178 protein-coding genes, 4 tRNA genes, 3 pseudogenes, 1 riboswitch and 1 other annotated feature (2 of these 187 running past the window's edge) are annotated in these 230,686 nt (G+C 59.0%); of the genes and pseudogenes, 96 read left to right on the forward strand and 89 right to left on the reverse strand.

The window, feature by feature from the left end; translation table 11 throughout:
- From ACWJJK_RS18880 to ACWJJK_RS18895, 4 genes are all read left to right on the forward strand, one after another.
- Window positions 1–450: the 3' portion of a protein-glutamate methylesterase/protein-glutamine glutaminase gene (locus tag ACWJJK_RS18880; protein ID WP_454128375.1), read on the forward strand. 624 nt of this gene lie to the left of the window's left edge; only the last 450 of its 1,074 coding nucleotides appear in the window; the start codon falls outside the window, past its left edge; the stop codon is at window positions 448–450.
- 105 nt (window positions 451–555) lie between these two features.
- A complete protein-coding gene (locus ACWJJK_RS18885; protein WP_454128376.1) occupies window positions 556–3,519 on the forward strand; it encodes a bifunctional diguanylate cyclase/phosphodiesterase in 2,964 nt (987 codons plus the stop codon).
- A 187-nt stretch (window positions 3,520–3,706) separates the two neighbouring features.
- Window positions 3,707–5,182: a PAS domain-containing sensor histidine kinase gene (locus ACWJJK_RS18890; protein WP_454128377.1), complete on the forward strand. Its 1,476-nt coding sequence runs from the start codon at window positions 3,707–3,709 to the stop codon at window positions 5,180–5,182.
- Between the two features lie 15 nt (window positions 5,183–5,197).
- Window positions 5,198–5,821, forward strand: a complete 624-nt coding sequence (locus ACWJJK_RS18895; RefSeq protein WP_077732404.1) for a response regulator — start codon at window positions 5,198–5,200, stop codon at window positions 5,819–5,821.
- A 393-nt stretch (window positions 5,822–6,214) separates the two neighbouring features.
- Here ACWJJK_RS18895 and ACWJJK_RS18900 read toward each other — a convergent pair whose 3' ends face one another.
- From ACWJJK_RS18900 to ACWJJK_RS18915, 4 genes are all read right to left on the reverse strand, one after another.
- Window positions 6,215–7,165 (reverse strand): cation transporter, encoded by a 951-nt coding sequence (locus tag ACWJJK_RS18900; protein WP_156879708.1) that lies wholly within the window; start codon window positions 7,163–7,165, stop codon window positions 6,215–6,217.
- Window positions 7,162–7,674, reverse strand: coding sequence for a transporter substrate-binding domain-containing protein (locus ACWJJK_RS18905; protein WP_077732402.1), 513 nt, complete (start codon window positions 7,672–7,674; stop codon window positions 7,162–7,164). Before ACWJJK_RS18905 ends, ACWJJK_RS18900 begins: the two co-directional genes overlap by 4 nt.
- Before the next feature lie 337 nt (window positions 7,675–8,011).
- Window positions 8,012–9,757, reverse strand: coding sequence for a MobH family relaxase (mobH, locus tag ACWJJK_RS18910; RefSeq protein ID WP_454128378.1), 1,746 nt, complete (start codon window positions 9,755–9,757; stop codon window positions 8,012–8,014).
- Window positions 9,758–10,090: 333 nt separating this feature from the next.
- Complete coding sequence (locus ACWJJK_RS18915) at window positions 10,091–10,339, reverse strand: hypothetical protein (protein WP_156879710.1); 249 nt, start codon at window positions 10,337–10,339, stop codon at window positions 10,091–10,093.
- 126 nt (window positions 10,340–10,465) lie between these two features.
- Here ACWJJK_RS18915 and ACWJJK_RS18920 point away from each other — a divergent pair, with 126 nt between their 5' ends.
- A complete protein-coding gene (locus tag ACWJJK_RS18920; protein WP_077731979.1) occupies window positions 10,466–10,918 on the forward strand; it encodes a very short patch repair endonuclease in 453 nt (150 codons plus the stop codon).
- On the opposite strand, the gene ACWJJK_RS18925 is transcribed toward ACWJJK_RS18920, so the two are convergent.
- Window positions 10,890–12,527: a DNA (cytosine-5-)-methyltransferase gene (locus tag ACWJJK_RS18925; RefSeq protein ID WP_434111474.1), complete on the reverse strand. Its 1,638-nt coding sequence runs from the start codon at window positions 12,525–12,527 to the stop codon at window positions 10,890–10,892. The two genes, ACWJJK_RS18920 and ACWJJK_RS18925, sit on opposite strands and share 29 nt — an antisense overlap.
- 1,071 nt (window positions 12,528–13,598) lie before the next feature.
- On the opposite strand from ACWJJK_RS18925, the gene ACWJJK_RS18930 reads away from it, so the two are divergent.
- From ACWJJK_RS18930 to ACWJJK_RS18965, 8 genes are all read left to right on the forward strand, one after another.
- The gene (locus tag ACWJJK_RS18930) at window positions 13,599–15,686 is read left to right on the forward strand and encodes an AIPR family protein (RefSeq protein WP_434111472.1); all 2,088 of its coding nucleotides are present in this window, start codon (window positions 13,599–13,601) and stop codon (window positions 15,684–15,686) included.
- A 34-nt stretch (window positions 15,687–15,720) separates the two neighbouring features.
- On the forward strand, window positions 15,721–16,680 hold the full coding sequence (locus ACWJJK_RS18935) for a hypothetical protein (protein ID WP_156879713.1): 960 nt from the start codon (window positions 15,721–15,723) through the stop codon (window positions 16,678–16,680).
- A gap of 5 nt (window positions 16,681–16,685) precedes the next feature.
- Window positions 16,686–18,257 (forward strand): Rossmann-fold NAD(P)-binding domain-containing protein, encoded by a 1,572-nt coding sequence (locus tag ACWJJK_RS18940; protein ID WP_156879714.1) that lies wholly within the window; start codon window positions 16,686–16,688, stop codon window positions 18,255–18,257.
- Window positions 18,245–20,005 (forward strand): ATP-binding domain-containing protein, encoded by a 1,761-nt coding sequence (locus tag ACWJJK_RS18945; protein WP_434111470.1) that lies wholly within the window; start codon window positions 18,245–18,247, stop codon window positions 20,003–20,005. Before ACWJJK_RS18940 ends, ACWJJK_RS18945 begins: the two co-directional genes overlap by 13 nt.
- Before the next feature lies 1 nt (window position 20,006).
- On the forward strand, window positions 20,007–23,681 hold the full coding sequence (locus ACWJJK_RS18950; protein WP_156879716.1) for a helicase C-terminal domain-containing protein: 3,675 nt from the start codon (window positions 20,007–20,009) through the stop codon (window positions 23,679–23,681).
- 4 nt (window positions 23,682–23,685) lie between these two features.
- Window positions 23,686–25,833 (forward strand): DrmB family protein, encoded by a 2,148-nt coding sequence (gene drmB, locus ACWJJK_RS18955; RefSeq protein WP_434111466.1) that lies wholly within the window; start codon window positions 23,686–23,688, stop codon window positions 25,831–25,833.
- An 849-nt stretch (window positions 25,834–26,682) separates the two neighbouring features.
- Window positions 26,683–26,868 carry a hypothetical protein gene (locus ACWJJK_RS18960; protein WP_156879717.1) on the forward strand — a complete coding sequence of 62 codons (186 nt, stop codon included), beginning with the start codon at window positions 26,683–26,685 and terminating at the stop codon, window positions 26,866–26,868.
- The gene (locus ACWJJK_RS18965) at window positions 26,865–27,734 is read left to right on the forward strand and encodes an oxidoreductase (protein WP_156879718.1); all 870 of its coding nucleotides are present in this window, start codon (window positions 26,865–26,867) and stop codon (window positions 27,732–27,734) included. Before ACWJJK_RS18960 ends, ACWJJK_RS18965 begins: the two co-directional genes overlap by 4 nt.
- Window positions 27,735–27,744: 10 nt before the next feature.
- On the opposite strand, the gene ACWJJK_RS18970 is transcribed toward ACWJJK_RS18965, so the two are convergent.
- The 3 genes from ACWJJK_RS18970 to ACWJJK_RS18980 all read right to left on the reverse strand — a co-directional run bounded on the left by ACWJJK_RS18970 (window position 27,745) and on the right by ACWJJK_RS18980 (window position 29,022).
- Window positions 27,745–28,092 (reverse strand): hypothetical protein, encoded by a 348-nt coding sequence (locus ACWJJK_RS18970; protein ID WP_156879719.1) that lies wholly within the window; start codon window positions 28,090–28,092, stop codon window positions 27,745–27,747.
- Between the two features lie 53 nt (window positions 28,093–28,145).
- Window positions 28,146–28,520, reverse strand: coding sequence for a hypothetical protein (locus ACWJJK_RS18975; RefSeq protein ID WP_156879720.1), 375 nt, complete (start codon window positions 28,518–28,520; stop codon window positions 28,146–28,148).
- A gap of 121 nt (window positions 28,521–28,641) precedes the next feature.
- Complete coding sequence (locus ACWJJK_RS18980) at window positions 28,642–29,022, reverse strand: type II toxin-antitoxin system VapC family toxin (protein ID WP_156879721.1); 381 nt, start codon at window positions 29,020–29,022, stop codon at window positions 28,642–28,644.
- Between the two features lie 654 nt (window positions 29,023–29,676).
- On the opposite strand from ACWJJK_RS18980, the gene ACWJJK_RS18985 reads away from it, so the two are divergent.
- Window positions 29,677–30,894 carry an MFS transporter gene (locus ACWJJK_RS18985; RefSeq protein ID WP_454128379.1) on the forward strand — a complete coding sequence of 406 codons (1,218 nt, stop codon included), beginning with the start codon at window positions 29,677–29,679 and terminating at the stop codon, window positions 30,892–30,894.
- 164 nt (window positions 30,895–31,058) lie between these two features.
- Here the strand turns inward: ACWJJK_RS18985 and ACWJJK_RS18990 are convergent, their stop codons facing one another.
- The 3 genes from ACWJJK_RS18990 to ACWJJK_RS19000 form a co-directional block, all read right to left on the reverse strand.
- A complete protein-coding gene (locus ACWJJK_RS18990; protein WP_454128380.1) occupies window positions 31,059–33,068 on the reverse strand; it encodes a TonB-dependent receptor plug domain-containing protein in 2,010 nt (669 codons plus the stop codon).
- A gap of 818 nt (window positions 33,069–33,886) precedes the next feature.
- Complete coding sequence (locus ACWJJK_RS18995; RefSeq protein WP_156879724.1) at window positions 33,887–36,430, reverse strand: bifunctional YncE family protein/alkaline phosphatase family protein; 2,544 nt, start codon at window positions 36,428–36,430, stop codon at window positions 33,887–33,889.
- A 233-nt stretch (window positions 36,431–36,663) separates the two neighbouring features.
- Window positions 36,664–39,618 (reverse strand): bifunctional YncE family protein/alkaline phosphatase family protein, encoded by a 2,955-nt coding sequence (locus ACWJJK_RS19000; protein ID WP_434111459.1) that lies wholly within the window; start codon window positions 39,616–39,618, stop codon window positions 36,664–36,666.
- Window positions 39,619–39,838: 220 nt separating this feature from the next.
- Here ACWJJK_RS19000 and ACWJJK_RS19005 point away from each other — a divergent pair.
- Window positions 39,839–40,604 (forward strand): annotated as a pseudogene (locus ACWJJK_RS19005) (IS3 family transposase).
- Window positions 40,116–40,230, forward strand: a sequence feature (AL1L pseudoknot). Its footprint overlaps the pseudogene before it by 115 nt.
- 184 nt (window positions 40,605–40,788) lie before the next feature.
- On the opposite strand, the gene ACWJJK_RS19010 reads toward ACWJJK_RS19005, so the two are convergent.
- From ACWJJK_RS19010 to ACWJJK_RS19020, 3 genes are all read right to left on the reverse strand, one after another.
- Entirely contained in the window at window positions 40,789–41,475 is a 687-nt protein-coding gene (locus ACWJJK_RS19010) for a site-specific integrase (protein ID WP_454128381.1), read from the reverse strand.
- Window positions 41,476–41,713: 238 nt separating this feature from the next.
- The gene (locus ACWJJK_RS19015; protein WP_156879727.1) at window positions 41,714–43,342 is read right to left on the reverse strand and encodes an FAD-binding oxidoreductase; all 1,629 of its coding nucleotides are present in this window, start codon (window positions 43,340–43,342) and stop codon (window positions 41,714–41,716) included.
- 8 nt (window positions 43,343–43,350) lie between these two features.
- Window positions 43,351–44,967, reverse strand: coding sequence for a cytochrome P450 (locus tag ACWJJK_RS19020; protein ID WP_434111453.1), 1,617 nt, complete (start codon window positions 44,965–44,967; stop codon window positions 43,351–43,353).
- A gap of 141 nt (window positions 44,968–45,108) precedes the next feature.
- On the opposite strand from ACWJJK_RS19020, the gene ACWJJK_RS19025 reads away from it, so the two are divergent.
- The 4 genes from ACWJJK_RS19025 (at window position 45,109) to ACWJJK_RS19040 (ending at window position 50,583) form a co-directional block, all read left to right on the forward strand.
- Window positions 45,109–45,711 (forward strand): nuclear transport factor 2 family protein, encoded by a 603-nt coding sequence (locus tag ACWJJK_RS19025; protein ID WP_156879729.1) that lies wholly within the window; start codon window positions 45,109–45,111, stop codon window positions 45,709–45,711.
- 167 nt (window positions 45,712–45,878) lie between these two features.
- The gene (locus ACWJJK_RS19030) at window positions 45,879–47,906 is read left to right on the forward strand and encodes a 2,3-oxidosqualene cyclase (RefSeq protein ID WP_454128382.1); all 2,028 of its coding nucleotides are present in this window, start codon (window positions 45,879–45,881) and stop codon (window positions 47,904–47,906) included.
- Between the two features lie 218 nt (window positions 47,907–48,124).
- Window positions 48,125–49,477 carry an FAD-dependent oxidoreductase gene (locus tag ACWJJK_RS19035; RefSeq protein WP_077731474.1) on the forward strand — a complete coding sequence of 451 codons (1,353 nt, stop codon included), beginning with the start codon at window positions 48,125–48,127 and terminating at the stop codon, window positions 49,475–49,477.
- Between the two features lie 212 nt (window positions 49,478–49,689).
- The gene (locus ACWJJK_RS19040) at window positions 49,690–50,583 is read left to right on the forward strand and encodes a DUF72 domain-containing protein (protein ID WP_077731473.1); all 894 of its coding nucleotides are present in this window, start codon (window positions 49,690–49,692) and stop codon (window positions 50,581–50,583) included.
- Window positions 50,584–50,645: 62 nt separating this feature from the next.
- Here ACWJJK_RS19040 and ACWJJK_RS19045 read toward each other — a convergent pair whose 3' ends face one another.
- Both ACWJJK_RS19045 and ACWJJK_RS19050 read right to left on the reverse strand, forming a co-directional pair.
- Entirely contained in the window at window positions 50,646–52,811 is a 2,166-nt protein-coding gene (locus tag ACWJJK_RS19045) for an amylo-alpha-1,6-glucosidase (RefSeq protein WP_077731472.1), read from the reverse strand.
- 27 nt (window positions 52,812–52,838) lie between these two features.
- On the reverse strand, window positions 52,839–53,960 hold the full coding sequence (locus ACWJJK_RS19050) for a glycosyltransferase family 4 protein (RefSeq protein WP_077731471.1): 1,122 nt from the start codon (window positions 53,958–53,960) through the stop codon (window positions 52,839–52,841).
- A gap of 331 nt (window positions 53,961–54,291) precedes the next feature.
- Between ACWJJK_RS19050 and ACWJJK_RS19055 the strand changes: the two genes are divergently transcribed.
- A complete protein-coding gene (locus ACWJJK_RS19055) occupies window positions 54,292–55,290 on the forward strand; it encodes a TraB/GumN family protein (RefSeq protein ID WP_168175477.1) in 999 nt (332 codons plus the stop codon).
- A gap of 16 nt (window positions 55,291–55,306) precedes the next feature.
- Here the strand turns inward: ACWJJK_RS19055 and ACWJJK_RS19060 are convergent, their stop codons facing one another.
- From ACWJJK_RS19060 to ACWJJK_RS19100, 9 genes are all read right to left on the reverse strand, one after another.
- Window positions 55,307–57,187: a SurA N-terminal domain-containing protein gene (locus ACWJJK_RS19060; RefSeq protein WP_156879730.1), complete on the reverse strand. Its 1,881-nt coding sequence runs from the start codon at window positions 57,185–57,187 to the stop codon at window positions 55,307–55,309.
- Between the two features lie 108 nt (window positions 57,188–57,295).
- Window positions 57,296–57,372: transfer RNA gene (locus ACWJJK_RS19065), tRNA-Asp, on the reverse strand.
- Window positions 57,373–57,378: 6 nt separating this feature from the next.
- Window positions 57,379–57,454 (reverse strand) — tRNA-Val (locus tag ACWJJK_RS19070).
- A gap of 11 nt (window positions 57,455–57,465) precedes the next feature.
- Window positions 57,466–57,738, reverse strand: coding sequence for an HU family DNA-binding protein (locus ACWJJK_RS19075; RefSeq protein ID WP_077731468.1), 273 nt, complete (start codon window positions 57,736–57,738; stop codon window positions 57,466–57,468).
- Window positions 57,739–57,957: 219 nt separating this feature from the next.
- Window positions 57,958–60,384: an endopeptidase La gene (gene lon / locus ACWJJK_RS19080; RefSeq protein WP_086135098.1), complete on the reverse strand. Its 2,427-nt coding sequence runs from the start codon at window positions 60,382–60,384 to the stop codon at window positions 57,958–57,960.
- A 512-nt stretch (window positions 60,385–60,896) separates the two neighbouring features.
- Entirely contained in the window at window positions 60,897–62,177 is a 1,281-nt protein-coding gene (gene clpX, locus ACWJJK_RS19085; protein WP_077731466.1) for an ATP-dependent Clp protease ATP-binding subunit ClpX, read from the reverse strand.
- Window positions 62,178–62,278: 101 nt separating this feature from the next.
- Window positions 62,279–62,923 (reverse strand): ATP-dependent Clp endopeptidase proteolytic subunit ClpP, encoded by a 645-nt coding sequence (gene clpP / locus ACWJJK_RS19090; RefSeq protein WP_077731465.1) that lies wholly within the window; start codon window positions 62,921–62,923, stop codon window positions 62,279–62,281.
- A gap of 19 nt (window positions 62,924–62,942) precedes the next feature.
- Window positions 62,943–64,265 carry a trigger factor gene (gene tig / locus ACWJJK_RS19095; protein WP_077731464.1) on the reverse strand — a complete coding sequence of 441 codons (1,323 nt, stop codon included), beginning with the start codon at window positions 64,263–64,265 and terminating at the stop codon, window positions 62,943–62,945.
- Window positions 64,266–64,416: 151 nt separating this feature from the next.
- Window positions 64,417–64,501 (reverse strand) — tRNA-Leu (locus tag ACWJJK_RS19100).
- Between the two features lie 239 nt (window positions 64,502–64,740).
- Here ACWJJK_RS19100 and ACWJJK_RS19105 point away from each other — a divergent pair.
- Window positions 64,741–65,361: a class II aldolase/adducin family protein gene (locus ACWJJK_RS19105; RefSeq protein ID WP_156879731.1), complete on the forward strand. Its 621-nt coding sequence runs from the start codon at window positions 64,741–64,743 to the stop codon at window positions 65,359–65,361.
- On the opposite strand, the gene ACWJJK_RS19110 is transcribed toward ACWJJK_RS19105, so the two are convergent.
- Together ACWJJK_RS19110 and ACWJJK_RS19115 are read right to left on the reverse strand one after the other, a co-directional pair.
- Window positions 65,353–69,198, reverse strand: a complete 3,846-nt coding sequence (locus ACWJJK_RS19110) for a GH36-type glycosyl hydrolase domain-containing protein (protein WP_156879732.1) — start codon at window positions 69,196–69,198, stop codon at window positions 65,353–65,355. The genes ACWJJK_RS19105 and ACWJJK_RS19110 overlap by 9 nt on opposite strands.
- A 27-nt stretch (window positions 69,199–69,225) precedes the next feature.
- On the reverse strand, window positions 69,226–72,438 hold the full coding sequence (locus ACWJJK_RS19115) for a discoidin domain-containing protein (protein WP_454128383.1): 3,213 nt from the start codon (window positions 72,436–72,438) through the stop codon (window positions 69,226–69,228).
- 203 nt (window positions 72,439–72,641) lie between these two features.
- Here ACWJJK_RS19115 and ACWJJK_RS19120 point away from each other — a divergent pair, with 203 nt between their 5' ends.
- The 3 genes from ACWJJK_RS19120 to ACWJJK_RS19130 all read left to right on the forward strand — a co-directional run bounded on the left by ACWJJK_RS19120 (window position 72,642) and on the right by ACWJJK_RS19130 (window position 74,736).
- Complete coding sequence (locus tag ACWJJK_RS19120) at window positions 72,642–73,433, forward strand: polysaccharide deacetylase family protein (RefSeq protein ID WP_086135094.1); 792 nt, start codon at window positions 72,642–72,644, stop codon at window positions 73,431–73,433.
- A 193-nt stretch (window positions 73,434–73,626) separates the two neighbouring features.
- On the forward strand, window positions 73,627–74,022 hold the full coding sequence (locus tag ACWJJK_RS19125) for a hypothetical protein (protein ID WP_077731460.1): 396 nt from the start codon (window positions 73,627–73,629) through the stop codon (window positions 74,020–74,022).
- Between the two features lie 9 nt (window positions 74,023–74,031).
- Window positions 74,032–74,736 carry a methyltransferase domain-containing protein gene (locus tag ACWJJK_RS19130; protein ID WP_086135093.1) on the forward strand — a complete coding sequence of 235 codons (705 nt, stop codon included), beginning with the start codon at window positions 74,032–74,034 and terminating at the stop codon, window positions 74,734–74,736.
- Here the strand turns inward: ACWJJK_RS19130 and queF are convergent.
- Window positions 74,723–75,112: a preQ(1) synthase gene (gene queF / locus ACWJJK_RS19135; RefSeq protein WP_156879751.1), complete on the reverse strand. Its 390-nt coding sequence runs from the start codon at window positions 75,110–75,112 to the stop codon at window positions 74,723–74,725. The two genes, ACWJJK_RS19130 and queF, sit on opposite strands and share 14 nt — an antisense overlap.
- 213 nt (window positions 75,113–75,325) lie before the next feature.
- Between queF and smc the strand changes: the two genes are divergently transcribed.
- The 3 genes from smc (at window position 75,326) to ligA (ending at window position 81,686) form a co-directional block, all read left to right on the forward strand.
- The gene (gene smc, locus ACWJJK_RS19140; protein ID WP_156879734.1) at window positions 75,326–78,832 is read left to right on the forward strand and encodes a chromosome segregation protein SMC; all 3,507 of its coding nucleotides are present in this window, start codon (window positions 75,326–75,328) and stop codon (window positions 78,830–78,832) included.
- 101 nt (window positions 78,833–78,933) lie between these two features.
- On the forward strand, window positions 78,934–79,671 hold the full coding sequence (locus tag ACWJJK_RS19145) for a cell division protein ZipA (protein WP_077731457.1): 738 nt from the start codon (window positions 78,934–78,936) through the stop codon (window positions 79,669–79,671).
- 2 nt (window positions 79,672–79,673) lie between these two features.
- A complete protein-coding gene (gene ligA, locus ACWJJK_RS19150; protein WP_454128384.1) occupies window positions 79,674–81,686 on the forward strand; it encodes an NAD-dependent DNA ligase LigA in 2,013 nt (670 codons plus the stop codon).
- A 72-nt stretch (window positions 81,687–81,758) separates the two neighbouring features.
- Here the strand turns inward: ligA and ACWJJK_RS19155 are convergent, their stop codons facing one another.
- Window positions 81,759–82,193 carry a hypothetical protein gene (locus ACWJJK_RS19155; protein WP_077731455.1) on the reverse strand — a complete coding sequence of 145 codons (435 nt, stop codon included), beginning with the start codon at window positions 82,191–82,193 and terminating at the stop codon, window positions 81,759–81,761.
- A gap of 354 nt (window positions 82,194–82,547) precedes the next feature.
- Between ACWJJK_RS19155 and ACWJJK_RS19160 the strand changes: the two genes are divergently transcribed.
- Window positions 82,548–82,787 carry an MBL fold metallo-hydrolase gene (locus ACWJJK_RS19160; protein ID WP_205780825.1) on the forward strand — a complete coding sequence of 80 codons (240 nt, stop codon included), beginning with the start codon at window positions 82,548–82,550 and terminating at the stop codon, window positions 82,785–82,787.
- 49 nt (window positions 82,788–82,836) lie between these two features.
- Here the strand turns inward: ACWJJK_RS19160 and ACWJJK_RS19165 are convergent, their stop codons facing one another.
- The 4 genes from ACWJJK_RS19165 to ACWJJK_RS19180 all read right to left on the reverse strand — a co-directional run bounded on the left by ACWJJK_RS19165 (window position 82,837) and on the right by ACWJJK_RS19180 (window position 85,766).
- Window positions 82,837–83,319 carry a type II toxin-antitoxin system RatA family toxin gene (locus ACWJJK_RS19165; RefSeq protein ID WP_077731454.1) on the reverse strand — a complete coding sequence of 161 codons (483 nt, stop codon included), beginning with the start codon at window positions 83,317–83,319 and terminating at the stop codon, window positions 82,837–82,839.
- 151 nt (window positions 83,320–83,470) lie between these two features.
- Window positions 83,471–83,932, reverse strand: coding sequence for a PAS domain-containing protein (locus ACWJJK_RS19170; RefSeq protein WP_077731453.1), 462 nt, complete (start codon window positions 83,930–83,932; stop codon window positions 83,471–83,473).
- 82 nt (window positions 83,933–84,014) lie between these two features.
- Window positions 84,015–84,485 (reverse strand): SRPBCC family protein, encoded by a 471-nt coding sequence (locus ACWJJK_RS19175; RefSeq protein WP_205780824.1) that lies wholly within the window; start codon window positions 84,483–84,485, stop codon window positions 84,015–84,017.
- Window positions 84,486–84,611: 126 nt separating this feature from the next.
- On the reverse strand, window positions 84,612–85,766 hold the full coding sequence (locus tag ACWJJK_RS19180; protein WP_156879735.1) for an FAD-dependent oxidoreductase: 1,155 nt from the start codon (window positions 85,764–85,766) through the stop codon (window positions 84,612–84,614).
- Window positions 85,767–86,040: 274 nt separating this feature from the next.
- On the opposite strand from ACWJJK_RS19180, the gene ACWJJK_RS19185 reads away from it, so the two are divergent.
- The 3 genes from ACWJJK_RS19185 (at window position 86,041) to ACWJJK_RS19195 (ending at window position 88,845) form a co-directional block, all read left to right on the forward strand.
- A complete protein-coding gene (locus ACWJJK_RS19185; protein ID WP_077731451.1) occupies window positions 86,041–86,412 on the forward strand; it encodes a response regulator in 372 nt (123 codons plus the stop codon).
- A gap of 835 nt (window positions 86,413–87,247) precedes the next feature.
- A complete protein-coding gene (locus ACWJJK_RS19190) occupies window positions 87,248–88,321 on the forward strand; it encodes a sialidase/neuraminidase family protein (RefSeq protein ID WP_156879736.1) in 1,074 nt (357 codons plus the stop codon).
- Between the two features lie 41 nt (window positions 88,322–88,362).
- The gene (locus ACWJJK_RS19195; protein WP_168175475.1) at window positions 88,363–88,845 is read left to right on the forward strand and encodes a redoxin domain-containing protein; all 483 of its coding nucleotides are present in this window, start codon (window positions 88,363–88,365) and stop codon (window positions 88,843–88,845) included.
- A gap of 475 nt (window positions 88,846–89,320) precedes the next feature.
- On the opposite strand, the gene ACWJJK_RS19200 is transcribed toward ACWJJK_RS19195, so the two are convergent.
- A complete protein-coding gene (locus tag ACWJJK_RS19200; RefSeq protein WP_077731448.1) occupies window positions 89,321–90,139 on the reverse strand; it encodes a class I SAM-dependent methyltransferase in 819 nt (272 codons plus the stop codon).
- A 438-nt stretch (window positions 90,140–90,577) separates the two neighbouring features.
- Here ACWJJK_RS19200 and ACWJJK_RS19205 point away from each other — a divergent pair, with 438 nt between their 5' ends.
- The 5 genes from ACWJJK_RS19205 to ACWJJK_RS19225 all read left to right on the forward strand — a co-directional run bounded on the left by ACWJJK_RS19205 (window position 90,578) and on the right by ACWJJK_RS19225 (window position 95,736).
- Window positions 90,578–90,988 carry a gamma-glutamylcyclotransferase family protein gene (locus ACWJJK_RS19205; RefSeq protein WP_156879737.1) on the forward strand — a complete coding sequence of 137 codons (411 nt, stop codon included), beginning with the start codon at window positions 90,578–90,580 and terminating at the stop codon, window positions 90,986–90,988.
- A 265-nt stretch (window positions 90,989–91,253) separates the two neighbouring features.
- Window positions 91,254–91,589, forward strand: coding sequence for an STAS domain-containing protein (locus tag ACWJJK_RS19210; RefSeq protein WP_077731446.1), 336 nt, complete (start codon window positions 91,254–91,256; stop codon window positions 91,587–91,589).
- A 13-nt stretch (window positions 91,590–91,602) separates the two neighbouring features.
- Window positions 91,603–92,034: an ATP-binding protein gene (locus ACWJJK_RS19215; RefSeq protein ID WP_077731445.1), complete on the forward strand. Its 432-nt coding sequence runs from the start codon at window positions 91,603–91,605 to the stop codon at window positions 92,032–92,034.
- A gap of 95 nt (window positions 92,035–92,129) precedes the next feature.
- On the forward strand, window positions 92,130–95,489 hold the full coding sequence (locus tag ACWJJK_RS19220) for an NAD-glutamate dehydrogenase domain-containing protein (protein ID WP_156879739.1): 3,360 nt from the start codon (window positions 92,130–92,132) through the stop codon (window positions 95,487–95,489).
- Between the two features lie 170 nt (window positions 95,490–95,659).
- Window positions 95,660–95,736, forward strand: a tRNA-Arg gene (locus tag ACWJJK_RS19225).
- A gap of 102 nt (window positions 95,737–95,838) precedes the next feature.
- Here ACWJJK_RS19225 and ACWJJK_RS19230 read toward each other — a convergent pair.
- The 4 genes and pseudogenes from ACWJJK_RS19230 to ACWJJK_RS19245 form a co-directional block, all read right to left on the reverse strand.
- Window positions 95,839–95,937: pseudogene (locus ACWJJK_RS19230) on the reverse strand (IS630 family transposase); the annotation flags it as partial.
- 242 nt (window positions 95,938–96,179) lie between these two features.
- Complete coding sequence (locus tag ACWJJK_RS19235; protein WP_156882027.1) at window positions 96,180–96,590, reverse strand: hypothetical protein; 411 nt, start codon at window positions 96,588–96,590, stop codon at window positions 96,180–96,182.
- A gap of 251 nt (window positions 96,591–96,841) precedes the next feature.
- Window positions 96,842–97,180, reverse strand: coding sequence for a DUF3147 family protein (locus tag ACWJJK_RS19240; protein ID WP_156882028.1), 339 nt, complete (start codon window positions 97,178–97,180; stop codon window positions 96,842–96,844).
- A gap of 84 nt (window positions 97,181–97,264) precedes the next feature.
- The gene (locus ACWJJK_RS19245; protein ID WP_156882029.1) at window positions 97,265–98,584 is read right to left on the reverse strand and encodes a hemolysin family protein; all 1,320 of its coding nucleotides are present in this window, start codon (window positions 98,582–98,584) and stop codon (window positions 97,265–97,267) included.
- Between the two features lie 642 nt (window positions 98,585–99,226).
- Here ACWJJK_RS19245 and ACWJJK_RS19250 point away from each other — a divergent pair.
- Window positions 99,227–100,771, forward strand: coding sequence for a PhoX family protein (locus tag ACWJJK_RS19250; RefSeq protein WP_454128385.1), 1,545 nt, complete (start codon window positions 99,227–99,229; stop codon window positions 100,769–100,771).
- 48 nt (window positions 100,772–100,819) lie between these two features.
- On the opposite strand, the gene ACWJJK_RS19255 is transcribed toward ACWJJK_RS19250, so the two are convergent.
- Complete coding sequence (locus ACWJJK_RS19255) at window positions 100,820–103,222, reverse strand: tetratricopeptide repeat protein (RefSeq protein ID WP_454128386.1); 2,403 nt, start codon at window positions 103,220–103,222, stop codon at window positions 100,820–100,822.
- Window positions 103,223–103,718: 496 nt separating this feature from the next.
- Between ACWJJK_RS19255 and ACWJJK_RS19260 the strand changes: the two genes are divergently transcribed.
- From ACWJJK_RS19260 to ACWJJK_RS19275, 4 genes are all read left to right on the forward strand, one after another.
- Window positions 103,719–104,294 carry a polysaccharide biosynthesis/export family protein gene (locus ACWJJK_RS19260; protein ID WP_156881756.1) on the forward strand — a complete coding sequence of 192 codons (576 nt, stop codon included), beginning with the start codon at window positions 103,719–103,721 and terminating at the stop codon, window positions 104,292–104,294.
- Window positions 104,295–104,355: 61 nt separating this feature from the next.
- The gene (locus ACWJJK_RS19265; RefSeq protein ID WP_086135646.1) at window positions 104,356–105,615 is read left to right on the forward strand and encodes a porin family protein; all 1,260 of its coding nucleotides are present in this window, start codon (window positions 104,356–104,358) and stop codon (window positions 105,613–105,615) included.
- A gap of 17 nt (window positions 105,616–105,632) precedes the next feature.
- Window positions 105,633–107,384: a GNVR domain-containing protein gene (locus ACWJJK_RS19270; RefSeq protein WP_434130549.1), complete on the forward strand. Its 1,752-nt coding sequence runs from the start codon at window positions 105,633–105,635 to the stop codon at window positions 107,382–107,384.
- 32 nt (window positions 107,385–107,416) lie between these two features.
- Entirely contained in the window at window positions 107,417–108,190 is a 774-nt protein-coding gene (locus tag ACWJJK_RS19275) for a CpsD/CapB family tyrosine-protein kinase (protein ID WP_454128387.1), read from the forward strand.
- Between the two features lie 745 nt (window positions 108,191–108,935).
- Here the strand turns inward: ACWJJK_RS19275 and ACWJJK_RS19280 are convergent.
- The 9 genes from ACWJJK_RS19280 to ACWJJK_RS19320 all read right to left on the reverse strand — a co-directional run bounded on the left by ACWJJK_RS19280 (window position 108,936) and on the right by ACWJJK_RS19320 (window position 129,188).
- Complete coding sequence (locus ACWJJK_RS19280) at window positions 108,936–109,682, reverse strand: coiled-coil domain-containing protein (protein WP_156881687.1); 747 nt, start codon at window positions 109,680–109,682, stop codon at window positions 108,936–108,938.
- Window positions 109,683–109,905: 223 nt separating this feature from the next.
- On the reverse strand, window positions 109,906–111,636 hold the full coding sequence (locus ACWJJK_RS19285) for a putative porin (RefSeq protein WP_077730073.1): 1,731 nt from the start codon (window positions 111,634–111,636) through the stop codon (window positions 109,906–109,908).
- 35 nt (window positions 111,637–111,671) lie between these two features.
- Window positions 111,672–112,334: an energy transducer TonB family protein gene (locus ACWJJK_RS19290; protein ID WP_077730072.1), complete on the reverse strand. Its 663-nt coding sequence runs from the start codon at window positions 112,332–112,334 to the stop codon at window positions 111,672–111,674.
- Between the two features lie 21 nt (window positions 112,335–112,355).
- A complete protein-coding gene (locus tag ACWJJK_RS19295) occupies window positions 112,356–112,760 on the reverse strand; it encodes an ExbD/TolR family protein (protein ID WP_077730071.1) in 405 nt (134 codons plus the stop codon).
- Between the two features lie 3 nt (window positions 112,761–112,763).
- Complete coding sequence (locus ACWJJK_RS19300; protein WP_077730070.1) at window positions 112,764–114,578, reverse strand: DUF2341 domain-containing protein; 1,815 nt, start codon at window positions 114,576–114,578, stop codon at window positions 112,764–112,766.
- A 143-nt stretch (window positions 114,579–114,721) separates the two neighbouring features.
- Window positions 114,722–124,915, reverse strand: coding sequence for a filamentous haemagglutinin family protein (locus ACWJJK_RS19305; RefSeq protein WP_454128388.1), 10,194 nt, complete (start codon window positions 124,913–124,915; stop codon window positions 114,722–114,724).
- Window positions 124,916–124,957: 42 nt separating this feature from the next.
- Window positions 124,958–126,550, reverse strand: coding sequence for a ShlB/FhaC/HecB family hemolysin secretion/activation protein (locus ACWJJK_RS19310; protein ID WP_454129055.1), 1,593 nt, complete (start codon window positions 126,548–126,550; stop codon window positions 124,958–124,960).
- Window positions 126,551–126,814: 264 nt separating this feature from the next.
- Window positions 126,815–128,386 (reverse strand): hypothetical protein, encoded by a 1,572-nt coding sequence (locus ACWJJK_RS19315; protein ID WP_454128389.1) that lies wholly within the window; start codon window positions 128,384–128,386, stop codon window positions 126,815–126,817.
- 31 nt (window positions 128,387–128,417) lie between these two features.
- Window positions 128,418–129,188 carry a VPLPA-CTERM sorting domain-containing protein gene (locus tag ACWJJK_RS19320; RefSeq protein ID WP_156881682.1) on the reverse strand — a complete coding sequence of 257 codons (771 nt, stop codon included), beginning with the start codon at window positions 129,186–129,188 and terminating at the stop codon, window positions 128,418–128,420.
- A gap of 162 nt (window positions 129,189–129,350) precedes the next feature.
- Window positions 129,351–129,428, reverse strand: a riboswitch (cyclic di-GMP riboswitch).
- Between the two features lie 1,122 nt (window positions 129,429–130,550).
- On the opposite strand from ACWJJK_RS19320, the gene ACWJJK_RS19325 reads away from it, so the two are divergent.
- The 3 genes from ACWJJK_RS19325 to ACWJJK_RS19335 all read left to right on the forward strand — a co-directional run bounded on the left by ACWJJK_RS19325 (window position 130,551) and on the right by ACWJJK_RS19335 (window position 134,947).
- On the forward strand, window positions 130,551–131,159 hold the full coding sequence (locus ACWJJK_RS19325) for a transglutaminase-like cysteine peptidase (RefSeq protein WP_156881681.1): 609 nt from the start codon (window positions 130,551–130,553) through the stop codon (window positions 131,157–131,159).
- On the forward strand, window positions 131,156–133,063 hold the full coding sequence (locus ACWJJK_RS19330; RefSeq protein ID WP_156881680.1) for an EAL domain-containing protein: 1,908 nt from the start codon (window positions 131,156–131,158) through the stop codon (window positions 133,061–133,063). Before ACWJJK_RS19325 ends, ACWJJK_RS19330 begins: the two co-directional genes overlap by 4 nt.
- A 1,200-nt stretch (window positions 133,064–134,263) precedes the next feature.
- Window positions 134,264–134,947: a VPLPA-CTERM sorting domain-containing protein gene (locus tag ACWJJK_RS19335; RefSeq protein WP_156881679.1), complete on the forward strand. Its 684-nt coding sequence runs from the start codon at window positions 134,264–134,266 to the stop codon at window positions 134,945–134,947.
- A gap of 224 nt (window positions 134,948–135,171) precedes the next feature.
- Here the strand turns inward: ACWJJK_RS19335 and ACWJJK_RS19340 are convergent, their stop codons facing one another.
- A complete protein-coding gene (locus ACWJJK_RS19340) occupies window positions 135,172–136,371 on the reverse strand; it encodes a PAS domain-containing sensor histidine kinase (protein WP_240502489.1) in 1,200 nt (399 codons plus the stop codon).
- A gap of 190 nt (window positions 136,372–136,561) precedes the next feature.
- On the opposite strand from ACWJJK_RS19340, the gene pssA reads away from it, so the two are divergent.
- Window positions 136,562–137,212 carry a CDP-diacylglycerol--serine O-phosphatidyltransferase gene (pssA, locus tag ACWJJK_RS19345; protein ID WP_454128390.1) on the forward strand — a complete coding sequence of 217 codons (651 nt, stop codon included), beginning with the start codon at window positions 136,562–136,564 and terminating at the stop codon, window positions 137,210–137,212.
- 421 nt (window positions 137,213–137,633) lie between these two features.
- Here the strand turns inward: pssA and ACWJJK_RS19350 are convergent, their stop codons facing one another.
- Together ACWJJK_RS19350 and ACWJJK_RS19355 are read right to left on the reverse strand one after the other, a co-directional pair.
- A complete protein-coding gene (locus ACWJJK_RS19350; protein WP_086133263.1) occupies window positions 137,634–138,683 on the reverse strand; it encodes a DUF2278 family protein in 1,050 nt (349 codons plus the stop codon).
- A 30-nt stretch (window positions 138,684–138,713) separates the two neighbouring features.
- Complete coding sequence (locus ACWJJK_RS19355; RefSeq protein WP_156881678.1) at window positions 138,714–140,477, reverse strand: phospholipase D-like domain-containing protein; 1,764 nt, start codon at window positions 140,475–140,477, stop codon at window positions 138,714–138,716.
- Window positions 140,478–141,052: 575 nt separating this feature from the next.
- Between ACWJJK_RS19355 and ACWJJK_RS19360 the strand changes: the two genes are divergently transcribed.
- Window positions 141,053–142,852: a bifunctional metallophosphatase/5'-nucleotidase gene (locus ACWJJK_RS19360; RefSeq protein ID WP_454128391.1), complete on the forward strand. Its 1,800-nt coding sequence runs from the start codon at window positions 141,053–141,055 to the stop codon at window positions 142,850–142,852.
- Window positions 142,853–143,183: 331 nt separating this feature from the next.
- On the opposite strand, the gene ACWJJK_RS19365 is transcribed toward ACWJJK_RS19360, so the two are convergent.
- Entirely contained in the window at window positions 143,184–144,794 is a 1,611-nt protein-coding gene (locus ACWJJK_RS19365) for a choice-of-anchor I family protein (protein ID WP_156881676.1), read from the reverse strand.
- Window positions 144,795–145,069: 275 nt separating this feature from the next.
- Here ACWJJK_RS19365 and ACWJJK_RS19370 point away from each other — a divergent pair, with 275 nt between their 5' ends.
- The 4 genes from ACWJJK_RS19370 to ACWJJK_RS19385 all read left to right on the forward strand — a co-directional run bounded on the left by ACWJJK_RS19370 (window position 145,070) and on the right by ACWJJK_RS19385 (window position 148,099).
- Window positions 145,070–145,789 carry a hypothetical protein gene (locus ACWJJK_RS19370; protein ID WP_156881675.1) on the forward strand — a complete coding sequence of 240 codons (720 nt, stop codon included), beginning with the start codon at window positions 145,070–145,072 and terminating at the stop codon, window positions 145,787–145,789.
- A gap of 491 nt (window positions 145,790–146,280) precedes the next feature.
- Complete coding sequence (locus tag ACWJJK_RS19375) at window positions 146,281–146,481, forward strand: hypothetical protein (protein WP_077730057.1); 201 nt, start codon at window positions 146,281–146,283, stop codon at window positions 146,479–146,481.
- 217 nt (window positions 146,482–146,698) lie between these two features.
- Window positions 146,699–146,878: an ATP-binding cassette domain-containing protein gene (locus tag ACWJJK_RS19380; RefSeq protein WP_205780751.1), complete on the forward strand. Its 180-nt coding sequence runs from the start codon at window positions 146,699–146,701 to the stop codon at window positions 146,876–146,878.
- A gap of 684 nt (window positions 146,879–147,562) precedes the next feature.
- Window positions 147,563–148,099, forward strand: coding sequence for a methyltransferase (locus tag ACWJJK_RS19385; protein WP_086134630.1), 537 nt, complete (start codon window positions 147,563–147,565; stop codon window positions 148,097–148,099).
- 384 nt (window positions 148,100–148,483) lie between these two features.
- On the opposite strand, the gene asd is transcribed toward ACWJJK_RS19385, so the two are convergent.
- Entirely contained in the window at window positions 148,484–149,362 is an 879-nt protein-coding gene (gene asd / locus ACWJJK_RS19390) for an archaetidylserine decarboxylase (protein WP_454128392.1), read from the reverse strand.
- A 443-nt stretch (window positions 149,363–149,805) separates the two neighbouring features.
- Here asd and ACWJJK_RS19395 point away from each other — a divergent pair, with 443 nt between their 5' ends.
- Window positions 149,806–150,429, forward strand: a complete 624-nt coding sequence (locus tag ACWJJK_RS19395) for a DUF962 domain-containing protein (protein WP_077730054.1) — start codon at window positions 149,806–149,808, stop codon at window positions 150,427–150,429.
- 170 nt (window positions 150,430–150,599) lie between these two features.
- Here the strand turns inward: ACWJJK_RS19395 and ACWJJK_RS19400 are convergent, their stop codons facing one another.
- Window positions 150,600–152,288 (reverse strand): aminotransferase class III-fold pyridoxal phosphate-dependent enzyme, encoded by a 1,689-nt coding sequence (locus ACWJJK_RS19400; RefSeq protein WP_454128393.1) that lies wholly within the window; start codon window positions 152,286–152,288, stop codon window positions 150,600–150,602.
- A 577-nt stretch (window positions 152,289–152,865) separates the two neighbouring features.
- Between ACWJJK_RS19400 and ACWJJK_RS19405 the strand changes: the two genes are divergently transcribed.
- The gene (locus ACWJJK_RS19405; RefSeq protein WP_086134627.1) at window positions 152,866–153,630 is read left to right on the forward strand and encodes a SapC family protein; all 765 of its coding nucleotides are present in this window, start codon (window positions 152,866–152,868) and stop codon (window positions 153,628–153,630) included.
- Window positions 153,631–153,930: 300 nt separating this feature from the next.
- Here ACWJJK_RS19405 and ACWJJK_RS19410 read toward each other — a convergent pair whose 3' ends face one another.
- The 6 genes from ACWJJK_RS19410 to ACWJJK_RS19435 all read right to left on the reverse strand — a co-directional run bounded on the left by ACWJJK_RS19410 (window position 153,931) and on the right by ACWJJK_RS19435 (window position 161,603).
- The gene (locus tag ACWJJK_RS19410) at window positions 153,931–156,267 is read right to left on the reverse strand and encodes a PhoX family protein (RefSeq protein ID WP_454128394.1); all 2,337 of its coding nucleotides are present in this window, start codon (window positions 156,265–156,267) and stop codon (window positions 153,931–153,933) included.
- Window positions 156,268–156,799: 532 nt separating this feature from the next.
- Window positions 156,800–157,567: a twin-arginine translocase subunit TatC gene (gene tatC, locus ACWJJK_RS19415; protein WP_077730049.1), complete on the reverse strand. Its 768-nt coding sequence runs from the start codon at window positions 157,565–157,567 to the stop codon at window positions 156,800–156,802.
- Between the two features lies 1 nt (window position 157,568).
- Complete coding sequence (tatB, locus tag ACWJJK_RS19420) at window positions 157,569–157,892, reverse strand: Sec-independent protein translocase protein TatB (protein WP_156881671.1); 324 nt, start codon at window positions 157,890–157,892, stop codon at window positions 157,569–157,571.
- Between the two features lie 23 nt (window positions 157,893–157,915).
- Window positions 157,916–158,131, reverse strand: a complete 216-nt coding sequence (tatA, locus tag ACWJJK_RS19425) for a twin-arginine translocase TatA/TatE family subunit (RefSeq protein ID WP_077730047.1) — start codon at window positions 158,129–158,131, stop codon at window positions 157,916–157,918.
- Window positions 158,132–158,544: 413 nt separating this feature from the next.
- Window positions 158,545–160,050 carry an alkaline phosphatase PhoX gene (locus ACWJJK_RS19430; RefSeq protein WP_156881670.1) on the reverse strand — a complete coding sequence of 502 codons (1,506 nt, stop codon included), beginning with the start codon at window positions 160,048–160,050 and terminating at the stop codon, window positions 158,545–158,547.
- A gap of 596 nt (window positions 160,051–160,646) precedes the next feature.
- Entirely contained in the window at window positions 160,647–161,603 is a 957-nt protein-coding gene (locus tag ACWJJK_RS19435) for an IS110 family transposase (protein WP_454128395.1), read from the reverse strand.
- On the opposite strand from ACWJJK_RS19435, the gene ACWJJK_RS19440 reads away from it, so the two are divergent.
- Window positions 161,602–161,955: a hypothetical protein gene (locus ACWJJK_RS19440; protein WP_454128396.1), complete on the forward strand. Its 354-nt coding sequence runs from the start codon at window positions 161,602–161,604 to the stop codon at window positions 161,953–161,955. The genes ACWJJK_RS19435 and ACWJJK_RS19440 overlap by 2 nt on opposite strands.
- On the opposite strand, the gene ACWJJK_RS19445 is transcribed toward ACWJJK_RS19440, so the two are convergent.
- Window positions 161,952–162,968, reverse strand: a complete 1,017-nt coding sequence (locus ACWJJK_RS19445; protein WP_454129056.1) for a metallophosphoesterase — start codon at window positions 162,966–162,968, stop codon at window positions 161,952–161,954. The two genes, ACWJJK_RS19440 and ACWJJK_RS19445, sit on opposite strands and share 4 nt — an antisense overlap.
- Window positions 162,969–163,503: 535 nt before the next feature.
- Here ACWJJK_RS19445 and ACWJJK_RS19450 point away from each other — a divergent pair.
- Both ACWJJK_RS19450 and ACWJJK_RS19455 read left to right on the forward strand, forming a co-directional pair.
- Entirely contained in the window at window positions 163,504–163,911 is a 408-nt protein-coding gene (locus tag ACWJJK_RS19450; protein ID WP_077730045.1) for a hypothetical protein, read from the forward strand.
- Window positions 163,912–164,003: 92 nt separating this feature from the next.
- Entirely contained in the window at window positions 164,004–164,606 is a 603-nt protein-coding gene (locus ACWJJK_RS19455; RefSeq protein WP_454128397.1) for an HdeD family acid-resistance protein, read from the forward strand.
- Between the two features lie 360 nt (window positions 164,607–164,966).
- Here ACWJJK_RS19455 and ACWJJK_RS19460 read toward each other — a convergent pair whose 3' ends face one another.
- Window positions 164,967–165,185, reverse strand: a complete 219-nt coding sequence (locus ACWJJK_RS19460; RefSeq protein WP_434131947.1) for a hypothetical protein — start codon at window positions 165,183–165,185, stop codon at window positions 164,967–164,969.
- Window positions 165,186–165,311: 126 nt separating this feature from the next.
- Here ACWJJK_RS19460 and ACWJJK_RS19465 point away from each other — a divergent pair, with 126 nt between their 5' ends.
- The 5 genes from ACWJJK_RS19465 (at window position 165,312) to ACWJJK_RS19485 (ending at window position 172,612) form a co-directional block, all read left to right on the forward strand.
- Window positions 165,312–165,683: a cupin domain-containing protein gene (locus tag ACWJJK_RS19465; RefSeq protein WP_077730042.1), complete on the forward strand. Its 372-nt coding sequence runs from the start codon at window positions 165,312–165,314 to the stop codon at window positions 165,681–165,683.
- A gap of 21 nt (window positions 165,684–165,704) precedes the next feature.
- A complete protein-coding gene (locus ACWJJK_RS19470; protein WP_454128398.1) occupies window positions 165,705–168,626 on the forward strand; it encodes a glycosyl hydrolase family 65 protein in 2,922 nt (973 codons plus the stop codon).
- Between the two features lie 200 nt (window positions 168,627–168,826).
- Complete coding sequence (gene ftsH, locus ACWJJK_RS19475) at window positions 168,827–170,854, forward strand: ATP-dependent zinc metalloprotease FtsH (protein ID WP_454128399.1); 2,028 nt, start codon at window positions 168,827–168,829, stop codon at window positions 170,852–170,854.
- Entirely contained in the window at window positions 170,851–171,069 is a 219-nt protein-coding gene (locus ACWJJK_RS19480; RefSeq protein WP_454128400.1) for a hypothetical protein, read from the forward strand. The genes ftsH and ACWJJK_RS19480 overlap by 4 nt, the downstream gene beginning before the upstream one ends.
- Window positions 171,062–172,612, forward strand: coding sequence for a phospholipase D family protein (locus ACWJJK_RS19485; protein ID WP_454128401.1), 1,551 nt, complete (start codon window positions 171,062–171,064; stop codon window positions 172,610–172,612). The genes ACWJJK_RS19480 and ACWJJK_RS19485 overlap by 8 nt, the downstream gene beginning before the upstream one ends.
- Before the next feature lie 20 nt (window positions 172,613–172,632).
- On the opposite strand, the gene ACWJJK_RS19490 is transcribed toward ACWJJK_RS19485, so the two are convergent.
- Together ACWJJK_RS19490 and ACWJJK_RS19495 are read right to left on the reverse strand one after the other, a co-directional pair.
- Window positions 172,633–173,280 (reverse strand): integron integrase, encoded by a 648-nt coding sequence (locus tag ACWJJK_RS19490; RefSeq protein ID WP_442777817.1) that lies wholly within the window; start codon window positions 173,278–173,280, stop codon window positions 172,633–172,635.
- Window positions 173,281–173,302: 22 nt separating this feature from the next.
- A complete protein-coding gene (locus tag ACWJJK_RS19495) occupies window positions 173,303–173,857 on the reverse strand; it encodes a phage integrase N-terminal SAM-like domain-containing protein (RefSeq protein WP_442777816.1) in 555 nt (184 codons plus the stop codon).
- Window positions 173,858–173,985: 128 nt separating this feature from the next.
- On the opposite strand from ACWJJK_RS19495, the gene ACWJJK_RS19500 reads away from it, so the two are divergent.
- The 4 genes from ACWJJK_RS19500 to ACWJJK_RS19515 all read left to right on the forward strand — a co-directional run bounded on the left by ACWJJK_RS19500 (window position 173,986) and on the right by ACWJJK_RS19515 (window position 176,548).
- Complete coding sequence (locus tag ACWJJK_RS19500; RefSeq protein WP_434131937.1) at window positions 173,986–174,276, forward strand: hypothetical protein; 291 nt, start codon at window positions 173,986–173,988, stop codon at window positions 174,274–174,276.
- 150 nt (window positions 174,277–174,426) lie between these two features.
- Entirely contained in the window at window positions 174,427–174,900 is a 474-nt protein-coding gene (locus ACWJJK_RS19505) for a hypothetical protein (RefSeq protein ID WP_434131936.1), read from the forward strand.
- Between the two features lie 480 nt (window positions 174,901–175,380).
- A complete protein-coding gene (locus ACWJJK_RS19510) occupies window positions 175,381–175,545 on the forward strand; it encodes a helix-turn-helix domain-containing protein (protein WP_434131934.1) in 165 nt (54 codons plus the stop codon).
- Window positions 175,546–175,801: 256 nt separating this feature from the next.
- Window positions 175,802–176,548, forward strand: coding sequence for a methyltransferase domain-containing protein (locus tag ACWJJK_RS19515; RefSeq protein ID WP_434131931.1), 747 nt, complete (start codon window positions 175,802–175,804; stop codon window positions 176,546–176,548).
- 209 nt (window positions 176,549–176,757) lie between these two features.
- On the opposite strand, the gene ltrA (ACWJJK_RS19520) is transcribed toward ACWJJK_RS19515, so the two are convergent.
- The gene (gene ltrA, locus ACWJJK_RS19520; protein WP_434131930.1) at window positions 176,758–178,092 is read right to left on the reverse strand and encodes a group II intron reverse transcriptase/maturase; all 1,335 of its coding nucleotides are present in this window, start codon (window positions 178,090–178,092) and stop codon (window positions 176,758–176,760) included.
- Between the two features lie 1,506 nt (window positions 178,093–179,598).
- On the opposite strand from ltrA (ACWJJK_RS19520), the gene ACWJJK_RS19525 reads away from it, so the two are divergent.
- From ACWJJK_RS19525 to ACWJJK_RS19565, 9 genes are all read left to right on the forward strand, one after another.
- Window positions 179,599–179,916: a hypothetical protein gene (locus ACWJJK_RS19525; RefSeq protein WP_166642655.1), complete on the forward strand. Its 318-nt coding sequence runs from the start codon at window positions 179,599–179,601 to the stop codon at window positions 179,914–179,916.
- A gap of 143 nt (window positions 179,917–180,059) precedes the next feature.
- Entirely contained in the window at window positions 180,060–180,707 is a 648-nt protein-coding gene (locus ACWJJK_RS19530) for a LysE family translocator (protein WP_077730030.1), read from the forward strand.
- Between the two features lie 92 nt (window positions 180,708–180,799).
- The gene (locus ACWJJK_RS19535) at window positions 180,800–181,456 is read left to right on the forward strand and encodes a DJ-1/PfpI family protein (RefSeq protein WP_434131928.1); all 657 of its coding nucleotides are present in this window, start codon (window positions 180,800–180,802) and stop codon (window positions 181,454–181,456) included.
- 14 nt (window positions 181,457–181,470) lie between these two features.
- Window positions 181,471–181,896 carry a hypothetical protein gene (locus ACWJJK_RS19540; RefSeq protein ID WP_133718433.1) on the forward strand — a complete coding sequence of 142 codons (426 nt, stop codon included), beginning with the start codon at window positions 181,471–181,473 and terminating at the stop codon, window positions 181,894–181,896.
- A gap of 16 nt (window positions 181,897–181,912) precedes the next feature.
- On the forward strand, window positions 181,913–182,557 hold the full coding sequence (locus ACWJJK_RS19545; protein ID WP_133718434.1) for a hypothetical protein: 645 nt from the start codon (window positions 181,913–181,915) through the stop codon (window positions 182,555–182,557).
- Window positions 182,558–182,594: 37 nt separating this feature from the next.
- Window positions 182,595–183,080 carry a VOC family protein gene (locus ACWJJK_RS19550; RefSeq protein ID WP_086135666.1) on the forward strand — a complete coding sequence of 162 codons (486 nt, stop codon included), beginning with the start codon at window positions 182,595–182,597 and terminating at the stop codon, window positions 183,078–183,080.
- Between the two features lie 173 nt (window positions 183,081–183,253).
- Window positions 183,254–183,922 (forward strand): Type 1 glutamine amidotransferase-like domain-containing protein, encoded by a 669-nt coding sequence (locus tag ACWJJK_RS19555; protein WP_086135665.1) that lies wholly within the window; start codon window positions 183,254–183,256, stop codon window positions 183,920–183,922.
- Window positions 183,923–184,092: 170 nt separating this feature from the next.
- Window positions 184,093–184,500 carry a DUF4260 domain-containing protein gene (locus ACWJJK_RS19560; protein WP_454129057.1) on the forward strand — a complete coding sequence of 136 codons (408 nt, stop codon included), beginning with the start codon at window positions 184,093–184,095 and terminating at the stop codon, window positions 184,498–184,500.
- A 30-nt stretch (window positions 184,501–184,530) separates the two neighbouring features.
- A complete protein-coding gene (locus ACWJJK_RS19565) occupies window positions 184,531–185,061 on the forward strand; it encodes a hypothetical protein (protein ID WP_077730021.1) in 531 nt (176 codons plus the stop codon).
- Window positions 185,062–185,146: 85 nt separating this feature from the next.
- Here the strand turns inward: ACWJJK_RS19565 and ACWJJK_RS19570 are convergent, their stop codons facing one another.
- On the reverse strand, window positions 185,147–185,746 hold the full coding sequence (locus tag ACWJJK_RS19570; protein WP_133718439.1) for a TetR/AcrR family transcriptional regulator: 600 nt from the start codon (window positions 185,744–185,746) through the stop codon (window positions 185,147–185,149).
- 141 nt (window positions 185,747–185,887) lie between these two features.
- Between ACWJJK_RS19570 and ACWJJK_RS19575 the strand changes: the two genes are divergently transcribed.
- Entirely contained in the window at window positions 185,888–186,439 is a 552-nt protein-coding gene (locus tag ACWJJK_RS19575) for a carboxymuconolactone decarboxylase family protein (RefSeq protein ID WP_454128402.1), read from the forward strand.
- Between the two features lie 469 nt (window positions 186,440–186,908).
- On the opposite strand, the gene ltrA (ACWJJK_RS19580) is transcribed toward ACWJJK_RS19575, so the two are convergent.
- Complete coding sequence (ltrA, locus tag ACWJJK_RS19580; protein ID WP_210024370.1) at window positions 186,909–188,243, reverse strand: group II intron reverse transcriptase/maturase; 1,335 nt, start codon at window positions 188,241–188,243, stop codon at window positions 186,909–186,911.
- Window positions 188,244–188,848: 605 nt separating this feature from the next.
- Between ltrA (ACWJJK_RS19580) and ACWJJK_RS19585 the strand changes: the two genes are divergently transcribed.
- Window positions 188,849–189,592, forward strand: a complete 744-nt coding sequence (locus ACWJJK_RS19585) for a DUF695 domain-containing protein (protein ID WP_077730018.1) — start codon at window positions 188,849–188,851, stop codon at window positions 189,590–189,592.
- Between the two features lie 95 nt (window positions 189,593–189,687).
- On the opposite strand, the gene ltrA (ACWJJK_RS19590) is transcribed toward ACWJJK_RS19585, so the two are convergent.
- Window positions 189,688–191,022 (reverse strand): group II intron reverse transcriptase/maturase, encoded by a 1,335-nt coding sequence (gene ltrA / locus ACWJJK_RS19590; protein WP_210024370.1) that lies wholly within the window; start codon window positions 191,020–191,022, stop codon window positions 189,688–189,690.
- Window positions 191,023–191,621: 599 nt separating this feature from the next.
- Complete coding sequence (locus ACWJJK_RS19595) at window positions 191,622–192,014, reverse strand: winged helix-turn-helix transcriptional regulator (RefSeq protein ID WP_077730017.1); 393 nt, start codon at window positions 192,012–192,014, stop codon at window positions 191,622–191,624.
- 99 nt (window positions 192,015–192,113) lie between these two features.
- On the opposite strand from ACWJJK_RS19595, the gene ACWJJK_RS19600 reads away from it, so the two are divergent.
- From ACWJJK_RS19600 to ACWJJK_RS19700, 21 genes and pseudogenes are all read left to right on the forward strand, one after another.
- On the forward strand, window positions 192,114–192,557 hold the full coding sequence (locus ACWJJK_RS19600) for a GFA family protein (protein ID WP_077730016.1): 444 nt from the start codon (window positions 192,114–192,116) through the stop codon (window positions 192,555–192,557).
- Between the two features lie 6 nt (window positions 192,558–192,563).
- Window positions 192,564–192,953 (forward strand): TfoX/Sxy family protein, encoded by a 390-nt coding sequence (locus ACWJJK_RS19605; RefSeq protein ID WP_077730015.1) that lies wholly within the window; start codon window positions 192,564–192,566, stop codon window positions 192,951–192,953.
- Window positions 192,950–193,231 carry a YciI family protein gene (locus ACWJJK_RS19610; RefSeq protein WP_133718443.1) on the forward strand — a complete coding sequence of 94 codons (282 nt, stop codon included), beginning with the start codon at window positions 192,950–192,952 and terminating at the stop codon, window positions 193,229–193,231. The genes ACWJJK_RS19605 and ACWJJK_RS19610 overlap by 4 nt, the downstream gene beginning before the upstream one ends.
- Before the next feature lie 123 nt (window positions 193,232–193,354).
- Entirely contained in the window at window positions 193,355–193,780 is a 426-nt protein-coding gene (locus ACWJJK_RS19615; protein ID WP_086135731.1) for a VOC family protein, read from the forward strand.
- 179 nt (window positions 193,781–193,959) lie between these two features.
- Window positions 193,960–194,358 (forward strand): VOC family protein, encoded by a 399-nt coding sequence (locus tag ACWJJK_RS19620; RefSeq protein WP_434131919.1) that lies wholly within the window; start codon window positions 193,960–193,962, stop codon window positions 194,356–194,358.
- Between the two features lie 75 nt (window positions 194,359–194,433).
- A pseudogene (gene aac(6'), locus ACWJJK_RS19625) lies at window positions 194,434–194,874 on the forward strand (aminoglycoside 6'-N-acetyltransferase); the annotation flags it as partial.
- Between the two features lie 87 nt (window positions 194,875–194,961).
- Entirely contained in the window at window positions 194,962–195,366 is a 405-nt protein-coding gene (locus tag ACWJJK_RS19630) for an SgcJ/EcaC family oxidoreductase (RefSeq protein ID WP_077730077.1), read from the forward strand.
- 567 nt (window positions 195,367–195,933) lie between these two features.
- Complete coding sequence (locus ACWJJK_RS19635) at window positions 195,934–196,359, forward strand: GFA family protein (protein WP_086135726.1); 426 nt, start codon at window positions 195,934–195,936, stop codon at window positions 196,357–196,359.
- Window positions 196,360–196,570: 211 nt separating this feature from the next.
- On the forward strand, window positions 196,571–197,353 hold the full coding sequence (gene blaOXA, locus ACWJJK_RS19640) for a class D beta-lactamase (RefSeq protein WP_077730076.1): 783 nt from the start codon (window positions 196,571–196,573) through the stop codon (window positions 197,351–197,353).
- A gap of 139 nt (window positions 197,354–197,492) precedes the next feature.
- Window positions 197,493–197,816: a hypothetical protein gene (locus tag ACWJJK_RS19645; protein ID WP_208110192.1), complete on the forward strand. Its 324-nt coding sequence runs from the start codon at window positions 197,493–197,495 to the stop codon at window positions 197,814–197,816.
- Window positions 197,817–198,033: 217 nt separating this feature from the next.
- Entirely contained in the window at window positions 198,034–198,681 is a 648-nt protein-coding gene (locus tag ACWJJK_RS19650) for a dihydrofolate reductase family protein (RefSeq protein ID WP_077730008.1), read from the forward strand.
- Between the two features lie 76 nt (window positions 198,682–198,757).
- Window positions 198,758–199,165: an SRPBCC family protein gene (locus ACWJJK_RS19655; RefSeq protein ID WP_077730007.1), complete on the forward strand. Its 408-nt coding sequence runs from the start codon at window positions 198,758–198,760 to the stop codon at window positions 199,163–199,165.
- Window positions 199,166–199,529: 364 nt separating this feature from the next.
- Entirely contained in the window at window positions 199,530–200,288 is a 759-nt protein-coding gene (locus tag ACWJJK_RS19660; RefSeq protein ID WP_086135723.1) for a hypothetical protein, read from the forward strand.
- A gap of 109 nt (window positions 200,289–200,397) precedes the next feature.
- Window positions 200,398–200,832 carry a hypothetical protein gene (locus tag ACWJJK_RS19665; protein WP_086135722.1) on the forward strand — a complete coding sequence of 145 codons (435 nt, stop codon included), beginning with the start codon at window positions 200,398–200,400 and terminating at the stop codon, window positions 200,830–200,832.
- 530 nt (window positions 200,833–201,362) lie between these two features.
- Window positions 201,363–201,953 (forward strand): GrpB family protein, encoded by a 591-nt coding sequence (locus ACWJJK_RS19670; RefSeq protein ID WP_454128403.1) that lies wholly within the window; start codon window positions 201,363–201,365, stop codon window positions 201,951–201,953.
- Window positions 201,954–202,109: 156 nt separating this feature from the next.
- Complete coding sequence (locus tag ACWJJK_RS19675) at window positions 202,110–202,547, forward strand: ribosomal L7/L12 family protein (protein WP_139841199.1); 438 nt, start codon at window positions 202,110–202,112, stop codon at window positions 202,545–202,547.
- A gap of 412 nt (window positions 202,548–202,959) precedes the next feature.
- Window positions 202,960–203,760, forward strand: coding sequence for a 4,5-DOPA-extradiol-dioxygenase (ygiD, locus tag ACWJJK_RS19680; protein WP_156881943.1), 801 nt, complete (start codon window positions 202,960–202,962; stop codon window positions 203,758–203,760).
- Between the two features lie 632 nt (window positions 203,761–204,392).
- Window positions 204,393–204,914, forward strand: coding sequence for a helix-turn-helix domain-containing protein (locus ACWJJK_RS19685; RefSeq protein WP_156882070.1), 522 nt, complete (start codon window positions 204,393–204,395; stop codon window positions 204,912–204,914).
- A complete protein-coding gene (locus tag ACWJJK_RS19690) occupies window positions 204,911–205,450 on the forward strand; it encodes an IS630 family transposase (protein ID WP_156881976.1) in 540 nt (179 codons plus the stop codon). Before ACWJJK_RS19685 ends, ACWJJK_RS19690 begins: the two co-directional genes overlap by 4 nt.
- Window positions 205,451–205,584: 134 nt before the next feature.
- The gene (locus tag ACWJJK_RS19695) at window positions 205,585–206,757 is read left to right on the forward strand and encodes an MGDG synthase family glycosyltransferase (RefSeq protein ID WP_156882054.1); all 1,173 of its coding nucleotides are present in this window, start codon (window positions 205,585–205,587) and stop codon (window positions 206,755–206,757) included.
- A gap of 324 nt (window positions 206,758–207,081) precedes the next feature.
- On the forward strand, window positions 207,082–207,474 hold the full coding sequence (locus ACWJJK_RS19700; RefSeq protein WP_133718795.1) for a lysozyme inhibitor LprI family protein: 393 nt from the start codon (window positions 207,082–207,084) through the stop codon (window positions 207,472–207,474).
- A gap of 238 nt (window positions 207,475–207,712) precedes the next feature.
- Here ACWJJK_RS19700 and ACWJJK_RS19705 read toward each other — a convergent pair whose 3' ends face one another.
- The 20 genes from ACWJJK_RS19705 to ACWJJK_RS19800 all read right to left on the reverse strand — a co-directional run.
- Window positions 207,713–208,252: an IS630 family transposase gene (locus ACWJJK_RS19705; RefSeq protein ID WP_434111136.1), complete on the reverse strand. Its 540-nt coding sequence runs from the start codon at window positions 208,250–208,252 to the stop codon at window positions 207,713–207,715.
- Window positions 208,249–208,770, reverse strand: coding sequence for a helix-turn-helix domain-containing protein (locus ACWJJK_RS19710; RefSeq protein ID WP_156882070.1), 522 nt, complete (start codon window positions 208,768–208,770; stop codon window positions 208,249–208,251). The genes ACWJJK_RS19705 and ACWJJK_RS19710 overlap by 4 nt, the downstream gene beginning before the upstream one ends.
- A gap of 86 nt (window positions 208,771–208,856) precedes the next feature.
- A complete protein-coding gene (tnpC, locus tag ACWJJK_RS19715; RefSeq protein ID WP_454128404.1) occupies window positions 208,857–210,374 on the reverse strand; it encodes an IS66 family transposase in 1,518 nt (505 codons plus the stop codon).
- Window positions 210,375–210,397: 23 nt separating this feature from the next.
- Window positions 210,398–210,742: an IS66 family insertion sequence element accessory protein TnpB gene (tnpB, locus tag ACWJJK_RS19720; protein ID WP_077732713.1), complete on the reverse strand. Its 345-nt coding sequence runs from the start codon at window positions 210,740–210,742 to the stop codon at window positions 210,398–210,400.
- The gene (tnpA, locus tag ACWJJK_RS19725) at window positions 210,739–211,137 is read right to left on the reverse strand and encodes an IS66-like element accessory protein TnpA (protein ID WP_077732813.1); all 399 of its coding nucleotides are present in this window, start codon (window positions 211,135–211,137) and stop codon (window positions 210,739–210,741) included. Before tnpA ends, tnpB begins: the two co-directional genes overlap by 4 nt.
- Before the next feature lie 520 nt (window positions 211,138–211,657).
- Window positions 211,658–212,164 (reverse strand): YetF domain-containing protein, encoded by a 507-nt coding sequence (locus tag ACWJJK_RS19730; protein ID WP_086134071.1) that lies wholly within the window; start codon window positions 212,162–212,164, stop codon window positions 211,658–211,660.
- 86 nt (window positions 212,165–212,250) lie between these two features.
- Window positions 212,251–212,748, reverse strand: a complete 498-nt coding sequence (locus ACWJJK_RS19735; protein WP_454128405.1) for a hypothetical protein — start codon at window positions 212,746–212,748, stop codon at window positions 212,251–212,253.
- A 15-nt stretch (window positions 212,749–212,763) separates the two neighbouring features.
- Window positions 212,764–215,979: a DUF6519 domain-containing protein gene (locus tag ACWJJK_RS19740; RefSeq protein WP_454128406.1), complete on the reverse strand. Its 3,216-nt coding sequence runs from the start codon at window positions 215,977–215,979 to the stop codon at window positions 212,764–212,766.
- Between the two features lie 12 nt (window positions 215,980–215,991).
- Window positions 215,992–218,190 carry a hypothetical protein gene (locus ACWJJK_RS19745; RefSeq protein WP_156880480.1) on the reverse strand — a complete coding sequence of 733 codons (2,199 nt, stop codon included), beginning with the start codon at window positions 218,188–218,190 and terminating at the stop codon, window positions 215,992–215,994.
- On the reverse strand, window positions 218,187–221,111 hold the full coding sequence (locus ACWJJK_RS19750) for a putative baseplate assembly protein (protein ID WP_454128407.1): 2,925 nt from the start codon (window positions 221,109–221,111) through the stop codon (window positions 218,187–218,189). The genes ACWJJK_RS19745 and ACWJJK_RS19750 overlap by 4 nt, the downstream gene beginning before the upstream one ends.
- Window positions 221,111–223,687, reverse strand: a complete 2,577-nt coding sequence (locus ACWJJK_RS19755; RefSeq protein ID WP_156880482.1) for a putative baseplate assembly protein — start codon at window positions 223,685–223,687, stop codon at window positions 221,111–221,113. The genes ACWJJK_RS19750 and ACWJJK_RS19755 overlap by 1 nt, the downstream gene beginning before the upstream one ends.
- Entirely contained in the window at window positions 223,684–224,049 is a 366-nt protein-coding gene (locus ACWJJK_RS19760; protein WP_156880484.1) for a GPW/gp25 family protein, read from the reverse strand. The genes ACWJJK_RS19755 and ACWJJK_RS19760 overlap by 4 nt, the downstream gene beginning before the upstream one ends.
- A gap of 569 nt (window positions 224,050–224,618) precedes the next feature.
- On the reverse strand, window positions 224,619–224,939 hold the full coding sequence (locus tag ACWJJK_RS19765; protein ID WP_156880486.1) for a hypothetical protein: 321 nt from the start codon (window positions 224,937–224,939) through the stop codon (window positions 224,619–224,621).
- 1 nt (window position 224,940) lies between these two features.
- Window positions 224,941–225,456, reverse strand: a complete 516-nt coding sequence (locus ACWJJK_RS19770; protein ID WP_156880488.1) for a phage baseplate assembly protein V — start codon at window positions 225,454–225,456, stop codon at window positions 224,941–224,943.
- Window positions 225,453–226,604 (reverse strand): hypothetical protein, encoded by a 1,152-nt coding sequence (locus ACWJJK_RS19775; RefSeq protein WP_454128408.1) that lies wholly within the window; start codon window positions 226,602–226,604, stop codon window positions 225,453–225,455. The genes ACWJJK_RS19770 and ACWJJK_RS19775 overlap by 4 nt, the downstream gene beginning before the upstream one ends.
- A 297-nt stretch (window positions 226,605–226,901) precedes the next feature.
- Entirely contained in the window at window positions 226,902–227,267 is a 366-nt protein-coding gene (locus ACWJJK_RS19780) for a LysM domain-containing protein (RefSeq protein WP_156880490.1), read from the reverse strand.
- A gap of 95 nt (window positions 227,268–227,362) precedes the next feature.
- On the reverse strand, window positions 227,363–228,022 hold the full coding sequence (locus ACWJJK_RS19785; RefSeq protein ID WP_156880492.1) for a hypothetical protein: 660 nt from the start codon (window positions 228,020–228,022) through the stop codon (window positions 227,363–227,365).
- A complete protein-coding gene (locus ACWJJK_RS19790) occupies window positions 228,019–228,357 on the reverse strand; it encodes a hypothetical protein (RefSeq protein ID WP_156880494.1) in 339 nt (112 codons plus the stop codon). Before ACWJJK_RS19790 ends, ACWJJK_RS19785 begins: the two co-directional genes overlap by 4 nt.
- A 53-nt stretch (window positions 228,358–228,410) precedes the next feature.
- A complete protein-coding gene (locus ACWJJK_RS19795) occupies window positions 228,411–230,156 on the reverse strand; it encodes an eCIS core domain-containing protein (protein WP_454128409.1) in 1,746 nt (581 codons plus the stop codon).
- A gap of 211 nt (window positions 230,157–230,367) precedes the next feature.
- Window positions 230,368–230,686, reverse strand: the final stretch of a protein-coding gene (locus tag ACWJJK_RS19800) for an eCIS core domain-containing protein (RefSeq protein ID WP_454128410.1). 977 nt of this gene lie beyond the right edge of the window; the window shows 319 of its 1,296 coding nt (coding positions 978–1,296); the start codon falls outside the window, past its right edge; the stop codon is at window positions 230,368–230,370.

Here is a 230,686-nt window from a genome sequence, read left to right on the forward strand (position 1 = left end):
ACCACCGCTTTTGCCAACCGCCTGGACAAGCTCAGCGCGGTCGAAGTCAAAGAAGCCGCCAACGGCGACCGGGTCTTGCCCGGCCGGGTACTGATAGCACCCGGCGGCCGCCATATGCTGCTCAAACGTAGTGGCGCTCTTTATTACGTGGACGTGATTGACGGCCCGCTGGTCAATCGGCACCGCCCGTCGGTGGACGTGTTGTTCCGCTCCGTGGCCAATACCGCCGGAAAAAATGCTTTCGGGGTGATCATGACCGGCATGGGCGACGACGGCGCCCGCGGCCTGAAGGAGATGCGCGAGGCCGGGAGCCGAACCTTGGCTCAGGACGAAGAAACCTGTGTCGTGTACGGCATGCCGAAAGAGGCCGTGAGACTCGGAGCGGTGGAACGCAGCATCGCGCTTTCGGATATCCCGTCAGCGATCCTGGATTATGGCGCGAGCAGGTAAGTTACTCGCTCCATACACGAACATCGCCATCACCGCGGTATTTTCTGAACGATTGGTCTTTAGAACCCTACATCGTGATTAGCATCATTCTCGGAAACGGAAGTTATGACAGACATAGACTTTGATCGGTCCGGGCACTCGGTATTCGTATTCGGTACCGATACGGAGAAGACGGTAAGGCAGATTGTATTGCTGCTCCTTCCTCTCGGCCTGTTTTCCTTCGGACTCTGGCTGTGCGTACAGGAACACGGCGTCCGTTTCGCCGATTATTCCGCTCTTCACACGCTTGTGGAGATTCCCGCCATCGTGATCGCCGCAATGGTATTCGGCATCGGCTGGAACGCCTACGAGGAGAATCGTCCGTTGACCTTGCCGATCCTCGCCTGCGGCTTTCTGACCGTCGGTTTGCTCGACCTGATGCACGTACTGTCGTTTCCGGGAATGCCGAATTTCATTACGCCGAGCAGCCCGGAAAAAGCCATCAATTTCTGGCTGTCCGCACGCTACCTGGCTGCCGTTACGTTCCTGGCCGCCGGCTTGCTGCCTTGGCGCCCGATGAAGCGGCTTTCATTTCGATGCGCCATACTGGCCGGATGCCTGGCGTTCGCTTCGCTCATCGTTTGGCTTGGCCTATTCCGGGAAGATTTTTGGCCGCGGACGTTTCTGTCAGGACAAGGCTTAACGCCTTTCAAAATGAAGGCGGAATATGCGCTGACGCTCATCTATTTCACTGTCACTCTCGTTCTGCTCTATCGCTTGCGCCGACCGCAGCCCCGGGTTCTGGCGTATTTGATGGGCGCCTCGGCGGTTACGGCCTTGAGCGAGTTGTGTTTCTCGCGATATCGGGCGGTCGACGATCTGTGCAATTTTGTCGGTCATGTTTACAAAGCGATCGCCTATTTTCTCGTTTACCGGGGAATCTTCGTCGAAGGCGTGCACGAACCTTATCTGCGGCTCCAGGCCTCCCGCGAGGCGCTTCGGAAAAGCGAGGCACGTTTTCAGGATCTGCTGGAATTCGAGCCGGACGGGGTTTTGCTGGCCGACAGCGCATGTCGCATCGCCATGGCCAACGCCAAAGCGGAGGCCATTTTCGCCTGTCCGCGAGCGGAACTCATCGGCCGGTCGATAGAAACATTGATTCCTGAGATTTGCCGGGCAAAGCACTCAGCGCGATGGCACACTCATCGCGAGGAAAAGCAAACCTTATCGGTAGGACGGGAAGTATGGGGACGCCGCAACGACGGATCCGATTTTCCCGCCGAAGTAACGCTCGGTCCATTGCATACCGAACAAGGATTGATGACCATCGTCGCCGTACGCGACATCACCGAACGAAAACAACGCGAGGAGGAGCGAGACCGACTCGTGGCCATTCTGGAAGGGACCTCGGATCTTATCGGTATCGTCAACGCCGACTACAAACCGATCTACATCAATCAGGCCGGACGCGCGATGCTGGGACTCGGCCGGGAGGAAGACATCTCCGCCCTGCATATCGAACAGTTTCACCCGCCTCAAGTATTCAATACGTTACTGAGGGGAGGACTTGCGGAGGCGGAGAAGAGCGGCGTCTGGCGGGGCGAAACGGAACTGGTCAACCGGTTCGGCAACAAAATCCCGCTCTCCCAGGTCATCATAGCCCACAAGGGGAACGACGGGCGGGTCGCTTACTGGTCGACGGTGGCTCGCGACATCGCCGATCAGAAACAGTACGAGACGATGCTGAAATTTCAGGCCACCCACGATCCTCTAACCGCATTGCCCAATCGTTTCCTGTTTCGCGAGCGGCTGGAGCAGGCGATGCTGAGAGCATTCCGCAATGGCAGCTTGGTCGCAGTGCTTTTGGTCGATCTGGACAATTTCAAGGATGTGAACGATACCTTGGGACACGATTTCGGCGACGAGTTGGTAAAGCTGATCGGAGGCCGCCTTAGAGAAGCCCTGCGCGAGGAAGATACCGTAGCGCGGCTGGGCGGCGACGAATTCGCGGTACTCCTGCCCTACATCACCGATTCCTCGTGCGCGGCGCAAAAGGCGCAATTACTGCTGGACGCCATTGCGCAGCCCTGCAGGATCGAGCACCACCATATTCTTATCAGCGCCAGCATCGGTATTACCGTTTATCCCGGCGACGGCGACGATGTTCACGGACTGTTGCGCAATGCCGACATGTCCATGTATAAGGCTAAGGACGAAGGACGGAGCAAGTTCCGGTTCTACACTGCCGAAATGGGCGCTTGTCTTCGGGAAAGACTGGACATCGTCAACGACCTGCGCACGGCTTTGGACCGAAGCGAATTCACCTTGCATTATCAGCCCAGAGTCAGTCTTGTCACCGGTCGAATCTGCGGTGTCGAAGCGCTGATACGTTGGCAGCATCCCCAAAAAGGCTTCATTGCACCGGCCAAATTCATCCCGATCGCGGAGGAAACCGGTCTGATCGCTCAGATCGGCGAATGGGTTTTCCGCACTGCCTGCGCGCAAGCAAAAGTATGGCGCGATAAAGGGCTAGCCTTCAACCGAATGGCCGTCAATCTATCGGCACGCCAATTCGCACAGCCGGATCTGGTCGAGGTCGTTACCGCCGTCGTCGAACAAACGGGTCTTCCGCCGCAGACCCTAGAACTGGAAATCACAGAAAGCATGCTGATGCGCGACCGGTCCATAGCGGCCGATGTGCTGGGCCGGTTGAAGCAACTCGGTATCTCGCTGGCGGTCGACGACTTCGGAACGGGCTACTCCTCCTTGAGCTATCTGAAACAGTTTCCGCTGGACTATCTCAAGATAGACCGGTCTTTCATACGCGATCTAGCCAAGGATCCCGATGATGCACGCATCGTCGAAGCCATCATCGTTCTGGCCCATAGCCTCAATCTCGGGGTGATCGGAGAAGGTGTCGAAACGCCGGAACAAGCCGAGTTCCTGAAGACCCGCCATTGCGACGAAATACAGGGGTATTACTTCAGTAAACCGACGCCCGCCGATGAAGTCGAAGCGATGCTGCGGACCGGCAAAACGCTCGAGTTTACGGTTCCGAAATCGCTGTCGCCGCTGACCGCGTCGGCCTGACGGCCGATATTCGACCGTATGGCAATCCATCAACGTCCACAGACGTTTCTCCATCGCCTATCGCAAGCAAGCAAACGCGAGCTATAACTCCGAACATGCCTGAAACTCGCTTTCTCCAGTCAATCCTCAAGTGAATCTCACTCTCGTCATAGCCACTTTAGGGCTCTTCGCTCTATTCGGACATCGGATGCGGCTACTGTCGAAACGCTTGCTGCGAGCCGAGCTCTATTTACACGAAATTCTGGACCGTGTGCCATCAGGAGTGATCGTCACCGACCGGTACGGACGAATCGAGATCCTCAATCCGGCTGCAACCCGGATGTTCGGTTACGGATTGAACGAAGTGCTGCCGCTCAGCACCGATCAACTGATGTCGGAAACACAGGCCGAAAAACACTACGCTCCTATCCAAAATCATCGGAATTCCGAGATGCGCAAAGCTCACGGCTCCGGATTCCGCTCTTGGCAAGGCAAGCGTAAGGACGGCACCTTCTTTCCGGTTGAAATGGCCATCGACGAACTCGAATCGAAGGACGAGCGGCATTTCCTGATCATTGCACGGGACATTACCGAGAGAGCGTACCTAAAAAGCGAATTGGATAGGCGCGAGCGAGAATTCCGGGCACTCGTGGAAAATTCGCCGGATATCATCGCTCGCTTCGATCGAGCTCTGCGCTTTATTTATGTCAACCCGGCCATAGAACGCGTTCTGGGCCGACCGGCGTCGAGCTTTCCGGGCAAGACGTATCAAGACCTCGAATTACCTGACGATCTGGTGAGATGCCTACAGTCGCCGCTAAAAAACGTTTTCGCCAGCGGTAAGGAACAAATCGCCGAGTTCGTCCTGCCGTCCCCTGACGGCGAACAGCACTTTCAGTCCCGCCATGTACCTGAGCTCTCGCCAGATGGCACAGTGCACAGCGTGCTGTTGAACTGCCGAGACATCACGGTCCTCAAGAAAACAGAATTCATGCTGCGGGAACGGGAGCAAGAAATCCGCGACTCCCGGCGACTTTTGCAACGCCTGGCCGCTCACAGGGAAAATTTGAGGGAAGAAGAGAAAAAACGGATCGCTCGGGAAATCCATGACGAACTGGGCCAGATCCTGACGGCCATGAAGATGGATATTTCCTTCATACGAATGAACTTTCTTCAAAACCACTCCGAATTGGCAAAAAAGATCCAGGCCTTGGGCGTCTTGGTAAATAGAGCGGTTCAGGTCGTACGCAACATATCGACCGATTTGCGCCCCAGCGCACTCGACTTCGGCATTGCAGCCGCGTTGGAATGGCTGGTCAAAGAGTTTGAGACCCGCACCGGTATCCCATGTGTCTTAACCACAATGAGCGATATCGTCCTTGATGAACAACTGGCTATCGCGATATTCCGTATCGCCCAGGAATCGCTGAACAATGTGGCAAAGCATGCCAATGCCCGCCACGCTTCCGTACTCCTGGTTTCCCGGAATGATCATATTCGCGTCGAAATACAGGATGACGGCTGCGGCTTCGATGTGACGGCCGAGCACAAACCCAAGTCCTTTGGCCTTTTGGGAATACGGGAACGGGTGTCGGCATTGGGCGGCAAGTTCGACATCCATAGTACACCCGGGAAAGGCACCCGGCTTGCGATTCGGCTTCCTCCTAGAAGTTCTCCTTTTTGAAAATCGGAATGATTGATGATCAAGATCCTGGTAGCCGACGACCACCCTATCATTCGCCATGGAATAACTCATATTTTGTCTTCAACCGTCAATTTCTCGGTCGTGGATGAAGCCGCGGATGCGTCCGAAGTCTTGGACAAGTGCCGCTGTACCGATATCGACGTTCTGGTTTTGGACTTGTCCATGCCGGGCACTCAAGGCGTCGACTTGATTAGACGCGTCCAGCAGATCAGACCATCGCTTCCCATACTGATCCTGACCATGCATACCTCGGAACAGATCGCCGCAGAAGCGATCAAAGCCGGCGCCGCGGGTTACATCACCAAGGACTGCGAACCGGGCATCTTGGTTGCCGGCATAAGAAGAGTAGCGAGCGGTCAACGCTTCATAGAGTCTTCGCTGGCTGAAAAAATCGTTTTCACTATGGTGCCGGACCAATTTCCTCACGCGGCACTTTCGCAGCGAGAGCGGCAGATTCTCCGTCTTTTCGCTTCGGGCAAGCGAGTTCAGGACATCGCCGACGCGTTATCCCTCAGCGAAAAAACCGTCAGCACCCACAAAACGCGCCTGATGCGGAAACTCAGCGTCAAAAATAACGCCGACCTGATCCGGTATGCCGTCGAGCATGACTTGATTTGATCTGATCATCTCGGAAAAACAACAGCAGACGGACATAAGCCGGCTGGCCGCACCTAAGTACATTCCGCAAATACTTGCGGAATCTCGACTGTTTGGCTTGATTGGCGGGGTTGTCCTGCAGGTTGCCTATGCCGCAAGACTTCCCTGAATGTACTTAGAGCGTTTTCCATCCCGGTGTACGGATTCGTGCCAGGAGGGGAGAACGTAGGTCGGCAATCCCTTGCCGACGTATCGGCTCGGCGAAGGGCTTTGTCGGCAAGGGATTGCCGACCTACGTATCTGGCTGGCCGCATCCTAGATTTCTAGGATGGGCGAAAATTGCGCGAGGGCGCCGAAATTCCGAAAGTGGCGCTGCCCTCGACATGCAATCTCCTCCTCCGGCAAGCGTCAGGCTCACTCAGGCGGCCGGTCCAGCACCGTGATTGTCACGTCGTGGAGCCGCCAGTTGATCGACTTCGCATCCGCCACAGCGTGACGAATCTTCGCGGGCAAGTCCTCGGGCGAACCGCGCGGCGTCACGAACACTTCGCCGAAGAATACGTGCCCGACTTCGCGCAGCCTGACCGTGGCGCCGGCGACCCAGTCGAGCCTTTCGATGCGTGCGCGCAACTCATCGGGGAGCGGCTCCGGACCCGAGCGATCGGTTTTCATCGGGCGGCGCTCCATGAGGTCGTGTACGGCCACGTACACGTTGACCACGCCGTCCTTGAGAATATCGGCGGAAACCAGCGCGGCTGCCACCGGATCGAGCCACCACAGACCGAGGCCGACACCGAGTACGCCGACGGCCGTCGCCGTCTCCGCCATCCAGTCGGCCTTCATCATCTTCGCGTCGGCGTAAAGGATTTTGTCATGGATTTGGGGTGCGAGCTTGAGTTTCGCGCGACCGAAAAAGACGCTCGGTATCGCCGTGTAAGCGATTGCCGCGAGCATAGGCCAGCCGGCCCAGAGCGTATGGCCGAAAAGCGTCATCCCGCCGATCGTCGTGCGTTCGACAGCGATCAGCTTGGTCACGGCTTCAACCAGCAAAAACCCGCCCAGACCGACGAGCGAGAGCGAGGCGGTGAGATAGCCGATCGAGACGACGCCATGGTAACCGTAAGGGAAATCCTCGTTCGCTCTGCGGCGCGCGATGCGCGTGCAGACGAGAAAGGCGATCGCCGGCACCGATGAAAACGCGTCTTCAAAGAAGCTCGTCCGCATGGCTTGCGAGGTGCCCATGGTGAGACCGAGAAAGGTCGTGGACGAGGCGATATAGATCAATGTCCACGTTTCCAACCGCCGCGCCTTTTTTAGGTCGCGTTCCTTTTCGGGCGGCAGGTCAAAAGCATCGAGGGGCCTCATGGCTGCGCGTTCTCCTGCTGCGCCTGCTGAGCACGGCGTCGCAACATGGCTTTGTCCTGGGCGGCAAGGAATCGGTCCAGCGAAAAAAGCAGCGCGCTCTCGCCCGGCGTCACGGCGAGCACGTGTTTCTTCTCGGTTCCGTATCGATCCTCGATCTCAATGTAAGGCTGCGTAAGACCGAGCTTGGATTTGTAAGGCGTCTCGCTGTCGAGCCCCGCCGCCAGTACATCGATCTCTCGGCGATGCAGCGCTTCAATGAGTTCCGCTTCTGCGCCGCTCCGCCAGGTCACGGGGGCACCGAGGCCTTTCGCCCAAGCCTCGATCAGCTCGGGTTCGAGTCCCGTGACGCGGCCGCCCTCGAAGCGTACCCAGGGTGGGTTGTCCGCCACGCCGACACGCAATTCGCCACCGCGCACGCGGTTTAGCGCCCCGGCACTGTCGCGCGGAAGGGAATCGCAGCCGGCCAAGAAGAACACGGTGAGCGCCACCAGAACCAGAGTAGGCATCATCGTTGCGTTCGAGATAGGCCGAATTCGGTCGGTACAATATTAGACCGGCTTGAAGCGGTACGATTTCGTTTGCGGACCTACTAGCAACACCGGCCCTATCATCCGGCCCAATGAGTTGCGATATATCAAATTCCGGAGGGGCTTATGACAGGGGTGCAAGTCGACCGTACTCGACGAGGGCAACGTGTACTTCCTGCTCCGCCCCCGCGTGCAGGAGGAAGAGCCGGAGAAGATCGGTGATATGACGTTCCTCCAGGCGGAAAAACTCGGCGAGGATGTCCGACGAACTGATCAGCGCAAATCGACCGCGGATCATTCAATCCAAACAGTAGATTCATTAAGACGCTCGCCGTAAATGCGGGTTCGGCTGGGGATTGGTGGTCCTGAAGATTCGTCCCACGTCCCGCACCAGAATCCCGTTGATCGCCGTCGAACGGTTCTGTCCGGTCACGATATAGCGGTGGACGTTCATGCCGTTCGCGGTCCGTTCGTGCAAGCCCAGCTTCAGGAAACGCTTCTGCACTTTGTCCCAGGAGCCATCGGATGCATCGGGCTCTTTGGCGAAATCCTGAAATAAACCGGGGCTGACCAGCAACACGCCTTCCGGTACGACATGAATCCGGGTACCCGGATTGTTGTAATCCAGTTTTTTGCTGGCAATTCCCACAACGAGCCAGGATAGAAAGGCTTCACCGAGATCATCGGGTGAAGTGGAAGACAAAGGTGACTTTACCTCAAAGTTCTCGTGATCGGCTGAACAGCCGGATGGGTTGGGGCTGGCATTCATCTGGGTAGTCACGGATTTCAGAATCTCCGGCGTTGGAGTGGATCGAGGCTCGCCGGAAACCGTGCCTTCCAGCGTTTTATCCACCTGCACCGGCGCCTGGCATTGAGGCGGGGAAACCGGGTTGACGGTACCCGGGAATTCGTCGGGCCAGCGATCCCGACTCGGCCAAAGCCGGGAAACCGGAATTCGAATCAGCGTCAGCTCGTGGCCCCAATCATCGCCGTTGACCATCGCACGCCAAACCGCGCGATCATTGCACGTCAGCAGAACGCCGTGTTCCTGCAACACATCGAAGATACGGTCGTTCTGAGTCGGAATGCCGGCGTGTCCGGATTGCATGAGATGCAAACGTATGGCATCGACGGCGCGCTTGCTGACCATCCAGAGATCGTCACCGACTCGCCATCCGGCTGCGCCGTTTCGGTTGAGCGGCAGCTCCTTTTCCTCGATTAAGAACCTCAAGGCGGTGAGCAGCTTTTCATGCAACGGAACGACGGAGCTGGACGTTACTCGCTGCCCCGGCTCCGCCCCCAGGTTCCGCTCCACCGATTCACCATCGGCCTTATTGACAATCTCGCCGGTCACTCCGGCTTCCGCTATGTCTCCTCCTATGCAGGAAAGCCAGGCCGAAAACGCCTCCCGGTCGCCAGCGAGCCAAGCCAAGCCTTCGGCGGGAATGATTCGGTTCACCAATAGCAGCGAAGCTTTTTCATGTAATCGGTACTGCCGCTTCGGTACGAATTCCGTGCGATACCACCGAGCACGGGGATCGTCCGTCAGACTGCCTATCCAGGGATCCCACTGCCCGAAGTCTTTGCCGCGTTCGTCGAACACCGTAACGACCTGATCGACGGCCGGCTTCGCCAAGTCGTGCAGCAAGGCCGCCGTAAAAACGGCATAGGTCCAAAGATCGCGCTTGTGGTTTATCTCCTCCGGCACAGCGCCGGGCGGCAACAGGTAGGCTTGCCGCAGTTTTAGCGCGATCGTAGCGACCTCCAATCCATGATCGAGCATGCCGCCGGCATAGGCATGATGGTGAGCTTCCGAGGCGGGAAGCTGCTGTACGAATTCGGCAAATCGGCTAATGGCAGCGACGTAATAGGCTTGGAAATGATGCCGAGTTGCTCCCGCCAACTCCTCGATAAGGTTGACATGCTGTCGGCGACTGAGCAGCAGTTCCTGGGGAGACAAAACCGGCAAAGCGCCGGCTGGCCGGCAATCAGTTGGTTCGGGCGACAGCGCAGCCGGGGCTGCTGGCGACCGGTGCATGAACCATCCAAAGATCGGAAGCTTCATGGTGAAAACTCCAAGACCCGCCTTGCCGTTCGCAGGCATTTCGAAGCTATATTCAATTTTAAGGAGGACAAGATTTCAGCTGCATCCAATGCAATGACAATCCCTGATCTTCATTGTCTTTGACGCCTTCCGTGAAACTTGCTATCTGCCGGCAGCTTACTCAGTGACTGATTGAAACCGTCACACGATCGCTGCATCCGGAAACGACTAAAATTCCCTGAAAGAAACATCAACAACTCATTCTTCAAGGAAAATGGAGTCAACAATGCGGGACGGCGCCGTAATAGTACTTTTGACGATTTGGTGGAGTTGGCCGCGATGCTGCCCTGGTGGTTAGCGTTGCTTTTGGCGGTCATTCTTGGATCGCTCCAGGAAGGCCGCCACCTCCGCTTCGATCGCCGCCGCCAACATTCGCCGGGCGCCTTCCCGTAACAACTCCGTCAAGGCATCCGGCACCGGCGTCGGTGCCCCTGGATTCTTCAGCGGAATGATCTTATCTTCACTCATGGCGTATTCGCTCCTCTTGTAGGAATTGATGACCTCGAAGACCATCAAGAATACGCCGCCGACCTCACACCCCATCCACAACTTTCGAGCATAATTCCTTGATAGATCCGAGGGTCTAAGCCTGATGATAAGGAAAGAAATTTTCAGCCGCTTAATGCGCTCCTACTAAGACAGGACAATTATTCGGTAAACACCTAGTCGATGGATATTGTCTCACCACAAGCTCGAAGCCGGATGATGTCAGGCATCAAGGGCAAGAATACCCGACCAGAGAGGCTTATCCGATCTTTGTTGCACCTCAACGGCTTCAGGTTTCGCTTGCATAGGCGCGATCTGCCCGGTAGTCCTGACGTTGTGTTGCCAAAGTATAAAGCTGTAATCTTCGTCCATGGATGCTTTTGGCATCAGCATCCGGGCTGTAAATTATCGAAAATGCCAGCATCAAATGAACAGTTCTGGCGAGAAAAGCTGAGTGGCAATCTTGAGCGCGATCGGCAGAACATTGGATGTTTGCTCAACAATGGCTGGAGGGTTCTCATCATCTGGGAATGTGTTACCAAGTCGAAAGAACATGTCTTGCAACTTGGTGACGAACTGAAAGCGTGGATTCTGGGCAACGAATCGTTCAGGGAATTGCCAGGCACTCCTCTCTGATACTTCTCGATCGATGGAGCACAGGGGCTGCTGTAATGTCCTTTTTCGCTGGGGCGGCGAGAAATCCAGCGACGACATCGGCTATCTGTTTCGCAAGATACGGTGGTACCGCATTGCCAACCTGAGTGTACTGATGTTTCTTTGGGCCTTCGAAGAAATAATTGTCTGGAAAAGTTTGCAATCGAGCAGCTTCGCGTATAGTCAAGCTGCGGCACTGGCATGGGTCAGGGTGAATGTAGTAATGCCCATCCTTTGCAATATGGGACACTACGGTCGTGGCCGGTATTCCCCGACACTGGACTCGGAACCGATCGTCAAAGGGAACCTCTTCCGCGTTGACGTTTTTGTGTTCCGGCCATAGATCTAAAGGGAATTGAGCAAGTGTAGGGGATTTTTTGTGGATTTCTGCATAGCAGGCCGCAAACAGGTAACGATGCAAGTCACTTGGCATGTGGCTTCGGGCTTCATGCTGACATACCCCGCCCAATCGCGAATCCCTAATCAGATGACTTAGCTCCGCAGGCATATGTCGGTCCGACCATGCCGAGTTTTCAATAAATCCAGCACCGCTGGATTCGATGAATTGGGCCTGTTGAATGGCCTCGACCATAAGCTCCTCAATCTCGGATCGACGCGGGTCTTGCCATCGTTCTAAAGTGCTGGGTGCGTCCTTGAGAGTCTGAAGCCAGTTCTCGAATGAATCGGTCTTGCGAGATCTGATCGACAAACGGCTTCGGATCTCGGGCATGCCGGATAAGGCAGCTTCGATAGGAACAACAGCAGTACGCCTAACCAGAGGGTGATGTTGTCTTGCAGCATAATCCTGACGCACCCCGAAGAGAACGACCCGATGCCTCCTTTGGGGGATTCCGTACCATTCAGCTTCGATAACAAAGTCGCTTGGTTTGCTGTTACCATTTTCCCGTACGAAAGACCGGATTTCGTATTCGAGATCCTTTTCTGGATGGGACAGGTCATCAAGAATCCTGTCGAATATCGGCGAGCCCCCGTGCTTTGATGAGAGAATCCCTTTGACGTTTTCCATAACGAAAACGGCTGGTTTGAACTCCTTTATGATTCTGAGGTACTCCTGATACAGAAAATGGCGCTTGTCGTTTTCGAATGCATGAGGATCTCCCCTGCGCATGCGAGCACGCCCAACCACGGAATATGCTTGGCAGGGCGGACCACCGATCAGCACCCATGGATCTTGGTTGCCAATCGCTTCCCGAATCCAATCGTTGACAATCTTAGGAGAGATTTCTCCCAACGTGGCACAGCGAGCCTCATACCCGGACCGCAGCCATTCCTCCTTGACCAATTTATTGGTGCTCAGATCCTCTTTTCCTATGCTTCCCCTGATGTAATCGTAATAACAGTCTGGAACCGATCCGCTCGGAAAGGCCCTGAAAAAGGAACGCAGTTTGAGTGTTTCAAAGGCGTGTGGATCCTTTTCGATCGAAACTCGAACATCGAATAACGGCTCTCCACCCGCGTCAGTTAAGGACGAAAAACCTTCGCTCAATCCTCCGGGACCGGCAAACAGGTCAACAACAGGTATGCGATTTACTGGCATCGTTAAGTTTTTCTTATTTCGTTTTTGTTGCAAGAATCTCGAGCCAACGGAGGACTAAAAATGCGAGAGCTCGGTGATTTTGGTTAATCATCCCTTAATGATGATGGGCGATGCAGGGGTTTAACCCCCGTCCCTTGCTGTGTGAAACTCCGCCTATTTTTATAGAATTTTACCCCGGCTTTCCGTTGGCAGAACGTCGTGCCTAACCGAGTTACGCAAATTCTCGCTGCCCCCAAGCGGAGAGCCCACTGAGGCAGTATAAATTGTGAGCACAAGATGGGTGGCCATCAAATTCCGGTAAGGTTGAGATTGCGACTTTCAATTTGACCCGGGAGACATCGATGAAAGAACGAGAAGGCAGCATGCATATCTGGAGTGGTTAGGTCACACGGCGGGTCTACTTCCTGTGCAACCGCTTGGCCTGTTTGTCCAAAGTAATCCAATCGCTGGTCGGCACCTTGGTGCACGAGGTGTTCGTCCGGCCCACCATGGAGAGGACTCGACTGGCACGGACAGCTCGCGGATCAACTGCGTCCTCTTTTCCCGAAAGCTGCGGACCTGATGGATCAGGTGGAAACCGATGTGCTGCCCCCTCTGGAGTTCCCGGGCGCTCACATGATCAAGATTCACTCCACGAATATCCTGAAGCGACTTAAAACAGGAATTGCGGCGGCGGGTCAACGTGATTGGCATCTTCGCGAATGAGGCCGGAATCGGCAGCCTGATCAGGGCGGTGCTCACGGAATAGTTGAACCGCTGCTCCGGTTCAACTATTTTCGATTGGAGCAGAATTGAAGAGTGGCAGTTGCAACACCGCTATTTGCCCAAGCACATGATGAAAACCTGTCGAGCAACGCCGATTTGGCGCCACTGCTCGTGTAAACCAGCGTACAACCGAGCCGGAGTTCGCCCTCGGAATTTATACGATCTTGACGCACTCAACCGCTAAATTCTTGCCTTCGATGTTCCACAGTTGGAACACAAAGGCCGGTTGAGAAGGGATATGAGTTGCCATCATGTGGCGAGAATACTCATCTAGAATAATTATGTAACATACATGTACATGAATTTGGTGGGGACTAGTTAACAAATATGGGGGAGAGAATGGACCTGGACGATTTCAGCGAAGATCTGCTGAGCGCGATACAGGTTCGTTTGCCTGACGAGCCGACGGAGGCAGATCGATGCTTCGCCTTCGTCTGTGAGGTTGGCGAACGCCTGACTCAGGCAGAGGAATTCCATGATTTCATTCCCAGCCATTTTTTTGGTACTGGATCTAAGAACCGCAAATTAAGAGTCGACGGCTATGAGTTTGATGAATCGGATGATTCCGTCCGACTTGTTGTTGCGGATTTTTCTGGCGGTATTCAGCGGGAAGTAATTACTCGTACTCGGGCAGAATCCCTGTTCGGTCAGTTACAGGCTTTTGTTGAGGATTCCTTATCCGGTCGAATCTGGAGCAACACTCCTTCCGGCATGGAAGATGGCCTGGAACTCGCAGGCATGCTTTCCGACAAGCACCCGGCGCTGACGCGTTACAGATTCTACCTGTTTACTGATGCACACCTGAGTGGCCGATTGAAAGATCTCACTCAAGGCGAAATCGATGGTCTACCTGTTGAATATCATATCTGGGACATCGGCAGGCTCCACACTGTATCCTTGTCCACTTTTGGGACTGAGGAGCTTGAGATCGATTTTACGGAGTTCGTACCAGGGGGGCTTCCCTGTCTTCCGGCAAGCAAGGGAGAAGACTATCAAGGTTATCTTGCAGTGATCCCAGGTAATGCGCTGGCCGAACTTTATGACAACTACGGTAGCAAATTGCTGGAGGGCAATGTCAGGTCCTTTCTTAGTGCTACTGGCAAAATCAACAAGGGAATTCAGGGCACTATCCTGAAGGAGCCCGAACGGTTCTTTGTTTATAACAACGGAATATCTGCAACAGCTACTTCTGCAGAGATAGTAGAAACTGCGCAAGGGCACAGACTGGTTTCGGCTAGGTACTTTCAGATCGTGAACGGTGGTCAGACAACAGCTTCGTTGTATGTGGCACGACGGAAAGGGAATGCCGATCTGAGCGAGATTCACGTTCAGATGAAACTGTCAGTGGTGACTGCTAGGGATACCGAGAAGCTGGACGACATGATCCAGAGCATCGCGATGTTCTCCAACAAGCAAAACAAGGTCAGTGACGCCGATTTCTTTTCCAATCATCCTTATCATCGAGCTATGGAGCGCCTCTCTCGTCGTATTCCTGCGCCTGCGGCTGAAGGGGCGCAGTATCACACATATTGGTTCTACGAGCGGGCGCGTGGCCAGTATCAGAATGCTCACTCGAGTCTGACCCAAGCTCGGAAAAAGGAGTTTCAGAGAACAAACCCTCGCTCACAACTAATCGTCAAGACTGACCTAGCAAAATTCGAGAACTCGTGGCGACAACTTCCCCATGTTGTCAGCACAGGAGCCCAGAAGAACTTTACTGCTTTTGCCGAGCATATCGGCAAGGCATGGGGTGAAGACGGTCATGTCTTCGACAATGACGTCTACTTCAAGGAGGTGGTCGCGCGTGCCATCCTATTCAGAGCAGTCGAGAAACTTGTCAGTGCAGCTGGCTGGTATGAAGGCGGATACAGGGCAAATATCGTCACCTATTCGATTGCCAAGCTGGCAAGCATGATCGAATTGCAGAAGCCGGGGTACGCGCTTGACTTCAAAACCATATGGGCACAGCAGGGACTAACCGATGCACTGAAGGGTCAGCTTGAGGAAATTGCAAAGGCAGTTGTTGATGCCATTACCAGCCCTCCCATCGCCCAAATGAATATTACGGAATGGTGCAAGAAGAAGGAATGCTGGCAAAAGGTGCTCGATTTACCAGTGAGATTGTGCGAGGCACTATCCAGGGAACTCATATCGCCCGATGAGGCAAGAAATATCAGCAGGGAAAAAGCCTGTCAGGGGAAGCTTGATTCGGGCATATATGCCGTATCGGCGGTAATTGAGCGCGGCACCGGTTATTGGACAAAGTTGGCCAGTTGGGCGCGACATAATTCGCCACTTTACGGAAAGGAAGCCGATCTGGTCCGAAATGCCTCTAGGACAGGCTGGATTCCGACTCCATTACAGGCAGCCTGCCTGATGAAGGTAAGCGAGCGGCTGGAAAGTGAGGGCTTCGCTCCTGCTGGATAACATATAAAGAACAGGCATTAAGCGCTAGGGAGCGATGGATTTTCCTGAATCCATGGGCATTCGCCATCAGATTTTCTTGCTCGATGACGGAAGAAGGTTACCGATTCCGGCTTGGGCCAAAGCGGAGATATGGCTGGGTTGGTGGTGCAGGAAGTGGCAACTTGACAATGCACGTCTGCTCACAGTCGCAGTGCTGCCAGCGCGTGATCTTGCTGCCGCATTCGCAGCGCTGGGGTGCCTTCTCGCCGGATCGCAGCAATTCACCAGTGGTTTAACTTGGGAGGATCTGAGGAACCTGCCGGCAGGAAGCGCGATATTCTGGGGTATCCCCAACGAAAGAGCACGATACGAGGGCGTAATTCTGGAAAACCAGAGTGATTATCTTGTGCCAGTAAGAATCAGGAAAGGGCGACGGAGGGATGTGAATGCTGTCTGGTACTTCTCAAAGCAGAGATTCGCTCAATACCTGTTCAGCCAAGAATGTCTTCCTACCCAGCGAGGCATGCTCGCAATTGGTTCCGCACAGAGCTTCCAGCAAGGTCTTGGCCTGAAAACAAACCCACGGTGGTTATGGACAGCAGGTGCCGAAGCATGCGTGGTAACCAGCCAGGCCAGATTCGCTACCGCAATTGATAATCTAGGCTTGACCGCGGGCGACTCGCCCTTTTCAGACTTCCACGATGTCCTTTGTATGTCCAGCTCCAACGAAAGGAGTTTGGCAAAGCTGCGCATCACCTCGCCGCACAAGCCAATAGATCTGGTAGCGCCCGTGAGCATTCTCGATGGAAAGAATGCATTTGATCAGATCAGGGAGATCAACACCGGCAACATTCTGATATTGCTGGATCGAGGCGAGTATTCTCCGGAGATCCATAACCTGTTGCTGGAAGCGCAAAATGCTGCACGGCACCCTTCATGCGAGATGCTGAAGGATCTACCGGCTCGCTTCCCACCAAGCGTCGAGCTTGCAGCCTTTGTCCTTCCTGACGAATGACTTACATGGGGTATAGTCTTCTCCAGCAGACTGTTCACCGGTTCAGAAATGCCACTGCTCTGAACATCCGGAAAATTCATGTTCCCTGTCACCCGATTTCTGGGGTACTGGATGCGTGCCGAGACCTTTTTGGCCAGTTTGACCGGCGCAATCCAAGTCAGGTAGAACTCGTGCGAAAACTATGGCGATTGCGTACTCATATCCTGTTTACTCTTCTGCCATTTGACAGTACCGAACTTGCACTTGCTGAACAGCTTGATGCATTCAGGCAGGCTGCTTTATGCATCCCGAGTCTTATCGACGGTGCGACAAGCCTTGAAAGGAGCATTCACCGGCTACTGTCCCGGCCGGAGAATCCGAAGAGTCACTGGATAACTGACCGTTTAAGAGGGATCGGCATTTTAGACAACAAAAAAATTGGGCTTCTCGTCGTGATGACTGGCGGAGGAAGAGCGGGAGTAGCTGCGACGGAAGTAGGAGCTTCTGAAATACCCTCCGGTATCACAGTCATCGAATCCCGCAAGCAACTTCTGGAAAACGTATTCGACATGCTCATTATTCCGGGCACGTGTCACTACCTTTCAAACCGCATCCACACAGAGATTTTCCATATGGGCCGCATCCGGGAAATCGAAGTGCTGCTATACCCAGGAGAACGATTTTCGCTTAGAGACCGACTCACCCCACCGGACAGTTCCATCTTCAGGGGCCGACTGACCAAAAGCCGTATCCTTCTTTCCAGCAATGACATCTCCGCTCTTGAAAGCGCCGATGATCAGGATACCGACAGGGAAATGAGCGAGGCTCTCTGGGATATGTCACACGATGGTCAACGATCACCCACCCCGAATCAGGTCAAATCGCGTTACGTACTGCTCATGGATGGACAGGGACTGTTTGTCCCGACAGAAAACCACTTGCTTGTCTGGCGTGATGACGCGACCGAAGATGAAAAGTATCTGGCAAGTATCGCAGTTGATGAAGTCTGCGAAGGTGACTGTGTGGTCATGCAGCCGAATGACACAGGAAAGTTGCTCGACCTGGTTTCGGCAAGGGCTGGATTCGACCAGAAGCTGGAAGAGTCATGCGACTGGCGACCGGCGCTTGAGAGATTCCTGCTGACAAGTAGCCCCGAGCAGCTCGCCGCGATCATGCAGGCAGATGGTGCTCGTGGCTTGTCACTGGCTCAGAGTATCCGCAACTGGGCCAATGGATCGGTCTATGGTCCTGGAAGCCGAAATGAATTGCGGGTGCTGCTTTCAGTACTGGTCCGACAGGGCATGCTCGCGACCCCCCTGGATTTCGATGAGTTTGTCGAGAATCACTGGAGGACGCTCCAGGAGGTTCGGGGCATTCGCCATCGTGCCGGTGCAAACCTGCGTCAGGAACTGACCAGACAGATAGCGGATGCTCTGAAACGGCATTCATCTCTTTCTGAAGGCCAAATCCTCGGCCTGGATAACGGCATCAGCGTTCGGATCAGCCAGGTGGCGGCTGTAGATGACCGGTGTTCATGGGTTCCGTCTTCTTGCGTCATGCAGCTGAGACCCATGCGAGGTGGGCGATGGCAAGGATGATCCCACCGGACATCCCATCCGATGCACCGGCTGGTGAAGCAATCCTCTTCAACAAGCTCAGAGATGATCCCGGAACCGAGGGTTGGGTCGTCCTGCATTCTCTCGAGTTGCGGCGACACCGGACCAAGGCCGAAGGAGAGATTGACATGGTCATTCTCGCGCCGGGGCTGGGGGCTATCTGTCTGGAGGTGAAGGGCTGTGACGTCTCCCGGAAAGATGGCCTGTGGGTCTATCCCTACGGAACATCCGTCGAAGGTCCCTTCCGGCAAGCATCGCGCGCCATGCACTCTATGCGCGATTATATCCAGAAACGAGATCCGTCTCTGACGGGCCTGCTCTATTGGTCCGCTGTTGCCTTCACGCGCATTCGTTTCAATGAAGAATCGCCCGAATGGCATCCTTGGCAGGTGATTGACCTTCGAACCTTGGGACGCAAGCCAATCTCGGAGATCATTTCTGGTGTCATTGAAAAGGCTCACCGCCATATCGGCTCCGGACCAGGTGGACGCGGCTGGTATGACCGACAGCGAAGTCGCCCGACAGTCGAGCAGGTTCGCCGGCTGACTGGCTTGCTGCGTGGCAATTTCGAGTGCGTCGTTCAGCCCCGCAGTGACATACAACGTATCGAAGAATCTCTTTTGCGGCTGACTGAGGAACAATATGACGCACTGGATGCTGTGCAGGAAAACCCCCGAATGATCATCAAGGGATTGGCAGGTACGGGCAAGACACTGCTCGCCATCGAGGCGGCAAGACGTGCCGTGACTGAAGGGAAGAACGTTCTTCTTCTCTGTTACAACAGACTGCTCGGTGAATGGCTGAAGCCGTTGTCCCAAGACATGGTGCAAGGCAAGAAAGGACATCTGCGTTGTGTCCATCTGCATGGTTTGCTGCGCGAGCTGGCGGGTGATTACGCCTGCATTCGCAACGACCAGAATTTCTGGAGGTACAAACTTCCCATTCATGTGATTGATTGTCTGCTTTCGGATGGCCAAGGCTGGCACCAGTTTGATCTGCTCTTGGTGGATGAGGCACAGGACATCCTGGCTGATGAATATCTCGATGTGCTGGATCTGTTGGTGAAGGGGGGATTGGCCGGTGGGCAATGGGTGCTCTTTGGCGATTTCGAACGCCAGGCCATCTATTTAAATGGGGGAAAAGACGCCTCGGCGGAGGCACTTGCGGTGCTCAGGCAGCGTGCACCTAATCACGCCAGCTTTGGCTTGCGCGTCAATTGTCGAAATGCTGGCCCGATAGTGGAGACCCTGACGCTTGCCTGCAATGTCTCCCCCGGTTACAGTCGGTTCCTGCATGAAATGGAGGGAAGCAGTGTCGATCCTCTGTTCTGGAGTAATGCGGAAGACCAGTGTCTGAAGCTGGATCAGTCAGTGGCCGAACTGCGCACGATCTTTCATGTGAATGAAATCGTAGTTCTGTCCCTGAATGCCGATGACCGCAGCTGTGCGCACAAGAACTCGGCAAACCAGCCCGGCAGGTACATCCCCCTGCGCGAATCTGATGTTCCTGTTACTCGTGTCCGGTATGCCAGTGTGCACGCCTTTAAGGGGCTGGAGGCACCTGCGATCATCGTGACGGATATTGTTCGACTGGATGAGCAATCCCGTTCCCTGCTTTATGTGGCGATGTCCAGAGCCAGAATCAGGCTCACCCTGCTGATGCAGGAAGCCTGCCGCAAAGAATACGTCCGGATGCTCGAAGCCGGCCTGACCCTGAGCATAGGAAAGTGAAATGTCATTGACAGAAAATCTCGCCAATCGAACATGGCTGCTTGAGCGACTGCGCGCTGAAGTCGTCGGGCCTGACCCGGTAAAGAACCCAGAAATTCGACTTGACCCGGCGAATCTGTGCAAACTCACGAAAGATGATTTCTATAAGAAGCGAAAGAGCCAGATCAACGGTGAAGAGATCCTCTGGCAGGATCCACCCAACAAGCGTTATGGCGCCGGCATCCTCTACCCGGCGGGTCTACCGCAAGCCGAGGTGGCTGAATCAAACGATGAGCAAGAGGGTCATGAAGAGAGCGCCGGAACACCGGAAATCGAAGAAGCCCTGCTCAATGCAAACGAGGAGTTGCTGGCACGCAATAACCGACTGGCGGATGAGTCCGAGGACTATGATGTTACGTTGGCCAATGCCTTTCGCCCGTCTGCTATCGGTCTGAGTTTCCTGGCCGACCTCGAGCGGGAAGTCAATGGGTTCATGGTCGAGTTGGTTTGTGTTGGTCGGCTGGGAGCTAACGAATTTTCACTGCAATCCACAGCAACCTATCGGCATGCCACAGTGAAGGTGGGGGATCGAGGAGGAAATGAATTTGAACGCTCGATCTGGTTTCGGGTGCCGCTACTCGATGATAATGGCAAATTCCCGTATGTGGAGTTCAGCCGGGACGAGTTACTTGGTCATGGAACTGTGAATCGTCGGAAGTGGCTACCGGCCGTCGAGAACGTCGAGGTCGTGGTTGTTTCACGGCCTTGGACAGGAGACATGCAGAGCACCGCCAGGAGATTGGTGACAGTTTCTATAGTCAATCGGAGGCAGGATGGCGGAAGTGGCATGGACGGTCACTGCGTCTTCCAATCTGGTCTGCGTATCAGAGGAGTCGCCAGTGACAACTGGATCATTCCGTATCCGGAGCATGGTGACGCAACGATTGCAGACCCGTTTTCGGATGAGGCCATCAATCGCCTACTTTATCGAGAGTCCCAGACATATGCAATTGGCCACGGGTGCGCAGCTGACTGGCACGGCAATCCGCTCGAAGGAACCGGGGAGATCTGGAGCGACGTACTACCGGCACACGAAACACCACAGACAACGGCAGAACCTGAGGTCTTTAGGGAAAACGGCGTCATACGGCGCATCAAGGTCAGCATGCGCAAGCTGGCCGGACTCGATCCCAACGATGCCGGCCGAGAAGAACTGAATGAACTGGTCGATGCCTATGCAGGCTGGATCGATGAGCTGCAGCATGAGCGACCGAATGTGCCTCCAGTCCCCGACGCTCTGAAACGGACGGCTGGCGAACTGATCAGGCGCTGCAGAACCTGTCTGTCCAGAATTCAGGATGGCCTTCGCCTGCTGTCCGAGGAGACCGAGCAGGCAAGGCGTGCTCGTGATGCATTCAGGCTGGCGAACCATGCCATGCTCATTGCTCAGCTCAGGGCAGGCGTCAAGGTTCGACGACCGGCACCGACTGGAAATGGACAGTGGCAGTCACCGATAGAGAATCCTGACCCGGCTGACCCCAACCACGACCGAGGATTCTGGCGGCCTTTCCAGATAGCCTTTCTGCTCATGTCACTCCGAGGTATCTGCGATCCTGAACATGTAGACCGCGAAACCGTGGACCTCATCTGGTTTCCTACGGGCGGAGGCAAGACTGAAGCTTACCTTGGCCTAACGGCCTTCACAATCCTTTTCAACAGGCTATCAGGGCGCGAGCCGGGTGGAGTCGATGTTCTCATGCGTTATACCCTGCGCCTGCTCACAGCACAGCAGTTTCAGCGAGCAGCATTGCTGTTCTGTGCCATGGAATATCTTCGCCGCCGCGACCCAACCCTGGGTGAAAAACCTTTTCGACTTGGGCTGTGGGTCGGCACGGCAACGACGCCCAACACACGGCAAGACGCCATGCGCGCCCTGAGCAGGCTTGAGAAGGATTCAGCAGCAGAGAACCCTTTCGTACTGCTTAAGTGTCCGTGGTGCGGTGCAGCCTTTGGACCATGGGAACGAAGTACTGCCAAAGGAATGCGTAGGCAAAGGGGCGACAATACAATCACAGTGAACGGATATGAGCGAGATGGTGTCGGCACATCGAAAACTGTTGTCTATCGCTGTCCGGACCATGCCTGTGAATTTGGCAAGAAAGCTTCTCCCATCGGGAGACCTGCCCCGCCACTTCCAGTCATGGTTATCGACGAGGACATGATAGAGGCCCCACCCAACTTGCTGATCGGTACCGTGGACAAGTTCGCCATGCTGGCGTGGAAGCCGGAATTGCGAAGGTTTTTTGGCATCGAGCAAGACGGGCAGCACCACAAGGAACCACCTGTTCTCGTAATCCAGGACGAACTTCACCTCATTTCCGGACCATTGGGTACCATGGTCGGGGCCTATGAAACGGTGATCGACCGGCTATGCCGCGAGCATGGCATCGGCAGGATTGGTCCCAAGATCATCGCCTCGACGGCCACCATCAGTCGCGCTGGCGAACAGATCCGTCATCTTTATGCTCGCGACAGCGTGGTGCTGTTTCCTCCTTCTGGACTGGAAGCCGGAGATTCCTTCTTCGCGAGGGAAGACCGAAGCAAGCCCGGTCGCCTTTACGCTGGGGTAATGGCACCGGGCCATGTGTCATTGCAGACTACGCAAGCGAGGGTTTTCGCTACGCTGATGCAGTATGCGGCCGTCATGGATGCCGATGATGCGGCTCGTGACCCATGGTGGACATTGCTCTGCTTCTTCAATTCGCTACGCGAATTGGGTGGCGCAGCCACGCTGTTTGTGGCCGATGTGCGAGAGTATCTGCGCGTCATCATTGATCGACACGGAATCGACTATGGAAAGATTCGCAGTCCATTTGCCACGGAACTGACCAGTCGTATCCGCAGTGATGACATCCCCAAGGAACTGGCAAGGCTGGAAATTCCCTACGGCACGGGCAAGCTGCGAAGCAAGGACGATGCAACCAGTGACCGACCGGTCGATGTCTGTCTCGCATCCAACATCATCGAGGTGGGCATCGATATCCCGAGATTGTCTCTGATGGCTATCGTCGGCCAGCCAAAGACAACCTCCCAGTACATCCAAGTCTCCAGCCGTGTTGGACGAGACAGGGACAAGCCGGGCTTGGTTGTGGTGCTCTATGGCCAAGGAAAGCCCAGAGATCGCAGCCACTACGAACGCTTCCGCAGCTATCACCAGCAACTTTACGCCCAAGTAGAACCGACCAGCGTTACCCCTTTCAGTCTGCCTGCTGTTGACCGTGCATTGCATGGGTTGGTTGTCGCAGCAGTTCGACAGCTTGGTGAACAGCAGCGAGAAGGTGAACATCCTGCGCCATTTCCACTGGCGGAGGGGGAGCAGCTGCGCAAAATCATCGAGGACATGATCAGGAACCGGGTGGCTTTTGTGACTCACGATACGGAAACACAGCCTGTAATGGAGCGCTTGGCTAGGCGGCTAACTGAGTGGCAATACTGGAATCCAGACGAGTACGGAAGTTTCGGCAGCATGCCCGAACATCCACCGCTGATGTATCCGGCAGGTTCGAATCCGCTACCCGAATGGAACAATCACAGTTGGCCGACCCTTTCTTCGCTGCGGGAGGTAGATTCAAGTTGCGAAGCCGATGTGACCGACTGGTTCAACAGCGCTGTCGAACAACGACAAGACACTGAGTAATGACATGAGCCGTCCTGTTCGCAAATCGCAGGCCATTGCACCATTCGGACCGGGTGCAATGGTGGATTTTCCTGGCCCGGTTTCACTGATTCACGCCGGGCTGGACGCATGGCCCTTTGACGAGAACAACCCGGATCATCGGGAATTCATTATAGATGACGAAAAACGACTGGCCAGACGCCTAGGTGTCGACTTCTTCGTCCAGCCACCAGATTTCCGAAGACCGAACCGTCATGGCGGTCAGCAGCGTAATATCAATCTTAAGTTGCCTTTCCTGCGCTTTCCGCTCTGGCATGTTTGCCCAAGGTGCGGCCGCATGCATCTAGGGCGCTATCATGACAAGGATGCGCCGATATGCGAAGGACCGATTTCGACCGGTTCGGATGCCGGCAAGATGCACCCGAAGCGTAAGACATTTCAAGTGCGTTTTGTCGCTGCCTGTGCAAAAGGGCATATCCAGGATTTTCCATGGGTGGAATGGATATTTAATGGCAACAGCATGGATTGGAAACCTGACGGAATTGATAGATGGTTGCGCATGACCAGTTCTGGTAGCGCCTCGCTAGCGGGCGTCTCCGTTCAGGCCGAGGAGAAAGATAAGGACGGGAAAGTTCAGGTTGTACGCTTTGGAGCTAATCAACTCGCTAAACGATCGCTTGCAGGAGCATTTGTGCACAATGATCCGCAGGCGGGCGAAGAGTGGAGCAAGGCGTTAAGTGAGATAAACGTCAGCTGTTCAGGCATCAATCCGGTGCTGGCGGTTGGAACCGATCTTCGACCTGCTGCCGGTTGTGGGCATCCTCTCCATGTGGTGCTTAAGAGCGCCACCAATCTTTATTTCCCTTCGGTGGTCAGTTCGATCTATATCCCGGATATTGATGACAAGTCGTTGACTCAGGAAGTCTTGGACCTTCTCGATGATCGCGACGTCAAGAACCGTCTGCGAGAGAGCGCTCTGGACTCAGACAACGGTCTTGTGAGCCATCGAGCCGCTGTCAATGCCCTTGCGAAGTATTACCCCGAATCTATAGTGGAGCCTGCCACTCTGGCCAAGGCGGCCAATCGTCATCTTTTGCACGGTATCCTTCTGGATAATCGCACAACACGCGCGTTCTTGGACCAGTGCATCAAATCAGCATCAGATCGCCAGCTGTCACTGGATGCTGTCGCGGCTGCGGTGAAGAGTCTGAACTGGAATGCTGATCCCACATTCATTTTGGATGCGCTCAGGTCGCATTTTTCCGGAAATGGCGTAGAAGTAAGAGCCGCCAACCCTGATGACGAAGAAGTAGGCTATCGTCAGCAGGAATTCAGCGTGTTCTCCCGCGACCTTCAAGTGGGCTACCCCAAGACGGATCTGGATATTCGCGGCACCGATATTACGAAGTATGACACATTCGTTCAGAGTGCCTTCAGTCGAGTTGCGCTTCTGAATAAGCTTCGGGAAACGCGGGCCTTCGAAGGCTTTTCCCGTATTTACTCCACTGGCCTCACGCCTGATGAAAAGCGTGCTCTATTCATGGCAGGTCACAAGAAGTGGTTGCCGGCCATAGTAGTGCGTGGGGAGGGTATCTTCGTTCAGTTTTCCGAGTCCCGCTTACAGCAATGGCTGGAGCGACATAGAATGGAACTGGATGGTCGACTGTCCCTTATGCGGAAAAACATGGATACGCTGGCAGAAAGACGCCATCGGGAACAGCGGCTGATCACCCCCAGATTTGTGCTCTTGCATACCTTTGCCCACCTGCTGATCAATCAACTTGTGCAGGACTGTGGTTACGGTTCGGCATCGTTGCGCGAACGAATCTATTCTGCCGAAGGTGAAAATCCCATGGCGGGGATCCTGATCTACACGGCTGCTGGCGATTCGGAAGGCACCATGGGCGGCTTAGTGCGCATGGGCCAGCCAGATCGCTTGGGAAGCGTGATACAACGTGCCATGGAGAAGTCTCGCTGGTGCTCATCCGATCCAGTGTGCATTGAGAGCCGAGGACAAGGTCCAGACAGCTGCAACCTGGCGGCATGTCATTCTTGCGCGCTTCTGCCGGAGACATCGTGCGAGGAACAGAATCGTTTGCTTGATCGTGGTGTGGTTCTCGGTACCATTGAAAACCCGGCTATCGGCTTCTTTTCAGGATTTGGCCAATGGTGATTTTGTCATTGATCTTTTCACGGGATCGGTAGCTTGGGTGAAAATTCGACTTCTGTTGTAATGATTTCAAAAATCCGATTTTTTAAGATTGGGACCTCCTTTACAGGCGACCGGCCGGTCGCTCACGGCATTTGTTCACAAGCCCGGGCTCGCCAGTCACTTCATCGATCGGGATCTGCGCCCAGCACCCGACACGGCAAGGAATCGACATACGGTTCCATCCATCCGTTCTTGAATCCGTTACGGAATCAAAGCAGCCGCGACAACGAATGTGATGCCCGGCTGTTGGCCGATGAAAATTGATGTTGGCTATCGGTAGTGTCAGTCCTGTTTGGCGCTTTGGTCACGTGACTAAAACGTGACAAACCCCAGTCAAGCTTCTTCATTTCGTGGCATTCTCAGTCCGGTTCACGCGGGGAGCATGTGCCTAAGTTACTGATTTACCAAGTCTGAAAAAATGATAGCTTCCCTCCTAAGGGGAAGGTCGTACGTTCGAATCATATGCCGACCGAGTAGCGCCCGGTTTCAAGAGAATTGTATTCCCAAGTGTCGCCCCAACTCGCCGAACACCTGGTACATGCGCTCGTACAACTTACGCGTCGCTGGGCCTCAGAGCGTGCCATGCAGCGCATCCGCCTCGGTCAACAGGCGAATATCTTCCGCCTGTAGCGCCGCGTATAAAGATCTCGCAGGCGCCTTATGGCGGTCCTCGATTACACCCGCGATTGTCAACGCCGACTGAAAATTGGCTCTCCCGCACTTTTCGTGGTGCGGGAGAGCCTCAAACTGCTTCCCTGAATCAAACGATTGACATCACGAATGTCTTCCGCAAGTATTTGAATCGTCAGAATGAAAGCCGGTCAGATGGTTAGCCTGACCGCTCCCAGTTGGGAGTATTTTCAGCCGCATTCAAAGCGGACCCACGACAAACTGCAGGCGCTTTCACGCCTGTACTTTGGCTGCGTCCGCCCTGAATGGCTTTCAACTTTCATGGTGGATGTGTCGCTTTACACAACCATCTGGAGCAAACCATGAAATTGACTGACCACCTCATCTTCACCCTCCCAGGTACTTCCATGACCTTGCATCGACTGGGTTATGGTGCCATGCAACTCGCCGGTCCTGGGGTTTTCGGGCCCCCGCGCGATGTATCCGGCGCCGTGGCTGTATTGCGCGAAGCAGTCGCCCTCGGGGTCAACCACATCGATACCGCAGACTTCTACGGTCCGAATACCACCAACCAGATCATCCGAAAGGCCCTTCACCCATACCCCAAAGGGTTGGTGATCATCACCAAAATTGGAATACTCCGGGGGGATGATAAATCGTGGCGGCCCGGCTACTCGGCCCAAGAACTGGCCTCGGCGGTCCACGACAACCTGCGTAACCTCGGTATGGAGGCGTTGGATGTGGTTAACCTGCGGGCCCCTGGCATCCACGGACCACAGGAAGGCTCCATCGAGGAACCGCTCGCCGCTTTGGTCAAACTCAAAGAACAGGGGCTTATCCGCCACCTTGGCCTGAGCAACGTCACCGCGAGGCAATTTGCACAGGCACAGTCCATGACCGAAATCGTCTGCGTTCAGAACAAATACAACTTGGCGCATCGCGCCGATGATGCATTCGTCGATGACTTGGCCGCCAAGGGCATCGCGTTTGTCCCGTTCTTTCCGTTGGGCGGATTCGCGCCATTGCAGTCTTCGGCGTTGGCGGAAGCAGCAAGCTCACTAGGGGCTACGCCCATGCAGGTCCTGCTTGCGTGGCTGCTGCAACGTTCTCCAAACATCCTGCCGATCCCAGGCACCACGTCGGCCGACCACCTCCGGGAGAATCTCAAGGCGGCAACACTGCAACTACCCCCCGAGACGCTGGCAGCCTTGGACTCCATCGATACAGTCTGAGCAGGTCCGATCAGCGCAGCATAATCGGACGCACGAAGGCCGGTATGTCGCGGGATTCCATCCGGCCTAACCCGGAGGACTCAAGACCGACTATCTCTGGAAGCAAATTCTCGCCAGTTTCCCGGCTCCGGGTATGAGCCGCCCGGATCGCTACTTCCAAGCGCGCATTCTCTTGCGACCGCTTCGAGGGTTTGCGCTTCAGCCAGGCGTGATAGCCACTGTTCGAGACCTCGAACACGCGGCACATCAACTCCAACGGGAAGTCTCTTTCCGGCAGCGTCAGCTTTTTGTCCGATACCAACTTTACGGCCTGTTCTCGAAATTCTGCTGTGAATGACTGTCTTGGCAACCATGCCATTTCGTACCTCCCTCAGCCACTTTAAGGGATTGATGGCGTCCACTTTTTCGAGCCTACCCCGTCCCGCTGGAGGTGCGTTCGAGCGGACGTGCCACGCTGCCGTCGCTGTGCCATTGCGACTGGCTGCTGCCTCGCAATGCCAACGCCACGGTTTCCCCGGCCATCATTGGAAGGGTTCTCGGCGGCACACGTAGCCGAACTGGTGGCGCAGGCGCAGCAGGTACACCTTCTGCAGCGAGTTGCTGGACAGTCCCTTTGCGCTGATAGTTCGGGTTGATCTGGATGAGTGGCTCCGGCCAATAACGGCCTTCTGCATATTGCCGCTCGACTTCATCGCGGATATCGGTGACTTCGATTCGAACAAAACTGCGAGAGAAGGTGCGATACCCTTCGATCAAGGTATCGCGAAAGTTAAATACGTTTAACATTCTGATTTTTCATCACACTGGAGACGTTGTCCGGGTGTCCTCACCGCTGGTTTCTGCGTTCGACCCAATGCCCCGAACACTTCTGTTGGGGTGGCATCCACCGTTGTCCCGTTTCAATACTTCACGGGGCCGTTGTACCTAGGAACTGGTCGATTGCTACCGCCTGTCCCGGAAACGCATGCAGCACTTTCTTGTCTGCCGTTACCAACGGGATTCGCAGATAGCGGGCGAGCCACACAAACTCGCAATCGTATGCGCTGCAGCCACTTTCAATTGCAAGATCGAACACCGCAGGTCCGTCGATGGCTGCTTCGGGTACCGTAATGACTTCTTGCGCTCGAGCCAAAAAACTATCGGCATCACTCCGGGCGATATTATCGCGACGAACTGCGCCGAGGAGAACATTGCGGAATTCGGAATGGATAAGTTGGGGTGCGAACCAATCGGGATCCTTGATCAGAACTGCCTCGGCTTTAGCCGTATGGGGGGTTGGCAACAGCAAGGTGGATTTCAGGTTTACTGTCAGCAGAGAGCTAGCCGCCAGGAATCGCCCAAACCTTCGAAGATGACTGTAAGTCGGCCCAGTGGGAACGACGCTGCGATATGACGACACTTAATCTGTCGCTAATGTGTGGCTTCCAAGGATCTCTGCTGGGGTTGTAAGCCGGAATCCTCGATTCTTCCGGGGCATCAAACTTTCCAGTTTACGACGCGTTAGATGGCCTGATTGCTGCCTAGTCAGCCCTGATTCGGCCGGAATTGGCGGCAAAGACTTTTCACTTTTGGCATCAATTACGGAAAGTTCTGCTGAATAAATAAGCGGAAATGATCGTGCGAAGCGCTATCGGGAAGAGTTTGATCAGGAATCGATCTTGCAGGTGAATTCATCAGCCTGTATATCCTTTCCTAAGTCCGCAACGGGCCGCCATGAGTAACGACATCACGGCCGAAGACTCGCTCTGGCTCCGATGGGAGAAGGAGGCCCGGTACTACGAAGTCCACCTCCAGAAGGACCCGTGGGACGAGTGGGTGCTGCCCCGGATCCGGGGCCGTCGCGGACCGACGACTGGCCAGGTGAATATCCTTGAATAGCCGCATGAACGTCCCGTTATCGCTCGTATTCCGTGGCGTGGTCCCTTTTTGAACACATCAGCGAATGAATCGACTCGATCAATCCGCAATAGCATCGCCGTCGGGCGCCCGCATCCCGGCGGCCATCTGGGCTCTCGGTTTCGTCAGCCTGCTCATGGACATCTCGTCCGAGCTCATCCATAGCCTGCTGCCGGTCTTTCTCATTACCTCCCTAGGCGCAAGCGCGTTTGTGGTAGGGCTGATCGAGGGGGCGGCGGAAGCCACCGCGCTGATCGTCAAGGTCTTCTCCGGCGCCCTGTCGGACTACTGGGGCAAACGCAAGCCCCTGGCCGTCCTCGGCTACGGTCTGGGCGCGGTATCCAAGCCCCTGTTCGCGCTGGCGACGAGTTCCGGTCTAGTGCTCGCCGCGCGGCTGATGGACCGGGTCGGCAAAGGCATCCGCGGGGCGCCCCGCGATGCGCTGGTGGCGGACATCGCGCCGCCCGAGGTGCGCGGCGCGGCCTTCGGCCTGCGCCAGTCGCTCGACACGGTGGGCGCCTTCCTCGGCCCGCTCCTCGCCATGGGGCTGATGCTTGTCTGGGCGAACGACTTCCGCGCCGTGTTCTGGGTGGCCATCATTCCTGGGTTTCTCGCCGTCGCGCTGCTGTTCTTCGGCGTACAGGAGCCGAAAAGGGACAAGTCGGAACACCGTGCCATCAATCCGATCCGGCGGGAAAACCTGCGCCGGCTGTCTGCAGCGTACTGGTGGGTGGTCGGGATCGGGGCGGTGTTTACCCTGGCGCGATTCTCCGAAGCCTTCCTCATCCTGCGTGCCCAACAGGGCGGGCTGCCGATTGCCTTCGCCCCACTGGTGCTGATCGGGATGAATGTCGTCTATGCTCTGTCGGCCTATCCCTTCGGCAAGCTCTCGGACGGCATGAGCCATGCCAAATTGCTTGCGCTGGGTTTGGCCGTCCTGGTCGGCGCCGACGTCGCGCTGGCTTACAGCGACCACTGGACCTGGGTCTGGCTCGGCATCTCCCTGTGGGGCTTGCACATGGGCATCACCCAAGGGCTGCTGGCGACGATGGTGGCCGATACCGCGCCAGCGGACTTGAGAGGCACGGCCTATGGCTTCTTCAACCTCATGAGCGGACTCGCCATGCTCCTGGCCAGCGCGTTAGCCGGACTGCTGTGGGACCAGTTCGGCGCCGCATTCACCTTCGTTGCCGGGGCGATATTCAGCGCGGCTGCGCTGGTTGTCATCCTGCTCCGAAGCGGTGTTCGGGCACGCCGAGCGTGATCGTCCAAGTGTTCATGGCTTGCGATCGAAATTTCCGGACACATCGAGACCTAGACACCGAATCCCGTACCGCGGTTTTGAGCGTCGCATGCACCAGGATCGGTTGAGCGGCCGATGGCGGAGCGAGCATCAATACCCACAACGCGATGATGAACAAACGCGGGCTAAAACCTAAATCGATACGTCGCTAAAAAGTTGAATCCCGGCGCGAAAATGCCCGACCCATGAGACTTGTATTTCTTATCGGTCAGGTCTTCCAGTTCCACCAACAACTCGTGTTGTGGATGCGGCGTATAACCCGCTTTGAGGTTGAATACAGTGTATCCGGGCGTTCCTCCGGCACCGATGCGCGGGTCTTCGATGTCTCCCTTAGCGAGTTGGTCCTGATTGTCGGCCCACCAGACCGAGCCCTCAATCCACAGGCGATCCATGGGGTAGTAGACCAGACGGGCCGCACCGTTGAGCGGGGGAATCCGTCGCAGCGGGGCCTTCGTTTGGGCGTCACGACCCTCGGTCCAGGTCAGGGTTGCGCCGACCAGCCATTGAGCATTCAAGGGATATTCGGCACTAGCCTCCACGCCCTGGATTTCGGCGTCATTGATGTTTTGGCGCTGCTGGATCGGCGCGCCGTCGGCCCGCCGGCCTACGGTAACCCGATCGATAAATCCTTCATAGTCACTATGGAAGTAAAATATCTCGGCACTTAGGACCTCATCGCGATATTTGAGGCCGATTTCTTTGGAGAAGGATTCTTCCGGTTTCAGCGAGGTATTGGGTATCTCGCTGAAGAAGTCCACCCGGCCGAAAAAGTCCTCCATGTTGGGTGCGCGAAAGCCGAACGCCAGCCCGCCCACCAGGTTGAGAGCGGGCGCGAGCCGGTAACCCAGGTTGATATTGCCGGCCACGGCATCCGTCTCGAAGCGGAGGCTTTGATCGGTCACCTCGCCGCGGGCTTCGTATCGGTTGTAGCGCACGCCGAATACGCCTTCAAGCGAATCCAGGAGGTGCGCCTCGTCCTGAAGATACAAAGCCCAGTGTTCGTAAGTCGCGCCATCCGGCGTGCCGGGCGTCAGTTTGCGTTCCGACTCCGTCACCCGGTTTCGCTCGACTTTCCGGGTCTGATAATCATCATGGTAGTAGTCGGCCCCGTAAGTCAGGCCATGGACGCCGAAAATCCGATTCTTCAGCTGCAGGGAGAGTCCGACGGTGTCGACATCCGTGAGTTCCAGCGTTTCGATGGCAGGGTTGCGCCTCGTGATCACTTGTTCCCCTTCGCGCTGGTTGTTGTAGGAGGCATTGATACGTACGCCGTCGAAGACCCCAAGCTGACGCGCCCGGTATTCCAGGTACCCGAAGCGGCGCTCCTGGGGCTCGTAATCGAATTTCAGCTTGTCGCCCAGGGTCACTTCGCTGGTCTTGGGGACGTTGAACTGGCGGGTATACTGGCCGGCGAAGATCAGCTCCTGATTTTCGTCCAGTCGGTAGTTCAGTTTCAGGTCCGCGTCGCTTTCGTCGTACCCGCTGGGAACTTGTCGGCCAAGATTTCCGCCTCCGTCGAGGTCGTCATACAGCTTGCCGGTTGCCCCGGCGATCAAGCCGAGCTGGTTCCAGTTGCCCTCCACCTCGCCACGGAACACGCCGGCGTCGGCGGCACTTTCGTAATGGGCGGAGAGCAGGCCGTTATAGCCGAGCGGTTTGGAAAAGTCGGAGCGTTTGCGCGTGATGATGTTGATGGCTCCACCCAGCGCGTCGGTGCCGTAGAGTACCGAGGACGGCCCCCGCACGGTCTCGATGCGTTCGATGATGTTCGGATCGATCGTATTGAGATACTGGTGCGGACCGAACCGATAGAACGAGTTGTTCAGCCGGACGCCGTCGACCAGGATCAGCACCTGTTTGCCGGTCAGGCCACGGATGAACGGCGAACCGCCGCCCTGGTTGGTCTTCTGGATGTATACCCCCGGCGTGAATCGGAACAGATCGGGGGTCGTGGATTCCAGTGAGTGGTCGATGAATTCCGGTGTGATGGCGGAGATCGCCTGCGGGACCAAAAAGGAATCCCGTTCGCTTTGAGTCGCGGTGACTACGATGGCAGGCATCGTCGGCGGTTGATCTGCGAGTGCGTAACCGCACACGAGGATGGCCAGCGCCAAACCAGAACGCACAAAGTTCATCGCATTTTTCTACTTGTTGGTTCCCGGAACAGTGATACCGTAAGGTATCTGTCTGTTCGTCTCGTCTTGGCTTCAGTACACGCACGTCCTGCCAATGCACTCACCGGAACGCAGACTGTCCGTCCTTCCAGCGGCGCGCACGACATCAGCCGCCTAGAGCGTTTTCCGAATCGGTGAAGGGATTCGGATATGTAGGTCGGCAATCCCTTGCCGACGTATCGGCTCGGCGAAGGGCTTTGTCGGCAAGGGATTGCCGACCTACGTTCTCCCCTCCTGGCACGAATCCGTACACCGGGATGGAAAACGCTCTAAGTACATTCCATACACTTTTGCGGAATCTCGACAAATTAGTTCGATTGGCGGATTTCTCCTGCAGTGGTGCGTATGCCGCAAGACTTCCCTGAATGTACTTAGAGGTGAACGGATCTCCCCAGCATCGATCCGGTCGAAAATGCCAACGCGGCGTTTGTCCAGCGCATCCATGCCGCTACTCGTGTGGGCAAAATGTCCTTAGATTCGGCACCTGTGGAACTTACCGGCTTAGCGTGTCAACGTGCTTACAACTCGGTTACAAATTCGTGTTAATTGCATTCTCAGGATGAGGGAACATGCGCGCAGAATGAAAAGGAGCGCCGCGGCTTCATTTCCGGGATAGGGATAGGAATCGGTTCCGACGAAGCAGGACAGGGATTCACAAGGCGGATACGGGAGGTCGATTGCGCCCGTTGCGGGCGTCAGAACAGGAACTTCGGTTGGGATCTGGTTCACGGGCAAGAATGCCGACCCTGCGCGAGGGTCGGCTTGTGTGGCTGACGTTGTTAGTCGGTCCGTGAGACCAGCAATACTTCCCGAATGCCGGGTTCGCGCGGCTGGCGGCTCAGAGGCCGAATAGGCTGGCTGCCCTTGATCGCCTTCCAAAGAATCTCGTTGTATTCGCGCATGTCTGCGGCGTCCACTTCGGCCAGATCGAGTTTCATCGAACGCTCCGCGAGCTGGCGCTTTTCCCCTTGCAGGGAAGCCAAGGCGGGGTTCATTTCAAAGAGATCCTGGGCCGGTACGACATGCTCGTAAGGCGTGAAATCGGGCTTGGTCGTGAAACTGCGATCCATGGTGTTGGCAGCCGCGTCGAACTGGCTCATGGGCTTGAGACCCAGCAATACCTCGGCGGTATGGATCATGGATACGGTGCTGTAGTGAGTGCTGTCGACGGCTTGGCGCTTGACGTAGGGGCTGATGAGCAAGGCCGGCGTGCGGTGGGTATCGACATGGTCGAAACCGTCCTGGGTATCGTCCTCGATGACCATGATCAACGTGTTGGGCCAGAATCGGGAATGGGAGATGGCGTCGACGATGCGTCCCAGGGCCAGATCGTTGTCCGCCATCATGGCCTGGGGCGTGGGATAACCCGGGCTGGTGCCGGCGAGATGATCGTTGGGCAGGCTGATGATGGACAGGTTGGGGAAGCCGCCGTTCTTCTTATGGGTCTCGAACTCCTCGAGCCACACCTCGGCCCGCTTGATGTCCATATGCTTCAGGTCGTAGGTGCGGTACATCGGCGAAAAGTGGTCCACCAGGGCGGGCATGCGGGTGGTGGCGGGCTCGTAACTGCCGTCGGGGTATGTCTTGCCGTTGATCACGTACTCGCCGTAGGAGCGGTAGCTGATGCCGGCCGCCCGGGCGGCGTCCCACAGGTAGCCGCCGGGCACATTGGTGATGGCGATCAGTGCCCGGTTGATCAGGGTGCCGCGGCCGGAGTAGTCGCTCGGCCAGACCTTCATCGTATAGTCCGTAGCGTTTCCGCCCATGGAGCGTTCGTGGCCGTCCTTGCTGATCTCCGCATCGCAGTAGGTGTTGTCCAGAAGCACGAATTCGCGGGCCAGACGGCGATGGTTGGGGGCACTCCGATCATCGAACATGAGCAGGCTGGGGTCTCCATTGCCCTTCGGAAGATCGCCGAAGATCTGGTCATAGGCGCGGTTTTCCTTGAGGATATAAACCACGTGTTGGATGGGTAGCTGCTTGAGGATACCGGAGTGGGCATGGGCTTCCCCGAGTTCGCCGCCCGCCGTTACGGCCTTGCCGCGGGCCACCATGTTGTTCTCGTTGACCTGGCGGGTGTAGCGTTCCAGCGTGCCCCGGTCAGGGACGTCGATCACCGATAGCGAGCCGATCATCTGGTCGCCGATATAGGTCTGAGGATAGGCGTTCTGGCCCAAGCCCACGTCCTTGGAGTTGGCGACGTAGAGCTTGTCGCCGGCCGGGCTGATGCTGAGCGCCGTCGGGTACCAGCCGGTGGGGATGCGGCCCCTTACCCGATAGCGTTTTTCCGGATCCTTTTTCTGATCTTCCAGATCGACCACCACCACGGCGTTCTCGCCGGCATTCAACACGTAGAGGGTCTCGCCGCCGGGGGAAACGGCCAGGGCATTGGGTGTGCTGCCCGACGGGGCGTTCTTGTAGGGCTGCACGTCGATGTCGAACAGCCAGGCATCCGTGGCGGTGTCGATCACGGAAACGTTGTCGCTGTTGGCGTTGGCCACGTACAGCCGGTCGCCGGAGGGGCTGAAGACCATGGCGTTAGGGTGCTGGCCCACCGCGATGCGTTTGGTCACGGCAGCGGAATCCGGGTTATTCACATCCACAACGGCGACGTTGCCTTCCTTCCAGTTGGACACATAGAGCTTCTTGCCGTCGGCCCCGAGCAGTACACCGTAGGGAAACATGCTGGCGTTGTAGGGGTCGGCGCTTTTACCCATCGGGATGCGGTGGGTGACAGTGCCGGCGATGGGGTCTAAAACCGCCACGTCCCCGCCTTGGTGGTTGGCCGCGAACAGCCGGCTCTCGTCGGCCGACAGGGCAATGCCGGTGATGAAGCCGCCCTTGCGGCGGGAATCCACCTGGATTTGCCCGGTTTCGGCGATGCCGCTCTCCGTCACCTCATAGACGCGCACCAGGTTGGTATGGCCGCCCGAGGCATAGATACGCCTGCCGTCCTTGCTGTAGGCCAGTCCGATGAACAGGCCTTCCGGCGCGTCGTAGGGAAGGTTATCGCGAATGGCGAGATTTGCCCGGTCGATGCGCATGAGGGAGTGCTGGCCGTAACCGTTGTTGCTGATCAGCAGGTCGTTGCCGTCCGGACTGAGGATCATGCCCAGGGGCACGTGGCCGACCCGGATCTTCTCCCCGGCGGGGGTAACCTGCCAGTTATTGGGGGTGATGCCCGTCAGACCGTCGGGGCTGGGGCCGGCGGGGCGGGTCAACAGGTCGGGGGACGCCGCGCGAGCGGTATTGCCGAAACCGAGAAGGCCGACGGACAGGATGCCGCTCACTAGGCCGGCGATGATCTTTATTCTGGGTTGCATGTGAATTTCCAATAACGTTGTGGTGGGTACGGGGGAAGTTATTAATCACGCGGCTTGTCGCCGCGCCGGGGCATCCCTGCCCCGGATTAACCCGGCCTATATTTATAGGCCGGGTTAATATCTCCCCCCGACGAACATTGACTCTTGGGCGCGGGTCACCGTCCGGAGAAAAACCGGAACGATGACAGGGGCCTGCCCCTGTCATCGCTGCGTACCGGATGCGCGGCCAACGGCTAATGATTTGAAGCGACTGGAAGGGCCTCACAGTGCCGGGTCGCTGCCGCGAAATGCTCCTTTAGCAGCGCCGCGCGATTTTCGCGCAAATCCGCGCCGTCGCGGTCTGCCGGGTAAGGCGCGTTTTCGCCTTTCAAACCCTTCCACAGCGCGCGGTTGAAGGCGTCGACGTCGAGACGGTCCTCCACCGAGAAGTCCTGCTGACTCATGGCGGCCATCCAATAGGTCGCATCCCGTTTGGGCATGCCCGAGCAGTTGGGCGCCGAGGCGATCAGGGCGGCATCGCGTGGCGGCAATTCGAGCTGGGTGCTGTAAAGAATTTCCGGGACCACGGCCTGGTAGCTCCAGGATTCCTGTTTTTTGTCGAAAAGATCCGCCATCGGCGCGGTCAGACCGTCGTTGATGCCCAGCGGCGGAAGGCCCAGAACTTCTTCGATCGTTCGGATCATGCTGACCGTCGTGTAGCGGGTGGATACCAGCGCACCCTGCTTGACGTAAGGACCCACGACATAGGCGATGCTGCGGTGCGCATCCACGTGGTCGCCACCGTTCTGCGCATCGTCCTCGATGACGAAAACCAGCGTATCGTCCTTGAAGCGGCTCTTCGCGACTTTCTCCACCAGCCGGCCCACCGCGTAATCGTTGTCCGCCATCTGGGTTTCCACCGTATTCACGCCGAACCGGGCGGTAGCGAAATTGCCGAAGTGGTCGTGGGGCAACCGGACTAAAGAGAGATTGGGAAGCTGGCCACTCTCGACGTAATGGTCGAACTCCCGCTCCCATTCCTTAAACAGGTAAAAGTCCGAGTTGTTCTGATCGTAACCTCTGAAATATTCGTCGGTGTACGGTTTCAATGCCTGCTTCAGAGCCACCGCCTGTTTGACGCCTTGCCCGAAGGGTTTGTCGACCACCGGGGCGCCGGGGAGGTTGGTCACGTAGAACCCGTAGTTCCGTATCGTCAAGCCGGCGCGCAGGGCGGCATCCCACAAATAACCGGTGCCCGCTTCGCCATCCCGTGAGTCCGGGGCCGCCACGTCGGCGCTGCCGGCGAGCATATCGGGATCGGTCAATCCGGATGCCTGTCGTTCCTCCGGCGTGAACGACACCGGGAAGTTGCGGTTGGCCCCTTCCCAGTCGTAGCTCAGGCCGCGCCCGGCGTAGTTGGGCGGCTGGGTCTTCTCGGTGAAGTCCGTAGTCCGCGCCGCCGTGGTCCAGTTCCAGCCGACGCCCGAGGTTTCGCCGCTGTCGTAGAAATTGTCGAGCGTCACGAACTGGCGGGCCAGCCGGTTGTGGTTGGGACTGTAGGGAGACAGGATTGCAAGGTCAGGGTCGCCGTTGCCTTTTTCCAGATCGCCATGGATCTGGTCATAGGTGCGGTTCTCCTTGACCACATAAATGACGTGTTTGATCCGGCTGCGCAGGAAGGCCATGGTGTCTTCCCATCTGGCGTGCTCGTGAACGGTGGGGAAGTCGTTGTTGTACGCGACCTGCCAGGTGAGCCGTGCCAGATCCTTGCCCTCCGGAACGGGCAGCGTTAGAAAGCCCGCTTTCTCCAGTTGCCAGACGTACTGGTTGGCGGCGTTGCAGGCGCCAAGAGAACCCGGCGCGGTGGAGAGCGTGTTGCGGCAGGCCTGGGTGTTTGGTCCGGCGACCCCTTTGCCGTTCACCACGTAGAGCGTGCTGCCGTCCGGTTTCACGCCGACCGCATTCGGATACCATCCGGTGGGGATGAGACCGATTAGCCGGCTCTTCTTATCCCCAGCATCGTCGCTGTCCTCCGCCTTAGTTGTTTTCTCTGCTCCGCCGCCTTCGAGCTGGATAACGGCCACCGAGTTGGTGCCGCCGTTCGTGACGAACAAGGTTTTTTCATCCGGCGAAAGCGCAACGTTGTTGGGATTTGCGCCCTTGAATCTTTTCGCTTTGGGGAAAACCTGCTCGGGTGCGGTGGTCAGGATCTCCTCGATGATCCGATCTTCGACGGTATCGATGATCAGCACCGTATCGCTGTTGTCGCTGGCGACGTAGAGCCGGTCCTGGGCTTTGTTCAAAGTCATCTTGCTGGGCTGCCCCTGGGTCTTGATGCGTCCGCGCACGGCCATCGTGCTGTCGTCCACGTCGAGAACGACCAGTTCGCGATCGCGCTGGGACGAAACATAGGCCTTCTCATTTCCCTTGAAAGACACCGCCAGGGGATAAGTTCCGCCCGGGGTGCCGGCTCGGGAAGGATCAGTCTTGCCGTGGCGAAGATCCAGCTCGCCGATTTTGGTGCGCGTGCTCAGGTCGACCAGACTCACGGAATCGTTTTCGTAATTGGCCACCAGCAACCGGTCGCCCTTGGCGTTGACGGATAAGCCCGCAGCCATCGGCCGAATATTCAGACCAGCACCCTGGTTGGCGTGTCCCAGCGGAATTTCCGCGGCCTCGGACCACTGCCCCGCATTCCGCGTGTACACGCGAACCGTATCGTCCACACCACCGGACACATAAAACTCGTGTCCGCCGGGATTCCAGGCCAAACCGTTGAAGGTGTTCGGCACCAGGATCGCCTGTTTCTGAACCGGTGCGAGCCCGGTTATGTCGAAGACGAACACATATTCCATGGATTCTTTTGCCACTCGGGATCCGGTGGAGCTGTTATTGCGGTTATAGCCGCTGGTCAGGATCAGCAGAGTGCTGCCGTCGGGGCTGACGGTCGTATCGACGGCGTGATCGGCCAGGAAATCGGGACGTGTGGGTAGGCCGGGATTGAGCGGCTGAAAGAGGGCATGAGGGGCGGCATCCGGTGTGATGCGCTTGCCGGTCGGCAGGAACTCTCCCTCGGTAAGGACAATACCGGCACGAGTGGAAGTACTCGCGTCGTCATTGCGGCCCCATGCAAGGGTCGATGTCCCGAGTGACAGTATCAATTCAATAGAAATAATCGCGGCAGTTCTTCTTTGCCATAGGCCATTCATATCTAGTCTCCGTCGGGTTGATCACAAGAAACGTGTGGCGCACGGTGAAGGTCGCGCTGGATCATAGGCGTACCACGTTTCAATCTGCTTACCGATGCGTGACAAAATGGAGGCCGTTCTGTGACATAACAGCATGGGCAACGAGAGAACGGCCGGAAATTGCGGGCCACTGAACCGCCCCGGGATTTCCGGAGACTCCGTTTCTCGAGAGGATGGAGTCATGAAAAAGTCATCGAAATTTTCACCAGAGACCTAAGAGCGGGCGGTCCGCCTAGTCCTTGAACATCAAGGGGAGTATGAATCGCAGTGGGCGGCCATCTGCTCGATCGCGGGCAAGAGGAGCGGCGCCGCGGAAACGTTGCGCAAGTGGGTGCGTCGGACGGAACGCGACTCCGGGCAAGAGGGCGCGTGTGCGGTTCGGAGCACGATCGGCTCAAGGCATTGGAGCGGGAAAACCGCGAGCTTAAACGGGCCAACGAGATTCTGCGTAAGGCGGCGGCTTTTTTCGCTTAAGGAGCTCGACCGCCGACTGAAATGAGGGTGGCGTTCATCGACAAACACCGGGTCGCCTATGGGGTCGAGCCGATCCGCGCCCTGTTGCCGATCGCCCCATCGACCTACCACGAGCACAAGACGCGACAGGTGGACCCAGCCCGGTTGCCGCCACGGGCGCAGCGTGACATCAAGCTCTCGAGGGAAATCCGCCGGGTATACGAGGAGAACTTCCAGGTCTACGGCGCCCGTAAAGTCTGGCGACAACCCGAGCGCGAAGGCATTCGGGTGGCCCGCTGCACGGTCGAGCGCCTGATGCGCGCCCCGGGCTATACAAAACCGAGGGCCTCCATCGCCGGGGGCCTTGGCGACACCTCGATGCGGTCGAGTACGCTACCCTGGAATGGGTGGATTGGTTCAATCACCGTCGGTTGCTGGAGCCGATCGGCCATGGGCCTCCGGCGGAGTTGGAACAGGCGTATTATCGCCAATAGGCCGAGTCGGTCATCGCGGCCTGACTCAACATTAACTGTCTCCGGGAAAACCGGGGCGGTTCATTCCGGAACGGCGCACCAGAATGAAACCCGTCAGTCCCGAGGATGTACAAGCAGCCCGCGATGAGTTGCGGGACACGTCGGAGCCGGTACAGTCTTATTCGACCACTCAGTGAGCGGCACTTCATCGAGTGGTTAACTCTTCAAGCTGGCGGCACCAAACTTCAAGGGCAGCCCGCTTTTCTGCAACGTAGTCGTATCGATCATAGTGCTTCGCCGAAATATCGTTCAATGCACGATTCTGAATTCGGTCCCGCACCGGTTTATCGATCCCCAATTCGCCCATCCGCGTCTTTACGGTACGTCGCAGATCCTTCGGGGTCCAGGGCAGCATCTTGGTTTCCTCACAAAAGTCCTGCACGGCGTGCGGTAAAGTGGACTCGTTCCAAGGCTTCACAGATAACGGATTGTGGCGACCGGGAAACAACCATTTGCTTTCAGGGTAGATGCTGCGCAAGTCATTCAGAATATCTAGGGCGAGTCGGGTGGGCGGAATGAGATGATCACGTTTATTTTTCACACGAGCAGCAGGAAGCAACCATAGACGGGCATCAAGGTCGAATTCCGACCAGGCAGCTTGGGTTACCTCGCCTGGCCGTTGTCCACCAGTGGCCAACAATAGACGAATCGCCAAGCGATAAGGCAAATGGAAGCCGTCCGTGTTCCAAATCGTCCGGATCTCTTCCCAGGATAGAGCGTCGTACAGGGTAAGTGCCCAAGCGAAGAAAACGTCTGCGCCCGTGAAGTGTGTATTGATAAAAGAACGTTTTGACGCCGGCGGCGGTAACTTGGACACCGAAACTGGGATCACTGCCTCCCTCGTAGCGCCGATAATTAACACCTGTGACTGCCAGGCCCTTGATATTTTTATCCGAAAACGCAGCCATTTGACCTCATCCGTAGCGCATGGCGTTAGTCGCCTTGTAATTCTCCTGAAGCGATCGACGTTTACACATCGGGACTCATCCAGTTCTCTGCACGACCGAATGCAACAGGCGTTCTCTGGTAAAGAGCCTGGTCTTCAAGTAAACGGCGTTTTGAAAGCCGAATTACCGTGGATGCCGTGGCCTCACCTTATTCATACGCCTCAGCTCGACCGGCGAGGTCCGGCCTTTTGACGATACCTTGTCGTAAATCTCATCGAAGGCCAGCTTGCAATACGGCAGCTGCTCCCGCAGTCTGTCGTAGTCTTTGTGATCGAACATGGTTCTAAAATTCTCTCGGCTCAGGGTCGTTCTGGCGTACAGCGCCTGATAACCCCGATGGTCCAGGACAAACTTTTCGAGCGAGGGCAAGGCGGAGGCGTTGTCGAAACTGTCCTTTTTCGGTGTGCCATACGCGCCGATGTCGACATAAAGCTCACCCAGAATGTCACCCTCGCCTCGGAAGGAATGTATGAACCCGAGCTTCCGCTCGTTCTCGTAGACCGCCATGGGCGAAAGCCACAATGGATAGAGTTCGAAATGATCGTCGAAGTACTGAATGGATTTGGCCAAGTATCGGATCGGCATCAACATATCCTGAACGACGTGATGTTTTTCCCGAAGCCTTCGGGTCGTTTCCGTTTCCGTATACTTCAATAGCTCGATCCGCGGCGGCAGCGCCCATCCCAATAGCCATCTGAAAAGCGGATGATTGCCGAAGGGAATGATTTCTTCCATCGCCCAAAAGTAGCTTCGAGTATGTCGATGAACATAATCCCTGAGCGGTACGTACTCGAACCCTTCTTTTCGTTCCGTGAGGTAGGTTTGTGCGTGCTTGTAGAACCATGGCTTATACCATCGTCCGATGGCGTTCAACGGTCCGTCGGCCCCCTTCTCGTCGGTCATCATGCCGCACAGGATGACCGCCGTATCGCGACTGTAGACCAACCCTTCCACGAAGTCGTTTTTCTCCGTATCCCTGCTCTCCGCTTCGAAAACATCGACCATATCGTCGAGTGAGTAAACTGGACGATAGTGAAGCCGGACGTATTTTTTGGCAGGGATTATTCTGAGTTGAACGGCGACCAGAAAACCCAGCGTGCCGTGGCTCCAAGGGATCAGGTAGTAAAGGTCCGGGTTCTCCGACGCACTGCACCGGAGCAGCTTGCCTTCGGCCGTCACAATGTCGAAGGATTCGCAGATGTGCTGAATCAACCCGTATTTGTGGCTGCTGCTTTCCACCCCGAAGCCCATGATCAAACCGCCCACCGTCAAGTCGTCCAATTCCGGGACGACGGGCAAGGTCCATCCGCGAGGCACGAGGCTTCGCGAAATCTGACCCATCGTGGCCAGCGGCTCCACCCTGAGAAGCATGCGTTCTTCGTCGATCTCGAGAATGTCGTACAGGCTGACGTCGATCTTTCGATGGAAAAGTTTGTACTTGGGCACCAACTCGCTCATGGATTTCCAGCCTGAGCGCGCGGTGCACAGCTTTTCCCGGCAACCGTCCCGCTTCCATGCCTCGATCTGCCCGATCACCTTCTTTACCTTTTGATCATGCTTCGCGGGAGCGCTCTTGAGGCGGAAGGCGATGCGGTCGCGAACCGAGACATACGCGCCATACAACGCCGAAACCGGCAAAAGGACGACGGTCGCGAACAGCCCCCGATAATGGGTGAGAATGTGTTCGACAACACGGGATGTAGGGTCGCCTGTCGCTTTCACCGGAACTTCGCTGGGTACGAGCTTGGTCATGCCTCGAATCAGGATTCCGAGTCGTTCAGTATTCTTATCGCCTGATTCGGGCAGTATTTTTCCGCAGCCCTCGCTTTCTCGATCAGCGCCACCGATGGCCGCTCCTCGAGCACCTCAAGACGGCCTTTTTCGTCGACCAGGAAGATTTCTGGCGCTTCCGCCACGCAATGGGCATGACCCTTACATAGATCGCGGTCGACAACGATCCTAAAACGCCCGGTGAGCGTGCTGCTTCGAACGCTTGCAGTCTCTTTTCGGGCTCTGTTCAGAGCCGAAACCTGCCGTCTCCGATAACGAACGAGACAAGGGGAGGCAGGCTCGACCACCATTTTTCGGTAATCGTCCCGGTAACTTTCAGGTGAGTTCACCAGTTCGAACTCATAACGCCTCAGCAGCACGCAGAAGATGGCTTTGATTTGAAACAGGGCAAAGGCGTTGCCCGAGCATTTGTGACGCCCGCCGCCGAAAGCCTGCCAGCCGAACAGGTCCCTGTCCTCGGCTCGTTCCGGCGAGTACCGGTCCGGATCGAACCGGTCGGGTTGGGGGAATAATTCCGGAATTCTGTGCGTAACGGAGGGCGCCGCGCAGACGAACTTGCCGGCCTTGATGACGTAGTCCTTGACATAAAAATCCTGCATCACCTTGCGCATGAGAATGATCAGCGGTGGATGCAGGCGCAGAACTTCCTTAATCACGTTTTCGAGTTTGGGAAGCTGCCTCAGCGACTCGAAATCGACCGCGCCGTCCATACCGAATCGTTCCTCGATTTCAGCAATGACGGCCTTCATGTGCTCGGGGTGGCGGAGCAACTCGATCAACACCCAGGCGGCGGTTCCGGAACTGGTGTGATGGCCCGCGAAAACGGCGGCGATCAGCATGCCGGTAATCTCGTGTGCGGTCAGTTTGCTCCCGTCTTCGTAGCTCGCGTCGATCAGCATCTGGAAGACATTGGTTCGGTTCTCCGACTGCTGCGCGCGCTTTTCCATGATCTGAGACACCAATTCTTGAAGCCGCGCCCGAGCCTTGTCGCGGCGGCGGAAGACCGGCAGCGGCAGATCGGGAAAGACGTAGGCGATGGGTTGAATACCCTGCTCCAGGTCGCGATAGATTTCGACGAACTCTCGGTTCAGCTCGTATCTAAATTCGGCTCCTAGCAAGCAATGGCTGGACGTGTAAATCGTCAGTTCCTTGGTGAACTCGAGCAGATCGATTTCGCCGGAATCGCCCCAGCGATCGAGCAGAGTCGCAACCTCGCCGACGATGATATCGGAATAGGTCCGCATGGGCTTGTCCCGGAGTGCCGGCATCAGCATTAGTAGCTGCTGGTTTTTTCTTGCGATGGGCGCGTCGAAAACCACGCCCTTGCCGAAAATCGGAGTCATGATCTTGTAGGCGGGCCCCTGGTCAAGCACCTCGTCGGGAGCGCGATAGAAAGCCTCGCTGGCTTCCGTGCCGGTCAGCAGCACCATACTTTGGTGGAAGAGCTTGAATTCGGCCACGTCTCCCAGTTGCCGGCGCAGCCGCATCATGAAAGCATGCGGATTCTTGCCGAAACTGAAAATATGCCCCGCGAGCGGGAACGCGCCCGAGAGTTTCGGGGGCTCTTTGAGTTGCCCTTTGGCCATTGCCGAGTCCTAGTCGATGGCGTTATCGTCCGCCGGTTGAAAAGATTAGTATCATGCTTCGCGATCAAGGTGTTCATGAAATCATTTTTTTCATATACATCAAACCTTATTCGTGCAAGGACTACCCCGAAAGGAGCCGAAATGCCTGCCTATCCTCGTGAAGAGCTGGAAGAAATGGTCGAACGCTGGCTTGCCGCCAATCGTCAAGCCGAGCGGGAGGGCAACTGGATCAAGCACCTCGGCGTGATGTACACCGAGGATGCGGAATACGGCTGGAACATGGGACCAAACCGAGAATTCATCGCCAGAGGCAGAAAGCAGATCGAGGACTGGGCGCTCGGGGCGCACATGGAGGGATTCGAGAAATGGCGCTACCCCTACGAGAAAATCCTGATCGATGAAAAACAGGGCGAGGTGATCGGCATCTGGCGCCAAGTCGCGCCGGTGAAAAGGGAAGACGGCAGCGATTACGAAGTCGCCGGCATCGGCGGTTCCTGGTTCCGCTACGGCGGAGGATATCAGTGGTGCTGGCAGCGCGACTTTTTCGATCTCGGCAATGTCAAGGCGATGTTCATGGAACTGGCGGCCGACGGCAAACTGGATCTTTCCGTAAAGCAGAGGCTGAGCAAACTGGCGAAAGGTCAGCCGCTCCCCGGGGTCGCTCCCATTCATACAAGCCGAGGCATCGGCAAAAAATTGAAAGGCATTGTCGCCATGGCGCGCACGGTACTATTCGGGGTTTAGTGGAACCGTATCGAGTGACTTCGTCCGAAGCAACTAGACGCAGGAGCGATATTCCCGCACAATCAACGCGATGTAACGTATTTTTCCATGCGCCATCGATAAGCGCCCGAAGGAGACAACGTGGTCCTCGTGCTTTGCCGGTCAATGATTTGTCTTGGACAACGTTCGTGAAGCTTCAATGGAATGAAACCGCCGGCGGGCACACCGGGATGGAAACGCCCGTTCCGCCTCTCAGATGCGCGTGGGAAGCCAGCCGCCGCGCACAGCGGCGTTTGCTGGATCTGCAGCGGCCCTGCGGCGACTGGGAAGGGGAAATGGTCTGGTGCACCATGATTCTCGCCCAGGCCGTCATCGTGCGTACCATAGCGGCCCGCCCCTACAGCGACGTGGAAAAGGCACGCATCGTCATTCATTTCGAAGGTAACCAGATGAATGACGGCTCCTGGGGCATGCACCCCGAATCGCCTGGCTACGTCTTCTTTACCACTCTGGCTTATGTTGCCCTGAGGCTGCTCGGCGTTCCCGCCGATTCGCCGACGCTCGTCAAGGCGCGCCGCTGGCTGCATACCCAGCCCGATGGCGTAAAGGGTATTCCCACTTGGGGCAAGTTCTGGCTGGCCATGTTGGATCTCTATGCCTACGAGGGACTCAATGCCGTCCCGCCGGAACTTTTCTTGATGCCGGAATGGTTGCCGATACACCCGCGACATTATTACTGCCACACCCGTCAGATTTACCTCGGGATGGCCTTTCTTTGCGGCATGCGATTTCGCGCGAACCTGCCGGACACGCTACGCAGCGAATTGCGCCGGGAGCTCTACCCGGAGCCTTACGAAACCATAGATTTCGCCGCTCTGCGAGACACCCTGGCCGCGAGCGATGTCTATGTCCCCATCAGCCCGGTATTGCGCCTGATTTACAAGCTGCTAGCCGCTTACCAGCGTCGCCATAGCCGGGCGCTGCGGCGGAAAGGCCTCGACCTGTGCTTCGACCGGATACTTTACGAGCAGCGGGTTACGCGCTATCAGGGGATATCTCCCGTCAGCGGACTCCTCAACTGTCTGGCCATCTTCGCTCGCGATCCGAACCATCCGGATCTTTTGCCCAGCCTCGAAGGCGTCGAGGACTGGCGCTGGGAGGACGAGGCGGAAGGCATCCGTTATGCGGGAGCTCGCTCCAACACCTGGGATACCGCATTCGCCGTCCAGGCTCTGGTCGAGGGGCCGTCGGCTGTCGAAGGGACGGCAAAAGCGCTCGAGCGGGCTCACGATTTTCTCTGGGGTGCCCAGATGACCGAGGAGCTTCCGGATTACGACGGCGCCTGGCGGGACCCGGCACTCGGCGGCTGGTGCTTTTCCGACGGGCAACACCGTTGGCCGGTGAGCGACTGCGCAGCGGAAGCCTTGAGCGCCCTGCTCGCGCTCTACGCACATCCCGAGTACACGGTGGCGTCGCCGCTCGAGCCCGAGCGCCTCCGCCAGGGGGTGATCTTCATTCTGTCGCGGCAGAATGCGGACGGCGGTTTCGGAACCTACGAACGCCGGCGCGGCGGCAAGCTGCTCGAAATGGTCAATCCGTCCGAAATGTTCGGCCAGTGCATGACCGAACTCTCCTATATCGAGTGCACGGGATCGGCGCTGGCCGCCCTCGCGCATTACCGGAAGCATCATCCCGATTTGCCCGGCGGAGAGATCGAGCGAGCGATACGCAAGGCCGTAGCCTTCCTGCGCCGGCGTCAGCTTGCCGACGGATCCTATCCGGGATTCTGGGGCATCAATCACACCTATGCCATATATCACGCGACCAAGGGGCTGCGGGCGGCCGGCGTGTCCGCCTCGGACCCGGCACTTCAGTCGGCCGCCCTCTGGCTGGTCCGGAAGCAGCGGCCCGATGGCGGCTGGGGCGAGCACTATTCGAGCTGTCTCCAAGGCCGCTACGTCGAGCACGAGCAAAGTCAGGTGGTCATGACGAGTTGGGCCTTGCTCGCACTGCTCGACATCCTGCCGTACGATAATGAATCGATCAAACGTGGATTCGAATGGCTGATGAGCCGGCAACTGGAGGACGGCGGTTGGCCGCGGCAGGCGGTTAACGGCGTTTTCTTCGGCTCGGCGATGTTGGATTATCGCCTCTATCACACCTACTTCCCGACTTGGGCGATGGCCCGTTATGCGCGCCTGACGAGCCCGCCATAGCCGGAGTCTTCAAGGCATTTTTTCGACTTGGCGTCGGAAGATGTAATCTTCCGGCTCAGCTCCGAAATTCGGACCGAAAGTCCGATAAAAGGCCCTCGCAAATATCAGCGGGACCTTGAAATCGCACTGCAAGGGATTGTCGTCGGTGGATTCTGTGAAGTTCAACATTCGAGGCGCAGCCCGCCCGGGCTGCTCTCACCAATTATCGGAAAAGCATTATGCAAGGACGAGTCATTTATCAGGAACATATCGATGTGCTGATCGCCGGAGGCGGCGTAGGCGGCGCAGCGGCCGCTGCGGCACTCTCGCAATTGGGATTGCGCATCTTGATCATCGAACCCGGCCCGGCCCAAGGCAGGCGCCTCGCCGGAGAGCTCATCCATCCGCCCGGCATCGATGGCCTGTGTCGTCTCGGCTTGCTGAGCGACCGATCGATGCCCGGTTCGCCGGTAAAAGGCTTCGCGATCTTCCCTGCCGATAAAGACGACCCCGCAAGCTCGGTGACCTTACGCTACGGCGAAAAGCCGGGAACTCGCCATTTGGGACGGGCGATCGAGCACCGGATCCTGAAGGATCATCTGCTGGAAACCGTACAGCGGTTTCCCGGCGTTACGGCCTGGATAGGCGCACGGGTCACACGGATAGAGGAAAATCCCGACGGGTCGTTCACGGCGATGGTACGAAGTAACGACGGCGAGGAAATACGAATTCGCCCTCAGTTATTCCTCGGCGCCGATGGACCGATGTCCAGAGTGCGCAAATTGATCGGAATTTCTCACGAGACTCGGCGCTATTCCGGCATGATGGGCATCGAAGTGGAAGACACCCATCTGCCCAATAACGGCTACGGCAATATCTTTCTGAATTCCGCCGGCGTCGCCTATGCCTATGCGATCGGGGGAGGACGGGCAAGGGTCATGTTCGAGGTGCTGAAAGGCGCCGATTCGAAGGAATCGATCAAGACGCACCTCGGTCTCTTCCCTCCCTTGTTCAGGCTCGATATCGAACGCGTCCTGGCCACGAGCAAACCTTTGGCGGCAGCCAATTTCTGCATCGTCCCGAATGCCAGCGTACGAGGTAATGCCGCACTGGTCGGGGACGCGAGAGGCTGCTGCCATCCGCTGACCGCTTCGGGGATTACTGCGGCGGTAAAGGATGCGCTGATCTTGCGGGATGCGCTTAGCGAGTCGAATCTCGATATCGCAACGGCCCTGCGACGTTATTCTCGCCGCTGCGGCCGTCTTGAATTGACCCGGCGCACCCTGGCGGAAGAACTGCGCGAAGCGTTTCTGGCCCAGACGCCCGAGGCGTTACTGCTCAGAGAATGCATCTTTTCCTACTGGCGCACCAGCGATAAGGCATGCGTTCGGTCCATGGCGCTACTTTCCACGGTGGACACTAGTATTTTTTCTCTGGCCACCCAGTATGGGACGGTTGCGCTGCAGGCCTTCCGCCTGTTGCCGCGTTGGTTTTTCGAAAAAACCGTCGTCGATTGGCACAGGGGAGTGCTCAGGCTGGTACACAAGAGCCTTGCCTTTCAATATGCCGCGATCCGCCAATGGTTATATTGATAGTCAGGATCATGGCATCCGGAATAATGGCAGCGCGGCATTGAGCAAAATCGCGCCGCCTCGGCGCCGAAGGGATGACTTTCCACCGGAATACTTGTCGAAATATCGAGATACCTGCTTCAGCCGACATTACCGCATTTCGGTAAAAGCGGATATTTGCTGTCGTATGCCGTAACTGGCGCGACTCATGCCATTCAAAGTCGAGGGAAGCGATGATTCTGGTAGGCACCGCCTCTTGGGCCGACAAAAATCTGATCGACTCCGGCTTGTTCTATCCGGCCCACATCAAGACGCCTGCGGATCGGCTGGGTTATTACGCCAGTCAGTTTCCTCTGGTCGAGGTCGACAGCAGCTATTATGCCCTGCCCTCGGAGCGGAATGCGGCCCTATGGGTCGAACGGACTCCGCCGGGCTTTGTATTCGATGTCAAAAGCTTTCGGCTGTTCACGCAACATCAAACGCCGCCGAAAGTGCTTCCAGTGGATATTCGTGCAGCCCTGGGGCCGGTCGAAAAAAAGAACATTTATTATGGCGACCTGCCAGAGGAACTCCGCGGCGAACTCTGGTCACGGTTTCGCTCAGCCCTTAAACCTTTAAAACATGCAGGCAAGCTTGGCGTCGTACTGTTTCAGTTTCCGCCGTGGTTCGTCTATCGGCAAAGCAATCTCGAGCATATCGCCGCTTGCGCCCGAGTAATGGAAGGATTTCGCATTGCCGTGGAATTCCGTCATCGATCCTGGTTTGACGATAGGCATCGCGAGGACGTGCTCGAATTCGAACGGAGCCGGGGATTGACGCACGTCGTCGTGGATGAGCCGCAGGGATTTGCCAGCAGCATTCCTTCGGTTTGGGAAACCACCTCCCCGGAAATAGCGGTGGTCCGCATGCACGGCCGAAACCGCGAGACCTGGAGTCAGAAAGGGCTCGAGTCGTCCGCCGATCGCTTCAACTATCTCTATTCGGCCGACGAATTGCAGGAATTGGCGGGGTCCATCGAGAAGCTCGCCGCAAAGGCGCGAGAAACACACGTCATTTTCAATAACAATTTCGGAAACTTCGCACAACATAATGCCGGAGAGCTGAAGCAGCTTCTGGCTAGGCCCTAAATTCGGTGTATTAGCCGCCCACTGTTGTGGTTAAACTTCCGTCGGGATGCGAGGCATCCGCATCAGACCACGACGGTCACTTCGATATCGCCTTCCTTGCGTTCTACATTGATGCCCACATCGTGGGCATGGCGAGTCAAGGCTAAGTCAATGACGCCATCGTCAAAACGCAAGTTGCTGATCCTGAGCCAGTTGAGATAATTCGGGAGTCGCGGATGATAAAACCTGATCTGCGGTTTTTCGGGTGAAAAGCTCAAGCCGAGACAGCCTTGCAAGAGCTGAAATACCGCTCCGCTGGCCCAGGCCTGCGGAGAACAGGCTACCGGATAGAGAGTTGGGCCTTGCCCCGGAAGCCTGGAGAACCCACAGAAAAGCTCAGGCAAGCGATGCAAATCGAGAAACACGGCGGCCTCGAACAAACCGGTCAAAATCTTCAAGGATTTGTCTTTGAAACCGTAACGCGCCAGGCCCATGGCCGCGATGGCGGTATCGTGGGGCCAAACCGAACCGTTGTGATACGCCATCGGATTGTAGCGGCTCTGCCCCTCTGCGACCGTGCGAATTCCCCATCCATTGAAAGATTCCACCGCCAACAGCGTCTCGGCGGTGCGACGAGCATAATCGGGAGCCGCAATCCCGCTGAATAAGGCATGGCCTGCGTTAGAGGTTCGCACCGCACAACAGCGTTTGTCGCCGTCCAGTGCGAGCGCAAATGTATCGAGTTCGTCGAGCCAAAATGCTTCATTAAAGCGTTTTTTCAGCGCTGCAGCCTCCTGCCGCAGCCGCTGCGCCCATTTTCCCCGGCCGAGCAATTCGGCCAGTTCGGCCGCCAGCAGTTTAGCTTCATAGACGTATCCCTGCACCTCGCAAAGCGCGACCGGTGCCGGCGCCAGGTTTCCGTCGGCGTGAAATACCGAGTCGTTGGAGTCCTTCCAGCCCTGCTGTATCAACCCGTTTGCGCTATGTCGGGCGTATTCCACAAAGCCGTCGCCGTCCCAATCGCCATGATGATCGATCCAGTCCAGGGCTCTTTCGATGTGAGGCCAAATCGTTTCCATGAAAGCCCGGTCGCCGGTACGCCGATAATAGTGGCCGGCAAGAACGATAAAGAGCGGCGTGGCGTCCACCGTACCGTAGTAACGCTTAAACGGAATTTCTCCTAAAGCGGCCATTTCTCCGGATCTCGCTTCATGAAGAATCTTGCCGGGTTCGGCATCGCGTTCGGGTTCCAAGGATTCAGCCTGGGTCGCGGCAAGATAGGTGATTACGCCCTTCGCGAGTTGCGGCCGAACCCACAGCGTCTGCAACGCGGTGATGATGCCGTCGCGACCGAAAGGCGTGCTGAACCACGGGACTCCGGCGTAAGGATAAGGTCCATGAGACGTTTCCGTGACCAGCATATCGAGATCGGCGGCAGACCGACCGAGCCAATCGTTGAACTGTTCATTCGAAGTCACGATGTGGGCGACGCTCGACCGGGAGGCTGCAGTGTCCGCCCCTATCCTATCGATCGCTTGGTAATAATCACCTTGCGATACGCTCGCATCGTCGCAAGCGCAGCTTACCGAGACGTGCAGATGAATCTCGTCGCGTATTCCCAACCGAAGCGCTGTGCTACAACTCGAGGCATTGAGCTGATCGGGTCGCCAATGGAATTGGATGTGAGTTCGGCGCATTTCGCCGTCCAATCCGCGATAACCGAGTATCGCGGCATCGTCCTTAATGTCCGGCGTCAGCATTGTTCCTCGGGCCGGTCGATGGACACCGCGCACTTCGAATATATCGCGATAATCGGCAGCGAACCGAAACTCGACGTTCAAATTTACCGTTCGATCGCCGTAGTTGACCAAACGCAAATGCTCATGCCTAGCCTGGCTTAACAACACCACCGATCGGAACACGTGCACGCTGCCTCTCGGGATGACTAGGACTTCGCTCTCATAGAGATCGGGCATGGTCATGTCGACCGCCAGCAAACTGTTGTCTTTCTTGATGGTGGAATTGAGCAAGAAGGGGCGTTGTCCGTTGATTCGCAGCTCCAGGTGAGAAAGATAGCGTGTCCCGCCTTGGTAAAGTCCCTGCTCGCTCGAACTCACCTGATAAATATCGCCGTGACGATCGAAGATACCGAACATATCTTCCGCTTTTAAGACTCGAGAGGGTTCATCGCCCCGTGGTGCGGTGGCAGCGACATACCACTGGTTTTCGGTGGAAGCCGGATCGTCCATGGATCACCCGTTCGAGGAATCGAAAAACTAGATCGTTTGCTTGCCCAGCATAGAAAGGCGACCGAGGTCCTTCTCGATGACGTCCATACCGAGAACCTTTAGCGCTGGAGAGACTTTCTGCTTACACTTTTCACCGAGCTGTCGGTAGATCTGAATATAGTCGCTCGCCATGCGGCGGGCGGAAAAGCGATTTTCGAACGCCTGTCGACACATTGCCCGATTGATCTCGCCTACCCGTTCGACTGCCGATACCGCTTGGTGAAGATTCTCGACAACGAAACCTGTCGTTCCGTGCCGCATAACTTCCGGCACCGAACCGTTCCTGAAGGCGATCACAGGCGTACCGCAAGCCATCGCCTCGATCATCACGAGCCCGAAAGGTTCCGGCCAATCGATGGGAAAAAGCAAGGCGTAAGCATTGCCGAGCAGCTCATTCTTTTCTCGCTCGTTGACTTCGCCGATGAACTCCACCAAAGGATGATTGAGAAGGGTCTTGATCTCCTGGTCGAAATATTCGCGGTCGGCCTTATCGACTTTCGCTGCAATCTTGAGCGGCATGCCGGCACGAATTGCAATTTCGATCGCTCGGTCGACGCGCTTTTCCGGGGAAATACGCCCCAAGAATGCCAGATAGGTGCCCGGCTCGGCACGGAACGTATAAAGCTCCTCCGGCAATCCGTGATAAACCGTAGCTACCCAATTCCCCCAACCGACCGGCGTGCGTTGGTAATCCGAAATGGAGATCAACGGCATGTCCCGAAAGGCTTCGAGGAGGGCATCTAACTCTCTGATGTCCAAGCGTCCGTGTAAGGTGGTAACGTGCGGGGTCGAGCATTCGCGAAATACCGGAAAATGAAGGCAACCGGTATGAAAGTGAATGACATCGAATTCACTGGCCGCTCTGCGCACCCGATCCAACATCAAGAGATGGGGTAGTAACGGATCTAGTACATCTTGGTCGAGACGCAGTGCCTTGGAAACAATCGGCTCGAGCTTGGCGCTCGTCTCCGAATCAGCACTGGCGAAGAGCGTAACATCATGTCCGGCGCCTACTAGCTCTTCGGTAAGATAATGCACGATGCGCTCGGTGCCGCCATAAAGTTTTGGCGGTATGCTCTCATACAAAGGCGCTACCTGCGCGATTTTCATACTCCTCCTTATACGCTGTTCACGTCCGGGCTGGCAGCAAGAGCGCCACCAGAGTTCGTCGTTTGCGCTATTAATTTTTGATCGAAACCGGGACTCAAGAGTTCACCATAGTGGCTCATCATCGAGACTCAAGACACGCGACGGCTACATCCCGCCCTCAACGGAACGACGGTTCACGTGACCAGGTCGGTCTTTCCGTCACAACATACCTTCGCCCCGTCTTCGTCTCCCATACTTCGGTCAAAAATTGTCAAGCTGGACACTTGAGCTACATTTTGGATGTCATCGAATCGCTTCGCCGACCTTTTGATCACTGGGAAGAATGACGCCTATGTTCCATCTCGTAACCCGCTCCAACCTATTGGTCTTCGCGCTCGCGTTGCTGCCGACCTCGATATTCGCCGATGTTTATAAGTGTCTGGATCAGAAAGATAAGGTCTTTTATCAAGACCGACCATGTCAGGAGTTGACGTCGGCTCAACTGCCGCCCGGCTTGTCTCAACTAGCAGCCAGCGATAACAAGCCGCACTTTCTTTGGAAGGCGACAATTGCGGAAGGCACGGTCTACCTCATGGGCGCCCTTCCTTATGGCGCGAGCGATATGTATCCCCTCCCGGAAGCGATAACGGACGCCCTCTCGGGGTCGGATGTGCTGATCGTCGGAGCCGATGTCGCTGCGCTGCCTCAGGCCGAACTACTTCCCATCGCCGCAAACCGAGGCGCGTACACGGACAATTCCGATTTAAGAGACCACATCAAAGCCGCCACCTGGGAAAGAGTGCTCAAGCTCTCCAAGGCTTTGGGCATGGCAGAGGAAACGATTCTCACCCAGAAGCCATGGATGGCGTCACTGAGTTTGATGAGCCTAGCCGCTAAACAGGCGGGCTATACGCAAGAGCTCAGCATCGAAAAAGGCTTTGTCAAGGATGCGCAGATGCGAAAGCCGGTACTTCAATTAGACTCGGTAGATGAACAAGCGAAACTGTTGGATGGCTTGTCCGAGATTGAACAGGAGCAAATACTCCTGCAATCGCTAAATGAGATTGAACGTGGGGACGACTATTTCAAATCGATGATCGAAGCCTGGACGAGCGGAGATTCCTCGACCGTTGAGCTGATCGTGCGTCGCCGCTTCGATAGTCTTCCGGCTTCGGACAAGCTCTTCAAGCTCTTGTTCACCGATCGAAGCGCAGCGATGGCGGAGAAAATCGGGGAATTGGCGGCCGATGGTAGGACTTATTTCGTTGTCTTGGAAGCCGGCCACCTGGTCGGTGAACACGGCCTCCTAAACCTGTTGCAATCGAAAGGCTTCAAAATTTCGCAGCTATAGCTCGAATCGATCCGGATCAGTTTTCAGCCTCGGGCTTGACGTAAACATCGGCGAGTTCACGTAATTGTGCCACAAAGGACGAAAATTCGCGCTGCGCGGCGTTTTTGGCGAGGAACTGGCGAGCAGCGTCCGCTTCCTTGGGATCTCCTTGCGAAGCGCCATCCTTGACGGCGATCAGCTTAAAGACGACTTGATCGCCGTTTTCAAGTTCCACCGTTGAGATAACGGGCTGCTCGGCTGACGGTCGAGCAGCCTTGAATACGGCATTCGTCAGCACTGGCGGTACATTTTTTGCATCGCGGCGCAGATTCGACTCCTTGGAAACCTGCATACCGTGCTCTTTGGCCAAACCCGTAAGCGGAGCACCCTGCTGCGCTTGGCGCAAAAGTTCTTCCGCTTGCTTGCGGGTCTCCTGTCTTGCGTCCTCGGCACGTAATTTGCCAACGATATCTTCCTTCACTTCTGCGAGGGGCTTATCGGACGCCGGTTGATGGTCTTTTATCCGCAAAACGACTGCTTTCTCGCTCCCCAATTCGACCGGATCGCTGTTCCGTCCGTTCAGAACGTCCTCACTGAACGCGGCTGCTCTTACCGTGGACTCGGCGGCGATACCGTCTCCTGCCTCACGCGTAAAGTATCCGGTGCTCTCGATTTTCAGATTGAGGGCTTTCGCGGCCGGCTCCAGACTGTCGGGATGTTCATAGCTGAGCTCCGTCAGCGTTTGTCCCTGTTCGTAAAACTTGTTTTCTGCCGCATTGCGCTGGAACGTTTTCAGCAGTTCGTCTTTTACTTCCTCGAATGGCTTGACCTTAGCCGGAGACAACTCGGTTACTTTGATCAAGTGATAGCCGAAAGATGTTTTGACAGGCTTGGATAACTCACCCTGCTTCAAAGCAAATGCCGCATCGGCAAAATTTTGCTCCATGGCCCCCTTGGTAATGAAACCCAAGTCGCCGCCGTTCTGAGCGGATACCGGGTCATCCGACGTTTCCTTTGCGGCCTTAGCGAAATCTTCGCCCTTAGCCAAACGGTCTTGAATCTGATTGATCTTGGCCAAAGCCGCCTGCTCGGCGGCTTCACCGCCTTCCGAATCGACCGCGACTAGGATATGGCTGACCTTGCGCCTTTCTTCGGACGCGAAACCAGACTTCTGCTCTTCATACAGATTGCGCAGGTCGTCTTCGGTGACTTGGGTCTCCTTCGCGATATCGTCAAGACGAACGGCGATGTACTCGATCGATACACGCTCGGGATTTTGGTAAGCCTGAAGATGTTTCCGATAGTAATCTTCGATTTCCGCATCGGAAATAGTGCGAGCCGATTTCTTCAAAGGTATTTTGAGATATTCGACCTCACGCTCCTGATTTCTGAGCCGAAAGAGCGAAGCGATTTGATTCGGGGTTACAAATGCGCTGTCAAGCAATCCGCGCTGGTATTGCTCCATCAACAAAGCTCTTCTGACCTGCGCAACGAATTGGGCAGAACTCAAGCCCTGAGATGACAGCATGATGTTGTATTTTTCCTTATCAAACTTGCCTTCGGTTTGAAAATAAGGGAGCGTCTGGATGAAGTCGCGCACGGCGCTGTCGCTGACGGCAAGGTCCTTAGCCTCCGCATTTTGCGCAATGATTTCTTCTCGAATCAGCCGCTCTAAAGCTTCATGTTTGAGCTGCCTATCGTCGACCTCCGCCAAACCCACCAGATTCGCAAGACTCTGCTGATAGGCCTGGTTTACCTCGCGCTCAAAAATATCCCTGTCACCGACGACAGCCAGTGGCTGCTCCTTGCCGGAATCCAGATAATTCTGAATTCCCCATAGAGCGAACGGCACACCGACAAGAATCAACATTACCCATGCGAAGATACCTTGGGCACGATCACGAATCGCTTGAAGCATATGCAGAACCTGATACGGCTTTAAGAGCAATCATTAAACGAAAAGACAGGCAGCCCCCTGCCCTCAAAAAAAAACCCGCTGCCTCAGGGGCGCGGGTTTTTTGAAATTTGGCGGAGCGGACGGGGCTCGAACCCGCGACCCCCGGCGTGACAGGCCGGTATTCTGACCAACTGAACTACCGCTCCAATTTATGGTGGGTGCTGTAGGGATCGAACCTACGACCCTCGCCTTGTAAGGGCGATGCTCTCCCAGCTGAGCTAAGCACCCGAAAGAGTCGACTAGCTTACAGCATCTTTAAGTGCTTTACCAGCCTTGAATGAGGGAATTTTTGCAGCTTTGATGGTAATCGTGTTTCCCGTCTGCGGATTACGGCCTTGACGCTCGGCACGCTCTTTAACCCCAAAGGAACCAAAACCCACGAGTGAAACGGTTTCGCCGTTTTTTAAAGCTATCGTGATAGCGTCAATCATACCGTCGAGTGCGCGCCCGGCATCGGCCTTCGTCAGGTCCGCCGACTTAGCGATCGCATCAATTAGTTCCGCTTTATTCATTCTTTCCCCCTTTGATCGATGATGTTGAATCTAAGTTCTTCACATGGCCGCAAGACTTCGTCCATTCCTATATGCTGTTGGCTACGCGTGAACTCGCCGGCCGAAATGTAGCAGTAGACAAAAAGCACTGTCAAGCCGCATAGCGTCTGGGATTCAGCGAATTTTAGCGATCCGTCGCATTTCTCTGAACACGCAAAAAGCAACTCCCTCCAATTAGGACTAATGAGCAACGATCATGCCTGCCGTACCCGTCGATTTAGTCACACCCTCGGATTCGGGAGTAACCGGCGGTTTCAACGGTTCCGGCATGTGTTTTAGTGCGGTCTCGAGGACTTGATCGATAGAGCGAACCGCGACGATTTTGAGATCCTGCTTAATGTTCTTTGGAATCTCAGCCAAGTCCTTCTCGTTTTCCTGCGGAATCAAGACGGTCGAAATACCGCCCCGATGCGCCGCCAACAGTTTCTCCTTTAGCCCTCCGATGGGCAAAACCTCCCCGCGAAGCGTGATCTCGCCCGTCATGGCAACGTCCGATCTCACAGGGATTTGAGTCAATGCGGAAACCAAAGCCGTGCACATACCGATACCGGCGCTGGGACCGTCTTTGGGCGTGGCCCCTTCCGGCACGTGTATATGCACATCGTGCTTCTGATAAAACGCCGGATCGATACCCAGCGTTTCTGCTCGGCTCCGGGCTACCGTGACAGCGGTTTGTATCGACTCCTGCATGACCTCGCCGAGTTTTCCGGTATAGGTTTGCTTGCCGGTTCCGGGCATAACGACCGATTCGATGGTAAGAAGCTCGCCTCCCACCTCGGTCCAGGCCAGGCCGGTAACCTGCCCGACCTGGTCCTTCTCCTCGGCTCGTCCGTAGCGATAACGCCTGACGCCCAAAAAGTCATCCACGTTACGATGAGTCACGTTCAGTTTCTTGGTGCTCGGTTTGAGGACCAAGCTCTTGACGACCTTGCGGCAAATCTTGGCTATTTCGCGCTCAAGGCTACGAACACCGGCTTCTCGAGTATAGAAGCGGATAATATCTCGAACCGCCGATTCGGTGATATGAATTTCGCTGTCCTTAAGCCCGTTGTTCTTGACCTGCTTTGGAATCAGATAGCGCATGGCGATGTTGACTTTCTCATCCTCGGTGTAGCCAGCGATGCGGATCACTTCCATGCGGTCCAGAAGCGGCGCCGGGATATTCAAAGTGTTCGCCGTTGCAATGAACATTACTTCGGACAAATCGAAATCGACCTCCAAGTAATGGTCGTTGAAAGTATGGTTCTGCTCCGGGTCCAAAACTTCCAACAATGCGGCAGCAGGATCACCGCGGAAATCCATCGCCATCTTGTCGATCTCGTCGAGCATGAACATCGGATTGCGGGTCTTTACCTTGGAAAGGTTCTGCAGGATTTTACCCGGCATCGAGCCAATGTAAGTTCTGCGATGGCCGCGAATTTCGGCCTCGTCACGAACCCCGCCCAAGGCCATGCGAACGTACTTCCGGTTGGTCGCTCGAGCAATCGACTGACCGAGCGAAGTCTTGCCCACACCGGGCGGTCCAACCAAGCACAATATTGGGCCTTTTAGTTTCTTGACGCGCTGCTGAACGGCCAGATACTCGAGGATACGCTCTTTGACTTTCTCCAAACCGTAGTGCTCGGTTTCTAAAATTTCTTCGGCACGCTGCAAGTCGTGACTGATCTTGGTGCGCTTCTTCCACGGCATGTTGACCATCCAGTCGACGTAATTCCTGACTACCGTAGCCTCGGCAGACATCGGCGACATCAACTTGAGCTTGTTCAACTCCGTCTCGGCTTTGGTACGAGCCGCCTCAGGCATGCCGGCCTTTTCGATTTTGCGCGATAGCTCCTCGAATTCGTTCGGCACATCGTCCATTTCCCCCAACTCCTTCTGGATGGCCTTCATTTGCTCGTTCAAGTAATACTCGCGCTGATTTTTTTCCATCTGCTGCTTGACCCGCCCGCGGATACGCTTCTCCATCTCCAGCATATCCACCTCGCCTTCCATGAGCGTCATCAAACGCTCCAACCTGGCCGTCACATCGCTCATCTCCAGAATCGACTGCTTGTCTTCGATTTTGATGGTCATATGTGCGGCGATGGTATCCGCCAACCGGCTCGGGTCGTCGATGCCGGCAAGCGAATTCAACACTTCGGGCGGTATCCGCTTATTGAGCTTGACGTAATGATCGAAGGTGTTGATGGCGGTGCGCATCAACACATCGATTTCTTGATCGGTGATGTTGATCTCGTCCAGCTGCGGCGAAACTACGGCTACGTAGTGCTTGTCGGCGACACGGTACTTATCGACGTTGCAGCGCTCGCTACCCTCGACGAGCACTTTCACAGTGCCGTCCGGAAGCTTCAGCAATTGCAGGATGTTGGATAAAGTGCCGATCTGGTACAGGTCATCGAAGCTGGGATCATCCAGTTCGGCTTCTTTCTGCGCTACGAGCAAGATTTGTTTGTTGTCCCGCATGGCAGAGTCTAGGGCCAGAATCGACTTCTCTCTGCCGACGAAGAGCGGTATGACCATGTGGGGATAGACTACGACGTCCCGTAAGGGAAGCACCGGTACCATCTTTTCCGGCTTTGCACGATTTTCAAGCGAGGTATTTTCCATTAGCCACCCATGGATATTAGTGAGTACGCGTTGTTACTGAGTATATAGGTAAGCTTCGGGCAAAAAACAAGACTAAGCCCGATAAAATCGGGGACTATTTGATTTGGCCAAAAACTTCAGATGAAGAGATCAGCAAAAATTCTGCGATCCCGTCCGGGTAAGTACGAAAAACTACTTAGATGCGAATGTATCGTCGAGATTCCCGAATCCGAACGATTTTCTATACAAAATGCGTAGATCAATGCGCGGTGACGCTTACGCGCTGAAATAAGCGACCGCTACCATTAGGATCAGTGAATGCAAACAGGTGTTTGTGCCGACAGGCGAGCAAGAACGCAAATTCAACTTGAAGGCTGCCCTAACGAGCTTTAAGACTGAGAAGCTATCAGCCATTAGTCAGACAGTGAAGTTCGGCCATCGATCAAGATCTGAAAATTGGCCGCATAACAAAACCCTGAATCGGCTACCGACGCCCGCTCGCCGCAAGGCATCGATAGCACTCGGAAGATATTTCACTCTACCGAAGCACAGTGCTTTTCTTCGGTTTGATAAATCAGATACGGGTCCGATTCGCCGCGAATAACCTTTTCATCGATCACAACTTTGGAAACATGTTCGGCGGAAGGCAATTCGTACATCGTATCCAGCAACACGTGTTCGAGAATCGTTCGCAGACCGCGTGCGCCGGTTTTCCGTTCCATTGCCCTTCGCGCGATCACCCGCAAGGCGTCCTCGCGAATCTCCAGATCGCAACCCTCCATCTCGAACAACTTCTTGTATTGTTTGACCAGAGCATTTTTCGGTTCGGTCAGAATTTGAACCAATGCCTGCTCATCCAATTCTTCCAGAGTCGCCACCACCGGCAAACGACCGACAAACTCCGGAATCAGGCCGTATTTGATCAGGTCCTCCGCCTCCACGTCCGCCAAAACTTCGCCGACATTGCGGCGTTCGTCCTTGGTCTTGACCTCCGCGGAAAAACCGATGCCGCCCTTTTCGGAGCGTGAACGAATGATTTTTTCCAGTCCGGCGAACGCTCCGCCGCAGATGAAGAGGATATTCGCCGTATTGACCTGCAAAAATTCTTGCTGAGGGTGTTTGCGTCCGCCTTGTGGCGGTACCGAGGCCACAGTGCCCTCGATCAACTTCAGCAGAGCCTGCTGCACACCTTCACCGGACACGTCGCGGGTGATCGAGGGATTATCCGACTTACGGGAAATCTTATCGATCTCGTCGATATAGACGATACCGGACTCGGCCTTCTCCACGTCGTAATCGCATTTCTGCAAGATCTTTTGGATGATGTTTTCGACATCTTCCCCGACGTAACCCGCCTCGGTCAGCGTCGTCGCGTCGGCGATCGTGAACGGCACGTCCAACAGCCGGGCGAGCGTCTCGGCAAGCAAGGTCTTTCCCGATCCGGTTGGGCCGATCAAGAGGATATTGCTCTTGGCCAGTTCGACATCGTTCTTCTTCAGGTGGTTATGCACCCGGAGCCGCTTATAGTGGTTGTAGACCGCAACCGACAAGATCCTCTTGGCTTTCTCCTGGCCAATGACATACTCGTCGAGTACGGCCTTGATCTCTTTCGGTTTGGGCAACTTATCTACGCTAGCGGCAACATTTTCCTGAAGCTCCTCGCGAATAATATCGTTGCACAACTCGACACATTCGTCACAGACGAACACAGCCGGACCGGCAATGAGCTTTCTGACCTCATGCTGGCTTTTTCCGCAAAACGAGCAGTAAAGAAGTTTCCCGCCCCCGTCTTTGCCGTGCTTATCATCACTCATCGCAAACCTCTTATTCGTCAGATGACTGTTGTAGCAACCTACGCGAACCAACCGCTACCGGCATACGTCCACTAGTCCTTCGAACTCGAATTCCAATGCGTTTAACCGCTAGAACCCGGTTCTCGGCTAGCGAGCACCTTGTCGATTAGACCATATTGCGCTGCGTCTTCTCCACTCATGAAATTATCACGATCGGTATCGACTTGAATTCGTTCCAACGGCTGACCTGTATGTTTCGCCAATATTCGATTCAGTCTGTCGCGGGTCGCGAGAATTTCGCGGGCATGAATGTCAATGTCGCTGGCCTGTCCCTGGAAGCCGCCCAAAGGCTGATGGATCATGACTCGCGAATGGGGCAGACAATATCTCTTGCCGGGCGCGCCGCCCGCCAGCAGCAACGCTCCCATGCTAGCCGCCTGACCGATGCACAGGGTGCTGACGTCGGGTTTGATGAACTGCATGGTATCGTAAATCGCCAGTCCCGAGGTGACTATGCCGCCGGGAGAATTGATATAAAGATGGATGTCCTTGTCCGGATTTTCCGATTCCAGAAAGAGCAGTTGAGCGATGATCAGGTTGGCCATGTAGTCTTCGACCTGCCCAACCAGAAAAACCACCCGTTCCTTGAGCAAGCGGGAATAGATATCGAACGCCCGTTCGCCACGCGCCGACTGCTCGATAACGACGGGCACCAACCCCGTCGCCCGAGTATTGACGGTTTTATCAAAATCGCCGGTAAACATCATGAGATCTCTCGGGTTAAAGTTACGCCGCTTGTGAGGAACTGCCGGTAACCTGCTGCATCAACTCTTGAAACGCGATCTTTTCCTCGGTCACCTTTGCCTTGTCCAATACCAAATCCACCACCTGATCCTCCATGACCACGTTTTCCACTTCGCGAAGCCGCTCCGGCTCGGCGTAGTACCAGCGCACCACGTCTTCCGGGCTCTCATAACTCGCGGCCAATTCGTCGACGGTCGAACGCACCCGCTTTTGATCCACGACAAGATTATTAGTTTCAATGATCTTCCCGAGGATCAGCGCCAAGGCGACTCTTCGTCTCGCCACTGGCTCTAGCTGCTCCTTCAGCTTGGCTTCATCGAGATCCTGCCGCCTTTTCTGGGCCGCTTGCCGGTAGGGCGCCAACAAATGCTCAAGCTCATCTTGGATTAAGGCGTTGGGCAGAGCAATCGCATTCTTGGCGAACAGAGCATCCATCACCGAGGATTTCGTTCTCGTCTGCAGCGCCCGCTTCATCTCGCGCTCCATGTTAGCGCGGATATCGCTGCGGAAAGCTTCCACGCCACCTTCCTCGATGCCGTAGGATTTTGCGAATTCCGCGTCCACCTCGGGCAATAAGCTTTCTTCGACTTTCAGCGGCTCGATGGCAAATTGCGCCGTGTTGCCGGCCAGCTTTTGGTTGGGGTAGTCGGCCGGAAACGGCAATTCGAATTCGAGCGTCGACCCGGCCACTGCGCCGACCAACTTATCTTCGAATCCCGGAATCATTTGGTTCGTGCCCAGGACAACGGGCAGATTCTCAACTTTTCCGTCGGTAAACGACTCATCGCCGATCTTGCCTTCAAAGGCGATCGTAACACGATCCCCCGTTGCCGCCGCGCGCTCGACCTCTTGCCAGCTCTTCCGCTGCTCTCTGAGACGTTCGATCATGGCATCGATATCCGGCTCGGTCACTTCCGAAACGAACCGCTTGACCTCCAATGTCTCCAACGGCATCAGCACGAACTCCGGCATCACTTCGAAGCTCGCTTCATATTCCAGCCCACTGCCCTCGTCGACTCGGCGAGCGGTGATCTGCGGCACTCCCGCTGGTTTGAGCCTCTCCTCCCGGACGGCTTCATAAAAGCTCGATTGGATCAGATCCGAAAGGACCTCCTCCCGGACCTGCTGTCCATAGCGCTTTTTTACCAGACTTTGAGGCACTTTGCCGGGACGGAAACCGTCGATCTTGACCTTGTTCGCCAAAGTTTTGAGGCGTGAGGCTATTTTTTCCTGGATCTCTTCTTCCGGCACCTGTACGGTCATTTTCCGGCTCAATTCAGATGTCGTTTCGACAGAAACTTGCATGTCGCTGTTACCTCAAGAATGGAAAAAAGTATCGGAGGGACTGGCTCGAAAAGCACAATCGCCTAAATTGCTGGCTGATGCGCCGAACTCTGATATCCGTAATCGGATATTTATGCTAGGAAGCTTGGCTTCTTGGTGCTTACTGAACATTTGGTGCGAATGGAGAGACTCGAACTCTCAAGGGTTGCCCCACTGGAACCTAAATCCAGCGCGTCTACCAATTTCGCCACATTCGCACATAAAATCTGCCCGGATTATACTCCGTTTGCCGAGGAATTTCCGGCTCGGTCCCGCTTCCCTTCAAGATTCGATCCAAAAACTCGCCCCGCCGATCGGATGCAAGCTTTCTATTATAAAACGCGCGAATATTTTTTCATCTGTTCGTTCTTTGGACGCATAGCGGATTTTGCCGTTTTTCGCTTTTTCGTCCGGCCTGTAGTAATAAATATGTTCGGCCAAGGCTATGGATTTAAAGATGGATCAGAAACAGGACAGAGAAGGCGTCGTCAAGTATCGCCTCGATTACACGACGGCTCCGCCGGTAGATTCGGAAATCGTCGCCGAACTGAATGCCTGGCGGACCATCCTCTATCGTCTCGGACTCACCGGGCAGGACTCTCGTCGGTATGACGGCCTGGCCTACGGCAACGTCAGCCTTCGCCGCGGTGAAACCGCCTTCCTTATCAGCGGAACGCAGACCGGCGGCAAGCCCAAGCTCACTAGCGAACATTACTGTCTCGTCACCGGATTCGATCTGGAGCAAAACCTCATCATCGCCGAAGGACCGATAGCGCCCTCTTCCGAAGCCCTGACCCATGCTGCGGTTTACCAAAGCGGAAGCGGGATCGATTGCGTACTGCATGTCCACTCGCCCGAATTATGGGAAAAGGCCGAAGCCTTGGCCATTCCCGTGACTGACCGGCAAGTCGGTTACGGCACGCCGGAGATGGCCCATGAGGTCGGGTTTCTGGTTCGAACTTCGAAAAGCCCGGTCATCGCCATGGGTGGCCATGAAGACGGCGTCATCGCGTTCGGCCGCACCGTCGAGGAAGCCGCCATATGCCTGATTCGCAGCCTGGCGCAGGCATTAGCCTAAGATCACGACAACGTCGTGAGACCGCCCGTCCGATAGCAAAGGAATTCGTGCCGTTTCCCCTTCGACCGGCATCGGCCGTCCGTCCAGATCCGCACTGAGAACACGCCGAGGCGTTTTATTCGGATTCGTTACCCTGATCGTATAGCGCGTCGGATTGCCCGGATGCCGATAGCGGATCACAAACTCCGGCCACTCGGCCGGTATACAGGGTTTGAGCTCGATGAAAGCGCCCTCCTTCACCCGAAATCCCAAAATCGATTCCAAGGCGACACGGTACATCCAGCCTGCGGACCCCGTGTACCACGTCCAACCGCCGCGGCCCACATGCGGCGGTTCGCCGTAAACGTCGGCGGCGACTACGTAGGGCTCGACCCGGTAAACATCGGTTTCTTCCTGCGTCCGCGCGTGGCTCACCGGGCTGAGCATTTCCAATAGCCGCGCGGCCCGGTCGTTCCGGCCGAGTTCTGCCACGGCGCGCACCACCCAGCACGCGGCATGGGTGTATTGCCCGCCGTTTTCGCGCACGCCGGCCACATAGCCCTTGATGTAGCCCGGGTCATGCGGTGTGTTGACGAAGGGCGGCGTCAATAAACGAATGAGACCATTATGATCGGAGATCAGGTGCTCCTCGACCGCATCCAAAGCTCGATTCGCCCGCTCCGCCGGCGCCGCGCCTGAAATCACCGCCCACGCCTGGGCCAAGGCGTCGATTCGACACTCATCGCCGTGTTTGGTGCCTAAAGGGGTACCGTCGTCATAGTAGGCGCGTCGATACCAGTCGCCATCCCATCCCGCGTCATTGAGCGCCTGGTAAAGATGCTCTCGATAAGCCCGGTAAGCTTCGATCCTCGCCTGGTCGCCGCGCTTCTCGCAGATGGGCAGGAATTCTTCGAGAACGTGGTAAAGAAAGAATCCCATCCACACGCTCTCGCCGCGCCCTTCGCGGCCCACCCGGTTCATGCCGTCGTTCCAGTCGCCCGTGCCCATCAAGGGCAAACCGTGCGCGCCCCGGGTCAGGGAGCGGTCCAGCACTCGACAGCAATGTTCGTAGATGTCCGCAACCTGACCGGCATCGTCGGGTTTCAGATAAGCCTCGTCCTCCCCCTCCGCCAGTAAACGGGCAGTCACAAACGGCGCGGATTCGTCCAGCACGCTCCAATCGCCGGTGTGACGGATATAAAACGCCGTGACATATGGCAGCCAGACCAGATCGTCGGAAAATCGGGTGCGCAATCCCCGCTCCAGGGGTTCGGGATGCCACCAGTGAAGCACGTCTCCCTCGACGAACTGATGAGCGGCGTGAAGCAGAATCTGGGCTCGAGTGAGCTCGGGGCGCAGATAGATCAGCGCCGAGGCATCCTGAAGCTGATCGCGGTAACCGAAGGCGCCTCCGGACTGATAGAACGCGGAGCGCCCCCAGATCCGGCAGCTCAGGTTCTGATATGCCAGCCAGCCGTTGACCATCAGATCGATCTCGGGAGACGGCGTCTCGATTTGGATTCCGGAGACAAAATCGCGCCAAAAACCTTGGGCTTCGGCCAAGGCGTTCTCGATGGCGCCTCCTTGCCGGTATCGCTCGATGATCGAACGGGATTCGTCCTCGGAGAGGGTTTCGCCCAGCAGGAACGCACATTCGAAGGTTTGCCCCGGTTCCAAGTCGATTTGAAGCTGAAGCGCCGCGCACGGATCGAGATTAGCGCCATTCCGTCCATCGAGCGATGCGCGTGCGAGCAAAGCCGCGGGGGCTTCCGGGCTGCCGTTCCGCCCGATGAAGCTCTCCCGATCGGCGGTGAAATACATGGCACCCGGCTGCCCTACCGCCGCCGCGAAGGCGACGCCGTCGGAAAACTCTCCGGCTTGGCGATTGATAGCGAACAGCGCCGACGTCTCCGGATCATGGCGGGTGATCACGAACCGGCTGCTGTCGGACGGCGTTCCGCCCAGAATTAAGCGCTGGTATGAAAACAGCGACAAGCGGCGGCGGCTAGCGCCCCCATTCGTCAGACGCCATCGGAAAATTTTGACCGGATCGTGGCGGGCCGCAAACAGTACGACGTCCTGATCCAAACCATCGTAGGTGCTGGTAAACCGGCTGTACCCGAACCCGTGGCGCGCCTCGTAAGCGGCGGGTGCCGAACAAGGCCCCGGCAAGGGAGACCAGAACGCGCCGGTTTCCTCGTCCCGGAGATATAACGCTTCGCCGAACGAATCGCTGACGGGATCGTTGAACCAAGGCGTCAACCGATGCTCGCGGCTGTTCCGATGCCAGGTATATCCCGCTCCCCGCTCGCTGACCAGAAAGCCGAAGTGTTCATTGGCGACTACGTTGATCCATGGAAGAGGCGGCCCTTGCAACTCGCCGTCGGTCAAATCCAAACGAACCACGTACTCGGTGCCGTCCGCGGCAAAACCGCCATATCCGTTGAAAAATCGAAGCGCTTCGAGCCCGGCCTTGAGTTTCGGCGTCTCCGGCGGCAAAAGGGCGCGCCGCGCTCTCGCGCTTGGAACCGGAAGCTCCGATCGAAGCGACGGCGCGCTTTCATCGACCACCAGGCGCGCAACGGCGCACAGCAATTCGAGATCGGCCGGCGCAATGTCTTTTTCCGCGCGAATAAAGATGTCCTGATCAAGCCCGCCCAACCCACCGAAGTCGGCCCCCTTGTCCGGACTCAAGATCATCAGCGCGAAACGTAAGCCTTTCGCCAGCCAGTAGCGCTGCGCCTTGATGAGTTCGGCAACCCGTGAATCCTCGCGACTGTCACTGGCCCGTACCAGAACGATCGGCCGGTAGAACGGCAAGCCGTAGCGGTCGAGCCGCGCAAGAGGACCGCAGGCGCTCCGCAGCACCGACTCCGGAGCCCGAAGCTTCGGATCGCCGTAAAGCAACGCACCGGCGAGGGCTTGAAAAAACTCCGCCTCCGTTCCGGTCATGTCGAGCCGCCGGACGAGTTCCCGCTCGCCTTCGGCCGCGCGGGCGTAGATAGTATTTATCGCTTTTTCCGCCGAGCAACGCTCGATGAGTTTCAGCGCCTGCATCCTGTCTTCGGCCGCGCCGAACAGAAACACCACATCTCCCTGCGTGTTGGGAGCAAGTTCCAAGCAGCGCCGCAGAGCGAAAACCGGGTCGAGCACGTTGCCGATCCCGCCGGACAGCGGCTGTGTTTCACGAAGCGCCTGCGGCTCCGCCGGCGTCCGGTTCCGGCCGAGGAAGCGCATCCGGTCGGTCTCGTACTCCAATTCACCCGGCCCGAACGCCGCGCCGACCAACCACGGATAAACCTCATGAGCGCTGCGCGGCCTGCGACGAGCGAGCAGCGCTTCTCGTTCCGCCACGAACTCGGTTTGCACGAACAACTTGGAGAAAGCCGGGTGCGCCGCATCGGCCGCAGGATGATTCAGGACCACTTCGAGATAGCTCGTGATTTCGATCCGTCTGGGCCGATTCGAACGATTTCGCAGCGTGACTCGGCGCAGCTCCAGATCGTCGTCCGGGCTGACGCACACATCCAAAACGGCCTCGATACCGCTGTTCTCGCACTGAAGCCTAAACCGGCCCGGCTCGTAACGAGCGGTCCGTGCATCGGCTTCCATCCCCGTCGGCTGCAAACCGAGCGACCACCAGTCTCCGCTATCCAAATCCCGGAGGTAAATGAACCATCCCTCGCCGTCTTCGACGCGGTCTCCGCTCCAGCGGGACAGCGCGTGGCCGCCAAGCATCGAAAACCCGGTGCCGGCCGATGTCAGCAATACCGTGTAGCGTCCGTTGGACAGAAGGCGCGACGCCGGGACCGAATCGTTCGGTCGATCGAGACCGGCCTGGTTAGGATCGAAGCTCATGCGGACTCCTTAGGTCAAAAATCGAAATCAATTGGCTTGCTGCGTAATTGCCGCCCCGTAGTTCACCGTCACTTCCGCCGGAAACTCGCCGATCACCGCTTGATCGGCGGTAAACGTATCGACCGGTTTTCCGTTGACGGTAAGCGACCGGATGGGCTGGTCGGCGGGTGCCTTGAGAACGATCTTGCCTGGAGGCAGGGCGAGATCGCCGGAGAGCACGAGCCGCAATTTATCGGGTTCTTCCTGGCGCAAGGTATAGTTCAAGGTTCCATACCACGTGGGCAAACGCTTCACGCCCACATCGCCGCCACCCTCCAGCCACGCTTTCGGAATTCCTGCCGCCAGAACCAATGCTTGATCGCTTTCACGTTCATACGCGTACAGAGCGCGCATCGCCCGCACGAATTCCGCCCCGATCCAGGCATGGGGCATATCGCCTATGAACTTGGGATGCTTGGGATCGCGCCAGACGACCTCCGCCCAGTGATTCCAGTCGGCGGGACGTTGATCCTTGAGCAGAAAATTCAACAGCTCCAGCGCCTGCTCGCGCCGCCCCATACGGACCAGCGCTTCTACGGTACGCACTTCGTACGGCGTGTAAGCGATCCATTCCAGCTTGTCGTCGCGCCGCTTGTTGAAATAGTCGTAGAAATTGTCGAAGGTCTTGTTCAGCGCCTCTATCGGAAGATTGGTCTGCTCGCCGCCGACCGCGACCGCCATGGCCGTGGCGGTGGCGTCGAAATCGCCCAGCTCCGCCGAACCCGGCATGAAGGCGATCTTGTGCTTGGCCATGGTGCGCTTGATGGATTGGTACAGGTCGCTGCGAAAATCGTCCCGCAAAGCGTCAAAATGCGCGGCATTGTTTTCGTCCATGACCAGCACGGCCAAGTCGGCGGCATCCTTGAGCCCGCGCAAGGTCCAAAAGCCGTCCCAGTAGGAGTGTACCGGATGGGCGCTGTAACCTTCGTGACTGATGGATTCGGGCATCATGCCGAAAAACATCGATTTATCGGAGGACTTGTACTCTTCGCTCTTCCGTTGATTGCGCAACTGCTCGATATAGTGCACCGATTTCACGATCGTCGGCCACATCTCGTATACAAAACCGATATCGCGCGTGTAACGGTAGTATTCGGCGACAACGTAAATGAACTCGCCGTGGCTGTCGTTCTCGGGGACGCTACCGGGCCCCCTGTGATCGACGCAGCAGGGAATCTTCCCGTTGGGAAACTGGAACCCGGCATACCATTCGATGAAGTGCCGTACTTCTTCGGTATACCCCATGCCGAGCAAGGCGGCGGACATCAAGGCCGCGTCGCGAATCCAGGAGCGGGCGTAGGAGCGAGAACCGGGATAAAGCGCGGCGCCGTCCCGGTTGATGAAGATATAGGCCAGATTGCTCCTCACCGTATCCCGAAGCTTTTGCGCCTCGGGCGGAACGATCAGATCGGCGCGGACGATCTTGGCCTCCCAGAAGTTGACGGCATCCCGAAACCGGGCCCGACCGAAGGCACTGCCGTTCCCCTCCACTATATTCGCCGCCTCCAGAATGGCCTCCGGATTCTGATACGGAATCGCCAGATAAATCTCCCGCGACGCGCCGGGAGGCAAATCCAGCTCGTATTCCAAGGCGGCGGACGCATAGCCGAAGGGGTCGTGAGCTTCGGTCTGCTGCGGCACCTTGCCTTCCATCAAGAAATCGGTAATCGAACCTTGGTCGAAGGTCGTCGCACCAAAGTGATGAGGCGGGGTCAAGGGGATTACCGAGCGATTCTCGTCGACCCGGATGATTCGCCCGTCCAGCGCGATATCGTGGATTTGCGCCACGCCCCCCACCATATTCAAGGCCTGCCAGGGCGGATTGACTTGAAACGGACGGATCGCGAGCAAGAGCTTCAACTGCTCACGCTCGCTGCCGTTGTTCTCCACCCGATAGCGCGCATAAAGCGCCTGCCCGGGCTTGCTGGCGGCGAAAGCCGTCGTCTTCATTTCGACCGAATCGGACCGCCAGGTCACCGAGGGCACGGGCAAATAACCGCGCTCGAGCTCCTGTACCGGAAACACGTCGTTCCAGGTAACGAGCTTGCCTTTGGTGTATAAGAAGGGTTCGATGGAAAATGCGTTCTTATCCACTTCCAGCGCCCCTTCCTCGTTCAGCAAACCCTCCTTGTCGCTGCCGTTGGCGCCGATGACGGTGAAATAACTTTGCTCGCCGTAAAAATATTTCGGGTAGATACCGCGGGGCGCTTCACGGGCAATGGTTTCGAAAAATGCGTTCGGCGAGGCGGAAAAGTCGAACGGTTTTATGGTCAGCGAGCTGATGCCGTATCCCCGGCCGCGGCTGCTTTTCTGCAACTCCAGCCGCAAATAGCGGGATTCGGCGTCGGGCATATAAATGTAATCGCGGCGCCCGTTGCCCAGACTGACCGTGTACACCGGCTGCCATAGCTTGCCGTCTTGGGAAATCCGAACCTGATAAGCGGTGGCGTAATCGTCGCGGTCCCACTCGATGATCAAGCCGCCATATACGCGGCGCTTCAGAAAATCGACCTGCAGCCACTGGCTTTCCGCGAGCGCGCCGCTTTGCCATGAGGTTTCGGGCTTCGCGTCCAGCACCGACTCCGGGTCGTGATCCTTGGCGGTGGTCGAGGCCGTGACTTTGGGCGTGAGATTGTAGGCGGTAATCGGCTCGCGCTTCTCGAAGCGGAAATCGTCGAGCCAAATCGATCCCTTGCCGCCGGTGCTCGACGTGATCGAGAACTCGACGAATCCAACCTGCTTGAGTGGCGTATTGGACGGTCCCCACGCGAAGTCGAACATACGTTTTTTCACGCGGTACTGTTGCCAGTCCACCGGCAACTTGAAATCGAAGCGCCGTCGCCACCAGACGTTATCCCCGGAGGGGTCGATGATCTTAAACTCGACATTGTTGGCCGGCGCTTCCGCCCGCGTATAAAACGTGAATGCGTAATTTTCGGGCAGCGGGATGGAGAACTTCTTGCGCACGGTAACAAAGCCCGTACCGCCCCTGAAATCGAAATCGAGGCGTAGACCCATGCCGGTCCGGCCGGTATCCTGAGCCAATTCCACATGAGTGCCTTCCGCGGCCACGGCGGTCCAGCCGCTCAGCGTTTCGAAATCGTCCAAAATCACTGCTGCGGAATTCGCCGCCCGCGCCAAACCGAACCCCACCAGACATGCCAAGCCCAACAAGAGCTTGATCAGTTTTCGTCTATTCATTTCTATCAATCGGAAAAGCAGGTCTTCTCTATATAGACAAGCTTCGAGACCTTCTTGACGAGAGCGTAAGCCTGATCCGCTCGGCCAGGCAAGCATGGAGGTCCCCGGAATATCGTTGATCAAGCGGCGGGCATCTCCCCACGGATAAGAAAATCGGTTTTAATCCTCAAGCTTTGCTCTCCGACTCGATACACATAACGCCGATGCACTCCGTCCGCCACTGGCTTCCCTCGCCTTTTCTGCGCTATTCCGCGGCTTTTCAAGTCATCGGCGGGTCCGCCGCGCTTCTTGCGCCCGATGGATCGACGCTGCTCGTCGAGGCCCTCGCAGCCAATCACGCGATCGTATTCGGCGCGAGCTTTTGGCCTACCAGCCCGCTGCTCGGCCCGAACCTCACCCGGCTCCCCGCCGAACGAGCGGAACGCAAGGAAATCGCACTGACCTTCGACGACGGACCCGACATCGAAACCACGCCGAAAGTGCTCGATCTGTTGGATCGTTACCAAGCCAAAGCCAGCTTTTTTTGCATCGCCGCCAGAGCCGAAAAGTATCCGGAACTGGTTCGCGACATCGTATCGCGAGGCCATCGCATCGAAAATCACACATACCGCCATGCGCATACCTTCGCCTTGAGCGCCGTCGGCGGTTTCAAGGCGGAAATCGGGCGAGCGCAAGCGGCGTTAACAGCTCTCACGGGCGCCTCACCGCGCTACTTCCGGGCCCCCGTCGGCATGCGCAACCCGTGGCTGCAACCCGTGCTGAGCAGCTTGGATCTGACCTTGGTTTCATGGACACGCCGTGGCTACGATGCCGTGTTCGGCGACCCTCAAAAGATCGTGCGGCGTTTGTCCAAAAACCTCCGCGGCGGAGATATTTTGCTGCTGCACGATGGCTCTTCGGCCCGCGACCGGAACGGCCGCCCCGTCGTACTGGAAGCCTTGCCGAGATTGCTGGACGAAGTCGCTCGGCTGAACCTGATTCCCGTTCCGCTATGACGACTCCAAGCTTTAAAAAGCTGTTACCCACATAGAAGTTTCGGGATCGACGCTGACTTAATGTGAACGATTGTTGCCCTGAACGCGGATCCTTTGCACAATCGATCTGGGGGGATAAAGGATCGTCGGAACAGCGATTCGTGCTTAGCGTCCTCTTGGGATTTTCCGTCAACCAACAAAAAGAGAAAAAACAATGAGACTCAAACCCGTACTCGTCGCCTTATTCGTCGCCGCTTTCGTTCTCCTGGCCGGTTGCCGGACTTCTCCGGTATACAACGTCTACGACGCGCCGGTCATGGTGACGGGCAACAAGCCTTATACCGCCGAGGACGTCGAGAAAGCCATCATTCGGGCAGGTGCCGGACTCGGCTGGCAGGTCAGAAAAGTAAAGCCGGGACAGCTCATCGGAACGCTGTTCATCCGCTCCCATATGGCGGAAGTGGACATCACCTACAGCAAGGACAAATACAATATCCGTTACAAGAACAGCAACAACCTGAACTACGACGGCACCAAGATTCACAGCAATTACAACGGCTGGATTCAGAATTTCGATAATGCCATCAAGCGCGAGCTGTTGAGCATTTAAAAACGCGCAGTGATCGTCGATTTCGGCCATTTGGCCGAACAAACCGCCCGCCGCTATCGGGCGGCGGGCCGCTTCACCGAAGGATTCGTGCGCGGCAAGCTGCGGCACGATCCCGTGTACGCCTATCTCCTTTCCAATCCCGATTGGCTTCCCCGAAGCGGCGCGATTCTCGATCTCGGCTGCGGGAGAGGCATTCTCATGAGCCTATTGTCGGAAGCTCGGAGACTCGATCTGATTCCGCTGAGCAACGCGCAATTTTTCGGCATCGATCTGCGTCCGAACGACGTAGCCGCCGCCAGGCTGGCCTTGGGCGACGAGGCGGAAATCGCCGTCGCCGACGTGCGCTCGGCAGCCTTGCCCGCCTGCCGAGCGGCTGTCCTGCTGGACCTTCTGCTTTATCTCGCGGCGGACGAACAGGAGGCGCTGCTCGAGCGAATAGCGGACGTACTGCCCGGTGGCGGTGCGCTGGTCATGCGGGAGACGGATGCCGGCTCGGGTCTACGGTTTCAAGCCACCCGAACCGCAGAGCGGCTGTGCGCGCTGGCGCGGGGCCATGTTCGGCAACGCTATCATTACCGCAGCGAGACGGAATGGAAAGGCTTGCTCGAAGCTTTGGGATTTTTCGTGGAGACCGTTCCGATGAGCGAAGGCACGCCGTTTGCCAACGTGCTTTTCATCGCCCGGCGCCGCAATCCGTCGCTTACGGCAGATTGACCAGCCGCGGCGGCTCCCACGCCGAATCGCGGTGCTCGGCGACAACCGTGGTGTAGATACCTCCACGTACATTGAAGCGGGCGGTCACGCGCATGAAGTTCGGAGCGCAGGCACTGACGAGATCATCGAGAATTCGATTGGTCACCGCTTCGTGGAACGCGCCCTCCTCGCGGAAAGACCAGATATAAAGCTTGAGCGATTTGAGCTCCACGCACGATCGGTTCGGCACGTACTCGATCAGAATGGTGGCGAAGTCCGGCTGGCCGGTTTTGGGGCACAAGCAGGTAAACTCCGGAATCTCGATGCGGATAGTGTAATTGCGGCCGGGTTGCGGATTATCGAAGGTTTCGAGGTCTTTGCTAGGTATTGATGGCATAGGAGAACGGTAAAGGATCTTCAGAAATGCGCGATGCGCAGTAGTGGCGGAACACAGACAGGACATAAACAAGTACGGAATGACGCCGTGACTTAGTCCGCTATAATAGCGCCCGGTTCCATTACAAACCAGACTAACGGACTTGCCCGCCATCGCGCCCACCATCATTTTCCTGCTGTCGTCTCGTACTGCAAAACTCATTTACACCCTCTGATGCGGCTGGACAAGATCAAACTCGCGGGCTTCAAGTCCTTCGTCGACCCCACGCCGATTCCGCTTCCCGGCAATCTGGTGGGCATCGTCGGACCGAACGGCTGCGGCAAATCGAACATCATCGACGCGGTGCGCTGGGTGATGGGCGAGAGCTCGGCCAAGCATCTCCGCGGCGACACCATGGCCGACGTGATCTTCAACGGGTCCAGCACCCGCAAGCCGGTGGGCATGGCCTCGGTGGAACTGATCTTCGACAACAGCGAAGGCAAGGCGCCGGGCGAATTCGCCAGATACCCGGAAATTTCCATCAAGCGCCAGGTCACGCGGGACGGGCAATCGACCTACCTCTTGAACGGCACCCGCTGCCGCCGCAAGGACATCACCGACCTGTTCCTCGGCACCGGGCTCGGCTCCCGCAGCTACGCCATCATCGAGCAAGGCACCATCTCCCGGCTGATCGAAGCCAAGCCCGACGAACTGCGGGAGATCATCGAGGAAGCGGCGGGCATCTCGAAGTACAAGGAAAGGCGTCACGAAACCGAACTCCGCATGGGTCACACTCAGGAAAACCTCGACCGGCTGCAGGATCTCCGCGACGAGGTGGCGAAACAACTGGACAACCTCCGGCGGCAGGCGAGAAAGGCGGAAAAGTACACGGCTCTCAAGCAGGAGGAGCGGCGCTACAGAGAGCAACTGCTCGCCATCCGCTGGCGCAAATACGACGAGCTCCTGCGCGATCATCAAAAGTCCCTGGCAACATCCGAACAGCTGCTCCGACAACTGGTCAGCGAAGGCAACGGCTTGAACGAAACGCTGGAGCAATATCGAGACCAGCACGAAGCGCTGCAACACCAACTCGGCGAGCATCAAGGCCGCTTTTACGAGCTGGGCTCCGAAGTCAGCCGGCTCGACCAGGCGATCAAGCACGCGCACAAGACGCGCGAAACCCTGCGTCAGGAACAAACCCGGCTCCAAGGGGAAAAAGAACAGGCGCTGCGCGACCTGGAAAACGATCGACACCAACTCGAAGCCGTGCGGGAAGAGCTCGCGTCAGTCGAGACCGACCTTGATCGGGGTTTGGCCGCCGAAATCGAAGCGGTCAAACACCGAGACGAATCGGACCGGGCGCTCAGAAACCTGCGCCAGGCCTTCGAATCGCTGAGCGGCGAAATCAACCGTTGCAAAGGCCAGGCTGAGCTTCAGAAATCGCGGCTCAAGCAACTGGAACAACAGGAGCGACAATTCCAGTCCCGGCGGGAGCGGCTGGAAACCGAGCGCGACGAGCTCGAAGACACGCTGCAAACCGAGGGGCTGGAAGCGCTGCAACAGGATCTGGCGGAACTGGAAGCCGAACGCGCGGCGCTGCACGAGCAGCTGCAAAGCCTGGTCGAACGAATTCAGCAGGAACGCCAGCGAGCGAAAGTCTGCCAGGACGAACTGAACGCCAGCCGTGCCGAAGTGCATGCCATACAGGGCCAGATCAGCTCGCTGGAAACGCTGCAACAGCACGCCATGGGCAAGGACCGCGCCGCAGTCAGGACATGGCTGGCCGAACGCGATCTCGATCGTGCCGGGCGCCTGGCCGAACACCTGGACGTGCGTTCCGGCTGGGAGACGGCGGTCGAAAGCGTCCTCGGCAGCCATCTCGAAGCCCTGTGCGTCGAGGGACCGGCCGTCTATTGGCCGCATCTGGACAAACTTCCCGGCGAGTCGCTGAGCTTCTTTGAAACCCACTCGCCGAATGGGGCTGCCACGCCGGCCGCAGAGAAACTCATCGGACAAGTGCAATCGCCCTGGGATCTCGGTCCGCTGCTCGGTGCCGTATATTGCGCGGAAAATCTTGCGGCAGCGAAAACCGTGAGCGAGCGGCTGGCGGACCACGAATCGGTGGTGACTCCGGACGGCATCCGCCTCGGCCGCGGCTGGCTGGCCGTCCACAAGCCGGAGGACGGCAAGGCCGGCATGATCAAGCGGGAGCGCGACCTGCGGGAACTCAAAGCCCGGCGCGACAACTTGCTGGAGAGAAGCCGGATACTGGAGCACGATCTCGCGCAAGCCGATCAAGCAGTGAAGGATGCCGAGCACGAGCGCGAGCGCCTGCAGTCGCAGGAACGCACTTTGAGCGCCGATCAAACCCGTCTCAAGGCCGAGTTGAGCGCCGCCACGGCACGCTGCGAGCAGGCTGCGAAGCGTCTCCGGCAGCTCGAATACGAGCTGGACGATCTGGAAGAACACCAGTCTCAAATCATCGAAGAAACCGCCGAAGCCAAAACTGCCTTGATCGAGGCGGAAGAACGGCTTGCCGAGCTGGAACCGAAAACCGCGGATCATGCGGCCCGACGGGAAGCGCTGGAAAATGTTCTCGGCAACGCCGATGCGTCCTTGAAAGCGGCGCGCGACCGGGTCCACGAACTCAAGACCCGTCTCGAAACCCTGAAGTCGGCTGAAGGTTTAACCCGAAAACACCTGGAGCGGGCCCAAAATCAGTACGACCAATCGCTGGGACGGCTGGAAACCGTCAGCGCACAGATGAACGAAGCGGAAACACCGGTCGAGGACGAACAAGCCCGGTTGGACGAACTGCTGGAACAGCGCATCGAGGTCGAGCGCACCCTGTCGGATTTGCGCAAGCGCGCCGGCGAATTGGAAGCCGAGATGCGCCGTACCGACGAAGCTCGGGTCCGCAATCAGAGGGACTTGGACAGCCTCAAACAGCGCCTCGAGCAAACCAAGTTGGAACTCCAGGCCAACGACGTGCGCCGGCAGACGGTACAGGAGCAGTTCGATGAACTGGGCGCGGAACCGGACGCGGTTTTAGCCGAATTGCCCGAGGACGCGGATGAAAAGATCTGGCAGAAGCGAGTCGCCGAACTGGGGGAAGAAATCATCAGGCTCGGCGCGGTCAATCTGACGGCGATGGAAGAATACCTGGCGCAAGAAGAACGCATGAAGTTTCTCGATCAGCAGCACCAGGATCTGATCGAATCGCTGACCACGTTGAGAGAAGCCATCGAGAAAATCGATCGGGAATGCCGAGCCCGCTTCAAAGAGACCTTCGACAAGGTGAATGCCGGCCTGCAACGCATGTTTCCCAAGCTGTTCGGCGGAGGCCAGGCATCCCTGGACCTCACCGAACGCGATTTGCTGGAATCCGGCGTCAGCATCATGGCGCGGCCGCCCGGCAAGCGGAACAGCTCGATCCACCTGCTATCGGGCGGCGAAAAAGCGCTCACGGCGGTAGCGCTGGTGTTCGCCATCTTCGAGCTCAACCCGGCGCCCTTCTGCCTGCTCGATGAAGTGGACGCTCCGCTGGACGACGCCAACGTCGGCCGTTTCAGCCAGTTGGTCAAAGAAATGTCCGAAAAGGTACAATTCCTGTTTATTTCGCATAACAAAGTGACGATGGAAATCGCCCAGCATCTGGCCGGCGTTACCATGAAAGAACCCGGCGTGTCCCGCATCGTCGCGGTCGATATCGACGCGGCGGTGGAAATGTCGGCGGTTTGAGTTCCTGTGCCGTGTGCGGGCCGGTTTTCCGCACGAGATAACTTGGCCGCCATTGGCGGCTTCCTTGTTTGCAGGCTGTCAAGTGCCTTTGAGGAAAGGAGATGGATAGAGATACCGTACGTTTGGTCCTGCTGGTGATCGGCGTCATCGTCATCGCCGGCATCTATGTCTGGGGACGCCACAAGCAAAAAGTCCTGGATTTTCTACAACGGCGCGGCGAGTTCGACGAACTGGATTTCGACCCTTCGATCGATAAGGAGTCGCCTGATTACGATGAGGAAGAATTCGAAAGCGTTCGCGTCCTGAATCGAAACGAGCGGCATTTTTCCGATAATGAATTCGATTTCGAAGACGAGGCGGAAGACGTGATCGAGGCGCCGCAGGAACCGCCGCGAACAACGCAGAGAGAAGCGGACAGAACCGCCGCTTTGGGCGCCCCGTTTCTGATACAACTCAGCGTGGTGGCGGGAGACGAGTTCGTTTTTGCGGGTGACGAACTCAAGAATGCTCTGTTGGACCTCGACCTGGTCCATGGCGAGATGGGCATCTTTCACCGTTATGACCGCGAATTCCGCAAACCTCTGTTCAGCGTGGCCAGCCTCGTGAAACCCGGCACCTTCCCCGTCGACGACATGGCGTCGTTCGAGTGCCCCGGCGTGGTCCTGTTCTTTCAACCCGCCACGGTCGACGATCCCTTGGGCGTGTTCGACGATTTGGTCAACACTTGCCATGAGCTGGCCGTTCGATTGGACGGGATCGAGTGGGACGACGCCCGCCGTCCGCTGACCGGGGAAAAAATCGCCCAGATGCGCAACCGCCTGGAAGAAGCTTACGAGTAGCCGTGAACGCGCCGGAAGAGATTAAACGTCGCGCGGACGAATTGCGCAAAGAAATCGAATTCCACAATCTGCGCTACTATCAGCTCGATTCGCCGCTGATTTCCGACGCCGAGTACGACCGCCTGATGCAGGAGCTCTTGGCGATCGAGCACCAGTATCCGGAACTTGCCACCCCCGATTCCCCGACACAGCGGGTCGGCGCTCCGCCGGTCGCAGCATTTGCCGCGGTACGCCACGAAATCCCCATGCTGTCGCTGGACAACGCCTTCAGCGACGAGGACGCCGAGGATTTCCATCGCCGCGTGAGCCAGCGGCTCGGACGCAACGACATCGGCTACTTGGTGGAACCCAAGCTCGACGGCCTCGCGGTCAGCCTCATCTACGACAAGGGCGTCCTGGTTTGCGGGGCCACGCGCGGCGACGGTCAGACCGGCGAAGACATCACTCACAATGTCCGCACGATCCGCGACATTCCGCTGCGGCTCAGGGACAGCGGCTGGCCGGAACGCTTCGAAGTGCGGGGCGAAGTGTTCATGCCGAAAAAGGGTTTTCTCGCCTTGAACGAGCGGGCGCGGCAAAACGGCGACAAGGTCTTCGTCAACCCGCGGAATGCCGCCGCCGGAAGCCTCCGCCAACTCGACCCAAAGATTACCGCCTCACGCCGCCTCTGCTTCTTTTCTTACGGCTATGGCATCTTTCCGAGCGACCAGCTGCCGGATACCCAGAAAGAGTTGATGGACCGGTTCAAGTCCTGGGGCATTCCCGTCAGTCCGGAACTACACGTGGTCCAAGGCATAGCCGGCTGTCTTGCTTACTATCGGGACCTCTTGGCCCGGCGGCACGATCTCCCCTACGAAATCGACGGCGTGGTTTACAAAGTGGACCGTCTGGCGGACCGGAGCGCATTAGGTTTCGTCGCTCGCGCGCCGCGTTGGGCCATCGCCCATAAATTCCCCGCGGAAGAAGCCACCACCAAAGTCATCGCCATTGAGGTTCAAGTGGGACGCACCGGCGCCCTGACCCCGGTGGCGCGGCTCGAACCCGTTTTCGTCGGCGGCGTCACCGTAACCAATGCGACGCTGCACAATGCGGATGAAGTGCACAGGCGGGATATTCGGGCCGGCGATACCGTCGTCGTCCGGCGCGCCGGCGACGTAATCCCGGAAGTGGTGAAAAGCCTGCCGGAACTCCGCCCGGCCGACGCCCCGGTCTTCCAAATGCCTAGCCACTGCCCCGTGTGCGGCGCGGAGGTGGAATTGGAGCCCGGCGAAGCCATCGCCCGTTGCAGCGGCGGCCTCTTTTGCCCCGCGCAGCACAAGGAATCCATCAAGCATTTCGCCTCGCGCCGCGCCATGGACATCGACGGCCTGGGCGACAAGCTGGTCGATCAGATTCTCGAAAACAAGCTGATCGAGACGGTCGCCGATCTCTACCGACTGACCGCGGAACAGCTGGCGGCACTGGAGCGCATGGGGCGAAAATCGGCGGAGAACCTGATCAATGCGCTGGAACGGAGCAAGCATACTACCCTGTCCCGCTTCCTTTTTGCGCTGGGCATTCGGGAAGTCGGCGAAGTCACGGCGCACACCTTGGCGGCTCACTTTCGCACCCTCGACAACATCGTGGCCGCGGACGAGGAAGAACTGCAGAATGTTCCCGACATAGGCCCTTCCGTGGCCCATCATATCCATACCTTCTTCCGGCAAGCGCACAATGTCGGGGTGGTCCGAGCTCTGCTCGATGCCGGGGTGCATTGGGAAGAAGTCGCGGACGTAAAAACCGAGCAACCGCTCCAGGGCCGAACCTTCGTCATCACCGGCACGCTGTCCTCCATGAGTCGAGAGGAAGCAAAAGCCAGGCTTCAGGCTCTAGGCGGCAAGGTCACCGGTAGCGTGTCCAAGAACACCAGCTACGTGATAGCCGGAGCCGATCCCGGCTCGAAACTGGCTAAGGCCCAGGAACTCGGTGTCGAGGTATTGGACGAAGCGGCGTTTCTGGACTTGGTAGGAAATTAAGGACGTAGGCGGATCAGGTTTAACCGGTCCGCGAACGGTCGATTTTTGCTCGGTCCGCCGTGCGCCTTTCGATCAGAACTGAAAGTAGATCGCAAGAATGACGGCGATCAGCAGGCTGGCACAGATGGCCAGTCTTTGCCGGTTCGATATTCGGGTTTGATGTAGATTCAAGCGGTCCGACCTTAGCGCAATCCATTCGCGAAACAGGCTTACAGTCTTACGAAAAATGAACCAGCCGAGCAGCAGGAATAGGAAAAGCCCGGTCCAGGCCGTCAGGATCTGTGCTGTGCGTTGAGATACATGAAATGTCGCTTCGATCAGGTGCTCAAGGCCCAGTTCCAATACCTCGATCGCGTAATGCAATAACGATCCGATCCAACCCAGAACGACGTCGCCATAGAGCATTATGACGATAGAGCCGGCCATGAGCAGGACCATCCGTTCATCCATCTTGGCCTTTATCCAGAAAAGCAAATTATTCAGCTTCACTGAGAAGCGACCCATCATGCCTGATTGCCCTCCACGAATCAGCACCTTCGACCAGAGGATTTCGCGAATCGATTTGCAACCACAAAAAAAAGGTCGGCTGAGGAGGCTCGGGCCGACCCTATAAGTCTTCCTTCGCTAGTTCGTTGAGGTAGTGAATCTAGCTACTGCCTTGAGGGGGACACGACGGCAGTGAGGTCATATTATAGTTTCGACTCGATATATTCAAGCATTTTTTAAAATAAGAAGAGCCCCGTTGAGGTCTTTTCATTATTAGCACTCATCGAGTTCCGTTCTCATGTCGACACCGCCAAGAATTCCATTCGCCATCCGGACATCGATCTGGGACTGTTTCATCTCGGCGGCACCCGGATTATGAGCATCCTGGTCACGATGGACGCTAAGGAGGGCATTGAAGCGATAAGAATCGTTAACCCTCGCGAGGCGATTCCTATCCACTACAACGATTACCGGGTTTTCAAATCACCGCTCGAAGACTTCAAGAAGGCCGTAACCGCCGCCGGTCTCGATGATCGGGTGAGATATCTGAGTCACGGCGAAACTTACCGCTTCGAGGTTCCGGATCGCCGACTTTCAGCCGGACCGCGCAGTTAAGGTTCAAGGACCGGGTTGCACCGCGCATGCGGCGAGGTGCCGTTGTCTCTTATGTGAGCTTTCCATGGCCATGAAGAGCCTCGGGCGGATGAGTCTCCCGCTCGCCATATTTCTTGGCCGCCTGGCGGCAGAAAGCTTCGACAAAGGACTCGGTCACTTCCTTGAAAAAGCCGCCGAAGGCCATTCCCAGCAAGGCGTTGGCAAACTCGAAATCTAGGCGGAAAGTCGCCTCGCAACCGCCGGTCGCACTCGGCTCGAAACGCCAATGCCCGCGCAAGTGCTTGAACGGCCCTTCGACCAGATTCATCCGGATATGCCTGCTGTCCTCCATCGAATTTTCCGTCGTGAAGGAAAACTTGATCTTGCCTTTCGACAGCGTGATGGTAGCCCTGAGGGCATTCGGTGTTTTTGAATGCAGCTTTACATTGCTGCACAAAGGAAGGTAGCTGGGATAGGATTGAACGTCGTTCACCAAATCGTACATTTCTTTGGGCGTATAGTTGACGCAAACGCTCGTGCAAATAACCGCCATATCAAAACCTTAACTTGCTCATAATCTGCATTTACGGCGTCGGCCTAGCGACACGCACATTTGCGGCCGAACGCGAACAGCGCCGGGACACCTCTCGACGATACCGTCTTATCGCTCATGCGTCTTTCACACGGCAAAGACGCCGGCTTTTTTATTTCGTCAGCCTAGAGACATTCTCCAAGTTTTCGCTCAGGCGCTTGATCTCTTCCTCGGCCCGTACCTGGTTGGTCACATCGTACTGAATCCCGAGATAATAAATCACCTTCCCGTCTCGATCGAAGAGCGGCGTGAGTGCGAGATGATTATAAAAGAGCTCGCCGTTCTTTCGATAATTGCGGAGCGTCACTTCAACCGGCTGAGCGTTCGCCAGCGCTTCGCGGATCTGGGTACGAGCGTCCTGATCTCTATCGTTTCCCTGTAAAAACCGGCAGTTTTTCCCCACTATCTCTCCCTGGTCATATCCCGTTATCTCTTCGAAGGCTTTATTGACATAAACGACGGGCATATCGTCCAAATCCGGGTCGGCCAGCGTTACGCCATTGACGCACGAATCAAGAATCTTAGCCAGCACCTGCGGGATCAGTCCCGGATCTTTTTCCACAATGAAGGCCATAATCGGTTCCTCCTAATTCTTCACTTCAATCTCTCGCTTCCGCTTATTGTTGATCGAAAAACCTCGCCAAATTCCTTTTGACTCACGAATGGCCCTCGATGAGGCCTTTTAGATTTTTCACCGTCTGCTCGGCACCATCCTGCACGGCGACTCGAATCAATTTCTCGAACGGACGCATGAACAGCTCGAGCTCCGATAACTCAAAGGTAAACGCGACCTGCGTGGATGGCGACTGCGTACTCTTTTGCTCGAAATCATAGACACAGCGGAAAGGGCTGGACACTCCGCTGAAGCAAAGCCGCTTGTTCGGTTGATAATCAGTCACCCTGAACGTGGATTCGGTCCGGTGCCCATGATCGACTCGAACCTGCCGCGCCAGAGTGCCAAGACGCATTGGCCCTTCCGACAAGGGTTTCAATTCGACGACTTCGGGTGACCACTTCGGGTAATTTTCGAAGAACTCGTCGCTTATAAAATGAAAAACTTCCTCTACGGGTTTGTTGATGACCGTGGTCGCCTTGGCTTTTACGGGCTGACTTGAGCCAAACATCATTTGCGCCTCCTGAATTTTCTGGCGTCATTATTGGACGCACCGATATCCCATATGAATCCAGTTCACCTGCTCACGCTTTGACAACAGCGCCGCAAATATACGCCTTGCCACCTTTCCTCCAGCCGGTCACAACACATAGGTATCGATGCCCGCAAGCAATAGATCGTATTGCGCTTCGACGATTTCTTTCACGACCGCTGCGGGAAATCCCCCGACCACATTGCGTTCCAACGCCACCCATCCCACGGAATCCTGAGGCCCCAGGCTGACCAGATAGCCCAGATCGCGATGCAGATACGGCTCCAGCAATTTGACGAGCCCCGAATGCCTGAGAATGTTTCGAGCGGCCAACTTGCCTTTGCGCACGGCGGACTGAGCCGTCATGGCGTTCGATCCCAATGAGCGATAGTACGAGCAGTCGCCGGCGGTGAAAACCCGGTCCAAAATGTCTCCGTCCACAACGACTTGGCCGAAAAAATTGGCGTGCAAACGGATGTTGGCGCTCTTGCCGACGAAAAGCAGGCTCAGCTGGGAATCGAGTTCGGACAGCTCGCCCGTCTCAACCTCCTCGAGCACGACACGATCCGCCTCCTGAGCGCGGAAAAAACGACCTGTCACATGCTCGATTCCGAGGTCCGCCATTCGAGCCTCCGCATACTGCCCCAATTTCGCATTGAACTGCGTCAGCACCCTGTGCTCGGAGTCCACCAGACGAAGCCGACAGGGAATGCGGCGCTCCCGCACGAAATTGGCGATCTCGAACAGATACTGGATGCCGGTCGCACCGCCTCCGACCACGGTAATCCACGGAGCGGAAGAGTTCGCAGCCGCCAAGTTCTCTTGCAGGACCTCCGGCCCCGGCTTTTCGATGAAATCGTCGAGATCGATCACTCGGCTAGGTTTCTCGAGCTTCTTGAAACCCGCTCCGGTGGCGATCAGAAGATAGTCGAACCCGATCTCCTCCTGCCCGACCGGTATGACCCGGTCGCTTTGCCACTGTTTCAACGCCGTATCGTCGAATCTCAGATCCGCCATGACATGGCGAAAATTGAACCGCTTCTCCAAGGCCGCGAAAGACACTTTGAAGTCCGTCAGAGGACGGCGAAAACTTTCGTGCAGATGGGTAATCTTAAGGTGATAAGGCCGGCGATCGATCAAGACGATCTCGGCGTCGGGACGGTATTCACGGATCGTAATCAGCGCCGACAGCCCTGAATAGCCGCCGCCTACGATGACGAGCTTGAGCGCTTCCTTACTGGGGAAATAAAATGGCAAAAACATATCCGTTCTCTTCTTGTTGTTTCTTCTTGTATGAACTTCCCATGGTCGACGGACTGATTTCCAGAAGCACGGTATCTTGGCCGCCTTGCCGGGGAAATTCCCGCTCTTCATAAGACTTGCCGGCCCGATAAAGATTCCCCTTTGTTCGGCTCCGCATTGCTCCGGCTATTCACGTCTTATTTGTGTAGACGCGTCGCTCGACCTATGAAAGCCCCCGGTTAGATCGTATTGTGTTACCCGGCATTTCCGAACTGTGACAAAAAGGAACTGATGTATGACCGACCAAGACACCAAATCCAAGCGTATTCTCGTGGTCGATGACAACACGGATGCCGTCGAAAGTTTGGCTTTATTACTGGAACTCGAAGGCCATGACGTCCGAACCGCTCTCGATGGGCCGGCCGCTCTCGATTTGGCATCCGAATTTAGGCCCCAGGCCGTGCTGTTGGACATCGGCCTCCCGGGCATGGACGGCTACGAAGTAGCCCGCAGACTGCGTGAACGTCCGGAGACGCGCGAAGCGCTGATCATCGCCATCACCGGTTATGGCCAGCAAGAAGACCGAGCTCTCACCAAAGCCGCGGGGTTCGATCATCACCTGGTAAAGCCGGTCGATCCGGAAGAATTGGGCGCCCTGCTCGGATAGCCCTACCGAGATGTAGCCCACGCTCTCTCGTCAGAGACATCAAGAAAATATGTGTGCGTCATTTCACACACCTGACTGCGTGATTTGCCGCAGTTTTACGGATGGCTTCGGAACCGAGCGCCAAGCAACCTTGCGCCGCGCAACGGGTTCGGCATGCTTGGCTCGATTTCTGCGTGATGCTCCGCCCATTTGATCGGCCTTTTACAAAAGCCTTGGCGATCTGCGAAAACACACACTTCAACATTTACCGAAGCAAAGAGTTTTTCTTTACTCGTGGAGCAAGAAGCAAGAAATGCATGCCGTAACTTTGACCATCGGCCTTTGCAGCCAAAGGACTTCGATAACGGCGGCCAAGTTCTTTAAGGAATCTCTGATTAAGTCCTTCGACAGGCTCAGGACGAACGGTAACGTATTGATTCCGTTCGTGATGAGCCTGCCGAAGGGCATGACCGGAATCCACTTGTTCAGAGCTTCCTTAATGTTTCACCGGCTGGTGTTGTTGCGGGCAGCGAAACCTTAAACATGGCTTTTCGTACGATGTCCCTCATCGCGACCGAGTCGAACGGTTACCCGGCGGAACCGGGTTACCGCATCGCCGGTCGAACCAGGGTTACGTGCAGATGGGGCGGCTAATTTGCGAACCGGGGGTTTGATTTCAAGCGTGTTGTCGATCGGACTCAAACGAAGATCGATTCGGACGAGGTCTTTCTCCGGCGTCCGCAATCATCTGGCCTCGCTGTGTTTCTGGGCTTTGTCCGTGGCGGTCTTGTCCGGTTGCGCGTCCATAGGTTCGCGACCAAAGCCGATTTCGGACGGATTTGAACATTATCGCGGCATGGACATAAAGCTTCCGGTCTCGGCGGCTTTCGGCCCCGACCGACGGCTGTGGCGCGTCGTGCCCACCACCGACCGCGTCTACGTCGATTTTTCCAGCGATTACGGCAAAACCTTCAGTCCCCCGGTAGCAATCAACCCGGAGCGCGTGCCGATCAGGACGCAAAGCGAATACCGCCCGCAGATCGCCGTCGATCCCGCCGGCCGAATCTACGTCGCTTACCCGGCCTTCGGCTTGCAGCCTTGGACCACCTATTTGAGCATTTCCGAAGATCAGGGGCGGCATTTCACCGCGCCGGAGCCCTTGAGCGACATGGCTAGAACAGCCAACTCGTTTCAGGCCGTACTGGCGGTTGATCCCCGCGGCGATTTGCACGCGTTTTGGCACGACGAGCGCGAGGGCGTCGACGAAGCACGGGGCAACGACATCTTTCACACCGTCCTGGGCGCCAACGGAAAGCCCCTTCAATCCAATCAAAAAATCGTGGACGACGTTTGCAGTTGCTGCCGCCTCGCCGTCGATTTCGATACCGATGGGCGGCCGGTTTTGATCACCCGGTTCATTTATCCCGGCAACATCCGCGATCATGGCCTTCTAAAGCCCGAGGACGGCCGTGCCGAGTGGGCGGCGACACGAGCCACGAATGACAGCTGGAAAATCGAAGCGTGCCCGGTTCATGGACCGGCACTTTCCATAGGCCGGGACGGCCGCTACCACGTCGCATGGTTTACCCAGGGAACGAAACGCCAGGGCCTGTTTTACGCTTATTCCGACGATCGGGGCCGCAGCTTTTCAGAGCCCATGGCCTTGGGCGATCCCGACCGATTGCCGGGACATCCGGACGTCTTGGCCGCGGGCGATCGGGTGATTCTCGCCTGGAACGAGTTCGACGGCCGGAAGAATCGGGCGATGGTCAAACAGTCCAGGGATGGCGGAAAAACATGGTCCGAGGCAGTCGCAACGGTGGAATCGGACGCCGAAGTCGATTTTCCGTTCCTCTTGACCGACGGCCAAGCGATTTTTCTATCGTGGAATAGCCAAGACAAGGGTTACCGCCTGATCCGCATCGATTAATCGATCCGCTCTTATCCCTTCCGATTCTTATGAATACCCATATGAAAAAATTATTCGCTCTGCTTTGCCTGTTCCTGACGCTATTTTCAGCTCCGTCATTCGCCGAAAATCAAACGCAGCCATTCAGGGCCGGCAGTCTCAGCGATATCTTGAAAACCCGCCAGGGAAAACCTTTCATTCTCATGTTCTGGTCCCTGGACTGCGCCAGTTGCATGAAAGATTTGGACGCCCTGGCAGCCTCGATGAAAAAGCATCCGAAGCTGGATCTGGTGATGGTCTCCACCGACGAAGCCGAATTTGCCGGCGAAGTGAGTGATATGCTGGCGAAACACAAGCTGAAGCAGGTCGAATCGTGGATTTTCAGCGATTCCAATGCGCAGCGGCTGCGCTACGAGATCGACTCGTCCTGGTACGGCGAGCTGCCCCGCAGTTATTTCTACGATGCGGGCCATAACCGTCTGCCGGTCAGCGGCGCGATCACGACCGAACACATCGACGCCTGGGTCGCCGCGGTCAAGCCTTGAGGAATCTCTGAAAAAGCCTTCTCCCGCAAGGTGTCGCAAAAACCCCTCTCCCCTTGGGCAGAGCGAAGCGAGGGAGATGAGGCCGGTCGGGGTTAGCTCCCCGGTAATTGATCAGGGAAGCATTTGTGAAGGCTTATGTTTGCTCTCCCGGTTGTTATTAATCAGGCCCGTAAATACCCTCCTGGTATTTCGGGCCGCCGCCCAGGCCCGGTACACGCCCGGCCTGGACTCACGCGGCTTGTCGCCGCGCCGGGGCATCCCTGCCCCGGATTAACCCGGCCTATATTTATAGGCCGGGTTAATAGATTGGGCATCGATTCGCAACGGCCAATGGGAGTGAAACCTGATTTGCCGGGATTTGCTTCGCTCTTCCAGCCCACATGGACTGCCCCTTTTCCCGTTGGAGACCAACGGCCGCCGAAGGCGGTCGGCTGGAACGACGAGTCGGGCATTGCAGCAAGCAGGGGGCGGGGCACTACTTTACGATTTGAGCGCTGAAAAGTATCCGGCCGGCCAGAAATGGCGCCATCGGCTTAAATAGAATGAGCAGAATGCGATCGATCTTTGCAAACAATTCAGATTGATCGGGGATAATTCTCGTAACCAGAAAGTTGAAGTGCTTCTCAAAACGCCGCGCCTGCAGAGGCTTGGTGATCTCGGCAAGGTCGCTTTCATTGAGTTTCCGTTCATCTTCCGTGATATAGGGCTTCTCGGGACCATAAATCAATCGTCGCATGCGCGGATACAAGAACGACTCAACAAGAGAGGAGCGGCGGACCTTCTCGGTTATAGAATGTGAATAAATCTCGTTCACAATGAACTGAGCCCCTGGCTTTGCCACGCGAACAATTTCGCTCATGGTTTCGGGGATGTTGACGTGGTGGAGGATATCTCTGCAAATCACATAGTCAAAACTGGCGTCCTTGTACCTCATTCGTTCAGCGGGCATTTCGTCGAAGGCGATCTCCAAGCCCTCGCGAGCGGCGAGGGTCCTCGCGATCTGGAGCACGTCCGGACTCAAGTCGAAAGCACTTACTTTTGCACCGAGTTTGGCGAGCCGTAGAGCGTCGTCTCCGAAGCCGCATCCTACAACCAGTACATCCTTGCCCTTGAGATCGCAACTCACAAGGTAGGCGTACATCTGCCAGTAGGCGTTCCACCATCGACGACCGGGGTTCAGAAGCACATCCCACGAAAACGGCTCGGCAAGAATCGCTCCGTGTTTCTTCGCATGTTCTCGATGATAGTCGAGCTCTCTCTGCTGCCGTTCCGTTAGCTCAGGTTTCATGTTCATGAGTTGTTCCTATAGTAATGCTCAACTGGAAATAACACTCTAAGCGGCACAAACCATTGCACCTTCGAGGTGGAAAATGTTAGTCATGTGCCTGTATTGATACAAGCGTAACCTTGATTGAGTGTTACAAGCCGATAAGTTGTCGGGTTTCATAAGAGTCTGAGAAGGGAGGAGTAAATAGGATGGAACGGCTACAGGAGGTCGTGAGGACGTGTAAGGGGCAGTGTAAAAATCTGGCTTTTGTCATCTGTTTCTGTTTAAGCGATTCCGGTCTCCACAGTGGGAATTGACCAAGCCTACTGAGCCGGAAGGACGAAGACAAAGACGAACAAGAAAATCCTGACTCCTTTTCCAACGACATTGGGCCAAGGGCGCAGTCCCTTGGATCAGGGCCGGCGGCCGGTTAAGCTTCCGTTCTTTGCTCAACGTACTGCCGTCATGTTCAAGATTTTCGCCTATGGCACGCTCCAGGTTCCGGAGGTAATGCGAGCCGTCACCGGCAGTGTTTTCCCATCGCAACCGGCCCGGTTACATGGTTTTGCCCGCTATCGTATTCGCAACCGGGTCTATCCAGGACTTCGCAGAGAGACGGGCAGCTTTACCGACGGTGTACTCTACGAAGATGTCTCGGCACGCGCGCTTAAAGATCTGGACGCGTTCGAGGACGACTTTTATCGGCGCGAAACCCTGACCGTGGTCACCCGCACGGGGATTCAAGCCGATGCGGAAGTTTATATCGTTCCGCCCGCGCATTACCGGCTGCTCGTCCGGCGGAGCTGGAATCTGGAGGACTTCAAAGAAACGTGGTTCCGTGAATTTTTAACTCATTGCCGCCGTCTAAGTAATTAAACCAATCGTTTCACGCCGGTAGTTCCGGCCCGATAAGAACATGTGAACGGTAAGCTGCTGCAAGATCTGCTCTCGATACGACTCGCAATCGTCACAAGTCCCCGGATTACAAGGCGCTGAAACACGACCCGATTGCCGCGCCGGTATTCGGCGCGAAAACTTACCTACAAGAACTTTGCGCCTATGTCTTTGCCGATGAATTCCACGTTATTATTCTCCGTGCAACTTGTCCTATAGAAACAATTGCGGATGCTGGAGCCAAACGATGAATATCTCGACTGAAAATCGTAACGGCAGGACCATCCTCAGCCTAAAGGAAGAGCGCCTCGATGCGCACAACTCCGGCGAACTGAAGGATTACATCCTCAAGCTTTTGGAAGACGGTCACACGCGCTTGGTTATCGATTTGTCGGGCGTCCGTTTCATCGACAGCTCAGGCTTGGGCGCTTTGCTGTCCGGTTACAAGAACGCTTCCTTGCGTTCCGGCAGCTTCGTACTGGCGGGACTACAGCCGCGTGTACAATCCATGTTCGAGCTTACCCGCTTGCACCGGGTGTTCGATATCTATCCCAGCCTTGGGGAGGTACCGAGCAGCAACTAGCCAGGAGATTTCGATGGGCGGCGAAACCGACATTATCAACGTCGAAATTGTGGTCCCGAACCAAACTCGGTATTTGAGTTTAATCGGCAATATCGCCGAACAGGTGGCCAAGACTTTGGATGTCTACACCGGCGACCGCGATGCGCTTGCCTATCATCTCAACCTGGTTTTGACCGAGGCGATGGTCAACGCCATTCAGCATGCGGCACCGGGCGACGCGAACGAGACCGTTAGGGTGTGCATGCGCATAAGAGACAAGGATCTCCGGATTTATGTATACGACCATGGTCAGGGTTTCGATTTGAATGCCGTACCGCCTCCTAATCTCGATGCCTTGAACGAACGCGGCCGGGGCATTTTCTTTATGCGGACATTTATGGATTGGGTCAGCTACCGTAAGGCGGACAACGGCAACGTGTTGGAAATGTACAAGAGGCTGGCCTAGACCTCATCAATCGGCCGAACTCGGATGCGGCGAAACTCTAACCATCCCAGCCGAGAATACACATCGGCATTCCGATTCGGCAGGAGAAAAAGACTATGCCCTGGGAACGCAGCTTCAGAATTTTTCTCGACCAGGCCGCTCGGGAATTCCATCAAACCGCCCCCTCGTTTCCTTATGAGCAGGCTTTCTCCGCCGAATACCGCGCGCTCGTTCCTCCACAGCTGGCGACTCGTGACGCATTCAAGGTAGAACAAGTCATCCGAACCGGCCGGGAAGCCGTCGACCTGTGGGAACCCGACCGGCAACTCGGCGATCCGTTCCATCGCCTTCAGCTTTACGGGCTGCGCGAGCGGAGCCTGGACGAGATCATTCCGATCCTCCAGGACCTGAACTTACGGGTGGTCGATCAGGTTCAGTTCAGGGGCGAGATCGGATCGCAGCGCATCTATATCCGCAGCTTCTCGGTCAAGCCCGCCGCGGACGGTTTCGATTCCCTGATACCCGTCAAAGAGCCGTTGCTGGAGGCCTTCATGGCACTGCTGACGGCACGGGCGGACAACGATGCCCTCAACGGTTTGCTGCTGCTGACGGGGCTTTCGTGGAAGGAAATCGACGTCTTCCGCGCTTACCGAAACTACTATTTTCAGCTCGGCAGCCGTTTCGGCCGTTTCCGCTTTCATCAGGCGCTGCTCAACAATCCCAAAACGGCCCTGCTGCTTTTTCACTATTTCGAGAGCCGCTTCAAGCCCGACAGGCGCTGGATCGATCTCGCCCGGCGCGAGGACGAAGCCATGTTGCCGATCCGCATGGAACTGGGCTCGTCGCTGAACGAGGTGGAAGATTCGAACGAGGACCGCATCCTCCGCGATCTGTTCAACCTCATCGACGCCACGCTGCGGACCAACTTCTACCGGAGGATGGATCAGCCGGACCATTTCGTCGCCTTCAAAATCAGCAGCCTCGGGATCATCAACATGCCGGCGCCGAGGCCGTTGTTCGAAATCTACGTCCATTCGGCGCTGATGGAAGGCATACACCTGCGCGGGGCCAAAGTGGCTCGCGGCGGCATCCGATGGTCGGATCGGCCGGACGACTTCCGCAGCGAGATTCTCGATCTGATGCAAACTCAGATGATCAAGAATTCCTTGATCGTTCCGCACGGGGCCAAGGGCGGATTCATCGTCAAGCAGACGGCGCGGGATCCGGCCGATCGCGAGCGGCTGGTCCAGGAAGCGTATTCCACACTGATTCGCGGGCTCTTGGACTTGACCGACAATCTACAAGGCACCGTCGTGACGGCCCCCTCCGAGGTCGTGCCCCACGACGATGCCGATCCCTATCTCGTGGTCGCCGCGGACAAGGGGACGGCGCGGCTGTCGGATCGCGCCAATATCATCGCATCGGAGTACGGATTCTGGCTCGGAGACGCCTTCGCCAGCGGCGGCTCGCATGGTTATCACCACAAGAAGCTCGGCATTACCGCCCGCGGCGCCTGGGAGTGCGTGAAACGGCACTTCCGCGAATTGGGCCAGGATATCGACACCCGACCGTTTACGGTGATCGGCATCGGCAGCATGGACGGCGACGTGTTCGGCAACGGCATGCTGCTGTCCGACAAGATTTGCCTGCGCGCCGCCTTTAGCGCCAACCATATCTTCCTCGATCCGAGTCCCGACCCGGCGCAGTCCTATCGAGAGCGAAAGCGCCTGTTCGATCTTCCCTACTCCAGCTGGGACGATTACGACCGCGGCTTGATCTCGCCCGGCGGCGGCGTGTTCCGGCGCGATGCGAAGGACATTCCACTTTCTCCGGACATCCGCGAGTGGCTCGGGGTGCACCACGTCACGGTCGACGGCGAAGAACTGATCCGGCTAATGCTGACTGCTCCGGTCGATCTGCTCTGGCTCGGCGGCATCGGAACCTACGTCAAAGCGAGCACCGAGACCAACGAGGACGTCGGCGACAAAGTCAACGACAGCACCCGCGTCGACGCCAACCAGATCAAGGCGAAAGTCGTCGGCGAAGGGGCCAACCTCGGCTTCACCCAACTCGCCCGTGTCGAATACGCTCTGAGCGGAGGGCGCATCGATACCGACGCGATCAATAACTCGGGCGGAGTAGATCTGTCCGATCACGAGGTCAATCTCAAGATCCTCATGAATCTTCTGCAACACAAAGGACTGATCGCCGACCGGGAGGAACGCGACCGATGGCTGGCGGAAGTCAAGGACGATGTTTGCCGTTCGGTCCTGGCCAACAATTATTGGCAAAGTCTCTGTCTCTCGCTGGACCACCAACGCTGCCTACAGGATGCGGAACCGTTCCTCGAAGCCGCCGCGCGCCTGATCAACGCTGGACTGCTCGACCCGGCGGTGGAGTCGTTTCCGTCCCGCAAGGACATCGCGGCACGCTCCCAACAAGCCTTGACCCGACCGGAACTCGCGGTATTGATGGCTTACGCCAAACTAGCCTTGAAGCGGGCTTTCTTCGATAACCCCGAGTTTCTGTCGGCATCCTGGGCCGGGGATTGCCTGGCCGGCTATTTTCCGGCCGCAGTACGGGAGCGTTTCGCCGAAGCGCTCGACGAACATTCGCTCGCCATGGAAATCACCGCCACGGTGATCTGCAACACGCTCATCAACCAGGCCGGCGCGGGCTTTCTGGTTTGGGTCGACGAACTCGAGCCCTCTCTCCTCAATCAAGCCGTCAGGGCTTATCTCCTGTTCGACCGTGTACTCGACGGACGTACGTTGCGCTACAAGATCTGCGCTCTGGACGATCGAATCGCAGCCGCTCGGCAGCTCGAGCTTTTGCTGCGTTTGGAAAGCCTTCTGAACTCGTTCTGCCTCTGGGCGCTGCAAAAAGGCAAAGCGCTGCATCCGAGTCCCGAATCGGTAGCCCTGTGGCGCACGGACCTGGCACAGCATCTAGCTTATCTGGCGGAAAGTCTCGCAACGAGCGAGCTCCCGGATTACGAGCAGCGTATCTCGGATTCGGAAGCTTTGGGCTTCACTGTAGAAGAAGCCCGTCTCATGGCGCTCATGGAACGGCTGCACAACTTTCCGGCCTTGGTCGACTTGACCGCCCGCACGGGCGAGCCGCTTTCAAAGGTAGCCGAACTGAACGATGCGGTCGCCGACTATCTGGACTTAAGACGGCTGATTCCCCGGCTCGATGACGTAAAACCCCGCAACCGCTGGGAACGCCGGGTACAAACTGCATTACTGGAACGGCTGAAGTCCGGCTCGGTTCGCTTCAGCCTTGCCATGCTGCGCGCCGGATTACGCGATCCGGCCGCATTTTTCACCGGACCGCGTCTCCAACAACGCCTGGCGAAACTGCGCCGATTCGGACGGGAACTCAACGAATCTACGGAAGTCTCCCTGATTCCGTTCACTGCCCTGGTTACGGCGTTGGACGCCTTGCGGGAAGCCTGCGACGATCCCAACGATTGACCGGACGCTCAAGGGTATTCCCCCTCGCCTTTGCGGGAGAATGCAGTCGAAATCACGCGGCAAAATATGAATTTACTGGCCTTCGGGCGGGTCTTAGAGGTACACTATAGCCGCTTTTTTAAAGCTATCCGCCTGATCTAAAAGCCTTTACGGCAAAATCAATCCGCTCCGCCCCGGTAGCTCAGTAGGATAGAGCGTCCCCCTCCTAAGGGGAAGGTCGTACGTTCGAATCGTATCCGGGGCGCCAATTAAATCAATCACTTAGCCAAACCTTGATGGTCTTTCACGACCGTCAACGTGACTATTTCGTGACTTATCCAAGAAACTCAACGCAGCCCTGGTATTTTCCCAGTTTTGAAAAGGCCTGCTCGATAGGATTGAGATCCGGACTATGGGGCGGCAGTGCCTTGAGAATGGCTCCACGGGCTTCGATGGCCGTGCGAACCTCGTTGCCGCGATGCGGGGCAAGTTATCCCAAACGACGATAGAGCGTGATTTTCCAGGTCTCGAAATTACGGTTAGAGTACCCGCCGTTCGATAGCCCATCTTTTTGGTTTCAAGCGCGAAAAGTCCAGTGTGTCTTCGGGCTTGAAACAACTCAACAACCACCGGCTGAAAGAAGATTTCACCGGGGCGGCGGGCATGAGGAACTTGCGCCTTCGTCGCAGTGGAAGACGAAACCCTAAACCTTCAATACAGGATGATCCGTTTACACTGATTCGGGTCGGCGAGATACGAAAGAGGCAAGAAAGGGGTCCCTGCGATCAATCCGGCGAAAGTGCCGAAGAACCAGGAGGCATTGCTGAGCGCTGATGCTATCGGCGGGGGGTGTTCCGAAGGAGGTTTCGGGGCGATGAAATAATCGATGGGGCCGCCCACCAGATAAAGCGGAAGAACGGCAACGGCTGCCCCGATGCCGACAAGGTGACCTACGACGGTGGCCGGCATACACACGATGGCGTTTCGTCCATACGGACCCTGCTCGAAAAGCTTCTCGGAGAACCGGTAGGCGGGCAGGGCTTCCGGATGCTGTTTCGGACTGACAGCGCATCCGGTTAGAACGACCATAGCCAGAAAGACGAGCATTCGTTTGTATCGCACGTTCGCACCTCTCCATGAATCGTCATCCGTATCGTGCCGAAAGGCGTGAATCGCAGCCAGACTTCCTAAAGGATGCGCTCGGGGTAAATTGCCGTCAAGCAATGAGCAACGTAAGAACGTTCCGGCAAGGGTACTGGGCCGAGTACGCTGTATCGTAAGTTAGGATGAACCGTTCGGCGAAGGATTGAGCTCGATCGTCTCGCCAATATGGACAAAAATCGCGGCCTGGCCTTTCAGCTCATAAACCACGCCTATTGAAAAAGGCTCCGCAGCAATAACGCCAAGCCATAACACACGCTGGTCGTTATCGCCGCAAGACCCAGTGCGAGCCAGAAATTCAGCGCGCATTCCAGCAGCAGAGGCAAGATCCAGAAGAAGGCCAGCGAAGGCAGCACCAGCCAGACGATTTGCCGCGAAAGCTCGGTTATCAGCTCGGTATCCCCGGTGTCGACATAGAGCCAGATGAGGGCCAGGATCGACGTGACGGGCAGGGAAGCAATGAGGGCGGCAACTAGACTACTCCGTTTCGCCGTCTCGGAAATGGCCGCGATCAGGAGGGCGGATATCAAGACCTTGATGGTGAAGTGCATGGGCTGTTTTTGTCGGCGTTCTGGACGAGGGCCGAGTGAGTATGCCAAAGTCTGGCGGCCGCGCAGCACTTCACGAACACACGCTCAGGGTTGATGTGCGGATAGGGATCTGGGTTCATGCAGTTGCGAGACCAGTATCTTGTCCACCCGGTTGCCGTCCATGTCGACGACTTCGAGCCGCAAGTCCTCGAATTCGAAACAGTCGGTGGCCTTGGGCACCCGGCCAAGTCGCAGCATGACGAAACCGCCTACGGTGTTGAAGCGTCCGTCGCGTTCCTCCGGCAATTCGTCCAGATCGAACAGTTCCTTCAGACGGTCGATGTCCACCATGCCGTCGATCAGCCAGGAACCGTCGTCCCGGCGGACGATGTCCGGCCGGTCCGCCCGGCCCCCGGCGGGCAAATCGCCGACGATAGCCTCTAAAACATCGCCAAGGGCCACCAGTCCATCGATTTCGCCGTATTCATCCACCACCAGCGCCGTGTGGAGATGGGATTTCCTGAACTCTTCCAGCAATTCCATGAGTGTCAGGGAATCCGGCACGAACAGCTCGTTGACCGCGATGGCGCGCAAGTCCGGCCGATCCCCCTGAAGCACACGATCCAACAGGTCCTTGGTTTTCACGAAGCCGACGATGTTGTCCAGACCGTCGTTGCACAAGGGCAAAACCCAGTGGGTGTGTTCCAGGATGCGCCTGCGGTTTTCCTCGAAGGGCTTCTGGAGATCGAGACAGACGATGTCCTTGCGCGGGGTCATGATGGCACCCACCTTGCGGTCACCCAGGCGGAGGATGTTTTCCATGAATTGATGTTCGGCTTCCTCGAACACCCCTTCCTCGGTACCCTGCTCCAGCAAGATCTTGATTTCTTCCTCGGTGACCGTGGGCTCCTTTTTCGGCTTGATCCGCAGCAGCCACAACACCAGTTCCGTGGAGAGGCTGAGCAGCTTCACGGCGGGCAGCAACACCAGGGACAGTCCGTGCATGGGCCTGGCAATCCACGCGGCGATGCGCTCGGGGAAATTGAGGGCGAGGCGTTTCGGCACCAGTTCTCCGACGATCAGCGAGAGATAGGTGATGACGACCACGGTGACCGCCAGCGCCAGTTCCTCCGCATAAGGCGCGAGTTGTGGAATTTGCTCAAGGTAGGGTAACAGCGGCTCGGCAATGGCGTCCTCGCCCAAGGCGCCGCTCAGAATGCCGATGGAGGTGATGCCGACCTGGATGGTCGACAGGAACCGGGTCGGTTGCTCGGCCAGTTCCAGGGCCTTGGCCGCCCCGCCGCTCCCGCCCTCCGCCAACTGCTGCAAGCGCACCCTGCGGGCGGACACAATGGCCATTTCCGACATCGCGAATATGCCATTCAAGAAAATCAACAATAAAATCAAACCGAATTCAAAAGCCATTCGTTAAATACTCAAACCAAAAAAAATCGTAGCTGCTGATCTGGAAGCTGTCTTCAAACTGCCGCGCGTCGCCATACCGGCTTTGCTCAAGGGCTCGAAATGCGGATGAAAAACATCCCTGTTTCTCACTCACCACATCTCTGTGGTTCGCCCCTATGGGCGGCCAAGCCGTGCACCAATTTGCCGGGAGCAAACCGGAACGTGCGAAGCACGACCCGGAGGACGAGCCTCAAGGAAGAGGCGAGTAAATCGACCTCGCCACGCTACGCTGTCCCGCTTCGCTCGCGAGTCCGGGGCAGCCCGTCCCTGGCCTGCCCGCTCGTCGCGTTGCGCCTCGCCCTGCCGATTTGTCACCTTGCCGGGTGCGCTATTGCGCGTCCCATTTCTCTCCATGGACTCTACCAATCCAACGGCTTGTCATCATTTAGTAATGACACCGTAAATTAATCGTCAACGATATGTAACAGTGCTCGCCTATCGTCACGCTCTCAAGCATCTGGTTGGGCTAAAGCTACGAGCAGTGTAATGATGAGCGACCGACAATCTCACATTCAGCGGGAAAGCGCCGGCGGTAAGCCATCAAATTACCGATCCGGTAATCCCACCTTCCGATCGATTTCGGCAAAGCGCCCGATTCAGAGCGTGGTTTTAAGAGGTGGCACGGCGCGTGCCCTCTCGTCCGGCCTTTTGGAGCAATCAGGCACATTCAACGCGCTCTTGGCAATCCCAGCGTCAAAACCCGGAGAACAGCCGTCCCTTCGCATCAATCCGTCGGTATTCAATGCGACACCGGTAATGCGAACCGCTACCGCCACAGCATCGGCCGAACACGCTGAAAAGCAGCTCATTCTCTGGAGTCCACCGCTAGCAGGCAGCCATTACGCAATCAACGCCAAACCCGCTCCCGGCGACGAACCGGAGCAGCAAATCGGCTCCGAGCATTACGGGATGTATCTTTTTCCGATGGCCCGCGCCACCTTGACCTCTCATGGCCTTCTTTGCGCTAACCGCCGATATCTTAGCCAGCGGCTGCTGCATCCCTGCACGATTATCGGCGGAAAGCGTCCGGTCGACCCGATATCGAAAAAAGTCGCCGCTTATGGCGTGACTATCATGGAAATCAAAAAAGACGGCGCGGGTGAATGGAGCGTAATACCCGGCAAATACAATCGACGGATCACCGACAGCACGCCGGTGGACATTGCGGGTCCGGCGCGAGGTTCCGGCTTGCTAAAAACCGAGTACAGCCCGGACGGAACCAAAACCCGCGGAGTCTTCGTCAATTGCGCCTATAGTTTCACGCCTTGGCGAACCTATCTGGTCTGCGAAAGAAACTGGGCCATATACTTTATCAACCGAACCGGTCGTCCGCGAGAACATGCGCGTTATGGCATTAATACCGGCGGCGTCCGCCGTGAGTGGAGCGAGGACGACAGCGGCACCGGCGAGCACGTCCGCTTCGATGCTTCGGCAAGAGGCGCCGACGCCACGGAAGATTATCGCAACGAACCAAACTGTCAGGGCTGGATTTTGGAGATCGACCCTTTCGATCCTGAAAGCACGCCCAAGAAACGTACCGCCATGGGACGGCTCGCCCATACCGGCGCCTGGCTGGCACCGGTGAAGGAGGGTCATCCGCTGGTCTGGTACATGAGCGATGACGACCCGGACGAGTACATCTACAAATTCGTCACCAAGGCTCGGTTCCACCGGCGAACCGCCAACGGCGACATGCTGGACGAGGGAACCTTGTACGCGGCACGGTTCAACGAGGATGGGACCGGCGACTGGCTGGCTCTGGACTTGGGCGATTCTTCCTTTCGAACCGCTGCCGCAGCTCGATCTGCGGTATTCAAGAACCAGGCCGATGTTCTAGTGAATACTCGTCTGGCGGCAGATATAGTCGGAGCGACCGCGATGGACCGTCCGCAATGGCGTTCCGTCCATCCTCTATCCTGCGAGGTCTATCTCGCGATGACCGACGATCCCGACCGCACGGCACCAGGCACGCCGCGCGCCCCGAACAGCTGCGGCCACATCGTTCGCTGGAGCGAACAAGACAATCGCTCCTTTGCCACGAAATTCAAATGGGATCTCTTCGCAATTGCGCCCGAGAGCGACGCCCCCGCGCAGTCCGAGGCTCATGGTCCGGAGCGCTTGCCCAAGCGGACGGCTTCGCCGGCCTGAGCAACGTACGGATCGTTCCCTGAAAGTCTTCCCGTCCCGCGCATCCGCTTAGGTGGACGAATCGCCGGAAAACTGGCTCAACGCGCGTTGGGCGTCCTCGCGACCGATGTAGTCGCCTTCGGTCCTAACGGCCTTTTCCAGGCGCTCCTTGGCCTGGGCCTTATCGCCCGCCTGGAGGTACACCATGCCGAGGTGATACTGGAAAATGGGTACCTCGGGCGCCTGCGCCACGGCCTTTTCCAACAGCCCCCGCGCCGTCGTCAACTCGCCCAACTGCCGGTAAATCCAGCCGAGCGTGTCGAGGAACGCAGGCTCGGTCGCCGTCTCGAACCGCTGGGCCAACGCCAGCGCCCGCTGGAGTTTGTCCCGGTCGGCCGCATCCAGGCTGAGCAGGGCGGCCAGGTTGTTGCGCGCCAGCGCGTCATTCGGGTTGCGGGCCAGGATCGCCTCATATTCCGCCATGGCCCCCGCCCAGTCCTTGCTGCGCTCCAGGACCCTGGCCAGTCCCATCCGCGCCGCGCGGTCCTCGGGCGCCGCCGCCAGCGCCCGCCGGTAGGCCGCCGCCGCGCCCTTCAGGTCCTTTTTCTGCTCATGGACCGCGGCAAGGTTGTGGTACGGCAGCCGCCATTGGGGATGGATCTCGATCGCCCGCTCAAAGGCTTGGATGGCCTCCGTCTCCTGGTTCCGCGCCAGATGGTAGAGCCCCAGTAACTGGTGGGCGGTCGGGTGCTTCGGATCGTCCTTCAGGGCTTTCCGGATCCGCGCCAGCGCCTTCTCCGGCTGCTGCGCGGCGAGGTGGAGCCCGACGATGGCCTTCAAGGGCTCGTAGTCGTTTTGGGCGCGGGAAAGCGCCGTTTCGTATTCCGCCAGCGCCGCCTCGGGCTGTTTCCGGCTTTGGTAGAGTTGGCCCAGGCGGAACGGCCCGACGGCTTTATCGGGGAAGCGGTCCTTGATCTCCTTGAGGAGCGGCTCCAGGGCGTCCGTCTGCTGGCTCGCCACCAGCAGGTCCGCCTTGAGGTTGAGCCCGTCGAGGTGCTTCGGCTGTTGCTTGAGGAATTCGTTGAGCTTGTCGAGGGCCAGGCTGGGGTTTTTCTGCCCGACCAGGAATTCGACCAGCAGTTTCCTCAGCCGGTAGTCCGCAGGATTCACGGCCACCGCCTTGTCCAGCTGTTCCTGGGCCAGGGCGGGCTTGCCGTCCAGGAGATAGGCCTGGGCCAGCCGGGTCAGCACCTCGGTCGACTCCGGCTGATCTTTCAACAAGGCCCGGAACGCGACGATGGCGTCCTGGGCCTCCCGCCGCGCCAGCGCCAGCCGGCCTTCAAGCGATAGCGCCGGATGGTCTTTGGGGTTTTCCGCCAGCACCTGTTTCACCAGGTCCCGCGCCTCGTCGCTCCGCCCGCGCTTCGCCAAAAGCTCCGCCAGCTGCGTCATGGCCTTGAAGCCGTCCGGCTGGTTTTCGTGGTCGGCGATCAGGGCGCGGTAGACGCTTTCCGCCTGATCGGCCTCGCCGAGCTGTTGGTGCACCTGGGCGAGCCCGAAACGCAGGGCGGTGAGCGTCGGGCGGGCCGCGATGACCGCGGTCAGTTCGCTGACCGCCCGCGCCCCGTCGCCGCGCTTCACGAAAAACTCGGCGAGCCACAGCGGTGCTCTCGGGTCCTCGGGGAAATCCTTCTGGGCGGTGCGGAGCGTTGCTTCCGCGGCGTCGAAGCGACGCTGCTTGAGGTAAAGTTCGGTCAGCAGCCCCCGGTGTTCGAGGCGGTCGGGTTGGGCCGCGATCAGGGCCTTGAGGGTCTCTTCCGCCGCCTCCGCCTGGCCCTGTTGCTGGTGCAGCCTCGCCAGCGCCATCAGCAGCGCCGGCTGGTTCGGCTGGATCTTGAGCCCGGTTTCGAGCACCCCGATCGCTTCGGCCGGCTGTCCTTGCTGGGCCCAATGGAGGGCCAGCACCAGATAGGGGTCGGGCCGGGCCGGCTGCTCCGCCACGATCGCCTCCAGTTGCGCCCGCATCGACGCGCTGTCCCCCTGGAGGTTCGCGATCGCCGCCTTCAGCATCCGCACTTCGAGGTCCGAGGGCCGTTCCTCGGCCACCGGCCCCAGGAGTTCCTGGGCTTTCGCGGCGTCCTTCGCCAACAGGTAGAACTTCGCCAGTTTGAGCTGGGCGTCGCGGTGGGTCGGGTCGAGTTCGACCGCCTTCTGATAGAGGGCGAACGCCTCGCGCCAGTGCTTCTGGTCCTCTTCGATCCGGCCCAGGTAGAAATAGGGGCTCGCGGCCTTGGGGTCGATCTGCAGGACGTTCTTGAACTCGACCTTGGCCTTGTCCAGATTCTGCGCCTCGACATACTGGAGGCCGCGCGCCAGGTGCGCGGCCTTGCGCTCCTCCGCCCCGCCGCACGCGGTCAACACCCAGGCCACCACCACCCAGGCCGGAACGGGCCGAACCAGACTCAATTTCATAAACGCTCCCTAGCTCGATAGAGACAGCATTGCAGAAAAATCAGGTAGGCTAGGTGGTACATAAGCAACACCGACAGCCCACCGTCTAAGCCGAATATGACAGCATGGCTTCATGTCAGCTTTGTGAAACGGTGTTCCGTCGTTGGAACGGAACTGTAACAATCGTCTGTTAGCGTAATGCTGGATAGGCGACAAGAAGCTGTCTTCAAACGTCACGAGCGACGTCAGGGCAAAGCGCGAAAGGGCGACCCGAAGCGGCGGGACCCGCGGAGGGAACAGCCGTTAGGCTGGCCCGCAGGGCGAGCCCCAGGGATGGGGCGAGTCAAAACCGGAGTGTACAGAGGAGTACATGCGGATTTTAAGCCCTTGAGCAACGAAAGCATGGCGGCGCGCAGTAGTTTGAAGACAGCTTCTAAGACGGACCCATCGTCTGAATCGTCGGGCGAGTATTGCCCGCTGTTCCTTCATTTTCGTATTTCTCTGCGTCACAGCTCCTATGTATCTCCAATTGCTCAAATTTGCAGCACTCTTGGCATTCGCTACCGGCGCACTCGGAAATGGCGAAAATTCGCCGCCCCTGATAGAAAGCCACAGGGACTATCGCATTGTCCCCGGAGACGTGCTGGAGATTTCGGTGTGGCGCGAGGAGGGCCTCACCAAACAGGTCCTGGTCCGCGCCGACGGCGGCCTCTCCTTCCCCCTGGTCGGCGACCTCGCGGCCGGCGGCCTCACCGTCGAGGACGTCCGCGCCACCGTCACCGAACGCTTGAGCGAGTACCTCGCCGACCCGGTCGTCTCGGTGTCGGTGATCACCACCAGCCAGAAGATTTATGTGGTCGGCAAGGTCAATAAACCCGGCGAGTTCGTCACCCCCGGCCGGGTCACCGTGATGCACGCCCTGGCGCTCGCCGGCGGGCTCAACCCGTTCGCCGACCGCGACGACATCACCATCCTCCGCCAACGGGGCGATCAGACCACGCCCCTGCCGTTCGATTACGATGCCGTGGCCGCCGGCGAGGACCTGGAGCAGAACATTCTGCTGATGAACGGCGACGTCGTGGTTGTCCGTTGAGGCGCCGGGCCCGCGTGAGGCGCGATCCGGCCGGCCCCAGGCGCGCGCGAGGCGGCTGAGCATGCGGGGGACGATTCAGCGGCTGGCCTGGGCCGGCGTGGGGCTCGGTATGGCCGTCGCCCGCCCGAGCTTCGGCGTGGACTGGCACCTCGAGGCGGCGGCCAGCGTGAGCCAGCAGTATCATTCCAATATCCAGCTGTTGCCGGACCGGCTCGATCCTCAGGCGGTCTTCGGCACCGATCTCGGCTTCACCACCCAGCTCGTCGCGGCGGAGCCTCACTGGCAGGTGAAGAGCCGGGCGCGCCTGCAAAATCTTTTTTATACGCCGATCGACGCCATCGACACCCAGAATCAGTATCTGGACCTCGATGCCCATTATGCGACCGAGCGGTCGCGCTGGGCGCTCACGGTGAACCATACCGATGACGCCCTGCTGTCGTCGCAGTCCGATGTCCTGGTCGGAATCGTGTTGACCCGCGTGCAGCGGGCTGAAACCACCGTCGCCCCGTCCTGGACCTATGCGCTGGACGAGCGCACCCGGCTGACCCTGGGCTATGCGTATCAGGCCTCGGATTACGAGGCCCGGGCTGGGTTCGCCTTTGTCAGTTCGACCGCGCATACGGCGTCGTCCGGACTCGAGCATCAGCTGACCGAACGCTTGTTGCTCTCGGGGACGCTGGCTTATACCGCCTATCGCGCCGACCGGCGCGCGATCGATTATCTCAACGCCCTGGCGGGCTTTCAGTACGCCCTGACCGAGACGCTCGAGGTCGGCGTCTCCGGCGGCGGTCAGTTCAGCGATTCGGAGACTCAATTGGAAACCTTGCGCCTCGACGGTTTTCAGATCGTCAGCCTGGACCCGCTGCTGCTGGTGCCGGTCACGGTCCGGGAGACGGTCACGCTCAAGGACCGCCAGTTCGGCCCCTTGGTCACCGCGAGCGCGCGGCAGCGCTTCGACACCGGGGACGTCGAGCTGAATTACGCCCACCAGATCAGCCCTTCGATCAACGGCACCCTGTTCGAGTCGGATCGGGTGACGGTCACGGCCCGCCGGCAGGTGTCGGAGCGCCTGAACGCCGCCCTGAATCTGTCCTACACCGATCAGTCGCTGCCCGATGCGAACGGCGATCGCCTGACCCAGGCGTATTACCGGATCGGCGGCGATCTGTCTTATGCCGTGACCGAGCGCTGGCGCCTCGGCGCGTCGTATCAGTACACCCTCCGCGATCTCGGGGAGCGCGGCGGTTTGTTTTCCGGCCGCCAGGAGGCCCATGCCGTCTTTGTGACGCTCAAGTACGACTTCGACCCATTCCAGTTTTGAGTTTGAGAGACCGATCAATGGAAGAAAAAGCACTCAGCGATTATCTCGCCACCTTTCGCCGCCATCGCGCCGCCTTCGGCGCGATTCTGGGCGGACTGTTCACGCTCGGCGTCCTGACCGCGCTGCTGTTGCCGCCGACCTACCGCTCGACCGCGACGATTCTGATCGAGGAGCAGGAGATCCCGTCCGACCTGGTCCGCTCCACCATCACGAGTTATGCCGCCGAGCGGCTGCAGATGATCAGCCAGCGGGTGATGACCCGCGCACATCTCCTGACGATCGTCGAGAAGTTCGATCTCTATGCGAAAGAGCGCCAGAAGAAGACCACCGACGAGATCGTCGAGATGATGCGCGAGGATATCGCCTTCCAGCCGATCAGCGCGGAGGTCATCGATCCCAAATCCGGCCATCCGACCAAGGCGACGATCGCCTTCAGCCTGTCCTACGACGGCCGCCATCCCGATACCGTGCAGCGGGTGGCCAACGAGATCACGTCGCTCTATCTCGAGGAGAATCTGAAGACGCGCACTCAGAAGACCCAGGAAGCCTCCGATTTCCTCACCGAGGAGGTCGAGCAGATCGGGGCCTACGTCACCGAGCTGGAACAGACGCTGGCGCAGTTCAAGGAAGCCCATCTGTACGCCCTGCCGGAGCAGAAGGCGCTGAATTTGCAGTTCCTGCAGCAGACCGAGCAGGAGCTTCAGTCGCTCGATCTGCAGCTTAGGACGCTCCAGGAGCGCGCCCTCTATCTGGACGCGGAGCTCTCGCAAATCGCCCCGGAGACGCCGATCGTATCGGGCACCGGGGAGCGCATTCTGAGCAAGCAGGACCGGTTGAAGCACCTTCAGACCGAGCTGGTCGCCCTGACCAGCCGGTATGCCGATAAGCACCCGGATGTCGTGAAGGCGCGGCGCGAGATCGAGGCCCTGGAGCGCGAACTCGGGCCGGTCGATCACGCGCTCGACACGGTCAAGACCCTCGCGCATCTGAAGGGGGAGTTGGCGGTGCTCGAGGACACCCATGCGCCCGATCACCCCGATGTCGTCGCCGTCACGGCCAAGATCGCCGCCTACGAAAAGGCCCTGGCCGAGCCTTCGGCCGAGACGACGGCGCGGGCGATCGCCGCCCGCCAGCCGGACAATCCGGCCTATGTGAATCTGTCCGCCCAGAAAGCCAGCACCCGCCAGGAGATCGAGGCGCTCAAACAGCGCCGGCTCGAACTCGAGGCGAAGCTGGCCGATTACCAGGACCGGCTGCAGCGCACGCCGGACACCGAGCGCCAGTATCTGGCCCTGATGCGGGATTACGAGAACGCCGCCAACCGCTATCGGGAATTGAGGGCGAAGCAGATGGAGGCCCAGATCGGGGAGCAGCTGGAGCGCAAAAGCAAGGGCGAGCGCTTTTCCATCATCGAGCCGCCCCTGTTGCCGGAAAAGCCGATCAAGCCGAACCGCCCGGCGATCGTCATCCTCGGTCTGCTGTTGGGCCTCGCCGCCGCGGTCGGCACGATCGCGCTGCGCACCACCTTCGATCAGACCGTCCGCACCGCCCGGGCCGTCGCCGCCCTGGTCGGCACCGCCCCGCTCGCGGTGGTCCCGTATCTCACGACCGATGAGCTCGCGATCGATCAGAGCCGCCAGCGCCTGATCCTGGCCGGCCTCGGGTTCGGCGCCCTGCTCCTGACCGTGTGCCTGATCCATTGGTTCTGGACCCCGCTGGATGTGCTCTGGTTCCGGGGTCTTCGGAAGCTCGACACCGCCCTCGGCTAACCCTGTCTCTCTTTTTACCCGGAGTGCCCGTGATGGAATCGATTGCCCCTTCGTTCGCAACCCCCACCCCCGGTCCGCGCGGCGGATCGCCCGCGGTCCCGGCGCCCGCCGAGCGGATCGAGTACACGACCACCCGCTCGATCGAGGTCCGCCGCGAGGTGCTGCGCCGCCAGCGTCTCATCGCCGGCTACCCGCCCGGCCCCTATGTGGACGCCTATAAGGTGCTCCGCACCAAGGTCTTGCAGATCCTCCGCGAGCGCGGCTGGAACGCGCTCGCCGTCACCAGCCCCAACCCCCAGGCGGGCAAGACCGTCGCCGCGATCAACCTGGCCCTGAGCCTCGCCCTCGACGTCAGCCAGACCGTCCTCCTGGTCGATGCCAATCTCCGCCATCCGAGCGTCCACACCGCGTTCGGCTTCACCCCCCAGTACGGGCTCAGCGATTATCTCCTCGACGATGTGCCGATCGAGCGCCTGCTGATCAACCCCAAGGGCATCGGCCGCTTCGTCGTCCTGCCGGGCCACCGGCCCTTGCCCGATGCCTCGGAACTCCTCGCCTCGCCGAAGATGGCGCGCCTGGTGGACGAATTGAAGCACCGCTATCCGAGCCGCATCGTGGTGTTCGACCTGCCCCACTTGACCACCGCCGACGCCCTCGCCTTCGCCCCCCATGTCGACGCCGCCCTGCTGGTGCTCGAGGCCGGCCGCACCACCCACGCCGAACTCGAAGAGGCCCTCGCCCACCTCAACACCACCCCCCTCCTCGGCACCCTCCTCAACAAGGCCGAACCCGGACCGGGCAGCTGACGGCCCCACCGGCGGGAAAAGATGCCCGGCCTCAGCGATGTCCGGTCATCCCGTACATCGCCCAGTGCCGTTAAGTTAAGCCGTCATTCCAATCGCAAACGGTCGTTCTGGGAGCGCCAGAACGCCCCTTCCGGCAGGGATTGCTCACCCCATCCCTGGGGTTCGTCCTACGGACCGTGCTCCGCACGTCCAAATTTGCTCCTGGCAAATTTGTGCCGGACAAATCGGCAGGGCGAGGCGCAATGCGGCGAGCGGGCAGGCCAGGGAAGGACTGCCCAGGACTCGCGAGCGAAGCGGGACGGCGTAGCGCGGCGAGGCCGATTTGCACGCGAAGCGCCCGTAGGGTGCCGCACAGGGACTGTGCGGCATGAATCCAGTGCACAAGGACGTGAGAGGCCTTTGCCGTCCTTGGCGTCTGGACCCCGGCAATCCAATCGCAAACGGTGTCTTCGGGAAGGGCGTGGCCGGCGCTCCCGGCCAGGCCGTTTGCGATTGGAAGGGTCGCGACTAAAGCGACCGTTTGCGATTGGGAAGGGATTGCCGACCTACGTTCTCCCCTCCTGGCACGAATCCGTACACCGGGATGGAAAACGCTCTAACGGCATTGGTACATCGCCTGGGTGGGCCGGAAGGTCGGCACCCATTTGATCGGGAAGGGATTTTCGAACTATATGGAGCCTCTATCCCGGTAGGCCCGCCAAACCATGGCGTGCCGTCCGGCCGAGTCGTATGCGCCCGTTTCCGTTCACTCTTCGTCCTCCTCCTCATCGGGCGGCGGCGCATTCTCACTTGCGGCCGGGCTTGTTTCCGAAACGGCCACGCCGGCTTCCTGCCAAGGCGTGACCTGGAGGTCTTCGAGTTTGAATTGGAACTCCTGAGCTTCGTTTTCGGCCTTCACCGAACTGATTTGGGTAAAGGGTTCGCCTTCGGTGAGCGCATCCCAAAATCCCTTGCCTTGATACTTGTCCAGCAATTCGCGGTTTACTTGGTACAAGCCTTGGTTTTTCTCCGTGCACGCCTCAATCCATCGGGATCGCTCGGCCACCGCGCCGACCAGAAGCGCATTGTCCTGCTGGTATTTCTTCAACTGGCCGACCGCAGCGCGCAAACGCTCGTTGAGGCCGCGAATGCGTTCGGAATCCTGATGGATGCGCCCCTGCAGCGATTCGTTACCGGCTCTCAAGTTATCGAGACTGGCCTTCTGCTGCTGGACCACACTCTCCAATCCTTCGAGTTGCTTGATCTTGTCTTCAAGCTTTCCGACCTGGTCCAGCAAGGCGCTCTTTTCCCCTTCCAAAGCCGTCTTCTCCTGGCTCAACTGGCGCAGCATGCCCTGCGCCTTGCGCAAGGCTTGAGCCGCAGCACTGTCTTGCTTGGGCGCCTGGGCGTGTACTGCCGAAGGGCCAACCACGGCGCACCACAGCAACAGAAAAAGGACGGCGTTTTTCGTCCGCCGAATCAAGAAAAGCGAACGCATGTCGAATGGGCTCATGACTCGATCTCGATGTTTTATTCCAAATCGCTTTCAATCAGGAATTGTTTTGTAGGGTGGGTTAGGCCGCGAGGCCGTAACCCGCCGAGCACCCGCGGACCTGTCCTGAGCCAAGTCGAAGGGTCGGTGGGTTACGCGGAGCCGAGGGGCTAACCCGCCATCGATGGATTTCGCTTCGCTCTACCCATCCTACGATGAATGTTCTATCGAATGCCGAATGGAATTAGAACCGCGCGTTCAAGTCCACCAGCAGCACGTCGACCCCGAACGGAGGACCGTCGATTTCGTCGGCCGAGAGCCAGCGGATATTGGCCCAAGTGTTTTTCGCCAAGCCATATACCATGCCGGCCATCCATCCTTTCGCATCGGTCCCGGCCAAGTGGAAATTGGAGTCCGTGAACGCATCCAGTACCGAATCTCGCTCGAGATACTTGTATGCGAAGAAAGTGCTCCAGTCGCCGAATTTACGGATTTCCGGCCGGCCCACGTCGAGACGGACCTGAAAGGCGGTAGTCTTGGGCTTGATGGTTTCTCCGGTACGTTTCAGGATTTCCTTTTCATCAAAGCCGATGTTCTCCGAGTAATTGGCAGTGAACATCACGTGGTTTTCGCCGAAGCCACCGTAATCCAGGGCAAACATTGCATCTACGATATTAAAGTCGGATGCAAGGCCAACCAGACAAACGATTTCATTGACCGCGCACCCGTCTGGATCATTACCGGGACTGCGTATCGCAGCCAAACTATTGCCCTTGGTGAAGAATTCCGGCGCCGTCCAATCATTCCTGCGGCTACCGAGCGCATTGGGCTGCGCCACGATATTCTTGTAGTCGTAATAGGCAACGCCCGCCTTCACCCGAGTGTTGGTACCGAAAAGCCAATCCAGGCCGCTTTGTGCCGCCCACAGCCACTTGTCCTGAGATTCCAATTCGATTTCCTGCAAGGGAAAGGCGCCCAAGGTCAGGAAGGCCGTGTTAGGCGTCGAAAATCCCATATTGATTTGACGGTACTGAGGCCCCGACCTGAAGAAGTCCTGGGCAAGCTCTGCCTTGGGTCCGATAGGCAGGCGGAACGTGCCGGCGAAACCTTCGAAACTGAGGTCCGGGTCGAACAGGTTGTCCGTGGAAAGCCATGGATTGGCGAAACGCCCGGCCCATACGGTAAACCAGTCCGTTCCCTTTCCGTCCACGTGGTCGTATTGAAGAAAGGCCCGATCCAGCGCCACCTCATACTGTTTCCCGTATTGTCCCAAGGTTTGGTTGATGGAAATCGGGCTGCGATCGTTGCTGGTGGCCAGGCGAATGCCAGCTTTGAAGTGATCGGCGATTTGCGCCTCCAGTCCAAGGCGCACGCGAATTCGGTAACGCTGCCGGTCGACCGTGGTATTCAGGAAGGCATCCTCTCCCGCAGCAGTGATGCCGCCATCTTCATTGATGACCGGCCAGTTAAGATAACTGCCTTCCTGATTGTCGTCCGCAAATAACTGATCCTCGAAACGCACGCGAAAATCGCCCGACAACTTGAACCGGTTCACCCAATCCGGCAGAGCCGCCGGCACGCCCCATTTTTCCGTCTTGGCCTGGGACTTGACTTCCTTTACCACTTCGTCGCGCAGTTCCTTGCTCACCTCGGCGCGAATCTCGTCCTTCACGAAATCAGGGACGTAGGTCACCCGTACCGGTCCCGGCTTGCCCTTGTCCGGATTACCCTGTTTTGCAGCGACCTGCTCTTCCTTCGCGGCTTCCGCCTTGGCTTCCGCTGCAGCCTTGGTTTCCGCCTGCTTGATCATGTCCTCCGCTTTCGATTTGTCGATGATTCCCTGCTGCACCAGGATGTCGATCAAATTGAGCGTGGTGTTCTTGAGCTTCAGCAGTTCTTCTTTTTCTCCCGCCGCCGCGGTGGACGCCAAAATCAAGGCCAAAGGCGCGGCGAGCAGCTTGCGGTCTGCTTTCATGGAATTCCCCAAGTCGTGTTATTTCTGAGTCTGTTTTAGGAGCGGATGCGGATCTTCACCGGCTGCGGCATGTTCTCCGGAGGAGCTTTGAGCCTGGAGCGGAGTGTCCCCAAAGCCGAACGCAAGGCTTCGTCCACATCGCCGTCCCCGCTGGAAGAGGCCAGTTCGGCACGGGAAACGCTTCCGTCGGCGCCGATCCAGATATTCGCAATCACCGAAATCTTCTTGTTCCGCGCCTTGCTCTGGCTCAGCTTCTCCCGCAGTTCGTCCGCGATCTGGCGCTGCAACTGCTGGCCGTACCAGATGATGGCGTTGCCGCCGCCTCCCCCGATGAGCCCCCTTCCGCCTTTCTTGCCGACCAGCCCGAAAGCGTCGGACCCGGCGGCACCCTCGGCGTCGACGCCCAGATCCTCGCCGGGAGGCGGTTCATCCGCTTGCTGCTCGGGTTCCGGCTCGGGCTCCGGTTCCGGTTCTTCGATCTTCTCCTCCTTGATCTCCGGCTCCGGCGGCTTTTCCTCGGGCGGGGGCGGCGGAGGTGGCGGGGGCGGTTGGATCACGGTGATCTGCTGGACCTGTTTCTTGGTCTGCACCGGCTTTTCGAAAAGGTCCTTCAGAAAAAAAACCGCCACCGCGATCACGACGATCAGAACCCCGCCGATCCCGAGCGGCAGATAGCGAAGCCAAGTTTTCTTGCTCATGGCGGGCGACGGAGACGAGGCTTACTTCACCAGTTTCTGCGTCACCAGGCCGAGCTGGCTGATCTGCAGGCGCGTGACCACGTCCAGCACGTCGATGACCTTTTCATACTGGATGGCGGCATCGGCCTTGAGCACCACCGGAAGGTCCGGCGTGGCCGCCTTGTACTGCGACAGACGGGTTTCGAGCTCCTGGAGGCTGACCGGATAGGTGTCCAGGTAAATGGTGCCGTCCTGGGTAATCGAAATCGCCTTGGTCTTCGGCTTGGACAGAGCGGGCGTGGCGCTGGCCTTGGGCAGGTTGACGGTGATGCCTTGTACCGTGGCGGTGGTCATGATGATGAAGATCAGCAGCAGCACGTAGGCCACGTCCAGCATGGGCGTGATGTTGATGTCGTCGTAGACCTTCTCTTCGGATTCGACTTTCATGGCTTATCCCCCGCGGTGACGCTCGGCCAGGCGCTCCGACACCATGGCCAGAAACTCGTCGGTGAACACCCGCATCTCCGCGGTGAGGTCCTTGATTTGGGTGAGCAGGTAGTTGTAGCCGAACAGGGCCGGGATAGCGACGGCGAGACCCGCGACGGTGGCGAGCAGCGCGCCGGAGATACCGGGTGCAATGGAGTTGATGTTGACATCGCCTGTGGCGGCGATCACGGCGAAGGTGATCATCACCCCGAGCACGGTACCCAACAGGCCCAAGAACGGGCCGCCGGAGATGGCGATAGTGAGCAATACCATATTGCGGTTGAGCTTTTGCCCCTCGCGCACCACCGCCGCGTCGAGCCGCGCCCGCAGAACGTTGAGCGCCTCGTCGGTCAAGGGTTGGTTGGCCAAAGTGCCGAAGCGCTTTTTGAGCTCCTGAACCCCCGCGTGGTAGACGTGGTAGACGGGAGAACTCTGGAAGTGATCGTGCTTGCCCACCACCGCGGCAAGAAAATCCGATTCGCCGAGTTCCTTCTCCTCCTCGGTTTCTTCCTGATCCAGCGCTCCGGGATCGGCGGAAGCGTCCATGTTCCGGTATTGGTCGAGGAAGGCGCGGTTGTCCTTATTGGCCCTGGAGATAGCCAGCCCCTTGGTGACCATCACCAGGGCGCTGATCACGAACATGACGCCGCACAGGGCGATCACCACCCAGCCGTCGACGGTCAGACTTTGCAGGATGATGACGAAATAATTGGGACCGCCCGCCCCTTGCTTGGATTCGTCCTGGCCAAAACCGAGAACGTTGAAATCGGCGCTTTGGCTGCGCGCCAAGAGCTTGATCCAGTCGGCGGTACGCGCCGTGTTGGCAATCTGAACTTCGTCCAGAAAGCCGATGAGGCTATCGCCTGCGGCGCCGGCGCCCAGGGTCACCATCGGATTCATCGGCCCCGCCGAAGCCGGCGACTCGCCCGCCTTGTTGCCGTCCAGGTACAGTTCCAGCTTGTCCGTCCGCAGAACCACGGCGATGTGCTGCCACTTGCCGAGTTGCAACGGCGCGGGAGGCGTCTCGACCCCTTGGCCGTTGTTCGCATATTTCGCGACCAGACCCGTGTCGCGAACCGACAGCTCCAGCGCGTTCTCGCCTTCCCCAGCGTGCAAGACGTAAGCATTCGACTGGGCCTGATCGATCTTCAGCCAGGCGGAAAAGGTCCAGCCTTTATCGGGCGAAAGTTGCAGAGCCGGATTGGCATTGATCGCAATGCCGCCCGCTCCGGTGAATTTGGCCGCTGCACCGATCCAGCCCGCCGGTTCCGGCGCGGCCTTGGAATCCGCCGCATGGTTGCCGTAGGCGGTGGCGTCCTTTGGCATCGGGTCCGTCTCGTCGAAATGCAACACCAGCGCCTGATGCACGTCGTACGTCCCGTTCGCGTCGCCGCCATCCGGCGCTTCGGCGTTGCCGTAATACATCCAGATCGAATCGGTGCTGATCCCGCCGCGGAACTGCGGCGCCTTGACCCAGACCAGGGCCATCTCGTTGATCGCGTCGAACTTCTCGACGTGATACTTCAAAGGCGTCTTGTCGTCCGCCATGAAGCGAATATCCTTGCCGTTTTCGGCCAGGTCCATGAAGTAGGCGAAGTTTCCGGTATGCAGGCGGACCAGCACCGGGAACTCGGCCAAGGTCTCCTGGATATCCGCGCCGGTAGCTCCGCCGTCCAGCGAAATCTGTTTGCGCGACGACCAGGCGTCGTTCCACCAGGCGTGAACGATGCTCGGAACGAGCACCAACCCCAAGGCCAGAGCGTAGACCCTCACTTTCATGTAAGTTCTTGTATTTACTGATTTTGAAAGCATGTATTGTGTTACATCAATGTTTCAGATACGTGACGATTTCGCCCCGATCGGGATGCCGAATTCAGGCACCTGGAGCGGAAAATCACCCGTCGATATCCCTGGATCGGAGATCAACTGCAGCCCGCCTTGCCATCCCTCACGTCGCCCACGCTGCAGTTGCCGAAGCCGATGACTTCCGTAGTAATCACGCTCAGCCCGGACTTGGCCTGGCCGGATTGAGCCTGCTGGCCATCGCCCGAACCGCCGACATTGGCCTGGTCCGTAGCCTGTTTGGCAGCGCCGGTTGCAGAATTGTCGACTCCTGCCGGTACAACCGGAGGGGGAGGGGCCGTGGGAACGCCAACCGTTCCCTGGGACGCCTGGATATTCGAGGCACCAATAACCGCGGTGGCCGCGATGACGACCTGGCCGCCGCGGATGCCCGCCTCGCCCGCATTCACCACGCCTTTCGGCGCTGCCAGAATGACCGATCCCTCGGGTTTGTCTGGCGTGCTGACGATCGCCTGGATGCCGCTGCCCGACACGATGGGAGGGAATATCGTTTTTTGGTTTCCTTCCTCGTCGAAGGTCGTAATAGGAGGCGGTGCTGAAATAGCGGCTTTCGCCCCCCGCCCGGCGTCGATGTCGCCTTCGGCCGACCAGATCACGATGTCGCCGCCGTCCATGGTAAAAACGCGCGACTCATTGACCTGGAAATCTCCTTTGACGAAAGCGTTCAGGTCCCCCTCGCGCTGCACGACGATGCCGAGTTCGCTTGCGTCCTTGGCACCGGTAAACGCCACCGCCAGACCGGCGTTCACCAGCCCGCCCGGAACGGTAATATCGATGTCGCCGCCATCTAGCGTCTTGATCTTGCTGAAGAACAGTTTCAGATCGCCTTGGTATTCCTTATCCGGGAATAGCGTTTGAATCGCGTCGAAACCTCTCTTGTACTGCCGTGCGCGTTTGGCTTCGTCGCTCTCGGCCGCCGCCGCGGAGGCGGATTGGCGAATTTCGTTGAAGAGAATTTTCAGCAGCTCGCGCCGTTGACGCTCGATGGGCAGGGTCTTGAAGTAGGCCAGCGAAGCTTCGGGATCTCGTCCGCCGATGTCCAGCTTGTAGCTCCCGGAATCCAGATAACGCGCCATAAACGCTTCGACGTCCATTTTTCCGGCCAATCCGGTCTGCACGATGATGTTCGCGCCGCCGCTGCCCAAGGCCGGGTTGAACAATCCGCCGATGGTGGAAACGCCGTTCGACGACCCGAGATCGATGCTTCTCCCGGCGAGCAGTTGCAACTCGCCGGGACCCGCCAATTCAATCTGGTAGTCTACGTTCGCCAATCCGCCGACGGGATTGCGCGGGGACCTGAACCGAATATCCCGTCCGGCGTGAATGACGGTGATATCGTCGTCCCTCAGGTTCTGCCCCTTGAAGGTGAAATCGCGTATATCCCCCCCGGCCTTGATGACCGCAGCTTTCGGCGTGTACAAGCGGAGCTCGTTGCCGCGTCGGAACGCAATATTCCCGTGCTCCGCGACGACCCGCACCGGAACCGTATCGGACGCATGGACCGGCACGGCTGCGTGAATGAGCTCGGCGCGTCCGCGCGGATCGAACCGGGCGTCCGCCGTGGTGTCACTGCCGGACATCACGGATGCCGGAATTTGCGGATTCGGGAGAAGCGCTGGATCGGCGTCGGACATGTTGATGTCGACGAACCCCCCTCCCGCCCCGGTGCTTATGTTATTGGCGGCGAGGAGCTCAAGCTGTCCCCGCGCAGCGGGATACATCTTGAACGAACGCTCGATCGAAATATCGCCGGAAAAGGCGGTGGCCTTGAGCGTCCCCGGATAAATCGACGCGGCGAATTTGCTCTCCGACGTCAAGCTCCCCAGGGCCAGCCGGTCGGTATCGTTCTGCAGCGTCACCTTGCCGCCGACGGACGACAAATCGATCGCACTGGCATCGCTGTAAGTGAAGAAATAGCTTTCGATTCCCGAAATATCCGGCTTCTTGATTTGTTCCAGAACCGTCGGATTGAAGGCCGCGCCCAAGGTGAGATTCTGCCGGGCGGAAAGCTCGAATTGGGAGGACCCCAGCGCCACTACCGGAGCGAGACCGTTCGCCCCGATCCCGAAATTGCCGCCGGCCCGCATGCGCCCCTCGCCAAGACCGGTGAAATAGACGCCGCCCAGGAGATCCTTGCCGGCCGAAACATCGATATTGCCGCCCCCCTGAACCACGAACTCGTTCGTCAGGAAGTTGACAGGGTCGTCCGGGCTTGCACGTTGCCCCACCGGCTTGCCGGTCGTGGGAACCATGACCGACAGATTCTCCACGCTGCCCCCGGCGCTGACCCGGACGTTGCCCCCGCCCAGGGCGCCGACGTTCTGATTGAAAAACCGGCTATCCGGTGCGTCGGGATCCCCGCTCAGATTGATGCCCCACATGGTCGGCCGTTCCTCGGTGTGGTCGTTCCGACGACTCCAGTCGCCGGTCCGCACCAGCCAATCGGTCATCAATTGGCCGGTAGCGGCGCCCTTAATGTTGCCGCCGGCTTTGATCGCGATATCGCCGCCGTCGACCGGATATTCCGCATAGAATCCTAGCGCCACCAGCAAATCGTCCATCGAGCCGTAGCGCCGATCGGCCGCCGGATCGTCCGAATCCCCATCGGTCGGACGGCCGACGGTATAGACCGCCGCGGCGCGATCAGAGTCGGTGGCTCCTTCCTCGAACACGATATCGCCTCCCGCTTCCAGCGTGATGGTGCCGGTGCCCGTGCGAACCACCTGATTGGCCGCCAGATTGATGTTATTCGCGGCGGTCAGGCGGTAGCTCCACGAGCGACCGGGCTGCAGAAAGTCCTGATAATCGGGAAGTACTCCGGGAAGCACCGAACCGAGCGCGAAGGCATCGGTCAGCGAAGCGTTGATATCGAGGTTGCCGCCGGTCGCGTTGAGAGTGAGGTAACCGGGAATGCCGTCCGGATGCCACGATGGATAGTCCGAGGCGAAATCCCAGGTCGACACGAGTTTCAGGTTCGCTCCGCGCACTTCCACCCCAGGAGTTAGCTCGATCGCTGCCCCGGATTCGTCTACCAACGCGGGCGGAGTGGCCATGAAGGTCTCGATATCGCTCCGGAAGGCTTCGATTCGGGCCGCGTTGATGTCGCTCTCACCCTCGAACACCCGTGTCGCTTCCAGATCCGCCTGCGACGCACCCGTGATTTTCGTGCGGATGTCCGTCACGGCGACGTTCCCTCCCGCGTCGCGCCCGGTGCGAAGATGCACGAATCCGCCGGCGCCGGCGCCGCCGCTGCCGCCCGAGACGTCGATCAAGCCGCCGGACGCGGACAAGTCGAGCAGGCCCGATCCCGCGTCGTCGGGATGCACCGTATCCAGCGTCACGCGGCCGCCGCGCTCGCCTTCGCCATGCGCGGCGGCTCGTAGACGGGCGCCGCCACCGAGCACGATCCCGTTGCGGGCCGCGATCTCGATCTCCCCGCCTTCCGTTCCGGACGCGTCGATCTCGCCCGAGATATCGACCGCGCCGTCGTCCGCCCGCAGGCTGAACCGGCGGGCAAGGACAACATCGCCCCCGCCGATCGCGACGTCGCCGCTACGCTGACGCAGATCGATTTCATCGGCAAAACCCGCATCGCGCAGATGAGCATTGAGCGCCGAGAATCCGCCGGGCCCGAAGTCCATCTCATCCAGCATCAACGAGCCCTGCCGGTAACCGTCGGCCGCACCCGCGGTGACCTGCCCTTCCCAGCGGAAGGTTCCGTGCGGTGCCCGTATGCTCAGGAGGCCGGCATCGCCGCCGCCTACGGCCCCCGCCAGATTGACCGATGCTCCCGATGCGAAATCGATATTCCCCGAGTTCGCGACCAGATTCAGCCGACCGGCCGGAGCGAACCGGACCTGATCATCGAATTTCACGCTTCGTCCGGAAAGGTCGATACTCGAGCCGGCTCCCACCAAGATATCGCCGGTCAAGGCGATGAGATCCAATGCGCCGCCCGGCAAATCGAAACGGCCTTGCTGCACGATCGCGTCGGCGGTAATCGACCAGGCCGCGCCCAGCGGCGCCGAAGTGGAATCGGGAACGTTGCCGGTCGTCCGGACTGCCACGGTGTGACCGCTCGCATCGATCGTCGTCGTCGATCCCGACGCCCCGGTGATCCGGCCGGCCGCGAGAACGAGGTCGCCGTCCGCCGAATATTTTCCCTCTCCCTGCCCGCCGAGGTTTTCCGCGGCGTTGAGAGCGACCTGCCGAAATCCGGACAGCGCGAAGTTTCCGCCGCCCAGCGTGATGTTTGCGGCATCCAGCGTCAGCGTCAGCGTCCCCTCCCCGTTTCCCGCTCCGGCAGTCGCCGGGGAGGAAGTATTGGCCAGAGTGATCGCCTCCGCCGAAATCCTTGCTTCGTCGGATACCTCGGCGAAGCCCCGCAATGCTGCGGCATCGATGGTAAGCCGCTTTAGACCGACGGAAACGCCGTCGTAAATATTGACGTCCGAGCGACTGGTCAGAATCAGGTTGTTCGCGCCCAGGGCGCTCACCTGCCCGGACGACAGGACCAAACCGCCCGTACCGGCAGGAGCCTCGCCCAAGCTGATCGCGCCGGCGCGGAACTCCAAGTCTCCTCCGGGAATTTCGACGGTTCCGTGGAAAACGGTGTCCTTGGTGGAGTCCAGGAGAATCGAACCGGAAGACTTGAGGAGGGCTCCGGCTTCGACCGTCAAAGTCCCGCGGGCTCCGCTGACGGCCTTGTCCCTCGTGACCGTCGCAAGACCCGACGACGATACCCGGACCAAGGCGCCGTTGCTGTCCGCAGCTCCGGTCTTCGGATCGTTGCTCACCAGCAGGGTTTCGCCCGACGATTCCGTTTTGCCGACGCTCTCCACCGCCGCACCTTGTGCGATAGTCAGATTTTCCCGTGCGGCGAGAAGGAGTTCCTGTCCGCTCAGCCGCGCCCCGCTGCCAACGATCACCGAGCGCGAATTGACAGAGAGCCTTCTTCCCGTGTTTTCCCGGCTCCGGGAACCGCCCAACAAGATACTTCCGACGTTCAGGTCATTGAGTTCCTCGGCGACCAAACCGACATAGCCTTCTCCGATCGCCGCGAGGTCCTCGCGGCGCCCCACCACCGCCAGCCGGTCGGCGCCGATATCCAGACGCCCGCCGAGCCCTCCCGAGGACGAAGACGCCAGAACCGTCCCGCGTAAAGACAGGCTGGCCTCCGCGAACACGGCGACGGTACCCGCGGAAGCGGGCAAGTCCGGTACCGGCTTTTCTTCGGCTGCGGCTTTCTCCTCGAAGAACTCGTTAGCCAGATACTCCTGATATTCGGAGCGTGTTCTGGCGATGTCGCCGGTCTCCACGGCGAATCCGCTCCAGCGGGAGTCGCGGATGGCCGTTCCCGCCGCCTCCCATTGCCCGGCGACGATGGGTACGCCGTCGAGCCTGCGCGCGACCGAACCCGGCGTGACGTCCTGCGTTCCCGGCTCCGGCGAGATCAGGTAGGCGCCGGGCAGCAAGGCGTAATGGGCGGGCAGCAGTGTGTAGTGGCCTTCCGGCAGGCCCGATCCCCCGGCGAGGTAAACGCTGTCCCCGACCGTCAGGCCGGAGCCCGGAAATTCGATGGGATCATAAGGAGTCATGAGTCCGTTAAGACCGGGAATCACCGCAAACGACGGCCTATAGGCGAAACTGCCGTCCAGGAACCCCGGGTCGCCCGGATTCAGCCAGTCGACGGAACCCCCTTGTCCCTTGACGAATTCGAAGGCATAGAGATCGCCGCTGCCGGAAATGTCCACGGTGGCGCCTTCCTGGAGAGCGACCTGGCGGCCTCTCAGATTGATCCGCTTTTCCGGCAGCAGCTCGGTACCCTGTTGCAGGTCACGTTCTAAGCCGAACACGCGGTTGTTATTCTCGGCTAGGGGAAAAATCCAATCGAGACCGCCTTGCGTCCGGCCGAAAGGAACGATCAATCCTTCGCCGGAAACCGAGGCGAGGCTTCCGCTGGTCAGTTCGAGCAAATCGTCGGCGTCGAGCGTCAACGTGCCGAAGGGCGCTTTCAACACTCCCGAGCTGATGATGTTGGGCGCGTTGATAGTCAGGCTGCCTCCCGCCGAGAACACGGGGGAAGAAGCGCGCCCCGACGACTCGATTCGTATGGTGGCGCCCGGCGCATCCTCGACCCGGATCGCATAATCGGTGAGGGTCGCCGGATAGATCTGCGCGGCGCGCAGCTCCAGATCGCCGGCGATCCGGAACTCGCCCTTGTAGTCACGCTGGGCGTTGGCATTCGTAATGATGCCTCTAGCGCGTATATCACCCGAGCTGTTCAGGTTCGCGCCGGAAAAGCCCTGGAGACTCGCACCTCCGATCAAGTCGATGGCTTGCGCATTGATGGCGAGAGCGCCGGCGCCGGAAGTCGCCGCCGGAACCACGCGGCTATCGGTGGACCCCAGCGCAGCATAGGCGGCTTCAAGTACGACCCGTCCGGCATCCGTCGAATCCTCCCGCTGCCAGGAAATCTTGGGCGCATCGAGCACGATTTGCCGCTCGGCTGCCAGGGAAACGTCCCCGGAAAACCGTATTTCTCCGACATTGCCGTCACCGTTGGATCTCAGCCTGACGGAAGCGAATCCCCCGTCTTGTATCTGAGCGCTCTCGACCAAGGCCTGTGCGTAGAACCGATCCGGGATTTTGGCGCCCGGAGCGAGACCGTCGGGAATCAGGGTCCGATCCGATGCGGAGACCTCGATGACACGAGGGATGGGAAGCTCTTGGTCGGAATTCGGACCATCGTCCGGGAACGGCACCCCCCCGATGTCCCGCGCTTTGAGGCGTAGACGTTTATCCAGCTCGATATTGAGACTGCCGCCGCCGGCGTTTGCGCCGCCTGATGCCGCGCGGAAAGAGCCGTCCCAGAGAATGCCCTCGGCTGCGGTCAGGTTCACCGTGCCGCCGCGCGAAGCGACCAGCCGGGGAGTGATTTCAAGGCCCAGGCCGCCGCTCGTTCTTTCGAGAATATCCAGCGTGCGGGAAGAGCCCGAGGCATCGATCAGCGAATCCTCCTGCGCGAGAATATAGCCGCGGCCGGCGACGAGACTGATTTTGCCGCCGGGCAGCAGTTCGCCCTTGCGAAGCCCGAGAGGATCCAGCTCCGGCTTGAAAGCGCCGCGCGCCAGCAACCGGCTCCCGGTCTCCAGCCAGATCGCCTGGGAGTCGTTGAAGCCCCGATCTACGTTCGGTTTGGTGATTCGGAGCGAGATTTCACCCGAAGGGGCGTCTATCGTGCCGCCGAGGGCAATCCCCGTATCCGAAGCCAAGGCCACTTTTCCGCCCGCATCGGTGCGAATTTCGGCGCCGCGTTGAACGGTCAGCCATTCCTTGCTGTCGTAAGTATTCGCCTGATCGACCGCCAGGCTCAGGATAGCGGCGGGGCGGAGAAATTCCGGCAACTCCACGATGCGGCTGTACACGGCCAAATCCCCGCCGTCGGGCAGCGACTCGAATCCCTTCCCCAACTCCAGTGTGCGCACCAAGGGATGGACCAGCCCCGGGGTGACGGTTATGCCGAACACGTTCGACGTCAGCCGGTAATCCGTAAACCCGCCTCGCTGGAAAAAATCGGACGGCAGCACCAGCGGCTTCAACACGGAACCGGCATGCGGAACCACCGGCCCGTCGCCGATGGCGATCTCGTTGGTGGTCAGGCTCAGGGTGCCGCTCCGGTCGATGCCGAATCCACGCAAATCCCCGTCCAAGACCAGACTCGCGCCGTTCAAACCGGTCGCGGCCAGACTGATATCGCCTCCCCGGCCGGCGGTAAGGCGGCCGTCCGCATCCAGCCAAGCCCCGCCGCTCACGTCGATTCGGCTGCCGGCCTCCAATACCAGATCCCCTTCCCTGGTCTTGATCGCCACCGTTCCGCCGTCTATGGCAATCGGAGAAAAGCGGTTGCTTCCCGGAAGATCGGGCGTATCGTTCACCCATGCTCCCCGTGCATCGATCGCCGCGCCGGAGGCCAGCGTGACCTCGCCGGACGTCGGTGTCCCCGCGCTCCCGAGAGATTCGAGACTGATCGATCCGGAGGGGATGCCAATCTCGCCGGCTACGTCGATTCGGTCCCCTGTAAGCTTGAGGCTGCCGCCGGCCGGAAGCGCCAGACGGGCGTCGTCCTGTATCGTGATTCCCCGACTGCTTTTCACGGCCACATGCCGGGACTCCGAATTCGCCAGGGCGCCGGTGTCCAGCACCAGGGGCGCGGGGATGTTTTCGCTGCCCGACCCGCTCTTCGGAAACTCATCCTTCTCGCCGATATCGCGAACGATGTGGTCACCGGCAAAGACGACCGCCTGCCGCCCCTGGCCGATGCCTACGTCGATCGTCAAGGAACTTCCCGGCACCCGATTCCCGACGGTGCGCTGCAATCGGCCGTCGACCGTCTCTCCGCGCAGTACTCCGTCCAGCGCCACGCGGTAGCCGCTCAGTTCCAGAGCTCCGCCTGGCTTTCCCTCCACGTAGCCCGCCTCGAAGCGGCCGAGACCGAGCGGCCCCGGAATCGACCAGCGGCGGGTAATGCCCCACTTTTCGTAAACCTTGATCACTTCTCCGAACACGCCGTCGTAAATGCGGTTCGGATCCGCTTCGCCGATATCGTATAGCCGGCCCTGCGAAATCAGTTTGGTAGTGCTGATGTAGCCGTCGCGATACGAGACCGAGCCTCCCGAATAATCGAGCACCGCGCCGGGTTTCACGATCACGTCGCCCTCCGAGCGGATTCGGATCGTTCCGCCTGTGGTACTGCGCTCGTCGATATTCCGCTCGATGCGGGCCAGCGCCCCCGAGATATCGGCGATCTTGATCGGATCGCGGATATCCACACGCACGGTCTTGCCTTTCAGTATCCCGTTTTTCTGCAACGGCGAGTCCCGCAGCTCGAAAGAGCGCAACTCCACCTCCGCCACGTTTCTCTCCATCGGGAGGGAAACGTCTCTCAGGCCGGAAGCATCGATGCGGCTCCCCGGCTCCATGTATATCCGGCTGTCGTTCTCGACCCCGGCGACCAGCGGCGTGGCCGGACTTTTCGTAGCGGTTAGCTCGATCTCTCCCGCCGGGGCGTAAACCGTCGAATCCTTGCGAAGCACGATCTTGCTGCCGCTGATCTCGATTTTCGAGCGTGCCTGGGGCTGGGCGTCCACGGCGGTTTTCGACTTATCCGAGTCCGGAATCACCTCCGTAACACTGTTCGGTCCCAGCTCTACCGTAGCTCGTGTCCCAAGTCCGTCCCCGAGATCCTGGACGCGGGCCGTGCTCATCGGACGCAACAGCTTTCTGCGTCCGCTTTCAACGGTTTGGTGGCCCTCCCGCGCCAGCAAGCGTACCGACCCGTTCAGACTGACCGAGGTGGTAGCCGATACCCGGCCTTCTTGATTGACGGCAAAACCGATCAGGGTGGCATTGCCTCTTTCCGTGATGATCTTGCCGACGTTCTTGACGTCACCCCCGGTCTCAACCTCCACCAGAAGCCCTCGGATGCCGGAATCGGGATCGGCTTCCTGCAGATACACCTTGTCCGTCGCCGCCGCCAGAATCGTCTGGCCGTCCGGGGTCTCGATGGTCCCCTGGTTCACCACCGACGGCGCGGCAATAATGATCCGCCCGCCTGGAGCATTGGTTCTCAATTGAGCGCCCGGCTGGACGAAGATTTGGATTTTGACTTTTTCACCGTTCTGGTCGAAGACGAAACGGCCTTGCGCGTCCTTGAGATAAGTCTCGCCGCCCGCTTGCAGCGCGGCGGTTCCGTCCTGGTCGAACGCCTTGGTAATGCCGCGCTTGAATACGTCCTCGCTGATGTTGAGCGTGGTGGCAACCAGCGAATTGACGTTGACTTGGGCGTTCTTGCCGAATACGAAGCCGTTCTTGTTAACGAGATAAATCTGCCCGTTGGCCGTCAGGGCACCGAAAATGCGGCTGGGGTCGTTTTGATGGATGCGGTTCAGGGCCACCGAGGTAGCGGCCGGCTGATTGAAGTGAACGGCATTCTCCGCGCCGATGTTGAAACTCTTCCAGTCGAGAATGGCTTTGTCCGTCAACTGGTTGATCACCATCGTGCCGCCATTCACGCTGCGGGTGGCGTTTCCCAGGGCCGCCCATACGTCGGCGGCGACCGGCAGCTCGGCATGGACCGGCGGCGGGCTTGCGCTAAGCAAGATACCACTCGCCATGCATGCCCGCACTGCGGCAGCGAGCGGCTTCAGGGCAATCGTCTTATTCTCGGGTTTATTCCGGTTCTTAACAGACATCCTCTTTACCTCGATACTTGCGCCCGTGGTACTGCCTAGGAATCAGAACTCGTAGGCCACGCGAAAATCCACCCGCTGTTCGCCCACGTCCACCGTGCCCTGCGAATACAGCGGATACCCCCAATCCAGCTCGCCCGTCACATGCTGAAACATCCGAAGCCTCAAACCCGCGCCGGCGGACGCAAGCCGATAAAAGCTCGGATTGGCCGGAAGCGGATCGACGATCCACAGATAGGCCCAGTCGAAAAACGCCAGCGCCCGCAGCTGATGCGTGAAACCCCATCCTTCCGCGATCAGCGCCGGGCTTTGCAGTTCGACCGACAGGTTCACGCCATGGTCGCCCAACTGCTGGGTTTGGTAGTAACCCCGGACGCTCTGCGGTCCGCCCACCGCGAACTGCTCGTTGCTGATGAGGGGCGAGTCGGTTACCTGCCCGGCCCCCTTGGCGAGGAACCGCAAGCCGAGCGGAAGCTCCCGCTCGTGTCTCAAATCGGCCGTGAAGTACAGATAATTCGCTCGGGCGCCGAAGCGCTTGTCCTCGAATTCCTTCTGCTCGTTGCCGAGTCCGCGGACGGAAAAATGGGAGGCAAGGCTCATGGCGGTCACGGCGGACTCGTCCCGCCACGTGCCGTCGTAGCTCAAGGTAAAGGGAGCGTAGGTGATGGGCGTGTTCTGCTGATCCTGCCCCACCAGGCTCAGGCCCTGATTGAATTCCTTGTAGTCGAATCCGAAAGTGAGGCTGTGAAAATAGCCGTCGAGCGGCTCTAGCGGTTTCACCACGCGCAAGCCGAAAATGTTGCCGGTACCCACTACCGACAAAGCTCCCGCGGTGGCGATCTGAGTGTTGGAACTGATGCCGACGCCATACAGTGCCAGCCGGGTATCGGCGATTCCGGTGGGCAACACGTAGGTTCCGGCCCACACTTCCACTTCGTCGTAGTTTTCGGGACTTACTTGGTATTGCAGGGACGCGCTATGGAAGCGCTGCCAGAGATTGTCGTAACGCAGCGAGGCGATCAGCCGGGAACGGCTCGTGCCCTCGCTATTGCGGCCGTTCATCTCCACGCTGCCGTGCAGCGGCAATCGGTCCTTCACCTGCAACTCCACTTCCAGCTTGCCCGGCGTCGATCCCGCGCGGAGGATCGGCGTGATCTCCCGGTCCGGCGATTCGCCCCCCAGTTTTGCCAACTGGCCCTGCACCGCCGGCATATTGGGAATCTCCCCTTTTGCGAGTGCCGGCACGCCCTCTCTGATCTTTCCGAGAGAGTAATATCGCGATCCGGTGATCTTGAGCCGCTCCACCTGTCCCTCCGTCACCTGGAGCCGAACGATGCCCTGATCGACGTCCTGTTCCGGAATATCCACCAAAACCGTCTGAAAGCCGGCTTTGTGGTATGCCGCTTCGAGCGCCTCCCGAGCCTTCTCCACGTCGTCGATGCTCTTGCCCGGCCCAAGAAAGGGGTAGACCGTCTTTTCGACGGTCTTCGATTCCAGCACGGTATTTCCCTCGACCAGGTATTCCATGACGTCGAAAATCGGCTGTTCCGCCGGAGCTTCTGTCGCCGCATCGGGCGCGGCGGTGCCGGCGCCGGGCGGTTCCGCCCAGGCTTCGCCGAACCCCGACAAGAGAAGCACAAACAAGGACGTGCAACTTATCTTCGGCAAGCTCGAATTCGGAAAACGTATAAACAAGGTTTTTCTACTTCTTCTATCCGCCCCTGCGGGGCACCTTCGCAATCGCGGCTCGCCGGACCGAAAACACCCGTTAGGCCTGTCTTCGATCGCTCGCCGCACAAACGCAAGCGGGGGATGGGCGAAAAGCCCCATCCCCCTTCCCTGCCTTGGCCGCGAGCCGAATGGCCCGCGGCCCTTCAGGCCTCCCAGCCGGTCCCTTGTCCTTTACAGATCCAACAGGTTCTTACCGCTGGTGGTGTTGACGACAGGCGCGCGGCAGTTATCCAGCGAAGCACCCTGCTTGTGGGTTAGGTTGATCGTCGGATTGTTGGCCGCATCGAACGGGAAGGTCTGGGCGTTGGTGCCGTTGGTGCTGAGAGCCAGGAAGCCCGACTGGCCGAACGGATGATTGAACTCCACGTTCAGGTCTTTCACGATCGACGGCTTGCTGGCGTCCTGAGCGACCTTCTGCAGGATCGTCAGCACGTCTCCCGTCGGGCCGCCGACCGAAGCCTTGCGCCACTGGAAGGTCTGCTCAACCCAATCCGGGTAGCGGCCGGCAGCCACCTCGGCCAGCGTGGGCGCGGCACCGTCGATCTTCACGAAGCGGTAGTTCTTGCGAGCGATGGAATTGCCGTTCTTATCCCTGCCGGAGTTCTTTTCCAGGCTCTGTATGCCGATCGCCCAGCGCTTGCTGTTGCCGGAATTGCCGCCGCCGGTGTTGGTGCCATCGTTGAAATCGGCCAGGCAGTTGTCCACGTCTCCGGAACCCGACTGGCCGATGCCGTTCAGGGCGAGGTTGGTCGAGGGGACGATCGGTCCGCTCAAGGCATTGCTGCCGGACACCGGAGGCACCGCACCACTCATGCACGGATTGTTCAGGAATACCGCGTTGGCTTGCGCCTGGGTGCCGGAACCGTCGACGCGGCGGCAGACAGCCACCTTGTTGTCGGTCAGGCCCATGCCGCCGGAATAGCTGGTGAAGAAGTCAGAGGAAGCGCCACCGACCTGAACCTTGAATCGATTCCAGTTCTGCACCTTGCCGGCCAGCAGCGAAGCGACCTGTTCGGAGCTGAGACTGGGCATGCAATCGGGATTGCTGTCATCCCCCAGCACGCAACCGGCGGGGAGCCGGCCCTGGTCCATCTGCGCGTCCTGCAGGGCGGTATAGAGAGAGAGCGTCACCGGGATGCCGAACACCAGGCCCGCGGCCGGGGTCACGTCCAGCAAGCTGGAAACCTGGCTGGCTGTGACATCCGGCTGCTTCACGCCGCCCTCGATGGGCGCGTTAGGACCACGGAACAAATCCGGGTTGACGTCGCTGACGCCCAGATCGGACTCGTGCAGAATGGTGTCGCCCGCATTGGCGAGCGTACAGCGATAGAATGTGTCAGGGCCGGTCTTGCTGCAGTTGCCGTTATTGATCTGCATGTGCGTGATCGCCTGATCGAGGATCAGGGGCGTTACGCCCTGCGCCGAGCCGCCCTGCGAACGTTTGTGGAACAACACGTTCGGGTTGACGGTGCTGAGACCGGTCACCTTGGTGGAGTCGAGAGTGCAGAAATAGGCCGAGTGCTGCGCTCCCGGCTTGGATGCGTTGGCGTTGTCGCGGTAGATGTCCAGAGATCCGGCCACGCACAGTTCGGAAAAAAGCGCTTCCACGCCCTTGTCCTGCGCCGTGGCGCCGGATGCCCAGATTTCGATATCCACGGCCGCGCCGGGAGCGAGAGCGAAGGCTTCGCCGGCGCCGAGCAGCGCCGTTGCCGCCATGGCGACAGACAAACGATTGAATTTCATCGAATTTTCTCCGTTAAGGATATTTGGGAGATTACGCTTTCTGGCCGCGGCGGCTGACCAGGGTCAAGCCGGCCAGAGCGGAGCCCAGCAGATAGATCGCCGCGGGAACCGGTACCGGAGAGGTGCCGGCCGGGCCGAATTCCAGGGTGCCGTTGCTCGACAGCAGCCAGCGCCCGGCAATCTGATTGACGATGCCGTCGCTGTCGTCGCCGGTGTTATTGGTCACGTGGAAGAAAAGCGTTGCCAGGTCGACGCCGCCGGCCGTGGAAGCAAACACGCTGGGAGAAGCACCCATCAACGGACCCCAGTTACCGTCGTCCCAGGACTGCGGCAGTCCGTTATCCACGACGCCCGACACGTTGTCGCCCAGAGCGGTGTTCAGCTTGCTGATATAGTTCTGAATGATGCTATTGGTGCCGAGTACGTTACCGAAGCCGCCGTTGAACGAAGACCCGGTGGCCAAAAAGCCCCATTGATCGATATTGGCGAAACCCTCGTCGAGGGTGTACACGGCGGCGATGTTGTACTGAAGATCGGTCTGACCGGCGAAGCCGGCATAATTGGCGTCCGCGGCCAGATTGACGTTGAAAGTCCAATTCGAACCGGCGTTCAGCACGTCAGTGAGGGGAACGTCGAGATCGCGGAAGTAGGTGCGCCCCAGGCCGCCGTTCGCGTCGGGATCGAAAATCGACACGAACAATTCGCCCACGTTCGGATACAGGCCGCTGTTAATGGACGCTTCCGCGCCGGTGGCGCCCAAAGCCAGCATCACGCCGGCGGTAATCGCTTTCAGTTTGTTCATTTCCATGCCTCGTCTAAAATCGCGGTTGAAAATACCTTGCAGACATCTCCCCAAGGTCAATCTGCAGGGCTGTTTTCAGCCGGTCGCTTTTCGGCGACCGGCTTTTTTGTGCCGTTTTTCAGGCACCGAAAACAAAAAAAGCCGGGTTGCCATCAACGCTTGTGTGGCAACCCGGCTGTCTTGAAATCAAGACCCGTGGCTTTCCGGCCCCGCCTCGCGACGAGTGTGGCTTTGTCCTAGCAACCCTCCTGGACCGGGCTCCTGCTCCCCGGCCGCAACTTGAACCGCACTGCGGTTTTCTTCCGTCCCTTTGAAGGCGAGACAGACTTTAATGTCGCTTTTTTACAACCAAGTTAAGTTTGTGTGACACCGATGAAATTTTTTGAAAAAACTCAACGCACGGCTCCCGCGCATCAACTAAGTCTTTGTTTTGGATTACATTTGCGTGCTGTGTTTTTTTTCAAAACTTTAAGTCGCAGATGATTGCGAGCTGCCCCGGCTGTAGCTTTTTCGCTGAACGACTTTACGGATTCGCAACATGAAGGCGGGGGAATCGAGGAAGGGCACCGCCGGACCTGACTTCTTCCGAGCGCCTTGCCCGACGCATCGGGGCGGTGGGTCGGCAATCCTTTGCCGACAAATCCCGTCGGGAAGGGTCGCGATTAAAGCGACCGTTTGCGATTGGAAGGGACCGACTAAAGGTCCGTTTGCGATTGGAAGGGTCGCGGCTAAAGCGACCGTTTGCGATTGGAAGGGATTCCCGACCTACTCCGCGGTTCGGTGCCAGCCGGCCTGCAACCGATTGATCCGGCATGCCTCCGTCGTTAGGCTGGTTCCCGAACTCCCGTTTGGGAACCGACGTTGAGAAGCTCCCGCTTCTCGATTCGAATGATGTTTCGAGAAGCTCGAGCTGCTCGGGTATAGCTCCCAGGCGGAAGCTTGGGAGCCAGCGAAAATCCATACCGGAATGGCGGTCCGCTGACCTGTATAGCAGCGACCGTTTGCCATCAAGCGCTGACGCTTAGCCGGGCCTGCATCCGAACGCCTGCGTCGGCAAGGGATTGCCGACCTACGGCCGCTCGTTTCGGCCTACATTTAGAGCCTATCCCAGTAGGTTCAAAAACTCTTCGACTCGGCTCAGGGCGAACGGCCTACTGAGATAGGCACTTAGAGGTACGGGGCGGTTTCCCAAGCCGCACCGCTATACTGCGGTGAAAAACGATCGAGCACCGGAATATAAGGTGGCGAAATTTCGCCGAGATGGGGCAAGATACGCTTCCTTCAAATCAACCCCCTTAGCTCTTGAAACGCTTATTGATATGGAGCGCCGCTTTTGCGGTCCTTGCCGTGGCAGGCGTCGAAATGGACCTGCTCCCCAATGCACGAACCTTGGAACTGGTCGGCCAGCGCTATGGATCGGCGGCCGTCGAACGTCTGTCGGCGTGGCGCGACCTGGTTCTGCATCTGGGCAGTGCCGGCGAGCACGAGAAGCTGGCGCGAGTCAACGATTTCTTCAACCGCCTGCCCAATATCTCCGACCCTGACCAATGGGCGCGCCGCGACTACTGGGCGACTCCGGTGGAACTCCTGGCCGCCAACGGCGGCGACTGCGAGGATTTCGCCCTGGCCAAATATTTCACCCTTCGAGCGGCAGGAGTGGCTCCCGACCGATTGCGGGTCACTTATGTCCGGGTCTGGCGGCCACGGCTGAGCCGCATGGAGCCGCACATGGTCCTGGCCTACTATCCCGCCCCGGAATCCGAACCGCTGATTTTGGACAATCTGATCGGCGATATCCGGCCGGCCGCCGCGCGGACCGATCTAGCGCCGACCATGAGCTTCAATGCGGAGGGGTTGTGGTCGGCCAAGCAGCGCGGGCAGCATGGCAAACTGGGTGAAGCGTCCGACATACGCCACTGGAACGATCTGTTGGCGCGCATGCACCACGAAAAGACGGGAGCGATTCGATGAAGACGATGAGCCTGAAAACCCTGCTGGTCCTGATGCTCGGTCTGCTGTTTCTGCTGCTGGGGCTGGCTCTTTTCGCCACCGGCCTGGTGAATACCCACGGTTTTCTGCAACGCCAGTTGCACGCTCATGCGCAAGAAACGGCAACCACTCTGGCGCTGGAACTATCGCCCGCGCTGGCGAGCAACGACACCGCGGCGGTGGCCAATGCGGTGGACGCTCTCTACGATAGCGGCTACTACCGGCGTATCGCCGTGATCCGCCCCAACGGCGAATCCGTCGTGGAGCGGGAACTCCCCTTGAAAGTGGACGGCGCTCCCGAGTGGTTCATCAGCCGCGTGCCGTTCGACGCTCCCGCGGGTCGGGCCGAATCGATGGCCGGCTGGAAACTTTCAGCCGTGGTCGACGTGGCCAGCCATCCCGGTTTCGGATATAGCCAACTTTGGCAGATGACCTGGTCCATCCTGGGCTGGACTCTGGGTTTCTGGCTGATCTCCGCGCTGCTGTCGGTATGGCTGCTGCAAAAGGCGTTGCGTCCGCTGGACCGGCTGGAAAATCTGGCGCTTCGCATCGGCGAAGGCAAGTTCGAGCCTTTGGCGGAGCTGCCCCGTATTCGCGAACTGCATCATATCGGCTCGGCGTTCAACCGTATGTCGGAAGCGGTGCGGCGCATGCTGAACGCGAAGATGGAAACCATCGAGAAACTACAGCGGGATCTCCACCACGACCGGCAAACCGGTCTTTTCAATCGCGCGTATTTTCTCGCATCGCTGGACGCGGCCCTGGCAATATCCGGAACGCAGCACGCCATTGCCATCCTTCAGCTCACCGGACTGGCGGAATGCAATCGCCGATTCGGACGCGATACGGGAGATCTTGTCGTCAAATTTCTCGCCGATGTTGTGGAAGCTGTCGCCGAAAAGACGCACGGCTCGGCGGCGCGAATAGACGGCGCGCAGTTTGCCGTGCTGTTGGAGCACGCCGATGCCGATTGCCTGAACGATCTGACCCATCACCTCGCCCAATCGACGGTGATGGCTTTGCTCGAGACCGGAATCGCTTCGTCCTGCACCGTCCATATCGGGGCGGCCCTCTCTTCCGGCGATAGCAGCACGGCACTTCTTGCCCGGGCGGACGCTGCGCTGCGCGACGCGCAGATGGGGTCCAGCGGGAGCTTTCGGATTGCGGAGGCAGATCCGACGCCGGGCGGGAGCGGCCGGCTCGCATTGCTGCGGCAGGCTTTGGACAACGGTCAAGTGGAACTGGAGCGGCAGCCGCTTATGTGCCGGAACGCTTCGGCACCCGAGCATTACGAGGTGTTCGCGCGCATCGTGACGGAAAACGGATTACGGCTTTCCGCAGGCGCCTTGGCGCACATTGCCGAGGAAACCGATCTGGCTCCGATGCTGGACAAACTTGTCGTCGCGCGCCTTCAGGAAGCGATGGCGGAAAAACCCGAAGCGGCGTGGTCCGTCAATTTGTCGGTGGCCACCATCATGCAGCCGGGATTCGCTCAATCTTTTAGACATAAAGTGCCCGCTCGATCAAATCTGGCCATAGAAGTCCCCTTGAATCGGCTGATTTTAGCCCCGCAAGCGGCCGAGTCCGTTAGCGAGCTCAGGAGAGACGGTTTTCGGTTCGTGCTGGATCGCTTCATGCCCTATCCCGGCGCACTGGCCTGGTTAAACGAATTGATGCCGGATTGGGTAAAGGTGGAAGGGGCTCTCTGCCGCCGGATATTCGATGACGCCGGCAATCAGGCCCTGCTCAAGGCGCTATGCCAATACGCACGAGAGTTGGGTATCCGCGTTGCCGCCACCGGCGTGGAACGGGAGGACGAGGCCGATCTGCTTTTTGGCCTCGGGTTCGACGCGGTGCAAGGCCGTGTGTTCGAGAAGGCGAGCTAGAACGTTTTCATACCTACTGTACGGGCACTGGCGAGTAGGTCGGGAATCCCTTCCCGACTTACTGGAGACGCTACACCAAACAGGAAAATTCGCCTGCCGGAGGGGATGTCTCTTCCCGGCGACGAACGGATCGCTTCAGACGCCTTGTAAATCCATTCAACATTCAAGCGAACATTATCGTAGGGTGGGTTAGCGAAGCGTAACCCACCGATCCGAGGCCGTTCGGCGGGTTACGGCCTCGCGGCCTAACCCGCCCTACAAAACAATTCCTGATTGAAAGCGATTTGGAAAAATACCTGAAACGGTGCGCCTGGGGTATTTTCCTGGCGTCAGCGAATTTTACGCCCACCGTAGATTTTCATCCTATCCCATTGATTCAGCGAAACACGAGTCCTTGGCTCAGAGTTTGCTGCTAAATCCCCAGACATCCGAACCCGACGGGAGACTTTTCACCTAAACGCGGATCGGCGTCGGATAGCTATTCAGCAAGCAGCTCACGCCGCCTGTTACGAAAACGCCGTATACGCCCTCTCGCATGTTCTGGTTCGCCATCGGTCCCGGAGCCGTCCGCCGGGGCCAAGAGCGACCACATTCCGAACCACCAATAGGCCGCCATCGAAATTTCTCAAAATGTCACAGACCCTTAACAAAATCTTCACAGAACTTCGATTTAATAAACAAAAACTGAAAGATTTTTTTGTCGTTGACCTTTTCGGCATGAAAGCGCCGGAAATCATCGAGCGACGCCCTGGAACCCAAAGGCATAGAAAGCGTGCTGTCGGTTGAGGGTGTACGACTGAAGCGACCTGCACTGGGTGTGTGCTGGTTCCCAAACTCCCGTTTGGGAACCGACGTTGAGAAGCGGGAGCTTCTCGGGCGGGGCGCCCAAGCCGAAGCTTGGGCGCCAGCGGAGAGGCCGTTTGGGATAAGAACGGTATATCGAGGCTTGTCAGAGCATTTTGGGGGGTATCAAAGGTCGTTCGGAAACAGCCTTATCTTGGTTATCTCGCCGAATCGATAAACCAGGCAGGGATGGGTGGAATTGGAGTGTGGAAATCCGGGCATCGTCGCCCGTCATACCTCTACGCGCCTTTCGCAGACGTATAGGGTCGCCGCTTTTGTAGGACGAGAGATACGAGGGAATGTTTGGAATTCGGGTTTTTCGTTGCGTTTTAAACTGACTGTAAGGAGTCACTGCTCATGAAGACATTTATCGGTGCAATCACAGGCATTTTTATCTTTTTCAGCGGGGCTGCCGCGCAGGCCGCCCTGCTGGAAGGCCAATCGGTTTATTTCCAGTTTGCGGACGAGGACCTGGATTACTTCGGGACACCGTCCATCGACGGCGATACCCTGAGCTTCGCCTTTTCCGATCGTTCTGCCGCCTCGGCTTCCCAGCGCCTAAGGGAAACCATGGAATTTCAGGTCATCGCCAAGGACGGATTTCTGATCAATCAGTTTCACCTGGCGGAGGGCGGCGACTACGCACTCGCCGGAAAGAACAGCAGCGTTTCGGCCAGCAGTCGGCTCCGGCTCGACGACTTTACCAACGACGAACTGTTCCGCGACTCGGGTGAAAAATCCTTCCGCCTCGGCGGCAGCGGCGGCGAAAAGGCGGGCAGCTGGACCACGCTGTTCGAGCAGTCGATTGCCCGGAGCGAAGAACTGGACGTCCTCTTGACGACGATGCTGGGGGCCGTTCCGGTGGGCAGTCAGGGTGAGGCCTGGATCGATCTGAACGCGATCCGCGTGACCATCGGCGCGGTTCTGTCCGGCGGCGAACCGGCCCCGGTGCCTTTGCCCGCGGCCGTGTGGCTCTTGGCCTCCGGACTCGCCGGTTTGACCAGCGTGATGGCGGCCAAGAAAAATCAGGCACGCTGCTGAATCAAGGCGCAGATCTCGCCATTTTGGATCAGGCTGATCTCCGAGCCGCCGCTTTGCACGTCGATCGCGTTTGTCGGCAAAGGATTGCCGACCTGCGACGGCTGCCGAACTGGAATCGTAAGATGCCACTTAAGGAAGCTCTGATTAAGTCCTTCGACGGGCCTGTCCTGAGCCTGTCGAAGGGCATGAACGGATTCCACTTGTTCAGAGCTTCCTTAAAAGCATCAATCCGCCACGGAATCGGTGCTTGCCTCTTGCGGCAAGGACGTAGGCGAATCGAGCGGCAACCGCACCACGAATTCACTGCCTTTTCCCTGCCCTTCGCTGCGGGCCTCGACCTGTCCGCCATGCAAAGCGACGATTTTTTGCACGATGGTCAGCCCCAACCCCAATCCTCCCTGAGAGCGGTCCAGAGTGCGGTCGGCTTGAGTGAAGGCGTCGAACAGGCGGGGCAATAACGCGCTGGGAATTCCCTCTCCGGTATCGCGAACGCAAATAACCGCATTCCTATCTTCAACGAATGCGGTAAGCCAAATGAAGCCGCCTTCCGGGGTGTACTTGGCGGCATTCGATAAGAGGTTCGAGATTGCTTGTACCAGACGCGCAGGATCAATCTCGAGCCGAATCGGATCAGCAGGCAACGAAACCGTAAAACGGTGGTGGCGCTGGTCCATGAGCGGCTTACAGGTCTCAACCGCCTGATCGATCACCACCGTCAAATCCATAGGCACTCTGCGCAGAGTCAGCTTGCCTTGAACGATCCGCGAGACATCCAAAAGATCGTCCACGAGCCTCGCCAACTGAGTGACCTGCCGGTCGACCACGTCCCGTACCCATCGAAGCTGGGAGTCCGGCGCATCGAGTTTCCGCATGATCGCCATGGCGTTGCGTATGGGCGCCAGGGGATTCCGGAGTTCGTGCCCCAGCATGGCAAGAAACTCGTCCTTGCGACGCTCGGATTCGTGCAGGGCGCGATTGGCGGCCTCGAGCTGGAGAGCCCGCTCAGCCAGTTCGATTTGCGCCTTTCGTACGGCCGCTTCGGCCTTCTTCCGCTCGCTGACATCGATTATCGAGACCCAGTAATGAACATCCGTCCCGGAATCGTCTGGCGCGCCCATTCGACTGTCCAGCACGACCGGCAATCCTCGTCCCTCGACGGTTAGCAAGGTGAGCTCGGTCAGGCCGGTGCCGCATATCCGGCAGTCCCGGAGATGTTGCAGGAACTGATGGCGGTCTTGTTCGGCGATGAGGTAAAGAAAGAGAGAACCGAGGAAATGATCCCGTTGACCACCGAGCAGGCGCGCGCCGGTCGCGTTCAGGGCACGAATGATGCCGCACGCATCCAAACCTACGTAACCCACGGGCGCGAACTCATAGAAGTCCGCATAGCGGTTGCCGGAGAAGCCGTTCATTTGACAAGGCATCACTGATCTTGACTCCAGTTCCGTAGTAGGCGTGTACCACTGGCGAATCCTTTCGGCTGATACGACATTGATAGCGCCCTTTTGTTTCGGCCGATCGGATGGCGCGTGGCGAAAGGTCTGGAAAACTTGCGCTGTCATGGCTGCGTCATAACGTCTGGGCATGATCCGATGAGCTCGCCGGAAAAGAGACGTGAGCGACGAGGTCGAAGGACATCGTCTACGCCGCTACGACGAACTTCGATTCGCAAAAGTAATGTCGTCTTATTCCGAGGACCAACGGCCGGGAGACATCGAGCAAGCACGACCATCACGAGAAGGAATCTATCCCATGAAAATGCTGGAACTAATAAAAGTTGCCGATCTGTTTACCATCAGCAATCTGGCCTCCGGGCTGATGTCGATTTTCTTGGCCACCGAAGGCCATCCGGACTGGGCCTCCGGTTTCCTGGTGCTGGCCGTGCTCTTCGACAGCCTGGATGGCAAGATCGCGGCCCTACTTCACCAACAGAACCTGTTCGGCAAACAACTGGATTCGCTTGCCGACCTGGTGTCATTCGGCGTGGCTCCGGCGTTTCTCTATTTCTCGATCGACACCCATCACTGGATCAAGACACTGATCCTGATCATGTTCGTCACCTGCGGAATGCTGCGTTTGGCGCGCTACAACATTTCGCAGGGCAATGCCTTTGAAGGGGTTCCGATCACGGTCAACGGTGTCCTGTTCCCGACCCTGTTCCTGGTCGCCGCGTTCGTACCGGAAAGTGTCAATGCCTGGCCGATGATATTCCTGGTGCAAAGTTTCCTGATGGTTTCCAGCCTTAGAGTGCGGCGGCTTTTCTGAGTCCATTTGTCTCCGCTGTAACGGGAGCACCGGCTCCCCCGATCAAGACTAGGCACATCGAGACATGCAAGCTTGGCAGGCAACGGGGTCGCCGGCAAAGGATTGCCGGCCTACGAATGCTTGAATCAATTCACCCGAACTGAAGGCGCCAACGACGTCCGCCAAGCCTGTTTTGCCATACGAGCGAGATGAAAACGCTTTAGAGCGTTTTCCGAATCGGTGTAAGGGATTCGGATATGTAGGTCGGGAATCCCTTCCCAATCGCAAACGGGCCTTTAATCGGCCCCTTCCAATCGCAAACGGTCGCTTTAGTCGCGACCCTTCCGACAAAACCCTTCGCCGAGCCGATACGTCGGCAAGGGATTGCCGACCTACGTTCTCCCCTCCTGGAACGAATCCGTACACCGGGATGGAAAACGCTCTAAAACACGAGCGTCCACCCCGGCTCGCGTGCCTGATCGCGCGTGTAGCTCACGCCGTGCACCTTCAGCCCTTCGGCATTGAGAAGCGAGATGATTCCGCCCTGGTTGGACAATTCGATGTCGGGCCGAACGTGGATGATCATCGGTTCGCCCGGATTCAGGGTGCCCGTCAGCGGCTTTCGGTGCTTGGCGCGGTCCAGCAGTGCCCAGCCGTCGAGATCGATAGGCCGTGGCGAGGTATTGAGCAGGATCACGGTTTCGTCTTCCGGCGATTCGATCGTATTGACCTTTGCCGCCACGATACGCACCAGGCCGTCCGGTACCGCATGGGTGGGAGGCCATACCGGCGTCGGCCGGGGCGGAAGGCCGTGTTCGGCGGGAGGACCGCCCGGCTCTTCGGGCAACATATGCCCGGTACGATCATCGGTATGAATCGCCTGCGACTGAAATTTCAGGAAGAGGGCCACCCATTCCTGCTGGTCCGCGTACCAGAACAGCAGCCCGCCGTCCTGCCAGACGCCGTCGTCCTTGACGAAATCGTCGGCATTGCCCTGATTCATGTGGATGTCGTGAACGCCGCGGCCGGGCGCGAAACCGAAGATCTTGTCGCGCTTGTTCTCCGGCCCCCAGGGCTCGCCGAACGCATACACCCAGGCGTTCTCGCTGGCCATGGCGCGCTGCACGTAGCGGTCGATCTTCTCGTTGAGGTCGTTGTCCGGGCCGGGCACGGAAAACGGGAGAGGCGTCATTTCGGCGAACGAGCCGAACAGATTGCCGCGGATGTAATCCAGCGCGACTCCGCCGGGCTTCGAGGGCAGCTTGTGCCAGCCCGGCTCCAGTTGTTCCAGCGACTCGGTTATGGGATGCCGGAAGTGCGGCACGATCAGGTAGGACAATTCCGACGGCCACAGCTTGGACTTGACGTTCACCGCCAGGCGGTACCGATCCTGCTCGTCCACCGCCAGAATCTGATAATGGGGGTTGTCGCCGGTCCCGAGATGCCGATCGACCGGCGTCGCTCTCAATACGCCATAATTTTTCAGGGGCATGGTGGCTTTCTCCGTGTTAAGAGATCGAGGTCATTCCTGCGCCATCGCGCGGCGCGATTTGTATTCCGGCGTACCCGGCGAGTAATGCTTGCGGGCCCATCCGGCATCGGACCGCAGCTTGAACTTGCGGCGGCCGGAAGATGGCATTTCCCGGTCGCGGTAATACGCGGCGCGGGCCCGGTAGTGTTCGTACAGGCGGAAGAACTCCGCGAGATAGATCGCGGCGATGCGGCGGGAGCCCCGGATTTCCAGCAGGTTTTCATCGTTCCGGTGCAGCGAGTTGTTGCTCATGTTGGCCGAACCGGAGTAGATCACCGGCTGAGCGGTTTCCCCGTCGATCACGATGAACTTGTGGTGGATGATGACCGGCGGGAACGGCGGCGGCGTTTCCCCCGGAAACAGCATGAGCTCGGTATCGAAGCCCTCCGGAGTGTCCGACCGGCGGAAACGCTCCGCGCCGATCACGTCGCGACCCTGGCGGGAGCGGTGGTAGAGTTCGAGCGCGGCGATCTGGTCCGCGCGGACGGCCTCGTCCGTTTTCGGCCTGGCGATCCGGTTGACCAGTCCGAACATCATCTTGCCGTTGTCCCCCGCCATGAAACAGGCGTCGCGAAGCTCGGCGTCGGTCGGCGTGAACAGGCAGAAAAGCACCGAACTCCTGGCCCGATGGATGGCTTCGACGATGGTGTCGATGGATTCGCGCTGGGAACTCGCTTCCGGCGAAAAGAAAACCCGCACCCCGGCATCGCCCACCGTAATCGGACTCGACCAGCGGGCATTCCGCGCCAGGGATGACAAAGGCGGATTGTCTTTGAGCCGCTTGAAGCGGTCGAAATATAGCCCGGCCAGGGCGGACGAATCGAAGGTGTGCATCAAATTCGCCTGGGTCGACAAAGCCCCCGTGGTGTAGTTGGCGGAACCGCACACGACCCGCCCCGCCGACGGGCGGCGACCGGCGAACCCGCGGCCCGACACCAGGTATTTGTTGTGCATGATGGCGGCCTTGTCGCGGGGGAAAAACGCCACCCGGTCCTTCAGCAAGTCCACCGCCGGCTGATTGGGCGAAACGGCGTTGCCGCCGGCTGATCCCGTTTTCTTCGCATCGTAGACCAGCGCCAGGGAATGATTCCGGCTGAAGGTGTCCAGCGCCGGAACGATGAACAGTTCGTCGGTCAGATGATAGATCGCCCCGACCGCCTCCCTCGCCTGCCTGAGAAATGCCGGGACCACGCCGTCCAGACCGTTGGCCAGCCATCGGCGCAATTCGCGCGCCTGCTCCGCGCTGGGTTTGTCGTCGAGCTCCAGCCCCATGCCGCGCAGCTTCCGCATGAAACCCTGGGAGCTCAGCACCGCACGGTTGAACCAGGTGCCGATGTCGTGTTCGACTTCTGCCGGCAGCGTGACATCGAGCGTTCCCGTTGCTTCCGCAAGCGGCTGGAGATTCCCCGGCGTGCCGATCACCGGGAAAACCTCGTATCGAAAAACCGGATTGCGTCCGGCGCTCGCGGCCGCCCGGTCTTCATCGCCGATTCGTGCGTCCCACCAGAGAAACTTCTGGATCGGCGCTTCGTTGCTGGGAAAATCGGGCTGTTCCGGGTCGGCCGGACCGTTGAAGTCGATGCGGTTCAGAAGCCAGCTGGAAGGGGCGTACCGGCGCGTCGCGGGATCGCGAAATCCGGGTGTGCGCCTGGCGGCGAAACCCAGGAAATCCTTACGCCGGCTCCCCTCGTCCCAATCGAAGGCGAGCAAGATCATTCCCGGTGCCGGATATGCACGGATGGCGACCTTTTCCATATGCCCCCTATTATGTGCCCGGCCGTCAAGCGGCCGATACCGTTATCTCAAGGCTTTTGACGAACGACTCCGATAACCGGCGCCCGCGGCTTCCAGCCCCTCATCCCACATCGAACTCGAGATCGCAGCTTTTGCGGTTCATTGTCCAGGCATCCGCCGGCAACCCGCATGCGTCGTTCGGTTTACCGTATTAAACACCCGAAACCATTACAGCCCTGTGAAGTTTTCACCCGAGACCGACACACCGGGCGGCATCGCGCGGAGATAGCCAAGCTCCGGTCTTCGCTGCTTACACTTTCGACGACCGAACTTATTATTAATCAGGCCCGTAAATACCCTCCTGGTATTTCGGGCCGCCGCCCAGGCCGGTACACGCCCGGCCTGGGCTCACGCGGCTTGTCGCCGCGCCGGGGCATCCCTGCCCCGGATTAACCCGGCCTATATTTATAGGCCGGGTTAATAACCTCCCGGTAATACAACTGTCAGGTCGCCTTAACACGGATGCTGTTTGATACACGGCGGTCCGCCGGGACTCGCCCGGCCTTTCTCAGGAACAAACCGAGGAATATGACACTATGAAACTCAACGAACTCGCCTGTGCCGTAACGCTGATCTTGGCCGGCGGCACCGCCTGCGCCGGCGCCGGGCCGGCCACGACGGTCAAGATCGTCGCTTTCAACGATTTCCACGGCCAGCTCGAATCGCCGGGCTCCTTCGGCGGCAAGCCGGCGGGCGGCGTGGACTGGATCGCCGGGTACGTGTCCAAGCTGAAAAGCGAGAACCGCTACACCACCGTGGTCTCCGCGGGCGACCTGATCGGCGCAACGCCCCTCGTTTCCGCCCTGTTCCACGACGAGCCCACCATCGAGACCATGAACATGGCCGGGCTGGAAATCAACGCCGTCGGGAACCACGAGTTCGACGAAGGCAAGGACGAGCTGAAGCGAATGCAGAAAGGCGGCTGCCATCCTACCGATCCGAACTCCTGCCAGGGCGCCTCGGTCGGCGCGCCTACCGCCGATGATGGTTCCTTTGCCGGCGCGGACTTCAAGTTCCTGGCCGCCAACGTGGTCGACACGGCTACCGGCAAGCCCGTTTTCCCGCCTTATGTCATCAAGAACTACGGCGGCGTCCGCGTGGCCTTCATCGGCATGACCCTCAAGGAAACTCCCACCATCGTCACGCCGTCCGGCGTCTCCGGACTGGAATTCAAGGACGAGGCCCATACCGTTAACGCGTTGATCCCCAAATTGCGGCGGCAGCGGGTCGAAGCCATAGTCGTGCTGATCCATCAGGGCGGCACCCAGCCCGTCGCCCAGAACGCCACGACCATGAACCAGTGCGCCGGCAACCTGGACGGAACCCCCATCAAACCCATCGTCAACCAACTGGACGATGCCGTGGACCTGGTGATTTCCGGCCACACCCATCAGGCCTACAACTGCATGATCGCAAACCGGGAGGGGCGTGAAATCCCGGTGACCAGCGCCAATTCCATCGGACGCATCCTGACCGACATCGACCTGACGATCGACCGGAAAACCCGTGACGTGACGGCAGTCAGCGCGACCAATATTCTGGTGGACCAGACCGACGCGACGGTCACCCCGGACGCAGGCATCAAGGCCGTCGTCGACGGCTACAAGTCACTGGCCCAGCCCATCGCCAACCGGGTAATCGGCGCCATCACCGCCGATATCACCCGCACAGCCAATGCGGCGGGCGAGTCCGCCCTAGGCGACGTCATCGCCGACGCGCAACTGAAAGCCACCGAAGCTCCGGGCTTCGGCGACGCGGTAGCCGCGTTCATGAATCCGGGCGGCATCCGTGCCGACCTGAGTTACGCATCCGGCACGGCCGGCGAAGGCGACGGCAACGTAACCTACGGCGAAGCCTTTACCGTGCAGCCCTTCGGCAACAGCGTGGTGACCATGACCCTGACCGGAGCCCAGATCGAAATTCTGCTGGAACAGCAATTCACCGGCTGCGGCGCCGACAATGCACCGGCCGCCTTCAACTATCCGGCCGGAGACTCCGGCCAGGCGTTCGACCGCATCCTGCAGGTCTCCAAGGGCTTCACCTATCAGTGGTCGGCCAGCGGTTCGCCTTGCGACAAGGTCGACCCGGCCAGCATTCGGATTAACGGCGAAACCGTCGACCCGGCCGCGAACTATCGCGTCACCGTGAACAGCTTCCTCGCCGACGGCGGGGACAAGTTCTACGTCCTGAAGCTCGGCACCGATCGGCTCGGAGGCGCCCAGGACCTCGACGCCCTCGAAGCCTGGTTCAACCATCCGGACGCCGATTCCGATCCGGCCGAGCCGGGCGTACAAATCGCGCCCGGTCGGCAAGACCGTATCGTGCGGATTCCCTGAAAAACCGGCGGCGGAGAGCTCCGGCCTCCGCCGCACCGTCTCTGAAACATAGAGCTCTACGCAAATTTTCGAATCCCGGAAACTCCGTTTTCAGGTTGTATTTATTCAACTCGGCATTGGAGTGAACATTCATCGTAGGATGGGTAGAGCGAAGCGAAACCCATCGATGGCGGGTTAGCCCCTCGGTTCCGCGTAACCCACCGATTGACGGTCGTTCGGTGGGTTACGCCGCACGCGAAGCACAGTGATCGGCGATCGGTCAGTGCTGATGTGCGCCTAACCCACCCTACGAAACAATGCCTAATTGAACGCGATTTCGAATAACCCGCCGTCACTCGCCCTTCGGTTCCCACAAGCTTACGGTGCCGGACACCTCGTTCGAAACGGCGATTAGAGGCTTGCCGGTCGGACTTTTATGGGCCGGCACGAAGTCGATCACTTCCGGGCCGCTGTCCGGCCCCACCGGCGTGGCTGCAAAATCGCGGTTTTGCAGGTATTGGACGATGGCCGGCGAGGCCGGATCGCCCAAATCGACCACGACCACCCCGCCCACGCGCTCGAGGCCGATGAACCCGTAGGTCCGGCCGTCCACCACCCCGGTGGCGGCGGCTTCGGGCTCGGGGCCCTTGTTGTCGCTGCGATCGTCGAAGGTGTTGGCCTCGTTGTTGGAATTGAAGTTGGCGGGCAGCTCCGCGGCGATGATCTGTTCGAGCTGATCTCCGCTGTCATAGACCAGGTCGCCGGTTTCGCCGTCCCACACCGAAAACGATCGGGCGCCGAAAGCGTAGACCGTCGATTCCGCATCCGACCCGGCGGCGGGCATCTTCGTGGTTACGGTGAGACGCCCCAGCGCAGCATTGTCGCGCAGCGCCGCCGTGAAGGAGTCATTGGTCGTAACGCTGCGCACACGGGCTTCTTCGGCGAGACCGGGATATTCGCGGGCGTCGCCCTCGTTGGCGGAGAGTACATAGTCCTTGCCGCCGATCCGGAAAGCGGCGAGCCCATCCGGCTGGTACATGCCGTAGACCCGCCCCTGAGGCCAGGTGCTGATGTTGACGGCATTGTCGCGGTCGCTGGCATCGAGGCCATTGCCGGCCTGCGAGTGGTCCTTGAAGCCGAGGTCGACGATTTTGTCCACCTCGAGGGCTTCGAGGTCGAGTATCGCGATGGCGTTGTTTTCCTGCAGCGACACCCAGGCCTTCCGGCCGTTTTCATCGACCGCGATGTATTCTGGCTCGAGATCGAGCGACGGCCGCGTGGACCCAAAGATGCGCACGCCCGGCGGCAGATCGCCGGCGCGCGGCTGATCCGGGTCGAAGGCTTGGAAACCGATCGTCTTCACCGAAAACTTGCGGCGGGGCAGTACGTCGATCACGCTTACCGAGCCCTCAGGATCGACATGGCCTTCTCCATATCCCGAAGGCTCGCCCTCGTTGGCGACCAAAACCCTCTTGCCGTCCGGCGTGAAAGTCACCATATCGGGGCCGGCGCCGACCTCGACCGCTCGCAGATTGGAACCGCCCGGCGAAAAGAAAACCACTTTGCCCGGTTCGGTGCCCGACTCCACTGCCGCCGCCACGAGCCCGTTCCCGACGGCGACGCTGGTGACTTCGGAACCGTACGCGGACAGGTCGAGCCGCTTGAGACGCACCGGTTGTTTCGGATCGGAGATGTCTACGATGTCGACCGAAGCGTTCGCGGCATTCGAAACGTACATCTTGTCGCCCTTGACGGCCACGATCTCGGCCGAGGTCTGGCCGGTCAGACCGGTGGCATAGCTGCCGACCGGCTCGAACGCGGGGCCTGCTGCGGCGACCGGGCCGGGCAGGATTCCCGCAAACAGGGCGGCGGCACCGACCGAGGTCGTCCGCGCCGCATCGAGCGCGCGAATGCCGCTCGCCAAGGCCCCCTCAAATTTCAAACGGAACAGTTTGGTTTTCATTCTTGTGACTCCGAGTTAGCGCAGGTGAAAAGAACGCGGTTCAAAACAATCCTTCCAATGGCTGGACTATCCGAAAGTCGGGACGCTACTGGAATCACGTTAAGGCGGTATGACAAGCCTGCTCCGGAGTATCGCCTAAGCCGGACCTACGCCTAACGCGGAAGGTCGCTTCAAGCGGAAAAAACGAACACCCGTAACACAAACTTAACCCATTTGAAAGAAAGCAAGGATACAGTGTCGCCAGCCTTACAAACGAGAAGTCGAGGAGACCGATCATGCTTGCTCATGTCAGAAAACCGCCAGTCGTTTTTGCATTGGCGCTCGGTCTTGGGTTGAGCCCGGCAGGGCATGCCGCCATCTGGAAAGCGACATTGAATCAATCCAATGCCGAATCCGTGTTTCCGGACAATGCGGATTACCTGACCGTGTTCATCCGGGACGGCAGCGATGCCGCCGGACTTTTGCTGAACGGCTATACGACGACGAGCGATGACGTCGTGTTCAGCGTCGACGCGCTTTCCGTGCTGGACTCGAAAGCGGGTACCAACTACGGTATCGATACTTTTGCATTCAACACCACATTAAACCCTGGCGGTTTTACCGCTAATAACTTCAAGTTGCCCAGCGGATGGAGCCTCGGGTCCGGCAATGCCGATGGTTTCGGCGATTTCGAACTCAAGACGGACGGCGGCGGCCAAGACCGCTACGATCCGGTCTGGTTCGCCATCACCGGGATCAACGGCGATAACGCAAGCCACTATTTCGCTCTTTCCGGTAAAAACGCCGGCCAGGGCAATTATTACTTCGCCGCCCACGTCGCCGGTTTCAACGAAGCCCTGACCGGCGGAACGGGCGGCGCGTGGTTCGCAGGCTCGAACGGTCAACCGGGTACCGCGCCCGAACCTGTTCCCGTTCCCGCAGCTTTTTGGCTGTTCGGCTCCGCTGTCGCCGGTTTCGCTTTCGCCTCCCGGCACTCCAAGCCACGCCTCGTGTAAAAAGGAGTCTTGAAGAAGAAAGACGCGAAGCCTATCGCTCGTTGCCGGATGAAGAACGAGGTTGCGTGTAAATGGTGGCCGATAGACGCGAACCGAAACGCCGGGACCGTACGAGCGCCACTCACTAAGCGCCAATGGCTGGGGGTGCTCCTTGCCGCGGCCTGATCCTCGGCATTAGCGGTGCGCGGTAGAGCATCCGCCTCACTTGGGATGAAAGACCGATGCCACCGGGCCACTTGCGTGCTTGCAAAATAAGCAGCCGGTTTGACGGAGGTCAAGTCTCGATCTGGATGCCGACTGCGGCGCTGGCTATCATGCCTTAGATGTTGACGCAGACCCGCCGGGTAGCCCGCAGACGGAGCGGATGATCCCCCGGGACGTCTCGCCTGCGCCAACCACGCACCTCCGGCCTCACCCCGACCGTCCCGATCGCCGGGCGAAGCTTCGGGGAGGCCGAGTTCAAGCTTTCCAACTAACGAGGAGTTGTCCTTATGAATAACCATCTTGGCGACGACCGATCGTGCCGCGCTTATTTCCACATCGTCGACATCGACCCCGCCACCGAGAGCGTCGTGATCCAATACGTCGAGAATGACTGGATACGAGGAATGGACCAGACTCGGCACCTGCCTTGGGTGGAGTTCTTGAACGGCTTGAGGGAGGGGCGCTATGAAATTCATCGCGCGAACTGACGACTGAGCCCCTTCGGCGGCAGCCGTCCGCTTCCTCCATGATCTTCCAAACGCATCCCACGCGGCGAATCGCGATCTCGGTCCGGCCTTCCGAACCCGCCGACAATCGACTCGGATTTCGAATCATCGCTGCCATCCCGAAATCATCCTGACGGATGAACCATGTTCGGCGTTCGATCCCATTGCGACGGCCAAAATCGAGCACCTGGCCGCGGAATTGAAGCGTCAATTCACCCTTGTAATCGTGACCCATTCGCTACAGCAGGCCGCGCGGGTTTCGGAGCGCATCGGATTTTTCCATCTGGGACGATTGATTGAAGTGGGGGAAACGGCCGAGGTCCTTACCCATCCGCGTCATCCCTTGACCAAAAGCTATATCACCGGCCGCATCGGCTGATTCCGAATTCCGATACCGGGCGCTTGACGCGACGACCGTATGCCCCTGACCTTTTTCGTAAAAGGGTTCTCGATGCCGCATTAGAGCGTTTTCATCTCGCTCGTACGGCAAAACAGGCTTGGCGGAAGTCGTGGCGCCTTCGGCTCGGGTGAATTGCTTCAATTCGTAGGTCGGCAATCCTTTGCCGACGAAGACGCGTGGCCGGGACGTGGCGTCGGGAAGGGATTCCCGACCTACAGGGTGCATGGTTGTAGGTCGGCAATCCCTTGCCGACGAACCCTTTGGCCCAACGGCGGCGTCGGGAAGGGTCGCGACTAAAGCGACCGTTTGCGATTGGGAAGGATTCCCGACCTACTCGCGAATGCCCGTACAGTAGGTATAAAAATGCTCTAATCGAACTGCACGGCAGGATGGTCGATACTTTCAGCAGCCGAGAAGCGATCTCCACCCCCGGCCTACCGCCTCAAACGGTTCGCTGAACATGTGCCGTCGGCTGTCCGACGTTCACAATAAAATCACCGAGTATCCAGGTGAAGGATTCTCTTTTCCCGAATTCTTCGACGCGCCGAACGCATAGGTATTACCGTATTTTTATCGACAGGTTTGATGTTTTCCGTTTCGAGGTTGCGATCCGTTCTCTGATTCTGTTTAATTCGATTAACTGGATTTTCAAGGAATAAGATTATGCTGCTTTGGTTATTTCTGACCGCAGCTCTATTGTTAAGCATAGAACGGATAACCTACCTGTGGATTTGGCATCATCCTGATACCTTTAAGGCCGTCTGCAAATATCCCGCAATCGTTCGTTTTGGCGAGCCGATTTCCGCCCTGGAGAAGTTATTTTATATATTCAAGATATTGCAAATAGGGATATTCCTTGCCTGGTGCATGCTGCTAGGGAATACCCTAATTCCACTCCCCACCAGCAGTCTGGTTCCAATGTCATTGGGGATTGGGTTGATTGTTATCGGCCAAGTATTTAATTTCGGCGTCTTTTATCGCCTAGGGCGGTCCGGAGTGTTCTACGGCAACAAGTTCGGTTATGAAATCCAGTGGTGCAACGCCTTCCCATTTTCAGTGCTTAACCATCCCCAATACGTCGGTACATTATTGTCGATTTGGGGCTTTTTTCTGGTCATGAGATTCCCTCATGACGACTGGATTCTGTTACCTCTTGTGGAGACTTTATATTACGGCGTCGGCGCGTACTATGAGCGTTGATCGATAAGGAAGCTCTGATTATTGCTTCGGCAGTTAAATCAGAATCATCTTTCGAATGCATCTCCGATCTTACCTTGTCCAATCAATGACTTGGGTTAATCGCAATTTGCCGAAAATCGCGCTTTAATTGCCGAAGCGATACTAAACGTAAACGAATGAATGTCACTTTGCTCGTCATTCCGGCATGGATTGCCGGAATCCAGAAACCAGGGATGGCAAGGCTGATACATCCATGTAACCTGGACCCCGGCATTCCCTGCCAGGATGACGGTATAACTTTTCTTTCTTATCACTTAGTAAGTCCTTCGACAGGCTCAGGACGAACGGAAACGGATTGATTCCGTTCATGGTGAGCCTGTCGAACCATGAGCGGAATCGACTTATTCAGAGTTTCCATAACGGAAGCATCAGCAGTCGTCGCCCCATGCGGATGACGGCGCCCTGTTCCAGCTGAGGGCAGAGCTTGAACCCGTTGGGCGCCAAAACGATGATCGTCGAACCATGCTGAAACCACCCTAGTTCGTCACCTTTACGAAATGGCGCTTTGCATGGAATCACGTTAGGGCCGCGGTACTTGAGGTGCAGCAGAACATCCAGGAAATGAAGCCGTATGCTGGCCACGAGCACGGCGGCAACGGGCACCAAAGCGATTAGGTGGTTGCCGGGGCTCAACCGCGTCCGCAGTACGGCGCGCTCGTTCTTGCAAAAAAGACCCGGTATTCGCCTGAGGGCAACCGGATTGACATTCCAGGTGTCTCCCGAAATGTAGGTAACCTGATCGATCTCGCAGTCATACGGCGCGTGGAACCGGTGGTACATGCCGGAAGTGAGCCGTAAGGTCACGTAATAGCCATTACGGTAGTGGCTTGCCAATTCCCCATCACAAACCAGTTCGTTCAGGGCGTACGGGATGCCTTTGGCCTGAAACAGCGTCGTGCCTTCGATATCGCCATGTGCCCCTATGATGGCGTCGCACGGACTGACCAGAACGCCGGGATCATCGTCGACGGGACGGGCGCCTTCCTTAAGTTCGCGGGTGAAGCATTCGTGCATGCTGCGGAACTTCGTTTTCTTGGCGTCGCTCAGGTCGACTTGGGCAAACAGCCGCCACAAGGCAATGGATAGACGACAGACCAGAGGATGCTCGATTTGGCTGAACCAACCCACGAACCGCGTGAGAAATTGGCGCGGAATGCGATTGGTCAGCAAAAAATTGACATCGTCCTGTTGGGTAATTTGCGCGATTAGGGAGCGTAAGGTCATTGTTTGTAGGGCTTTGTACTATCGGTGCTCATCTCCAAAAGCCACAGGACACGCATTATTGTTCCGGCAGTCGCGAGCGATGCCTGTCCTGAGCCCGGTCGAAGGGCGCTTCCCGATGGTCGGCACATCCTACGGACTGCATTTGTCGAAGATCGCCTCTTTGTGCCAAAGCAATAACTACGGAATCATGCGAGTCATCCGGCTGTCATCGTTCAGTCAGGAAATTGCATTAACTCTGTAACACTCGAATCTTATCCTTAATGGATGGATTGGCATCGAATGGTCAGCCGCCTTGAAGTGCTGTGGCAGCAGGGATGCTCGTTGATTCTTTGGGTTTCGGACTTTTTGCTTTGTCTCTTTCTCTCCTGTCCGCACGGCGCTGTTCGTACGCTTCACGCACGGACACACCGTGCTTTTTTTTTGCGCTATTCATCGGAGGATCTATGCACGGTTTTCTTAAAGCTCTGGAAATACAACGTTGGGACGATCACCGTTACTATCATCACAGCCGGATAAACCAGTCGCTGCATTTCGTCAGCGCGCTGAGTTTCGTATTGGCTTACGCCTTGGTGTTCACCGATCCGGTCGCCGCGGCGCTGATCGGGTGGCTGTTCGCAATGCTCACCCGTCAAACCGGTCACTTCTTCTTCGAGCCGAAAGGATATGACGTCGTCAATCAGGCGACCCACGAGTACAAGGAACAGGTGAAGGTCGGCTATAACCTAAGGCGGAAGGTGGTCCTCATGGCTATCTGGGCACTCTCTCCGATCGCTCTTTACCTGGATCCAACGCTGTTCGGGCTTTTCGACTCCAACTCCACCGACAGTAGCTTCATGCACCACCTGGGCTTGTTATGGCTCGCGATCGGAATCGGCGGCCTGCTGTTCCGAACCGTGCAACTGTTCTTCCTGAGAGACGTCCAAACCGGGCTGGTTTGGTTGGCCAAAATCCTTACCGATCCGTTTCACGACATCAAGCTGTACTACAAATCCCCTATTTGCCTGCTCCGAGGACAGCTCATCGATCCCATGACATCTGAAAAAGAGGAATCGGAACAGCACGCTTGAGCTCCGCCAGGGTTCCAAATTCATTTTATGAAGGCCGCGACGGAAAGCGGCCAGCCCTTTCAAACCGATACGATCAACAAACTCTGAGCATACGTATCCGGACTCGTTCAGCATTTGTCACCCACAGATGCGTGTAGAACCAGCGAGGAAACGGAAGCTCGCGCTTAATCCTAGCCTTCTCGGTTTTGACGGTACTCGGAACCTACTAACCGGAAACGCTTGGCAAGCATCTCGCGAAGCACCTGTCGTCTTATGGCCTTGTTGGACAATCCCCCCTCGTACCACCACCATCCGTCCTGCCTCATCTTCTCGGCCGCGGTCACGAAGCGCTCCGCCACGGTTTTGAAATCGGATTCGGTGTAATTGAGGCTGAAGATGAGCCGGCCGGTTCCTACCCAGCTCAGGGTCAGATCCTGCGCACGCAGGTAATATTGAAACATCCAGTTGTAGCGGGAGGGCCGGGTATAGAAAACAGTCCAGATGGACGCCAGATTGGCCACCCGTACCGGCAGGTCCTGGTCGCGAAGCCTTTGATTCAACTGCTCGGCCCTGGCATTCCACACGGAATCCAGGTCCCGATAGAGATTCCGGATCTCGGGTTTGTCGAGACAATTCAGGAATTCATTCATCGCCGCCATCACGTAAGGATGGGAATTGAATGTGCCCCTGGCAAAGCAGATATCCGTAGGTCGGTCGTCGCGAAAGCGCTTCATCAAGTCCTTGCGGCCGCATACGACGCCGACGGGCAGGCCGCCGCCCAAAGTCTTGCCGTAGGTGACCATGTCGGCCTGAACGCCGAAATATTCCTGAGCGCCGCCCGGCGCCAGGCGGAAGCCGGTAAACACCTCGTCGAAGATCAGGACGATGCCCCTTTCACTGCACACCGTGCGTAGCCGCTTCAACCAGTCCGTGTAAGCCGCCCGATCGAAACCGGCGGATCGGCTGCTGTCGATCAGGGTTCCATCGCCCGGAGCGCTCGCATTCGGATGCAGCGCCTGCAAAGGATTCACCAGTAGGCAGGCGATGTCCCGGCGCTTGCGAAGCACGCGCAGCGTATCGTCGCCCATGTCTTTCAGCGTGTAGGTTTCGTGCGCCGGCACCGGGTTGCCGATCCCGGGCTGCACGTCGCCCCACCAGCCGTGATAGGCACCGCAGAAGCGCACCACATAAGCTCGCCCGGTGTGGTATCGCGCCAGCCGCACCGCCTGCATCACCGCTTCGGTGCCGGACATATGGAACGACACTTCGTCGAGTCCCGAGATGAGTTTCAGCCGCTCCACGTTGCTGACGATCACCGGATGATAAAGGCCCAGTACAGGTCCCAGCTCGTGCACTCGCTCGCCGGCCCGCTGCAGGCACTCCTTGTAAAAGTCGTAACCGAACACGTTGACGCCGTAAGACCCCGCGAGATCGTAGGAGACGTTGCCGTCCGGGTCGGTGAGGGTGACTCCCGAAGACGATTGAACGAAAGCGCCGGTTTTGAGGTATTCGCGGACCAAGCGCCTGAATTGGAAGGGTACGCGATAGGCGGAGGTGAACTGCAAATCCGAGATGCCGTCCGCCGCCGACTCGTTGAGCTCGAGCGTACGCGGAGACCGCTTGCGCAAGAACTCCGCAAGCCGCATGAATCCGGCGCGCCGTTGTGCGGCGATTTCTTCCGGAGCGCCATCGCAGCGAAAAAAATGTTCCTCGTCGTATTCGTAGAATGGCACCAGTTTGGCGATGCGGCGGGATAGATTGGAATGCCCTGCCAGGGAGGGGTGCTTGGCCCTCGACAGATCCAATCTCAGTTTCAATTTCGGCAGCGCCGCCGCAGCGACAGCCGCGCCCAGCCAGTAAAGGGCTACGCTTGTATCCATTTCATTCCTCGGCGATGGGACATTACGGCAAGGGCTCGCCAAACCGGTAGGACGCGAAGAGCAACTTCATGTCCACCGGTGGCATGAGAAATCCGAGTTTCATATCGGCCAGAATGATGATCCCCAAAGGTGCCGAGGTTTCTTCGTGAAGGACTCCTCGGGCGTCAACGTGCTCCAAACTGTAACAATCGAATGTTTCAGATTTGTTGCATGGCAACCCCAGATCGCATTCGTCCGTTCTGGAACAAGATCTCGGTGTCAGCTTTGGAGAGCGGGACTCGGCATGCCGCATCCGAACGCGCTTGTGTTTCGGAAACTGTCACATGATCTTCAAACGGTCGTCACAAAACACCGCTACCGTTTCTCCGACACGGGTCCATCAACGGACTCAAGGGCGCGGATGTCGGTGTCAACGAAACATCGTCCGGCGCCGCTCTACGGCCGACCGCCTTGTGGTTTTTTAAGCTGCGGCCTGACACGGTTGACGGCAAGGGGCGCATTCAGGAAAAGCCTTGCGATCGGCGACGCCCGATAGACTTTTACATACTCGGCAACGATTGTTTTTTCAAAACCCGAAATGACTGCGGAAACAAGCAAATCACGCTCAGAACCGACCGGACTGCTCTTTTATCGAAACATCGTCGCTTTGAATGCCGAAAGGCATCAGTCGTTAAGAATCGGCGCCGCCAACGACCATCGTTTCGCGGCAAAGAGCCATTGGGTTCCGCTCCTCGCGGCGGAATTCGCCGAAGCCTGCAAGGACTACCCGATCGGTTTCGCCAAGGCGGGCAATGACGGTTGGGTTCCAGTGGCCGTGCTTGGATTCGAACGGGAGGAAAATCTTTTCATCGACGGACACGGACACTGGACGGCGGATTACGTGCCGGCCTTCGTTCGCCGATACCCTTTCATTCTGGCGGAAAGCGACGTTGATCCCGAACCGCAGCACGTGGTTTGCGTGGACGAAACCTGCGCGTGGTTGAGTGTTGAAGCGGAAGGGGAACCGCTATTCGTCGGCGGAAAGCCTTCTGCTTATCTGCGCGAGACCATGGATTTCCTCCAGGACTACCATCAACAGGCCAAGCGAACCGCGCGGTTCGGTCAAAAACTTGCCGACTGGAATCTGCTGATCGAGACGCAGGCGGCGGCCACCACGTCGGCCGGGCAGAGCTTCGGGCTGTCGGGCTTTTGGATCGTCGATGAAACGGCATTGAATCGGTTGACGATCGAGAAACTGCACGAGCTTCACACGGCGGGCGAACTCGGCTGGGTTTTCCTGCATCTGGCCTCGCTGACCAATTTCCGCAAACTGCTGGTGCGGAAGAATACTGCGGCTGCGTGACTCTCCGCGCATCTAACCCACGCTGCACCGGAAACATGAACGAAACCTTGTTTTCAGCCGTTACTAATTCCAAATCGCTTTCAATCAGGAATCAATTTTTGTAAGAGTGGGTTAGGCGGCGAGGCCGTAACCCACTGAGCGACCTCGGACCTGTCCTGAGCCAAGTCGAAGGGTCGGTGGGTTACGCTTCGCTAACCCACCCTACGATTCATGTTCATTCGAATGCCGAATGCAATAAGAATCCGGCATGACTATGTGTCGCGGCGGGGCATGCCCGCCCCGCCGCTGAACGCACGGATCTTACGAGCCGATGATACCGCCATCGTCCTTGGTGATGACCAGGACGGAGGAACGCGGACGGCTCAGGCCCGGCGTGTTGGGCAAGGGCTGGCCGGCGCTGTTGACGGTGAACTGGCTTTGCGGCCAGTTGCTGTACTGCGTCGGGTTAGACGCGGGCGAATCCTCGCCGGGATGCTGGACGCCGACGAATAGGGTCTTGCCGTCGGGCGTGCTGGTGACGCCGGTGACTTCGCAATTTCGGGGGCCGGTCAGGAAACGGCGCACTTCCTTGGTGTTGGGGTCCGCGCAGGCCATGATGTTGGCACCGATGTTGACCCAATCGCCGCTCGCATCGCCGGCCTGGTCGGTCTGTATCCACAGCCGTCCGAACTGGTCGAACCACAAGCCGTCCGGCGCTCCGAAATCGGCGGAGCCCGCCGGTGCGTCGACAATGTCGCCCTCATAGTACGGACCGGTGCCGGCGGCGCCGTTCACCAGATTGCCGGACTGATAATTCGCCCCCAGAGTCTTGGCGGTGATCGAATCGCCGCAGAGCATGAAGATGTCCCACTCGAAGCCGGTCGCGGTGACGACATTGCCGTCCTCGCGCCAGCGGATGATGTGACCGTAGTCGTTGTCCGGGCGCGGGTTGGCCATATCCACCGGCGGACGTGCGCTGGCGGCCGTCGTCGTGCCGTCGGCCTTGTTGGACGAGGTCGCCGGCGTACTGCCGCCACCGCCGCGGCGGTTGTTGTTGGTCAAGGTGCAATAGATTTCCAGCGGACGCTGGTCGTTGTAGACCGAGTAACCTTTGAACGAAAACTCGGGATCGTAATAAGTGCGCAGCGCGGTCCATTCCGGGCGGTCCATCATGGTGGCGCCGACCGCATCGGCGGCCTGACGGGTCTTGATCAGGATCAGGGCCTGCACTTCCGCGTCGTCCGCGCCGGCAAACTGCGGCAACTCGCGCAGCTTGTAGTATCCGCCCGCGCCATTGGGAATCACGGACGTCGTATCCGGCTCCAGCGCGATCCATTCGCCGCGATAGGTTTCCGCTCCGGCGCCAGGCATGTCGGTGAACCTGGCGACGTAGAGCGTGCCTTTGTCCAGCAGGTTGCGATTGTCGGCGCGTTTGTGGCGATTGAACCGTTTGGCGGCAACGAATTTGTAGATGTATTCGTTGCGTTCGTCGTCGCCCATGTAAAAGGCGACCCGGCTGTTGCCATCCACGGCTACCTGAGCGCTCTCGTGCTTGAATCGGCCCATGGCGGTGCGCTTGACCGGCTTGCTCTCGGGATCGAAAGGATCGATTTCCACCACCCAGCCGAACAAATAGGGCTCCAGCGGGTTGGTGGCTGCATTGAACCGCGGGTCGGCTTCATGCCAGCGATAGCCGAAACCCCCGGCCACGATGCCGTAACGGGCTTGATCGTTGAGAATTGCTGCGCGGTTCGGATCGGCCACATCGACGCTTTCGCCGCTGTTCCACCCGAAGTAGCCGTTCCAGTTTTCTTCGCAGGTCAAATAGGTGCCCCAGGGGGTGTAACCGTTCGCGCAGTTGTTGAGCGTTCCGTGGCAATGGTAGCCGTCGTTGATGCCGACCTCGACCGAGCCCGTCGGCTGGATGTCGAACTTCTTCGACTGCATCAAGGCATGCCCGGCCGCCGGGCCGGATATTTTCATCCGGGTGTTGCCGGTGATGCGGCGGCCGAAGGGTGAGGTACCGATGACCTGCCATTTTCCGCGGTTCTTGCGCACTTCGACCACCGATATGCCATGGCCGGCCTGGGATTTGCGTACCTTCGCGATGGTGACGCCGGCGCCGCCGGCCAAACCTTCCGCGCCGTGCAGAATTTCTTCGTGAGTGTATTCGTGATTGACGCACAACAGGCCGAGCACCGGATTCCTTCCGTGACCGATGCCGTGCGAGGAAATTGGGAAGTAGTGCATGCCGTCGTTATGCATGCCGAACTGCTTTTCCTGAGCGGCGGCATCCTGGCTGGCGTCTTCGTCCCAAGCCGGCGCGCGCTTCATGATTGGATCTCCCCAGGACGCCAGTACTTCCACCGTATATCCTGCCGGGACCGTTACTTTATCGGCGACCGGCGCCAGGCTGGGCGGTACGCTCTCGAAACCGATCCCGGCGAAGCCGTTGCCGGCGGGCAGCGGCGCGGCTTCCACAGCGCCAATGATGCTCTTCATGTTGACGCCGCCGATGGCAGCCAGAACAGACGCGCTGATCGTCGTTTGCATGAAATGCCGACGCCCCAAGTCGGTACGCTCGATCACGTCGCGAATGGATTCGTTGCCCGACGGATTCATGGTCACGTCGTTTTTCGGATGTCGCTCACCTTTCATCGAATACTCCAGAGTTCTTGTTGGAATTGGTCACCACGCAGGAATAAGCCGCGGATATTCCGATGCGGTTGCCGGCACATTCACTGCGGGTCGGGCGTAACTTAGCCGACCATCATGACCGGCTAATGAATGTTTGATGACATGTGGATGTCGGACGCGGGATTTCCGAGGTGCGGTCAGGGGGAAGGCCGAGCGAGTGACAGGATCGGCGATCGTTATGTTGGGATATGCACATGATCGTTCGGCCAAGGCGTCGTAGATCGGGAATCCCTTCCCGGCCCGGCGTCGGCAAAGGATTGCCGACCTACGACACCTTGAGTCGCAAAATGGCAAACTTCTGAGGAATCGCCGTGGAGCATTCGTAGGTCGGCAATCCTTTGCCGACGCACCCGTTGGCTCAACTGCACCGTCGGGAAGGGCGGCTTCGGCGCTCCTGGAAGGATCGGTTCGGTGCTCCCGAACCGATCGTTTGCGATTGGGAAGGGATTCCCGACCTACGCGCGAGTGCCCGTACAGTAGATATGAAAATGCTCTAGCCGATATCCTGAGTGGCCGGCGTTTCCGCGTCTTGCGAGGATTTCGCGGTGGAAAAGTACGCGAGGACCACGCCGACCTCGAACAACAGCCAAATCGGCACGGCCATGAGAGTTTGCGAGATGACGTCGGGCGGCGTCAGAACAGCGCCGACGACGAACGCCGCTACGATGGCGTACGGGCGTTTTTCTTTCAGGTCGCGGTAATCGACTGCACCGCTCTTGACCAGGAGCAAGGTCAATATCGGAACCTCGAACACGGCGCCGAAGGCCAGCAAGAGAGACAGCACGAAATCCAGATAATGGGAAATATCGGTCATGACGGCGACTCCCTGCGGGGCGGCAGCGGCCATGAAGCCGAATATCACCGGAAAGACCGCGAAATAGGCGAATGCGATACCGACGTAGAACAAGATCGTACTGGCCAGCAAGAGCGGGATGAACACGCGTCTTTCATGACGATAAAGGCCGGGCGCGACGAAGGCCCAGGCTTCGTAGAGGATGAACGGCACGGCGAGGAACACCGCCACCGCCAAGGTCAGCTTGAAAGGCGTCAGAAACGGCGAGGCCACCTCGATGGCGATCATCTGCGAGCCCGCCGGCAAATGCCGCATCAGCGGTTCGGCCAGACAGGAATAGATGGGGTTGGAGAAATAAACCAATCCAAGGAAAAGCAGCAGCACGGCGAGGACGGATCTGAGCAATCGATTCCTCAGCTCGACCAGATGGCTCATCCAGCCCATTTCGCCAAGACTCTCGGACTCCATGTCAGGCTTCCGGTTCCGCATTTCTACCACCGTTACCGATTGTGGAGGCGTCCGTTTCCGGCTCGGAGCCCGTCCGCTTCGCGCGGGATGACGGCGTCTCTTCCAAGAGAGAGATACGCCTGCCGGCTTTCACCTTCAATGACTGCCTGATCTCTTCGAGTTCCAGTTCGCGATCGATATCCGCCTTGACCGACCCTATGGCGGACTTTGCCTTCCGAACCCACAGTGCCGTCTTGCGGGCCACGCGTGGCAACCGCTCGGGCCCCAGGACCAGCAGGCTGACAGCGCCCACGAGCACCATTTCCCAAAAGCCGATCTCGAACATAACGACGGGCAGTAGAAGAGAGATTAGGCCTTCGGGCTTGCGACGTCGGACGGCGAAGTCCCGAATTCCGCATCACGTTCGCCAACGGGAGACTTGTCGTCCTCGGCTTCGTTCATGGATTTTCTGAAACTCCGAATCGCCCCGCCGAGATCGCCGCCTATGGTCCGCAGCTTCTTGGTGCCGAAAATCAGAAGGACGATCATAAAAACCAGCAACAATTCCCAAACGCCTATGCCCATGTGTACCTCAAAAAAATTATTAATCAGGCCCGTAAATACCCTCCTGGTATTTCGGGCCGCCGCTCAGGGCGGTACACGCCCGGCCTGGGCTCACGCGGCTTGTCGCCGCGCCGGGGCATCCCTGCCCCGGATTAACCCGGCCTATATTTATAGGCCGGGTTAATAAATCTCGAACGAAGTCCGCGCACGCTAGCAGGCGCGCGTTACGAGAGAATGACCAAACGCCGTTCAGGGTTGTGCCGCCCGTGTCAGAAGCACATTGACGTGATCGGTCCCTGTCGTCCCCAAGACGTTCTTCGCGAACGCCCGGGGAAATGACGTAGCTCCAACCGTTGGAGCCGGCGTATCCCTCGCCGTCTTCCCTGCTTGACATCGCCCTGTGAGGGCAATCCACAAATCGTCGCCGCGCTGTTTTACAGCGCGCCGTTGCTCCACGGCCCGGTGATGGCAAAGGTAATGCCCGGATTGGCCTGGATATTGACAAACAGCCACTCGTCCTGGAAGGTCGCGCCCGCGAACTCCGCACCGCGCTGGTTTCTGTCGTAGGTGACACCGTTACGCGAAATCGAGCCCATGCCCTCGGCTCTGAAATCCATGTTGTTTTCGCAGAACGGGAAGATCTTTCCGTCGATGGTCAGGCCGTGCATGCGCGAGACGGCGTTGCTGCCGTCTTCGCAGAGGATCAGGCTGCCGCGCGGACTCCAGGCAATGTTGTCCGGGTTGTCCAACACGTTGCGATCGGCCGATTCGTAAACCAGGCTGAAGGTTTCGTTGACCGGGTCGTAGGCGAAGATCTGGCCGCGGCCCGCGACACCGCCGCTGGTCGAGCAGACGTAGATGATGCCGTTGCCGTACCACACGCCTTCGCCGCGGCGCAGGCTCGCGGCGCCCTGCATGATGCCCTGGGAAACCACGCCGCCGTACGTGGTGCCGGTGATGAAGGGCTTGTTCGGCTCCTCGATATCCACCCACTCGACATCCCATGTTGCACCCGCAGGCTGGGCGACGCCGGTGTCATAGTAGGGGTAAGAAACGCCATTGATCGTGCGGGTGGCATTGGGAGCAACAACGAGTTTCATCATCTGCAGCTTGCCGCCCATGGCCGGCTTGCCCGGCACGTTGGGAATGAAGCGGTAGAAACCGGACGGCGTGCTGTCCTCGGTCTCGTAGATGATGCCGGTGGCCGGATCGACCGCAACGGCTTCGTGGCTGAAGCAGCCCATGTCGACCAGCGCGATGGGCTTGGCTTCGCCCACGGCGGGAACGTCGAAGCAGTAACCGTGCTGCTTGGTGTAGGCGGGGTTGGTGTGCAGGCCGTTGGTGGTTTCCTCGCAGCTGATCCACGAATTCCAGGGCGTGGGACCGCCGGCGCAGTTGCGGATGGTGCCGGAAATCGAGGCCCGGCTCGACGCCCATTTGTTACCACGCGAATTCGGGGCGAAGATGAGATTGGTCGTGCCGCCGTCGCAAGCAGGGTCGTAAGTCAGTTCGGGAGCCGCGAAGGAGCCGGTCACACCGCCTTTCTCGTGGTTGCGTACCAGCACGTAGCGGCCATTGTTGACGGCGACTACGGCCATGCCGTCGTGATTGCTCGGGGTGGGAATGCCGTCATCCATGATGTCGCCGGTCCAGCCGTACGACCAATACTTGAAGCCTTCCGGCAGATTCAGCAGCGGCAAGCCGGTAGCTTCGTCAAATACCGGCGAGAGTGGGCCGTAATCGGGGCTGAAGGGAATGTTTTCGGCGCGGGCCTGCCCCGAACCGAGAATGCTGTAAGGCATGGCGACAGCGGCTGCAGCGGCGATACCGCTCTTGATGAAACCGCGGCGGCTGAGCGTCCAGTTGGGGTCGAGTTCTTTCCTGGCATCGGCGGCCGCGAGGTCGCGGATCAAGTCGATATGGTCGTCACGAGTTGTCATGTGATCTCCGTTATTTTGCGTTGCCATTAGTCGAGAAGCGTGTTCCAAGCGTTCTCCCGCCACGACCGTCCATCCCCATCGGAATCGATGGTGCGGATTTCGTTGCGGGGCATCCGTGTGGCTAATTCTCGAATTCAAAAATGACGGGTGTGAGTAGATCTGGTTACAGTTTGGCGACCCCGACGACTGTAGGGGAACTCGCGAGTAGGTCGGGAATCCTTCCCAATCGCAAACGGCCGTCCTGGGAGCGCCAGGACGCCCCTTCCAATCGCAAACGGTCGCTTTAGTCGCGACCCTTCCAATCGCAAACGCCGAAGTCGCCCTTCCCGACGGCACAGTTGGGCCAACGGGTGCATCGGCAAAGGATTGCCGACCTACGAATGCTGGAAAGAGTTGAGCTCTTGGGATACTGCCGGAATGTCTGCAATTTCGCCCGTACAAGCGAGCAAAAGAAAGGACCGCGAAAGCGGTCCTTTCACCGGCTAAAACGTACCCCGGAACTTCTCGCAGGGTGTTTCGTCGGCCGATTAGAACGTTTTTCATCCCGGTGTACGGCTTCGTGTCGGGCGGGAAGAACGTAGATACCGTCTTAGAAATCACGATGCAAGCCCATGATTGGGATCGAACGGTCGGCCGGACTTAAGGACGCCGTAGGCCAGGACGAGGAGCTTGCGCATGGCGGCGCCGACGATGAGTTTGCCGTTCTTGCCTTGGGCTTTAAGGCGCTCGCAGAAGGCCCGGATCAGTGGGTTATGGCGCCGGGCGACGATGGCCGGCATATAAAGGGCCTTGCGGAGCAAGGCATCGCCGGTCTTGGACAGGCGGGTGTGGCCTTTCCACTTCCCGGACTGGTGCTCTTTGGGCGAGAGGCCCGCAAAGGCGGCGACGCTGCGCGCGTTTTCGAAGCGGTGAACGTCGCCCAGGGCGGCCAGCAGCACCGGGATGGTGGCGTCGCCCAAACCGGGGATGGTGTCGAGCAGGTCACGCCGTTGGCGGAGATCCGGATCGTGGTCGATGTGCTCCCGGATGCGCTTTTGGGTAGCGGCGATCTCGGCGTCGAGGGTGGCGAGCACGGCTTCGATGGAGGGGCGTACGGTGGGGTCGGCCCCGTCCAGGCGGTTTTTTTCCATCTGCCGCATCTCGAGGAGGCTCTCGAGCCGACGCACTAAGGCTTGTAATGGGCGCACGGCCGGCGGAGGCGGCTGCCAGAGCAGCGGCCGTTGGCTGAGACAGAAGCGGGCGATGCGCTTGGCATCGCTTTTATCGGTCTTGGTGCGGCTCAGTTCGGCGTGGCCGAAGGCGTGGATTTGGGCGGGGTTGACCACGCTGACGGCGAGGCCGTGGTCGACCAGGAAAAAGGCCAAGCCTTCACCATAGCGGCCGGTGGCCTCCAGGCACACGTGGGGCGCTGGGAAGGCTTGCAGCCAGGCCAGGAACGCCTTAAACCCTTCGGGCGTATTCTGGAAGACCTTGGTTTTGTACTTGCCGTTGCGTAGGGCGGCGGCGTCGAACTTGGCTTTGGCGATGTCGATACCGATGGGGATGAACGTCATGAAGTCTCCTCTGTCTGCGTTGACGATGGGGCAAAGCGCTGACCGATCGAAACCGCTCCGGCCGGGTTCAGCCTTATCCATCCAGGGTTCTGCCCAAGGCAGCCCTACGATACTGTTCGAACTCTATGGCGAGGAAGGGACGCTGGGGGACGATCTACGGCGCGGGCTTCAGGCCCAAGGTCGGCAACGTCTTGCCCAGCGTCTGGGTCCGATGATCAGTCGGAGATTCTGCCTCTTGTGGAACGCAGAATCGAGATATAAGGTCGGCAATCCTTTGCCGACTTATCGGTTCGGCAAGGGATTGCCGACCTACATATCGGGCTCTCTGGCACCGAATCGAAAAATGCTCTAGGGCAACGGATGCTGTTCCAGGTTCTTTTCGACGATTTCCTGATGAACCGAGAAGACGTCCGCCGAATTCGGATCGACGACGACCCGCAGCCAGTGCACGTCGTCGGCACCGAAGGTTTCCACGCGCGTCGCGTTCTCGATGCGCCGCTTGCTGTTACTGCCCATCATGGGCTTGTCCACACGGTAATAATGCGAGTCGCCGTGAGCGAAAACGACCGGCTTCTTGAACTTGATCGCTTCCGCTTCCATGTCGGCGAGAATTTCCTCGAAACCGCGCCGCCCCGCGCTGCCCTTGGCTAGCTCGAAACCGGGATTGGCTTGAAACAGAAGCAGCACGCCGCGTGCGTCTTCCGCCTCGGCTTTCGCGAAGGTCTCGCTGATCCAGGCGCGGGCCGCCTCGATGCGGCGAGCGACTTCCTCGTCGTCGGCCGGGGTGCGGGCGGCGAACGGCGCCAGGCCGTTATTGCTGCCGACGATGTGCACTGTCGCGAACATGACGTGCTGTTCCATCCAGCGCGTGTTCTCGACGAATTCCGGATAGCTCGGATCGGCGGCCTGGGTTTCCACCGTCATGGTTTTCTCGCCCAGCGTCTGACCGGGCACCGGATAGAACATTTCTCGCAGCTTGGCCAGCCGTTCCAAAGGCTGATAGGAGCCATTGTTGGCGCGATGGCAATCCGTCCATTCATTGTCACCGGGGGTCAAAACGAAGGGAATCTCGAAACGCTGAAAGCGTTGCAGCCGATCCTCGAACACTTCGTCCGAGCACAGGGTGGAACCGTTCTTGATGTCGCCGGCATGCAGAACCCATTTCAATTTACGGTTCGCATTGATTTCCGCGATCACATTATCGAGCTTCCAAAAATCGGCCGGGGCATACGGCACGTCGCCGATCAGGGCGAACTCGAACTTGCCGTAACCGTGGGCGTTATTGTGCTCCGGTGCGGCACTGGCGGTTTGCCCGAGTGCGACGGCGCAAGCGGCGGCAAAAAGCAGGGATTTGACTGGTGTCATGTTCACAATGAGCTCCGGGTTGGAAAGAAAATAAAAGGGCCGCAAGCGGCCCCTTTCCAATCGGCGAACTCGACGGTTACCAGGTGGTCGAGGCCCGACATTTGTTCAGAAGCGCGGCCATTTAATCGGCGGCGCATTACAGGTCTATTAGGATTTCGTAACGATTCGGTGACGGACTGGCTATCGTCGGTGCTCCCTTTTCACATCTATGCCTTGGTTGTGGGCGTTTCGGGTACGCCTCGTGGGATATCGGAGAAACATGTCCCGCGATCGGGTAACGAAACGTTTCATCGAGGAGCGGAATCCGACGCGTGGTACGCAACTTTCCGGACGAGATCCAGAAAGAACCGCGGACCTTGATATTCCGGATCGCTGTCAATGAGGGATTGATTTTGTAGGTGAGTTAGGCCGCGAAGCCCTAACCCACCCTGGCGGCGCCAACGGCGGGAACAAACGCGGCTTTAGTATTCGCAGTCAAATTGCCTAATCCAGCTGTCTAAAGGACTAACGATGTCACGTCAAAGGAGCATGAATCATGAGCAATCAAGAACCGCGCACGCCCCCTAAGACCACGGACTTCGGCATTTTTTATCCTGTCGGCTACCTGGTCGTCGCGTTCCCGAAACGGGAGGACGCACAGCGGGTACAGCAAGATCTCCTAACCGGCGGTTATGAGCAGGCGGATTGCCAGCTTTATACGTGCGAAGAAGTGGCTGCCGCCGCGCAGCGTAATCTTGCGGAAAACACGGGCTTTCTCGCGCGATTGGGCTGGAGCGACGATGCGGTGCAAGCCCATCTGGATGCGGCCCGGCAAGGCTCCGCATTTTTGCTGATCTATGCACCCGGCGACACCGACGCGGCACGCGCGATGAACGTCGTTCGCCGCGTACCGTTCGATTTCGCGCACCGTTACCACCGGCTGGCGATCGAAGAACTGAAGTAATCGCCCGATCCTGACATGCCTGCCGAGAAAGCGAACGAAGCGCCCGACGCTGCGGTCAAACCTTGTCTGCATCTGACAAGGAGGACTTCGTCATGTCATATATGGAACGATTGACCGGCGCGGGCGGCCCGGACGTTTTCTTCGGCGAACTCAGACAGAATTGGGGTTGGCTCCTGGCCCTGGGAATCGTATTGATCATTCTCGGTACGATCGGGCTGGGCATGACGTTTTTCTTGACCGTGGCCAGCATGGTTTATTTCGGAGTCCTGTTGCTCATTGGCGGAAGCTTCCAGATATTTCATGCCGTCAAGGCCACGGGATGGAAAAGCATCATTCTGTCCGTACTCATCGGCATCCTCTATTTGCTTGCGGGTATAACCATCATTAACAACCCTGTGGCCGCATCAACCCTTCTTACCTTGGTCCTTGGCGGAGCGCTGATCGGCATCGGTATCGCGCGGATGGTTATGGCCCTTCAACTCCGCGGGCTCAAAAGCTGGGTTTGGCCGCTTGCAAGCGCCATGCTCGAAATACTGCTGGGCGTCATGATCGTGGCGAAATGGCCGGTTTCAGGACTTTGGGTCATCGGCCTTTTCGTCGCAATCGAACTGATCATGAACGGTTGGAGCTGTATCGCGATCGCACTGACCGCAAAGGAATCCGAAGCCTGGGAAGGATCGCCGAATAAGGCCTAGTCCTGCCACGAGTAAACGGCACGAAAACGCCATTTGGGCCGTGGGACGGGGCATGGGGGCGAGAGTCATCTTCGGATGGGTCAAAAAGATACCGGACCGCGTTTGTTTTCGTTTTCCCCCAAGCCTTTCCCTCGGCCCGTCCAACAAGAGGGATACGAAAGACCGAATAAGCGGAGTCCGGTTTACGCGGCTCGATAATCCTCCGGAATGCCCCGTCTGTTTTTTGTGGCCCCCTCCTGGGGACCGGTCGCCCGGCCTTCGCCTGCGAGCGGCGCACTTCTTATTGTCTCGCTGGTCTCAAGAATGGAATCATCCGCCAAGGAGGGCCGCCCCATACAGACTTGCCGCGTAGCCTGTATCTCAATATTCGTTCTGATGGTCTGTGCGGGCAGCGGCGGGGCGCAGACGTCCGGCGGGACAGGCGCCTGTCCGCCGTTCGAGACACGCGCGCCGAACGCGCCGGACCAGCGCCCGGCGTTTCCCGGTCAGACCCGCGCGTGCGCCGTCCAATCCGATGTCGCCTTCGACGTCGTCGTGCTCGCAACGGGGCTCGAGCAGCCGTGGATTGTACGTCGTCACCGACGAGACCAACGGTGAGCTTTGGAAAATCGTACCGGGACGATAGGCGCGAGAGGCGCTTCGAAGCCGGCGGACTGACCGCTCATTGAATTTTCGTCTTGCCGCAATCGTTTTTGGAGGTGACTTATGATCGGATACACAACGGACATCGAACGCGATACGCTGGCAAACCAGGACTATCGCCGCGTGCTCTATACCGGCCGGAATACCCAGCTGGTGCTGATGACGCTCCAGCCGCGCGAGGAAATCGGAGTCGAAACCCATGAGGAGCACGATCAGTTCATCCGCATCGAAGCCGGAACCGGCGTGGCCGTGCTAAACGGCGAAGAGCACCCGTTGAGCGATGGCGTGGCGGTGGTGATTCCGGCGGGCGTCGAACACAATGTGATCAACACTTCATCCGACCAGCCGCTCAGGCTGTACACGCTCTACAGCCCGCCCGAGCATCCCGACGGCACCGTGCACCGAACGAAGGCCGACGAGCCCGCAGAACACTGAGATCGGCATTCGAGTGCCGAGATGAGCACTGCCGGCCCCATCGTCGCTCTCTTGCCGCGCGACTACGATGCCGTCTTGTTCGACCTCGACGGCGGATATTTTGCGCGATATTCGGAGCAGCATGGGGCCATCGAAGTCGATCAAGCCGCGATCGATCTGGTGCGGTCGCTCCGGGCGCAGGCGATTCGAACGGCCGTGATAGCTGCCGGCAACGAGTTTGCAGCGGTGCAGGAAGCCGCCGGTATCGCGCCGCTGTTCGATATTTATGTGGACGGGTCGGAGATCATCCGTCCGGAGCTCGAGGGCAAGCCGCCGCTCGATGCGCTTCTGGAGGCGGCGCGGCGGCTCGGAGTGGAACCGCTGCGAACGGTCGTCGTGGCGGATACGGTCGGCGAGGTCGAGGCGGGACACATGGGCCGGTTCGGCCTGGTTATCGGCATCGACCGCAGCGGTCGGTCGCAGGCCTTGCGGGAGGCCGGCGCCGATGCCGTCGTGACCGGCTTGGCGAACATCCGCGTGTCGCTCGAACCGCCCTCTGCCTGGGTGTTGGCGTACGAGGACTTCGACCCGGCACGCGAGGGCATCCGGGAATCCTTGTGCGCCCTCGGAAACGGCTATTTCGAGACGCGCGGAGCAGCGCCCTGGGCGCGGGCGGACGATATCCGTTATCCCGGCACCTACCTGGCAGGCGGCTACAACCGGCTGCGGACCGATATCGCCGGACGGGTGGTCGAAAACGAGGACCTCGTCAACTTCCCCAATTGGCTCGCGCTCGAGTTTCGCATCGCCGACGAGGATTGGTTCGATGAGCGAAAGGTCAGAATCCTGTCACATCGTCAAGAACTGGACCTCCGCAGCGGCCTGCTGTCGAGGGCCATACGCTTCGAGGACGGCAAAGGGCGGCGGAGCACGCTTACGGAGCGGCGCCTGGTGTCGATGGTCGACATGCATCTGGGTGCGATCGAGCTCACCCTGACCGCCGAGAACTGGTCTGCCCGCATCACGGTCCGCACGGCCATCGACGGGCGTGTTGTCAACGCGGGCGCGAAGCTTTATCGGAAATTCAACAATCAGCACCTGGAGCCGCTGACGGGTGAAATCGTCGGCGAGGACGGGATGTGTCTCGAAGTGCGTACATCTCAGTCGAAGCTGCATGTCGCGCAGGCGGCGCGAACGCAGGCGTTCAAAGGCGGCAAGCTTGTCAAGACGCCGCGCCGAACGGTTTGCGAACCCGGGTATATCGGGCAGGCGTTCGGCATGCGGCTCAAGCCGGGGGAGACGCTGGTGCTGGAGAAACTCGCCATGCTCCATACCTCGCGCGATCGCGCCATCTCCCAGTGCGCCCTGGCGGCGCGCAAGGCGATGGCGCGAGCCGGACGCTTCGAGGCCGTGCTGTCGGACCACGTCCTGGCCTGGATGCACCTGTGGCGAAGGTTCGACATCCACATGGAACCCGCCGGACGCGATTTCGGGCTGAACGCGCCGATGATGCTTCGGCTGAACATGTTTCATCTGCTGCAGGCCGTGTCCCCCAACTCCATCGATCTCGATATCGGCGTGCCGGCACGCGGCTGGACCGGCGAAGCGTATCAGGGCCACATTTTTTGGGACGAGCTGTTCATCTTCCCGTTCCTCAATTTTCGAATGCCCGAGATCACCCGCTCGCTGCTCATGTACCGCTATCGGCGCCTAGACGAAGCGCGAGCCGCGGCGAAGAGCGCCGGATTCCAGGGCGCCATGTTCCCATGGCAAAGCGGAAGCGATGGGCAGGAGGAAACCCAGGAACTCAACCTGAATCCGCGCTCGCAGCGATGGGTGCCCGACAACTCTTATCTGCAGCGCCACGTCGGCAGCGCCATTGCCTACAACGTCTGGCAGTACTTTCAGGTTACCCGTGACATCGAGTTTCTGCAGTTCGCCGGTGCCGAGCTGATGCTCGAGATCGCCCGCTTCTGGGCCAGCATCGCGAGCTTCAGTAAAGAAAAGGGCCGCTACGAGATCCGCGGGGTGATGGGCCCGGACGAGTTCCACGAGGGCTATCCCGATGCGCCGACGCCCGGTCTCGACAACAACGCCTATACCAACATCATGGCCGTGTGGGTGCTGCGCCGGGCACTGGACGTGCTCAGGCTGCTCCCCGATCTCCGGCGGTTGGAGCTCATGCGCGAGCTTCCCTTGTCCGCGGAAGAAACCGCGCGTTGGGAGGACATCAGCCGGCGAATGTTCGTGCCGTTTCACGGGAACGGGGTCATCAGCCAGTTCGAGGGCTACGAAAAGCTCATCGAGCTGGATTGGGAGGACTACCGGAGGCGGTACGGCAACATCCAGCGCCTGGATCTCATTCTCGAAGCGGAGAACGACACGGCGAACCGCTATAAGCTGTCGAAGCAGGCCGACGTGCTGATGCTGTTCTATCTGTTTTCGGCCGAGGAGCTGAGCGATCTGTTCACGCATCTCGGCTATCCGTTCGAATATGAAACCATTCCGCGCAACGTCACGTATTACGACCGCCGTTCGTCGCACGGCTCCACATTGTCGCGGGTCGTGCACGCGTGGGTCTTGGCGCGATCGAACCGGCCGCGCGCGATGACCTACTTCGCGGAGGCGTTGCAGAGCGACTTGAGCGACATTCAGCAAGGCACCACGGCCGAAGGCGTGCACCTCGGCGCCATGGCGGGGACGGTCGATCTGATGCAGCGCGTAACGACCGGCGTCGAGGTCACGAGCGATGTCCTCAGGCTCAATCCGCAATTGCCGGCGGAATTGGAGCGCCTCGACCTGCGCATTCGCTATCGCGGGCACACGCTCGATTTGCATCTCACCCGCGACGCCCTTACCGTACACGGGCGCGAACCCGGCATCGCGCCGATCCGCCTGGCATTCAAGGATGAAGTACACGACTTCCCCGGCGGCAGCACGCGGGTTTTCGATCTCGGCAAATAGGGGCCTATCCCGGCAGGCCGTTCGCCCTGAGCTCGTAGGATGTGGTGAACGAAGGGAACCGCATCATTCGCGGTGCATCGGTGCGGTTCGTTCTTCACCGCACCCTACGAGCTTAGCTCAGGACAGGCCCGTCGAAGGGATTCTTGAGCCTACTGGGATAGGCTCTAAGACAGAAGAATGAGCACATCCTCGGAGGCACCATGAATTGGCCGACACCAAAGGCGCCGCGCAACCGAGACTCGGCGCCCGACCCGCGCTTCCAGCCGGCCGAGCGCCGCCCGGAACAGCCGCAAGGCGCGCCTCGCAGAATTTGGCTGACGTTCCTGATCCTCCTCCTCATCAACTACCTGCTGATGCGGTCTCTCTTTCCGGAACCCGGCGAGTCGATCACCATCCCTTATACCGCCTTCAAGGAAGAGGTCGCGAAGAGAAACGTCGAGGCGATTTACAGCCAGGGGGCGAGCGTCGAGGGCCGGTTTGCGTCGCCCGTCACCTGGCCGCCGAAAGATAGAGAAGACGTGGCGCCCGACGAGCGGCGCCTGACCGAACCCGAGCCCAAAACGGCGGACACCTTCACCACCGAACTGCCCGCGTTCGTGGACCCCGGACTGGAGGCGTTCCTGATCGAGCACAAGGTCGAGATCAGCGCGGTGCCGATCCGGGAAGGCAGTCCCTGGATCACGCTTCTGTTCGGCTTCGGCCCCGCGATCCTCATCATTCTTTTCTATGTCTGGATTTACCGGCGAGCCGTGCAGCAGGGCGGCGGCATGGGCGGACTCATGAACATCGGCCGGAGCAAGGCCCGCCGCTACGACCAGGAGGCGAGCGCCAGGGTCACCTTCGACGATGTGGCCGGCATCGACGAGGCGGAGAACGAACTGGTCGAGATCGTGGATTTCCTGAAGTCTCCCGAGAAATACACCCGCCTGGGCGGAACCGCGCCGAAGGGTGTGCTGCTGGTCGGCGCGCCGGGGACCGGAAAGACCTTGCTGGCGAAGGCCGTCGCCGGGGAAGCCGAGGTTCCGTTCTTTTCGATGAGCGCCGCCGAGTTCGTGGAGATGATCGTCGGCGTGGGGGCTGCGCGCGTGCGGGATCTGTTCAAGCAGGCGCGCGAGCACGCTCCGGCCATCATCTTCATCGACGAGATCGACGCGATAGGCCGCGCGCGCGGCCAGGTGGCGATCGGGGCCGCCAGCGAACACGAGCAGACGCTGCAGCAGATCCTCACCGAGATGGACGGTTTCACGGGCCGCGAAGGCGTCATCGTGCTGGCCGCGACCAACCAGCCCGACGTGCTCGACCGGGCGCTGCTCCGGCCCGGACGCTTCGACCGGCGCGTGGTGGTGAACCTCCCGGACAAGGTCGGCCGCGAAGCGATCCTCAAGGTTCACACCCGCGAGGTTCCGCTCGCGGACGACGTCCGCCTGGACGAGCTGGCCGCCACGACGCCCGGACTCTCGGGAGCGGACCTCAAAAACCTCGTCAACGAGGCGGCGCTGCTGGCGGCCCGGCGCGAAGAGAGCGCGGTCCGCCAGAAGGACTTTCTGGACGCGCTGGAGAAAATCGTGCTTGGCCCCGAGCGCCCGCTCCTCCTGACCCGCGAGGACCGGGAGCGCATCGCCTACCACGAGAGCGGACACGCCATCCTCGGCCTGGTGATGCCCGGCGCCGACCCGGTGCACCGGGTCACCATCGTGCCGCGCGGACAAGCGCTCGGGGTGACGTATCAGCGGCCCCAGACCGACCGCTACAACTATCCGGAAGCGTATCTCCGCGCCAAGATCGTCGGCATGCTGGGCGGCCGCGCGGCCGAGGAGATCGTGTACGGCACCCGGACCACCGGCGCCGAGAACGACATCGAGCAGGCCACCCAGCTCGCCCGCAACATGGTCACCCGCTGGGGCATGAGCGACAAGCTCGGGATGGTGCAGCTCGCGCCCCGCGAGAATCCCTACCTGAGCGGCGCCGGCGGAGGCTATGTCGGCGCCAAGCCCTTCGGCGAGGAGACCGCCCGCATCATCGACGCCGAGGTGCAAAGAATCATCAACGAGAGCCACGAACAGGCGAAGAGTCTCCTGAAGGCGCATCGCAAGGAGCTCGATGCCCTGGTCGACGCCTTGCTCGCGCGCGAGACGCTGGGCGAGGAGGAAATCCTCGAGATCACCGGACTGCCGCCCGCGCCTCCGCTGGAGACCCGTCCCCTGGCGATGGCCGGGCGAGAAAAATGAGCGCCGCGCCGGTTCGGATACCCGAGACTGTGCCCTATCGGCTTCTGCAGCATGCGTTTTCGACCGTGCCCTTGAGCGCGGGCGACTGGCTGCGCTGCATCGCGGTGGCGAGCTCGGTGCTGTGGCTTCGCGAGTCGAGCAAGCTGGTTGCGCGCGCGAGCAATCGAGCGGGCGATGCGGCATGGATAGCAACTGGGCAAAACGAGCGTGAGTAGGCGCATCGGGTTTTTCATTCTGGCGTTTGGCCTGGTCGTAGGCCTTTTTGAGGGATACAGCACTTTGCCGTCACTGGAAAACCGCAGCGTTTCGACCGCCCTGGTCGACACCGACACCACCCGGCTCGGGCGGGCGATCTCCTCGGCGGTCGCCGCGCATCCGGGACAATCCGGCCTCTATCCGCTGCCGGATTCGCGCGACGCGTTCGCCGCGCGGATGCTGCTCGCGCGGGCCGCGGAGCGCTCGCTCGACGTCGAGTACTACATCTGGCGCAAGGACTGGTCGGGCACCTTGCTGTTCGAGGCGCTGCACGCCGCGGCCGAGCGCGGCGTCCGCGTGCGCCTCTTGCTCGACGACAACAACACCGCCGGGCTCGATCCTACGCTCGCCGCGCTGGACGCTCATCCGAACATCGAAGTCCGGCTGTTCAACCCGTTCGTGATCCGGAAACCGCGCCTGATCGGGTATCTGACCGACTTCTCCCGGCTGAACCGGCGCATGCACAACAAGTCGTTCACGGCGGACAATCAAGCCACGATCATCGGCGGCCGCAATGTCGGGGACGAGTACTTCGACGCCGCCGAGGGTACGGTGTTCGTGGATCTCGATGTGATGGCGGTGGGGCCTATCGTCGAGGACGTGTCGAACGATTTCGACCGTTACTGGGCGAGCGGTTCGTCCTACCCCGTCGGCCTGTTGCTGCCGCCGGCCGACCCCGCGCGGCTGGAGCAGCTCGCATCTCAGGCGTCGTTGGTCGAGCGCGACCCCGCCGCGGCGGCTTACATGGCTGCGATACGCCAATTGCCGTTCGTGCGCGAACTGACGGAAGGCCGCCTGGCACTGGAGTGGGCTCCCGCCCGCATGGTCAGCGACGACCCCGCCAAGGCGCTCGGCCGGGCCGAGTCGGACGAGCTTTTGCCCCATCAGATGAATGAGATCATCGGCGAACCGGCCACGGATGTCGAACTCGTATCGGCTTATTTCGTGCCCACCGCCGCGGGTGTCGAATCATTCGTCGGCATGGCGGAACGCGGCGTGAACGTCACGATACTGACCAATTCGCTGGAAGCCACCGACGTGGCAGCGGTGCATGCCGGGTATGCGAAGCGGCGCAAACCGCTGCTCGAAGCGGGCATTACGCTCTATGAATTGCGGCGCTTGTCGCCGCGAACGAACCGACGCGCGGGACTGCCGGGCAGTTCCGGCAGCTCCGCGTCGAGCCTGCACGCGAAAACCTTCTCGGTGGACGGTTCGCGCGTTTTCATCGGCTCGTTCAATTTCGATCCGCGCTCGGCCAAGCTGAACACCGAAATGGGCTTCGTCATCGACAGTCCGGCCCTGGCGAGGAATATCTCCACGGCGTTCGACAGCCGCATTCCCGCCAACTCATACCAGGTGCGCCTGTCAAACAATGGGCAGTTGTACTGGACCGAGCACCGGTCCGGGGAGTGGGTGCGGCACGACACGGAACCCGGCACGAGCTTCTGGCTGCGCGCCGGCATCCGGTTCCTGTCGGCCTTGCCCATCGAGTGGCTGTTGTGAGCCGCAGTCGATCATGGCGATCACATCCGATCGAGCGGACTGACCACGCCTTGTCCGCCGCGATTCAGCACATGGGTATAAATCATGGTGGTGCTCACGTCCTTATGTCCGAGCAGTTCCTGAACGGTTCTGATATCGTAGCCCCCTTCGATCAGGTGCGTGGCAAAACTATGCCGCAACGTGTGCGGCGTCGCCGGCTTGGCTATTCTGGCAGCCTGGACGGCTTTTTTCATGGCCCGCTGCAATAGCTTTTCATCCACATGATGCCGCCGCTCGCGGCCGCTGCGCGGATCGCTCGAACAGCTCCCGGAGGGAAACACATACTGCCAGCCCCACTCTTTCGGCCTTTGAGGATACTTGCGCGCCAGGGCATCGGGAAGATACACCTCGGATTTCCCCTCGGCCGAATCCTGCTCATACAGCTTGCGGCGCTCCGCAAAGTGAGCCTGCAACGCCACTCTTAAACTCTCCGGCAACACGGTCACCCGATCCTTGGCTCCCTTGCCATCGCGGATGAGAATTTCACGCCGTTCGAAGTCCACATCCTTCACCCGCAAGCGCACGCATTCCATCAATCGCATACCCGTTCCATAGAGCAAGCGCGCCATCAGCCCGTAAACGCCATCCATCCGGGCGAGCACCGCTTGAACCTCGGAACGGGTCAGCACCGTCGGCAACCGCGCCGGCCGCTTAGCGCGTTTTCATCGCGCTCGTACGGTAGAACCGGCTTGGTGGACGTCGTTGGCGCCTTCGGCTCGGGTGAATGGATTCAAGCATTCGTAGGTCGGCAATCCTTTGCCGACGAAGACACTCGGCCGGGACGTGGTGTCGGGAAGGGGGGCTTCGGCGCTCCAATCGCCGTTTGCGATTGGGAAGGGATTCCCGGCCTACTCGCGAGTGCCCGTACAGTAGATATGAAAATGCTCTAGCCCGAACTACGTCCTTCAGTCCCGGCAAGTCGAGGCGCAATACCTCTCGATAGAGAAATAAGAGCGCCGCCAAAGCTTGATTTTGCGTCGAGGCAGACACCTTGCTTTCCACCGCGAGATGCGTCAGAAACGCTTCCACCTCGACGATACCCATGTCACGGGGATGGCGTTTGCCGTTAAAGAGAATAAAGCGCCCGATCCACTGGACATATTGTGTTTCCGTACGAATGCTGTAGTGTTTGGCCCTGACGCGGGCACGCACCTGATCCAGCAGTTTCGGGCTACCTGCGGCAGGCGGTGTATTTGCTTCAGTCATGAGTCCTGTCTACATGAAACTAGTTTATAAAATACAAAAGTTTAGGACAGAACATCCCGAGTTATACACCTCACTGCCGGTGTTATACACCTGGGGTAGGTGTCTAATACAAAGTTAGGCGCTAGAACATGAAAGAGGAGTGCCAAAAATGTGCAGAACTCTCCGTGCGCCACGAGATTCTCTCGCCTGCTCAGCTGACGAAAACAATCCGGGTGTTGCGGGCCAATGTGGCAGATGGAACGTTGGTCGATATCACGCAACCGGCGCACAGCCCATCCGGCGAGTTCAGTGAGCTTAGCGATGTCGCGCCCTGGCCAGACTATGTCGAACACTACTTCCGATGTACTGCCTGCGGGCAGCGCTTTCGACTGTCGGCTGACACCTATCACGGCGCCGGTGGAGAATGGGAGCTGTTTTAGAGTGAAGCCTAGCGCGTCAACGTCAGTGGAGTCGCCTAACAACACGCTCAACACCGACCGCCCAAAGGCTAACGCCTTTGGGTTCGCACCGCGCGTGCGCGGTGCCGGCGGGTTAGCGTGAGCGTTGGGCATGAAGCGATGGGTAAGCCAATGAGCTTGGAGCAGCACGTTCGCGAGATGGGGGAATGGCACGCCATTGTCGGAAAAGCGATTGTTGGTTTTGGTGAGCTCGAGCTCATCACCTACAAGTGCCTGGCGCATCTGCCGAACGAGAAGATCGCAGATACATCATCAAGGCTAGGCTTCGCCCTTCGCGTCGATCTGATCGTTGAAATGTTGGAAGGTCGCGAGAAGCAATCAGCGCGCATTGCGGAGTTCATCCGCATGCTGAAGCGTGCTCGAGTCCTTGCGCAAACACGCAACGACATCGCGCACAACCCCGTGATGCTAAACGTGTTCGCCCACGAAGCATCCGGGGACTTTGCTCTCGAGCGTTGCATAGCAACTGCTCGTGGCGGTCGAATCATAGATCTAGCTGCTGCGAAGGAGTTTGCGGATGAGGTGGAATCGCTTGCGGCGGAGATGTGGCTGGAGATTGGTAAGCTCGCGGAAGGGGAATCTTGAGCCAAGTACGACAAATGCCCAACAACGCGCTGCAGGCGACGTGCGGGACGCACGCGCCTGAGCGCAGACGTTATGTTTCATACCGCCGATGAAGTGCTGGGTCTGTGGTGACGAAGCTCGCACAGGCGAGCACACAATTAAAAAGTCGGACTTAAGCGCGATCTTTGGTCACGTCTCTCAAAATCGCCCGTTGTATCGGCATGCCGCGTCTCAAAGAAACGTTCCAGTCAAAGGGCTAAACGTAAACCTATTGAAATCCGGTGCTCGACTGTGCTCTCTGTGTAACAACCAGCGCACCCAACCTTTTGACCGTTCGTGGGAGCGTCTCTCCGCTGCTCTGCGGGCCAAGACTGCGCTTCGCCCTGCACCGCCACCGGGGTCAGGTCTTGCACGCCCACACCCCGCTCTGTCATCTCCCCCCACATCACGTCCCGTGGCGATAGGCGCGAGGACATTCAACGGCGGCCGTTGGCGAAGCCCTTGGCGCATTATCGAACGGAATATGCCGGCGATCCGCGCACCGGCATGGCGCTGGCCTATCTCACCGGCGATTATGCGATGAAAGCCATCGCCCGGGAATTTGGCGTGCACTACGCCACCGTGAGTCGGGCGGTGAAAGCCTACGAATCCATGCATGGGGAATGATGTGACTTTGCAAGACCTGACCCTGATTCTACGCCTTTGTTGCGTTAAGTGATAACACCACGACGACGGTGACTTACCGTCCCAATGGGTATGCGGATGTGGACTTCGAGCGCTTTCGGCCATAGATCGCCCAACAAGGCGCTTGAAGCGACGCCGGTAAGCATTGCGCCCATTTCAGGCCGCGGCAGCGGCGCGCTCCAGCTTCATCGTTAGGCCATGACCGAATCTATTCACACTCGTAAGGAAATTTTCCACAATGGATATTCCACGCATCTTCAACATCACCGAAAGTGCTCACCGCATCCATAACCCGTTCACACCCGAAAAGCTTGCCACTCTCGGCGCGGCGCTGCGTCTGGAAAGGGGGACCCGAGTGCTCGACCTCGGCAGCGGTTCGGGGGAGATGCTGTGCACCTGGGCACGCGATCACGGCGTCATCGGCACCGGCATCGACATGAGCCAGTTGTTCACAGAGCAAGCGAAATTCCGTGCCGTAGAACTCGGCGTCGCCGATCAAGTCAAGTTCATCCATGGCGATGCTGCGGGCTACGTCTCCAACGAGAAGGTCGGTGTGGCAGCCTGTGTCGGTGCCACTTGGATCGCCGGGGGAGTCGTCGGCACTATCGAGCTTCTGGCGCGGAGCTTGCGCACCGGAGGGATCATCCTCATCGGCGAACCCTACTGGCGGCAGTTACCGCCGACGGAAGATGTTGCCAAGGGGTGTCTTGCCAACTCAATCTCCGACTTTCTCATGCTTCCTGAACTTCTCGCGTCTTTCGGCCATCTTGGCTACGACGTCGTTGAAATGGTTCTGGCTGACCAAGACGGCTGGGATAGATACGAGGCGGCCAAATGGCTCACCATGCGCCGATGGCTTGAAGCCAACCCCGACGACGAGTTCGCGAAAGATGTTCGAGCCAAACTGACATCGGAACCCGAGCGCTACGCCGCTTACACGCGTGAATACCTGGGCTGGGGTGTGTTCGCGCTGATGCCGCGGTGATGCGTTGGCGTCTTGGTCGCCGTATCCAACTTTCGCGCAGCACAGAAAGGCAAAACAAATGCTTGATCGCCGTCTCGCCAGCGCCGGCTTTTGCGCTTTGGGCTATCGGCCTAATCGGGTAACCAGGGGTTTCTAACCCCCAGTCCCCACACCACCACGGCATGCGGGTCCGCACCGGGCGGTTCACGAAAAGGGAGCACACGACGATGTCAGGTGTAGCCATGGGCCTTCATCCAAAGATCACGGATAGTGATCAGCCCCTGGGTCTTCAGCCATTGGTTGGTCATCCCGGTCTGCGTCGCCAGCGTCCGCGACAGATGCCAGTAGCTCTTGCTGCTGATCGCCGTCAGGATTGCCTGGCGCTTGCTCGTCCCCAAACCCAACAGGTTCTTGACCTTGGTACGCACGTAGCGCCACTGTTTCCAGTAGCACATGCGTACCCGGCGTCGAAGCCAGTGGTCGAGTTCGGGGATCGGGCGGTAGTAGTCCGAAATGCCGAAGTAGCCCATCCAACCGCGGATATACTGGGCGAGCTTGTAAAACCGGTGAGCCATCGAGACACCCCAGCTACGCCCGGTCAGTGTCCGGATGTTGTGTTTGAAGTCCTCGAATGCCCGGTCGCCCCAACGCAGCTTGGTTCCCCGGAAATTGAATCCGAGAAACTTGGCCTGGTCGGTTTTGACCACCCGGCTCTTCTGCTCGTTGACCACCAGTTTGAGCGTGCCGGTCAGGAAGCGCGTGACGCTATCCTTCACCCGCTCGCCGGCCCGCTGACTTTTGACCAAGATCAGCAGGTCGTCCGCATAGCGGACGAACCGGTGGCCACGCCCTTCCAGTTCCTTGTCCAAGTCATCCAACAGGATGTTGGCGAGCAACGGCGACAGCGGTCCGCCTTGCGGCGTCCCCAACGCCGTTACCTGGATGGACTCGCCGACCAGAACACCCGCCCGCAAATACCGGCCAACCAGCGCCAACAGCCGCTTGTCGCCAACCTTGCGGGCCACACGAGCCATCAAGACATCGTGCCGGACGTTGTCGAAAAATTTCGCCAAGTCCAGGTCACAGGCGATGCGGTAGCCGGCCTGAAGATGACCTTGTACCTGCCTCAACGCTCCATGGGCGGAGCGTCCCGGTCGGAAACCAAAACTCGACTCCGAAAAGCCGGGGTCGAAGATCGGCGTCAATACTTGCGCGATGGCCTGCTGGATCACCCGGTCCATGACGGTCGGGATACCCAGCAGTCGTTCGCCCCCTCCCGGCTTCGGGATCGACACCCGTCGTACCGCTTGGGGTTGATAACTGCCATCGGCCAGTTGCTGGCGAATCTCGGCCCAATGCGAGCGCGCAAACTCGGCGAAGTCCTCGATGCGCATCCCGTCCATGCCGGGCGCACCCCGATTGGCCTTCACCCGCTTCCAGGCCCGTCGCAGGTTCGCACGGTCCAACACCCGCTCCATCAGATCGTCGTGCAAGGCTGGCTGCGTGACGCCACGCCGGACATCGGCTCCCCCGGTCGGGTTCACGGCCGATGCCGAGTCGCTCACGGCTCCTCCTTGTCTTCTTGTGTTCGGCCCTTCATCGTCCGGTCTTCCAGGCCGATGCGGCTAGTATGGCCTCTGCTGACTTCTGCCCGGTCACACCCTGCGTTGCCGCAAAACGCGCTGCCAAAGACAGGTCGTAGGGTCCGGTGGCTATTCCAAGGCTTTCGCCCTGGACCTCAGTCCGACTCCCATAACCTATCCCAGCCGCTCGCCGGACAGATCTCCCCGAATAAGAACATGAGCTTTCAGCGCACAACCGCCGCATTTACCCTATCTCCCGTACCCGGCGGGTTTCGTCATCATGTGCTGACTCACCCGGAGACTGAGCCTTCTATGCGGTTTCTGTTCGTCGGCTCGCACCTTTGCGCTCGGGCTTCCTTCAGACCACTCCTCGCGGAGTTGCCCTTGCCGTCGGCTAGTAGTTACATTGGCCCAAAGAATGGGCATTACAGGTACTCCTACAGGGGACTCTCACCCCATCAGTTCATGCCCATGTCGGGCGTACACCCATCATTCCACCGGACCTGCGCAAAGAGCCGCGCAGGCCGGTGAATTCAGACGTTATGCGTAACTCTCGATTGCGCTACTTAGTGGGTGCTGGGCTACTACTGGTCGCTGGCGCGACTGCCGCGGATGAACTGAGAAAAGGAATAGAGCGTCAAGCGGCCGAGATCTGCGGTTGCAGTCGTTCCGAACCTTGTCTGATCGAAATCTCGGAACGGGACCAAGGTTACAGTGTTGGAGTTCTGAAAATTGTCGCCATTGATGAGGGCGGAATCGCGAGAGTTCTTCCTTCAAAGACATACATCATGTTCGACTCCAAGGGGAGATTCGTGAAGAAGGTCGGTACTCCATGAAATTGTGCGACGCAGGCTATTCCATTGCGAGCTATGGAGATAATGCGCGCGAAATCTCGCATAGCAACCGCATGCAGCCGACGCGGCTAATGCGGAGCGTTATGCACTGAGAAGAACATGAGACTCAACGGGTGGCAAAGAGCGTGGGTCGTCCTATCGGTCGCCTGGATCGCCGTTATCTCGTCCGTGGCAATCACTTCGCAGCGTTCTGAGGAACAGAGATATCACGACTTGTTCAATGAGCTAATCCAGTATCTAATCGCACAGTCCACGGATCTACGTGGCCACACCACAGTATCGGTGCGGGCCGCTTACTCCGATATGTCGGATAGGCAGCTCGTAGAGGCCACGCATGACAAATATTTGAACAAACATCCCGCATACAGATACGGCTTCTCGGAAATTGACGCGAAGCACAGCCCAGGAACTGCGAGCACCCTCAAGCCAAACTTGCAGCGGGGCTTGGCGGCGTTGGGCGTGCCTTTAGCTCTATACTTGCTGGGTGTAGCAGTGGCGTGGGTGCGCGCGGGGTTCAGGCGTGCATAACAACGCCACCAACTCGGACGGCAAAAAGCGTCGCTTCTTCGTCGCGCCACTTTTTGCCGCCGGTTATGGCGAACGTTAGGCAACAAAAACTTAGGATTACGTCATCATGGACTTCAAGTGGTCTGATTCGGAGAAAAAAGTCGCAAGGCGAGCCTTTGATAAAGCGCTCGAGAAGGAATGCGCTTCAATCATGGCCAAGTTCAAAGATATGGCCGCGAAGGTGGAAAAACCCGAAGACCTTTGGGCGGTTCACGACTACCTCACCAAGCAACGAAGAGCGATTGATGAAAAATACGATTACCGCTATTCGCAACTGATCTTTGTATTTGCCAGGTTACTGGGCGAGAAGTGGATCGATGAAAAAGACCTACACGGTCTGAGTGCAGAGAAGCTTCAAGCCATTCAGTACATCTTGTCCAGGTAAGCGGCTATGAAAATACAGACAGTTTTGGCCGCCAGCCCTAACTATCCAGTCAACCGGACCGCCGGCAACCGTCGTCGCTCTAGCCTGCCGCCTCGCGCGGCGTCCGGTTACTTTCGCCGTTGGGCCTGTCAAGGAAAGTGACCATGACTACTTTGTTTTCATCCTGGTCACTGTTTTCCGCATTCTTGCTTGCGAGCGTTGTGCTCGCAGTTACGCCAGGCCCGGGCGTGTTCTACATCGTTACTCGGAGCCTCGTCCAAGGCCGCCGTTCGGGGCTGGTTTCAGTGGCTGCTGTCGCTTTTGGTAACCTCGGCAATGTATTTGCTGCATCTGTTGGTCTTGCAGCTTTGTTTGCTGTTTCCTCAGCCGCCTTCACAGTCGTCAAGTACGCAGGGGCCTTCTACCTTGTTTATCTTGGTGTGCAAATGTTGCGTGAGTCACAAGCCGAGGTTTCAACCTCCGTGCCTCAAGCAGCACCAGTTGGCCACATCTTCCGCGATGGCTTCGTTGTAGCACTGTTTAACCCAAAGACCACGGTTTTCTTCGCTGCGTTCCTGCCCCAGTTCTTGAGCCCGGAGGCATCGCCGATGTTTCAAACTATGGCGCTCGGTTCGATCTTCGTTGCAATTGCCGCAGTCACGGACAGCACCTATGCCTTAGCTGCCGGTGCAGTCGCACCCGCATTGACGCGCGCTCGTGGCGCCCGTCGTATCGGTTGTTGGCTTGGGGGTGGGGCGTTTATTGGCCTCGGCGTTTTCACCGCGCTGGCGGGGTCTCGCAGTGCCAAATAGGCCCAACATGGCGTTCGAGAGGGACGCGCCAAACGCGGCGCGCCACTCAACTTTACGTTAGGCGTCATGCCCGAAATCCGAGGTAATTAAAAATGCACATCGCCATACTCACCTTCCAAGGCTTCAACGAGCTCGACTCTCTCGTGGCGCTTGGCGTGCTCAATCGAATCAAGAAACCAGATTGGCGCGTCACGCTCTGCTGTCCGGAGAGCGCTGTCACTTCAATGAACGGCGTGACCGTGCATGGGCAGTCAACCCTTGCGGAAGCAACTTCCGCTGACGCAGTCATTGTCGGCAGCGGCATCAAAACGAGAGAGATCGTAAATGACTCAGCCATCATGTCGGCTCTGCGCTTGGATCCCGCACACCAGCTTATCGGAGCGCAATGCTCCGGCACGCTCATCCTTGCCAAGCTTGGCATACTCGCCAACGTTCCTGCATGCACAGATCTCACAACCAAACCTTGGGTACAAGAAGCTGGGGTTGAAGTGCTGAACCAACCCTTCTACGCATCGGGCAACATCGCCACCGCCGGAGGTTGTTTCGCGTCGCAATATCTAGCCGCATGGATTATTGCCCGCGCCGAGGGCGAAGAAGCCGCCAAGGAAGCATTGCATTACGTTGCCCCGGTTGGCGAGAAGGATGAGTACGTTTCAAGAGCAATAAAAAACATCGAGCCATATATCAGTACGATGACGCCTAACAAGGCGCTGCACCGGACTCCGCTTCGCTCCGCCGGTGAGCTTTAACGTTGGAGGCCAGAGTGAAGACTACGGCTGCAGCGCTCCTAGCCCTCGCTTCGGCTGGCGGAGTTAACGTCGTCTCCTACTTCACGCTAAGGCACAATCTCTCCCTCGGCGTCTACCCCATAGATGCAGATTCGATAGGCCTGCCGCTCGCTGACGGAGTGGTCGTTTCCATCGTTATTCTGGTCTGCCTTCTTACGGCAGTCAGGGTCCCAAAGCGCGGGGTGTGGACCGTGTCATTGGGAATGATGCTTGCCATCTTGGGTGGTCTCATTGCGTCGCTGATGGCTTTCTCATGGGCCGATTCAAGACATTACCCGATCGCGATCGCCTACCTTCCGTTGGCGGCGCTGTGCGCCACCATTGTCGTCGATCGAATTCGCATCCTGGCCTCCAACAAATTGCTGCAGGCGACGCGGGAAACCCGCGCGCCTGAGCAATAGCGTTAGCCATCGTTTCATGAAACTTGAAGACCAAGCTGAGATTGTTTCCCTGATGCGAGCTGCGCGCGATAAAGCGCGCGGCTACGCTGATTTCTTCGGATGGGCGATAGATAGAGATCTAGAGGAGTGGGGCGTAGTCGTCGCCCTTGCGGAGTCAATGCATGCCGACGGCACGCTCTTCTTTTCAAAGATAAAGAGTCGCCGGCGGCCCAATGATCCTCCGGATTGTGAGGCTCTTGGGGAGAGCGGTCAGCGGCTCGCCATCGAGGTCACTGAGCTTGTTGATGGCCCTATGATCCACGAGTACAAGCGGGCACGGAAGGAGAGGAAGCTCAGCGAATGGGCTGAGTGGAACCAACAGAAGTTTATCGACGCGCTCACGTGCTGTATCACGAAGAAGGATCGGCGTTTTCCAGCGCTGAAAGACCCGCCGTACTCTGATGGTTACATGGTTGTGATACATACGGATGAACCCGGTTTGCCTCGCAACGTAGTAGAAAAGTTTCTTGATGGGCACGTCTTTCAGAAGCCCGAATACATTGATCGAGCACTGCTCCTTCTATCATATGACCCGAGCATTGAACGGTGTCCGTACTTCGAATTAAAGTGGATGGCTAACGAGGCGCTCCAGCCGACCGCGCCGATGCGGCGCAGCGGCTGAGCTTCGTCGTTAGCCCCTGTGCGCATGGAGAAGTGACATGATGAAGCAAGCAAAGAACACGATTTGCCTTTGGTACGACGGCGACGCCGAAGAGGCGGCGCGTTTTTACGCGAAGACCTTCCCCGATTCATCTGTTGGTGCGGTACATCGCGCACCGGGGGACTTTCCATCCGGGAAGCAAGGGGATGTTTTGACGGTCGAGTTTACTGTCATGGGAATTCCCTGCCTCGGGCTTAATGGCGGACCCAACTTTAAGCACAGCGAAGCGTTCTCCTTTCAGGTCGCAACCTCTGACCAGGCAGAAACCGATCGTTACTGGAACGCGATCGTGGGCAACGGTGGCGAAGAGAGTTCGTGCGGCTGGTGCAAAGACAAATGGGGCCTCTCCTGGCAGATTACCCCACAGGCTTTGACAGAAGCGATAACCGACCCCGATCGCGCTGCTGCCAAGCGTGCATTCGATGCAATGATGCAGATGAGAAAGATCGACATCGCGGCAATCGAAGCGGCGCGCCGTGGTTGAAGCGGGAAGTGGACGATGGTACCTCCTGCCACATTTACGCTCTGATCGTCAGGTGGCGGCTAACAATTCGTCCAAGCGGACGCGCTGACGCGCGCCACTTAACTCAAACGTTAGCCCGCAGCCATCGCGTTCCTGCTCAAAGGACGCTCTCGGTAACTGCAAGGAGAGTTTCAGTGAAGTATCTTCTTACCTCGGCCGGTATCAAGAACACGAGCATCCACAATGCGCTGCTCGACCTGCTGGGCAAACCGATTGCCGAGTCCAGCGCCCTCTGCATTCCCACCGCGGCGTATGCCTTGCCCGGCGGTGCTGACATCGCATGGCGGCTGATCAGCGGACGAGATCCCGTCTGCCCCATGTGCGAATTGGGTTGGAAGTCCTTGGGAGTGCTGGAGCTGACCGCGCTGCCCAGCATCGATAAAGAGCATTGGGTCCCCATGGTCCAGGCAACTGACGTCCTGCTGGTGGGAGGCGGCGATCCCTTGTACCTGTGTTATTGGATGCGGCAATCAGGACTGGCAAGCCTCTTGCCGTCACTGCGCGAGACGGTTTACGTGGGACTGAGCGCCGGGAGCATGGTGATGGCCCCCAGCATCGGGGAGGACTTCGTCCGCTGGAAGCCGCCCACCGGTGGCGATGAAACATTAGGACTGGTGGATTTTTCGATGTTTCCACACCTCGATCACGAGATGCTGCCGGAGAATTCCATGGCTCACGCGGAAAAATGGGCCGCCGGCATGCGTGTGCCGGCGTACGCCATGGACGATCAGACCGCCATCAAAGTGATCGATGGCATGGTCGAGGTTGTCTCCGAAGGCCATTGGAAACGATTTACGCCCTAATGGGCGGGGTGAGAGTTGGCTGGAAGGTGATGAGGTGGCAGGCAATGCAGCCTACTCATGGTTCGCTCTTGCAGCGGGCTTCACCCGCTGCGGCACTCGGGTGAACTCAAACTTTGGGCGCTATGCAAGGAGATCAAATGTCCGGTGAAACTACAGGTGCTGTACGTTTAATGCTTCGACTTGAGGGGCTGTGTGTTCTCCTCGCAGCGGTGCTTGCTTACTCGAAATTGGGCTTTAGCTGGGGTACGTTTGCATTGTTCTTTCTCACCCCGGACGTTTCGTTTCTAGGTTATCTCGCTGGGGCACGGGTTGGTGCCATAACCTACAATGCCGCACACTCGTATATCGGTGCGATTGCCTGTCTTCTCGTAGGGCTCCTCCTCCCTGCCCCCGTGCTTTCATGTGCGGGCGTCATATGGTGCGCCCACATTGGCTTTGACCGTGCTCTAGGTTACGGGCTCAAGTATTCAGTGGGGTTTGGTTTTACCCATCTCGGCATTATCGGTCGGTTTGCCAGGCCCGCTCCTAACCCTGCATTCGAGAGGGACGCGCCAAAAACGGCGCGCCCCTCAATTTGAACGTTAGGGGCTCACGCAGAAGGAAGCCTTATGTCCAGCCGAACTGAAAAGCTCCACACAATTACTAAGCGGCTTATTCTCATGACAGCCTGCGCTCTCGTGATAGTGGTTTCGATATTCGGGCTGTCATTCCTCTTTCACCAACGACTCATGGTGTCGTGGTTATGCTTTGGTTGCGGACTACTTGGTGGTTTTGTAAGCATCCAGCAACGCCTGAAGAAGCTTGCCGATGAAGAACTTGAACTATTGTCCCGGTCATGGTTTCAGATTCTGCTAATTCCAATCTACGGTGGGATATTCTCTCTCGTTCTATACGTGGGCTTTTTGAGTGAAATCTTGAACGGACCACTCTTTCCTCATTTTGCATTTCCCCCATTTTCTGAGCCTCTACCAACAGCAGACGACCTGATCAGATTCATCAACTCTACCTATCCAGCATCAGGGCAGGATGTAGCAAAGCTTCTCTTCTGGGCATTTATTGCTGGTTTCTCAGAACGCCTCGTCCCACAGATTCTTCAGAAGAGCGAACAAGGGCTTTCCGACGAAAAGCCACACCCCTAACCATTCGGTCGAGAGGGAACCTGCAAGCTGCGCTTGCAGGTTCCCTCCGCGGCTACGCCGCTCCGGCGGCCCCTCACCTCAAACGTTAGGCGGCTGCAACAACTGTCACCGCCGATATCACGCGGCGAAATATCTGCGGGTCGTTTGCGACCTTTGCCAATAGGAGCGCCCCCTCCAGCAAGGCGAATATGTTTTTCGCTCGTTGCCGGTTATCACCCGCCGGGATTTCACCTGCCTGTTCCGCGCGGATAAGCGCGGCTTCGATGAACTGGCAGTGAGAGTCGAAAATCTTCTGCAACGCCTCTCGTATTTTCTCGTCCTGGCGCGCCATCTCCTGTCCCAAGTTGCCGAAGGGGCACCCTAGAACTCCTCCCTTTTCAGCGGAGACTTGGACCTGCAATTCATGAATTCTTTCAATCAGCTCACGAAGCTGAGTCAGGCCACTCTCCGAGCCTGAAAAGACTGGCTCAAAAATCCCAGCTCTTGCGTGTTCCCAAAAGCTTTCCATGGCCGCAACCGCAAGATCGGACTTTGAGGGAAAGAAGTGATAGAAGCTGCCTTTCTTTGCGTTCGCACGCTGGCACAACTCATCAACCCCGGTAGCTTGGAAGCTGCGTTCCCACATCAGGGCGGCGGCTGTTTGGAGCAGACGGTCACGCGTATCGAGTGATTCTGCGGGTTTCATTTTGGGTTATCCCTAATTCTTGCTGAGTCATGGTGCAACGTTACCAACAGTTGACCGGTCTGTCTACTCTGAGCTAGTCTGTACCGACCGGTCTAGTCGGAGGGCTTGCCGGCATACTCAACTACATTTTCCGGAGAAATCATGAGCATCTTCACTCAACACTCAGACATGACCGCGCCGGCAGGTGCCGCAGAAGTTCTGGCGAAAGTCAAGGACCTATACGGCTTCATTCCGAATCTGGGGGCCTATGTGTCCGAATCGCCTCTGGTTCTCGATGCCGTGCTGAACCTCGACAGGGCCTTCGACAAGGTTTCGCTGACGCCGCAGGAAAGGCAGGTCGTTTTGCTTACCGTCAGCACGCTAAACGGGTGCAGCTATTGCAAGACGGTACACACCGCGTTGGGACGTAGGGCCGAAGTTGATGGCGCTGTCTTGAAGGCGGTTATTGCCCTTGCGCCACTGCCCGACCGGAAGCTCAATGCGCTGCGCGACTTCACTCGCAAGGTCGTGGAAGAAAAGGGGTGGGTCAAAGAAGAAGATGTGCAGAAATTCCTCGTGTCAGGCTACACCAAGGCTCAGGTATTTGAGGTGGTGATGGGGGTGGCCCTGAAAACGCTCACCAACTATAGCAATCACTTGGCCGGTGCCGTACCTAATCCCGAGTTCATTGCAATGGCGGAAGGCACGGCCTAATCCCCGAAGTATTTGCTGGCGCAATCGGAATACCGCTTGCGCCAGCTATTCCCTAACCGAACTCAGGAGCGCCGACGATGGCTGACAAAGAATGCGCACACGCTGGTCTTCCTCCGACCGGGGTACCATGTCCAAGCTGTAAACAAGGTACTTTGGAAGTCGCTCGGGGCCGTTTCGGTCCTATTTACAAGTGCACGTCCAAGGTGTGCGATTACTGGCTACCCGAGCGTCCAACGGGAAAAAGATGCTCGTTCATGCGCGACGGAAAGAAATGTGGTGCACTAATGGTCATGGGAACAAAAACCATCCCGGAGAGATGCAGTGACCAAACATGCCCAAATAGAAATCCGCACAAACTGCGGGCATCCGCCTAATCGGGTAACCAGGGGTTTCTAACCCCCAGTCCCCACACCACCACGGCATGCGGGTCCGCACCGGGCGGTTCACGAAAAGGGAGCACACGACGATGTCAGGTGTAGCCATGGGCCTTCATCCAAAGATCACGGATAGTGATCAGCCCCTGGGTCTTCAGCCATTGGTTGGTCATCCCGGTCTGCGTCGCCAGCGTCCGCGACAGATGCCAGTAGCTCTTGCTGCTGATCGCCGTCAGGATTGCCTGGCGCTTGCTCGTCCCCAAACCCAACAGGTTCTTGACCTTGGTACGCACGTAGCGCCACTGTTTCCAGTAGCACATGCGTACCCGGCGTCGAAGCCAGTGGTCGAGTTCGGGGATCGGGCGGTAGTAGTCCGAAATGCCGAAGTAGCCCATCCAACCGCGGATATACTGGGCGAGCTTGTAAAACCGGTGAGCCATCGAGACACCCCAGCTACGCCCGGTCAGTGTCCGGATGTTGTGTTTGAAGTCCTCGAATGCCCGGTCGCCCCAACGCAGCTTGGTTCCCCGGAAATTGAATCCGAGAAACTTGGCCTGGTCGGTTTTGACCACCCGGCTCTTCTGCTCGTTGACCACCAGTTTGAGCGTGCCGGTCAGGAAGCGCGTGACGCTATCCTTCACCCGCTCGCCGGCCCGCTGACTTTTGACCAAGATCAGCAGGTCGTCCGCATAGCGGACGAACCGGTGGCCACGCCCTTCCAGTTCCTTGTCCAAGTCATCCAACAGGATGTTGGCGAGCAACGGCGACAGCGGTCCGCCTTGCGGCGTCCCCAACGCCGTTACCTGGATGGACTCGCCGACCAGAACACCCGCCCGCAAATACCGGCCAACCAGCGCCAACAGCCGCTTGTCGCCAACCTTGCGGGCCACACGAGCCATCAAGACATCGTGCCGGACGTTGTCGAAAAATTTCGCCAAGTCCAGGTCACAGGCGATGCGGTAGCCGGCCTGAAGATGACCTTGTACCTGCCTCAACGCTCCATGGGCGGAGCGTCCCGGTCGGAAACCAAAACTCGACTCCGAAAAGCCGGGGTCGAAGATCGGCGTCAATACTTGCGCGATGGCCTGCTGGATCACCCGGTCCATGACGGTCGGGATACCCAGCAGTCGTTCGCCCCCTCCCGGCTTCGGGATCGACACCCGTCGTACCGCTTGGGGTTGATAACTGCCATCGGCCAGTTGCTGGCGAATCTCGGCCCAATGCGAGCGCGCAAACTCGGCGAAGTCCTCGATGCGCATCCCGTCCATGCCGGGCGCACCCCGATTGGCCTTCACCCGCTTCCAGGCCCGTCGCAGGTTCGCACGGTCCAACACCCGCTCCATCAGATCGTCGTGCAAGGCTGGCTGCGTGACGCCACGCCGGACATCGGCTCCCCCGGTCGGGTTCATCGTCGATACCGAGTCGCTCACGGCTCCTCCTTGTCTTCTTGTGTTCGGCCCTTCACCGTCCGGTCTTCCAGGCCGATGCGGCTAGTATGGCCTCTGCTGACTTCTGCCCGGTCACACCCTGCGTTGCCGCAGAACGCGCTGCCAAAGACAGGTCGTAGGGTCCGGTGGCTATTCCAAGGCTTTCGCCCTGGACCTCAGTCCGACTCCCATAACCTGTCCCAGCCGCTCGCCGGACAGATCTCCCCGAATAAGAACATGAGCTTTCAGCGCACAACCGCCGCATTTACCCTATCTCCCGTACCCGGCGGGTTTCGTCATCATGTGCTGACTCACCCGGAGACTGAGCCTTCTATGCGGTTTCTGTTCGTCGGCTCGCACCTTTGCGCTCGGGCTTCCTTCAGACCACTCCTCGCGGAGTTGCCCTTGCCGTCGGCTAGTAGTTACATTGGCCCAAAGAATGGGCATTACAGGTACTCCTACAGGGGACTCTCACCCCATCAGTTCATGCCCATGTCGGGCGTACACCTCTCGGTCAACCGGACCGCCCGCAAGCTGCGCTTGCGGGTTCCCTCCGCCCTTCGGGCTCCGGCGGCCGGTTACCTCAAACTTAGCGAATAAGAAAGATCATGAGCGACGATTGGGACTTCTATTTCTGCAGTGTAGACAACAAGCCGGCATCCATCTTCGTGGACCTTGGTATAGCCAAAGAAGCACCCATGGCCGAGTATTCGGTGATGGCCTATGTCCGCACTCATATGCAGGCGCCGCGAGATGATGGTCTGTCGAGTCAAGTCGAGTTCGAAACCCTCAAGTCTCTAGAAGACGCCCTGGAATCATTGCGGGGAGATGGAACGGCGCTTTATGTTGGCCGAAGCACCTCTAACGGGTGTCGCGACCTTTACTTCTATGCTCGCACCGCCGAGGGTTGGGCGGAACGAGTCGCAGATGTCATGAAAGCTTTTCCTTCCTATGAGTTCGAGTATGGCACGCGAAGCGACCCTGATTGGAACGCCTACTTCAGGTTTCTGTATCCGTCAGATGAAGACCGAGAGCGCATTCAGAATCGTCGAACCTGCGAGGCCCTCGAAAGAAACGGCGACCGTCTCGAAAAGGAGAGACCCATCGAGCACTGGGTATATTTTCCTGATTCAGACTCGCGTCAGAAGTTCTCGAGTCACGCAGCAACGCTCGGCTACACAACAGTAGCATTGATCGAACCGGAATCCGATCAAAACAGTTACGGTATCAGGCTGTCCTGCATCGGCGTCCCATCAATCGCTAACATAGACGATCTTACCATCCCGTTGTTCCGGGCAGCTCGAGATTATGGCGGAGAGTACGATGGCTGGGAGACCGAGGTTGTCCGCTAATCGGGTAACCAGGGGTTTCTAACCCCCAGTCCCCACACCACCACGGCATGCGGGTCCGCACCGGGCGGTTCACGAAAAGGGAGCACACGACGATGTCAGGTGTAGCCATGGGCCTTCATCCAAAGATCACGGATAGTGATCAGCCCCTGGGTCTTCAGCCATTGGTTGGTCATCCCGGTCTGCGTCGCCAGCGTCCGCGACAGATGCCAGTAGCTCTTGCTGCTGATCGCCGTCAGGATTGCCTGGCGCTTGCTCGTCCCCAAACCCAACAGGTTCTTGACCTTGGTACGCACGTAGCGCCACTGTTTCCAGTAGCACATGCGTACCCGGCGTCGAAGCCAGTGGTCGAGTTCGGGGATCGGGCGGTAGTAGTCCGAAATGCCGAAGTAGCCCATCCAACCGCGGATATACTGGGCGAGCTTGTAAAACCGGTGAGCCATCGAGACACCCCAGCTACGCCCGGTCAGTGTCCGGATGTTGTGTTTGAAGTCCTCGAATGCCCGGTCGCCCCAACGCAGCTTGGTTCCCCGGAAATTGAATCCGAGAAACTTGGCCTGGTCGGTTTTGACCACCCGGCTCTTCTGCTCGTTGACCACCAGTTTGAGCGTGCCGGTCAGGAAGCGCGTGACGCTATCCTTCACCCGCTCGCCGGCCCGCTGACTTTTGACCAAGATCAGCAGGTCGTCCGCATAGCGGACGAACCGGTGGCCACGCCCTTCCAGTTCCTTGTCCAAGTCATCCAACAGGATGTTGGCGAGCAACGGCGACAGCGGTCCGCCTTGCGGCGTCCCCAACGCCGTTACCTGGATGGACTCGCCGACCAGAACACCCGCCCGCAAATACCGGCCAACCAGCGCCAACAGCCGCTTGTCGCCAACCTTGCGGGCCACACGAGCCATCAAGACATCGTGCCGGACGTTGTCGAAAAATTTCGCCAAGTCCAGGTCACAGGCGATGCGGTAGCCGGCCTGAAGATGACCTTGTACCTGCCTCAACGCTCCATGGGCGGAGCGTCCCGGTCGGAAACCAAAACTCGACTCCGAAAAGCCGGGGTCGAAGATCGGCGTCAATACTTGCGCGATGGCCTGCTGGATCACCCGGTCCATGACGGTCGGGATACCCAGCAGTCGTTCGCCCCCTCCCGGCTTCGGGATCGACACCCGTCGTACCGCTTGGGGTTGATAACTGCCATCGGCCAGTTGCTGGCGAATCTCGGCCCAATGCGAGCGCGCAAACTCGGCGAAGTCCTCGATGCGCATCCCGTCCATGCCGGGCGCACCCCGATTGGCCTTCACCCGCTTCCAGGCCCGTCGCAGGTTCGCACGGTCCAACACCCGCTCCATCAGATCGTCGTGCAAGGCTGGCTGCGTGACGCCACGCCGGACATCGGCTCCCCCGGTCGGGTTCATCGTCGATACCGAGTCGCTCACGGCTCCTCCTTGTCTTCTTGTGTTCGGCCCTTCACCGTCCGGTCTTCCAGGCCGATGCGGCTAGTATGGCCTCTGCTGACTTCTGCCCGGTCACACCCTGCGTTGCCGCAGAACGCGCTGCCAAAGACAGGTCGTAGGGTCCGGTGGCTATTCCAAGGCTTTCGCCCTGGACCTCAGTCCGACTCCCATAACCTGTCCCAGCCGCTCGCCGGACAGATCTCCCCGAATAAGAACATGAGCTTTCAGCGCACAACCGCCGCATTTACCCTATCTCCCGTACCCGGCGGGTTTCGTCATCATGTGCTGACTCACCCGGAGACTGAGCCTTCTATGCGGTTTCTGTTCGTCGGCTCGCACCTTTGCGCTCGGGCTTCCTTCAGACCACTCCTCGCGGAGTTGCCCTTGCCGTCGGCTAGTAGTTACATTGGCCCAAAGAATGGGCATTACAGGTACTCCTACAGGGGACTCTCACCCCATCAGTTCATGCCCATGTCGGGCGTACACAAACGCTTCGAGTCCGACGCCTTACCCTTCCGCTGCGCTCCAGGGCAAGGCGCGGCTCAAGTGGAACGTTAGCCATAAATTAGCGAATCACAACGCTATTTTTCCTGCGGAAGGTCGCCTGGCTTTGCGTTCAAGAACCAGTCGGGTGGAGACCAACTTCCTGGAATGTGCTTGTGTCCCCAAAGCGCCAGCTGTTGTAGTACTGGTAGCAAATCCGCCCCCTTGCGGGTCAAAGCGTATTCGTACCTTACGGGCTTCTCTTGATAAGGACGTTTTTCGATGATTCCGTCTCCTTCAAGTTTACGCAGGCGGTTTGCGAGAATATTTGTCGGAATGCCCTCTGGAGAATCCTGAAAATCCTTGTATTTTCTTTTGCCGATCATCAAGTCCCGAACGATAACTAGGCTCCACTTGTCACCCAGCAAATCGAGTGACGCAGCGACGGGACATTGAGAACGGAATGCGGGTACGTCAACTTCTTTGCTCATATCGTTACGCTACATGAGTCACTTGCAATATGCAAGTCTACATGTCATGATTCTGTCGCTTGCACTTTGCAAGCACCCATCTAATACGGAGATAAGAACATGAACACAGAGATAAATGCCTCAGTCGACATAAAAGGCGGCTGCCTGTGTGGCGCCGTACGATATGAAGTCACCGCAGCCCCGGCCATGACGGGGTTTTGTTACTGCGAAAGTTGCCGCAAGCTCAGCGGTTCAGGACATGCCTTTCACGCGCTGGTACCGGAAGCCGCAATGAGGATCAGTGGTAACGTCCGCGGATTTGAATGGAAGGCGGATAGCGGGAACAGCGTTATCACGAGTTTCTGCCCAACCTGTGGCAGTCCCTTGTTCGGAAAGAGTTCCGGCATGCCAGGCATGGTGACATTCAGGGTGGCGAGCCTGGACTCCCCTGCAGCCATATCGCCGCAAATGGCGATTTACACGAAGCGGTTGCAGGCATGGGATCACCTTGACCCGGCACTGCCTGCCTTCCAGGAAATGCCCCCCATGCCTCAAGAGGGGTAATCCGTGATGAATACGCACCAACATTCCGGCACCGCAAGTCTTGAAGACAGAATCCGGAACTCGCTCATCGGCTTGCCGGTTTCAGAGAAGCGCATGTTTGGCGGCGTAACCTTTCTGTTAAACGGCAACATGCTGTGCTGCGCTTCAAAGAAAGGCCTGATGGTTCGCGTCGGCAAAGATGCCGAACCGCAGGCACTTGCCAATGCCATGGCAAAGCGTTGCGACGGTGGCGGTCATCCCATGCCTGGTTTCATATCGATTGAACCTGCTGGAATAAGCCAGGACAATGCTCTCGAAAGCTGGCTGCAAATGGCACTGACTTACGTTGGCACTCTACCCCCAAAGACAGAAAAATCCAAAATCAAGCCTCAACACTTTACGAGGAGAAACCAATGAAAAAGTTTATGTTCCTGCATTATGGATTTGAAAAACCCACCCCGGAAATCATGAAGGCTTGGCAGGCTTGGTTCGAGTCCATTTCAGACAAGCAAGTCGAGCAGGGTGGGTTCGCCGGTGGTCGAGAAATCTCAAAGAACGGCACCAGGGATCTACCCTGGAATATGGAGTCCATTACGGGGTACAACATCATCGAAGCAGAAAGCCTTGATGCCGCCGAAAAACTAGCCCAAAGCAATCCGTTTATTTCAAGTATTCGAATCTATGAGTTGAGGTAAGCATCACTGGCTAACAACGCCATCAACACGGACGGTGGAAAGCGGCGCTCCTTCGTCGCACCGCTTTCCACCGCCGATTATGGTGAACATTAGGCGCTTTACCCACCACAGTCGGAGATCTTAGTGAAGCAATCGCTCGGCCTCGTTTCCCTCGTTGTTCATGACTACGATGAAGCTATCGACTTCTTCGTCGGTACTCTCGGTTTCAGACTCGTTGAAGATACGTTCGTACCTGAGCAATCCAAGCGATGGGTTGTCGTCTCGCCACCTGGCGCAACAGAATGCCAACTCCTGCTCGCGCGCGCCTCAAGCCCAGACCAGGAAAGCCGCATTGGCGGCCAAACAGGTGGTCGGGTGTTCCTCTTCCTCTACACTGATGACTTCTGGCGCGACTATGAGTCCTATCGATCAAAGGGCGTCGTGTTCGTCCGTGAACCAAAGCATGAGTCGTACGGGACGGTTGCCGTGTTTCTCGATCTCTACGGCAACATGTGGGATCTTCTTCAGCCAACGGAATCACACATCAGGCTTCGCAATGGCAGCGCCTAACAATTCATTCAAGCCGATGCCGCTTCACGGCACGGCATAACTCAAGCATTGAGGCCGTAGAACACCCTCAACTCGAAAATTGAGCCCAGGAACAATCAATCGGTTGTTTGCCCTAAAATGCTCGAAAATAGGGTCTTTCTACAGCTTCGTTAAGCGTCCAACACCAGTCGAGGTATCTAATGCCAACAGCCAGACCATTCCTCATGTTTCAGGGCGGCAGCGCGCAGGCTGCGCTTGACCTGTATTTCGCCACCTTCCCTGATTCCCGCATGGTGCGAGTCGAATACTGGACTCAAGGCGAGCCGGGTGCTGCCGGCACGATAAAGGTCGCCTTATTCACTATTTGCGGCCGCGAGTTCATGTGCTCGGATAGCCCGATAAAGCATGATTTTTCGTTCACGCCTTCGAGTTCCACTTTCGTGGAATTTGGTTCGGCAGCAGAGCTAGAGCAGGCATTTGAAACGCTGTCTGAGGGCGGCCAAGTCCTGATGCCTTTGGACAACTACGGGTTCAGCCAGCGGTTCGGCTGGGTAAATGATCGCTTCGGCGTATCTTGGCAGCTGAACCTTGCTGCCTAACACGGCACGCCAGCCGACCGTTTTGCCTCCGCTCCGCCGCGGCAAAACGTCGGCCGAGTTCAGGCGTTGGGCGGTATGAAGATCGAGCGGTTGGCCACTGCGCTGGATCCTGACTGGCTGCGCTTGCGCCTCGAGTTGTGGCCTGATGGGCGCGCAGACGAGCATCTGGACGAGATGGCCGCCTTCTTGGTAGAGCCGGAGCGCTACGCTCAGTTCATCGCCCGGTCAGCAGAGCAAGGAGCAGTTGGTTTCGCCGAAGCCTCCATCCGGACCGACCACGTGAACGGCACTAAGTCCGCGCCCGTCGCATTCCTGGAAGGTCTGTACGTGAGCCCAGGCGCCCGAAAACGAGGCGTGGCAAGAGCTTTGGTCGAGGTGGTGGCTCAGTGGGCCACTTCTAGAGGTTGCGTGGAGTTGGCTTCCGACACGCCCATCGAGAACGAGGTGAGTCAAGCCGTCCACCGCAAGCTGGGCTTCGCAGTGACGGAGCGAGTGGTGTACTTCAACAAGACGCTCAAACCCACGAATGCCGCCTTGCCCGCGCGGCCGGCCGTGGAGGGTCGCGTTAGCTCGAACGTTAGGCGTCCCATCAACAAGATCAGTATGTTGAGCGATGAAGACCAAATCCGCGCGCTTGTTCAAACGTGGCAGTCCGCCACCAAGGCAGGCGATATAAAGACCGTGCTTGGTCTCATGACAGACGATGTTGTCTTTCTCGTTCCTGGCCGGCCGCCTATGCGAAAGGCGGAGTTTGCGGCCCTGTCACAGGTCCCGCCCGGCAGCCCTCGTCCGAAGTTCGAGGGCACGTCGGAGATTCAGGAGGTTCAAGTTTCTGGTGACATGGCGTTCGTATGGACCAAACTTTCTGTCGCGGTCACACCGCCAGGGGCGAGCCAGGCGATAGAGCGAGTGGGGTATACGCTTACGGTCCTGCGGCGTGAGCATGGCGAGTGGCTCCTGGCCAGAGACGCAAACCTCTTGTCACCAGTTCAGCGTTCTAGCACATGACGTCCAACCGATCGCTCCAACCGACGCGCTATAGCGAGCTTTGCCCGCTTCCGCGCGCGTGTGAGCTCAAACGTTAGGCTCAAGAATATGGCGCGAAGATACCTCACCCAGTCCGAAGCAGAGTCCGCCCTGAGTAGAGGGAAAGCAACTGAGTGCTTTCTCGGCGCTTGTGTCAGAGACGGAAAGCCAGGCATTCGGTGGCTTTCTGCGCGTGTCTCTAAAGAGGGCTTCACTGTCTCAGTCTATGAGAGCGCGAATATCCGGAGCGCAGAGTTTACTGACGTTTACGAATTCGGACCGCTCGACCCGGAACTTGAGTTTGAGGATCCGGTAGAAACGTTCAGCGCCGACTCCTTTTCCAAGCTTACCGCTGAGCTAGAGCGTCGGTTCTTTTGCTGCACAGAGCGCTTAGTGAACGAGTTCGTAATTCAAGATGAGTATGCAGACTATTTGGCGCAGAAGCGCTCGTAAGGTGGGGCCCAACAAGGCGCTCGAGGCGACGCCGCTAAGCTTTGCAGCTTTATCAGGCATCGTCATCGGCGCGCGTCAGCTTTGTCGTTGGGCGGCATGAACACACCGCGCGATCCATCGTCGAGCATTCGCTCGTTGTCGGGCAAATGCCTATGCGGTGCCGTCCGGTACACGGTCGAAGATAGCTTCTGCTACGCACTCAATTGCCATTGCTCGAACTGCCGCCGCGCTACTGGGGCTGCCTTCAAGCCGTTCGCGGGTATCGAGCGTGAGAAGCTCATCCTCAGCCAGGGGCCCGAATCCCTGCTCATCTTCGGAGAGGAACTTGCCCACGACGCACGGTGCGCGAAGTGCGGTTCCCTCCTTTATTCCGTGGTTCGAGAAGGTCAGTTCGTCCACGTCCCGCTCGGGACGCTTTGCGATGAAGCTACCATCCGTCCCTCGGCGCACATCTTCGTCGGCTCGAAGGCGCCGTGGTTCACCATCACCGACAGACTCCCTCAGCACAATGAGTTCGACTGAGAACCAAGGCGCCCGCATGCCGCCCGACCCTTCGTTGCACCCGATTCGCTACAGCGGGCTTCGCCCGCTTCCGCGAGCGGGTGAACTCAAACGTCGAGGGTGTAGAAAAACGCTCAACTCGAAAATTCAGTCCATGAACAATCAACGAGTTACAGACCCTAGAATGCGCGAAAAAAGGGTTTTCCACAGCCTCGATAGGCAGAAGGAAATTATGAAGCAGCTACTCGCTGTGGTATTTGTACTGTTTACATTTCGAGCCTATGCCGTTGGTTGGGAAGAAAGCGACAAAGTAGCTGCCATATTTAAAGGCTCCGGCGTGAACGGCACGTTCGTTCTCTATGATGTCACCGCGCAACGATTAATTGGCTACGGCAAAGCTCGCGCTGAAACACGTTTTGTTCCAGCCTCAACGTTCAAGGTTCCCCACTCGCTGATCGGACTCTCAGTTGGCGCGGTAGAGAGTGTTGACGAAGTCCTGCCTTACGGTGGTCACCCACAGCCGTTCAAAACCTGGGAGAAGGATATGGGATTGCGCGATGCGATTACCCTGTCCAATGTCCCGATCTACCAGAGTTTGGCCCGACGTATCGGCTTAACGCGCATGAGCGAGAATCTTTCGCGGCTTGATTTCGGAAATGGAGAAATAGGTACTTCCATCGATACCTTTTGGCTGAATGGCCCACTCAAAATCAGTGCTGTGGAGCAAACTCGTTTTCTTGCCAAGTTGGCTCAGGGGGCATTGCCGTTCCCCCGGTCGGTTCAGAAAAGCGTTCGCGAAATCGTTCTAATGGAGCGGGGAGAAAATTGGGCGCTATATGGTAAAACGGGTTGGGAAAACGCTCCTAACCGAGGTATTGGCTGGTGGATCGGGTGGGTACAAAAAGGCGATCGTGTATATGCGTTTGCATTGAATATGGATATTCAGCAAGCAACCGATGCCAAGAAACGTGTAGAACTGGGTAAAGCGAGCCTTAAAGCGTTGGGGATACTGTGACGACAAAACAGATGCCTAACAATCGCATGCACTCGGACAGCAAAAGGCGCCACATCGCTCTGCCTTTTGCTGCCGGTGATGCACAGCATTAGGCCACGCAAGCAGGACTATGCACTGACTCGTCGCACTCATGATTCACGTGCCTGTACCGTCAGAGGCTCGTACCTGGTATCAGCGGGCGTTCCCCGAAGCGGATCAGGTTCACTCCATCTCAGGACTCCAAGCGGTTCGTGTCGGCGATGTTCAGTTGGAGTTCGTGCCCTCCGACGAGAAGGTCTCCTCTGGTCCGGCGGGTACCGTCGCCTACTGGCAAGTGCCAGAGTTCAACGCAGCGTTGGCCGCACTCCAGGATCTCGGAGCCACGCTCTACCGCGGGCCGCTGAACATAGAGAATGGTCTCGTCATATGCCAAGTCCGAGCCCCCTGGGGCAACTGCATTGGCATCAAGGGCAAGAGAAGCTAGGCGCTCGCGCGGCGGTGGACTGCTCGTCTCACGTCAAGGCTGCTTTCGCCCGAACGCGTGGCCTTACCCTTCGCCAGAGCCGATCTCCACCTGCATGGCACTTGGCCCCTCGGCTCAAACGTTGGGCGTCATCGAAGCCATGGTTAAACGGCCGTGTCGAAATTGGACAGCACCGTTCGACTACGTAAAGAGCATTTCGCTCGCTTAGGAGATCACGATGAGTAAGGTACGCGTGCTGTGTTTCAGTCTTTCCCTTGATGGATTCGCCGCCGGGCCCGAACAGAGCCTCGAAGATCCGAATGGTATCGGGGGTCTGGATGTACACGAGTGGTTTTTCCCGACCGCAACGTTTCAGCAACTGCTGTACGGCAAAGAAACGGGCACAACCGGAATAGACAACGATTTTGCGGCGCGCGGCATCCAAAACATCGGAGCGTGGATTTTGGGCCGCAATATGTTTGGCCCGGTTCGCGGCCCTTGGCCAGACGAGCACTGGAAAGGCTGGTGGGGTGAGAACCCTCCGTTTCACACACCGGTCTTTGTGCTGACGCATCATGCACGCGCGCCCATCGCGATGGCAGGCGACACGACATTTCATTTCGTCACGGAAGGAATCCACGCGGCCCTAGAGCGCGCCAGAGCGGCGGCAGGTGGTATGGATGTGCGCCTTGGCGGTGGAGTGGCAACGGTTCAACAGTATTTGCGCGCGGGTCTAGTCGACGAACTCCATCTTGCTTTTGCGCCTGTTCTGCTAGGTTCAGGGGAGAACTTGTTCTCCGGCATCAACATGCGCTCGCTCGGCTATCGATGCGTGGAGCGTGTGGCTACCGACAAAGCAACTCACGTTGTCCTAAGAAAAACCTGAGTATCGAGATAATGCCGCCCAACAAGGCCCGTCGGCTGCACTTGGGCGTTAGCTGCAATCAAAAAGGAGACACGCCATGAAAATTACCGTTGAAACCACCGTAGCTGCACCCATCGAGGAAGTCTGGCGTGCATATACGACACCCGAGGACATCAAACAGTGGAATGCTGCATCCGATGATTGGCACACAACCGCTGCCACGGTCGATTTACGCGTTGGCGGTACCTTCTCCTCACGAATGGAGGCAAAAGACGGCAGCATGGGGTTTGATTTCGCTGGCACTTATACGAATATCGTGAAGCACAAATTGATCGAGTATTCCTTCGGCGATCGCGCAGCGCAGGTAGAGTTCGCTGATAGTCCGAAAGGCATTAAAGTACGCGTAACCTTCGATAGCGAGCCAACTCATTCTATCGAACAACAGCGCGAAGGGTGGCAAGCCATTCTTAACAACTTCACTCACCATGTTGAGGCAAGCAGGTAGTTTCTCGCGGCGCCAATCGCCGCCGACAACCCGTTTCGACACCGACTCGCAAAAGGGGCCGCCTCCCGCCCCTTTTGCTCGCGGGTTAACGCGAACGTTGATGCTGTAGAAAAACGCTCAACTCGAAAATTCAGTCCATGAATAATCAACGAGTTATAGACACTATTAATCAGGCCCGTAAATACCCTCCTGGTATTTCGGGCCGCCGCCCAGGCCGGTACACGCCCGGCCTGGGCTCACGCGGCTTGTCGCCGCGCCGGGGCATCCCTGCCCCGGATTAACCCGGCCTATATTTATAGGCCGGGTTAATAAAATGCTCGAAAATAGGGTTTTTCTATACCCTCGTTACACTTCGAGATCGTGTATGAGGAAAGTCGCCTTTTTTGGGATATTGCTGCTACTTTTCGGTAGGAATGCGGTAGCGGGGTGGTATCAGGTCACTAATTACATCGGCAAAATTGGTACGTACCCCATCCATTTTTCACTTCAGGAATACGACTTTGGCAGTGGCCTAGCCTTCCACGGGAGCTACTACTATGACAAGAACATTATTCCGATTCCGATCTACGGCAAACGCGGTAGCTCAGGCACTATTGAGCTTTGCGAAATTCATGACGAGACTGAATTTGATCGCATTATTGTTCAAGGTTCCCGATCTGGATTTGACACATCATCTTGCCAATTCAAGCTGAGCGCAGATGAGACTGGTGCTCAGGGAACATGGGTCAGTGGCGGAAAGAGCTACGATGTGAGCCTGCACCGAAACACTATTTTGGATGACAAGACCGGCGCGGGATTGACGAAAGGCAATATAGAAATCCCATTTTGGGGGCAAACCAAGAATCACGCATTCATTGGTGTTTATGAAGGTACCGAGTCCGGCGTGATTTTCAAAACGATCAAAGTGATAGACAAGCACACCCGAACCGTAACTCAGGAGTTTAATCCGCAAGACCACGACTGTTCATTCGGGTTCATCATGACGCCTATATACATGAATGTCGGGAGCTATAAATCTAAGGTAGAACAAATAACCCTTAGTTGTGACAGAAAAGACAGTGATTTTGCTTTTTACGTCTTCAATCAGAAATCCAAACAATTTGTATTTTCGCAGACGAGGTAATCCAACTTCCGGTCCCAGCTGCCCGGCAAAAGCCGCGTGGTTTCGGTGTTACGAGTCACTGTTTGGACGGCCGCTTTTGTGGTCGGATGAGTAATTCTTTAAGTCTGCCATGAAGAGATTGCTTGCGCTCTGTCTCCTCGGATCGCCGGCGAGCTTCTACGCCGCGGACTTTTGTGAACGCGATACAACAATCGATCCGGAGTTTCCTGCCGGTCTCGGTGGTTCCTACGAAATCGTCGGGAAGGACCCTCTTACGGGATCCGCCTATGCGGGATCGCTTATTGTCGATTACGGCAAATCCACCTATTCGCTCACCCGCTCGGCTCAGGATGATAAGGTCCATGGAGACGCTTGGATCGAGCGCTGCGGCGCCGACAAGATCGTCGTTTTGATCGCTCGCCACTACACCAAGCCCGCACCGTTGGATCTCAGATGTTCTCTCGGAGCAGATGGCGGCAACTATTATCGAACGACTTGTAGAACCCGTTACCTGGGCACCCACCGTTGGAGCGGTCTGGAAGCATGGTTTCAAGAACAGGAGTGAGCTTGCCTATCAACACCGTCAACACGGACGGCCACAAGCGATGCGCCTTCGGCGACGGTAAATTGATTCAAGCTTTCGTAGGTCGGCAATCCTTTGCCGACGAAGACGCTCGGTTGGCAGGTGGCGTCGGGAAAGGATTCCCAACCTACAGGGCGGCACGGTTGTAGGTCGGCAATCCTTTGCCGACGAACCCGTTGGCCCAACTGCACCGTCGGGAAGGGCGGCTTCGGCGTTCCAATCGCAAACGGTCATCCCAGGAGCGCTGGGATGACCGTTTGCGATTGGAAGGGGCCGATTAAAGGCCCGTTTGCGATTGGAAGGGTCGCGACTAAAGCGACCGTTTGCGATTGGGAAGGGATTCCCGACCTACGCGCGAATGCCCGTACAGTAGGTATGAAAATGCTCTAAGTACATTCCGCAAATACTTGCGGAATCTCGACTGTTTGGCTTGATTGGCGGGGTTGTCCTGCAGGTTGCCTATGCCGCAAGACTTCCCTGAATGTACTTAGCGTCATACGGAGAAAACGAGAATGCCGCTTTCTGACGATTCAAAAGCTCAGGCGGGCACGAGCAACGAATATCTTCTTGCGGTAACGGTCGGCGAACGCAAGCCTCTGAATAGCACCGTCTATCTGGCACCCTACGATCACTATTGGCCGAAACAGTTTGCGTTGCAAGCCAGCAGAATTCGTGACGCCCTATCCGAGAAGGTGCTGCTGCTTGAGCACGTCGGTTCCACATCGGTTCCGGGATTATCAGCGAAACCGCTCATCGACATGGTCCTCGCGGTGTCCGATTCCGCGGATGAATCGTCCTATGTCGCTCCGCTTGAGTCGCTCGGCTTTGTGATGCGCATTCGCGAGCCCGATTGGTTTCAACACCGAATGCTAAAAGCCCCGGAGCCTGACGGTAATCTTCACGTGTTCACTGTCGGATGCCCTGAAATCGATCGGATGCTGGCATTCCGGGATTGGCTCCGGACACATGATGACGACCGGAAACTCTACGAGGAGACCAAGCGTCAATTGACAGCACGAATCTGGAAAGACATCCAGGACTATGCGGACGCAAAATCAGAGGTCATTCATGACATACTCGCTCGGGCACGGCGTTCACCATGAAAACCATAGCGACGTATTTAAGCTTGGATTGCGAGAGCGAAGCGAAACATAATCTAAGCTTATTCATTCGAGTTAGATGCCTTCCAACGGGCTTTGCCCGCTCCCAAGCGACCCTGAACTCGGGCATGTTAGAGGACATAATCGGAGTCCAGTCAAGTGAATGTATCTGAACAAAAAATATCGCCGTCAGCTATGGCGGCGGCGAAAAACGGAAACATCATCGAAGCCATTAAGATCGTTCGGGAAGATACCGGCCTGGATTTGAAACATGCCAAGGAATTGGTTGAAAGAGAACTCAAGCATGATGGCCGGTCTTCATCATCTTCACCGCACTCGAGTATGCCAATCAATGCGCTTGTGGCATTGCAAAATGGTCAACTGATAGATGCCATTAGACATTACCTGGAACATAACAAAATTGGCTTGAAGGACGCGAAGGAAGCAATAGAAGACTACTTGGCAAAAAACCCATCGGTTCATCAACAGTTTAAGGCAGCCGCAGCTAAGGGGAGGAATCCTGTCGCAAGGATACTATGGGCAATCGTCGCAGTAGGCTTGATAGCCGTTGGAGGATACCTGGTTACCAAGAATTAACGCTTTAACCGGGAACCCAAGGTAACGAGCCTGACGAGAGCCGTTTGGAGAGTTGTTCTTATTTGCAGCTTTGGGTTTTTGAAGGATTTTCCCCGTCGAGCCCATTAGCTAACACGTTGACGTTTTATAAAACGTTTAACCCGCAAATTAAAATCATAAATAATCGATGAGCCCGCGCAGGGGCGCATTAGCTTAACCGTAACGCCCCCCTGCGCGAGTTCGGTCAATGGTCTTTGTCCGTTCACAGAGCCGATAGCGCCATATCCACCATCGACCACAACCCTGCCCAAGAGGTTTTTCATCGGCCATGGGCGATCAAGTCTATTGAAGCTCCTGTTCCGATACATTGGTCTAAGGGAGACGCGAAAATGCCGGACGCCGATCTACCGCCAAATTTCCCGCGAGTCTGCCCATGAACTCCGTACCTGCGACCAGCTATCGACAACCCGCCGTATTTTTCGGCCACGGCAGCCCGATGAACACGCTGCAGCACAATCGACATACCGACGCCTGGGCATCATTCGGAAGGCGGTTGCTGCAACACCCGCCGTCGTCCGTGCTCTGCATTTCGGCGCACTGGTATATCCACGGCACCGCTGTCACCGCAACGGCCGCGCCGCGCACGATCCACGATTTCGGTGGTTTTCCGAAGGCCTTGTACGAAGTGGAATACGCCGCGCCTGGCTCTCCCGAGCTGGCACAACGCGTGGCGGAATTGTTGTCGCCGCTCGCCGTCGCACTCGATCGGAACTGGGGGCTGGATCACGGCACCTGGTCGGTGCTCGCGCATGTCTTTCCGCAGGCGAAAATTCCCATCGTGCAGTTGAGCATCGATGCGAGCAAGCCGCCCCTGTTTCATTTTCAGCTCGGCCAGAAATTGGCGGCATTGCGCGATGAAGGCGTGCTGATCATGGGCAGCGGCAATACCGTGCACAATCTGCGAATGGTGAACTGGGACCATGACGCGCCCGCCCACGATTGGGCGCTGCGTTTCGACGAACGCGTGCACGATTGTCTCGTCAATGGGGACCATACGTCATTGATCGACTATGAGCGGCTTGCCCCCCAGGCTCTACTCGCCGTGCCGACGCCGGATCATTATTTGCCGCTGTTGTACGTCTTGGGCGCGCGCCAGCCTGGAGACGACCTCCGATTCATTACCGAAGGTATCGAGCTGGGTTCGATCAGCATGCTGGCGTTTGCCTTTTCCTGACAAGCAATCGGGTGAATCGGTGAACACGAAAGGCATCGGCACGGCGGATTGGATGGAACGTCAGCGAAACTTATCGCATCTTTAGCCGGTTTCTCGGGCGAATCTCGCCAGTCCGGTCGCTTAAGGAAGCTCTGATCAAGTTGATTCCGTTCATGGTTCGACAAGCTCACCACGAACGGAACCAATACGTTACCGTTCGTCCTGAGCCCTTCGACTTGGCTCAGGACAGGCCTGTCGAAGGATTCAATCAGAGCTTCCTTAAGGCGAACGTGGCGATAGCTTGTCTTCACGAAAAACCTGTAAACAAAAACTCACACGCCAAAACGATCTCGCAAACGAACCCTTCCGCATGAGGTCCTAATTCACAGAAAACAACGCACAGTGTTGCAAAAAGCTATCGTGATCGTCTTACAGATGGCAGAAGGACGCTAGACCATTTTCCGATCTGGTATCAGGGAGCCCGATAGATAGGTCGGCAATCCCTTGCCGACAAAGTCTTTTGCCGAGCCGATAAGTCGGCAAGGGATTGCCGACCTACGTTCTTCCCACCCGAACACGAATCCGTACACAGGGATGAAAAACGCGCTAAGTACATCCCATAAAGTTCTGCGGAAAGGGCGTACACTGGTGGCATGAAAGCCATCCTGATCCCCCCGTTGGGCAAAGCGCAACAGAGTGAGTTAGACACCCTGTATCGAAAGACCAAGGACCCACGACTCCGAACTCGTGCCCAGATGGTCTTGCTCTCGGCCGAGCGGGGTCTCAAAGCGCTGGAGATCGCGGGGATCGTGCGGGAGAGCGAGGACACCGTGGTGCGGTGGCTGAAACGGTATCAGAGCGAAGGCGTGGACGGGCTGAAAGATGCGCCGCGAGCGGGACGGCAAGCCAAAGTGACGGCGGCGTATCGGGCCGCCCTGGTGGCGGCGGTACGGCGCCGTCCGCGCAGTTTGGACCTGCCGTTTTCCATATGGACCCTGCAACGGCTGGTGGATTACCTGGCCGAGCAAACCGGGATTCGCATCGCTCTGGAAACCCTGCGCCAAACCTTGAAGCGCGAAGGGATTGTGCTCAGTCGTCCGCAGCATAAGATCAGCAGCCCTGATCCAGACTATGCGGTGAAAAAAAAGCGGTCGAAGACACCCGTGATCACTTGAAACCGGGCGATGTGTTTTACTACGCCGACGAGTTTAACCTCAGTTGGCTGCCTACCTTGACGGCGTTGTGGAGCCCGGTAGGCCAGCAAATTATGATTCCGACCCCAGGTCAGCCTAAGAAGCGCTATGGGTTGGGAGCGGTGAATTACCATACCGGTGAAACCGTGGTCTTATTCAAACGACACAAGCGCCGTCGGGAGGTGGCCGAACTGCTGCAAGCCATAGTGGACCAGCATCCCACGGGGACGATTTACGTCGCGTGGGACAATGCCGACACGCATCAAGACGACGAGATCGAAGCGGTCGTGCGCGGAGCCGCCGGGCGACTGGTCCTGCTGTACTTGCCGACCTATAGCCCTTGGCTCAACCCGATCGAGATGCTGTGGCGCCATTTCCGCCGCGAAGTGACCCATTGCGAACTCTTCGAGACGGTGGCCGCCTTGCTCCAAGCCGCCCGCGAGTTCTTCGACCGTCACAACCGCTCTCCACAGCTGGTGCTCTCGATTATCGGTTCCTATGCCGTAAAAGTTTCATGAATGTACTTAGCTCATGAAACACGGAACCGCGCAAGAAGACGCATACCGAGAGAAAAGGCCAGGACGTATTGGGCGGCTTTTCAAAATCGGAGATTGATCGCGAATCGTTGTACCCAGTACACGGAAGGTGCTCTATGACGAAAACCGTTGAGATTTCATCGATTCACGAGAGGCCTGTAACCGAAGACGGCAAAAGCAAGAGAGCCGACATCGTTTACTTCAATGGTGGGGGCGCCCACAAAGGCGTAGCCATGGCTCTACAGGCCGAACTGCAACGCTCTCTTCCCGAAGCCGATGTTCGGGCAGTCAACACCGACCAGATTTTTTCTCACGTTTCTTTGTTGGATTGGCTCACCCGAGCGGGCATTAAGCTTTACAACACGGGTCTGCAATGGGAAACGATGATCGGTTTGCGGCAATACATCGCGCTCGGAAGGGGATTGATGACCTTGATGCAGCCAGCGGCCCCGCGCCTTGCCGCGTTTTGGAAACACGCAGCGCCGCATGTCGTGATCTCGACGATTCCTCTTTGCAACGGAATCATTTTCGCCGCCGCCCGCGAAAGTAACCCGGAAGTGCGCTGTGTGACGATTCCGGTCGATTTCGAAGAGTTCCATAGCCGGTACTGGTTCGACCCGGCCTTGATGTCCTACTACTTGTGCGGAACCGAGCGGCTCGTGCAGCAAGCCTTGCAAAACGGCGTGCCGGAGTCTCATGTCTTTTCTCTCGGGGGTATGCCGGTTCACCCGTCTTTTCTCGCACCCGTCGATACCGACGCGGCAGACGCTCTCGAAGAATTGGGATTGCGAAGGGATCTTCCGACAGTACTCATCTTCTTTGGCGGCCAGGGCTCAAGGTACATGGTCGACATCGCGCGGCGGCTGGATGCTGCAGCGACTCCCGTGAATATGATCGTAATCTGCGGTTGTCACAGAGCAGCCTACGAGGCACTTTGCAAGTGGCGCTCACGCAAGCCCAAGCTGATCGTGGGATACACCGCCAAGGTCGCGGAATACATGAGGCTTGCAGATGTCATGGTAGGCAAGCCGGGCCCGATCTCCATCCATGAAGCCATAGCCTGCCGCATCCCGCTCGTGCTCATGGACAATCCGTCCATGCGCATACTTTTCGAATACAACATCCGTTGGGCAGAGGAAAACGGTATCGCCAAACGGGTCCGGTCCCTGGTGGAAATTCCCGAGGCAGTAAATAAAATCCTGGCATCGGACCACTACCGTCGGAACGTGGCTCGCATAAACGTCGATGCCAATGCGTGCGTTGCTGCTTGTCTACGGCAATTGATGTAAGAGCGTTAGCGGTAGGATGGGTAGAGCGCCAGCGAAACCCATCGCTTTCTGGCTGAAAGGCGGTCTGCTTGGCTGGCTCCTTGAGCCGGCTTGGCTTGCCGGAATGCGACGAATGGGGATGCAGTCGCTCGCAGCGTTCAAATTCCTGGTTGAAAACGGGACCCTACAAAGGCGATCATTCCGGGCTTCCGATGGCTCCGACCACATACTAACGGCAAATGAATCAACCCAACGAAACGCCCAACGCTTCGCTGCACCGGACGGCAATTCCGCCGTGTTCCATAGCCGCCGGTGAACTTTGGCGTTGGGCATAAGGATACCTGCATGATTAGGCATCTCTCTATTGCACTGCTCGTGATTCCAGCGATTGCGCTCGCAGACAATCACCGCCCCGAGGACTGGCCAGAAGGCAGCGCGATGCACACGGGACGTTCCGCGCAAGTTAGTCTCGCCGCCGCTGATAAACGCCTCAATGAGATTTACCAGAAACTGCTTCGATCCATGCCGGCAGATGAGCCGGACAATTCCCCAAAAACAGCACTCATAGCGGCACAGCGGGCCTGGATCAAATTCAGAGATGCGGAGTGTGCCCTGGTCGGTGAAACCGAGGGTGGTGTGCGCATGTGGAAGTCAGCATTCGACACGGCGTGCCAGTCCCAGATGACGGAGGAACGCGTTGAACGGCTGGAGAAGCTTCTTACCGGCTATGAAAATTAGAGCGTTTTCCGAGTCGGTGTAAGGGATTCGGATATGTAGGTCGGCAATCCCTTGCCGACGTATCGGCTCGGCGAAGGGCTTTGTCGGAAGGGCAGCTCTGGCGCTCCCAGAGATGCCGTTTGCGATTGGAAGGGTCGCGACTAAAGCGACCGTTTGCGATTGGGAAGGGATTGCCGACCTACGTTCTCCCCTCCTGGCACGAATCCGTACACCGGGATGGAAAACGCTCTAAGTACATTCATGAAACTTTTGCGGCATAGGAACCGATAATCGAGAGCACCAGCTGTGGAGAGCGGTTGTGACGGTCGAAGAACTCGCGGGCGGCTTGGAGCAAGGCGGCCACCGTCTCGAAGAGTTCGCAATGGGTCACTTCGCGGCGGAAATGGCGCCACAGCATCTCGATCGGGTTGAGCCAAGGGCTATAGGTCGGCAAGTACAGCAGGACCAGTCGCCCGGCGGCTCCGCGCACGACCGCTTCGATCTCGTCGTCTTGATGCGTGTCGGCATTGTCCCACGCGACGTAAATCGTCCCCGTGGGATGCTGGTCCACTATGGCTTGCAGCAGTTCGGCCACCTCCCGACGGCGCTTGTGTCGTTTGAATAAGACCACGGTTTCACCGGTATGGTAATTCACCGCTCCCAACCCATAGCGCTTCTTAGGCTGACCTGGGGTCGGAATCATAATTTGCTGGCCTACCGGGCTCCACAACGCCGTCAAGGTAGGCAGCCAACTGAGGTTAAACTCGTCGGCGTAGTAAAACACATCGCCCGGTTTCAAGTGATCACGGGTGTCTTCGACCGCTTTTTTTTCACCGCATAGTCTGGATCAGGGCTGCTGATCTTATGCTGCGGACGACTGAGCACAATCCCTTCGCGCTTCAAGGTTTGGCGCAGGGTTTCCAGAGCGATGCGAATCCCGGTTTGCTCGGCCAGGTAATCCACCAGCCGTTGCAGGGTCCATATGGAAAACGGCAGGTCCAAACTGCGCGGACGGCGCCGTACCGCCGCCACCAGGGCGGCCCGATACGCCGCCGTCACTTTGGCTTGCCGTCCCGCTCGCGGCGCATCTTTCAGCCCGTCCACGCCTTCGCTCTGATACCGTTTCAGCCACCGCACCACGGTGTCCTCGCTCTCCCGCACGATCCCCGCGATCTCCAGCGCTTTGAGACCCCGCTCGGCCGAGAGCAAGACCATCTGGGCACGAGTTCGGAGTCGTGGGTCCTTGGTCTTTCGATACAGGGTGTCTAACTCACTCTGTTGCGCTTTGCCCAACGGGGGGATCAGGATGGCTTTCATGCCACCAGTGTACGCCCTTTCCGCAGAACTTTATGGGATGTACTTAGAAGCAGCGTAAGCGTCCGAGCCTTACCGTGTTGACGGCGTCAAGCCGCGATGGGCTGGGTCAGTTCCGTCACCTGATCGGCGAGGTTCCAGGGTAGGAACTCGTCGATTCGATTGACGGGATGCTCGGCGATGCGGGCCAGCACGGCACGGAGGTACGCCTCCGGATCGAGGCCGTTGAGTTTGGCCGTGCCGATCAGGGTGTAGATCGCCGCCGCTCGCTGGCCGCCGGCGTCGGAGCCGGCGAACAGATAGTTCTTCCGGCCGAGCGCCACCACCCGCAACGCGCGTTCCGCGGCATTGTTGTCGATCTCCAGACGACCGTCATCGCGATAGCGGGTCAGCGCCGGCCAGCGGGTCAGGGCATAGCGGATCGCCTCGGCTAGCGCCGACTTTTTCGAGACCTGTGTCAGCGTGGTGTGCAGCCAGGTCTGAAGCGCCGCGAGGAGCGGACCCGCGCGGGCTTGCCGCGCTGCGGCACGGGCCTCCGGCGGCTGGCCCCGGATCTCGGCTTCGATCGTATAGAGCGCGCCGATACGCTGGAGCACCTCGGCCGCCAAGGGACTCCTGTGGGCCTTGTGGAGCTCGTAGAACTTGCGCCGGACGTGCGCCCAACAGGCCACTTCCTGCACGCGACCGGTGTCGTACAGCCCGTTGAATCCCGCATAGCCATCCGCCTGCAGGGCGCCTTCGAAGTCCTTGAGATGCGTCCTGGGATGCTGGCCTTGGCGGTCCGGCGCGTAGGCGAACCACACCGCGGGCGGCGTGAGATCACCGGCCGGGCGGTCGTCCCGGACATAGGTCCACAGCCGACCGGTCTTCGTGCGCCCCTGACCGGGCGCGAGCACCGGGACCGGGGTATCGTCGGCATGGAGTTTGTCGCCGGCGAGCACATGCCGGCGGATTGCCGCGACCAAAGGCCGGAGGAGGCCCGCGGCTTCCCCGACCCAATCGGTCAAGGTGGACCGGGACAGGTCCACGCCTTCGCGGGCGTAGATGGCCGACTGGCGGTACAGCGGCAGATGATCGCCGTATTTCGAGACGAGTACATGGGCCAGGAGCCCAGGACCCGCCAAGCCTTGGGCGATGGGCCGGCTCGGCGCCGACGCCTGGACGATGCGGTCGCAGCGGGCGCAGGCACACTTGGGGCGGACGTGGCGGATCACCCGGAAGCGGGCCGGGACGTACTCCAGGATTTCGGCGACCTCCTCGCCCAAGGGCTTCAAGGGACCGCCACAGTCGGGGCACTCGGCCAAGCCGGGGGCATGGACCTGAGTTTCGCGGGGCAGATGATCGGGCAGTGACCGGGGCGTTCTTACCCGGCGCTCGGCTGCGCGCGGTTCGACGATCGCCGCGAGTTCCGCATCGCCCGTTTCGAGTTCCTCCAGCTGAAGTTCCAATTGATCGAGGAGCCCGGCCATTTTTTCGGAGCGGCGCCCGAACTGCTGGCGGCGGAGCTTGGCGACGAGGAGTTTCAGGTGGGCGATTTCGACGCGCTGGGCTTCAATCAGCGTCTTGAGGGCGGGAATCTCATCGGGAAGCACGTCGGGGTTGGTCATGCCCCGATTATACCCGCCCTCCGTCAGGCGGCGTGAGAAGGCGCGGTGCGGATCGGGCGGCGCCAGTCGATGCCTTCCAGCAGCATCGACAACTGGGCGGGGGTGAGGGATACCGTGCCGCCCGTCGCCTGCGGCCAGACGAAGCGGCCCCGCTCCAGCCGCTTGGCGAACAGGCAGAGTCCATCGCCGTCCCACCAGAGCAGTTTGATCCGGTCGCCGCGTCGCCCGCGAAAGGCAAAAATGTGTCCGGAGAAGGGCTCGGCTTGGAGCTGGGTCTGGACCAGGGCGGCCAAGCCATCGAAGCCGCGGCGCAGATCGGTCACCCCGGCAGCGATCCAGATGCGGGTGCCGGACGGAGGCGCGATCATGGGCCCTTGAGACTCGCGAGGACGGTGCGCAAGGTCGCCGCATCGACGGAACCTTTCACCTGAACCCGCGTACCCCCGAGTTCGATGGTGATGGTGCCCGGTGGAGCGGATACCGTAGCTTCGCGCGCTGGCGCGGCCAATGCGGGCGTCATCGCCACCGGTAATAAGGTCGGCCCCGGCGGACCGGCCGGGGCGTTCCGGTCCTTAAGGTAGTGTCGGCGCCATTTGAACAGTTGATTGGCGTTGATCCGATGCGCCAGCGCAATCCCCGCGACCGAGGCGCCCGGCTGTAGGGTCCGCTCCACCAGTTCGCGCTTGAACTCAGGCGCAAACCGCCGCCGGCCCAAGGTATCCATCGCCACCACGCCCGTTGTGAAGTCAGCATCGTGAGTCATCAGTGCGTCCACCTCAAGAGTGCGTGGACACCCCATGCGTCCGCTCGCACCAGTGTCGCCTGAGTCTCTCAACCCGTCGAGACGGTGCTCGGCGGACGCTTACGAAGCAGCAGACAAATAGGGTCGGTTCGCGATTGATGCTGGACTCGCCTGTCCCACACTTTGCGGCGGAGCAGCCCGCAGTGGCGGATTGCAAGGCTGTTTTTCATCGGCGTTTCGCCTCCTTGAACAAGGCGGATATTGCAGCGCGTAGCAGTTTGAAGACGACTTCTTAGGACAACGATATTCACGAGTCCCGTTTAACCTAAAACCGGCGGTTGGACGTGCTCGAGTGTGCGGCGGGCGGGTCGGATGGCAAGGCGCGACGAGGCCGCGGGGTAGTCTCCCGCAACGAGGAGCAACACCGCCAGGCGGCCCGCCCGCCGTGCAATCGGGTGCGTAGCAACGTCACCCAAAGGGTGAGACCCCCGATGGCTATAAAGGGGTTCTCTCATAAGAGCTTATTTAGCCATCGAAGCGGTCAACCGCCGTTTTTAGGTTTAACCACGCTGATGGTGCCATCCCCTTCCATGTAGGCTGCCTGTATCTGGGACAGGTCCGCTACCCCACTCTCGCGGACCTTGCGCATCAGTTCCTCCTCGGTCAAGAACTCTCGGCGCAAGTTGCGATGCAGAATGCGCCCGTCCTTTATCAGTTCGAGTGCTTTAGGTGCCAGGACGCGCTCGATCCATCGGAACCGGTAAGCGGCCCAATCGAGCAGGAAATTCCAGAACACGATGGTGCTGATCAAAATGAGTCCGTCGGTTATGGACTTGTAGTCGGCCGCCATGGCGTTCTGTGCCGCATCGGCGATGATCACCACTACGATGAGGTCGCTGACGGCAACCGAGCCGATGTCACGCTTGATGATCAGGCGGAAGATCAGGAATAAGAACCAGTAGACCAGCGTCCCGCGAATGATCGTCTCCGCGACGGGAGCGCTCGGGATGAAGAGTTCCGCCCAATCGATGTTGAGAAACGCGTCCACTGCTCGCTACCTCGTGACTGCTTTCCCCTAAATAGACTGCCGGAACCGGTAGCGAGTTTGTGAAGAGGTTAGGAAAAGCCGCTCGATCAGACGAGGGAGGAAAGATCCTTTTCGATCTGAGCGAACACCTCCTCCTGGCGTTTCATGTCTTGCGGCAATGTCTTGGCCGCCTGTTTCAGCGAATCGGCGAGATCCTTCGCCAGTTCCTCCGCACCCGGCACGTTCTTCAGCAAGGCCGCGATCTCGCGCTGCTTGAGCAGTTCCAGTTGGGCCTTGATTTCGCCGTTCTCGGCTTCCAGCCCCGCCGCCAAGCGGGCGCGATAGCCGGACACCGCCTCCCGGAGGCCGTCGATCAGATCGTCGCGCGGATCCTTGTTAGCCGCCGACGGCTTGGGCTTCACGCCCGGCACTTCGGGGAGCCGCACCACCGCGCCCGGCTTGAAGGCGTCGGCGCGGGCGAGATGGGGGTTGGCCTTGAGCAGCGATGCCTCGGCGGCCTTGCGCGTTTCCGGCGTGAGATTGGCGAAGAGGCGATCGGCCAGGGCACCGATATTGGCCTCGCTCCTGAGCGTAATGACACGCATGAATTCACTCCTTACCTAAATATGGACATTTAATGCGTTCCACGGTGCCGGCAACGCCGTTCCGTTGACCTCGATGGCACCGCTGGTCAAGTTGCCGAGGACCGCAAAATTTCTCGCGGTCAGCGACAGGGTCGGAAATTCGGTCACGCCGACCAGACGGTTGTTGGCCACGCTCGCGTGATCGCACCCGATGCGCCCGACCAGCGGCGCCGGTCCTGCGGTGACGACACTGCTCAGTTCGGCATCGTTCTGATCGAAGAGACAGCTCAGCACGTCATCGATTTCCACCAAAGGCATTACCGTAAGCGTCCCGCGCAGGCGGTTTCCCCGCAAGCTGGTATTGCCGCGCGCCAGGCTCGCCAGGATGCGCGCCCGAAAGGCGCTCAGGTAGAGGTAGCCTTCCTTCACGGGCAAGACCATCACCCCCGGCGCGGTCACCGTATTCCCGCCCGCGGGTCCGCCCTGCGCCGCGCCGGACGGGGCGACGACGATCGCTTGCCAAGCGGCGGCGCTCGTGGTTTCGGTCCCCTCCAGGCGCGCCAGCGAGTTGTCTTCCACCGCGAGTTGGCTGAAGCTGGCGCCCACCGCCAATCCCACGGTGCGCCCCAGAAAACTCTGGGGGCCGATGCCGAACATCCGGTTGCCCGCCACCCGCAGTTCCCCCGAAGCCACCGCCAGCAGTGCCGCGCGCAGCGGGCTCTGGTTGGCTTGACGGGCGACGCCGGCGAACAGGTTGTTGACCACATCGGCCCGCGCGACATCCGCCAGGAGCACGCCGAAAAAGGGCCGACCCTCCTGATTGAATCCCGCCCCCAGGTTCGAAAACTGGTTGTTTTCCAGGCACAAATAGGCGGCGCCGCCCCTGCGCTCCATGACCAGAGCGCCGAGTCCCATGTCCTCGATGACGTTGGACTTGATCATAGCCCTGCCCAGCGTTTGGCGGATCGCGAGGCCATTGCCGCGGAGTCCGCGGATCCGGTTGCCGTGGATCATGACCCGATCGATGGAAACCTTGTCCAGGCCGGGTTCCAGCACGATGCCGTCCACCGCTGCCTCGCCCGAGCCCACGATCTCGTTGTCGACGATGCGCAAGCCGTCGGTGCCCGCGACCACCCCGGCGCCGGTGATGTGCATGAGGTTGCCGGCGATGGCGATGCTCGCCGCCGGCAGCGCTCCGCCCGTCACCACGACGCCCGCCTGGGAGCAGCCGAGCAGCAGGTTGCCTGCCAGCCGCAGTTCGCCGTAATGAAGGCTCATGCCGGCGAAACTCACACCCCGCTGGCTGCACAGGAACACGTTGTCTGTCACCCGGCATTGCCCGGTAAGCAGATAATTGCGCTCCCCGGTCAGGGCCGCCACGCCCTGCTCGGCAACCAGGGTGCAATCGCGGATCGACGCGGCGAGCACCGCGCCCGAGAGGCCCACCGCGGCGGAGGTGGCATCGCCGGCCGCCACGCCGAGCACGGCCAGATGCACCAGGTGCAGATCGATGCAGGCCGCAACCTCGATAAGCGCGGTCGTGCCTCCGCCGGCGGCCGCCCCGACCAGGGCCAGGTTCTCGACGGTCACGCCGATGCCCTGGGCGATCCGCATCAAGGGCCCGGCGGCGGCCCCCTGCAGAAGAGTCTGCCATCCCTGACCGCGAATCCTCAGGGAACGGACGCCTTCCAGGTTGAGCGGGGCATCCAGCCGGTAAGTCCCGGCATCCAGACAGATGGTGCCGCCGCGCTGGCGGATGCTGTCGATGGCCTGCTGGATGGTCGCGGTGCCCGCGTTATGTCCCTCGGGATGGACGCACACGGTGCAATCGCAGCTCTCGCCCACCGCTTCGGGCGGCCAGAATACCCGGCAATCGGTCTCGCTATCGGGCAGGGTCACCACCGCGAGCCGGGCATAATGGTGATGAATCCCTCGGGGCGGGGCATGGTCCAGCGGCTCGATGCTGCCGTCCGCCACGCGCGCCGCGAACACCCAGTAATCGCCGGCCCGGTATTCGCCGCCCGCCGGGTCCAGGTCGAATTCGACGAGAATGCCGTTCTCCAGCGCCAGTTGGGTGCCGACCGGCGGCAGCGGAATGCCGTCGGAGCTCGCCGAGGCGTTCAGATCGTGGAAGGTGGAACCGTCGGCGCGACGCACAAGCCCCGACTGATCCCAGCGGCGGATGCGGGTATGGCGGGTAGCGTCGGTGCGGCCCTGGGCGTCGACGGGAAAGAGTCCTGCGGGCAGCGCGTCTTCGAGCAAAATCGAGCGGGTGGCGGCGTCCACTCCGTCGCCGGACCGGATACGGCGCAGCAGGCCGGGTCTCCCGTGCAGTTCGTGCCAGTCGTCCAGGATTTCGATCCAGTCTCCGGCATGAAAGCCGAGCACCTCGTCACGGCCGACGCTCTCCACCACCAGCCGGTTGCCCCCGTGGATCTCGATGACTCGGGTAGCGACCGTGGCATTATCGCGGGACCACTTGAAGGTGGCCGTTCCCTGCCCGCCACCGCGATGAATCTCCACCCGGTACAGCTGGTTCTCCAGGCCCTTGTAGCCCGCGGTGGGCGGTACCAGGCAAGGGTTGGGATCGCCCGGCACATCCCCCGTGGAATTGGTGAGCCGGCCCGCGGAGGGCCGGATGACCGCTCCCCAACCGGGCACCTCGCCGTCCGGCGTGGCGCAACCGGCGTTGCCGATATTGGCCAGCACCTTCACCTGCCAGACGGTCTGAAGGCGCGCCGTGGTGTCCACTCCCACCGCCTTCTCGACCAGCGCCGGTTCCTGCAAGTGGGTGAGCTCGCGCTGCCAGACGTCGAGATACACCAGGTGCGGCCCCCCCGTGAGCGCCGGACGGTTGAAGATATCGGCGGGCGCGGCCTGGTCGGTCGCGTTGAACGGCAGGTACGGCTGCCCGAAAAACGGCACGTCGCCGGTGCCGGCGAGTTCGGCAAGCGAGGCGTCCCACTGCGCGGGTTGTGCGCCGTGATTCTCCGCCAACAGGCCGTCCACATACATGCGTCCCGGACCTATGGTCAACGCCCCGGCGGTGGCGAGGATGCGGAAGCCGTTGGGCGTGGTGCGAGGCACCACGGTGCGTCCCACGGTATCCAGCGTGCCCGCCTGGAGGCGGCGCGCGAGTTCCGCCACCCACTCGTTCCAGTCGGAATCCAGTTGCACCCTCCCCTGTTGCATCACCACCCCGAAGAAATCCTTCCACGGGTGAAAACTGATACGGCTGCAGTCGAAGCTCATGGCTCGGGCTCCTCAAGTCTCGTAAAAAACGCCGGACGACAGCCCGACGCGGAGAAATTCGCACAGACGAATCTGCAAATTGGCCTCGCGCTGGGCGGCGAACAGCGCGTGATAGGCGCCCATCTCGCTCTCGTCGTCCGCCCCGCGCCGGATTTCGTCCGGAGTGCTGCGCATGAGCTGGCAATACGCCGGGACGCCATAGCGCAGCGAGGTGAAATGCGGAGCGATGTCGGACTCGCCCTCCGCGCTCTCCGGCTGGCAGCGATGGCGGCGCGGCACCAGCGAGGCGAAGGGCAGATAGGAAAAACGCACGCAGCCGGTCTGGCGGCGCCGCGCGTACACCGGCGGCAGAGTATCGCCCGGCGTGGCGCGGGCCAGGAGGATGCTGTTGGAAATAAGACCCACGGCGTCCGCGTTGATCTTGCCGATCGCGGTGCAGGCGGTGAGGGAAAGTTCGCCGCCCGGCGAAACCTCGTCCGGCGCGCAATAAGCCGTGGCGGCGGGATCGTTGGCGTCGAGGATGGCATCCGTGGCCGCGAGTCTCGCCCCCTCGACCACTCGCAACGCGCCCACGATCGCCCGTTCCAGCTCCACGGCCACGCCCGGCCGTTCGACCAGAAGGCTCGCCGCGCCGGGCGAGACCGGATCGCCCGCCGCGTCCAGCTCCAAACCGGGCACCAGGGTGGCGTGGGCGATGCGCAGGCGCGCGAGTTCGTTGCCCGCGGCGGGCACGTGCAGCCGCGCGCCGGCCACCAGCAGCCCTTCCAGGCTGAAGGCGCTGTTCGCCCCGCCCGTGACGGAAACATCCCCGCCGAGGATCAGCGTCGGCCGGCACCGCTCGGCGGCCCGCAGGATCACGTGCCCGCCGGCATTCACGTTCACCGCGAGGGTTTCCTCGTAGCGCCCACTGTCGGCGATTTCCACCACCCCGTCGCCGGCCAGGGCCGCCAGGGCGGCCTGGATCGTGGAATGGTCGTCGGGCACCCGGATCACGGAGGTTCCGGGGGCGTCGGCACGGCGTTCACGGGGATATTCGCCGCCGCCCAGGTCCGCCGGGAACCCGTAGTGATAGGTGACCTGGAGGCTTTGGGGCACGGCCACGGAATCCCCCAGCGCGATTCTTCCCAGCACGGGATCGATGCCGTACTTGTCACCCAGGGTCGTACCGTCCGGCAAGTTCCCGGTAAGCGGCGCGTGCGCCCAGCCGCCGCCGTCGTCGGCCAGGTTGCAGGCCACGACGCTTTCCCGGGGCACCTCGACGCCGTCCGCGTACAGCACGAGACTGGGCTCGGCGTTGTCGACCTCCGCCCCGGACGATTCCCGCGAACCGTAATAAAGCGCCTTGCGGGCATCCAGCATCCGGCGGCCGATCGGGTCAGGCACGTTGATGGGCTCGGCCAGGTGGGTGATTTCGTCCTCGGCCACGGGGTTGGCGTAAAGCTGGAGCGGATGGCCCAGGGGGCTCGCCAGGTAACGCCGGTCGTCGACCCGCACCGCCGGGCTCCGGGTATGCGGATAGGCGTCGAGTCGCCAGAGGAATATCCCCACGTTGGGGATGTTGAAGCGCCCGCGCCGGCTCTCGATCCGCCGGACGTCCACGGTGTGCGCCGCCGAATCGAAGGCCGTGCCGATCCGCGCCAGCGGCTCCCATTGCCGGAGGTCGGGCGCGTACCGGCTGTGCGGCCTGAGATGGTTCATGTACTGGGTGGTCCCCAGCAACTGGAAGAACTCCACCGCGCGGGCGTTCCACCCGGTGACGTCGCGGGCGAGCTGCTCCAGCACCGCCGCCGTGCCCTTGCGGCGGCGCAGGGCGATGGTGTGGGCGACCTCGGCGCGGGCCAAGCCGCGCGCCTCTCCCAGGGCGTGCAAGGGTTCGTAGCCGATCAGGTCGCCGATATAGGGAATCGCCCAGTCCGCGCAGGTTTCGATGAAGAGGTCGTCGTAGAGCTGGTCGAGATTCTCCTCCAGGACCGCGAACTCGTCCGCGAAGGCCGCCAGCAGGGCCTTGAGGGGCCCCTGGGCGGCTTTCCCGCGCAGTGCCTCGATCCGCTCCTGCTCGGCGACGGTCGGACTGGGCAAAGCCTCCAGGGCGGCGAGTTCGGCGGCTTCCGCCGGGGTCAGGAGACCCTCGAGGCCCGCGGCCAGCTCGGCATCGCGGATGCGGTGGATGGCCGGCAGCAGCCGGAACAGGGTATCGGCGTCGAAGCTCATGACATCATCTCCAGCACCAGGGGCGCGGCGTCCAGGGTGAGCAGCTCGGCGGCCAGCGGCGCCGCGCCGAGGGAGGCCACGGGCAGCGCCGCGAACAGGCGGGGCGCGAATTTCGGAACCGGCGTGTCGCTCCGGTGCAGCTCGGCCACGTGCACCGCCTCGACGCCGGTTACGGCCTGGGCGACGGCGGCCACCTCGTCCACCGAGACCCCCTGGCCGAAGCCGCGCGCCTCGAAGCCGAAGGCTTCCCTGAGGCGGGCCTCGACGCTGCCAAGCACCAGTTCCGGCTCGGCCTCGGCGGCGACTTTCACCGCCAGCCGCAGGCGGAACCGCGCATCTCGATAGCTGACCAGGGTCAGCGGCAGGAGCGGATCGCCATGGCGGCGCAACGCCGCCAGCAGGTTGCGGAACGTGTCGCCGTTCGCCGGAACGGCGCTTCCCTCCTCGCCCGCCACGGTGAGGAACACCCCGCGGGCCGGACCGCTGGGCAGCCACAGGGCGTGGGCCTTGGCGATGCCGGCGAAGGCGCGGGCGAAATCCCGGTAGTCCCGGATCGATACCGCCCGCTCCAGGGTGAGCACCGTGAGCGGCGCGTTGACCCGCGCCCGCTCCTCGGCTTCCGGGTCTTCCCCGCCGCCCGCCGGCTCGGGATTGGTGGCGCCGGTGACGCCCAGGGGACGCGAGAGCAGGGTGGTGAGCTTGCCCGCCGCGACATTGCCCGCGAGCCCCAGTCCCTTGCGGTAGATGGCGCGCAGGTTGTGGTCGCCGGACGGCGGGCGGGCGCCCTCGATGCCGTCGCCGAACCGCACCATGGCTCGCGCCTGGTCGTCGACGGCGAGCTCGTAGACCCGCTCGTTCGGACCACGGGCGTAGAGGCTGGGAACCTCCTGCCAGAGGAGGTCGTTGGCGCGCAAGGCCAGGGTCGATTGGCGTCCGCTCGGGGTGGCCGCGCTCACGAAGGTGAGCGGCGCCTGGCGCAGGCCGAAGCCGGCGTTGGCCACGCGGGCGCCGCCGCTGCCCAGGATCTCGTTCACCGTTTCCCCGTGGGTGGCGCGCGCGACGTTGGCGTTGACGCGCACGGTCTCGCGGTCGTAGACGTGCTTGAGGGGCGCGGCGAGGGTGAAATAGCTGCGGTCGCGGTCCTGGCTCACGGAAGTAGCCAGTTCCCCGACGAAAGCGATTTCCGACACCTCCCCGTCGCCCGGTTCCGGCGGCGCCGGTTCTATCGCCGCGGCGGCCGCCTCCAGCACCCCTTCCCGCCCGTCCCGGTTCAGCAGCCGGAGGCGCAACTCCGCGCTGCCCGGGTTGGCGAGCCGCTCGCCGAACTGCGGCGGGGAGAGCACCAGCCATGCGCTACCGGATTTCTGCTCCGGCGCGGCTACGAGGCGCAGGGAATCCCCTTCCTCGACGGTCACGCCGCCCCCTTCCACGAGCGGCATGGTCACAGCGCTCCTGCCCTTGCGCAGCCGCACGCGGGCGCGCTTGCCGCCGATCGCCAGCGCACGGCCGGGGCCGATTCCCGGCGCGAGCCGGCCCAGCGCGAGCAGGTCGCCGTAGAGAGGAAATCCGAGCGGCGTGCCGGTCACCGACAGCGGCTCGGACTGGGCCAGCACCAGGGTCTCGCGCAAGCCGAACAGATCGAGGTTTTCAGTGGTGTCCGGGGCGATGCGGGTGGTCTTCCCGCTCAAACCGTAGTCGCGGCGGGAAAGATGCGCGACGGATTGGGCGCGATAGAGTTCCACATACCCTGCGGCGAGCTTCGACGAAACGGCACTGGCTAAACCCGACGGCATCGAGGAGAGTGCGCTAGCGACCGGGGACGCCACGGCCGAGTTGGCGAAAGCCACCGGAATCAACTCGATGGGGCCCAGAATCCCGATATCCACAGAATCGGGCGGCGGCGCCGCGGCGACCAGGGCGATCCAGCTGCCCGGAACGATTTTCGGATACTCCGCGTCGAGATCGATTCGGGAACCCTGAATCCCGAAGTTAGCCCACTGCTGCCCGTTTGCCGTAAGCAGACCCTCGGGCGCGGGGTTGTTCGGGGTGAACAGGATACGCGGGTCCGGCGCATTGTGACCGAACAGCGCGGCACGCTGGCGGAAGACGTAAACTGTCGCGCCCGCGCCTGCCGGCTCGACATGGGGGCTCGCGCTGCCCAGCGGCTCGTCCCAAACGATCCGGGTGCGCTGCTTTTCCCGGTCCTCCTCCACGGACGTGAGCACCCGGACGTCCCAGCGCTCGCTGCCGGTATCGTCGAGCCGCTCCTGGCCCACCACGAGGATGACATCGCCCGCCCCCACGCCGTTGCCCACTCCGGCCAGCCACAGCTCGCGGTCGCCGAAGCGCGGGCGCCAGGGGACCGAGGCCTGCACAGGAATGGCGTTCCATTCGGCGCGGGCTTCCACCGGCTCCACGGTCTCGAAGGTCTGGGGCTGCTCGCCCGGACCCGGCACGCTCTGCACCCTGGCACCCACCGGAATCTCCACGGGACCCGCGGCCAGCGCGGGACTGCCCGGAACCTCCTGCAGGGTGAAGGCGAGAAAGGTCGAGGCGGCCACGCCGGGCGCGAGCTCGTAGCCGATCAGGCGGGCCAGTTCGAGAATCGAGCGGCGCTCGGTCGCCGTGCGCAGGAAGTTCTCGTTGGCAATGCGTTCCTGATAGAAGGACAGCACGTCCAGGGTGGTGGCCAGCGCATCGCAAAGGGCGATGGTGAAATCGCCGCCGTCCCGGGTGGTAAGCCCCGCGAGGGCCGGCAAGCCGCTGCTCGAAAGCCGGGCGAGCAGGGATTCCCTGAAGCTCGCGTGCACGCCGACCCGGTAGGCGACGGCGGACTGGCCGGGCGGGTTGTCGATGCGCGCCGGCGTCTCGGCGTCGAGGCCCGCGCAGCATCCGCAGTGGTCGAGGCTGGAATCGGCCATCACTTGCCTCCGAATAGGGACAGACGAAGCACGCCGTGCTCCGGGAAATTGGGATCGTTGTCGAGGCGGGGAATCTCCAGCCGGGACAGGCGGAGAAAACCGTCGGCGAGCGGTCCGGTATCCTCGCTGCCCTGGCGGTGGAAGCGGGTCACCTGCACCGAACCCACGCCCGCGACCTGGCGGGCCGCCGCGTATAGCGAGCTCAGGTAGACGGTTTGGCCGAAGCTCAGATTATCGGGATGAAACAGCCCGCGCCGCCCGTCGGGCAGCATCCGGTTGCCCAGGACCTCCAGCAATCCCGCGCGCACGTCGGAACGGAAATAATTCGCCTGGACGCAGACCAGGAGATCGATTTCCAGGGAGACGAACACCGGATCGTTGATTTCGGTGTCGTGGCCCGCCATTCGGTAACGCTCGAGGTGGCGGGTGATCCGGGGCTCGAAGTCGTCCGTGGCTATCGACAGGCCGCCGGCCCGGTCCACGGTGACGAACACCGTGTACCAGTTCCCGGTCCAGCGCAGCGTCGCCGCCGCCCGCTGCACGCCGGGGTGGCGCTCGGTGACTTCGGCGTAGTCCTCCGGCGTGACCGCCCGTTCCTGGCGGCGGAAGGCTTGCGGGGCGCGCCGGCGCACCACCGCGGCGTCTTCCGGGTCCACGCCGCCTTGCGCGGCCAGGGGATTGCGCGCGCCGAGCACAGAACCGTCGCCGCTCGCCACGTGGGCGATGGTGTCGGCGCCGACGTTCCCGGCGCGGCCGTTGCCGACCCGGTAGCGCGTTGTAAATGCCATACCGGTTTTGGGCCGTTGCCCGTGCACACCGTTGCCGAAGCGCAAGCTGGCCGAACCGTCGTGCTCGACCTCGACGACGAAATGGGGATCGTCCGGCTCGCTGTTCAAAAGGTCGCGCCGCGCCGTCCAGGTCCCGGCGTTCAGGGTTATCGCCGGCAGACAGTCCTCCATGCGCCATTGCATCGCGGACGCCGCCGGCGCTTCCGGATCGAAGGCCAGGCGTTCGGTGCGGCTCACCCCGTCCTTCACGGTCGTCTTGAGCACCGTGCCGGCGCAGGCGAGCGGCGCATTCGCGAGCCGCGGCGCGAAACGCGGCGGAAGCTCCACGGGCTCGGCGCCGGTGCAGCGATTGGCGTCGCGCTCGGGCGGATAAACCAGCCGCGCCGGGGGCACGCTGCCCAGGTTCTCGTCCGCCGGCAAGGTGAAACCGTGATCGGCGAGCACCAGGTTGCCCCTTGCGACGCTGACCCGGTCGAGCTCCACTTCGCCGTGCGCCTCGTCGGTGACCGAGGAAATGCACAGCGGGAACGGCAAGGCGTCCTCCGCGGCCCAGGCGATCTCGGTAATCTCCGCGCCGCTGACGGGATCGGTGAGCGGCGCCGCGGGGTCGTCCGGCGAGAACTTGCGTACCGAGACCAGCCGCACCACGTGGCGGTGCGCGGGATCGGCGTCGCCCGGCTCGCCGGTCGAAGGTCCCAGCACCTCCTCGAACAGCAAGGGGTCGCCCGCTTCCAGCGCGGCGAGATGACCCGCGAGCGTCGCCCGAGTCGCACCCTTGGGCAGACAGCAGCGGCGATCGCCCCAGGCATGGAAATCGATTTCGTTATGCGCCGCGTAAAGCACGACATCGTGCAGCGGCTCGAAAATCGCGGGACTTTTCCGCAAGGCGGCTTCGTCATCCCGCGATCCGGGGACGATACGCGACGGCAAACCCGGCACCCGGCCGTAGAAACGGGTGCCGGCCCGCGGCAAGGCCACTCCGTCCGCATTCACCGCCACGTGCAGCCAGACTCGGGCATTGCAGCCTTCGTGCATGGGATAGTCGACCAGCAGGGCATGGCGGCGGAGCGAAGTGCGCAGGCGCGCGGTTTCCAGGTAGGCTTCGGTGGCGATGGCGTCCTGCCGGTAGGACAGTTGATCCGCCACGTAGGCCATGAGTTCGGCGAGGGTCACGCCCAGGTCGGCGGCGCTGCGCTCGCGCCAGTCCGGCACCAGTTGGGTGATCCGGTCCAGGATGAGCCGGCGGAAGCTCGGATAATCCTTGGCGAGATAATCGATCTCCGGCGCCGGGACGGGCTCTTCGGGACAGTCCTCCCGCTTCCGGCAGTCGAACTCGCTGTCGCACTCGACCTTGAACGAGAATTCCACCTCGGAAAGCCGCGGGTCGAAGTTTTGCGGCGGCGTATCGTCCAGCGCCGAGCGCACCAGACGCAACCGGTACGGCGAGAAATCGCCGTAGCGGTCGACGCGGACCAGCAGGACGTGGTCCGGCTCGGGCAGGCCGGCGAAGAACGCCGCTTCGGCGGGGGTGGCGTCGGCTGGCGGTGCGGAAGCCGGCGCCACCCATTCGACACGGACGCCGCGCACCCGCTCGCCGCCTTCGATGCGGACCTGCTGCGCCGCGAAACCCGGCGGAATCGCCTTGAACAGCCGGACCAACAAGGTTTGCTGGCGCGGGCTGCCGAGCGGCGCTTCGCGGTCCAGCACTTCCAGATAGTCGATACCGTTGAGGGTGGGATGGGCGGCGACCTTATTGCGGCGCCGTTCGTCGCAGCAATGGTAGATCATGGCAGCGCCCCTCCGCGTTCGAACGTCGCTACTTGGCTGGTACCGGTACGGCGGATCGCATAACGCACGGTCACCCTCAGGGTCGACTCGATCGCTTCCACCTCCACGCCGTCGAGCGCGATCAGATGGCCCAGCCATTGCTGCAGCGCGCCCTGCACCAGGAACTGGGTGGTCGCGGCCAGTTCGACGCTATTCGGCGCGAACACCAGTTGCATGAGCCCGCTGCCGAAATCGGGCCGCATCACCCGCTCGCCGGGCGAGGTGAACAGCACCTGCTCGATCAGGCCCCGGATGTACGCCTCCTCGCCGGCTTCGCCGGTACGCCCTCGATCGTCGAACTGGTAGGGGTATTGAAGGTTCATAGGTTTTTTAGCTATGAGCTGTCAGCTATCAGCTTTCAGCGATCAGTTATTCTTTTCGTTCCCGCGCGTCGCGTCACTGCCATTAAGTTAAGAAAATCCGCTGTCATTACTGAGCACAGGCGGCTTATTCCTCCCTCTCCCCCTACCGGTTTCGCCCCCTTCGCTTCGCTCTTCCCTCGGGGAAGAGGGGAGTAAAAGCCCCTCTCCCCCGAGGGGAGAGGGGTTGGGGAGAGGGGCTATGACACGGCAACTGCCTTAACTTAATGGCATCGGCGCGCCGCGCCGCGCCCCTTACGGCCCGCAGCGCGGGCCGAATCGGTTCCCACGCCACACGTCACTGCCATTAATTTAAGCAGAGATGTCCGTCATTCCGGCAGGGCGGCCGGAATCCAGCGTCCATGGATGGCAAGCGGGCTAACATCCTTGTCCCTGGATACTGGCATCCCTGCCAGTATGACGGCTTAACTTAATGGCAGTGACGCCACACGAGGGAACCGGAAATCAACTCGCTGTCAGCTTTTCTTGGCTGACAGCTGACGGCTGATAGCTGAAAGCTGAAAGCTGACCGCTCACGTCCCTATCGCCCGCGTCTGCGCCGCCACCGGCAGAAGCGGCGTACCGTTCGGCGCGCAGACGGCCTGACTGTCCATCAGCACCAGCGGCTGGCCGTTGGAAAAGACCCGCGTGGCCGCCACCACCCATTGGCCGGTAACACAGGGCACCGGGCTGCCGCTCACGTTGAACGGACAGCCGGCGATGGCGTAGGGCGCGGCCATGGTTACCGTGGGCTGGCCGCTCACCAGCACCCTCGGGTTCGGAGCGGTGGGCGTTGCCGTGCCGCCGTGCGCGCACAGTACCGAAGTGCCGACATGCAGAAGCGGTCCGGGCATCTCAGACCACCGTCAGCGCGCCGTTGTTGATGGTCACGGTCGGGCCGACGAGGGTGATCGCCGCGCCCTTGCCGTTCTGGATGTAAATGCCGGTGTCGTTGACGATCAGCGTCGCCCCCGTGGCGCTTTTCAGCATGATGCCGCCGGTGGGACCCGGCAGGTCCGAAATCGTCAGTCCGTTCTGCAACGGCGTCTGCAGGGTGATGGCGGACAGGCCCGGCGGCGTGGCGCGGGCCAGCGCCGGCACTTCGGCCCCGCTGCCCCAGAAACAGCCCACCCAGATCGGATAGTCCGGATTGCCCTGCTCGAATTCGATCCACACGCCCGAACCGATAATGGGCAGGGCGAACATGCCGTTCTGGATGCCGGCGATCGGCACGCAGGGCATGGCCCAGGTCGCCGGAGCGAGGCCCGCCACGTCCGGCACCTGCACCTGCAGGCGGCCCTGCTGCAAGGGATCGATGTTGTTGAGCACCATGCCGCGGTACTTGCCGTAATACTTGCCGCTCTCGTTCATACGGGCACCCTCGGCGTGATGGAAACCAGGCCGTTCCGCGTGAGCCGAAAGCTCTGCTTGAACTCGCCGCGCTTGAGAGTGCTGGTGACGCTCTCGACGTAGTAGAGCCCGTCGTAGGCCACGCCCGCACCGCGTACTCCCACCAGTTGCCGGGCCTTGAGCACCCGGCCGTAGCGCAGCACGTCCAGGCTGCCGTTGGCGCTGACCGCGTCCTGCGACTTCTTGGCCTCCGCGAGTCCCATGGAAATCGCCTGCATGGGATTCATCTTGGCCGTGTCCTTGAGCACGGTGAGATTGGCGATGGGCGTCGGCAACGCACCCAAGGGCGGTTGCAAGGGATTGAGATTGGGGATGGGAATCGGAATCGGCACACGGGTCAGCTGATTCTGAATGAAGACCACCGGCAGCACCCCCTTGGTGGGATCGAAGGAAAAGCTCAGCGACTCCACGTTGGTCAGTGCGTCCATGTCCACGTTGAGCGCCGGCTGCGGCACGCCCACTTTGATCTCGGGTCCGAAGTAGGCGATGTTGGTGCCGGGCGTGGGCCCCGGCTCGATGTAGAAGACGTAGCCCACCTCGTCCGCCAGTTGCCGGATGTACTGGAGATCCGTGCCCTGCTGGGCGGGAATCTTGTCGACGGGGATGGGCACGTCCGGAAACAGCGCGGGAATCACCAGCGGAATGATGCCGAACGGCGCGTACTTGGCGCACAACAGCGCCACCCGCGCCTCGATGGGCAGCGCCGGGAACGGCAGGCCGCTGAGATCCAGCATGTCCATGGCCTTGGTGAGGTCTTCGCCGGTGACCGTCACCGTGCCCGGGGCCCCGTTGCTTCCCGCCTGCACCTGGACATTGGTCATGACGCCGTCGAACAGCGGCTGGGGCGTACCGTTCAGGGTCACGATCAGCATCACCCGCAGCGGCGGCGTCGCGGGACCGGTACTCTGCGCCCCGGCGATCAGAAAAATCGTGTTCAGCTCCGACTTGCTGCTGAACTGGAACGAAAGCTGGAAACCGCTGGCCGCGCCGGCCGCCGTGGTGACCTGCACGCTGTCGAGCGCATCCATCACCACCCGCGGAGCCGGAATGGGCACCACCGGGCCCATCAGCAAGGTGAGCTGAATTCCGTTTTTCATTGATAACCCCAAGACTTGCGGCTGCGCGGCACCGCCCCCACAGGGCAAAGGTATCTACACAAATCGTCACCCCGGGAGGGAATGCCGGGGTCCAGAAGCCATGGATGGCAGAGGCGTGTCACTTCCCTGTGCTCTGGATTCCGGCACAAATTCGCAAGGAGCGAATTTGGACGTGCTAAGCACGGTCCGAAGGACGAGCCCCAGGGAAGGGGCGAGCAATCCCTGCCGGAACTACGGCTTTGTGCATTTAGGTAGATACCCCTACCCACAGAGGGGATGAAGCCCGCATCAAGACGGCTCTGCAGCGGGTTAGCCAGCATCCGCCCCCCCCGGAATGCCTTCCGGCAAGGTGATGCGCAGGCGCCGCCCGGCGGTCTCGGTCAGTTCCTCCGGACGCATGGCGCGGTTGGCGTCGCAGATGCGCCAGTATTGCAGCGGGTCGCCGAGATAGCGCGCGGCCAAATTGTCCAGCCGGTCTCCCTCGACCACCGTGTGCTCCTGCAGCAGCGCGAAGTTCTCCGGCGGCGGCACGAAGCGGCGTTTCAGATACACCACGGTCGTGCCGTCCGGCCGCGTAAGCTGGGCCGCCGCGATGCCGTGGTAACGGCTGGTGGCGGGAAACAGCGGCGTGACCAGGACGTTGGCTTGTAGAAAGGCTTGGATTGGATCAGTCATTAGTTAGCTCTCGGTAGTTAGCTGTCAGCCGTCAGCTTTCAGGTTTCAGCATTCTGCGATTCCAACTTATCTGCTGACCGCTGATAGCTGACGGCTCATTCAATCCCTCCGATACCAAGTGCCGCGAAGCTGCCCGGCTGGGCCTTCGCCGCGAGTTGTTCCTTGGTTTGCAGATAGCTCATGAACAGGCTTCCGCCCTTGTGGGCGAAGCCGAGGTCGTCCACCGAGAGCACGCGCAGCCCCAGGCTCACCTTGGCGCGGATCGGGTTCAGCGCGGGATCGAAAGCCTCCTCGGTGATCGAGAAGTCCGTCAGCCGCACCGGCACCACACGGCTCTTGCTCCACACGAACAGCATCAGCGGCGCCTCCATGGGCGCTATTTCCAGCGTCCCGGAACTGGCCTCGGCATCGACCCGCAACAACTGGGCGCTGGTCGGATGCGCCAGGGATTCGAGCACCGCCAGTTGAGGCTGGATGCCGTGCTCGACCACGGCGCGATGCTGGTCCGGAAACTCCAACTGGTCGGCGGCGTCGATCTCGGCGTCCAGCTTGATCGTCTCCACCGCCGGCCCCTTGAAGCGCATCGGCTCCGAGCGGTTGACCGCTTCCCCCCCGGCCGACTGGATCTGCAATGTGCGCGACAGCGAGTCCGGGTTGTACTGCAGCGAAATGATGCGCAGCACTCGCGCCGACTCGGGATCGATCAGCACCAGGCCGCCCTTGAGGACACGCGGAGAATTGGGAAAGGTGGTCATTCAGGCACCTCGGGCACTCTCGGTTTGCGATCGGGCAGATCGACCTTGGGCGGCTTGGGTTTGGTGCCCGAACAATCCTCCGTATCGCCGCTGAGGTTGTAGATACTGCCGTTGCACTGATCACAGGGCGTATTGTCCGGCGGATTGATGAGGGTCCTCCCCCTGGAGTTGATCTTGACCAGGTTGGTCTGCCAGCCCAGGCACCAGGTGATGGCGTCCTTGAAACCGCGCGTGCATACCTTGAAGGCCGTGCTCAGCGCCTGTACCGGCGTTCCGGAAGCGCCGAAATTGCAGCCATGGTCGGAAGTCGGGAACCTAGTTGTGCTTGCGTGCATGTCGTTCTTCTACCGCTCTTCATATCAGGAAACTGCAAACCTCATCGGGAGATCTAGGGCGGCCCCCGGTGGCAGATTTTGTCGTGCCACCACACCGTATCGGTTCCGGACTTGAGGCCATACTTCGGCTTAACGCCGTAAGTGCTGCCCTTGGCATGGCCTAACGGAGCTAAAAAGTTCGCGATTCCGTCATAGAACCGTTGCAGGTCGAAGCAACGGGGGTCGCAGTGGCCGCCGGCAAACGCGTCTTCGACAAAGTGGGTCGTGGTCATGGGCCATACCCCCGCCGCGACTGCCGCTCTCAGATACATCAGGGTCGTATTCCAATATTGTTCGGCCGAGTAAGGGGGATCGGGGAGCGGCAAAATATCGGGATTCGAAGGATCGCAGGTGTTCTCGCTTTTCGCGCCTTTCTTGACACCCACCTGTACGAGCTCGACCGAAACCGTCGCTCTCGCCCGCTGCGCGCGGGCTTCGAGCACGGGTCCGATCACCTTGCAGCCTGATGTCAGGTCCGCCTCTTTACCCTTTACGGCGACCGCCGCCGCGCCTTCCTTCTTCTCCCGCCGGCAGATCTCTGCGACGGCCCAATTGCCCGTGGAGAAAATCTTTCCGCTCGTCGCATCCAACTTGTCCTTCGCACCTTTTTTCTCATCTGCAACCTCCTTTGCGCTCAAGGGAAGCCCAGTCAACGCATCAGCCAAGGCTTTGTCTTTTGCTGCCGTATTCGTTGCTTTCCAGACTTTGCGTAATGCGGTCTCACGGTCTGCTTCCCGAAGCAGGTCCTCGCCCTTTTCAAATTCGGTGGTGGTCGGGCGGCGAGGATCGTAGAAATCCGGGCGCTGGATGATTTCCTGCCCGGTAGCGGGCACGAAAACGTTTGGACCGCTGCCCAGAGGGCCCCGTGCTTTCTTGGCTTCCGTCTCCAAATGAGCCCGGGAGCTGGCCCCAGATGTGTCATGCAACAAGAACTTGGCGCCTGCGACGGAGCCGAAGGATTTGACGGGAGCAACTCCGATATCCTGAAACAGCGAGATGGCCAAACCCTGTTTTTCATCCTTAGGAATGGTTTTTCCCGCCCAATCATCTTTCTTCGCCTCCTTGGTACCCTTGTCGTCCGGGTCACGGAAAAGCCGATCCGGCGTGCCGCCCGCCAGGGATGAAATCGGGAGCCGGTCACTTCTATCGGCTCTTTGACCGGAGCCTGTTCCCGCCGCACCCGACTGCTGCACCACGTGCGTCAGCTCATGCGCCAGCAGGCGCTGCCCCTCGCGCGTCTCCGGCGCGAACCTACCGGTGCCGAACACGATGTCACGTCCCACGGTATAGGCGTGGGCGTCGACCTCCCGAGCCGAGCGCTCGGCGTTCGCGCCGGTGTGTATGCGTACCCTGGAAAAGTCATAACCAAAGCGCTGTTCCATGTCCCGACTCAGTGCCGGCTCGAGCGGCCGGCCGGAACCGGCCAAGATCTGGTCGACACTGGTGGGCACCGCTTCGCCGGCTGACTGCCTAGCGAACCGCTGGATACGCAACGGCGCGACACGGACGGCGGGCCGCGCCGGCATCGCTAGCACCTGATCGGCGATCCGATCCGCTTCCCGTTCGTACGCGTCGTCGGGTTCGCCGATCGCCAGCTTGGTTTGGATACCCTGCATCTTCTTCTTCCGGCACTCCTCGCATTCGCCGCTCAGGCCCGACGAACCGCCGCAGGCGCACTTGCGCTGCAAAAGCACGCCGCGTCCCGTTACTGACGAGGCTCCGGCGGTGTTCTTCGGCTGTGTTCCCGTGTACGTAATCATCGGTCTATACCTTGGACGGCGCTCCTCAGAATCTCCGGTTTATTCTTAAAAACAATTCCGACGCTGACCTCGTTCGTGCGAAGCGGCCTCCATTCCTCTTGCACCGCTTGTCGGGATTCTTGTCCCTCGACCCCGACCAACGCTGCTATAGGGTGAGCCTCCCATTGATGGGTTTCGCTGCGCTCTACCCATCCTACGCAAGGCTCTCCAGCTACGGGCATTTCTTGGCGTCCTGACCCTTGCAGGGATTCGACACCATGAACCCCTTGGTCTTGAAGCGTTCACAACATACGTTTTTAAGGGCGGATGCACTGTATGAGACTTGGACTTTGGTGCCGCCCTCTACAGAGTGATAGTTGATCTTTCTGATCGTGTCCTGCTTGGCTACATGCACACAAGCCAGCGAGCCTAAACTCAGGCTGCCTTCGTGAATGGCCTGGTTGCCGGTCTTTGGCCCCTCGACAAAGAACACCGCGAAATTCATTGTCGCTTTCGAAGTGTCTTTGAAGTACTTGCCGGCGCGCTTATGG

The sequence above is a fragment of the Methylocaldum gracile genome, assembly GCF_053646815.1.

Excerpts from the sequence above, each read along its gene's own strand:
- ACWJJK_RS18885 (WP_454128376.1), top strand. The coding sequence starts at position 556 with ATGACAGACATAGACTTTGATCGGTCCGGGCACTCGGTATTCGTATTC.
- ACWJJK_RS18890 (WP_454128377.1), top strand. The coding sequence starts at position 3,707 with ATGCGGCTACTGTCGAAACGCTTGCTGCGAGCCGAGCTCTATTTACAC.
- ACWJJK_RS18895 (WP_077732404.1), top strand. The coding sequence starts at position 5,198 with ATGATCAAGATCCTGGTAGCCGACGACCACCCTATCATTCGCCATGGA.
- ACWJJK_RS18900 (WP_156879708.1), bottom strand. The coding sequence starts at position 7,165 with ATGAGGCCCCTCGATGCTTTTGACCTGCCGCCCGAAAAGGAACGCGAC.
- ACWJJK_RS18905 (WP_077732402.1), bottom strand. The coding sequence starts at position 7,674 with ATGATGCCTACTCTGGTTCTGGTGGCGCTCACCGTGTTCTTCTTGGCC.
- mobH (WP_454128378.1), bottom strand. The coding sequence starts at position 9,757 with ATGAAGCTTCCGATCTTTGGATGGTTCATGCACCGGTCGCCAGCAGCC.
- ACWJJK_RS18915 (WP_156879710.1), bottom strand. The coding sequence starts at position 10,339 with ATGGGGTGTGAGGTCGGCGGCGTATTCTTGATGGTCTTCGAGGTCATC.
- ACWJJK_RS18920 (WP_077731979.1), top strand. The coding sequence starts at position 10,466 with ATGGATATTGTCTCACCACAAGCTCGAAGCCGGATGATGTCAGGCATC.
- ACWJJK_RS18930 (WP_434111472.1), top strand. The coding sequence starts at position 13,599 with ATGGACCTGGACGATTTCAGCGAAGATCTGCTGAGCGCGATACAGGTT.
- ACWJJK_RS18935 (WP_156879713.1), top strand. The coding sequence starts at position 15,721 with ATGGATTTTCCTGAATCCATGGGCATTCGCCATCAGATTTTCTTGCTC.
- ACWJJK_RS18940 (WP_156879714.1), top strand. The coding sequence starts at position 16,686 with ATGGGGTATAGTCTTCTCCAGCAGACTGTTCACCGGTTCAGAAATGCC.
- ACWJJK_RS18945 (WP_434111470.1), top strand. The coding sequence starts at position 18,245 with ATGGCAAGGATGATCCCACCGGACATCCCATCCGATGCACCGGCTGGT.
- ACWJJK_RS18950 (WP_156879716.1), top strand. The coding sequence starts at position 20,007 with ATGTCATTGACAGAAAATCTCGCCAATCGAACATGGCTGCTTGAGCGA.
- drmB (WP_434111466.1), top strand. The coding sequence starts at position 23,686 with ATGAGCCGTCCTGTTCGCAAATCGCAGGCCATTGCACCATTCGGACCG.
- ACWJJK_RS18960 (WP_156879717.1), top strand. The coding sequence starts at position 26,683 with ATGAAAGCCGGTCAGATGGTTAGCCTGACCGCTCCCAGTTGGGAGTAT.
- ACWJJK_RS18965 (WP_156879718.1), top strand. The coding sequence starts at position 26,865 with ATGAAATTGACTGACCACCTCATCTTCACCCTCCCAGGTACTTCCATG.
- ACWJJK_RS18970 (WP_156879719.1), bottom strand. The coding sequence starts at position 28,092 with ATGGCATGGTTGCCAAGACAGTCATTCACAGCAGAATTTCGAGAACAG.
- ACWJJK_RS18975 (WP_156879720.1), bottom strand. The coding sequence starts at position 28,520 with ATGTTAAACGTATTTAACTTTCGCGATACCTTGATCGAAGGGTATCGC.
- ACWJJK_RS18985 (WP_454128379.1), top strand. The coding sequence starts at position 29,677 with ATGAATCGACTCGATCAATCCGCAATAGCATCGCCGTCGGGCGCCCGC.
- ACWJJK_RS18990 (WP_454128380.1), bottom strand. The coding sequence starts at position 33,068 with ATGAACTTTGTGCGTTCTGGTTTGGCGCTGGCCATCCTCGTGTGCGGT.
- ACWJJK_RS18995 (WP_156879724.1), bottom strand. The coding sequence starts at position 36,430 with ATGCAACCCAGAATAAAGATCATCGCCGGCCTAGTGAGCGGCATCCTG.
- ACWJJK_RS19000 (WP_434111459.1), bottom strand. The coding sequence starts at position 39,618 with ATGAATGGCCTATGGCAAAGAAGAACTGCCGCGATTATTTCTATTGAA.
- ACWJJK_RS19015 (WP_156879727.1), bottom strand. The coding sequence starts at position 43,342 with ATGACCAAGCTCGTACCCAGCGAAGTTCCGGTGAAAGCGACAGGCGAC.
- ACWJJK_RS19020 (WP_434111453.1), bottom strand. The coding sequence starts at position 44,967 with ATGGCCAAAGGGCAACTCAAAGAGCCCCCGAAACTCTCGGGCGCGTTC.
- ACWJJK_RS19025 (WP_156879729.1), top strand. The coding sequence starts at position 45,109 with ATGCCTGCCTATCCTCGTGAAGAGCTGGAAGAAATGGTCGAACGCTGG.
- ACWJJK_RS19035 (WP_077731474.1), top strand. The coding sequence starts at position 48,125 with ATGCAAGGACGAGTCATTTATCAGGAACATATCGATGTGCTGATCGCC.
- ACWJJK_RS19040 (WP_077731473.1), top strand. The coding sequence starts at position 49,690 with ATGATTCTGGTAGGCACCGCCTCTTGGGCCGACAAAAATCTGATCGAC.
- ACWJJK_RS19045 (WP_077731472.1), bottom strand. The coding sequence starts at position 52,811 with ATGGACGATCCGGCTTCCACCGAAAACCAGTGGTATGTCGCTGCCACC.
- ACWJJK_RS19050 (WP_077731471.1), bottom strand. The coding sequence starts at position 53,960 with ATGAAAATCGCGCAGGTAGCGCCTTTGTATGAGAGCATACCGCCAAAA.
- ACWJJK_RS19055 (WP_168175477.1), top strand. The coding sequence starts at position 54,292 with ATGTTCCATCTCGTAACCCGCTCCAACCTATTGGTCTTCGCGCTCGCG.
- ACWJJK_RS19060 (WP_156879730.1), bottom strand. The coding sequence starts at position 57,187 with ATGCTTCAAGCGATTCGTGATCGTGCCCAAGGTATCTTCGCATGGGTA.
- ACWJJK_RS19075 (WP_077731468.1), bottom strand. The coding sequence starts at position 57,738 with ATGAATAAAGCGGAACTAATTGATGCGATCGCTAAGTCGGCGGACCTG.
- lon (WP_086135098.1), bottom strand. The coding sequence starts at position 60,384 with ATGGAAAATACCTCGCTTGAAAATCGTGCAAAGCCGGAAAAGATGGTA.
- clpX (WP_077731466.1), bottom strand. The coding sequence starts at position 62,177 with ATGAGTGATGATAAGCACGGCAAAGACGGGGGCGGGAAACTTCTTTAC.
- clpP (WP_077731465.1), bottom strand. The coding sequence starts at position 62,923 with ATGATGTTTACCGGCGATTTTGATAAAACCGTCAATACTCGGGCGACG.
- tig (WP_077731464.1), bottom strand. The coding sequence starts at position 64,265 with ATGCAAGTTTCTGTCGAAACGACATCTGAATTGAGCCGGAAAATGACC.
- ACWJJK_RS19105 (WP_156879731.1), top strand. The coding sequence starts at position 64,741 with ATGGATCAGAAACAGGACAGAGAAGGCGTCGTCAAGTATCGCCTCGAT.
- ACWJJK_RS19110 (WP_156879732.1), bottom strand. The coding sequence starts at position 69,198 with ATGAGCTTCGATCCTAACCAGGCCGGTCTCGATCGACCGAACGATTCG.
- ACWJJK_RS19115 (WP_454128383.1), bottom strand. The coding sequence starts at position 72,438 with ATGAATAGACGAAAACTGATCAAGCTCTTGTTGGGCTTGGCATGTCTG.
- ACWJJK_RS19120 (WP_086135094.1), top strand. The coding sequence starts at position 72,642 with ATGCACTCCGTCCGCCACTGGCTTCCCTCGCCTTTTCTGCGCTATTCC.
- ACWJJK_RS19125 (WP_077731460.1), top strand. The coding sequence starts at position 73,627 with ATGAGACTCAAACCCGTACTCGTCGCCTTATTCGTCGCCGCTTTCGTT.
- queF (WP_156879751.1), bottom strand. The coding sequence starts at position 75,112 with ATGCCATCAATACCTAGCAAAGACCTCGAAACCTTCGATAATCCGCAA.
- smc (WP_156879734.1), top strand. The coding sequence starts at position 75,326 with ATGCGGCTGGACAAGATCAAACTCGCGGGCTTCAAGTCCTTCGTCGAC.
- ACWJJK_RS19145 (WP_077731457.1), top strand. The coding sequence starts at position 78,934 with ATGGATAGAGATACCGTACGTTTGGTCCTGCTGGTGATCGGCGTCATC.
- ACWJJK_RS19155 (WP_077731455.1), bottom strand. The coding sequence starts at position 82,193 with ATGATGGGTCGCTTCTCAGTGAAGCTGAATAATTTGCTTTTCTGGATA.
- ACWJJK_RS19160 (WP_205780825.1), top strand. The coding sequence starts at position 82,548 with ATGAGCATCCTGGTCACGATGGACGCTAAGGAGGGCATTGAAGCGATA.
- ACWJJK_RS19165 (WP_077731454.1), bottom strand. The coding sequence starts at position 83,319 with ATGGCGGTTATTTGCACGAGCGTTTGCGTCAACTATACGCCCAAAGAA.
- ACWJJK_RS19170 (WP_077731453.1), bottom strand. The coding sequence starts at position 83,932 with ATGGCCTTCATTGTGGAAAAAGATCCGGGACTGATCCCGCAGGTGCTG.
- ACWJJK_RS19175 (WP_205780824.1), bottom strand. The coding sequence starts at position 84,485 with ATGATGTTTGGCTCAAGTCAGCCCGTAAAAGCCAAGGCGACCACGGTC.
- ACWJJK_RS19180 (WP_156879735.1), bottom strand. The coding sequence starts at position 85,766 with ATGTTTTTGCCATTTTATTTCCCCAGTAAGGAAGCGCTCAAGCTCGTC.
- ACWJJK_RS19185 (WP_077731451.1), top strand. The coding sequence starts at position 86,041 with ATGACCGACCAAGACACCAAATCCAAGCGTATTCTCGTGGTCGATGAC.
- ACWJJK_RS19190 (WP_156879736.1), top strand. The coding sequence starts at position 87,248 with ATGGACATAAAGCTTCCGGTCTCGGCGGCTTTCGGCCCCGACCGACGG.
- ACWJJK_RS19195 (WP_168175475.1), top strand. The coding sequence starts at position 88,363 with ATGAAAAAATTATTCGCTCTGCTTTGCCTGTTCCTGACGCTATTTTCA.
- ACWJJK_RS19200 (WP_077731448.1), bottom strand. The coding sequence starts at position 90,139 with ATGAACATGAAACCTGAGCTAACGGAACGGCAGCAGAGAGAGCTCGAC.
- ACWJJK_RS19205 (WP_156879737.1), top strand. The coding sequence starts at position 90,578 with ATGTTCAAGATTTTCGCCTATGGCACGCTCCAGGTTCCGGAGGTAATG.
- ACWJJK_RS19210 (WP_077731446.1), top strand. The coding sequence starts at position 91,254 with ATGAATATCTCGACTGAAAATCGTAACGGCAGGACCATCCTCAGCCTA.
- ACWJJK_RS19215 (WP_077731445.1), top strand. The coding sequence starts at position 91,603 with ATGGGCGGCGAAACCGACATTATCAACGTCGAAATTGTGGTCCCGAAC.
- ACWJJK_RS19220 (WP_156879739.1), top strand. The coding sequence starts at position 92,130 with ATGCCCTGGGAACGCAGCTTCAGAATTTTTCTCGACCAGGCCGCTCGG.
- ACWJJK_RS19240 (WP_156882028.1), bottom strand. The coding sequence starts at position 97,180 with ATGCACTTCACCATCAAGGTCTTGATATCCGCCCTCCTGATCGCGGCC.
- ACWJJK_RS19245 (WP_156882029.1), bottom strand. The coding sequence starts at position 98,584 with ATGGCTTTTGAATTCGGTTTGATTTTATTGTTGATTTTCTTGAATGGC.
- ACWJJK_RS19255 (WP_454128386.1), bottom strand. The coding sequence starts at position 103,222 with ATGAAATTGAGTCTGGTTCGGCCCGTTCCGGCCTGGGTGGTGGTGGCC.
- ACWJJK_RS19260 (WP_156881756.1), top strand. The coding sequence starts at position 103,719 with ATGTATCTCCAATTGCTCAAATTTGCAGCACTCTTGGCATTCGCTACC.
- ACWJJK_RS19265 (WP_086135646.1), top strand. The coding sequence starts at position 104,356 with ATGCGGGGGACGATTCAGCGGCTGGCCTGGGCCGGCGTGGGGCTCGGT.
- ACWJJK_RS19270 (WP_434130549.1), top strand. The coding sequence starts at position 105,633 with ATGGAAGAAAAAGCACTCAGCGATTATCTCGCCACCTTTCGCCGCCAT.
- ACWJJK_RS19275 (WP_454128387.1), top strand. The coding sequence starts at position 107,417 with ATGGAATCGATTGCCCCTTCGTTCGCAACCCCCACCCCCGGTCCGCGC.
- ACWJJK_RS19280 (WP_156881687.1), bottom strand. The coding sequence starts at position 109,682 with ATGAGCCCATTCGACATGCGTTCGCTTTTCTTGATTCGGCGGACGAAA.
- ACWJJK_RS19285 (WP_077730073.1), bottom strand. The coding sequence starts at position 111,636 with ATGAAAGCAGACCGCAAGCTGCTCGCCGCGCCTTTGGCCTTGATTTTG.
- ACWJJK_RS19290 (WP_077730072.1), bottom strand. The coding sequence starts at position 112,334 with ATGAGCAAGAAAACTTGGCTTCGCTATCTGCCGCTCGGGATCGGCGGG.
- ACWJJK_RS19295 (WP_077730071.1), bottom strand. The coding sequence starts at position 112,760 with ATGAAAGTCGAATCCGAAGAGAAGGTCTACGACGACATCAACATCACG.
- ACWJJK_RS19300 (WP_077730070.1), bottom strand. The coding sequence starts at position 114,578 with ATGAAAGTGAGGGTCTACGCTCTGGCCTTGGGGTTGGTGCTCGTTCCG.
- ACWJJK_RS19305 (WP_454128388.1), bottom strand. The coding sequence starts at position 124,915 with ATGTCTGTTAAGAACCGGAATAAACCCGAGAATAAGACGATTGCCCTG.
- ACWJJK_RS19315 (WP_454128389.1), bottom strand. The coding sequence starts at position 128,386 with ATGAAATTCAATCGTTTGTCTGTCGCCATGGCGGCAACGGCGCTGCTC.
- ACWJJK_RS19320 (WP_156881682.1), bottom strand. The coding sequence starts at position 129,188 with ATGAACAAACTGAAAGCGATTACCGCCGGCGTGATGCTGGCTTTGGGC.
- ACWJJK_RS19325 (WP_156881681.1), top strand. The coding sequence starts at position 130,551 with ATGGACCTGCTCCCCAATGCACGAACCTTGGAACTGGTCGGCCAGCGC.
- ACWJJK_RS19330 (WP_156881680.1), top strand. The coding sequence starts at position 131,156 with ATGAAGACGATGAGCCTGAAAACCCTGCTGGTCCTGATGCTCGGTCTG.
- ACWJJK_RS19335 (WP_156881679.1), top strand. The coding sequence starts at position 134,264 with ATGAAGACATTTATCGGTGCAATCACAGGCATTTTTATCTTTTTCAGC.
- ACWJJK_RS19340 (WP_240502489.1), bottom strand. The coding sequence starts at position 136,371 with ATGCCTTGTCAAATGAACGGCTTCTCCGGCAACCGCTATGCGGACTTC.
- ACWJJK_RS19350 (WP_086133263.1), bottom strand. The coding sequence starts at position 138,683 with ATGCCCCTGAAAAATTATGGCGTATTGAGAGCGACGCCGGTCGATCGG.
- ACWJJK_RS19355 (WP_156881678.1), bottom strand. The coding sequence starts at position 140,477 with ATGGAAAAGGTCGCCATCCGTGCATATCCGGCACCGGGAATGATCTTG.
- ACWJJK_RS19360 (WP_454128391.1), top strand. The coding sequence starts at position 141,053 with ATGAAACTCAACGAACTCGCCTGTGCCGTAACGCTGATCTTGGCCGGC.
- ACWJJK_RS19365 (WP_156881676.1), bottom strand. The coding sequence starts at position 144,794 with ATGAAAACCAAACTGTTCCGTTTGAAATTTGAGGGGGCCTTGGCGAGC.
- ACWJJK_RS19370 (WP_156881675.1), top strand. The coding sequence starts at position 145,070 with ATGCTTGCTCATGTCAGAAAACCGCCAGTCGTTTTTGCATTGGCGCTC.
- ACWJJK_RS19375 (WP_077730057.1), top strand. The coding sequence starts at position 146,281 with ATGAATAACCATCTTGGCGACGACCGATCGTGCCGCGCTTATTTCCAC.
- ACWJJK_RS19385 (WP_086134630.1), top strand. The coding sequence starts at position 147,563 with ATGCTGCTTTGGTTATTTCTGACCGCAGCTCTATTGTTAAGCATAGAA.
- asd (WP_454128392.1), bottom strand. The coding sequence starts at position 149,362 with ATGACCTTACGCTCCCTAATCGCGCAAATTACCCAACAGGACGATGTC.
- ACWJJK_RS19395 (WP_077730054.1), top strand. The coding sequence starts at position 149,806 with ATGCACGGTTTTCTTAAAGCTCTGGAAATACAACGTTGGGACGATCAC.
- ACWJJK_RS19400 (WP_454128393.1), bottom strand. The coding sequence starts at position 152,288 with ATGGATACAAGCGTAGCCCTTTACTGGCTGGGCGCGGCTGTCGCTGCG.
- ACWJJK_RS19405 (WP_086134627.1), top strand. The coding sequence starts at position 152,866 with ATGACTGCGGAAACAAGCAAATCACGCTCAGAACCGACCGGACTGCTC.
- ACWJJK_RS19410 (WP_454128394.1), bottom strand. The coding sequence starts at position 156,267 with ATGAAAGGTGAGCGACATCCGAAAAACGACGTGACCATGAATCCGTCG.
- tatC (WP_077730049.1), bottom strand. The coding sequence starts at position 157,567 with ATGGAGTCCGAGAGTCTTGGCGAAATGGGCTGGATGAGCCATCTGGTC.
- tatB (WP_156881671.1), bottom strand. The coding sequence starts at position 157,892 with ATGTTCGAGATCGGCTTTTGGGAAATGGTGCTCGTGGGCGCTGTCAGC.
- tatA (WP_077730047.1), bottom strand. The coding sequence starts at position 158,131 with ATGGGCATAGGCGTTTGGGAATTGTTGCTGGTTTTTATGATCGTCCTT.
- ACWJJK_RS19430 (WP_156881670.1), bottom strand. The coding sequence starts at position 160,050 with ATGACAACTCGTGACGACCATATCGACTTGATCCGCGACCTCGCGGCC.
- ACWJJK_RS19440 (WP_454128396.1), top strand. The coding sequence starts at position 161,602 with ATGAAGTCTCCTCTGTCTGCGTTGACGATGGGGCAAAGCGCTGACCGA.
- ACWJJK_RS19435 (WP_454128395.1), bottom strand. The coding sequence starts at position 161,603 with ATGACGTTCATCCCCATCGGTATCGACATCGCCAAAGCCAAGTTCGAC.
- ACWJJK_RS19445 (WP_454129056.1), bottom strand. The coding sequence starts at position 162,968 with ATGACACCAGTCAAATCCCTGCTTTTTGCCGCCGCTTGCGCCGTCGCA.
- ACWJJK_RS19450 (WP_077730045.1), top strand. The coding sequence starts at position 163,504 with ATGAGCAATCAAGAACCGCGCACGCCCCCTAAGACCACGGACTTCGGC.
- ACWJJK_RS19455 (WP_454128397.1), top strand. The coding sequence starts at position 164,004 with ATGTCATATATGGAACGATTGACCGGCGCGGGCGGCCCGGACGTTTTC.
- ACWJJK_RS19465 (WP_077730042.1), top strand. The coding sequence starts at position 165,312 with ATGATCGGATACACAACGGACATCGAACGCGATACGCTGGCAAACCAG.
- ACWJJK_RS19470 (WP_454128398.1), top strand. The coding sequence starts at position 165,705 with ATGAGCACTGCCGGCCCCATCGTCGCTCTCTTGCCGCGCGACTACGAT.
- ftsH (WP_454128399.1), top strand. The coding sequence starts at position 168,827 with ATGAATTGGCCGACACCAAAGGCGCCGCGCAACCGAGACTCGGCGCCC.
- ACWJJK_RS19480 (WP_454128400.1), top strand. The coding sequence starts at position 170,851 with ATGAGCGCCGCGCCGGTTCGGATACCCGAGACTGTGCCCTATCGGCTT.
- ACWJJK_RS19495 (WP_442777816.1), bottom strand. The coding sequence starts at position 173,857 with ATGACTGAAGCAAATACACCGCCTGCCGCAGGTAGCCCGAAACTGCTG.
- ACWJJK_RS19500 (WP_434131937.1), top strand. The coding sequence starts at position 173,986 with ATGAAAGAGGAGTGCCAAAAATGTGCAGAACTCTCCGTGCGCCACGAG.
- ACWJJK_RS19505 (WP_434131936.1), top strand. The coding sequence starts at position 174,427 with ATGAGCTTGGAGCAGCACGTTCGCGAGATGGGGGAATGGCACGCCATT.
- ACWJJK_RS19515 (WP_434131931.1), top strand. The coding sequence starts at position 175,802 with ATGGATATTCCACGCATCTTCAACATCACCGAAAGTGCTCACCGCATC.
- ACWJJK_RS19525 (WP_166642655.1), top strand. The coding sequence starts at position 179,599 with ATGGACTTCAAGTGGTCTGATTCGGAGAAAAAAGTCGCAAGGCGAGCC.
- ACWJJK_RS19530 (WP_077730030.1), top strand. The coding sequence starts at position 180,060 with ATGACTACTTTGTTTTCATCCTGGTCACTGTTTTCCGCATTCTTGCTT.
- ACWJJK_RS19535 (WP_434131928.1), top strand. The coding sequence starts at position 180,800 with ATGCACATCGCCATACTCACCTTCCAAGGCTTCAACGAGCTCGACTCT.
- ACWJJK_RS19545 (WP_133718434.1), top strand. The coding sequence starts at position 181,913 with ATGAAACTTGAAGACCAAGCTGAGATTGTTTCCCTGATGCGAGCTGCG.
- ACWJJK_RS19550 (WP_086135666.1), top strand. The coding sequence starts at position 182,595 with ATGATGAAGCAAGCAAAGAACACGATTTGCCTTTGGTACGACGGCGAC.
- ACWJJK_RS19560 (WP_454129057.1), top strand. The coding sequence starts at position 184,093 with ATGCTTCGACTTGAGGGGCTGTGTGTTCTCCTCGCAGCGGTGCTTGCT.
- ACWJJK_RS19565 (WP_077730021.1), top strand. The coding sequence starts at position 184,531 with ATGTCCAGCCGAACTGAAAAGCTCCACACAATTACTAAGCGGCTTATT.
- ACWJJK_RS19570 (WP_133718439.1), bottom strand. The coding sequence starts at position 185,746 with ATGAAACCCGCAGAATCACTCGATACGCGTGACCGTCTGCTCCAAACA.
- ACWJJK_RS19575 (WP_454128402.1), top strand. The coding sequence starts at position 185,888 with ATGAGCATCTTCACTCAACACTCAGACATGACCGCGCCGGCAGGTGCC.
- ACWJJK_RS19585 (WP_077730018.1), top strand. The coding sequence starts at position 188,849 with ATGAGCGACGATTGGGACTTCTATTTCTGCAGTGTAGACAACAAGCCG.
- ACWJJK_RS19595 (WP_077730017.1), bottom strand. The coding sequence starts at position 192,014 with ATGAGCAAAGAAGTTGACGTACCCGCATTCCGTTCTCAATGTCCCGTC.
- ACWJJK_RS19600 (WP_077730016.1), top strand. The coding sequence starts at position 192,114 with ATGAACACAGAGATAAATGCCTCAGTCGACATAAAAGGCGGCTGCCTG.
- ACWJJK_RS19605 (WP_077730015.1), top strand. The coding sequence starts at position 192,564 with ATGAATACGCACCAACATTCCGGCACCGCAAGTCTTGAAGACAGAATC.
- ACWJJK_RS19610 (WP_133718443.1), top strand. The coding sequence starts at position 192,950 with ATGAAAAAGTTTATGTTCCTGCATTATGGATTTGAAAAACCCACCCCG.
- ACWJJK_RS19620 (WP_434131919.1), top strand. The coding sequence starts at position 193,960 with ATGCCAACAGCCAGACCATTCCTCATGTTTCAGGGCGGCAGCGCGCAG.
- ACWJJK_RS19630 (WP_077730077.1), top strand. The coding sequence starts at position 194,962 with ATGTTGAGCGATGAAGACCAAATCCGCGCGCTTGTTCAAACGTGGCAG.
- ACWJJK_RS19635 (WP_086135726.1), top strand. The coding sequence starts at position 195,934 with ATGAACACACCGCGCGATCCATCGTCGAGCATTCGCTCGTTGTCGGGC.
- blaOXA (WP_077730076.1), top strand. The coding sequence starts at position 196,571 with ATGAAGCAGCTACTCGCTGTGGTATTTGTACTGTTTACATTTCGAGCC.
- ACWJJK_RS19650 (WP_077730008.1), top strand. The coding sequence starts at position 198,034 with ATGAGTAAGGTACGCGTGCTGTGTTTCAGTCTTTCCCTTGATGGATTC.
- ACWJJK_RS19655 (WP_077730007.1), top strand. The coding sequence starts at position 198,758 with ATGAAAATTACCGTTGAAACCACCGTAGCTGCACCCATCGAGGAAGTC.
- ACWJJK_RS19660 (WP_086135723.1), top strand. The coding sequence starts at position 199,530 with ATGAGGAAAGTCGCCTTTTTTGGGATATTGCTGCTACTTTTCGGTAGG.
- ACWJJK_RS19665 (WP_086135722.1), top strand. The coding sequence starts at position 200,398 with ATGAAGAGATTGCTTGCGCTCTGTCTCCTCGGATCGCCGGCGAGCTTC.
- ACWJJK_RS19670 (WP_454128403.1), top strand. The coding sequence starts at position 201,363 with ATGCCGCTTTCTGACGATTCAAAAGCTCAGGCGGGCACGAGCAACGAA.
- ygiD (WP_156881943.1), top strand. The coding sequence starts at position 202,960 with ATGAACTCCGTACCTGCGACCAGCTATCGACAACCCGCCGTATTTTTC.
- ACWJJK_RS19685 (WP_156882070.1), top strand. The coding sequence starts at position 204,393 with ATGAAAGCCATCCTGATCCCCCCGTTGGGCAAAGCGCAACAGAGTGAG.
- ACWJJK_RS19695 (WP_156882054.1), top strand. The coding sequence starts at position 205,585 with ATGACGAAAACCGTTGAGATTTCATCGATTCACGAGAGGCCTGTAACC.
- ACWJJK_RS19700 (WP_133718795.1), top strand. The coding sequence starts at position 207,082 with ATGATTAGGCATCTCTCTATTGCACTGCTCGTGATTCCAGCGATTGCG.
- ACWJJK_RS19710 (WP_156882070.1), bottom strand. The coding sequence starts at position 208,770 with ATGAAAGCCATCCTGATCCCCCCGTTGGGCAAAGCGCAACAGAGTGAG.
- tnpC (WP_454128404.1), bottom strand. The coding sequence starts at position 210,374 with ATGACCAACCCCGACGTGCTTCCCGATGAGATTCCCGCCCTCAAGACG.
- tnpB (WP_077732713.1), bottom strand. The coding sequence starts at position 210,742 with ATGATCGCGCCTCCGTCCGGCACCCGCATCTGGATCGCTGCCGGGGTG.
- tnpA (WP_077732813.1), bottom strand. The coding sequence starts at position 211,137 with ATGACTCACGATGCTGACTTCACAACGGGCGTGGTGGCGATGGATACC.
- ACWJJK_RS19735 (WP_454128405.1), bottom strand. The coding sequence starts at position 212,748 with ATGCGTGTCATTACGCTCAGGAGCGAGGCCAATATCGGTGCCCTGGCC.
- ACWJJK_RS19740 (WP_454128406.1), bottom strand. The coding sequence starts at position 215,979 with ATGAGCTTCGACTGCAGCCGTATCAGTTTTCACCCGTGGAAGGATTTC.
- ACWJJK_RS19745 (WP_156880480.1), bottom strand. The coding sequence starts at position 218,190 with ATGAGCTTCGACGCCGATACCCTGTTCCGGCTGCTGCCGGCCATCCAC.
- ACWJJK_RS19750 (WP_454128407.1), bottom strand. The coding sequence starts at position 221,111 with ATGGCCGATTCCAGCCTCGACCACTGCGGATGCTGCGCGGGCCTCGAC.
- ACWJJK_RS19755 (WP_156880482.1), bottom strand. The coding sequence starts at position 223,687 with ATGATCTACCATTGCTGCGACGAACGGCGCCGCAATAAGGTCGCCGCC.
- ACWJJK_RS19760 (WP_156880484.1), bottom strand. The coding sequence starts at position 224,049 with ATGAACCTTCAATACCCCTACCAGTTCGACGATCGAGGGCGTACCGGC.
- ACWJJK_RS19765 (WP_156880486.1), bottom strand. The coding sequence starts at position 224,939 with ATGCCCGGACCGCTTCTGCATGTCGGCACTTCGGTACTGTGCGCGCAC.
- ACWJJK_RS19770 (WP_156880488.1), bottom strand. The coding sequence starts at position 225,456 with ATGAACGAGAGCGGCAAGTATTACGGCAAGTACCGCGGCATGGTGCTC.
- ACWJJK_RS19780 (WP_156880490.1), bottom strand. The coding sequence starts at position 227,267 with ATGACTGATCCAATCCAAGCCTTTCTACAAGCCAACGTCCTGGTCACG.
- ACWJJK_RS19785 (WP_156880492.1), bottom strand. The coding sequence starts at position 228,022 with ATGACCACCTTTCCCAATTCTCCGCGTGTCCTCAAGGGCGGCCTGGTG.
- ACWJJK_RS19790 (WP_156880494.1), bottom strand. The coding sequence starts at position 228,357 with ATGCACGCAAGCACAACTAGGTTCCCGACTTCCGACCATGGCTGCAAT.
- ACWJJK_RS19795 (WP_454128409.1), bottom strand. The coding sequence starts at position 230,156 with ATGATTACGTACACGGGAACACAGCCGAAGAACACCGCCGGAGCCTCG.